This window comes from Flavobacterium hercynium (assembly GCF_002217285.1).
GTDB lineage: Bacteria > Bacteroidota > Bacteroidia > Flavobacteriales > Flavobacteriaceae > Flavobacterium > Flavobacterium hercynium.
Genome location: NZ_MUGW01000012.1, coordinates 1 through 162,681, shown reverse-complemented (window position 1 = coordinate 162,681; position 162,681 = coordinate 1). Strand labels below are relative to the sequence as shown.

131 protein-coding genes, 2 tRNA genes, 2 pseudogenes and 1 riboswitch are annotated in these 162,681 nt (G+C 34.3%); of the genes and pseudogenes, 69 read left to right on the top strand and 66 right to left on the bottom strand.

The genetic code is table 11. From position 1 onward, the window contains the following. Positions 1-153: 153 nt before the first annotated feature. From B0A66_RS06365 to B0A66_RS06350, 4 genes are all read right to left on the bottom strand, one after another. The gene (locus B0A66_RS06365) at positions 154-1,185 is read right to left on the bottom strand and encodes a glycoside hydrolase family protein (RefSeq protein ID WP_089049013.1); all 1,032 of its coding nucleotides are present in this window, start codon (positions 1,183-1,185) and stop codon (positions 154-156) included. A gap of 137 nt (positions 1,186-1,322) precedes the next feature. After that, entirely contained in the window at positions 1,323-2,504 is a 1,182-nt protein-coding gene (locus B0A66_RS06360; protein ID WP_089049012.1) for a glycoside hydrolase 5 family protein, read from the bottom strand. A gap of 78 nt (positions 2,505-2,582) precedes the next feature. Beyond that, on the bottom strand, positions 2,583-4,106 hold the full coding sequence (locus tag B0A66_RS06355) for a RagB/SusD family nutrient uptake outer membrane protein (RefSeq protein ID WP_089049011.1): 1,524 nt from the start codon (positions 4,104-4,106) through the stop codon (positions 2,583-2,585). A gap of 18 nt (positions 4,107-4,124) precedes the next feature. Beyond that, the gene (locus B0A66_RS06350; protein WP_089049010.1) at positions 4,125-7,142 is read right to left on the bottom strand and encodes a SusC/RagA family TonB-linked outer membrane protein; all 3,018 of its coding nucleotides are present in this window, start codon (positions 7,140-7,142) and stop codon (positions 4,125-4,127) included. Positions 7,143-7,530: 388 nt separating this feature from the next. Between B0A66_RS06350 and B0A66_RS06345 the strand changes: the two genes are divergently transcribed. The 3 genes from B0A66_RS06345 to B0A66_RS06335 all read left to right on the top strand — a co-directional run bounded on the left by B0A66_RS06345 (position 7,531) and on the right by B0A66_RS06335 (position 13,658). Then, positions 7,531-11,493 (top strand): hybrid sensor histidine kinase/response regulator transcription factor, encoded by a 3,963-nt coding sequence (locus B0A66_RS06345; RefSeq protein ID WP_089049009.1) that lies wholly within the window; start codon positions 7,531-7,533, stop codon positions 11,491-11,493. Positions 11,494-11,845: 352 nt separating this feature from the next. Further along, on the top strand, positions 11,846-12,538 hold the full coding sequence (locus B0A66_RS06340) for a hypothetical protein (protein WP_089049008.1): 693 nt from the start codon (positions 11,846-11,848) through the stop codon (positions 12,536-12,538). Between the two features lie 484 nt (positions 12,539-13,022). Next, the gene (locus tag B0A66_RS06335) at positions 13,023-13,658 is read left to right on the top strand and encodes a hypothetical protein (protein WP_244283402.1); all 636 of its coding nucleotides are present in this window, start codon (positions 13,023-13,025) and stop codon (positions 13,656-13,658) included. Positions 13,659-13,730: 72 nt separating this feature from the next. Here the strand turns inward: B0A66_RS06335 and B0A66_RS06330 are convergent, their stop codons facing one another. The 3 genes from B0A66_RS06330 to B0A66_RS06320 all read right to left on the bottom strand — a co-directional run bounded on the left by B0A66_RS06330 (position 13,731) and on the right by B0A66_RS06320 (position 19,999). Then, positions 13,731-14,828: a DUF695 domain-containing protein gene (locus tag B0A66_RS06330; protein WP_089049007.1), complete on the bottom strand. Its 1,098-nt coding sequence runs from the start codon at positions 14,826-14,828 to the stop codon at positions 13,731-13,733. A 44-nt stretch (positions 14,829-14,872) separates the two neighbouring features. Next, a complete protein-coding gene (locus tag B0A66_RS06325; RefSeq protein ID WP_089049006.1) occupies positions 14,873-16,807 on the bottom strand; it encodes an amino acid permease in 1,935 nt (644 codons plus the stop codon). Positions 16,808-17,092: 285 nt separating this feature from the next. Next, positions 17,093-19,999, bottom strand: coding sequence for an FAD-binding and (Fe-S)-binding domain-containing protein (locus tag B0A66_RS06320; RefSeq protein WP_089049020.1), 2,907 nt, complete (start codon positions 19,997-19,999; stop codon positions 17,093-17,095). Positions 20,000-20,469: 470 nt separating this feature from the next. Between B0A66_RS06320 and B0A66_RS06315 the strand changes: the two genes are divergently transcribed. Beyond that, positions 20,470-20,703 (top strand): hypothetical protein, encoded by a 234-nt coding sequence (locus B0A66_RS06315; RefSeq protein ID WP_089049005.1) that lies wholly within the window; start codon positions 20,470-20,472, stop codon positions 20,701-20,703. A gap of 65 nt (positions 20,704-20,768) precedes the next feature. Here the strand turns inward: B0A66_RS06315 and B0A66_RS06310 are convergent, their stop codons facing one another. The 6 genes from B0A66_RS06310 to B0A66_RS06275 form a co-directional block, all read right to left on the bottom strand. Continuing rightward, entirely contained in the window at positions 20,769-21,212 is a 444-nt protein-coding gene (locus tag B0A66_RS06310; protein WP_089049004.1) for a DUF6896 domain-containing protein, read from the bottom strand. Positions 21,213-21,321: 109 nt separating this feature from the next. Beyond that, positions 21,322-22,278 (bottom strand): DUF3137 domain-containing protein, encoded by a 957-nt coding sequence (locus B0A66_RS06305; RefSeq protein ID WP_089049003.1) that lies wholly within the window; start codon positions 22,276-22,278, stop codon positions 21,322-21,324. After that, positions 22,278-22,832, bottom strand: a complete 555-nt coding sequence (locus B0A66_RS06300) for a LemA family protein (RefSeq protein ID WP_089049002.1) — start codon at positions 22,830-22,832, stop codon at positions 22,278-22,280. The genes B0A66_RS06305 and B0A66_RS06300 overlap by 1 nt, the downstream gene beginning before the upstream one ends. Positions 22,833-23,873: 1,041 nt before the next feature. Continuing rightward, the gene (locus B0A66_RS06285) at positions 23,874-24,548 is read right to left on the bottom strand and encodes a hypothetical protein (protein WP_089048999.1); all 675 of its coding nucleotides are present in this window, start codon (positions 24,546-24,548) and stop codon (positions 23,874-23,876) included. Between the two features lie 5 nt (positions 24,549-24,553). Beyond that, positions 24,554-25,555 carry a hypothetical protein gene (locus B0A66_RS06280; RefSeq protein ID WP_089048998.1) on the bottom strand — a complete coding sequence of 334 codons (1,002 nt, stop codon included), beginning with the start codon at positions 25,553-25,555 and terminating at the stop codon, positions 24,554-24,556. 34 nt (positions 25,556-25,589) lie between these two features. After that, a complete protein-coding gene (locus B0A66_RS06275) occupies positions 25,590-27,407 on the bottom strand; it encodes a type VI secretion system Vgr family protein (RefSeq protein ID WP_089048997.1) in 1,818 nt (605 codons plus the stop codon). Between the two features lie 405 nt (positions 27,408-27,812). Here B0A66_RS06275 and B0A66_RS06270 point away from each other — a divergent pair, with 405 nt between their 5' ends. The 22 genes and pseudogenes from B0A66_RS06270 (at position 27,813) to B0A66_RS06160 (ending at position 50,348) form a co-directional block, all read left to right on the top strand. Then, positions 27,813-29,021 (top strand): anhydro-N-acetylmuramic acid kinase, encoded by a 1,209-nt coding sequence (locus B0A66_RS06270; RefSeq protein ID WP_089048996.1) that lies wholly within the window; start codon positions 27,813-27,815, stop codon positions 29,019-29,021. 148 nt (positions 29,022-29,169) lie between these two features. After that, on the top strand, positions 29,170-30,741 hold the full coding sequence (locus B0A66_RS06265) for a glycoside hydrolase family 10 protein (RefSeq protein ID WP_089048995.1): 1,572 nt from the start codon (positions 29,170-29,172) through the stop codon (positions 30,739-30,741). Beyond that, positions 30,728-31,999 (top strand): MFS transporter, encoded by a 1,272-nt coding sequence (locus B0A66_RS06260; RefSeq protein ID WP_089048994.1) that lies wholly within the window; start codon positions 30,728-30,730, stop codon positions 31,997-31,999. The genes B0A66_RS06265 and B0A66_RS06260 overlap by 14 nt, the downstream gene beginning before the upstream one ends. 23 nt (positions 32,000-32,022) lie before the next feature. After that, complete coding sequence (locus B0A66_RS06255) at positions 32,023-32,364, top strand: tetratricopeptide repeat protein (protein ID WP_089048993.1); 342 nt, start codon at positions 32,023-32,025, stop codon at positions 32,362-32,364. 27 nt (positions 32,365-32,391) lie between these two features. Next, the gene (locus B0A66_RS06250; protein ID WP_089048992.1) at positions 32,392-32,844 is read left to right on the top strand and encodes a GNAT family N-acetyltransferase; all 453 of its coding nucleotides are present in this window, start codon (positions 32,392-32,394) and stop codon (positions 32,842-32,844) included. After that, positions 32,844-34,457 carry a glycoside hydrolase family 3 protein gene (locus B0A66_RS06245; protein ID WP_089048991.1) on the top strand — a complete coding sequence of 538 codons (1,614 nt, stop codon included), beginning with the start codon at positions 32,844-32,846 and terminating at the stop codon, positions 34,455-34,457. Before B0A66_RS06250 ends, B0A66_RS06245 begins: the two co-directional genes overlap by 1 nt. Positions 34,458-34,594: 137 nt before the next feature. Continuing rightward, complete coding sequence (locus B0A66_RS06240; RefSeq protein ID WP_089048990.1) at positions 34,595-35,233, top strand: peroxiredoxin; 639 nt, start codon at positions 34,595-34,597, stop codon at positions 35,231-35,233. 225 nt (positions 35,234-35,458) lie between these two features. Then, entirely contained in the window at positions 35,459-35,767 is a 309-nt protein-coding gene (locus B0A66_RS06235; protein WP_007805605.1) for a thioredoxin family protein, read from the top strand. Positions 35,768-35,858: 91 nt separating this feature from the next. Next, entirely contained in the window at positions 35,859-36,116 is a 258-nt protein-coding gene (locus B0A66_RS06230) for a DUF6952 family protein (RefSeq protein WP_017495510.1), read from the top strand. 294 nt (positions 36,117-36,410) lie between these two features. Then, on the top strand, positions 36,411-36,908 hold the full coding sequence (tpx, locus tag B0A66_RS06220) for a thiol peroxidase (protein ID WP_089048988.1): 498 nt from the start codon (positions 36,411-36,413) through the stop codon (positions 36,906-36,908). Between the two features lie 16 nt (positions 36,909-36,924). Further along, positions 36,925-37,299, top strand: a complete 375-nt coding sequence (locus B0A66_RS06215; protein WP_089048987.1) for a diacylglycerol kinase family protein — start codon at positions 36,925-36,927, stop codon at positions 37,297-37,299. 18 nt (positions 37,300-37,317) lie between these two features. Then, positions 37,318-39,774, top strand: a complete 2,457-nt coding sequence (locus tag B0A66_RS06210) for a DNA translocase FtsK (protein WP_089048986.1) — start codon at positions 37,318-37,320, stop codon at positions 39,772-39,774. Between the two features lie 7 nt (positions 39,775-39,781). Next, positions 39,782-40,474, top strand: coding sequence for a LolA family protein (locus tag B0A66_RS06205; RefSeq protein WP_089049019.1), 693 nt, complete (start codon positions 39,782-39,784; stop codon positions 40,472-40,474). A gap of 8 nt (positions 40,475-40,482) precedes the next feature. After that, positions 40,483-41,913 (top strand): annotated as a pseudogene (locus tag B0A66_RS06200) (LptF/LptG family permease); the annotation flags it as partial. Between the two features lie 564 nt (positions 41,914-42,477). Further along, a complete protein-coding gene (ribB, locus tag B0A66_RS06195) occupies positions 42,478-43,608 on the top strand; it encodes a 3,4-dihydroxy-2-butanone-4-phosphate synthase (RefSeq protein ID WP_089048985.1) in 1,131 nt (376 codons plus the stop codon). 3 nt (positions 43,609-43,611) lie between these two features. Beyond that, positions 43,612-44,010, top strand: a complete 399-nt coding sequence (locus tag B0A66_RS06190; RefSeq protein ID WP_089048984.1) for an acyl-CoA thioesterase — start codon at positions 43,612-43,614, stop codon at positions 44,008-44,010. Positions 44,011-44,161: 151 nt separating this feature from the next. Beyond that, positions 44,162-44,249: transfer RNA gene (locus B0A66_RS06185), tRNA-Ser, on the top strand. A 261-nt stretch (positions 44,250-44,510) separates the two neighbouring features. Further along, positions 44,511-45,734: a site-specific integrase gene (locus B0A66_RS06180; protein WP_089048983.1), complete on the top strand. Its 1,224-nt coding sequence runs from the start codon at positions 44,511-44,513 to the stop codon at positions 45,732-45,734. Between the two features lie 299 nt (positions 45,735-46,033). Next, positions 46,034-46,270 (top strand): annotated as a pseudogene (locus B0A66_RS23255) (DUF1016 N-terminal domain-containing protein); the annotation flags it as partial. 854 nt (positions 46,271-47,124) lie between these two features. Then, positions 47,125-48,075, top strand: coding sequence for a Fic family protein (locus B0A66_RS23120; protein ID WP_244283401.1), 951 nt, complete (start codon positions 47,125-47,127; stop codon positions 48,073-48,075). Positions 48,076-48,981: 906 nt separating this feature from the next. Continuing rightward, the gene (locus tag B0A66_RS06165; protein WP_089048981.1) at positions 48,982-49,347 is read left to right on the top strand and encodes a type II toxin-antitoxin system MqsR family toxin; all 366 of its coding nucleotides are present in this window, start codon (positions 48,982-48,984) and stop codon (positions 49,345-49,347) included. Next, entirely contained in the window at positions 49,344-50,348 is a 1,005-nt protein-coding gene (locus B0A66_RS06160; RefSeq protein ID WP_089048980.1) for a type II TA system antitoxin MqsA family protein, read from the top strand. The genes B0A66_RS06165 and B0A66_RS06160 overlap by 4 nt, the downstream gene beginning before the upstream one ends. Positions 50,349-50,646: 298 nt before the next feature. On the opposite strand, the gene B0A66_RS06155 is transcribed toward B0A66_RS06160, so the two are convergent. Further along, entirely contained in the window at positions 50,647-51,462 is an 816-nt protein-coding gene (locus B0A66_RS06155) for a hypothetical protein (RefSeq protein WP_123868223.1), read from the bottom strand. Positions 51,463-51,638: 176 nt separating this feature from the next. Between B0A66_RS06155 and B0A66_RS06150 the strand changes: the two genes are divergently transcribed. Together B0A66_RS06150 and B0A66_RS06140 are read left to right on the top strand one after the other, a co-directional pair. Continuing rightward, positions 51,639-52,058: a hypothetical protein gene (locus tag B0A66_RS06150; protein ID WP_089048978.1), complete on the top strand. Its 420-nt coding sequence runs from the start codon at positions 51,639-51,641 to the stop codon at positions 52,056-52,058. Positions 52,059-52,558: 500 nt separating this feature from the next. Next, a tRNA-Ser gene (locus B0A66_RS06140) sits at positions 52,559-52,646 on the top strand. A 171-nt stretch (positions 52,647-52,817) separates the two neighbouring features. On the opposite strand, the gene B0A66_RS06135 is transcribed toward B0A66_RS06140, so the two are convergent. The 4 genes from B0A66_RS06135 to mobA all read right to left on the bottom strand — a co-directional run bounded on the left by B0A66_RS06135 (position 52,818) and on the right by mobA (position 55,647). Beyond that, complete coding sequence (locus B0A66_RS06135; protein ID WP_089048976.1) at positions 52,818-53,099, bottom strand: MerR family transcriptional regulator; 282 nt, start codon at positions 53,097-53,099, stop codon at positions 52,818-52,820. 43 nt (positions 53,100-53,142) lie between these two features. Next, positions 53,143-53,568, bottom strand: a complete 426-nt coding sequence (locus tag B0A66_RS06130; RefSeq protein ID WP_089048975.1) for a hypothetical protein — start codon at positions 53,566-53,568, stop codon at positions 53,143-53,145. A 364-nt stretch (positions 53,569-53,932) separates the two neighbouring features. Further along, a complete protein-coding gene (gene mobB / locus B0A66_RS06125; protein WP_089048974.1) occupies positions 53,933-55,219 on the bottom strand; it encodes a conjugal transfer protein MobB in 1,287 nt (428 codons plus the stop codon). Then, the gene (gene mobA / locus B0A66_RS06120) at positions 55,216-55,647 is read right to left on the bottom strand and encodes a conjugal transfer protein MobA (protein WP_068843448.1); all 432 of its coding nucleotides are present in this window, start codon (positions 55,645-55,647) and stop codon (positions 55,216-55,218) included. Before mobA ends, mobB begins: the two co-directional genes overlap by 4 nt. A gap of 1,378 nt (positions 55,648-57,025) precedes the next feature. Between mobA and B0A66_RS06115 the strand changes: the two genes are divergently transcribed. Further along, complete coding sequence (locus B0A66_RS06115) at positions 57,026-58,546, top strand: MauE/DoxX family redox-associated membrane protein (protein ID WP_089048973.1); 1,521 nt, start codon at positions 57,026-57,028, stop codon at positions 58,544-58,546. Positions 58,547-58,640: 94 nt separating this feature from the next. Next, positions 58,641-58,910 (top strand): hypothetical protein, encoded by a 270-nt coding sequence (locus B0A66_RS06110; protein ID WP_089048972.1) that lies wholly within the window; start codon positions 58,641-58,643, stop codon positions 58,908-58,910. Between the two features lie 53 nt (positions 58,911-58,963). On the opposite strand, the gene B0A66_RS06105 is transcribed toward B0A66_RS06110, so the two are convergent. The 3 genes from B0A66_RS06105 to B0A66_RS06095 are packed head-to-tail and all read right to left on the bottom strand — an operon-like array spanning position 58,964 to position 65,999. Continuing rightward, positions 58,964-61,567: a S9 family peptidase gene (locus tag B0A66_RS06105; protein WP_089048971.1), complete on the bottom strand. Its 2,604-nt coding sequence runs from the start codon at positions 61,565-61,567 to the stop codon at positions 58,964-58,966. A 1-nt stretch (position 61,568) separates the two neighbouring features. Next, positions 61,569-62,948, bottom strand: a complete 1,380-nt coding sequence (locus B0A66_RS06100; RefSeq protein ID WP_089048970.1) for a RagB/SusD family nutrient uptake outer membrane protein — start codon at positions 62,946-62,948, stop codon at positions 61,569-61,571. Between the two features lie 15 nt (positions 62,949-62,963). Further along, complete coding sequence (locus B0A66_RS06095) at positions 62,964-65,999, bottom strand: SusC/RagA family TonB-linked outer membrane protein (RefSeq protein WP_089048969.1); 3,036 nt, start codon at positions 65,997-65,999, stop codon at positions 62,964-62,966. A 699-nt stretch (positions 66,000-66,698) separates the two neighbouring features. On the opposite strand from B0A66_RS06095, the gene B0A66_RS06090 reads away from it, so the two are divergent. Beyond that, entirely contained in the window at positions 66,699-67,022 is a 324-nt protein-coding gene (locus B0A66_RS06090; RefSeq protein WP_123868222.1) for a hypothetical protein, read from the top strand. A gap of 165 nt (positions 67,023-67,187) precedes the next feature. Here the strand turns inward: B0A66_RS06090 and B0A66_RS06085 are convergent, their stop codons facing one another. Genes B0A66_RS06085 through B0A66_RS06070 form a run of 4 tightly spaced genes read right to left on the bottom strand, consistent with a single transcriptional unit; the run spans position 67,188 to position 71,757 of the window. Further along, a complete protein-coding gene (locus tag B0A66_RS06085; protein ID WP_089048968.1) occupies positions 67,188-68,225 on the bottom strand; it encodes a nucleoid-associated protein in 1,038 nt (345 codons plus the stop codon). Between the two features lie 3 nt (positions 68,226-68,228). Beyond that, complete coding sequence (locus B0A66_RS06080; RefSeq protein WP_089048967.1) at positions 68,229-70,085, bottom strand: DUF3732 domain-containing protein; 1,857 nt, start codon at positions 70,083-70,085, stop codon at positions 68,229-68,231. After that, positions 70,082-70,534, bottom strand: coding sequence for a hypothetical protein (locus B0A66_RS06075; protein WP_089048966.1), 453 nt, complete (start codon positions 70,532-70,534; stop codon positions 70,082-70,084). Before B0A66_RS06075 ends, B0A66_RS06080 begins: the two co-directional genes overlap by 4 nt. After that, positions 70,531-71,757 carry a rhoptry family protein gene (locus B0A66_RS06070; protein WP_089048965.1) on the bottom strand — a complete coding sequence of 409 codons (1,227 nt, stop codon included), beginning with the start codon at positions 71,755-71,757 and terminating at the stop codon, positions 70,531-70,533. The genes B0A66_RS06075 and B0A66_RS06070 overlap by 4 nt, the downstream gene beginning before the upstream one ends. Positions 71,758-72,318: 561 nt before the next feature. Here B0A66_RS06070 and B0A66_RS06065 point away from each other — a divergent pair. From B0A66_RS06065 to B0A66_RS06000, 14 genes are all read left to right on the top strand, one after another. Beyond that, positions 72,319-72,723: a hypothetical protein gene (locus B0A66_RS06065; RefSeq protein ID WP_165766585.1), complete on the top strand. Its 405-nt coding sequence runs from the start codon at positions 72,319-72,321 to the stop codon at positions 72,721-72,723. 28 nt (positions 72,724-72,751) lie between these two features. Beyond that, a complete protein-coding gene (locus tag B0A66_RS06060; RefSeq protein ID WP_089048963.1) occupies positions 72,752-72,988 on the top strand; it encodes a hypothetical protein in 237 nt (78 codons plus the stop codon). Positions 72,989-72,991: 3 nt separating this feature from the next. After that, on the top strand, positions 72,992-73,258 hold the full coding sequence (locus B0A66_RS06055) for a helix-turn-helix domain-containing protein (protein ID WP_244283400.1): 267 nt from the start codon (positions 72,992-72,994) through the stop codon (positions 73,256-73,258). Between the two features lie 121 nt (positions 73,259-73,379). Next, a complete protein-coding gene (locus tag B0A66_RS06050) occupies positions 73,380-75,029 on the top strand; it encodes a DNA cytosine methyltransferase (RefSeq protein WP_089048962.1) in 1,650 nt (549 codons plus the stop codon). 33 nt (positions 75,030-75,062) lie between these two features. After that, positions 75,063-76,586: an ATP-binding protein gene (locus B0A66_RS06045; protein WP_089048961.1), complete on the top strand. Its 1,524-nt coding sequence runs from the start codon at positions 75,063-75,065 to the stop codon at positions 76,584-76,586. Between the two features lie 6 nt (positions 76,587-76,592). After that, on the top strand, positions 76,593-79,751 hold the full coding sequence (locus B0A66_RS06040; protein WP_089048960.1) for a Z1 domain-containing protein: 3,159 nt from the start codon (positions 76,593-76,595) through the stop codon (positions 79,749-79,751). 3 nt (positions 79,752-79,754) lie between these two features. After that, positions 79,755-80,717, top strand: a complete 963-nt coding sequence (locus tag B0A66_RS06035) for a PD-(D/E)XK motif protein (protein ID WP_089048959.1) — start codon at positions 79,755-79,757, stop codon at positions 80,715-80,717. A 1-nt stretch (position 80,718) separates the two neighbouring features. Next, positions 80,719-83,136, top strand: coding sequence for an AIPR family protein (locus tag B0A66_RS06030; RefSeq protein WP_089048958.1), 2,418 nt, complete (start codon positions 80,719-80,721; stop codon positions 83,134-83,136). 153 nt (positions 83,137-83,289) lie between these two features. Beyond that, positions 83,290-83,700 (top strand): very short patch repair endonuclease, encoded by a 411-nt coding sequence (locus tag B0A66_RS06025; RefSeq protein ID WP_089048957.1) that lies wholly within the window; start codon positions 83,290-83,292, stop codon positions 83,698-83,700. Positions 83,701-83,868: 168 nt separating this feature from the next. Continuing rightward, positions 83,869-84,912 carry a hypothetical protein gene (locus tag B0A66_RS06020; protein WP_089048956.1) on the top strand — a complete coding sequence of 348 codons (1,044 nt, stop codon included), beginning with the start codon at positions 83,869-83,871 and terminating at the stop codon, positions 84,910-84,912. A gap of 5 nt (positions 84,913-84,917) precedes the next feature. Next, on the top strand, positions 84,918-86,579 hold the full coding sequence (locus B0A66_RS06015; RefSeq protein WP_089048955.1) for a DUF262 domain-containing protein: 1,662 nt from the start codon (positions 84,918-84,920) through the stop codon (positions 86,577-86,579). A 12-nt stretch (positions 86,580-86,591) separates the two neighbouring features. After that, positions 86,592-88,544, top strand: a complete 1,953-nt coding sequence (locus tag B0A66_RS06010) for a GmrSD restriction endonuclease domain-containing protein (protein ID WP_089048954.1) — start codon at positions 86,592-86,594, stop codon at positions 88,542-88,544. 290 nt (positions 88,545-88,834) lie between these two features. Next, complete coding sequence (locus tag B0A66_RS06005) at positions 88,835-89,080, top strand: hypothetical protein (RefSeq protein ID WP_089048953.1); 246 nt, start codon at positions 88,835-88,837, stop codon at positions 89,078-89,080. Between the two features lie 12 nt (positions 89,081-89,092). Beyond that, a complete protein-coding gene (locus B0A66_RS06000; protein WP_089048952.1) occupies positions 89,093-91,072 on the top strand; it encodes a hypothetical protein in 1,980 nt (659 codons plus the stop codon). 699 nt (positions 91,073-91,771) lie between these two features. Here the strand turns inward: B0A66_RS06000 and B0A66_RS05990 are convergent. Together B0A66_RS05990 and B0A66_RS05985 are read right to left on the bottom strand one after the other, a co-directional pair. Further along, the gene (locus B0A66_RS05990; RefSeq protein ID WP_089048950.1) at positions 91,772-92,065 is read right to left on the bottom strand and encodes a hypothetical protein; all 294 of its coding nucleotides are present in this window, start codon (positions 92,063-92,065) and stop codon (positions 91,772-91,774) included. 20 nt (positions 92,066-92,085) lie between these two features. Continuing rightward, entirely contained in the window at positions 92,086-92,298 is a 213-nt protein-coding gene (locus B0A66_RS05985) for a hypothetical protein (RefSeq protein ID WP_089048949.1), read from the bottom strand. 267 nt (positions 92,299-92,565) lie between these two features. Between B0A66_RS05985 and B0A66_RS05980 the strand changes: the two genes are divergently transcribed. The 8 genes from B0A66_RS05980 (at position 92,566) to B0A66_RS05940 (ending at position 104,112) form a co-directional block, all read left to right on the top strand. Continuing rightward, positions 92,566-95,328, top strand: coding sequence for a phospholipase D-like domain-containing protein (locus B0A66_RS05980; RefSeq protein ID WP_089048948.1), 2,763 nt, complete (start codon positions 92,566-92,568; stop codon positions 95,326-95,328). Positions 95,329-96,012: 684 nt separating this feature from the next. Then, positions 96,013-96,921 (top strand): hypothetical protein, encoded by a 909-nt coding sequence (locus B0A66_RS05970; RefSeq protein WP_089048947.1) that lies wholly within the window; start codon positions 96,013-96,015, stop codon positions 96,919-96,921. A 3-nt stretch (positions 96,922-96,924) separates the two neighbouring features. Continuing rightward, on the top strand, positions 96,925-98,376 hold the full coding sequence (locus tag B0A66_RS05965) for a hypothetical protein (RefSeq protein ID WP_089048946.1): 1,452 nt from the start codon (positions 96,925-96,927) through the stop codon (positions 98,374-98,376). 76 nt (positions 98,377-98,452) lie between these two features. Continuing rightward, positions 98,453-98,842, top strand: coding sequence for a hypothetical protein (locus tag B0A66_RS05960; RefSeq protein WP_089048945.1), 390 nt, complete (start codon positions 98,453-98,455; stop codon positions 98,840-98,842). 3 nt (positions 98,843-98,845) lie between these two features. Beyond that, a complete protein-coding gene (locus B0A66_RS05955) occupies positions 98,846-101,557 on the top strand; it encodes a caspase family protein (protein ID WP_089048944.1) in 2,712 nt (903 codons plus the stop codon). A gap of 598 nt (positions 101,558-102,155) precedes the next feature. Further along, complete coding sequence (locus B0A66_RS05950) at positions 102,156-103,166, top strand: hypothetical protein (RefSeq protein ID WP_089048943.1); 1,011 nt, start codon at positions 102,156-102,158, stop codon at positions 103,164-103,166. A 133-nt stretch (positions 103,167-103,299) separates the two neighbouring features. Next, a complete protein-coding gene (locus B0A66_RS05945) occupies positions 103,300-103,695 on the top strand; it encodes a hypothetical protein (protein ID WP_123868221.1) in 396 nt (131 codons plus the stop codon). Between the two features lie 132 nt (positions 103,696-103,827). Continuing rightward, positions 103,828-104,112, top strand: a complete 285-nt coding sequence (locus B0A66_RS05940; protein ID WP_089048941.1) for a hypothetical protein — start codon at positions 103,828-103,830, stop codon at positions 104,110-104,112. 43 nt (positions 104,113-104,155) lie between these two features. On the opposite strand, the gene B0A66_RS05935 is transcribed toward B0A66_RS05940, so the two are convergent. Both B0A66_RS05935 and B0A66_RS05930 read right to left on the bottom strand, forming a co-directional pair. Next, positions 104,156-104,851, bottom strand: a complete 696-nt coding sequence (locus tag B0A66_RS05935) for a hypothetical protein (RefSeq protein WP_089048940.1) — start codon at positions 104,849-104,851, stop codon at positions 104,156-104,158. A 155-nt stretch (positions 104,852-105,006) separates the two neighbouring features. Next, positions 105,007-105,696, bottom strand: a complete 690-nt coding sequence (locus B0A66_RS05930) for a hypothetical protein (RefSeq protein WP_089048939.1) — start codon at positions 105,694-105,696, stop codon at positions 105,007-105,009. Positions 105,697-106,695: 999 nt separating this feature from the next. Here B0A66_RS05930 and B0A66_RS05925 point away from each other — a divergent pair. Beyond that, positions 106,696-107,100, top strand: a complete 405-nt coding sequence (locus B0A66_RS05925) for a helix-turn-helix domain-containing protein (protein WP_089048938.1) — start codon at positions 106,696-106,698, stop codon at positions 107,098-107,100. Between the two features lie 82 nt (positions 107,101-107,182). Here B0A66_RS05925 and B0A66_RS05920 read toward each other — a convergent pair whose 3' ends face one another. From B0A66_RS05920 to B0A66_RS05885, 8 genes are all read right to left on the bottom strand, one after another. Next, a complete protein-coding gene (locus tag B0A66_RS05920) occupies positions 107,183-110,299 on the bottom strand; it encodes a type I restriction endonuclease subunit R (RefSeq protein WP_089048937.1) in 3,117 nt (1,038 codons plus the stop codon). A gap of 24 nt (positions 110,300-110,323) precedes the next feature. Next, on the bottom strand, positions 110,324-111,361 hold the full coding sequence (locus B0A66_RS05915) for a PD-(D/E)XK nuclease family protein (protein WP_089048936.1): 1,038 nt from the start codon (positions 111,359-111,361) through the stop codon (positions 110,324-110,326). Positions 111,362-111,381: 20 nt separating this feature from the next. Further along, a complete protein-coding gene (locus B0A66_RS05910; protein ID WP_089048935.1) occupies positions 111,382-112,002 on the bottom strand; it encodes a hypothetical protein in 621 nt (206 codons plus the stop codon). A gap of 5 nt (positions 112,003-112,007) precedes the next feature. Further along, on the bottom strand, positions 112,008-113,243 hold the full coding sequence (locus B0A66_RS05905) for a restriction endonuclease subunit S (protein WP_089048934.1): 1,236 nt from the start codon (positions 113,241-113,243) through the stop codon (positions 112,008-112,010). Beyond that, positions 113,240-114,748, bottom strand: a complete 1,509-nt coding sequence (locus B0A66_RS05900) for a type I restriction-modification system subunit M (protein ID WP_089048933.1) — start codon at positions 114,746-114,748, stop codon at positions 113,240-113,242. Before B0A66_RS05900 ends, B0A66_RS05905 begins: the two co-directional genes overlap by 4 nt. A 130-nt stretch (positions 114,749-114,878) precedes the next feature. Next, positions 114,879-115,067, bottom strand: coding sequence for a hypothetical protein (locus B0A66_RS05895; protein WP_089048932.1), 189 nt, complete (start codon positions 115,065-115,067; stop codon positions 114,879-114,881). Between the two features lie 16 nt (positions 115,068-115,083). Then, a complete protein-coding gene (locus B0A66_RS05890; protein WP_089048931.1) occupies positions 115,084-115,662 on the bottom strand; it encodes a mobilome CxxCx(11)CxxC protein in 579 nt (192 codons plus the stop codon). 498 nt (positions 115,663-116,160) lie between these two features. Next, a complete protein-coding gene (locus B0A66_RS05885; RefSeq protein ID WP_089048930.1) occupies positions 116,161-117,135 on the bottom strand; it encodes a hypothetical protein in 975 nt (324 codons plus the stop codon). A gap of 219 nt (positions 117,136-117,354) precedes the next feature. Here B0A66_RS05885 and B0A66_RS05880 point away from each other — a divergent pair, with 219 nt between their 5' ends. Next, on the top strand, positions 117,355-117,744 hold the full coding sequence (locus B0A66_RS05880) for a VOC family protein (protein ID WP_089048929.1): 390 nt from the start codon (positions 117,355-117,357) through the stop codon (positions 117,742-117,744). A 55-nt stretch (positions 117,745-117,799) separates the two neighbouring features. On the opposite strand, the gene B0A66_RS05875 is transcribed toward B0A66_RS05880, so the two are convergent. Both B0A66_RS05875 and B0A66_RS05870 read right to left on the bottom strand, forming a co-directional pair. After that, positions 117,800-118,462, bottom strand: a complete 663-nt coding sequence (locus B0A66_RS05875; RefSeq protein WP_123868220.1) for a hypothetical protein — start codon at positions 118,460-118,462, stop codon at positions 117,800-117,802. A gap of 219 nt (positions 118,463-118,681) precedes the next feature. Continuing rightward, a complete protein-coding gene (locus tag B0A66_RS05870) occupies positions 118,682-119,128 on the bottom strand; it encodes a VOC family protein (protein WP_244283399.1) in 447 nt (148 codons plus the stop codon). A 69-nt stretch (positions 119,129-119,197) separates the two neighbouring features. Here B0A66_RS05870 and B0A66_RS05865 point away from each other — a divergent pair, with 69 nt between their 5' ends. Further along, positions 119,198-119,524 carry a winged helix-turn-helix transcriptional regulator gene (locus tag B0A66_RS05865; protein WP_089048927.1) on the top strand — a complete coding sequence of 109 codons (327 nt, stop codon included), beginning with the start codon at positions 119,198-119,200 and terminating at the stop codon, positions 119,522-119,524. A 117-nt stretch (positions 119,525-119,641) separates the two neighbouring features. On the opposite strand, the gene B0A66_RS05860 is transcribed toward B0A66_RS05865, so the two are convergent. After that, positions 119,642-121,357, bottom strand: coding sequence for a right-handed parallel beta-helix repeat-containing protein (locus B0A66_RS05860; RefSeq protein ID WP_089048926.1), 1,716 nt, complete (start codon positions 121,355-121,357; stop codon positions 119,642-119,644). A gap of 212 nt (positions 121,358-121,569) precedes the next feature. On the opposite strand from B0A66_RS05860, the gene B0A66_RS05855 reads away from it, so the two are divergent. After that, positions 121,570-122,493: a bifunctional helix-turn-helix transcriptional regulator/GNAT family N-acetyltransferase gene (locus tag B0A66_RS05855; protein WP_089048925.1), complete on the top strand. Its 924-nt coding sequence runs from the start codon at positions 121,570-121,572 to the stop codon at positions 122,491-122,493. A gap of 103 nt (positions 122,494-122,596) precedes the next feature. On the opposite strand, the gene B0A66_RS05850 is transcribed toward B0A66_RS05855, so the two are convergent. The 6 genes from B0A66_RS05850 to B0A66_RS05825 all read right to left on the bottom strand — a co-directional run bounded on the left by B0A66_RS05850 (position 122,597) and on the right by B0A66_RS05825 (position 133,085). After that, positions 122,597-123,811: an MFS transporter gene (locus B0A66_RS05850; RefSeq protein WP_089048924.1), complete on the bottom strand. Its 1,215-nt coding sequence runs from the start codon at positions 123,809-123,811 to the stop codon at positions 122,597-122,599. 111 nt (positions 123,812-123,922) lie between these two features. Beyond that, positions 123,923-126,088 carry a S9 family peptidase gene (locus B0A66_RS05845; RefSeq protein ID WP_089048923.1) on the bottom strand — a complete coding sequence of 722 codons (2,166 nt, stop codon included), beginning with the start codon at positions 126,086-126,088 and terminating at the stop codon, positions 123,923-123,925. Positions 126,089-126,100: 12 nt separating this feature from the next. Beyond that, positions 126,101-127,345, bottom strand: a complete 1,245-nt coding sequence (locus tag B0A66_RS05840) for a M14 family metallopeptidase (protein ID WP_089048922.1) — start codon at positions 127,343-127,345, stop codon at positions 126,101-126,103. Positions 127,346-127,403: 58 nt separating this feature from the next. Further along, positions 127,404-128,390 (bottom strand): TlpA disulfide reductase family protein, encoded by a 987-nt coding sequence (locus tag B0A66_RS05835; RefSeq protein ID WP_089048921.1) that lies wholly within the window; start codon positions 128,388-128,390, stop codon positions 127,404-127,406. A gap of 48 nt (positions 128,391-128,438) precedes the next feature. Continuing rightward, on the bottom strand, positions 128,439-129,896 hold the full coding sequence (locus B0A66_RS05830; RefSeq protein ID WP_089048920.1) for a RagB/SusD family nutrient uptake outer membrane protein: 1,458 nt from the start codon (positions 129,894-129,896) through the stop codon (positions 128,439-128,441). An 18-nt stretch (positions 129,897-129,914) separates the two neighbouring features. Continuing rightward, positions 129,915-133,085, bottom strand: a complete 3,171-nt coding sequence (locus B0A66_RS05825; protein ID WP_089048919.1) for a SusC/RagA family TonB-linked outer membrane protein — start codon at positions 133,083-133,085, stop codon at positions 129,915-129,917. A 252-nt stretch (positions 133,086-133,337) separates the two neighbouring features. Then, a riboswitch (SAM riboswitch) is annotated at positions 133,338-133,438 on the bottom strand. A 484-nt stretch (positions 133,439-133,922) separates the two neighbouring features. On the opposite strand from B0A66_RS05825, the gene B0A66_RS05820 reads away from it, so the two are divergent. The 6 genes from B0A66_RS05820 to B0A66_RS05795 all read left to right on the top strand — a co-directional run bounded on the left by B0A66_RS05820 (position 133,923) and on the right by B0A66_RS05795 (position 138,963). After that, a complete protein-coding gene (locus B0A66_RS05820) occupies positions 133,923-134,519 on the top strand; it encodes a porin family protein (RefSeq protein WP_208862573.1) in 597 nt (198 codons plus the stop codon). Between the two features lie 168 nt (positions 134,520-134,687). After that, on the top strand, positions 134,688-135,746 hold the full coding sequence (locus tag B0A66_RS05815) for a sensor histidine kinase (protein ID WP_089048917.1): 1,059 nt from the start codon (positions 134,688-134,690) through the stop codon (positions 135,744-135,746). Then, positions 135,727-136,491 (top strand): LytR/AlgR family response regulator transcription factor, encoded by a 765-nt coding sequence (locus B0A66_RS05810; RefSeq protein WP_089048916.1) that lies wholly within the window; start codon positions 135,727-135,729, stop codon positions 136,489-136,491. The genes B0A66_RS05815 and B0A66_RS05810 overlap by 20 nt, the downstream gene beginning before the upstream one ends. A 97-nt stretch (positions 136,492-136,588) precedes the next feature. Continuing rightward, on the top strand, positions 136,589-137,449 hold the full coding sequence (locus B0A66_RS05805; protein ID WP_089048915.1) for an AraC family transcriptional regulator: 861 nt from the start codon (positions 136,589-136,591) through the stop codon (positions 137,447-137,449). Positions 137,450-137,528: 79 nt separating this feature from the next. Next, positions 137,529-138,335 carry an inositol monophosphatase family protein gene (locus tag B0A66_RS05800; RefSeq protein WP_089048914.1) on the top strand — a complete coding sequence of 269 codons (807 nt, stop codon included), beginning with the start codon at positions 137,529-137,531 and terminating at the stop codon, positions 138,333-138,335. Position 138,336: 1 nt separating this feature from the next. Continuing rightward, positions 138,337-138,963 (top strand): NAD(P)-dependent oxidoreductase, encoded by a 627-nt coding sequence (locus tag B0A66_RS05795; protein WP_089048913.1) that lies wholly within the window; start codon positions 138,337-138,339, stop codon positions 138,961-138,963. Positions 138,964-139,014: 51 nt separating this feature from the next. On the opposite strand, the gene B0A66_RS05790 is transcribed toward B0A66_RS05795, so the two are convergent. The 4 genes from B0A66_RS05790 to B0A66_RS05775 form a co-directional block, all read right to left on the bottom strand. Beyond that, entirely contained in the window at positions 139,015-139,824 is an 810-nt protein-coding gene (locus B0A66_RS05790) for a helix-turn-helix domain-containing protein (protein ID WP_089048912.1), read from the bottom strand. Continuing rightward, positions 139,825-140,796, bottom strand: coding sequence for an aldo/keto reductase (locus B0A66_RS05785; protein WP_089048911.1), 972 nt, complete (start codon positions 140,794-140,796; stop codon positions 139,825-139,827). 152 nt (positions 140,797-140,948) lie between these two features. Then, positions 140,949-142,364, bottom strand: a complete 1,416-nt coding sequence (locus B0A66_RS05780; protein WP_089048910.1) for an SDR family oxidoreductase — start codon at positions 142,362-142,364, stop codon at positions 140,949-140,951. An 11-nt stretch (positions 142,365-142,375) separates the two neighbouring features. Continuing rightward, complete coding sequence (locus tag B0A66_RS05775) at positions 142,376-143,059, bottom strand: SDR family NAD(P)-dependent oxidoreductase (protein WP_089048909.1); 684 nt, start codon at positions 143,057-143,059, stop codon at positions 142,376-142,378. A 177-nt stretch (positions 143,060-143,236) separates the two neighbouring features. Between B0A66_RS05775 and B0A66_RS05770 the strand changes: the two genes are divergently transcribed. Both B0A66_RS05770 and B0A66_RS05765 read left to right on the top strand, forming a co-directional pair. Then, on the top strand, positions 143,237-143,527 hold the full coding sequence (locus B0A66_RS05770; RefSeq protein WP_089048908.1) for a TIGR03643 family protein: 291 nt from the start codon (positions 143,237-143,239) through the stop codon (positions 143,525-143,527). Between the two features lie 51 nt (positions 143,528-143,578). Next, positions 143,579-144,976: a cryptochrome/deoxyribodipyrimidine photo-lyase family protein gene (locus B0A66_RS05765; RefSeq protein ID WP_244283398.1), complete on the top strand. Its 1,398-nt coding sequence runs from the start codon at positions 143,579-143,581 to the stop codon at positions 144,974-144,976. 13 nt (positions 144,977-144,989) lie between these two features. On the opposite strand, the gene B0A66_RS05760 is transcribed toward B0A66_RS05765, so the two are convergent. Both B0A66_RS05760 and B0A66_RS05755 read right to left on the bottom strand, forming a co-directional pair. After that, positions 144,990-145,517 (bottom strand): RBBP9/YdeN family alpha/beta hydrolase, encoded by a 528-nt coding sequence (locus B0A66_RS05760; protein ID WP_089048906.1) that lies wholly within the window; start codon positions 145,515-145,517, stop codon positions 144,990-144,992. Positions 145,518-145,759: 242 nt separating this feature from the next. After that, complete coding sequence (locus B0A66_RS05755; RefSeq protein ID WP_244283397.1) at positions 145,760-146,146, bottom strand: winged helix-turn-helix transcriptional regulator; 387 nt, start codon at positions 146,144-146,146, stop codon at positions 145,760-145,762. 81 nt (positions 146,147-146,227) lie between these two features. Between B0A66_RS05755 and B0A66_RS05750 the strand changes: the two genes are divergently transcribed. Then, positions 146,228-146,857, top strand: coding sequence for an NAD(P)H-dependent oxidoreductase (locus tag B0A66_RS05750; RefSeq protein WP_089048905.1), 630 nt, complete (start codon positions 146,228-146,230; stop codon positions 146,855-146,857). Positions 146,858-147,018: 161 nt separating this feature from the next. On the opposite strand, the gene B0A66_RS05745 is transcribed toward B0A66_RS05750, so the two are convergent. The 7 genes from B0A66_RS05745 to B0A66_RS23280 all read right to left on the bottom strand — a co-directional run bounded on the left by B0A66_RS05745 (position 147,019) and on the right by B0A66_RS23280 (position 152,644). After that, positions 147,019-148,119, bottom strand: a complete 1,101-nt coding sequence (locus B0A66_RS05745) for an SDR family oxidoreductase (protein ID WP_089048904.1) — start codon at positions 148,117-148,119, stop codon at positions 147,019-147,021. Positions 148,120-148,204: 85 nt separating this feature from the next. Beyond that, on the bottom strand, positions 148,205-148,789 hold the full coding sequence (locus tag B0A66_RS05740; protein ID WP_089048903.1) for a Crp/Fnr family transcriptional regulator: 585 nt from the start codon (positions 148,787-148,789) through the stop codon (positions 148,205-148,207). 102 nt (positions 148,790-148,891) lie between these two features. Beyond that, complete coding sequence (locus tag B0A66_RS05735; RefSeq protein WP_089048902.1) at positions 148,892-150,562, bottom strand: serine hydrolase domain-containing protein; 1,671 nt, start codon at positions 150,560-150,562, stop codon at positions 148,892-148,894. Positions 150,563-150,636: 74 nt separating this feature from the next. Next, positions 150,637-151,434, bottom strand: a complete 798-nt coding sequence (locus tag B0A66_RS05730; RefSeq protein ID WP_089048901.1) for a helix-turn-helix transcriptional regulator — start codon at positions 151,432-151,434, stop codon at positions 150,637-150,639. Positions 151,435-151,468: 34 nt separating this feature from the next. After that, complete coding sequence (locus B0A66_RS05725; RefSeq protein WP_089048900.1) at positions 151,469-151,900, bottom strand: DUF3592 domain-containing protein; 432 nt, start codon at positions 151,898-151,900, stop codon at positions 151,469-151,471. An 11-nt stretch (positions 151,901-151,911) separates the two neighbouring features. Beyond that, positions 151,912-152,415 (bottom strand): class I SAM-dependent methyltransferase, encoded by a 504-nt coding sequence (locus B0A66_RS05720; protein WP_430408014.1) that lies wholly within the window; start codon positions 152,413-152,415, stop codon positions 151,912-151,914. Next, on the bottom strand, positions 152,390-152,644 hold the full coding sequence (locus tag B0A66_RS23280) for a class I SAM-dependent methyltransferase (protein WP_430408015.1): 255 nt from the start codon (positions 152,642-152,644) through the stop codon (positions 152,390-152,392). Before B0A66_RS23280 ends, B0A66_RS05720 begins: the two co-directional genes overlap by 26 nt. 222 nt (positions 152,645-152,866) lie before the next feature. Between B0A66_RS23280 and B0A66_RS05715 the strand changes: the two genes are divergently transcribed. Together B0A66_RS05715 and B0A66_RS05710 are read left to right on the top strand one after the other, a co-directional pair. Beyond that, positions 152,867-153,136, top strand: a complete 270-nt coding sequence (locus tag B0A66_RS05715; RefSeq protein ID WP_123868219.1) for a hypothetical protein — start codon at positions 152,867-152,869, stop codon at positions 153,134-153,136. Between the two features lie 145 nt (positions 153,137-153,281). Further along, the gene (locus B0A66_RS05710) at positions 153,282-153,899 is read left to right on the top strand and encodes a Crp/Fnr family transcriptional regulator (protein ID WP_089048898.1); all 618 of its coding nucleotides are present in this window, start codon (positions 153,282-153,284) and stop codon (positions 153,897-153,899) included. Between the two features lie 28 nt (positions 153,900-153,927). Here the strand turns inward: B0A66_RS05710 and B0A66_RS05705 are convergent, their stop codons facing one another. From B0A66_RS05705 to B0A66_RS05695, 3 genes are all read right to left on the bottom strand, one after another. Then, a complete protein-coding gene (locus tag B0A66_RS05705; protein WP_208862572.1) occupies positions 153,928-154,599 on the bottom strand; it encodes a hypothetical protein in 672 nt (223 codons plus the stop codon). A gap of 22 nt (positions 154,600-154,621) precedes the next feature. Continuing rightward, a complete protein-coding gene (locus B0A66_RS05700; RefSeq protein ID WP_089048897.1) occupies positions 154,622-155,491 on the bottom strand; it encodes an alpha/beta fold hydrolase in 870 nt (289 codons plus the stop codon). Between the two features lie 96 nt (positions 155,492-155,587). After that, positions 155,588-155,809, bottom strand: a complete 222-nt coding sequence (locus B0A66_RS05695; protein WP_089049014.1) for a tautomerase family protein — start codon at positions 155,807-155,809, stop codon at positions 155,588-155,590. Positions 155,810-156,242: 433 nt separating this feature from the next. Here B0A66_RS05695 and B0A66_RS05690 point away from each other — a divergent pair, with 433 nt between their 5' ends. After that, complete coding sequence (locus tag B0A66_RS05690) at positions 156,243-157,190, top strand: erythromycin esterase family protein (RefSeq protein WP_089048896.1); 948 nt, start codon at positions 156,243-156,245, stop codon at positions 157,188-157,190. Positions 157,191-157,292: 102 nt separating this feature from the next. Here B0A66_RS05690 and B0A66_RS05685 read toward each other — a convergent pair whose 3' ends face one another. The 4 genes from B0A66_RS05685 to B0A66_RS05670 all read right to left on the bottom strand — a co-directional run bounded on the left by B0A66_RS05685 (position 157,293) and on the right by B0A66_RS05670 (position 162,534). After that, entirely contained in the window at positions 157,293-158,282 is a 990-nt protein-coding gene (locus B0A66_RS05685; RefSeq protein WP_089048895.1) for a glycoside hydrolase family 43 protein, read from the bottom strand. Between the two features lie 108 nt (positions 158,283-158,390). Beyond that, the gene (locus tag B0A66_RS05680; RefSeq protein WP_089048894.1) at positions 158,391-159,566 is read right to left on the bottom strand and encodes an aldose epimerase family protein; all 1,176 of its coding nucleotides are present in this window, start codon (positions 159,564-159,566) and stop codon (positions 158,391-158,393) included. Between the two features lie 85 nt (positions 159,567-159,651). Further along, the gene (locus tag B0A66_RS05675) at positions 159,652-160,680 is read right to left on the bottom strand and encodes a glycoside hydrolase family 43 protein (protein ID WP_089048893.1); all 1,029 of its coding nucleotides are present in this window, start codon (positions 160,678-160,680) and stop codon (positions 159,652-159,654) included. A 39-nt stretch (positions 160,681-160,719) separates the two neighbouring features. Then, positions 160,720-162,534 carry a glycoside hydrolase family 2 protein gene (locus B0A66_RS05670; RefSeq protein ID WP_089048892.1) on the bottom strand — a complete coding sequence of 605 codons (1,815 nt, stop codon included), beginning with the start codon at positions 162,532-162,534 and terminating at the stop codon, positions 160,720-160,722. Positions 162,535-162,681: the final 147 nt, after the last annotated feature.

Here is a 162,681-nt window from a genome sequence, read left to right as displayed (position 1 = left end):
TGAATTGTGAATTGTGAGTTAGTTGTAGTTGCATAAAATAATCTGTCGTTATTAACTCAAATTAAAAAGCAGACATAATCTAATAACTCACAACTAAAAACTCAAAAATTAAGGACTAAAACAAAAAATTCACAATTCACAATTCACAATTTATTACTTCTTAACGATTCCAAATTTCTTCACTAATCCGTCATATTCGTTTTTTGATATTGTTACCATACATCCGTGACGTACTTTTTCAGGAAAACTGTATTTATCCCAATCTGAAAAGAATGTATAACCGGAAGCCTGATACCAGGGACCGTTTAAATTATCAGCAATAGACAATCCGTAAGAAACGCCAGGATATTGCTCGTAATACATGTACCATATTTTATCGTCCGGAGAAGGAATCAACATTGGTGCTTCTCTAAAGTTTGGACTAATCGATTGTTGAGGCAAAGAATAAGGTCCTAAAAGTGATTTAGATTTGCCAATTCGAATTGTTTTTCCGGTTGTCCAGTACAAAGTTGGATAGGTTTCATCTTTAATTATAGCGTAGTATGAATCACCTACTTTTCTAATGAAAACATCGATAGTTCCCATATCCCAGTCAAATAAACGGTTTGGAGTTCCTTTGAAAGTTTTTAAATCTTTAGATAAAACATACAATGTTCGCTGACTTGCCCAATAACGCTCTCCATCTTCTTTGGTTCCCTCCAAATGTGGTGTATGCCAAGTCATGATAAATTGGTCTGAATCTTTGTCGAAGTATAATTTTGGAGCACCAATTCGCTGCAAAGCATGTGCATAATCGGGTGTACTTTTTAAATCCGGCGTGTAGTCTGAATGTTTTTTCCAGGTGATTAAGTCGTCTGAAACCCAAATATTGATGGTTTTCGCATCATCGCCTGTATTTCCGGCGATGTAATATTTTCCGTCTGGACCTTTACAAATATCCGGATGTCCTTTGTAATCTTCAAAAACTCTTTTTCCGCTATTTAGATTTTCCCAATGTAAACCATCGAGACTAACAGAATAATACAATCTGCCATAATCGTTGTGCGTCATGTGTGCAAAAAGATAGGCTTCGTTTTTTGCTTTTGCATTTCCCTTCACTTGTCCCGGAGGATCTGGCTGTTGAGCAGTTACAGAAAACCCAATCAGAACTGCTAGTAATAAAATAAATTGTTTTGTTGTTTTCATAAACTTTTTTAATGTGTCAATTAGTCAATTTGATAATGAGATAATTTTTGAAATGTGTTAATTAACTAATTTTCTAATTATCGCATTATCTCATTTCCTCATTATCTCATTTCCTCATTATCAAATTGACGTATTACCTAATTAACTTTATTCACCTCAGACGTCATCTTTTTGATTAAATCTGTTTCTGCTTTTATGTATGGCGTTCCGTCAGTATTAAGCACTTCGTGAAACCATAATTTTGGCGCTGAATCGTATTTTTTAGTCCAGCTGTCCCATGCATATTTGGTTTGTGTTTTTCCGTCAACAAATCCCCAGTTGATCATACCAACATTGTATTTTCTTGCAATTGGTAAAAATCCTGCAAAGGTGCTTCCGTTTGGTCTTGCCATGTATTCTGTACATAACAATGGTTTTCCGTAACGTTGTAATTCTTTGATAACTTTTTCGAATTCTGCAGGTGTATTATAGTTGTGAAAAGAAACAACATCTGATTGTTCAATCTGCATTTTGTGCATTGGTTCCATTTTTGCTTCTACGCTCCAGTCTCCAACCCAAACTCCGGAAGTTAATGGTTGTGAAGGATTGCTTTCTCTAGCCCATGCAAAAACATTTTTTAAAAGTGGCAAGATTAAAGCAACTTTATTTTTGATTTCAACTTTTTCGTAAGATGGTCCAGTCATATTATCCGGCTCGTTCCAAACATCCCAACCTAAAATACGCTCATCATTTTTAAATTTTGAAACAGTTTCTTTTACGTATTTTTCTAAGCGAGGGTATTGTGTAGAATCCTGTAAAACTTTTTGTCCCGGACTTTGTACCCAACCTGAATTGTGTGTGTGCGGTTTTGGTGCTCTTTGTTTTCCTAAAGCAGGAAAAGGATCCCAGCAGGAATCAAATAAAACAAACAATGTTTTGATGTGATGTTTGTCTGCAATTTCCAAAAATTTGTCCATACGTTTGTAAAGTCCTTCGGCATCTTGCTGGTGTAATAAATCGTGTAAGTAAACGCGCATTACATTCATACCAATACCTTCTGCCCAACCTAATTCCTGATCGATTCTTTTTGGATCAAATGTATCTTCCTGCCACATCTCTAATTGATTTATAGCTGTGCTAGGATAATAATTTGCGCCTACTAACCAAGGTTGTCCTGCATACCATGTATTGGCTTGTTCTTTTGACCAGATTTCTCTTTTTTCGACTACTACTGGTGCTGTTTCGTTTTTACTTTCTTCGGTATTATTTTTTTTGTTGTTGCAACTAAGCAATACAACTCCTGCCAACATTACTGTCAGATACAATTTTACTTTTTTCATTATGTATTTTATTATAGTATATGATTATTTTTATAAGGGAATCAGACTCGGGCTGGTCTGATTCCCTTTTTTATAATTCTAGTATTCCGGGTGTTGTTTTAAGTTTGGATTATTATCTACATCACTTTGTGGAATTGGCATTCTGTGATTTTTACCAACTGTAAAGTTTTTAAAATCAGGATCACGAAGCGCAATTTTATCAACAGAAGCCTGAGTGTCTAAATCTCCCCAGCGTTTTAAGTCTTCCCAGCGAACACTTTCTCCGGCTAACTCTAAAACTCTTTCAGTTTTTAAACGCTCTAAGAATTTATCGTGATCGTTTCCAATTTCAGGATGTGCAACTGCCAATGGGTTCATGTTTACACGAGTTCTTACCAAATCAACATATTGATAAGCCTCTGCTGTATTTCCTAACTCATTTAAAACTTCTGCATAGCGCAATAAAATATCAGCATAACGAACCAATCTGTAATTAACCTGATTGTAATAATCTTCATTATCTCTTTGGTAATCACGGCTTCCTTTTCTGAACCATGCTTCGTCATTATTCCATTCCCAGTTTCTATCGTAGGTTTTGTCTCCAAAATCAGCCAGTAAATCAGGGTAATATAAAGTCCATCTTAAACGCACATCAAGACTTCCGTCGATACTGTTTTCTTGTTTAAAAGCATCTACTAACCAAAAACGCGCTTGTCCATCAGACCATCCAATTCCTCTTGGTGCAAAAAATTGAGAACGGTTACTTGAAACTGCAGCATTTTGAGCCTCATCAGTTCCTCCTTTTCTTTGATCTCCAAACTGGATTTCAAAAACAGATTCGCTGTTGTTTTCATTTACGTCTGTGAAATTGTCTCTGTAGTTAGGCACTAAGCTATATTTCGCTCCTGCTCCTGTAACTAAGTAGTCTAAAGCACCTTTAGCTTCAGTCCATTTACGTTGTTGCATATATGTTTTTGCAAGAAAAGCTTTTACTGCACCTTTATCAGGTCTACCGGTCTGATCTGCCGGCCAACTGCCTGGTAAATCTTCAAAAGCTTCATTCAGATCTTTCTCAATTTGAATCCAAATTTCAGCAACGTTTTTTTGTTCCGGTAAATCTGCAGGTTCAGATGGTTCTAAAACCAACGGAATATCTTCCCAGATTACTGCTGCGTAATAGTAATTTAAAGCTCTAAGAAATTTAGCCTGAGCAATGATTTTCTTCTTATCCTCTTCGTTTTGAAAAGCAATATTGGGAACATTTGCTAAAACCTGATTACATCTAAAAATCGCTTTGTAGGTATCTCTCCAGGTTACTACATTTCCTTCCCAAAAATTATAATTAATGTAATTGAATCTTGTCCAGTCTGCCAATTCTGTCCACGGACTGTTGCTATATCCTTCATCAGAAGTTAAGTCTAAACGAAAATAGATCCATCTTGCCCAAACTCCATCTTTATAAAACATGGCATAAATTGAATTTACACCGGCTTGTGCATCACTTTCAGTTTTCCAATATTGATCTGTCGTTAAATCATTTGGGCTATTCAGGTCTAATTCGTTTTCACAAGCTGTAAAAACAATACCCAAAAAAGCTGCTGCTATTATTATTATTTTTTTCATTATGCTATTTTTTTTTAATTAAAAGCTAAACTCTACACCAAAAGAATACGTCTTAAGATTTGGGAATGAGCCATTATCTACACCTCTTTCAAAAATTCTGTTATCTCCAGTATTACTAAACTCAGGATCTAAACCTTGGTACTTCGTAATTGTAAAGATATTTTGTGCAGACAATGATAATCTCGCTCTCGTGATACCTGATTTTTCTAAAACACTTTTAGGAATATTGTATCCAAAACCTATGTATTTTAGTCTGATAAAATCGCCACTTTCTAAGAAACGATCACTATCTCCTCTTGAGTTTAAAGTTGAACCTTTTGTAACTCTAGGAAAATCTGTATTTGGATTTTCAGGAGTCCAAGGCTGAATACCTGTTCTGTAGTTACTATTGTCATCAAAACGATCTACAACACTTCTAAATCCATTATAAACAGTAGCTCCATGTGAAGCAATCCAGTTCATAGAAAAATCAAAACCTTTGTATTCTGCTCCTGCATTTAATCCCATTTCAAATTCCGGCCATGGGCTTCCTACTACAGCTTTGTCCTCATTTGTAATTTGTCCGTCACCGTTAACATCTTTAAAACGAATATCTCCCGGAACAGCATTTGGCATAATGGTTTTTCCTTCTGCATTTTTGTAGTTCTGAATTTCTTCCTGAGACTGAAACAATCCATCTGTTTGCAATACGTACCACATTCCTACGGGATTTCCACTGCGGGTCATTGTGTTACCGATAATGTTCTCATTTTGACCATTACCTAAAGAAAGTAGTTTGTTATTTACTTTTGTGAAGTTTACAGAAGCGTTAAAAGAGAATTCATTGATTTTTTTGCTGTAAGCTAACTCCAACTCAAAACCTTTGTTTTCTACAGTTGCAGCATTTGCAATTGGATTTCCTCCATCATTACCTGTACTTACTAAAATTGGGAATCCAAATAATACATCTTCTGTACGGGCAATAAAATAATCTGCTGTAAGACGCAAATCATTATTTAAAACGCCTAAATCTAATCCTAAGTTGGTTTGTTTTAATTTTTCCCAACGTAATTGAGGATTTGATAATTTTACCTGAGCTGCAGAAGGATATAAATTTTGATCTTTACCTAACACAATCTGTCCGAAATTATTAATGAAGCTTTTAGATTCGTATTCTCTAATATTTCCAGAACCCAGTTCTCCGTAACTTGCTCTTACTTTTAAATCTTTAATGAACTCTGATTTAAAAAACGATTCGTTGCTGATTCTCCATCCTGCTGAAATAGATGGGAAATTACCCCATTTGTTACCTTCGCTGAATCTTGAAGATCCGTCACGTCTAATAACAGCATTGAATAAATAACGATTATCATAATTGTACTCTAATCTTCCTAAGTAAGAAGCTAAAGCTGCTTCATTTAAAAAACCACCCACTACCGGTGAATCTCCCTGATTTAAAACTTCATAATATTGACCTGTTCCTGAATTCATTGGAAGGTTTCTCTTTGTTCCATAAATTTGATCGTACTTGTCTTTTTGAAAAGTCTGACCTACTAAAACAGTAATATCATGTTTGCCAAATTCTTTTTTGAAAGTCAGTGTGTTTTCAAACAACATTGTCTCTGATCTTCCTTTATTTTGATCTGTCTGAGATGGATCCTCAGGCTGGTTTAAGGTCCAGCTTCCTCTTTTTCTCATGTATTTATAAGAGTCAAAACTAGTCTCGTATCCAAAGTTAAAACGGTATTTCAACCATGGCACAAATTTTAATTCTGACCAAATATTTCCTCTAATTCTGAAATTTTGATTGGTAATATTTGAAAGATCTGCAAGTGCCAAAGGGTTTGTACCAAAAGTATCTGCAACTCCTTGTTTTCCGTAACCATAACCACCCGGATTAGCATCATCGTATAACGGAATTGTTGGTGTCATTCTGTACACATCAATAATTGGACTTCCTGACATTTCATCTGTTCTGGAATTACTGATTGCTAAATTTTCTCCAATACTAAAGATTCCTTTTGTACCGCTTGAGTTTACACGAAATGAAATTCTGTCAAAATCAGTTCCGATAACGCTACCTTCATTTCCAAAATAATTTCCAGACATAAAGAAGGTTGAATTATCACTTCCTCCTGAAAAACTAGCATTATAATCCTGCATCATTCCAGTTCTGAAAGTCGCATCCTGCCAGTCTGTATTAACATCCATATTTAGATTTTGTCTCGGAAATCCAGCATTATCATAAGCCATATTATTAAATTTTGCGAACTCTTCCGTTCCCATTAAATCATATCTTGGCATTACCGTAAAACTGCTTTTGGCAGAAACTTCTACTTTAAGCGGTCCTTTTTTACCTTTTTTAGTAGTAATGATAATTACACCATTTGCTGCTCTTGAACCATAAATAGCTGCTGCAGAAGCATCTTTTAAAACCTGAATCGATTCGATATCATTTGGGTTAAAATCTCTGTTTCCGCTTGTTACCAAACCATCAATTACATATAATGGGTTAGCATTCTGAAGATTCTTCAATCCACGAATTTCAACATTCGCTTCCTGTCCCGGACGTCCGCCACCACGAACTTTAACTCCGGTAACTAAACCCTGAAGTCCATCGGCAACTGTAGTTACCTGACGTTTTTGAATTTCATCTGCTTTTACTACCGAAACGGCTCCTGTAAGGTCTTTTTTCTGTTGTGAACCATATCCTACAACCACAATTTCGTCCAGTTTCATAGCATCTTCTCCTAAAGAAGCATTTATTGTGGTGTTATTGTTGATCGCAACTTCAACGGTTTTATATCCTTGCGAGCTAAAAACCAAAGTTTGATTTGGGCCTGCCGATATTTTGTAGCTTCCATCAAAATCGGTTACGGCACCATTTTGAGTGTTCTTTATGACAACATTTGCAAACGGAATTGGTTCTCCTGTTGGAGACGTCACTTTTCCGTTTATGGTTATTTGCTGTTGTGCATACGTTTGTTGAACTAATAAACTAAAGAAAAACAAGAGGTAATATCTCTGCTTTAAAATTTGAGTGAACTTTGTTTTCATTGATTTGTCATTTTAGATAGTTTTCTTTTTTAGTTGGTTTTGTTTTTGTTTTTTAAATTTTAGCCGTCTTTTATTCTAATACTGCACGACTTTAAATCAGTCTTTAATAATAATGTGTTCATATTAATTCAAAAATAGTAATGATGTATTTTTTAAAAGTTTATTTTATTGATACTCTATTTTTTTGGCCTAAAAATTATCAATATCATTTATTTAAAAAATCAAAGTAGAGGCTTTTAATTCAAAATAAAATGATTCATTTGTGTCAATTTCTATCTGAAATGATTCAAATTGCATAACTTCAATGAAATAAATATCAGTTTGCAACATTTTGTAGAACATTGACACGATTTGATTAAAATTTGCTTTTACCTTAAAAAACAGTACAATGCGTAAATTCTTTCTTTTTTTATTTTTGTTGATTTTTTCAATAAATTTTATTCAGGCACAAGAATATTATTTTAAACATTTTCAGGTTGAAGAAGGTCTTTCAAACAATACCGTTTTGACTTCTTTACAGGATGACGATGGCTTTATGTGGTTTGGTACCAAAGATGGTTTAAACCGATTTGATGGTTACCGCTTTAAAACCTATCGCAGTAATGCTGATCCTATTCATAGTTTGGGAAGCAACTATATTCAATCATTGCATGAATATAAAGGTGTTATTTGGGTAGGTACTGATAAAGGTTTATATCAATATAATAAAAACACAGATCAGTTTACAGTTTTAAACGAAGCTATTAATGATAGAATCAACGATATCAATCACGATAAAAATGGAAATATCTGGTTTATCTCCGGTAATATCCTTTACAAGTATTCTACCATTAAAAAAGAAACCAAAACTTTTAATCCTAACAAGTACTTTATTGTTACTTCGATTTCAAGAGATGTGAATGGGCAAATCTGGGCTTCATCCTTAAATAAAATTTACCATTATTCTGAAGAAAACCTTTCGTTCGAAAATATTCCGATAACTCCTCCTTCGGGTTCTGCAAATTTTAGAATTACGGTTATTTATGCTTTAGACAAAAACAATATTGCCATTGGAACACAAGACGATGGTGTTTTGCTTTATAACATTCCAACCAAAACAACTTCAAGTTTAGCGTTTTCGACTAAAAAGCCGGTTTATGTTCGTCAGTTTAAAATGAAAGATAATAACGAATTGTGGATTGCGAGTGAATCAGGAGTTTATGTTTATAACCTAAAAACGAAAGCCAACGTTAATCTTAAAAAAAATTACAACGATCCGTATGCAATTTCAGATAATGCTGCCTATTCTATAACCATTGACAAAGAAGACGGAATTTGGATCGGTACGTATTTTGGCGGTATCAATTATCACCAAAAGCAATACACACAGTTCAAAAAATATTTTCCTCAAAAGGGACAGAATTCCATTAGCGGAAGCGCAGTCAGAGAAATTCATAAAGATGATAAAGGTGCCATCTGGATTGGTACTGAAGATGCCGGTTTAAATCGTTTTGATCCAAAAAAACAACAATTTACTTCGTTTTTACCCAACGGAAACAAAAACGGTGTTTCCTATTATAATATTCACGCTTTGATGCCAAGAAAAGATAAAGTGTGGGTTGGGACCTTTGAGCATGGTTTGGATGTCCTGGACAGAAATTCAGGAACGGTGCTAAAACATTACACCGCTAATAATCCGGCATCAGGTTTACGCAGTAATTTCATTTTTTCTTTTTACGAAACAAAAAAGAAAGAACTGATCGTTATTACGACAATAGGTCTTTATCAGTATAACGAAAAGAATGATAATTTTGACATTCTGAAAACATTTCCGGAAACGACTCACTACACTACTTATAAAGAAGATAGCGACGGAAACTGCTGGGCAGGAAGTTATCGTGATGGTTTATTTTATTACAATCCGAAAACTAAAAAGAAAGAGGTTTTTATTTATGATTACAAAAATCCTAATGGCATTAGCAACAATTCGATTAATTACATTTTTGAAGACAGTACAAAAAACTTATGGTTTGCTACTGAAAACGGACTGAATTTATTTGATAAGAAAAACAGAACTTTCAAAAGATTCACGACTAAAAACGGATTTCCAAGTAATGTTGTTTATTCTATTTTAGAGGATGATGCTAAAAACTTATGGCTGACTACTTCTAAGGGTTTGGTGAAATTTAATCCTAAAACTAAAAACATTAAAATTTACACTACCGCAAACGGGCTTCTGAGCGATCAATTTAATTATGCATCGGCTTTTAAAGATGAGAACGGCGATATGTATTTTGGAAACCTCAATGGAATGATTAGTTTCAACCCAAAGAATTTTACAAAGAACAAATACACGCCTTCAAACTTTATTACCAACCTTCAAATCAATAATAAAGATATTGATGCAAACGCAACAGATTCACCAATAACACAATCCATATCGCATATTGATGAGCTGGAGCTGAATAATAACCAAAAGTCATTTAATCTGGAATTTGCAGCGCTAAATTATACAGCACCTGAACTTACGGAGTATTGGTATAAATTGGAGAATATTAATAATGACTGGGTTTATCTGGAACGCAACAACAAAGTATTTTTTACGGAACTGGCACCAGGCGATTATGTTTTTAAAGTAAAATCACTTAATAGTTTTGGGGTTTGGAGCAAAGAAGTAAAACTAAAGATTACAATTTTGCCTCCGTTTTGGGCAAGTTCGTATGCTTATTTCTTTTATTTTCTGCTTAGCTGTGGTTCGTTTTATTACATTATTCGTTATTCACAGCATTTAACGGAAATTAAGAATAATCGAAAAATAAAACACCTCAACGACGAAAAAGAAAAGGAAATCTACCAGGCTAAAATTGACTTTTTTACCAATGTAGCACATGAAATCAGAACGCCTTTGACATTGATAAAAGGACCTTTGGAAAAACTTTTGGTAATGGAACATCAATTACCGGAAGTACCGCAGAATCTTTCGATCATGAAAAAAAATACGTCTCGATTACTAAAATTGGTAAATGAATTACTGGATTTCAGAAAATCTGAGATTGGCGGCTTGAAGCTAACTTTTGTCGAAGCTAATATTTCATCAATGGTTCGAAATTTTCAATTGAGATTTACGCCTTTTATTGAGGAAAGAGAAATTGAATTTGAACTGGAACTGGGCGAAAAAGACATTTACGCTTATGTAGACAAAGAGGCCTTCAAAAAAATCCTGAGTAATTTAATGAATAATGCGATTAAATATTCAAAAAGCAAAGCTTCGATATCGCTTTCCAGCGACGACAAGAAACTGACTTTATTGGTGAAAAATGATGGGAATTTGATTCCGTTTCACTTAAAAGACAAAATTCTTGAACCTTTTTTCAGAGTGGAACTGGACACGACTTCCGGAACTGGAATTGGGCTTTCGCTGGCACATTCGTTAACGCAATTGCATCATGGGAATCTGCAATTGGTTTCAGATGCAAAACTCAATGTTTTTGAACTTGTTGTACCGCTTCGTCAGGAAGAAGAATTTATGTTTTACAATGAACCGGAAAACGAAGAAATTAAACAGGAAGAAATCAAAATAAAAACGGAGGTTGCTGAAATTGAAAACATCCATGAAAAAACACAGATTTTAGTGGTTGAAGATAATGAGGATTTACTAAAGTTCATTACGACTGAATTAGCTCCTTTCTATTCTATTCTAAAAGCGGATAATGGTGAAAATGCCTTGAAAATTATTCATAACGAGAATATTCAACTCGTTATAAGTGATGTTGCAATGCCGGTTATGGACGGAATTACACTGTGTAAGGAGATTAAAACGAATCTGGAAACGAGTCATATTCCTGTGATTCTGCTTACAGCAAAAAACTCGCTGAAATCGCAAATGGATGGTTTAGAAGTGGGTGCTGACGCATACGTAGCCAAACCTTTCTCTATGGATTACCTGAAAGTGCAGGCTAATAATCTGATCGAGAATAGAAAACAGATTATGAATTACTATGCAAGTTCTCCCCTTTCCCACATAAAAAGTATTGCACACAATAAAACTGACGAAAAGTTTCTGAAAAAATTGGATGAAGAGATTCTTAAAAACATAACTGACTCTGATCTGAGCGTTGAATCTTTGGCAGAAATCATGAACATGAGCCGTTCGACTTTGTACCGAAAAATCAAAGATATATCAAATCTAAGTCCGAACGAATTAATCAATATTGTGCGTTTAAAACGTGCTGCAGAATTGCTATTGAATGAAAATTTCAAAATGTATGAGATCGCAGAAAAAGTGGGGTATAAATCGCAAACGAGTTTTGGACGAAATTTTCAGAAACATTTCTCCATGACACCTTCGGAATATATTGCAATGAATAAATAGCAATAGATTTGATCAACAAATAAAAAAATGATTATCTAAAAATAAATATCGGCCGATCCTATGGATCTTTTTTATCTCCATCATTGATAAACACCGGATTAAAATCCGGTGCTACAATATTAGCGAGCCTATGGCTCTTTGACATTTGATTAATTATTTAATACCGATTAAATACCTTATTTAAAATTCCGTAGAAATGGTATATTTTGTAGCAACTTTTGATTAGCTTCTTTCAAGTAATAAATTTCATGTATGAAACTTTTTTTTATAAATATCAATAAAAACAAGTATTTCTACTCTCTGACAAATTACGTCGGTTTATTAGATTCGCAAACTCTAATCAATCAAAAACATGAAAAACAAAATAATTTTTTATCGCCATTTTCTAGAAAGAAACAAAATATTCTTTGAAATACTTACTGCTGTGGTATTAACAATAACTAGCATTTTTGTTTCTATACAAGCAAATGATATCGCGAATAAAGCCAATGCTATATCAAATGCTCAAACTGGCATTATGGAATTGGAAAATACTGCAAATTTAGAAATAAGAAAAAAACAGATCTCAAACGATTCTACCGAAACTGACAATATCACCAAATGGTCTGTTCTAAATAACAATAGTAAAATATCTAATTTTGAAATAGAAAAAGAATTTTCATATATAAATATCGTCAAAAAATTAAATAATGAAGAAATCAATATTCCCTTAATGGAATATATAAATCTTGACGGTAGATCTACTGAACAAAATGAAGGTCTAATATATGAATTTGACAATAAGAATTGTAGCCATAACGAATATTTAATGCGTCAAGGAATATGGGAATATGGCTTTACTCAAATCAAAAGTTTTATTCAAGTTTCATTTGACAATGTCTTAACAAAAAAAGTAACAAAGTATTATCAAATTGCACCTCTAATACAAGAAATCTCAAAGAGAGAATGGGATTTAATAAAAAAAGATTGGAGTGCTAAAAGCAGCAATGTAATACATTTAAAAGACATTGAAAGAAACGTTCAAATAATTAAAAATTATCACTAGAACCTAAATAAATATGGGCCGATCCTTTGGATCTTTTTTATCTCCGTCATTGATAGACAACGGATTAAAATCCGGTGCTACAATATTAGCGAGCCTATGGCTCTTGAGATATTTGATTAATTATTCAATACCGATTTAATACCTTAATATAAAATTCCATAGGAATGATCTATTTTGTAGCAACGGATTTCAATCCGTTGATTATATAACGATCGCAGCTAAAGTTCCATAGGAACGATCCATTTCACATAATTTAAAAAATGCTAATTAAAACAAATAGTTTCTATCTTGACAGCCCATTGGTTCTTACTTACCATTTAAAATTTGACGGAGACCGCATAAAATCTCTCGAAATTAACTAAGAAAATATAAACTTAATACCGCAAATCAGATCCTAAATTATGATCTTTGCAAATGAAGGAGAATTATGCAGCAAAATGATTACTTGCTGTATAATTTTCTTTTTTAATTGTAATGAAATAGCATGATGACCGATTTTACAGCAATAAAACAACTTTTTGACATAACTCAAAATAATGGGTTCTCGAATGAAGAAATAGCCACATACCAAAATGTGTGCGATAGCATTCCTCAAGTACTTTACGATTATTATCTACAATTGGGGAAAATCACAGCACTAAATCAAACTCAGGACAGACTTATTGAACCTCAAAAGCTACAATTATCTAAAGATGAAAACTTTCTGATTTTTTACGTAGAAAATCAATGGTCTTGCGTATGGGGCATTCATAAAAACGATTTACAAAGCAACAATCCGGCTGTTTATATGAGTTATGATGAAAACGAATGGAATAAGGAAACGGATTCTCTGACTGATTTTTTAAAGGCTATAGCACATCTTCAAGGCATATTTGCATTGCCATTTAATTCAGAAGAGTTTGCGTATATCAATAATGAAGAACTAAAAATCATTGAAACTAACTTCAACAAACGCGATTTTTCTTTTTCGCAATGGATAGGTGTTCATTTCTATGGAAATCATCCGGAAGAAGTGATAGCTGTTCTAAAAAATGATGATTATTACGACCTGATTTACGCCTCAAATAACAAACAACAGTTTACAGACCTACACAAAATACTAGGTGAACTTGGAGAATAAAAATTAAAAACTAACTAACTAACTAACTAAAAACAAAAAGCCGTTTTGAAATCTCAAAACGGCTTTTGTATGTTATCTTGGCTCGAAATGTGTAAAAGACTGCCAGTATTTGTCTTTGTAAATGTCGTAGCTTATTTTAATTGCTGTATTGTGCTTTTTGATTATTTCGTTCAAAACTTTTGGAGGTTTTCTAAACTCTTTGCACGCAAAATAAATTTCTCTTTTACTTTCTGCGGTTTGTCTCCCAATGTTTAGATAACCATCAGCATCTTTTAGTTCTGCGATTAATTCATCTTCTATTTGATTTAAAAGCTCATACGTAGCATTATCAGGCATGCCGTTATTACCTCCGTCAAACGGAATATCAACAGTAACTATCCAAGGATGTGATGCTTTTTTATCCCAACCTAAAACGTCTGTATTTATTATAGCGATTAGAGGACTTCCATCATGAAGGGTTGCTTCGAGTGCCGCATAACTATCGTTTTCTGTACTGTGTCGTAAGCCTTCGTATTTCTCTACAAATTCTTTTTCTCTCCAGATTAAATAATCTTTTAGTTTTTCTATCGGAATCAGTTCTTCGCGAATATCGTCTTTACCGGTTACCGTTAAAAAATCGATGATCGTTACCGAGTCTAATTCTCCTAAAAAGTTATCCAGAAAAATATAAATAGCATTGGTTATAACGCGTCTGTTTTCTTCTGTAAAATAATCGTAAACTACTGTTAGGTCAATCTTATCCGGAAAATCAGCGCTTGTAACAGGAAAAAAGGAAAGGTTATCAAAATTGAATTTTAAACCTTCCATTTCGATACCAAAATCCTTGCTGTTTGTGGCTGGTTTTAAGGCTGTAAATTTCCATCCGTCTAATTTTGGAGCAGCATCTACAAGCTCTTCGATTGCAAAAATATTTTTGATTACACCATCCGGTGTTAAAATTAATTCTACTGTATTGGTGTCAAACATTCCTGTGACAAAATAAAATCCAGATTGAATTTCACCCAATTTCGGTCCAATTTTGGCAAAAAAATCTCTTTCTATATTGTCTCTTCCACTAACCGTTTTAAAAAATTCCTTTTCATTTTTGGAAAACCAATCCCAAAATTCAGCATAAGACAAGGTTACGGGTTCAGCTTCTTTTTTACCGAACAAATTTTTTAGAAAACTCATTTATTTCAATTTATACTCTTAATTCAAAACTAATAACTCAAAACCTAAACCTTCTCTACAAAGTTCAGCTTGCTGTTTTTTCTGCTGTAGGTAAAGTAAATAAACAATCCTATTAGCAACCAGATTGTAAAGTAAATCCAGTTCCAAACGCTTAACTCTGCCATCATATAAAGGCAACAGATTAATCCTAATAGCGGAATTAAAGAAAGGTTTCTTCTAATTGCCCAAACTGCTAATCCTACTAAAACAAATAAGAAGATCCACATTGGAATTTTATGCTTGAACAAACTAAAACCTGATTCGTATTTGGATGCTTCATTAATTGGCAATCCTTTTACAACTTCAGCATATTTTGCGTCGTCATCCTGATATTGACTTAATAAATGCTCTAAATCTGATGTATCAGACGTTTTGTTTTCTACATCGAGGCTTTTTAAGTAACTTAAAACTTGTTCTGATTCTGTTTTATCTAAAGAAGTAATAATCGAAGTAGCGTCTATAATTTGTGGATCATTATTTATAAAAGCCATTGTTGCTTTGTTGTTGAAAGCAAAGGCATAATACAATCCTGCAGCCATTAAAACCGGTAAAATAAACTTCGAATTGATATAAGGTGTTTTAAATTTACCACGCGGAATTTCAGGTTTGTTCTGTAATACCAAAACACCCGCACAAACCAATACAAAGGCAAATAGAGTTCCGATACTGCATAAATCTGTTACCATTGTCAGGTTTAGGAACAAAGCAGGAATCGATACCACAAAACCGGTTACGATTGTTGCAAAAGATGGTGTTTTGAATTTTGGGTGTACGGTAGAAAACTTTTTAGGCAATAAACCATCACGGCTCATACTCATCCAGATACGAGGTTGTCCCATTTGGAAAACCAATAAAACGCTCGCCATGGCAATTACAGCACTTACAGCAATAATTCCGGACATCCATTTTAAATTCAATTTATCAAAAACAAATGCAAGAGGATCTCCAACATTTAATTCGTTGTAATGTACCATTCCGGTTAAAACTAAGGCAATGGCAATATATAAAATAGTACAAATGATAATCGCCCACATCATACCACGAGGTAAATCACGTTGCGGATTTTTACATTCTTCGGCTGTTGTCGAAATAGCATCGAAACCAATATAAGCAAAGAAAACTGCTGAAACTCCTTTTAGAACTCCACTCACACCATTTGGAGCAAACGGATCCCAATTGTCTGTATCTACATAAAAAACACCTACTGCAATTACCAAAAGAACCACACATAGTTTTACAACCACCATAACGTTACTTGCATTACGAGATTCTTTCATTCCTCTGTAAACCAAAGCAGTAATTAAAATAATAATGAATAAAGCCGGTAAATCTGCCACGAAATGAAATGATCCAATTGTAGGTGCAGTCGTCCAGGCTGTATAAGAGGCTTGCAAAGCAGGTTCAAGGTTTTGATATGCTTTTCCGCCCTGCATTAAAGCAGTAGCGTCTTTAAATCCGTTTGAAGCGGTTAAATAATCCATCTGAATCCATTGCGGAAGGTGAATACCACCACTCTGGAGAAGCGTTGTAAAGTAATCGCTCCACGATATGGCGACCGTTATATTTCCGACAGCGTATTCCATAATCAATGCCCAACCAATAACCCAGGCGATTAATTCTCCAAAAGCAACGTACGAATACGTGTAAGCACTTCCCGAAACAGGAACCATAGAGGCAAATTCTGCATAGGCAAAAGCGGCAAAACCACAAGCAAGAGCAGTAAAAAGAAACAAGAAAATAACGGCTGGTCCACCATCAGCACTTGCTTTTCCGATGGTACTAAAAATACCTGCTCCAACAATAGCAGCAATTCCAAATGCAGTTAAGTCTCTGGTTGTTAAATGTTTTCCTAATGCATTATGACCATCTGCTTCGTTTTTTGCAACCTGTTTCAGAATATCTTGTACCGTCTTTTTTCGGAATAAACCTGATAATGCCATATATGATTTTACTTTTAAAATTAAATTATTTCAGTCTTTATGGTTTTATTTTGCAAATAATGCAAAAAATATCCTGATTTCAAATATATAAAACGATTTTCTTTTATCCCGATTTTTTTTCTTTTGCCGGTGATTTTAACTAAAAATGCGTGATATTGTTTTTTTCGCCACGAATTCACGAATTAATACGAATTATTTTTTATGAATTTTATACAGATTTAAAAAAAAATCCGCGCCCACCTGCGCTTTCACGAAGTGAATCCGTTCCATCCGCGTCCTATCTTCTTATCGCAAGCAACTTCTCAAAATACTTACCGGATGCTGCGCTTCTCTGCTGGTTCCGTCAAAAATCTGATGACGACAGCTTGTTCCTGCAGCGGCAATTTTTACATTTTCAGCAGTTGAGCGCACTTTAGGAAACAAAGTATCCTCTCCCATTTGCATACTTACCTTGTAATGTTCTTTTTCGTAACCAAAGGATCCCGCCATACCACAGCAGCCCGAATTGTAAATCGTCACCACATTATTCGTTGGCAAGTTCAGCATTGCAAAAGTAGCTTCAACTGAGCTTAACGATTTCTGATGGCAATGTCCGTGAATTTTAATTTCTTTCTTCTCTTCCGAGAAAGAATCAGGCGTAATTTTTCCGTCAATGATCTCTCTTTTAAAGAACTCTTCAATTGTAAAAGTACTTTGCGCCAACCTTTCGGCGCCTTCTTTATCATCTGCCAAACGTAAATACTCGTCTCTAAAAGTCAAAATAGCTGAAGGTTCAATTCCTATCAGCGGTGTTTTAGGAGCAATCAGATCCTTAAAAATACGCACGTTAGTATTCGTTATTTTTTTAGCTTCTTCCAGAAATCCTTTAGACAAATAGGTTCTTCCGCTTTCTTCGTGATTTACAACCAAAACCTCATATCCCAGTTGCGTTAAAAGTTCAAAAGCATCAATACCAATGTTTACATCATAATAATTCGTAAATTCATCATTAAACAAATAAACCTGTCCGTTCGGAAATTCGGTAGTTTGCTTTTTCTGAGCGTCGAACCATTTTCTGAATGTCTTTTTAGCCAGTAAAGGCACTTCCCTTTCCGGTGCGATTCCCATGCTTTTTTTAACCAATGCCTGATTAGAAATAAAATTCGTAATCGATGGAAACAAACTTCCCATTTTATTCAGTTTTGCATTGTGTGCAAAAATCTTATTTCGGGTCGAGAATCCGTTTGCTTTTTGATATTGGTATAAAAATTCCGCTTTAAGCGTAGCCACGTCAACATTGCTCGGACATTCGCTTGCACAAGCCTTGCAGCTCACACACAGCTCAAAAACTTCGTATAACTCTTTCTGGTCAAATTTGTTTTCTTTCTCAGAATACGTTAAATATTCGCGTAAAGCATTTGCCCTGGCGCGTGTTGTTTCCTTTTCATTTTTAGTAGCACGATAACTCGGACACATCGCACCTCCTGCTGATGGCAGTTTTCTGCAATCACCCGATCCGTTGCATTTTTCGGCAGCACGCAAAATCCCCAAACTGTCCGAGAAATCCTGAAACGTTTTAATATCTGGTTCTGTCCTGCCCGACACCACACGATGATTCTCATCCATTTTTAAGGCATTCACAATCTTACCAATATTCAAAACCGAATTAGGATCAAACGCCAACTTAATTCGTTTCAGCAACTCATAATTCGTTTCGCCAATCATAAACGGAATAAATTCCCCGCGCACAATTCCGTCGCCGTGTTCCCCGCTTAGTGAACCCCTGTATTTTTTAACCAAAATCGCCACATCCGTTGCAATGGTTCTAAATAATTTTAAATCCGTAGTTTTCTTCAAATTCAAAACCGGACGCAAGTGCAATTCTCCCGCACCGGCATGAGCATAATAAATCGCACCTTGTCCGTGACGCAACATCATTGCCGAAAACTCCGCAATATAAGCCGGTAAATCGCTCAACTCCACCGCAGTATCTTCAATAGAATCAGCTGCTTTATCATCGCCCACAATACTTCCCAAAAGCCCAAGTCCTGCTTTTCTAAGTTCGTTTACCTTTTCGATATCCGCACCATAAATCTTTACGAGCGCATAACCAAAGTTGTTTTTTTCCAAGTCCGCAATCAATGCATTTGCCTGATTCTCGGCATCTTCCAAAACATTCGAAGCCACCTCAAACATCATTATCGCTTTAGGTTCGCCAACCAAAAAGAATCTGTTTTTAATATGTTCGCGATTCGTCTTCGTACAATCCAAAATCGTATCGTCGATCATTTCGCACGTATACAAATGATGCTTCATCGCCACCACCACAGATTCTAACGATTCCTGAATGCTGTGATAATGCGCCACAACCATAATATTATGCGCAGGTGGTAAATCGTCTACCTTTAGTTTGATTTCAGTCGTAAAAGCCAGCGTACCTTCGCTTCCGCAAAGCAATTTTCCAACGTTTATTGTAGGTTCCGTTCCGCCAAACAAATTCGATTTTAACAGAATATCAACCGCATAACCCGTATTTCGTCTGTGAATTTCAGGTTTCGGAAACTCTTTTATAATTTCATCCTGCGTAGCCTTAACCGAAAGTTCATCGTAAAGACTTTTATATATTTTATTTTCTAGCGTATCGCCTTTTGTTTTTTCTACAAATTCTGCCGAAGTCAGTTCCTTAAAAACCACCGTTGAACCATCGCTCAAAATCGCTTTAATTTCTACAATTTTATCGCGGGTTACACCATACCTGATCGAAGTCGTTCCCGAAGAATTATTCCCCACCATTCCGCCAATCATACAACGGTTCGAAGTCGACGTGTTAGGACCAAAAAAAACACCGTGAGGTTTAAGAAATAAATTCAGTTCATCGCGAATAACGCCGGGCTGCACCGTAACCGTTTTTTGAATCGGATCGAAATCCAGAATCTTTGTAAAGTTTTTAGAAACATCCACCACAATTCCGTCGCCCACCGTTTGTCCAGCCAGCGAAGTTCCCGCCGTTCTTGGCGTAATCGAAATACCTTGCTCTGCCGCAAACCGAATCAGTTTACTAATATCTTCTATCGATTTAGGCACCGCAACCGCTTTGGGTCTGATGCGATACACCGAAGCATCTGTAGAATAAAGCGTTTTATGAAGATCATCATACAAAAGTGTTCCTTCTAATGATGTTGCTAACTGTTGTAACTCCTTAATTATTGACATTATTGCTGAATTTATGGCTTTCTTTTCAACTACAAAAATAGCTTTTTTTTGAAGGTTCTGAGGTTCTTTTTTTAAAGGTTCTGAGGCTCTAAGTAGCAAAGGTTCTAAGATTTTTTTGTTAGACTTTTTAGGAGCTATTTCCTGCTATTCGCTACAATCTTTTGCTTTTTAAAGAAAAAAGCAAAAGGATTTCCACTTCTATCAGGGCTAGGATATTCATTTTCAAAACACCTATTAAGTTGATTTGCAGAATCTATTTCATTCCATTAAATTCATTTATGCATTCCCGCGAAAACATTTATTCTTTACACGAGGTTTTATTATATTTGCAGTCCTAAACACAAAGAATGAAAACAACAGAAAGCTTTGCCCGTGTGGTATGGTGGCGGTATTGGAAACAACTGCAACGCTCTTTGTGGCGTAGGACACCTTAGCTATGCGGGCTTTTATATTCCCTAAATACAAAGATTATGAGTACAAACAATCTTTCAAAAGAAACCGAAATCAAACTAATCGATTTTTTTAGCAACACCATTTCCCCCGAAGATTTGGCAAAAGCAATAAGAAAATTGAATTATGTACTTGCATTAGGAGTTCTACGAGAAGACCCAACACTCAAAAATGAATTAATTAACATCGAAAACAGCTTTTTTTGGCTCAACGAATTAGCCGAAGTCTTAGATCCTTATCTAAATTTGGAGTAAACTTTATTTTGATTTTACATTAAACGGAAAACCTCGATTTTTAAATAGATCGAGGTTTTTGGTTTTTATGTAATACTGTAAACATAAGGCGCTTCTAAAAGAACTCTATACGATTTAAAAATACATCCAAATGAAGTCCCTTCAGCTCCTTCTATAATTAGCCAACCCAATACTCCTTTACTAATAAGCTGATACAATTCATATTCGATAAATTCAGGAGTATAATTTAATTTCTGATATTGAGGATGCGTCCTCACAAACTCTGAAAATTTCCATTGCGTAAAATCAATTTCATCTCCTCCAATATCATAAGCATAGATAACACCATCTTTTGTAGCTGTGCAACCGCTTCCATGAAACCAATATTCAATTCCTTCAATAGTTCCTACTCTTTTAAAAAAAGTAGGCGAAAACGAACAAGGGTTAATATCTTGTTTATATTTAATTTTTAATAAAGTTTCAAAATACCTTATAAAATTGACGTATTCTGTTAAAATTTTTTCGACCATAGTTAATAATTGGAATTGAAGATAATTCATTTTTAATAACGTTAGGAATTAATACAGAACTTCTTCTCACTCTTTTCAAATCATTTTTCGAATAGACAGTTCAGATCAATTATTCCTTCCCCCAAATCCTCGTATTCAAATCGAGTTCATGAACAATATCATGCATAAATTGTACAATTGCACGATCTTCAGAAAAGAAATCAGGACCAGTTAATGAAGTACGAATTGAAGCTTCAAAATGATCTGCTTTTAATGGCAAAGCAACATATAAACTTGAATTTATAAACGAGAGAGAAATAGTTTTATCTGATTTATCATTTAATTTCAAAATTCCCTCAATTACCTTTGGAGTCAAAATATATCGGGCTTCGATTTGGTCTTTAGAATATGTTGTGAACTCTTTATTAAAACTGGCATTTTCTAACTGTACTCTTTCGCTATTTCCGGAATTAAAAACATTTCTGGATAACCAACCTCCAAGATCATCACCAAATTCTTTTGATCTTACAATTGTTGATACTTTAAAGTTTTTATTAAAATCAACAACAAAAATGATTCCTTGAAAAATAGGATACCACTTAGTTACTATTCCTTTATTTGTTTGTCTTTCTGATTTAAACTCTGCACGAACCTCTGAAAAACAAAAAGCTGTTTTATCTTGCATTCCATATATAAAATCCTGTGTAACAAATCGATCAATAACCCTTGTAAAAAGCATTGAATTTTCGAGTGCAGCATGCGGAACGCCATTATTAGGTTCAAAAACTAAACTTTTATTTATTTGTTTCAAAGCCAACGGAATAACCTCCGACTTATACTCTTCTTTATAGCTTTCTAGCTTGCCTTTAGTACGAGCATTTCCTAAAAGCACAAAAATGAAACAAAGAAAAAACATTACCGCCGCTATTATCTTATAATCGTAGTAAATTCCAACTATAACAATTAAATATGATAACTTTTTTAAATATGAATAAAACTTAATATTAGATGAAATATCAATTCTTTTCGTTTCTAATCGATCTAATATTGCTTTTAAAGACAGATCATTATTTAATTTAGAATCCATTACTTCTTAAAAAGATCTTTTGCACTTATATTTTGTCGTTCTTCCTCCAAAGTAGATAAAACCTCTATTTTTTTATATCCCAGCATTGCTGCAAATACATTTCCGGGAAACATCATAACTGCATTATTATAATCTGTAACCACTGCGTTATAAGTTCTTCTTGCAGCTGCGATTTGCTCTTCGGTTTCGGTCCAGGTTGTTTGTAAATTCTTAAAATTATCATTGGCTTTTAGATCAGGATAATTTTCAACATTCAACATTAACCCTCTTACACTAGTACTTAACTGAGCATCTAAACTAGCTTTTTCGGCATCGCTTACTTGTCCTGAAGTAGCTTTGGCACGTAATTCAACAATTTTTGTTAGTGTGTTTTGTTCATAATCTGCATACTGTTTTACAACTTCAACAAGATTAGGAATTAAATCAAATCGTTTTTTCAACATCACATCAATTGCTGAAAAAGCAATCGTTACCTGATTTTTCTTTGCAATAAAAGAATTATAAACACTTATAATAAATAAAAAGGCAACAACGATAAGTATTACTGTAATCATAACTTTGTTTTGGGGTTAGGCGCAAATATAAATAAAAAACGAAATCTTTCTTTTTTATTCTACTTTCTAAATCTCAAAACTTAATAAATCAAAAATCATCACAAATATCGTTAATCCGAAAATATTTTTTTCATTATACTTTATTCTTCAGATTTGTATATTTTAATATTGACTATATAATAAGTCAGAAACAACTCAAAAATAAAATATAGCAAAATCATCACTTGGGAATAGATATCAAACCGTTTCGAATTTGAAAATAATGGAAATTGAGAAAATGCGGCTAAATAAAAATTTAAAAATGAATTAATATAAAGTAGAAAAATCATAGATTTTTTATAATCGCGCTCTATTTTATATTCTATAAAAAGAAGCAATATTGATAAAATAAATATCAAGAATGTATAAAAAAGTGCAACCAAAAAATGCATTCCATGGTCCGTATCTCCATTGTGTTTTGGAATATATTCATCTAATTCTAAAAAAAACAATTCCAATAGAAATAATTGTATAAAAAAAAGCAAAAATATTACGTATACTACTCTCATTAAGATTTTAGTCTAAATAATTCATAAAGATTAAATGTCTGCATTCTTTCTATTATATAATAAAACAAAGAAAAATTGTAGTACAAAATAAACAGGTGTGCAAATTAAAAGATATGGGTTTTTCCATTCTACTGCATGTTCATTAAGGATTAAAAATAAAACTAACAGATTAATTAATATTAAAATTATTCTATTCTCTATACAACAAACATAATGTAACACTACATACATTATAATATTCACCAAAAACAATATTGTAAAAAAATAAACAATAATCGTAAATGTAACAATATCAGCTCGATTCCCTATTTTTAGAGGACTTAAAGAATAAATTAATGTTGACAAAATTATATTAGCGATAAACATCACAAATAAATACTTCAATATTTTTAACATGTTTCTTTAGATTTTAAATACAAAAAATCTTGTGTATACAACTTCATAATCTTCACCATTAAACCACTCTCTATCTTTTTTATATGAATTTTCACTTTTATTTATGAGATAATTTATTAAAATTAGACCTAATAGAATCTATATATATTCGTTTGTATTTCGACAAATTAAATTTTTTGTTTTTGAATTTAATTGTTTTTTGATATTGATATTGTCCCCAAGATTCGACATTTATACTATCCACATAAAAATTCGATTCTTTAAAAGAAATGCAAGTTTTAGAAAAAAAACCATTATTACCGTTATACTCATTTGAAATAATAAAACCATTATTAATGATATTTAACTCCTCATAAAAATTTGCTCTGTTATTCGATAATAAATTTTTATAAACTTTCAAAAACACACTATTAGAATCTATTGTTTTTGATATAACCAAAAATGGTGAATCAATTTCCAAATTTTCAGGGTAACAAGTACTATCTACATCATTTTGATAAAATGGCTTTAAGATAGCTATTGTATCAATTATGCTGTTATTATCAAAATCGATACTTAATGACTCATCACAATAATAATTTGAAAAAACAATTCCATATTTTTTTTTAAACCCTTCTACTTTAGCTAAACAATGATTTTCTAAAAAAAAATTGCTTGGTATGTTTATTGTATCATAGCACTTTTGCTTTTCAACAATTATACTTTCGCTTTTATTTTTACAGCAGGAGCTATAAAAAATAAACAGACTACAAATACAAATTAGGTATCTCAAAATAATTAGATTTTAAAAGTTGTCCAAAACATAGTACCAGATATAAATCCTGTCGATTTTAAGCTTTCATGTACTGCATTATTATTTTGGGATTTTGTTCTTGCTCCAGAAAACACTCCATTCTCATTCAAAATTACACCATCCTCTACATTTTTAAGAGCATATTCTTCTTTAGAAAAAATGGAATTAATTACCGCATTTCTATTTACTTTCGCTTTGTTTGTATCAATTGACCAAAAATCTAAAGCCGAATCAAGATGATCTTTCTCAATTGTTACACTTCTATATTGTTTAAATTTAGGATGATCTAGTTCTCCCTTTTTAGTAAATAAATCTAATCCATCCCAAAAATAAGAACTATTAGTCGGATCTGAATCACCTTGTAAAACACTAATCATTGCTGAACGTGCATAGCAATGAATATCAAAATTTGAAGTTGTTGAAATAGTTTTTAATTTACTAGTTTCTTCTACAGACGAATATCCAGTTTTAAATAATTCATTGAATGTATTTTTACCTCTCTTATATCTAGAATTCAAAGCATTATTGACAGTGTGAGCAATCCATAGAGCTGTCATTCTTGTTCCTGTTGTAGAAGCCTCATGATAAATCAAATATGAATTGTTAGCGAACTCTTTGTGTTTTATATTGACATCTTTTTCTTTTAATAATTTAGCGTTATTGTATGTTACAAAATTATCTCCATTTTTATCTTGCTGAGTAGATTTTCCATCGCAAACGTAAACATCATCAACACTTCCTTCAAAATCTGATTCATCTATTTTTCCTTCGTAAGTTCCATCTCTATTATAAAAATGTCCATTAACTTGTATAATCTTATCTTCAAATACTTTTACTGGTGGTTCTTCTGGTTCTCCATAAGTATACCTTTTAGCATAATAATTAATACGTCCTCCAGCATTAATGATTATTCTATTACCATACATACGCGATGTCCCACCCGTTATTTCGGTAATTTTTCCTTTTACTATTCGTGTTCTTGACATTTCTTTTTGTAATAAATTAAACTATTAGATTATCTTAATTTTGTGTAGTTCCCTCGTTACTATTATTCTGAATATCATTTTTTGAATGTAATTCGTTATTTTTTTTACTCTGTAAAGTAATATCAGAGCCTCCTATTACATTTCTATCTTTCTTTACCTCAGAATGTACATCGCCATCAATACTTTCAAATAATTCTCCTTTAACCTTCATCAAAAGATTTCCTCCAACTTCTATTTTGTTTTCTACACCCACTTGACTGGATTTATTTATAACTGCAGTTTCTACAATGCTTTGCCCTGCCATTGTTACAATATTTTCAGAAGCATCAAAAATGATATTCTTCGCCTTTATTCTGATCGTTTCGCTGGATGTTAAACTGATACTTTTGGTTTCCTCATTCAAATGCACTTCATTTCCGCTTGGGTCAGAAAGCCAAATACCCACTTTTTCTATAAACTTAAATACTTGTCCAAATCTGAATTTCCAGCCTTTGGTGCTGTTGGTCGAATCAAAAAATTCAGGTTTTGCTTTGCCGTTGTAGTGTGATCCTAAAATGTAGGGATGATTAACATTTCCGTTTTCAAAACTCACCAAAACTTCATCGCCTATTTCGGGTCTGTTATATTGCCCCCAGTTTTTGCCCGAGTATTGTTGCATGACGCGCATCCAATCGCTGTTGGCATCGTAATTGGCCCAGTAGAATTTTACTTTTACGCGTCCTAGTCCTTCGGGGTCGTTATTGTCGATTACAATCGCGGGTTGGGTATCCGCTTTTGCAGAAACTTCAATATTGGTATAATGCGGCACTTCTACATCTGCGGGAATGGCTTTAAATTTACATCTATATTCTCCATTATATTCTCCATAATGCGTGACTTTTACCGCAACAAGTTCATGGTACACTTCTTTGTTTTGAACGGTAAAGATTTGTCCAACACCAATAGGAACATACGCCATTCCGGTATAAATCGTACTGTTGGCATCGCGTGCTGCTACCTGACGCTGGGCTAATTCTTCGATCTCCGTTATATTTTTTACCTGATTGGTATACGATGGAATCGATGTATTGGGCAAGGCTACCACCAACTGATCGCGGCGGGTCATAGCCGAAAAACCGTCTGCGCTTCCTGTTGCGGTCACGGCTTTAGCGCTTTTTATGCTCAATGCATTGGTGGGATCGTAGCCAGCCAATGATGTTTTGTGTGATTTGAGTTTACTCTTGATGGTGAAATCATACAGGGTTACATAGTTTTTCAACTTGACTTTTGATGATTTCAGATTGCCAAACTGCATGCGCATGCCATCAAAATAAAACCATTCACCATGAAAGGCGGCAAGACGTTTTAGGAAATCAAAACTGGTTTCGTTGTATTGGGTGATTGCAGGAAACAATTTTTTGTAGCGAGGCTGAATGGCTTCGGACTGATAAAATTCGCCTGCTGTTTCGTCTTCAAAAATTTTCAGGGCAACTTCTTTGATGTTCTTCTCCAAAAATACTCTCGACTTGGGTTGTTCGCTTAAAAGAACGGTATGGCTAATTCCCTTGACATACAACCCACGCGGACTTCCTTTTTCATAAATCGATATGAGCTCGTTGATAACGCCCTTGCTCATGACTTTTATTTCGCCATTTCTGCTTTTGAAGGTAAAAATAACTTCGTTGGCGGTATACTTTCGAATTGCTTCTGCTTGCTCCTCGGGCGAAATGATCGTACTTCCGCTGTACATCCAGGTGAAGGAAAAATCATGATGTTCCATCATGCGTTGCGTTAGCTTTAAATCGGAGAAAAGTACTCTTTTGGTGTAACCGCTTATAGTTACCTGAATCTGATCTTTAAATGATGACGACATAGTGTAAAGGCTTTTAAAATATTTACTATCAGTTTTTTCGTAAAGTAAATTAAAACCGTGTTTCTAATTTGTCATAAAAATATCAGATTAAGCCATTTTTTTTGGATTGTTGATTTTTGTTTGTTGTTTCAGGTTTCAAGTTTCAGGTTTTCTTCGTCTGTTCGGCTTTCAGCCTCGGGTCAGGTTCACAATTCAAAATCCACAATTCAAAACTCATAATTCAAAATTCCAAACCCACAATCCAAGTTTCAAATTTCAAAATCCACATTTCACATTTCACAACTCACAACTCACATTTCACAATTCAAAATTCCAAAATATCACAGCATTTTTCCTAAATTTATATCCAAATTAATCCCATTTTAGCATTCCAAAAACAAAATACCTTCATAAAATAGCTTTTTAATGAACAAAAATATAAGCGCGCTGTATGAAATTGCCCAAAAAAAGACCCGTAAAATAATAGGTCTGATGTCTGGTACTTCGCTTGACGGACTAGATATTGCCCTTTGCAGTATTTCGGGAGCAGGCGAAAATACAATCGTAAAAATTGAGGAATTTGAAACCATCAATTACGACGAGGAAATCAAAACCGAAATTCGTAAAGTTTTTGCTCAAAAAACAATCGATTTTCAACACTTAGCGTTATTAAACGAATGGATCGGAATTCTACACGCCAATTTAGTAAACGATTGTCTGCAAAAATGGAATATTCCTGCGCATGAAGTCGATCTTATTGCTTCACACGGACAAACAGTACTGCATGCTCCAAAATTTTTACATCAGCAGGAAAAATTCCCCAATGCGACGCTTCAAATTGGCGATGGCGATCATATCGCGGTAAAAACAGGTATTATAACATTATCAGATTTTAGACAAAAACATGTTGCTGCAGGTGGCGAAGGTGCTCCTTTAGCCGTTTATGGTGATTACATATTATTCAGTAAAAAAAATGAAAACCGCATTATGCTCAACATGGGCGGGATTGCGAACTTTACCTATTTACCTGCTTCTCTAAACGCCGAAGCTGTTTTTGTAACCGATACCGGAACAGCAAACACCTTAATCGACATTTATACCAAACACTATTTTCCTGAAAAAAGCTATGATAAAGATGCTGAGATTGCACAAAACGGAACTGTAAATCAAACCCTTCTGGCGGAACTAAAAAGTGATGCTTTCTTTCAGAGAAGTTTTCCAAAAACCATTGGTCAGGAATTGTTCAATTTTGATTTTGTACAAAGAGCACTTGCAAAAACAAACCTGCAACAAATTTCGGCACCAGATTTGCTTGCTACGCTAACAAGGCTAAGCGCAGAAACAATTGCCGAAGCCATTTTATTTGTTGTTAAAAACACTGAAACAGCGCTTGAAAATTTTACCGTTTATATGTCGGGCGGAGGCGCAAATAATCCGTTACTAGTAAGTTGGTTAAAGGAATTACTCGCTTGCTCTTTCAAAAAAAGTGATGATTTGGGTATTTTAAGTGATGCTAAAGAAGCGGTTTTATTTGCCATTTTAGCCAATGAAACTGTTGCGGGTGGTAACTATAATTTTGGTACAAAAAAGGGAATTCCATCTGTAACAATGGGAAAAATTTCTTTTCCGGACTAAAAAAGAAAGAATCCTGCACAACTAATCGTGTAAATCGCCGTTCAAAAGACTTATTAACAAATAAATAGAATTAAAATTATAATTTCTTAATTATTTATTATAATCCGTTAAAAAAACTATTTTTGAATACTCTTTAAAAAAGATTGAAATGCAAAAAAATCCACACCTCCTATATACTATCTTATTTTTATTATTCTTTGGATGGAATGTAAATTCGCAAGAAAGATTACAACATCCTAAAACCGAATTTAGAGGTGTCTGGATAGCAACTGTTGTGAACATCGACTGGCCAAAAACGGCTACAGATGCAGTCGAAAAAGAAAAAGCCGATTATCTTGAAATTCTCGACACCTATAAAAAACTAAACTACAACGCCGTAATTGTACAAATTCGTAGCGTAGGTGATGCTTTTTACCCTTCAGAATTAGCGCCTTGGTCTCGTTTTCTAACCGGAAAAGAAGGTCAGGCACCTGCTCCTTATTATGATGCACTTGCCTGGATGATTGAAGAAGCCCACGTAAGAGGTTTTGAATTTCATGCGTGGATGAATCCGTATCGTGCTACGTTTGACTTAAACAAAAATCTTTTGAGCCCAACGCACGATGTTTTCAAACACCCGGAATGGATGATTGAGTATGGCGGAAAATTATATTACGATCCTGCTTTACCAGCCGTTCAGGAACATTTGACTAAAGTCGTAAAAGAAGTGGTTGACAAATATGATGTCGATGCCATTCATTTTGATGATTATTTTTATCCGTATGCCGTTGCCGGAAAAACATTTAACGATACTGCATCCTTCAAAAAATATGGTTCAGGTTTAACTCTTGGCGATTGGCGTCGTGCTAATGTGAGTAACTTTGTACACACGATTTCTACGACAATAAAAACGAGCAAACCCTGGGTTCAGTTCGGAATTAGTCCGTTTGGTGTTTGGCGTAACAAATCAATGGATCCAAAAGGTTCTGAGACACAATCAACTTCAAATTACGACGATCTTTATGCAGATCCTGTATTATGGATGGATCAAAAATGGATCGATTATATTATGCCTCAATTATACTGGAGTATGAATAATCCTCGTGCTTCGTATTCTAAACTAGTAAAATGGTGGTCTGAAAATTCTAATAACACAGCACTTTATATCGGACATGCTTCTTATAAAATCAGAAACGATGGCGACAAAAGCTGGAACTTTGCTGCTGAACTTCCAAATCAGGTAGATTTTGCGAGAAGTTTCAAAAAAGTAGGCGGAAGTTCTTATTACAGCGCTAAATGGTTTACAAGCAAAAACTTTGATGTGGTGCGTCTTTTAGGCGAAAATCAATATAAATATCCGGCACTTCCACCGGCAGTTCCAAATTTGAAGCGTATTGTAATTGACATTCCAACGGTGAACGAATTTTCAAAAGACAGTTTGTTCTTTAACTTCAACATCAAATCACCTTATAATACAAAAGTGCGTTATATTGTAATTTATGGAGCGGAGCATATTTCTAAAATCAATACAAACGATGCCACTCAAATTGTCGATAAAATAAAAGTTACAGAAACAGACAACAGCATTGCTTTTTCGATTCCAACATCAAAAATGAATAAATATAAAGCTTGTGCTGTGACATTTATTGATTATTTTGCGAACGAAAGTACTCCGACTACTATCGATTTAAAAAAGACATTTAAAATATACTCACCTGCGCAACCAAATGAAAACAGATAATACGCCGTGGTTCTGGATTCCGACACTTAACTTTGCATCTGGCTTGCCTTATGCTGTCATTATTTCCGTTTCGGTTTTAATGTATAAAAAACTCGGAATCAATAATGAAGATATTGGTGTTTACACCAGCTTATTATATTTACCATGGGTTATCAAACCTTTGTGGAGTCCGTTTATCGATCTGCACAGCACTAAACGAAAATGGTTTCTTGCCATGCAACTGGTGATTTCCATTGCCTTTATTATTGTTGGTTTTACTATTCCGTTAAATCAGTTTTTTATACTGAGTTTAGCTATTTTTTGGGTGGCTGCTTTTGCTTCTGCCTCCAATGATGTTGCCACAGATGGTTATTATTTACTGACTTTGGCCAAAGACCAGCAATCCTTTTTTTTAGGAATAAGAAGCACCTTTTATCGTCTTTCGCTTTTAGCCGGAAACGGACTTGTTGTACTTTTAGCCGGTTATTTAGAACATCAATACGCTGATAAAACAAAAGCCTGGTCGTATACCATGATTTTTGTTGGATTATTGATGGCAGCCTTAACCGTTTACAACTTTTTTACCACTCCAAAATCAGAAATAGTAAACCCTGAAATTGCATCTTCAGACGACAGTAAAAGTTTTACCTCTGTGTTTGTGAGCTTTTTCAAAAAGAAACAAATCGGAATTGTTCTTGCTTTTATTCTGGTCTTTCGATTAGGAGAATCACAATTGCTTAAAATGTTAACACCCTTTTTAGTCGACCCTGTAAATGTGGGCGGAATGGGATTAGAAACAGAAGATGTAGGTTTAATTTACGGAACATTTGGTGTTCTGTCGTTAACTATTGGCGGAATTCTGGGCGGAATTGCAATCTCCAAACAAGGATTAACCAAATGGATGCTGCCTATGATTCTGGCTATGCACTTGCCTATTCTTGGTTTTGTTTTACTGGCGCATTTTCATCCCACCTCAATTTATTATATTTACGCCGTTGTAATTATAGAGCAATTTGGCTACGGATTTGGTTTTGCTTCTTTTATGATGTTTTTGATACATGTTGCCGAAGGAGAATCTAAAACCTCACATTATGCGCTCGCAACAGGTTTTATGGCATTAGGAATGATGCTTCCGGGAATGGTAAGTGGATTTATACAGAAGTATCTGGGATACGGAAACTTCTTCATTTGGGTCTTTCTTGCTACAATTCCAGGAATTATTTTATCACGTTTTTTAATTTTCCCGAAAGACTTTGGGAAAAAATCTGAAGAAGTTTAAACCCCAAATCAAACATCTTACATATGGAAATCAATGAGAATTTGCAGGCCGAACGCAACCTTAAAGGATCTGAGTTCGAGAAAACAGGAAATTTAGATCAGGCAATTGAATTATATGAGGAAAATGTCGAGGAAAGCTTTAAAGGAAATCATCCTTATGATCGGTTAGCGACGATTTACAAAAACCAAAACGATATCGAAAACGAAATTCGCGTATTAGAAAAAGCAATTGTAGTTTTTGAAGAAATTACCATCGAAGACAGAATCGAAGGATTACCTAAACTTTTTCGATTTAAAAACCGACTTGAAAAAGCATTGTACACGAAAGCACAGCTTGCCAAACAAAAGAAAAGCAAACTGAAATAAAAATAAAACCATTCTAATTCCTGCATCATGATCCGTTTAAAAAGAACCAATTCTGACGATATCGATTTTATAAATCTGGTAGCTTTATTAGATCAGGATTTAAAAATCAGAGACGGAGAAGAACACGGTTTCTATAATCAATTCAATAAAATTGATAAAATAAAGCACGCCATTGTACTTTATGAAAATGACATTGCTGTAGGTTGTGGCGCTTTTAGAGAAAAAGAAAATTACAGCGTCGAAATCAAACGTATGTATGTTTCTCCGGATCATCGCAAAAAAGGAATCGCCTCTCAGGTTTTAACAGCATTGGAACTTTGGGCAAAGGAACTAAATTATCCTTTCACCGTTTTAGAAACCGGAAAAAAACAACCTGAAGCTATTGCATTATATCAAAAATCGGGTTATGCCGAAATTCCTAATTATCCCCCATACGAGAACATTGAAAACAGTGTTTGCATGAAAAAGACTTTACAATAATGAAAATAACAACTCAAGGATTAGAAAAAAAAATAGGGCAATTCTTTTTTCCTGCCGTTTTTATAAACGATACCGAAGAAAACATTCAGGAAACAGAACGTTTAATCAAAGAACACAACATTGGCGGACTAACCTTTTTTCATAGTCGTGCCAGCGCTGCTACGAACTACGAAAGCAAAAACAAAGTCGTTTTTAATGATGATAGTTACCAAAAAATTAAAGACCTAATCATTCGTTATCAAAAAGCCGCTTCTACCCCACTTTTAATCAGCATTGATGCCGAATGGGGCTTAGCCATGCGCATCGAAAAAACACCACAATATCCGTACGCTATAACACTTGGCGCTTTGCCTGAAAACAAAGCCGAACTCGTTTACCAAGTAGGAAAGCAAATTGGTTTAGATCTTAAATCAGCGGGAATACATTATAATTTATCGCCTTTGGCAGACATCAACAATAATCCTAACAATCCCGTTATTGGCTATCGTTCTTTTGGCGAGCACAAAGAAAAGGTCGCAAACTTTGCAGTCGAATATCTTAAAGGAATGTCTGAAGTTGGTATTTTAGGTTGTCTAAAACACTTTCCCGGACACGGAAACACCAATGTCGATTCGCATTTAGGATTGCCTGTACTAAACGAAACCTTAGAAGAATTACTGGAAAACGAATTGTATCCTTTTATTAAAGGAATCGAAAACAACGTCGACTCCATCATGATTGGACATTTAGCCGTTCCAAGTTTAAACGAAGGAAAAAACACATCGGCAACCTTATCAAAACCTATAATCGAAACCCTTTTACGTCAACAATTAGGTTATGATGGTTTAGTAATTTCTGATGCCTTAAACATGCACAGTGTTTCTAAACTTTATGAAACCAAAGGCGAATTAGAATGGGAAGCCTTTAATGCAGGAAACGATATTTTATGCTTTGCAGAAAATGTTCCCGAAGGTATCGAAGCCATTCTTAAAAATGCTTCACCGGAACGTATCGAAGAAAGTTTTAACCGAATTATGAAAGCCAAACAAAAAGTTGGCATTCTAACTCCTAATGATTTTACTTCAGGTGAATTAAATTTCGAAAAAGCATCGGCATTAAACCTTGAAATTGCTCAAAATTCCATTACAAAAATCATTGATCACTCAAGCAGCCAAACAGCATTTGAAGCACACAAAAACAACAAGTTAGTAAAACTTAGTTTGTATAAAAATACCGAAAACACATTTTTTAAAACTTTAAATTCTGAATTACATTCTCCTGAATTTGCTTTCGAAAATCTAGCCAATTCCGATATAAAAGCAATCGAAAAAGAACTTGAAAATTTCGACACCATCATTATTTCTTTATTTGTTCCAAAAGCAAAACCGCTGAATAATTTTGATGTCGATAATGAGGTTTTCGCATTGCTATCCAATTTATTGCAAAACAAAAAATGCATTCTCTATGTATTTGGAAACCCGTATGTTTTGCCTCTAATTTCTCACCTTAAAAAAGCAATCGGACTTTTTGAAGTGTATCAGGATTTTACCGAGTTTCAAAAAGTTGCGGGAATTCAATTTCTTGAAAATAGTTCATGCCCAGGAAATCTACCCGTAAATATTGAACTTCAATAACTTACAAAACCACACTTCAAAACAATAACAAAAAACTATTACGAAATAAATTTTTATAATTACTTCTTATTGTAAGAAACATTACTTATTGCCTACTTTTGCACCAGAAACTAAATTTTTAATTTAAAACGAAAAATATGTCTTTAGTAGGAAAAAAATTTCCAAGTATTGCAGTAGATGCTATCTCAGAAATGGGTGATAATTTAAAAATCAACATCTTTGAAGAAGCAGTAAACAACAACAAAAAAGTAGTATTGTTTTGGTACCCAAAAGATTTTACTTTCGTATGTCCAACTGAATTACACGCCTTTCAAGCTGCATTACCAGAATTTGAAAAAAGAAATACAATCGTAATCGGAGCTTCATGCGACACAAACGAAGTACACTTTGCGTGGTTAAATACTCCAAAAAACAACGGTGGTATCGAAGGTGTTACTTACCCAATCTTAGCTGATACAAACCGTAACTTAGCAAACATTTTAGGTATCCTTGATATCGAATCTACAAGCTACAGCGAAGAAACTGATTCAGTAGTAATCGAAGGTTCAAACGTAACTTACAGAGCTACTTACCTAATCGACGAAACTGGAAAAATCTTCCACGAAAGTGTAAACGATATGCCATTAGGACGTAACGTAAACGAGTACTTACGTATGGTAGATGCTTACACACACATTCAGGAAAAAGGTGAAGTTTGTCCTGCAAACTGGGAAGCTGGAAAAGAAGCAATGAGTGCAGACAGAATTAGTACAGCTGAATACTTAAGCGCAAACTAATTTTTTATAAAGGTACAAAGGTTCATAGGTACAGAGTGGCAAAGGTTTCTTTGCACAATCTACAAAGTTTTTAAACTTTGTACCCTTGAACCTTTGCTACTATAATACTTCTAAAAAAAATCGGTAAAGCTCACACAACAAAGCCTTTTTGTTACAATCATTTTACGAAGTTATAAAACTTTGTCCCTTTGAGCCTTTGCCACTTTGAACCTTAAAAAAAACAACATGTTAATCGACTTAAACGAAGATACGTTAGCAGATTTAGTTGCTAAAAACGAAAAAGTAGTAGTACAATATTCAGCTTCATGGTGCGGAAACTGCCGTATTATGAAACCAAAATTCAAAAAATTAGCAACAGAAAATGAAGCTATCACTTTTGTTTTGGTTGATGCTGAAAATTCACCGGAATCAAGAAAGTTAGCCAACGTAAGCAACCTGCCTACTTTTGCGACTTTTGTAAACGGACAATTAGTTGGAGAAACACAAACCAACAAACAAGAAGTTTTAATCGATTTGGTAAACGCAATCGCTTAAATAGAGCTTAGATTTTTAGACTGTTAGATTTTTCGAATCTTTATCTAAAAATCGAATCATCCAATAATCTAGCAATCTAACAATCAACAAAATGAAGTTACCAGTAATAAAACAATTAACCCAATTCATCGAAGAAAACGATCAGGATTACATCATTGAAACCATTGAAGTACTTGAAGCGATGACCGAAATTCCTTCATTAAAAGATGAAGAATTAGATGTAATTGGCGAATTAATTTCCAATATGTATGGTGCACTCGAAGTACACAAAATGGTAGTTCAGGGCACAGACAAAAAAGAAGCTCTAAATGCGTTTATGAAACGCGTTTTGGGTTCGATCGATAAATAATCGGCACAATTTTCTGAGAATAAAAACATGACACAAGAAAGCGTTTCTAAAAAAGAAGCGCTTTTTTTATGAGCATAATATAATTTGGGCGAGACACCATTAGAAAAAGGGGCTGCCTTTCTTTGTCTTCATTCGCCCCTTTCCCCAATGCTGTCGGGCTATCCGCGCTACTTCGGTAGCCAGCTCCTATCCCTCTCGCGAGCAACCAATTTGTTATCGTTAGCAACAACAAATACTTTTAGATTCAAATATTAATCCTTACTTTTGAGCCTCATTTTAATTTAAACAAACATCATGGCTTCAATAACATTAGGAGGAAATCCAGTTCATACTTCAGGAGAATTACCAACAGTTGGATCACAATTAGCTGATTTCAAATTAGTACAAAACGATTTATCAGTTGCTTCATTAAGTACTTTTGCTGGTAAAAAATTAGTTTTAAACATTTTCCCAAGTGTAGATACAGGAACTTGTGCTGCTTCTGTTAGAAAATTCAACGAAAGTGCAAGCAACTTAGAGAACACAACAGTTTTATGTATCTCAAGAGATTTACCATTTGCTCAAAAACGTTTTTGTGGTGCAGAAGGATTAGAAAACGTAGTAAACTTATCTGATTTTCAAGCAGGAACTTTCGGAAAAGCAAACGGTTTAGAAATTACAGACGGACCATTGGCAGGTTTACACTCAAGAGTTATTATTGTAGTTGATGCTAACGGAAAAGTATTGCATACAGAACAAGTTGCTGAAATTGCAAATGAGCCAAATTACGAAGCGGCTTTAGCAGCACTATAAATTATATCATTTACAAATGAAGTTTCAAAAAGATAACACTTTTGTTACAGGCCGTTTAAAAAGCATGTCATATGCTTTTAACGGCGCTGTAAAACTTATCAGAACAGAACACAGCATCATGGTCCAATTCTCATTGGGAATTATCATGACCATTGCCGGATTCTGTTTGCACATTACACCAACCGAATGGCTTTTTCAAACAATGGCAATCGGATTAGTAATGAGTATCGAAGGATTAAATACAGCAGTTGAAAAAATTGCTGATTTTATTCATCCCGATTATCACCAAAGAATCGGATTCATCAAAGATATTGCTGCAGGAGCGGTATTTTTTGCCGCAATGACAGCAATAGCAATTGGTTTGATCATTTATATTCCAAAATTTATTTAGGCAATACGTAACGCAAGAATGGCAAAAACAAAAAAAGAAACTGCAGAAAAAAAAACAGCATCAAAAATCGGGAGTTTAATATCCTGGAGACCTAACAAACAACAACGCTTTGTTTTAGGCTGTCTTTTGATACTATTTTCTATCGCACTATTAGTAGCATTCATCTCCTTCTACATCAACGGACAAGCTGACCAAAGCGCTGTTAGCCGACTTGGCGATCGCTCTGAGGTTGTTCAAAACTGGCTCGGAAAATTTGGAGCCTTTTTATCAGATCTTATTGTATACAAAGGATTTGGAATCGCTGCCTTTATATTTGTGCGTCTTTTTTTCCTTACCGGAATGTTTTTGGCTCTAGAGCTAGCTTTGAGAAAGCTTAAAAATATTTGGTTTTGGGACCTTTTTGCTATTATCATCGTTTCTGTTCTCTTCGGATTTTTTGCTACATCAGCACCCGAATTAGGCGGAACAATTGGTTACGAACTAAATTTATTTGCACAAGATTATATCGGAAAAACAGGAACGCTCCTAGCCCTTCTGTTTGGACTAATTATTTATTTGATTTTCAAAATCAAATTATCTCCTGAAAAAATTCAGTCATACTTTGATTCTACTAAAAAAGATTTAAAATCAGAGCTTAATGCTCTAAAAACAGCAAAACAACCTGAAAGTGCTTATAACTTAGAAGAATTTGCTGTTGTAAAAGAAGAAATTATAGAAGAAGATCCGGAATTAGACAACATTCACCTTAAAACGAATGATACTCAATTCGAACTCAATAAAGAGGCTCTAAAACCTACGATTATGAATTCGTCTGAGTTGGAATTAAATCCGGTTGTCAAACCTCTTCAAATGAACATTAATCCAATATCACAACCTCCTGTTCATACAGAAGAGTTTGTTATTGAAAAAGCCGAAGAAGAAGATATTATCGAAGAAAACCTGGCATCACGCTTAGTAGCTGATTTCGGTTTATTCGACCCTACCCTTGATTTATCGCACTATAAATTTCCAACAATTGACTTATTAAAAGAATATTCAACTGGAGGAATTACAATCAATCAAGAAGAATTAGAAGAAAACAAAAACAAAATTGTAGATACACTTCGTAACTACAAAATTGAAATTGCCCAAATAAAAGCGACCGTTGGACCATCTGTAACGTTATACGAGATTGTACCGGAAGCAGGAATCAGAATTTCTAAAATCAAAAGTCTTGAAGATGATATTGCCTTGTCATTATCCGCTTTAGGAATTCGTATTATCGCGCCAATCCCAGGAAAAGGAACAATTGGTATCGAGGTTCCAAACAAAAACCCAACCATGGTTTCTATGAAGAGCGTAATTGGTTCTGCTAAATTTCAAGAAGCCGAAATGGAATTACCAATTGCTTTAGGAAAAACCATTTCTAACGAAACCTTTGTTGTCGATCTTGCGAAAATGCCTCACTTACTGATGGCGGGAGCAACAGGACAAGGAAAATCGGTTGGATTAAATGCAGTTTTAACCTCTCTTTTATACAAAAAACATCCTGCTGAAGTAAAATTCGTGCTGGTAGATCCAAAAAAGGTAGAACTTACCCTTTTCAACAAAATTGAAAGACATTACCTGGCTAAACTTCCAGATACCGAAGATGCCATTATTACCGACAACGCCAAAGTAGTTAACACACTTAACTCTCTTTGTGTCGAAATGGACAATCGTTATTCGCTATTGAAGGATGCGATGGTGCGTAATATCAAAGAATACAACGAAAAATTCAAATCGAGAAAATTAAATCCCGAAGCAGGTCACCGCTTCTTACCTTATATCATTCTGGTAGTCGATGAGTTCGCAGATTTAATTATGACTGCCGGTAAAGAAGTCGAAATTCCGATTGCCCGTCTGGCTCAGTTGGCGCGTGCTATTGGTATTCACTTAATCATAGCAACACAAAGACCATCGGTAAACGTAATTACCGGTTTAATCAAAGCCAATTTCCCTGCAAGAATCGCTTTTAGAGTAACGTCTAAAATTGACTCGAGAACTATTTTAGATACTCAAGGAGCCGACCAGTTAATTGGACGCGGAGATTTACTATACACTAACGGAAATGATGTGGTACGTGTACAATGTGCCTTTATCGATACACCTGAGGTTGAAAAAATTACAGATTTTATTGGTTCACAAAAAGCATACGCCACAGCTTATTTACTTCCAGAGTTCGTTGGAGAAGAAACTGGCATTAATCTTGATATGGATATTTCTGATAGAGATACCTTATTTAAAGAAGCCGCTGAGATTATTGTCAATGCACAGCAAGGTTCTGCTTCTTTACTGCAAAGAAAATTAAAACTAGGATACAACAGAGCCGGTCGTTTGATCGATCAGCTGGAAGCAGCCGGAATTGTTGGTCCGTTTGAAGGCAGTAAAGCACGAAGCGTTAACATTTCGGACTTAAGTGCTCTTGATCAATTTTTTAACAATGAACAAAACTAATTCAATCATGAAAACAACAATTCAAGAAATCAAAAACAATTCTATCATCAACATGAGCAAAAAGTGTTTGCAAATGGCAATTGTATTGCTTTTAAGCTTCACTTCTATTCAGGCACAGGATAAAAAAGCCAAAGATTTATTGAACGAAGTAACTTCAAAAATCAAAAGTTACGATAATATTGCTATTGACTTTAAATACTCTTTAAACAACAGTAAAGAAAACATCAATCAGGACAGCAAAGGAAATGTAGTAATGAAAGGAAATCAATATGTTTTGAATTTCATGGGTGTTACTAAAATTTTCGACGGTCAAAAAACATATACAATCGTTCCAGAAGACGAAGAAGTTACGATCTCTAAAGTAAATGAAAAAGACGATACGGCTATTACACCTTCAAAAATGTTAACCTTTTTCAATTCCGGATATAAATTCAACATGGATATCGTTCAGAATGTAAAAGGAAGAAAAATTCAATATATAAAATTAGCACCTACAAACGCAAAAGATCAAAGAAAAGAGATTCTTTTAGGTATTGATGTTCAGACAAAACACATCTACAATTTGATTGAAACGGGTAAAAATGGAACAAAAACAACTTTAACCGTTAATTCTTTTAAAACCAATCAGCCTTTATCAAAAAATCAATTTACATTTGTAGCGAGCAAATATCCAAAATACTACATCAATAAATTAGATTAATTACAAGGTTGAAAATTTTAGACAAATACTTACTAAAAACATTTCTGATTACATTTGCTACGGTATTTGTAATCCTTTTTTTTATATTCATACTTCAGACCGTCTGGCTTTTTATCGCAGAACTTGCAGGTAAAGATCTTGACTTGATGTTAGTTATAAAATTCCTGCTTTTCTCAATGCCCCGAATAATTCCGTTGGTTTTACCACTTTCGGTTTTATTAGCCTCTATCATGAGTTTCGGAAATCTAGCCGAAAATTATGAGTTTGCAGCAATGAAATCTTCAGGAATATCACTTCAGAGAGCCATGCGCCCTTTGACTGTTTTTATATTAATTTTAAGTATCGTCGCGTTTTGGTTCGCCAATAATGTGATTCCGTATGCCGAATATAAATTCATCAACTTTAGAAAAAACATCGCTCAGGCTAAACCTGCAATGGCAATTGCCGAAGGTCAGTTTAATGACGTTGGTACTTACAATATTAAAGTCAATAAAAAATCAGGCGAAAACGGAAACATTCTGACTGGCGTTACCATCCATGAAAAAGCAAATAACATGGGTGAAAACAAAACGGTTATAAAAGCAAAAGATGGTGAATTAATTAGTAGTGAGAAATCCAGTATTCTTAAATTAGTTTTGAATGACGGTTACTATTATCAGGATGTCGTTCCTAAAAAATTTGAGGATCGTACAAAACTTCCCTTTGTAAAAGCGGCATTCAAAAAGCAAATCATCAACATTGATCTATCTGATTTAAGTAAAATCGATGAAGATAAAGAAAATGTGAGTGGAACAAATGGAATGCTGAATATTAACGAATTACGCTATACGCTTGATTCTTTAAACAAAAACTACAAAAACGAGATTGTATCCTTTACTGAAAACATCAATCAGCGAGTTGGACTTAAATTCTCACCAAAAATAAAAAAGACTGAGAAAAAGAAAAAAGCACTTCCTAATAATCTTTTATCAATTTATAACAACAAACAAAAAGCTGACATTTTAAGAATGGCCAGCAGTACTGTTACCAATAACATCTACTCAATAGAAGCCACTCAAAAAGAATTAAAAGACAAGCAAAGAGACATTAACAAACATTATACAGCGCTTTACGAAAAATTCGTAATTGCATTTGCTTGTTTCTTAATGTTTTTTATTGGAGCTCCTTTAGGTGCTATTATCCGAAAAGGCGGACTTGGTTTACCTATTGTATTCGCCATTTTAATTTTTATTACCTTCCACTTCATCAATACTTTTGGAAAAAGATTATCACAAGAAGGCGGAATGTCTCCTTTTCTTGGCTGTTGGATGTCGTCTTTTATCTTAGCACCATTGGCTATACTATTAACGTATCGTGCAACAAATGACAACGGACTTATTAGTTTTGATGTAATTACAGATCCGTTTGTAAAACTGTTCAACAAATTCAGTAAAGAATTTAGCTTTAAAGAAGAAATCATTACACTAGATTCAATTGAATTTAATACTGAAAGCGAAGAATATCTGAAATATTCAAAAATGGAAGATTCAGTTCTAATACGAATTGTAAAAAATGCAGAACAATTTGAATATACATCAGATCAGCGTATCACGATCTTAAAAATTCTTGAAACCAGAGGTATAACGCAAGATGATCTTTTAGCTGCAGGCGATTTGTACAATTTGAATTATTTCAAGTTGAAATATTACTTTAAGTTATTCCAAAATCAAAGTATTATAATATTCATTTTATACGCTATTAGTATTGGTCTCTCAGCAATAAGACCTCTAAGCTTTAAAATTGTTATTATACAGTTAGTCTGTCTAATTTTGTTTTACGTACTCGTTAACAAATCAAACAAAACTTTATCTGAAATCAGTAAAATTACAAACAAGTCAAATTTCATCAATCCTTACATAACACTAATTCTGGGATTCCCTTTATACATCTTTTTTTACTTCTACAATAAAAACAAGATCAAAGAAATTCTTGCAGAATTCAACAAATAACAACACACATTTACAATGTCAACAACAAAAATACAACTGAATACCATTGAGGAAGCAATAGAAGATATTCGTCAAGGTAAAGTAATCATTGTAGTCGATGATGAAGATCGCGAAAATGAAGGCGACTTTTTAGCTGCTGCTGAAAAAGTAACACCTGAAATGATTAACTTCATGGCTACTCACGGACGTGGTTTAATTTGTACGCCACTTACCGAAAGCCGTTGCAAGGAACTTGATTTACGCGCAATGGTTACCAATAATACTGATCACATGGAAACTGCTTTTACAGTTTCTATCGATTTAAAAGGAAACGGAGTAACAACAGGAATATCTGCTGCTGACCGTTCTAAAACTGTCGAAGCTTTAGTTGATCCTAATACAAAACCACATGACTTAGCACGTCCAGGACATATTTTCCCATTAATCGCTAAACAAGGCGGAGTGTTAAGAAGAACCGGACATACAGAAGCTGCGATTGATTTTGCGAGATTGGCCGGATTTAAACCTGCCGGAGTTATTTGCGAAATCTTAAACGAAGACGGAACAATGTCGCGTTTGCCTGAACTTATAAAAGTGGCTAAGAAATTTAATTTAAAATTAGTTTCTATTGAAGATCTAGTAGCTTACAGAATGCAACACGATAGCTTAATTGTAAAAAAAGAAGATTTCGATATCGAAACTCGTTTTGGAACTTTTAGACTGCGTGCGTACGAGCAAACTACGAATAAACAAATACATATTGCTTTAACAAAAGGAACATGGAATCTGGGAGAACCTATTCTAACCAGAATTCACTCTTCGCAAGTAAACAATGACTTATTAGGTACTTTGACCAACAATGCAGAGCAACAATTAGACGATATGTTCAAAGTGATTAATGAAAACGGTAAAGGTGCCGTAATTTTCATCAATCAGGACATGCAGGTTAATTTACTAAACAGAATTGCTGAGCTTAAAAATCTACAGGCCGAAGGTACAATGGAAGCTCCAAAAGTCATCATTGATAGCAAGGATTATGGAATTGGCGCTCAAATCTTACATGACATTGATATTTCTAAAATTAGATTAGTTTCTAATACAGAACAAACAAAACGTGTGGGAATGATTGGATATGGACTTGAAATTACTGATTACGTAAATTACTAATATATGGGAACAGTAGAAGAAAGAATTATAAAATCAGAAACGCGTATTTTTAAAGCAGTTTTTCCGAGTACAACGAATCATTACGACACTTTATTTGGAGGAACTGCATTGCATTTAATGGATGAAGTTGCATTTATTTGCGCTACCCGTTTTAGCCGCAAAAAAGTAGTTACGATTTCTACAGGCCAAATTGACTTTAAAAAAGCAATTCCGGCAGGTACTTTAATCGAATTAGTTGCAAAAGTGGATAGCGTTGGAAGAACAAGCTGCAAAATTCATGTTGATATTTTTATGGAACAAATGTATTCTGAACTTCGCGAAACCGTAGTTTCAGGAACTTTTTCGTTTGTTGCTGTTGATGAAAACAAGAAACCAACACCAATATTAGACGATTTAGAATAAATTTTAAAAAAATATAATTTTCATAAATACTGATAATTAGATATTTAAAAGTTATTTGAAAAAACTTCGAAAAAAACTTCGAAAAAAGTTCTGAGAACCGAAAAAGCGTCTTATATTTGCACTCGCAATCACACAACGATTGCGACATACTGGAGAAATGGCAGAGCGGTCGAATGCGGCAGTCTTGAAAACTGTTGACTGTAACAGGTCCGGGGGTTCGAATCCCTCTTTCTCCGCCAGTAGAAGTTTCAAAAGAAACTTTAAAAGTCAAAAGCCTTTAAACACTAGTGTTTAAAGGCTTTTTTGTTTTTACACACTTTTCAAAAAGCACATGTTTTATCAAAAAACGGTTACCCTATTAGTTACCCAGTCATTTTTTGAATCTTTTTTCTAAAAAATGGGTAACTAAAAAGAAAGAATTCCCCGGGAATTCCCTGCTATCAATGGGCTCTCTTAAAATTTTTAATTCAATTTGATTATTAATTTTAAAACTAGATAACATGTTAAAAGTAATTTTTTACCAGAAATCCGACAGAGTAAACAAGAACGGCGAATCTCCCATCTATGCGCGTTTGAGTTACAATGACAGACAAATTTCAATGTCAACCGGACAAGCCATCTTAAAAGAAAGGTGGGCCAGCACTAATAACCTTAGAAACCAGCTTAAAATTGAAAAGGAAATAGTAATCAAAAATCTACTAGATCTTTTCCAGCTTAATGCAGCCAAAAAATTCACTGAACTCTTCAGAATTGATCCTGAGGTTAACCTTCAATTATTAAAAGCTGAAATTACAGGCAAAGCCCAAATAGAACAGCCACAAGGGCCTACCATAATTGAAATTTTGGAAACATACAATATATATTTCACCAAAAGAGTGAGCTCGGGAGAACGTGCTCCAGCCTCACTGCAGAAATACAAAAGAGCCAAAGATCTGCTTTTAAACTTCATTAGCAGCACCTACAAACAAGAAGACATGTTAGCATCTGAGTTATCAAGCTCGTTTGTATTTAAACTGGAGCAGTTCCTTAAATATGACAGCAGTTTTAAAGATCAGACAGGCATCAAAAACAATTCGGTGGTAAAATATATGAAGATGTATAAAACTGCCTGCAATTACGCCATTAAAATGGACTTGATCATAAAAAACCCATTCAACATTTATGACGGCAGGCTGAGCGTAAAAGATGCTGTTTTCCTAACCCAGCAGGAACTGAATACAATCGAGAACAAAATATTTCCAACTCCCCGTCTGGAAAAGGTGAAGGATATATTCCTTTTCAGCTGCTACACAGGTTATGCCCCTGTCGATGCCTTGGAGCTGACCGAAAGAAACTTATCAGAAGATTCGACAGGAAATTTATGGATTATGACCAGCAGAGCCAAAACTGCCATTAGAGCCAATGTCCCAGTACTGCCTACTGTTGATAAAATTATTTCTAAATATAAAAACCAACAAAAAGGTCTTGTCCCGAAAATTTCCAATCAGAAAATGAATGCTTATCTTAAGGAAATCGCTGATGTCTGCGGCATAAGTAAACATCTTACCTGGTATGTTGCCAGACACACATTTGCTACCACGGTCACTCTAGGAAACGGAGTAAGACTGGAGAACGTATCAGCTATGATGGGACATACCAATACCAAGCAGACACAGCATTATGCAAAAGTTTTGGATGTAAACATTATGGAAGATATGGAGAAACTGAAATCTAAGTTTAGGTGACATACGCTTACCAAGAGACTTCTGAATCTAAGTCTCTTAAAGAGCTTTAATCCATTTAGAGTAAAAAAGTAAACTGAAACACATTATATGTTTTGCAGTACATTTCCAATTGCGTCCGCAATGCGGACGCAATTAACATTGACACAAAAAAGTATAGTCTTTTAGTTTTTAAAGTTTATCCTGTTTACTAATTTAAACACGTTTACATGTACTAATTGAACGACAGGAAAAAGATAGAGCCGATTTACGGTACTTAATTGATTAAATATCTTGCAGAAGAATAACAGCGTCAGTATAGAACTGGATTTTCATACCGCCAATTAAATTGGTATCGAAAATTTTACAGAACATTTCCAATTGTGTCCACAGTGCGGACACAATTTAGCTGCACACAATATAATCTCCTGCTATCTATTCATAATGAAGAAAAAAGAGAGCTCTATATTGCTGAAAGCCTTAAAAAACAATTAGACATAAGACCGCCAGCTAGAGCGACAAGTAAACAGTTTATTATGACAGAAAACAAGTGGGAATGAAGGTGTGTTAAACCTAGAACAAGAAATTTAACTGCTCTTTTAATAATCAGCATATCTATCAGATATTCTACTTCTATCAGAAACAGCAGTTCCTGCATTATCTTTATTAGCATATTTAAATGAAATAGCAGCATCTACATAAGCTTATATTTATACCAGCATTAAAAGCTAATATCAACACAACTCTAAAAGCTAATATTGATACATCACTAAAAGCTAATATTAGTACAGCATTAAAAGCTAATATACGAACAACATTAAAAGCTAATTATTATCTTTGTAAAAAAACAATGGCAACACCATCAGAAAATCTCGCAGCATCTTTACAGGTACTCCAAGAACTACAGCAGACTGGAATCATTGCAATTCCCTCGCGTTTAATTACACGCACGCACAGAGAACGTCTTGTAAAAAAAGGTTTTCTGCGTGAGGTGATGAGGGGATGGTACATACCTTCACGACCGGATGAAACTCCCGGAGAAAGCACCTCATGGTATGCCTCGTATTGGAATTTTGCCGGATCTTACCTCACGGAACGATTTGGCAGGGAGTGGTGTCTCTCTCCTGAAGAATCAGCCAAGATACATGCAGCAAACCTAACAGTTCCAGCTCAGCTACTGGTACGAGCGCCGCAGGGACGAAATCAGATAACAAATCTGCTACATAATACTGCAATTCTTGAAGTCAGGTCAAATCTTCCCGAAGAAAACCAGACAATCACAGACAAAAACGGACTTCGCCTTTACAGTACTTCAGCCTGTATAGTAAATTTACCCGAGAACTTTTACCAGCAGAATCCAACTGATGCCAGAACACTTCTTTCGACATTCCGAGACGGCACAGAAATACTGGCATTGCTTCTCGACGGCGGGAAGAGTGTAGTTGCGGGACGAATTGCCGGAGCATTCAGAAACATTGATCGTCCGAAAATTGCCAATGATATTCTAAATGGAATGAAAGCGGCAGATTATAACGTACGTGAACTAGACCCTTTTACACACAAAAGCCCGATTATATTTTCACAGCGCCAGATTTCACCCCATGTAAACCGAATGGAACTGATGTGGAACGAAATGCGAGAAGAAATCATAAAAATCTTCCCTCCCGCACCAGGTCTTCCAACCAATCAAGCCGCGTATCTAAAACAAGTTGAAGATAATTACATCAATGACGCCTACAACTCATTATCCATAGAAGGATACCGAGTTAATACAGACCTGATTGAAAGGGTACGCAGCGGCACATGGCAGCCCGATATCAATGAACAAGACAGACAGACCCGTGATGCAATGGCGGCCAGAGGCTACTGGCAGGCTTTTCAAATGGTTCAAAAAACAATTGAAACAATACTGGGTGGTACAAATCCGGGAACTGCCGCAGATAATGATCATGCCACTTGGTACAGAGAAATGTTCGCACCAAGCGTAACAGCTGGTATTATAAAACCATCTGATCTGGCCGGCTACAGAAATCAGCCGATTTACATACGCGGCTCAAAACATGTTCCTCCTGCAATGGAAGCCGTAAGAGATCTTATGCCAGCATTTTTTGATCTGTTAGCAACTGAAGAAAATGCAGGAGTACGAGTTGTGCTGGGACATTTCTTTTTTGTCTTTATACACCCTTACAGTGACGGAAATGGAAGGATTGGCAGATTCTTAATGAACTCCATGATGGCATCGGGTGGCTATCCATGGACCGTTATCCCGCTCGAAAGAAGAGCCGAATATATGGCATCTCTAGAAAGTGCAAGTGCCGGAGGCGATATCATTCCTTTCGCTTCATTCATAGCTTCATTGCTATAAAAAACATTTGAAATTGCCACAATCTTAGGGAACGATAAAATCAGTAAAATTAAGTTCTTCTAAGCTTAGGTTCTAAACTGTATTAGTTTCAGTAATCTTTAACGATTTTATCTGAGTTTGAAAATATGGATCTCAATTGTCGTTACAGTGTCACGACAATTTTCCTGTTAACTAGCTGTATAATGCTTGAACTTTATTTTCCCAAAGTTGATTCGGTATTAACTTTCTAATTGTGCCGACAGTGACGGCACAATTGGTTTTCACTATTGTATCCGCAGTTTGGACCTAATTGTATAATTGCCTATTATTTTTCAGTGCTTTCAATTAATTTGTCTATATTTTCTTTCACAAATTGTTCTAATTGATATGTCGCACCCCCTAAAGGTTTATCTAATCCGCGCATTGCATATTCAACTTTTATATTACTTTTTGAATATGCAGGTTTCAAGTCTTAGGTTCGAATCCTGCGCTCTGCGTTTATCACAAACATTACCGATTGTATATTTCCTTTTTTTTTACGGAATTCAACGAGTTATCTTTATGTTGCGGAGTCTGAAGCTCCTGTTTTTATTTTCTACTTCTCAATGTTTTTTTTCACAAAACAAATTGTATATATTGACAATTGACTGTTGTTTAAGTGAAGTCACAAGTTGATTTATTTCGCACAGTACATTTGCAAAAAGCAGAACCTTAGTAAAAACAGTACTCCTTAAGCTTAGGTTCAAAACTGTATTAGATTTTTATGCTATACAATTCACTATTCAAATTTGATGTTTTTATTTGGAAAATTCAATAAAAACAACTAACTTTAAAGTGGCATAATTATTGTTTGTTTAATTATTATCAACTATAAAGTTGTATTTTTAAATATTAATAGATATTTTTGAGACTTGTAAAATCAAAATTATGTCTACTAAAGCCATTGTCAAGTCTTTTTTACAGGAACTCAAACAAATAATAAAGACATGGGATATATTTTTTGTCAATAGACCCAAAAACAGCGTGCAGGATTTAGCAGACTTAGGAATTACCGCTAATTCCAGAAAAGAAATAATTGCTCAATTAGAAATTGAAGATTATTGTGAAGGACCACTACCTGAAACCCAATTTAATGGAAAGGAATTATGGATTTTTGGAAAAATTATTAAAAAACAAGAAGTTTACATCAAACTAACCATATCAAGCGCCACCAATAATGCCATTTGCATTTCATTTCACAAGGCAGAGCACCCTATGGAATTCCCGTTTAAACAAGAAATAGAAAAATTATGAAAAGTCCAATTACAGGCAAGGAAATGACCTTGAGAGCCAGCACAAGCCGTCTGGTTTTCCGTAAAGAAGAGTTTGAATATTTTCATTTAGGTTATTATTGCGAAGACAGCGATGAGCTGTTTACTACAACAGAATTAGATGAGATGAATCTAAATCAAGTTTACAATCAATACCGAGCCAAACATAACATTCTTTTTGCAGATGAAATTATAAGCATCCGAAAAAAATATGGGTTATCCGCAAATAGGATGTCCCAAATATTAGGATTTGGACCTAACAGCTATAGAAATTATGAAAAGGGAGAAGTTCCTAGTATGGCTAATGCTAATTTAATTCAGACAATATCAGAAGACTCAAATATATTTAGAAATCTGGTCCTTAGAAGTAGTGATCTGGAAGATGGTGAAAAAACCAAAGTGCTTGCTAAAGTAGATGCAGCAATAGAAATTGAACAGGCTTGCTCAGATGAGAATAAATACGTAAGCATGCTGTTTGAAAATATGCTGCCAAATGTTTTTTCTGGATATAGAAAACCCAACATTCAGAAATTTTCTGAAATGGTAGTATATTTTTCTGAAAAGCTACAGCCAACTGTAACTACAATGAACAAACTTTTGTTCTATGCAGATTTCTTAAATTATAAAAAATCAGCCTATTCAATAAGTGGGGCTAGATACATGGCTCATAATTATGGCCCTGTTCCTGTACGTTTTAATGGATTGTTTGATTATATAACAAACAAAAGAATGGTTGACACTCAAATTGAGGCTTTTGGAGAGTACGTTGGGGAGAAATTTGTTTTACCGCCAACAAAATCATTTAATCAAGATTTATTTAATGAAATTGAATTAGAATCACTACAGACGATTGCGTCTACATTTTCAAAATGTAATGCTAGCCAAATTAAAGACATTAGCCATCAAGAAAAAGCCTGGATAGAAAATGAGAAAGGCAAACGCAAAATCAACTACAATTATGGATTTGATCTGATTCACGTATAAACCTAACTTTATCATCCAATTTCCTGCTTTGAACTAATGCAAATATTTCAGTAGCTGCCCAGTAATGGCAAGCAGTACACATAAAAAAACCGCAGTATTTCTACTGCGGTTTTCGTAATTAAGAAATATTGTTAAAGTTCGACTGCTAAAAGTTCCTTAATAGCATGTTTCTCCTAAACAGTCTTCGAGACCTACCATAGTCCTGATGAATAATTAGTCATCTTGAAATCTCCAATGGTCTCGGCATTCCTGAAGCTTAGTTTAATCCCTTCTAGCAGGAAAAAACAAGAGTATTAAATTAACGTATCTTTAGAATGCTCGAATCCGGAAAATCAATATCCAGAAATTTCTTGATCATAGCCGTGACGACATCAATGCGGGTCCCTATTATTATATTTCTATTTTTAGTGGACCAGTCGGTCATTATCGCAGTCAGTTTAGGTTTTATAATTCCAGCTGCGAGATCAGATGGATCGGTGAACCATAAGCCGCATCCACTGATACCGTATAGGTACGGGCCCCTGCCGTAAGTTCCTTTGCTGCCATCATACACCTGTTTTCTATTATACGTCGCCACAACGTTCACGTAAGGATTTCGTCCAAACTCTTCGTAATACTCGGCTCCGATGGGAGCTGTGAAATGGAATAGTGTAGTGATGCCGAAAATATCGGTTTTATATTTGACTTTTGCCTTACTGGCGGGAAACCCCAGAAAAGAATAATATTCCCAAGGCTGGAAGATGTGGTTGACGGCCAGATCCTCGGCCTGCACAAAACTGTAGGACCTCTTGATATGCGGCAGGCAGTCGTCGTCCAATCGGAGGGCTGCAATATCCAGCTCATCCTTTTCGCGATTCTCTGTCCGATTGATGTAGGTATCGCCTCCCGGATAGATTATTTCATACTCCTGGGACAGAAAAATGAAAAACTCTCCGTGCCTATCCATAACATGGGCGGCCGACACAAGGAAATAGTGCTCCTGAATTTGAATAAACACGCCTGTTCCATGGGCTTTATAGTTGGCCTTGTCCAGCATGATGATGCAGGTGCAGCTCCTCATCGCTCCCATACTGGCAAACTGCAGGTTTCTGTACGATTCTGCCGGTGTTTCCATAAAATGATTTTAGAATTGATAATTTGCCGTTTCAGTTTTGGATTCAAACCAATAATAACCAAGCACTTAAACCATTAATCTTCAAGATCTGCTGTTTCAAACAGTTAATCAATTTGCAAATATGAAAACTTTTTCGTACTTTTGCAATATAAAATTGAACCAAACAAAAACCTGGTTTGAACGTTCATACAATTATTGTACTCTTAGCTTCCCTTCTCCTAGAAATAGGATATAACTGTGAATCTGTTAAACATTTCGATAATATCATCGAAACGACAGAACAGCACCAGACAGATGCTTCAGCGAATTTCGAAACAATTGAATATGTGTCATTTGAAGATGAATCACTTGAAGAAATAATATTTGAAGAAGAAACAGTAGTTAATGAAACATTTAACAGCGAATCTTTAGATAACGAACTTTTAGATAACAAAACGGTGGATATCGAAATGCCAGATGGCAAAATTTTCGATACCAAAGCCTTAAAAATTGAGACGAAGATGAAGAAAAAAACTTTAAAAAAAGGAACTGCAGCAGGTCAGTCAAAAACTGCAAAAAAAAGAACAGTTAAGAGTACAGTCGAAGTTCATCCCTAGTTTTTACAAAATATACGAAAGGCTGCCAAATGGCAGCCTTTTCTTTTAGGAATAGCCAACACGTCGAGCTTTCTTATTTCTAATAAATCATAATCTACTCCAGCGAAATCCGATTCGCCGCATCCCTCTTTTTTCTGGTCGATCACTCTATCATACATCTGCATTGTCTTGACGCTCCTATGCCCAAGCATTTTTGAGATCGTAAAAATATCCGTTCCAGCCGTAATCTGGAAGGCTGAGTTATCTCTTACTCAGCAACCCATAATTGACATAATTTAAAAAAACGGAGGATAAATTTTTTATTTAACAAACTTAATTTTATTCTCAATCATTACCCTAAATTTTATATCAACAATATGACTTACTTTTTGATCACTCTAATGTTTCACTTGCTTTAGGATTTATTACTATTTTCTGAATAAATAGTATCAAAAAAATTTCTGCAATCGAAAAAACATTCTATCTTTGCACCCGCAATCAGAGAATGACTGCATCTTACTGGAGGAATGGCAGAGCGGTCGAATGCGGCAGTCTTGAAAACTGTTGACTGTAACAGGTCCGGGGGTTCGAATCCCTCTTCCTCCGCCAGATGAAGTCCGAAAATCGACTTTTAAAAACAAAAATCCTTTAAACATCAGTGTTTAAAGGATTTTTCATTTGGAGTGGTATCGAACCCTGCTTGAAAAACAGTTACCATTGTGGTTACCCTCTCTATTTTGTGCTGCTTTTTTAAATCTGGGTAACTGGATAAATGCTGGGTTATGATTCATTGCTTCTCAGTATCTTATCGATCTTGCCGCTGTCATACAAAAAAATATCTCCAAGCTTAGTGTAGGGCAGAATTCCGGTCTGTCTGTATTTAATAATAGTGTTATTGGACAGCCCAAACATTTTTTTTAAATCTTCATTTCTGTAGTATTCAGGCCTCAAAACTTTCCCCTGGCTGATTTTTGAATCAATTGTTTCCATTCTTGCCAGCACAGGCTCTATCAACTCCTTCACTTTCATCACGTAAGATTGCCACTTTTCTTTCTTCATCATTGGTGAGTTTTTTACTTATTATTAATTTTTTCTTCTTTTAAATCTACCAGCTCTCCAGCCTTCTCTTACGCTCCTGCATTACTGCAATAAATTCATCTAAAAATTTAATCTGTTTTACCTTATAGGTATAGCCTTTACATTCGGAGAACTGCCTGCTGATCGACTTAATTTTCGACTGCCCACCCTCATCGCCGGCATATGTGAAATTATTTTCGAGAAAAAACTGAAACTTGCTTCTATTACTTTTTTGGTCTGCAGTATCAAAAAACAATAAACCTTCATCCATCAAAACATAAAACAGCTGGGCAAAGTCAATTTTGTTATAACAGGATTTACATTTTTCATTTGAAGAAATGGATTGCATTTTGTTTTCCCGGTCACTTACACTAATTAGATGTTCTACTAACCGGAGCCTTTCATCAAATTTTAATATAACCTTTAAGCACTTTATTAGCTTACCACTTTTCATTGTCTCTAAAATTTAGTCCCCATCCTGTAAATGAAAATATACACTGCTGCGTTTATTTTACTCCTTGTTATATACATGAAATATTTGCACCTATACAGCTTGCGTATGTATTTATAAGACAAATATAAAAATGCTTTTTGAAGTCAATCGGACTATAGTCATTGTTTGCTTTCTTTGTCTTTCAATGGCATAACGTTTATACCAATTTGTTTTTCAGGTGATGCCTGAAGATAGGTTATCTGTTGAAATAAAAAATTAAAAAGATCGCAGACTGATTAAAATACTGAATCACAGGAAATTTTTGTAGCCTTTCTTTTATTGAGTTCAGGTTGTTCTTTGATGAGAAGGAAACTCAATTTTACATCTACAATCTTCTGCGTTTAACCTTTCGTTTCATCCTATTGCCAAATGCCTGTTCCTCGTAATCCTCTGTCTGTGCCTGTGGCAATAAACCGCCCAATGCGTCAAAACTGTTTTGTTCATAAGTATGATGCATATTTTCTTTTATTAAAAAGTCAAGCATGTTAGGCGATTGGCCTATCTCTGTTTTCACAATAACATCTTTTTCGGAAACACAGCTTTTATGTACTGGATTTTCTGGTTTCCTACTATTATTCCACCAGTCGTTAAATGAATTGGCCGAGAGGTTTTTGCCAAGCTCAGAGCCGTTGCACACACAACGGGATTTGTGGTCAATAAAAGTTATGCCATAGATACGCCCTCCAGCATTTCGGCGTATAACTAAATTCATACCCTGTTCTAATAGTTTTTTCTTAAATTCGGATTCGTTAGAGACAGCCTGCATTACTGATTCGATCCTGCCTTTAACTGATTGTTTAGCCGGACTGTCTTTTAGATTTATCCTGCTTCGCTCATAGTGGGATTGCAGCTGTGCTAATCCTGCATTTTTTCCAAACAGCGAAGCCTTAAAGGGACTGCTTGCTTTTTCTCCCTTTTCATTTAACGCAAAATATACTAATCCCAGTTTTGGAATTCCATTATACTCGCCTTTCACTTCCTGGGCAGTAATATTAAAAAGTGAAAGTAAGGCATTATATGACCCAAAAGTTTGGAACTGGTAATATATAGGCAGATGGCGCAGTATCGAAGCCATCTGGCTTTTTATATCTCCTGCTTTATATTCAACAGGTTTAAATGTTGGGTTGTGTGCCTCTTGTTTTTTATCTATAGCTGATATAAGACTGTACTGTTTTTCCAACATCCTGCAGACTTCCATGGAACGCCTTTTTTCAAATTTATCGGATATTTTCCTCCCCTCCGCATCCACGCACACCGATACGATATGGATATGCGTACGGTCTATATCAGTATGTCTGAATACGACAAAGGGCTGATTTCCGTAGCCCATCTGCCTCATATAGTCTTGTGCCATATTCTCAAAATCAGTATTACTTACATTATTTTTCGGGTCAGGGTTCAGAGAAATATGAAGCACAGGTTTCTCCGTTTTACGATTAGCCAATAAGTGTAATTCAAAAGAACGGGAGAGCTGTTCTACGGAATAATTACCATCAGGTGCTTGAATTATCTTTTGGGTAAACAAGACCTGTGCACTTTCTTTTTCAAGTTTTTGATAATTATATGCTAATGCTCCGTACAAACTTTTGCCTCTTCCTATTTTTGCTATCATTTTTTTAGGTGTTTTTCTTCAAATTCCGCTGTAAGCTGTATTATCTTTTGAGCTAAAAGAGCAAATTCCATTGTTTGATTTACCAATTTGTAGAGATACACGGGAGCTTTCTTTTCGGAAAAATTACGGTACATAATCTTCACAACCTGATTGTAATTAACCCCAATAGCCCGAAACTGTCCGAATAAGGCAGTTAGAAGTATGTAATAATCCATTGTTGCTTTATCGATCTTAACTGTCTTGATCCCTTTTTGAAAAATACAGGCTGTAATAAAATGTGCCATAACATTCATGCCCGAGCTCTCAAAAAGAATCAGGAATCGTGCATTTTCCTCAGCGGTAAGACTGATAGAATAGCGATGGACAGCAGGGTCATCTTTAGGATGTCTGCCACCTTTACGGGGATTGGCTGTACTTTTGTTTTCCATTCCTATACGTACTAGTTATTATTTAAAAATAAAAACCAATATATTTTATTATCAGTAACTCCTCTTAGATTTGGAAATCTTTGGAAGCATTTGGCCTGATGTGTCTCAAAGAAAGGATAGATATTTTTACATGTAACTTTATTTTTTTAATCAAAGAAACAATAAAAAGAAAACCAAGGTAGGACGTGCTGGATCAGCCTGACCAAAAGACTACGGCATAATGTTTTGCTCGCGTGCTCACAAAACACCCTTCGGGACTTATTCCGTTTCCTTTTGGTCTGCCTGCATCCCGTCCTTTTAAATTACTTTCTTTTTCTTTTTTCCGTTTTTCTGTTTCTTTTGGAAATATATGTATGGTTTTATACAGGTAGATAAGGCTTTAACTGAAAGCTTATTTGCCTATTTACATAAAGAAGCATTTATGTCTTTACGTAAAAGCATAAATATGTAAAAGAGTAAAACTGTAAATACATATCTACATCAGTACAGTTCTGCAACTTCATTTGCTTACAGGGTTACAAATAGCTGTAAATGGGTCTATACTTTTAGCCTTATGCATATAACCAAATAAGTACGAGCAATTGTAAATGAGTATGTAAATTTTATTGTACAGAGCAATATAGTTACAATTCAGAGAAAAACTAAACTTAAGATCTTTGGAATTTACCGGAAAGGATTGAAGTCAGAACTGCCAATACTATTATGTTTTTTTTAAGCCTTATAAAGGTTGATTTTAAAAATTAATTATAAAGCATGAAATACCTGCTAAATTTAAAAAGGGCATCAAGCCCTTTCAATTAAATCTATTGCAATAATATTTTCGAGAGAAAATAGCAAGTTGTGTTTTGAGCTGCTTGAAATACTTTCCGCAGCTCAAAACCACTTGCCCTGCCGGGAGCTGGACAACTCCTCCGAAGTCGGCGTTTATTAGTTATATCCATAGTTTTATCTTCCAGCTTTCTTTTTTATAAGTTCTTTATTCACTCAGTTATAAAATCTGGACATACTTTCAGATTCTCAATATCTGATATTCAATAAAACTATTCATAGGCTTCTAATATATAATTAAGCACTTTTTTTCCAGCAATTAGTCTGGGATTTGCCAGCCTTATATTTGCGTTTAGATTTGAGAACAGTATAAATTTGATAGCTTTTGATAAATTTTTGGATCATTTTTCGAAATAATCAGTCGGAGTAATTCATATCATTCTACTCCTATTAAAACTGATAAAATGAGGATCATTAAAGAGATGATTTTAAAGATTGTCGATTGTAGTATGAATTTAATTCTTTATTGACAAGTTGTACTCCCAAACCGACAACAGTTTAACCAATTAATTTACAGAATTTTACATTATAATTTTTCAATTACATCGCCATGAAATTTAGTCCGCATCATAAGTATATTTTTATAGAAGTAATTTCCTTTCTATATATCCTGTTATTTGTGTATGCAGCAATAAGTAAATTGCTGGACTTTGAAAATTTTCAGGTTCAATTAGGACAGTCACCGCTGGTTAGTTCCTTTGCAGGAATTGTATCATGGGTTGTACCAATAACAGAACTGCTGATTGCTGGATTACTGCTATTTTCTTCAACACGGTTCTTGGCGATGTGGGCTGCATTCAGCTTAATGACCATTTTTACCGCATACATTTTCATTATTTTAAATTACAGTCCATTTGTTCCATGTTCCTGTGGAGGAATTTTAGAAAAAATGGGATGGCAGGAGCATTTTATTTTTAATTTTGTTTTCATGATCCTGGCCGCAGCAGGTATTCTGATACTGGCCGGTATGGTGCCAAAAGTGCATCTTATTTCAAAACCTGCTGCACTGGCCAGTGCCTTTTCTGTGACTACATTATTTAGCATTGGTCTTGTTGCTTTGCTCTTTATACTATCAGAAGACATAATTCATCACCGCAATAATTTTGTACGGAGATTTCCCAAACACCCGACTACTGGCAAAAAAACAATCCTGCTTCCACACGCAGCCTATTATATTGCCGGTTATGACAAAGGACAGATTTATTTAGGCAATCGGGCTGAACCGCTGGCAGTGACTATTTTTGATACGAGTCTTGTTGAAAAAAAGACAATTCATATCAACCTTCCAAAATATAATTTTCCTTATACTGTACCGCGTCTTGCTGTAAAGTCTCCCTATTTTTACTTTAGCGACGGAAACGTGCCGTGTATTTTTATTGGAGATACTCTCTCCTGGAAAGCAGAGCTTAAGATGTATGAAAAAGCATATTTTTCTATCCTAAAGCCAATTGATAATAACAAAGCAGTTATAAGGGCCATAGATTCTAAAACAAAAAACAATACACTGGGACTCTTTACTTTTAATAACAATACAGCATTAAAACTTAACGGCGGGCTGCTGCAGAAACAGGTAGACGGTGTATTTGATACTGACGGATCATTGCTTTATAATTCCCAGCTGGATAAGATAATTTATACGGATGCCTATAGAAATGAATTTCTGATAATTGATTCTAAGATTGGAAGTCATACTTCGGATCATACCATTGATACGACTTCGCGAGCGCAGGTTTCGGTTGCCAGCATTAAATCAAAAAACATCAAGACTCTGGCCAGAAAGCCTAAACTAGTGAATAAACTCACTGCAACTTTCGGCAATTATCTTTTTGTCAATGCAGCTCTCATTGGAAAATACGAACCTGAAATTATGTGGAAACAAGCTTCTATAATAGATGTATATAATGTAAAGGAAAACACTTATGCATTTAGTTTTTATATATACAATATAGAGGGTCGGACAATGGATGAATTTGTGGTTTTAAACGACAGGATTGTTTCGCTCAATGGAAGACATCTCACAATTGAAAAATTAAAAACCAACTATTACATACCTTTTTACCCATCAAGATAAGATCAGCATTTATGCTTTTAAAATACACTGTACAGTCCAGGGGAAGGTCGAAAACCTGAAAAAGAGTAGACCGTTAACATTAAATTTTAATATTATGAATACTAAAGTTTTAAGACCGGCGCTTTCAATATCAGCAATAGCATTTGCTGTATTTGGGGCCTTTGCATTTTCAGCTGTCCCTGAAAAAGGTAAACTGATAGATGTTTATGGGCATAACCCTTTAGAGGATTGTGATGTTACAACAGTAGAATGTAGTACCATACAAAATCCTAATGTTTGTAGAGTTAGTTCTGGAGGACAGCAATTGTTCAATATGAGCAGTCCGACTCAATGTAACGTCGAATTATACAGAAAAATCAATTAACTAATTTTAAAAAAAGCAGGAGGTTTGTAATCTCCTGCTTTAGTAATTATGATTTAAGGAATGCCGTTTGTAAGTGCTTCCTTTTGTTCTTTGAGATAATAGTCAAACCAGTTCCTGGTTTTTATTGTCAGGTCTTTTTGAAGTTCAGGTATGGCAATAGTATGCGCCTCATTCTCATAAAGAATAAAAACATTCCTTTTTCCAAGTCTTCGAAGTGCCATATGAAATTCGGCGGACTGTGTCCAGAAAATAGTCGGGTCTTTTTTCCCAGCCCAGCTTAGCAGCGGTGTTCTGCAATTCGCCGCATTTGGAAATGGCGCGTCTCGTTCGTAAGCTTTCCAATTTTCAAAAGGTGAAAATGGCATGCGCCCCTGCTGCGATTCAAACCGCCACGCATTTGAACGAGGTATAGCAGCAGAATGTACAAAATAGCTGCTTATAGTGTTCATAAGCCCTGAACCGCAGACGGCTGCAGCAAAAACATCGGTCTGGGTAATGATAAACGAAGTCTCATAACCTCCAAAGGAATGGCCGATAATTCCGATATGATTTTCCTCAACAATTCCCATCCGCTTTACAGTATCAACTGCATTAAGTACACAATTAAGAGCAGACTTTCCAGGCTCGCCCATTTGATAATATATGTCCGGCAACAGCACCAGATAGCCATCCAGAAAATAGGCAGACGGTGTGAAACCCATTGGTCCATATTCTGTGGGTATAGAATAATTATTAATTTCCTGGGACTGTCTTTCATAAACATGAACTACCATCGGATATTTCTTTCCCTTTATGTACCCTGCAGGTTTGTAAAGAATCCCCTGAAGATTTTTGCCGTTTTGATCATTGTATGTAATTATCTCAGCCGTTCCCCATTTGAATTTAGAGGCATCAGTATTGGATCGGAAGAGCACTTTGCTTTTCTGCTTTCCTGAAACAGCCATTAATTTTGGGGCATTTGAAGCTGACTGCTGGATGTAGATGTATTGTTCAGCATTTTTTGCTTTTTGTATCCTGCTGTTTCCGAAATTCCCAAACACCAATTTTTCTAATCTGCCATCGGTATTCCATTTATAATAGCCGCTGGATCCATCTCTGCCAACAGCCTGCAAAACCAAACCCGAGGAAAAATCAAATTTTCTGATCAAAAATTCATCCTGAGTAGGCTTTTTGATAACGGGATATAGATCCAAACAAATTCTATAGGTAATCTTATGCTTTCTTCCATTGGTAATTCTTCTGGCTTGTCTTGAACTGAACTCAATCATCCAGATATCATACCGATCATAAGCTATAAAATATTTATCATCAGAGGACCAGCCCGGACTGCCATACGGCGCAGGTGGACCCGCATCGTTTAGAATGCTGTCAGTTATAGAAACTGGAAGATCCGTTGTGAGATTAAGATGCTGTTTTTTAGCAATATCATAAGCCTGCCAATTGCCATTGCGGAAATAATGTATAAAATTTCCACTGGAAGAGCCTCCTATCATTCCAACTGCTGTTGACTGCTTCTCTAAAATCAGATGCTCTGCACCTGTCTGGATGTCTTTCAAGTACATGTTAGCTGGAGCGTAATACTCATATTGTGGTTCATATTTCAGCAGATTGTAACACAATGCATGTTTTCGATCTGCGGTAAGCATTGTTTGTGGATTCTCGATTGTTCCGATCTTCAAAATTTTACCGTGTGAAGGCGTCCACACAGCCGTTTTTGGTAAGCGATTTGGATTTCCAAACATTTTGTCTTGTGTATATTCCAGCGCTGTAGCAGAATCCCATATTTCATAAGCTGTAGTTTTTTGCTCCTGTTCAGGGTTGATATAGCTGAAAAATATACTTTTCCCGTCTTCTGAAAACCTCAGCGCAGAACTTGCTCCGTATGGGGTTATATTCTCCATCGACAATATTTCTGTTTCCCTGCTGTCAAGAATAGCATTTGTCCCCGATGCTGCATCATGATAGAATATTCTGTGATTTTTGGCAGTTTGCTTTGGGGTTTTAATCTCCTGAAGAAAAGAAAGAAATTCACCGCTCTTGCTCCAGAATAGTTTTTTAAATCCTGCATCCTCATCCTGTGCAATGGTCTTTTCTATAAATCCATTTTTCGGTTTTAAAAGTCGCACTTCATAACCAGTACTTATAGCCAAAATGCCAGAATTATTGATACTGAACTCTATGACATCATTGAAATTATATTTTTTGCAGGTGGATAACGCAATTATCGTCAAGTAATCAGATGAACCATTCTTATTTAATACAGCCAGGAGATTTTCTTCACTATTGAATTCGTGACGAATCGCATCCTTGAAATACTGTTTATTACCAGTGATAAGGTCATTCAAAACTAATCCTTTTTCCGGATCGGAAAATGTGAACCACCTGCCATCACTGCTAAAACGCGCATCAGAACATTTAGGAAATGACAGTCGCTTGGCAGATTTTATATTCTGTACAAACAATGTATCGACCCCGTAATCATAATGCAGATTATAAGAAATCCATCTGCCGTCTGGGGATAATGTCTCTGCTTGTATGGAGCTCCATTTTGCATAGTCAGCAGCAGTTACCTGCTGTTTTTGCTTTTGTCCATACAGGGATAACGCTGTAAAAAGCAGGGCTATCCAATATCCGGCTTTGTTGAAAAACGTTCTCATTTTAATAACCTGGATTTTGAGGCAGCAGATTCTGATTTAACAGCAGTTCTGATTGCGGAAGAGGTAGGATCATCTGTGTGTCTTTCCATCCCGGTTTTATTGGACTCAGCACAGCTGCTGCCTTTACTGTACGTTTCAGATCGAACCAGCGGTGTCCCTGTTCTGTAAAAAGTTCAAAACGTCGCTCTTTTACGATTGCGTCCAATAATTCTGTCTGCGTATCTGCGGCTGTATCCCCCAGACCGGCACGACGGCGAATTTTATTTAAGTCAGCCTTGGCATCAGACATATGTGACAGATGAGCATTGGCTTCTGCACGAATCAGGTATTGTTCGGCTAAGCGAAACAAAATGGTGTATTCCTGTGAAGAGGTAGTGCCTAAGGGCTGTTTGTATTTGTATGATGAATACCAAGAGCCAGTGGCATTTGAAACGGTTCGCACCCACTGTGTGCGACGCAGATCACCAGATTCAAAACTGGCTGTAAAGGAAGCAGACAGTGACGGTTTGGAAGGTGGTCCGCTTGAAAAGATAAAGGTACGTGCATCTTTAGTATTAAGCCCGGCTGTTCCAGGATGAAGTGCCCATATTGTCGCAGTGGACTGGCGCAGAAATTCCTTTGAAATATCATCAATCCATATGTACTTTGGATTATTAATTACTGATGTTGCTTTCGCTGCCGCATTGACCCAGTCTTCACGATAAAGGTATACTCTTGCTAGAAAAGCGGAGGCAGCTGCTTTGTTTACTCTGACTCTTTCCTGGGAAGGATATTCAACAGTTAATAATTTTTCAGCTTCAGTTACGTCATCTATAATATTGAGCCACACTTGTTCCTGGGCTGTTTTTGATACTGCTTTATTGGCGCTGTAATCAGTAGTTTTTATGTAGGGAACATCACCAAAGAGGTTTACCAGATAAAAATGAAGATATCCACGGATAAACAGTGCTTCACCTGATAATCGCGCCTTCTCATTCTCTTTTAATGACTTTGAATTCTGCAGTCCTTCCAGCATCAGATTCACGGCATAGATTTCACTGTAAGTGCTGTTCCATAATCCTGTTATTAAACTGTTTGAAGGCGTAATTGTATGGTTATTGAACTGCATAATTTCGACACTTGAGCCTGTATACTGCATTTCATCAGAGTAGTTTGATAAAAGACTCGACAGTCCATTCAGCGTGCCCGTAACCATTCCTTCCTCACGAAGACGGGCATAAATGTCAGCCATAGCCGCATCAGTGGTTTTAACATTTTCAAATACAGCAGGGGTCGTCAGCTGTGATTGCGGCGTATCTACTTCGGTAAAGCCTTCACAGGCTGTAAGATTGAAAAATACAGCTCCAAAAATTATTCTTATAATATTAAATCTTGTTTTCATGTGATGATGATTAAATTAAAAGCCAAGCTGAATGCCCATTGTAAACTGGCGCAATGGTGGAAGTGCTGAAGCAGACTGATTTTCAGGATCAGCTCCACGAAAATCAGTAATGGTTAATAAATTTTGCCCCTGCAGGTATACCTTTCCTGTAAAGGTTTTTGACCATGCTGATGGTATTGCATAAACAAGAGTCAGACTCTTGAGTCTCACAAAAGATGCATCACTATATGCTGCATTGCTGTCAATCAGATTGTAATGGCCTTCTAGTAATATATCATTCTGGCCAGTAGTGTACTGCTGCGATATTGCATTGACTCCGTCCTGCGGGAAATGGTTTGCCATAGCTGCAGGCTGATTTACAAATGAGCCGGGCAAGGCTGAAGTGTACAGATAATTCCTGCCGATCTGCTTTACAAACTGGAATAAAAAATCGAAGGACCAATTTTTATATGTCAACTGGTTACTCAGCCCTCCATAATATTTTGGAGAAGTATCGACGATTGTCTGACGATCGTCTTGATAGGTTATCTGCCCATCACCATTAAAATCCTGAAAAGTATAGACACCAGTTTGAGGATCAATACCTGTATAATTAAAAACTTTCTTGATAAAAAGTGATTCACCTATTACAAGCTGGTTAGCATACGTAGAACTTTCAAGCCCTGGAAAAGAAACCAGTTTATTTTTTGGTACAGTAAGGTTTACTGTACTTGTCCATGAGAAATCCCTGCCTTTCACATTGTTCGTGCGAAGTTCCAGTTCCACACCAGTATTTTCCACAGTCGCATCAAAGTTTGATTGGATAGAAGAAAATCCTGTAGTCCCGGGAAGCGGCACCCCGACCAATTGATTGGATGAGCGATTTTGGAACCAAGCAGCAGAAAGGAAGATGTTATCCTTTAAGAATCCGAGTTCCAATGCGACTTCAAGTTTTTTGTTTGTCTCCCAGCCAAAATCAGGATTATACAGACGTGATGGTAAAAGCCCTACAGTCCCATCATACAAATAAGGAGAAACCTGATAGGTATCCAGATACTGGTAATCTCCAATCTGGTCATTGCCTGTAATACCATAACTCCCGCGAAGCTTACCAAAACTGAGTATTGAATTGTACTGTTTGAAGATATTTTCATTAGAGAACAGCCAAGCTGCGCCAAGAGCGCCAAAATTGGCGAAACGATTATCGGGTCCAAAACGACTTGAGCCATCTCGACGACCTGTTAGGTTCACAATGTACTTTTTATGCCAGTTCATGTTGAGTCTGCCAAATAATGCATTGTAATTGTACTGCGTTACCTCATGATTCAGTACGGTCACCGTATTAGCCGCCGCCAAACTATTAATCAGGGCATCACTTGCAAATCCAAAGGCAGATTGTGCCAATTTTGTCGTTTTTTGGCTTTGGAATGTTGTACCCACTAAGAAATTGAGATCTATGTCACCTAATTCTTTTTGGTAGCTTAACTGTGGTTCTAAAATATATGATCTGCCAGTACCGGTAGACAGAAATAGAGTTGATTCATGTTCACTTGTATCATAGGGGCTATAAATACTTAGAGGGCTGGTTACATTTTGGGACAGCCTTGTATCGTTATATCCTATACTGGCCTTAGCTTGAAGACCCGGAAGCAGATTATAAGACAATACTACATTTGCAATAAGGTTCTGGCTTGTGGTAAGATATCTTCCATTCAGAAATGACAATGGATTAATAAATGTGCCGTTTTCCCAATTGAGACTTCCATCATTTTTATAAAGCTCCGGTGCGTTTGGAGCCAGCGTGTAGGCCCGCGAGGTTAAATCCCTGCCTGGGAGTGTATTTTTATCTCCTGAGTAAGTGGCGGAAAAATTAAGAGTAAAGCGTTTATCATCGGACTGGTGTGAAATGCTGCTGTTTACTGAGCCCTTTCCGTAATGAAAATCGCCTGGAAATACAGTTGTTTCTTTGTGATAAGTTCCGCTTAACAGGAATTGCGTATTTTTATTACCGCCTGAAATGGATGCCTGAACACTTTGAATGTAAGACGTGCCTCCAATTAATTCCTTCTGCCAGTCGGTATTACGATTTTGATCCCAAGTGCCATTAATATCGTAAGCACCTTCAGGATATTCAGTGATGCCATCATTAGCAAAAGCTTCTGCCCGCATCGCCAGGTACTGGCTCGTCTGCATTAAATCCATTTTTCTTGCCACTTTACCGACGGTAGTAAATGCATTGAAATTAAAACGTGTTTCTCCTGATCTGCCTTTTTTTGTCGTGATCAGCACCACACCGTTTGCCCCGCGAGAACCGTAAATTGCTGTTGCATCGGCATCTTTCAATACCTCAATACTTTCTATGTCCGATACATTTAAATTGTTTAGCGGATTTGTAACGCCTGAAATAGCAGATGCAGAAACAGTCGGATCTCCCAACGACTGCGATGAATATGGAACTCCGTTTACAATGTACAATGGATCATTGCCGTCTCCGCGAATACTGTTAAGACCGCGGATCTGAATGTTAAATCCGCCGCCCGGCACTCCTGTGTTTTGAGTGATGTTTACTCCTGCCATACGTCCCTGCATTGCCGCTAAAGGATTGTTGACAGGTTGTTTGTCGAAATCTGCGGCTTTAATTTTCGCAATACTTCCAGTGCGCTCTTTATCCTTAACTGAATAATAGCCTGCATTGACACGAACTTCCTGAAGAGTAGTATAATCATACTGGAGCGAAATGTGTACTTTTTTCCTTCCCGAAAGAGGAATTAAAGCTGTTTTAAATCCCATGAAGGACACAACTAAGGTATCATAAGGAGCTGCAGAAATAGAAAACTGTCCGCTATAATCCGATATCACAGTATTATTGGATTTGTTTTTTACACCTATTGTAACACCGGGCAATGGCGAACTCCCATCAGTTATAGTACCCTGAATTTGATGTTGTTGTAGTACGTTGTAGAAATGCCGCTTTGAGTTTGTAGCAAAAGAGGATAAGAAAGACGTACACAGCCAGATAAAAATTAGGCAATAAAGAGCTTTCCTATCCTTGTAAAATGAAAAATTATTCATAATATTGGATTGGTTAGTTAAACGTTGGTTTGATTGACTATGGTCCTCTATACTAGTTTGGTCGCTGTCATAGAGGGCCATTTTTTATTTTATTGTAGCTCTAATTGAGCTTTCAATTTAGATTTAAAGTTTAATTCATTGGCATAATCTGTTTTATCGTTTTAATGGTTTAAAATAAAAGGTCATAATTTTTCAGCCTGTCAATGTTGCAAGTATAGAATCGATAGGATAATAACCCGGCACTTGCTTTTACTAATTCAACAATAATAAAACTAATTGGCCGGGTATTACAAATAATAAATTAACAGCTACATCATATTCAAACTATTTACAGGTTAAACAAAAAGGCTGCGTTTCTTTAATATCTAAGGAGACTGCTTTGAGAAGTTGAGGTATAACCCAAAAAAAGAGGCGCGGAACTCAGCTTATTGTATAGGAGGTACTGGCGGTACCTTTACCACAAATAAGTGAGCCCACGCCCTTTATGGCGTGAGCATTTGCACTTATCATCTCGTGGTAATTTAAAAACGCCAGTTTTCCTATACGAGATTCAAAGCGAATGCTTCAAATTTTTTTATTGAAGAATCGCAAATTTAACAAAAAAGTTACTATTTGACTAGTTACAAAATCAAATATATTAAAAATAATCGGTACGTCAAAGCGTACCGATTATTTATTTTAGATATGGTTAATTGCAATGTGAAAAAAATTAGTGAAGAAAATATAAAATTAAAGACTGCACTTAGCCTGAGAAGGTTATTAGAAAGCAATAAAAATTATCCTCATAATGAGAATGATGTGGATATTATTGTAAAAAGTTACGGAAAAATTTCCGATGAAGGAGATATTAGAAAAGCTACTGTTTCAAACATTCTTAATGCTAAATCTGTAGCTAAATCAACAACATTAATCTTAATTTTGGAAGCTATGGGATTTTCTCTAACCGATTTTGCTAAAACATATTATTCAATAAGCGAATCCGATATTGTTGCGTTTAAGAAATTTCTTCTATCACGAGAATAAATTTTTAGCAATTTCTTTTATGTTTTTCATTCAGTCCTAACGATAATTTCGATGGAGACGTCGTAGTAAAATACTAACTAACACATATCATAATTAGATAATAATATGTGTTAATTGCATTTCTATTAATTACCAATTTTCTTTTGAGTTCTCAGAATTGAATAACTAACTTTCTTCTTCATAATATATTTTGTAAAATTTTCTACCTACTTCATCTGTTCCGCTTTCAATCAGTTTTTTGTCACCATGTATATATATATGAAAATTTTTATCCAATTTTAATACACTTTTAAAAACACGAGCTTGCTTTTTTACTGCTTTATTTGATATTTCAAAGTTCTCAGCAGGTGCGATTTCATTATCTTTCCTGAAAGTTTTATCAAAATTTTGAAAAGATTCGATTAAACTATCATCTTCAAAGACCTTTTTCTCGAACTCTTGTTTGTCGAACTTTTCATGATTCTTAAAATAATCTACTGAACGATTTAAAAAATCTATTTGATCCGTTTTAGTTACATCAAAATCTTCTAATAATTGTTTAGTAACAAATTGTTTCGTTATCCCCAAAAATTGCTGAGTTTGATGAAAATCATTTTTTATAGGTTGTACGTTCAGAAAATGTTCTTTCCAGTACTGAGCTTCTGTACTACGATTGGTATTATCAACTACAGCAATTAAATAGCCATCATCTTTCTGAATATTAAAAATTAGACACCCCTTATCTAATTTATTAACATTCATCCCTTTTTCATCTTTTAAATTAAATCCGTCATTAGAACTACAAACTTTAAGAACTGTATCCTTATTTTCGGATTTAAATACACCTATAGCATCTGCTTGTTCTTCACCGATCTTGCAATCTTTAAAATATACCATCAATAATTCCCCAGCTTTAATATGAGGATGTATACTTTTATCGTATAAATAACGAGCACCATTTTGCGACTGTTCAACAAACGAATTATTATCTTCAAATATTGAACTAATAAATTGATACATTGGATTCAATTCAATTTTTGGTAAAGAATAAAAAGAAAATAATTCTTCTAACTTGAAGTTAGTTTCTACTAACTTCTTAAAATATTGCTCAATATCTTCAAAATTAGTAAGATCATCAGAAAAGCGAACACCATCTCCATTATTTTTATTTCCAATAAAATGGATAATTAATTTATCCATTTTTCCTAATATCATATCTTTCATTTTCTAGTTCTTGTAAATATCGTTCGGTATTAATCCTTTCCCATCAATAAATTCATCTACAGTATGAAAATAAGTTAATTTGTTGTCTATCCAGTATTCTTTAGACGCATGTTCCACCATAATAATTTGAAAATGCTTATTTTTTTTCACTCTGATATAATCAACAAACGAATTTAGTAATGTAAAAGCGTCAATTAGTTTTGCTTTATCATCATTTTTCCCTTCGTAGTATGGAGTACTAGGTTGGTCTATAAATAAAAATTCCGGTATATGATCCTGTTCAATATTTAGTACATGTTCGTGTAGTCCTAAATAGAGACATAAATGCATAAACATGTAGTTCGAAGCACTTCCAACATTATCTAATGGAAACATTTGTCCGTCAGGAATTAATTGCAAAATCATTTTATCACTGTTAAACTCTACACGACTATCCTTATATGTTGGCAAAGAGTTCAATAAATTAAAATTTCTTTGAATACTTTGGTTTAACTCTGTTTTCATCAAAAATTTTATTTGTGACGTTTCTTGTGGCACTTTTGCCAATCTTTCTTTTTCCTCATTCAAGCTATTTAGTTTGATGGTATCAATAGGTTTGTTTACCTCTCTCTTTAATATCTGCTCATAAGCATATTTTATTTCACCAAGGGCAATAAATTTCTCTCCTTCTGATTGATAATTCTTTTTTATTTCGTTCAGTTTTGCTATTTGCTTATCTATTTCCTGTATTTGCGTTTTTAATTCTTTCACATCTCCTGTAACTTTCAAGGGTTCAGTGATTTTTTTTGAAAGATTAACCTTTATGTTTTTTAAAGAAGATTCTAATGATTCTACAAATAATTTTGTTTCATATGAATCTACTAATTGATCTGATAATTGTTGACTTAAAAACTCAATAGGCTGCAAGCTATCAGCAGATTTGTTAAGGTTCTTTTTATATAAATCATATTCTTTTTGGTATTGACTTATGGCATTAATTTGAGCTTGTATTGCATTCTTACTTTTGTACAAAGCATCAACTTCAGAAAATAATTTTGAATTTTCCGCAACTTTTTTTGTATTAGCAATCGTTTCTTTAATCATCAATATTGCATCATCTACACTGTCAATAGATTCGGAATATTCAATAAACTTATATGCTTTACATTTTTCGACCAGTTTAAATATTTCTGTTTCAAAATTTTTGATTTTATTCTGATTGCCTTTTTCCTGATTTTGAATTGCTTTTAGACTAGCTTCGATTTCTTGTAAGCGTTCAATCGCTTTGATATTCTCCATATCATTTACGCCAATAACTAAATCGAAAATATGACTTAACGCTTTATCGTATTCTTCTTTTCCATAAAATGTAGTGTCATAATACGTTTCTGGCGCATCAATAATTGTTTGTGTTAATGAGTTAAAAAGCAGAAAGTGTCTATACGAGATATTGAATGTTGTTTTACCTAATCCTTTTCCATAAGGAAATCTTAAGGCATCACTAATTCCAAATTCCTCATCTAAAATTGACTTAATTTCTGCAACTTCTCTATTGCCCTCAGGAGTAACAGGAAAACCACCTACATTAAAGGAAACATCAGAAGAAACAGAGCCATTGCTTGGGGTTCTTCGAACTATTGATATTTCTTTTTCATTTACTGTAAATCGAATTCCAAACCATAAGACTTTGTCTATAATTTCAGTTGGAATGGTTACTTTACCTGATAAAAGGCAATAATCTATTACATTCCAAAAACTTGTTTTACCAGTAGTTGAATCTCCAGTTATAACATTTACTTTATCGGGTAAAAAATCATAGCTTTTAGGTTCTGAATTTTCATCTTTAAACCAAAGTTTTATTTCGTGAAGTATAAATTTCATAATTGTATTTTAAGGTTTTTGTACAGCTGGATAGTAGTGTATTTTTCCAACATTAGTAAAAATTTCGGTATAACTTCTTCTATTTTATTAAATCGGTCTCCTAAGTTTTTGTTCTCTAAATTTAAAATGGCATTATTTACTATTTCGCTTCCTAAACTTACTTGATTGCTATTGCTTAATAATATCAAAGAATTAATAGCAACTGGCAATAACGACAAATATCTTTTATTGAAAGATGTAAACAATCTTGATTGCTCTTTTATTAGTTGCTCTAATTCTAAATCAGTATCTTGGTTTCTTGATAAATAACTTACCGTCCTGTCATCCAATAAAAATGGTAATATCAAACATGAACGCGCAATATCCAACCTTTCGACATTATTTAATATTGACAAAAAAATACAACTTGCTATTGCTTCGTTGTTATATACATAGTAAATTTCTTTCATTCCTTTTTGTATTTGTTTCCCCAATCAAAGTGCCAGCCTATTTCAAGATTATCGGATAGAGCATAATAATGTCCATTACTAAATTCAACACCTAAAGCTGAAAATCCTGGTATGGATAAATCTTGCTTTCTGATATAGTCAACTAAATCTATAGCTAACTCTTTAACTTCATCTTCTAAGTCATTAATAGATGAACCTACGTCTATTTGCCTCTTTATTTGCCTATATTTTGCTTTAAACTCATTTGTCCATATTTGGATACTATTATCTTTAAATTCTTTTACATCAGTAAGTAAAATAAAGTTTTCTTCTTCAGACCAATATGTAAAATGGTTTAAAAATTTAAGCATTTGAGTAGTATAGTCCCTAATATCATTTGAACCAGTTTGTATTTCTCCTATATCAAGCAATTGCTTTATGAAAACTTGATTTTCTAAGTCATCTGGCAATAAGACAGGGAATTCTCTTCTAGGTAAAGGTCTAATTTCCGTTGCTACTTTAAAACATTTCCCAAATCGCTTGGCAAAATCTTCACTCGAAATCTCAAATTTTTTCCGATCCTTGATGTCTAAATATTTTGCCATATTCAAATTTGATAATAAGCTTTCAAATATTGGATTAACTAAATCAGCTTGGTAATATTTTTCTAAAATTCTATCTTTAATTTTTTCTATTATCCCGTCATTATCAGTTTCTATTATTAATTTTCTTAAGAATACTTTCAGTTTATTTTTACCAAGCTTACCAACATTTTTAATGTACTTCTTTAATGTTTCATCTTGTGTTTTATTTTTTAATTCATTTATTTTCAATACAACTTTATTAATATCATTATCTAATTTGAAGAGAGTTAATGTGGTCATAAAATCATTATTATTTTCGCTTTTATTTGTAACTAAAATGAATTCATTTTCATTGAGAAAGCTAGAATTTTTCTTATCTGCAGTAATAAAATCAGTCCAATTGTTTAAGGTTTTCCATAAATCGCTATCTAAAGTAGTTAGATTCTGGATCTCCCCATTTGCATTCTTTACAATCGAATGTTTTGTCTGATACAAGATTGTCGTTCCGTCTTTCTTATCAATATGGACATCATCTTTAACTTCAAAACCAATCTTTTGTCCTTGTTTAAGATCAATTGCTAAGTACATGAAATAATAGAATTGATAATCAAATCCTATTGCTATTGGTCCGGCAGTATGTTTGTCTTGAATTGTACTCATAGATGAAAGGTAACATTTTAACAAATGTAAAGTATTCTTTACTAATTAAGTATTAGATATCTAAAAACAAAGTAATAGTTAGTAAACAAATAAAATGAATAGATTTATCATAACATTACGGAAAACCGTAACAAATAAATGATTTTGAAATTGACCCATAATGCGTATTTATACTGTATTTGGATTTCATATCTTTATTTAGATTTGTTGATAATATACTTTGATTAATGAAAACCAATTTTAATAATAAAAAATGCCAGAATTAGTTTGTCACGTTTTTAAAACAATGGCACGAAAAAAAATGCTTAAACTAAAGCTATTCAGAATTTATAGGCAACAACATGTTTTTTATTGATATTAATTTTGGCTCATATTCAGTTATTTAATTCGGACAAATAAATTTTAAATTTATAAATACGGAAAACCGTAACATATATAAATTCACATAGATTACTTTCACAAAGTAGTCTATTTTAATGTTCAATATATTGCACATTATATAGAACTTTTTTAGTATATTTGAATTTATATTTTTGTGCATAATAATAAACAAATTAAATGATGGAAAAAGTTAAAGAAGGAAAAATTGTGAAATTTCACTCTCCCCAAGCCAATGAAAATCCAGACCAGTTATATGTGGTTTTAGAAGTTATTGAAGACGCTGAAAGATCCAAGGCAAAAATTCAGGCCCTCAATACAGGATTATCTTTTCCTCCTGTGAATACTGTAAAGCTCGCGGATTTGAAAACAGTGAAAATAGATCCTAATGAACTTATTGGCCACAAAGTGACTATAATTAAGTCTGACGATTCTAGGGCCGAAGGAAGAGTGATTAAAGTTAGTGAACAAAAAATTGATTTAGATTTGTCATTAGCAGTAAAAGGTGTACAAACCAATGTCTTGCTTACTGTTGTTGATAATGATGGTGCTGAACATCTGGGAATGTTATTTATTGACCAGGAATAAATTCCTACAACCGATTAAAATTATCATCATGAACAAAACTGACGAAGAAAAATTAAAGCATCCATACTATAAGCTCATGGAATTACGCGGTGATGCACTGGAAACAGAATTAAATTCCTGGGACAGATTAGATTTAATAGAATGGCTTTCCTGGAATGACCGAAATGGTGTCTACAGAGATGAAGAATCTTTAGAGGAATTTGGTAATGTCTGCAGTAAAGAAGAAGCAATTGAAATAATCACACGGCAAATCATACAGGCATAATAAATGATCAATAAGGATAAGGATGCTAAAGAAACAGACAGAAAGATGGAAACATATCTTCATGACTGTCGGTTAAGAATAGGAGATACAATTCGCGAAATTCGGGAGAAGAAGGGATATAGTCAGGAACAATTAGCTGAAATTATGAATGTCAGCAGAACGACCATCTCTAAAATTGAAAATGGAAAATTTAATTTCAGTATAGATTATCTTTCTAAGTTTTCATGGTTTCTGGATTTTAATACAGCTATATTAAAAAATAAAAAATGATGATTTTATCTTTACCTTATTTAAGCCCTGACAAAAAATAAGTACGGAGAAAATTTCACAAAAGGTTACCAGTGTACTTCACTTTTAATTCTTTATTTACCCCCACTAATGTGGTATAATTATGACACATAACAAAATTCCTATAATTGATTTATTTGCCGGTCCTGGTGGTCTGGGAGAAGGCTTTTCATCCGTCTTCTCTGACAATGAAAGAGTATTTGATATTAAACTTTCAATTGAAAAGGATGAAAATGCACATAAAACTTTAGAATTAAGAGACTTTTTTAGAAAATTTGAGAAAGGAAAAATACCCTCCGAATACTATGAGGTTCTGAAAGAAAAAAATCTGCTCAGAAGAGAAAAACTAATTCTGGATTTATATGAAAAATTTCCCCGAGAATCAGCAGAAGCCAAAAAAGATGCCTGGCTTGCAGAGTTAGGAAGCGAAAATTTTCCATCAGAAAAAATAGACAGAAGAATTAAAGAATCTTTAAACGGACAAAAAAACTGGCTTTTAATCGGAGGTCCGCCATGTCAGGCATTTTCACTAGTGGGAAGATCAAGGGTCGGAGGTATTGACAATGAAGATCACCGTGTCTATCTCTATAAAGAATATCTGAGAATTATCGCAGTTCATCATCCAACTGTTTTTGTAATGGAAAATGTAAAAGGCCTTTTATCAGCTAACATTAACGGAGAAAAGGTGTTTGACTGGATTTTAAATGATCTGAGAAATCCGTCTTCTGTATTTAAAGATACAAAAGCTCCCAAATATAAAATTTATTCACTCTCCACTGAACCTCAAAGCTTTGATGCCTCTGGTAATCCGACTTACAGGGACGACAGGGATTTTTTAATTCAGTCTGAAAAATTCAGAATCCCTCAGAAAAGACACAGGGTTATTCTGCTTGGCATTAGAGAGGATGTTGATGTAATACCTGGGACACTCAAGCAGGGTCTCACAGAAACAGACCTGAAATCCATTATTGGTGATTTACCGAAAATAAGAAGCGGCCTGGGCAGATCTATAGTTTCCAGTGAAACTGTAAACGGGGCAAAGAAAAGAATTTACAAAAATGAAACCGATTCAGATCTCAACTGGGAACAGAAAATAAACGCAATGAAAGAGGAGATATTCTCATGGAAAGAATTCAAGAACAATCTACCGTTTAAAAAAGTAAAAACCTCCTCTTTTAGTACAGGTTCTGAATATATTGAATACAAAACACCAGAAAGCTCAAATCCATTGTTTGACTGGTATTATGATAAAAATCTGAAAGGTGTATGTAATCATCAGACAAGATCTCATTTAACGGAAGATTTAAAAAGATATCTTTTTGCAGGTATTTATGCTGAAAAATTTAAGCGGTTCCCAAGATTAACGGATTATCAGGCATATGGCGGGGAATTAATGCCTGACCATGTAAATGCTTTAAGTGGAAAATTCGCTGACAGATTCAGGGTTCAGATGCCTGATTGTGCAGCTACAACTGTAACAAGCCATATTTCCAAAGACGGACATTATTTTATTCATTATGATATGGATCAGTGCAGAAGTCTTACCGTCAGGGAAGCAGCTAGAATCCAGACATTCCCTGATAACTATCTGTTTTGCGGACCAAGGACAGCACAATATCATCAGGTCGGTAATGCAGTCCCTCCCTATCTGGCCTATCAAATCGCAGAAATTGTATGGGAGATCTTTAAGAAAAAAACAAGTACAAAATCAAAAATAAGATTTCGGGAAAAAAAAATCACCCATATTAAATAAAATCTTCAATTCAGGTTATTAACTGATCAATCTATGACAGATCCACAAAATATTACAAGCGAAGACGCTTCACCAAATCCTGAATACTTAATTAAATCTATAGCAGAACAGGGTTATAGTCTTGAAACGTCCTTGGCAGACCTTATGGATAATTCTATTTCTGCAGGAGCTGATAAAATTGAGATTCTTATTAAAATGGAACAGGAACCATTCACCCTTTTTCTGGCTGACAATGGCCGGGGAATGACAGAGGAAATCTTAAAAGCCAGTATGCAGTTTCCCAGCAATTCACCTGAATTTGTGAGAGAAGGTCTGGATCTGGGAAGATTTGGTTTAGGGATGAAGACTGCTTCATTCTCCCAGACAAGGTGTTTTACAGTTTTGTCCCGAAAGAAGGGTGAACAAAAGTACAGTGGACGAACCTGGGATGTCGATTATTTAAAAAAAGAAGGGAAATGGAGACTAATTGTAAACTCGGACGAAGATGTAGAAAATCTCGTTTCAGTTTATTCTGAACTCAGTAAAACATTTATCGGACAGTTTGAATCGTTTGAAGCCAATACAATTGTAATATGGAAAGGCCTTTATAAATTTGAAAATTACCTTGAAGAACAAAACAGACAAAACGCTTTAAAAAAAGAAATAACAGAAGTTACATCTGATTATTTATCACTTGTATTTCACAAGTTTATGGAGAAGGAAAAATTTCCTCTCAGTATACGGATTAACAACAAAACCTTATCTCCTTTTAACCCATTTCCTACTTACGAAACTGATTTTCGCCCGATCGCTTATAAACAGAGAAATTTCAGCACCGATACAATAAAAATGGAAGGTTTTGTTTTACCATCAAGAAGTATTGATGAATCAAAAAAAGGGCTCACCAACTGGACTACAAAAAATCGTGGTCTCATGGATATGGAAGGCATCTATGTCTACAGAGCTGACAGAATAATATTATTTGGCGGATGGAACGGACTTATAAAAAAAGCTCCAAGACTGCAACTGGCCAGGCTGAGAGTCGAAATTGGTAACAGTGTTGACCACCTGCTGCACTTAAATGTGGCCAAATCCCAGATTATAATACCACACGATCTTAAGAAAGCATTTGAAAGATATATTGAGGAATTAAAACTCGAAGCTGAAAAAGAATTTTTTAACAGGGGCATAAGAGATTTTTCAAATAACAAACAGCAGAATACAGAAAGTCTGTTCGAAAGGAAAGCAACTAATAAAGGGGTTTTACTGGAAGTTAATGGAGAGTTTCCCCTACTGAAGCAAATCAGAAAAGACATGTCTAAAGAGCAGTCTGCCAAATTTAATCTGGTATTAAAGATGATAAATACTTCAATAAATAAGATCCGGCATACGCATGAAGAAACATCTTTTCTGAATGTTGAAGAGAAGGATGGCCTGTCGTTACAGGATATAATTACATCACTTGAAGCACTGCATAAAGCAGGTTTTACTTCTGATCAGATAAAAAAAGACATTCTTCCGGGCCTGGGATTTGAAGAGTCATCATTTCCAGAGGAAATCAAACAACTTTTAAAATAATAGTTTATGGATAACAATAAATATACTGAAGTAATAAAAAAAATAATATCAGGTAAAGCATCTGAATATTCCACTGAAAACAGTCCTAATCTTCAATATTTTAAAGAGTTATATCCCTCAATCAGAGACCAGATAATTACAGTGTGTAAATTGTTTCAGTATCCTGAAGTTGATGATACTACAATGGAAAACTACTATGATATTGCAGCAAAAGAATATCTTTCTAATAATCCAATTGACATAGATCCAAGTAATTCCCTGATAAAGCAGGGTTTTAAAACCTGGCTGACATCCGAACGCAAAAAAGAAATTGAATGGAATTACAGCAACCGTTATTTTACACTGCTGGAAAATTCAGGACGCACCGAAAAAGTAGTTAAAGAAACCGTAAACTCCAGTTACGAAATACTGGAAAAAATGGGCGATCCAAAATCGGACAAACCTTTCTACGTAAAAGGGCTTGTAGTGGGAAGTGTTCAGTCCGGAAAAACAGGAAACTTTAATGCTGTAATTAACAGATCAATTGATGCAGGATACGGTCTGATAATAGTTCTCTCCGGAATTATGGAGGATCTGAGAAGTCAGACACAGTTAAGAATAGAAAGCGATGTAATCGGTACAGGAATTATTGATCTTACAACCGGATCAAAAGGAATCAAAGGGGTTGGTAAAATAACCCGCTTCGGAAACCAGGGTATTACATCTGTAAATCAGGTTTTTGGAATCACCTCTTATAAATCAGACTTTAATAAATCGCTGATTGACGCCGATTTTTCTATTGATCATACAAATGTTCTGGTATGCAAGAAGAATGTAAGTGTGCTTAAAAATTTAATTGTGTGGCTTGATGATTATCTCGAAGAAAATAAAGAGCGTCATAATATTCCACTTCTTATACTCGATGACGAAGCAGACAATGCATCCCTTAACAATGAGGGATCTAAAGGAAGGGACTATGCCTCTAAAACGAATGGACACATAAGAGCCCTTTTAGATTTATTTACAAGAAAAACATATCTTGGTTATACAGCTACCCCATTTGCAAATGTACTGCAGGACAGAAATGAAGTGCCGGAAAACAAATGGAGAGTACCTTATAAACTAAAAAGGGAAAATGAAGAAAAAATCCGCACCCAGGTTGATAATATTTTTCCCGATGATTTTATTGTATTGCTAAACCCACCATCAAATTACATAGGTGCAAAACAAATTTTCGAAACCTATGAACCTATCAAAAACAAAACTGGTCGCAAGATTCCTTTAGTAGAAATTGTTTCCGATACAATAGCTGAATTCCCTTCAAGAATAGACAGACAGACACTCTCAGGTGTGCAGAGTTTTCATAATAAAGATGAATTTGACGAAAATGGAGGTTATTTAAGTTATGATAGTTATAAAGACTATATAGCTTCAACACGCGCAACAAGAACTGGCGACGACTTTCCAAAAAATCTTCCAAAATCACTCATGGACAGCGTGCTGTGTTTTATATTATCAATTGCAATTCGTGAAAGCAGGAAGCAAAAAATGATATACTCAGCATCTTATATGCCACATCACACCATGCTTATTCATATATCAAGGTACTCAGCATGGCAAAATACGACAAGAGATAAAATAAAAGAGTATATTACTGATATACAAAGTAAAATTGAAAATGATGTGCAGACCGCACCGGATTCAATATTTGGAGTACTGGAAATAATCTGGTACAAATACTATTCCCACATTATTGAATCAATAGAAACTTATCTCCCGAAAGGTTATCATGATGAATTTCTGATTCCTATCACCTTTGAGTCCTTAAAAAATTATTTACCCGAAGCAGTAAATAATATTGAAGTTAAGGCAATCAACAGTATTACAAGAGACAGTCTGGAATACCCTAAGAATTCACCAAAGAAAATTATTGCTGTGGGAGGAAACAGATTATCCCGTGGTTTCACTTTAGAAGGATTAACTATTAATTATTTCATAAGATCTACGAACTTTTCTGATACCTTACTTCAGATGGGAAGATGGTTTGGTTACAGACCGGGTTACCTGGACTGCTGCAAACTTTTCACAACCCAGGATTCCAAAGACAAATTTGATTCCACAACCCGCACAATTGAAGAATTAGAAGTGGAATTCAGGAAAATGGAAGCTAAAAAGAAGACACCGGAAAATTTTGTTTTAAGGGTCAGAAAACATCCTGGAACTCTCAAAATTACACGCCCGTCCATTTTGAAAATGACTAATGAAGTCAAATGGTCCTATCAGGATGAATTAGAACAGACAACAGTATTTGATATTAAAAAGGAAAAGATAGATACAATCTGGGATTTTTTCCGCAAAAATATTGTTCCGAAACTTTCTGCTCCTGCCACAGACGGATTCATTACCTATAAAACAAATAGAGAAGAAATAATACATATACTCTCTTCTGAAAATAATTTTGACCCTGATTCAAGAAACGGCATGATTAAGTTTATTGAACTGTGCCGTGATAAAAATTTACTGGCTTACTGGACTGTTGCCCTGAAAACAAGAGGTAACGGGTCTCAATTAAAAGGTGTCGGACTAAATGATCCTGAGGGAATTAAACTTTCGGTGAGAAGAGGCCCGACAAATGGAAACGATGTCGATTATTTTGTTACAAATAATAAATTTAAAGCCTCCGGAAAATCCGCAAATATAATTTCGGGAGGTAAGGATTTTGCAATTTTACTGTCTGTTAACCAGATTACTGAGGCACAGGAAGATTTTTATAAGGAGCAGAAAGAATCCATTTTAAAAAAGGAACCGAATCTCTCGCAGGAACAGGCTTATGAAAAAGCAAAAAAGACAAATGTACCGGAAAGAGTTTACCGCGAAAAAATGTCTGAACAACAGGGGTTACTTGTGATATATCTCTTTGAAACAGAAGAAGTATTCCGTCAGAAGGATCCTGCACAGAATCCAAAACTCAGACAAATGTTTTTAGATAATAATTATACACCGGAAGTCCCTCTGGTAGGTTATGCAATAGGATTTCCACCAATAGACCCAGATCCCGGAAGCGTATATGTTAAAGGAGATTATAATATAGCTGACGAAGAACAGGAAGAGAAATATGAAGGTGATGAAGAACAAAATGATACAGATCCCACAGATTCCGCAGTGCCGGAAGATTCTAATGATTAATATATGGAAATTAAAGACCTTCAGAATAAATGGAGTATTATTACCCATTCACAAATAGACAAGGGATATAAATCTGTAATCCTTACACCCGAATGCAAATCAGATTTGTATCTTGGAATTAATAAGGATGCTAACAGGTGTCTGATATTGTCACTGCCTGAAAATCACAATGTCGATTTTAAAACTACAGTAAAAGAAAATCTGTCAATAGAATTTTTCAGAGACACTAACTTTATAGTATTAAAACTAATTGATAACAGTTTTTATGAACTCTTCGATGATTTAATTATATCGATGTATAACAGGATTAAGGATTTTTCAGACGTAGATGATTACTCAAAAGAATTTATCCTGACTTTTTATAAATGGAATGAATTTTTTAACGATAAAAATTCTTTTCTGCTTTCCCAGCAACATATAAAAGGTTTATTCGGAGAGTTGCTTTTATTGCAGTTTTATATTGATAATAATGAATCAGCGCATGTAGATGATACGCTTAACAGCTGGACCGGACCCTTTGATAAAAGACATGATTTTACATTTGACCGTAAAGACGTTGAAGTTAAAACAAAAACTGAATCTGCCCTGGATATTAGAATTTCAAGTGAATACCAACTGGAATCAAATCCTGATAAGGAACTGGAACTGGTGGTTATATCGGTAACTGAAAATGATGGTCAGAATTTAAAGTCTCTCATAAAAGAAATTAAAAATAAGATTCAGCATAAATCAGGTGACTATACCATCTTTTTAAAGGCTTTAAACATGATCGGAATAGACTTAAAAAATGCCGGGATCTATGATAATTATCTTTTTAAACCTGGTAGTCTGATAATATATAACTGCACAGATCCGGATTTTCCTAAAATTGTAAAATCACAAACTGCAGAAGAAATAAGCAGGGTCAAATACAGCCTGAGAGTCAGCTCATTAAATAATTATATAAAATCCCAAATAAACTTTTAATATGGAAGTTTCAGAATATCTTAAATACAGAAAAGACCTGCTGGACGATTCCAGGGATGAAGAAGGCTTCACTTCTGAGCCTTCTTTTTTAAACAAAGTACTGCCGTCCATGCTTGAAGCAAAATTAATTGACTCCGACGAATGTAATGAATCTTATTATAAATTTGATTCCGAAAAGCTTAAAATAAATGGCTATCTTGTTAATGAATCAGGAGAAAGGCTTCAGTTATTTATACTCAATGAAGACTCCATTAATATCACACAGTCAGAAAATGACCTGAAAATCAGTCAGAAAAATTATTATGAAAATCAGTTCAGCAGGGCGTTAAGATTTTTAAATAAAGCTATTAAACGTCATTTTGATGACGAGATTCAGGATTCAAGTCCTGTCAAGGCACTGGTATCCCAAATTTCTTCATCCCTGGGAATTGATCAGTTTGATGTTATTGAAATATTTCTTATTTCGGCAACAGCCACTGTAATGACCAGAGGTGAAGTATCCCAGCCTAAGCGCTTTGAATTTGACGATGACAAAATAAATATTTCATTCGCAAAAAATGACAAACAGGTCTCTAAGGAAATTTTAATTATTAAACGATTAATAGATTTAAACTTTCTGTACAGCGTTCTGATATCTCAGGGTAACAGAGAGCCTCTGACAATTGATTTTAAAAATAATTTTACAGAAAGAATTGAACTCATTAAAGCCGCGGATGAAGATAATTTTGAATCTTATTTATGTGTTCTGCCTGCAAAAGTTCTGGCTGATCTGTACCGAAGACACAGCTCACGTTTACTGGAAAAAAATGTCAGGTCGTTTTTGCAGTTCAGAGGTGTTAACCAGGGTATAAGAGAGACCATCAGGCTCACTCCAGAAAAATTCATAGCCTATAATAATGGTATCACAATAACCTCTACCGGAAAAGAGTTAGAGAAAAAAAACGGGAAATTATATTTAAAAACCCTCACAGATTTTCAGATTGTAAACGGAGGACAGACAACTGCCAGCATCTATTTTACAAATAAGGATGGTTTTAATATTGATAAAGTAAAAGTAATGGCAAAGATTAATGTTGCCAAAAATGTTTCGGAAGAAAACCTGGATGATCTTATTTCTAAAATAAGTCAGTATTCAAATTCCCAGTCTAAAGTTTCAAATGTTGACCTACGATCCAGAAATCCTCAGTTAACCAGGTTAAAAACTTTATCTGAAAGTATTATAACCCCATCTGGCCGTAAATGGTTCTTTGAAAAATCAAAAGGAGACTTTAATACCAAACTCAGAATTGCCGGTAAGGGAAAATTAAGAATCGAAAAAGAATTTCCAAAACAGGTAAGGTTCTCTAAAGAAGAATTAGGGAAGTATTTCACTGCATGGGGTGATCAGCCCTATATCGTAAAAAAAGGAGGTGAAAAAGTTTTCAGGCATTTTATTGAACAGCTGGGCGGAGACAGTGATAAAAAAGCGGTTACAATAGACCGGAATTTCTTTGAAACCCTGATAGCAAAAATAATTTTGTTCAGGGAATTGGAAAAATTGTATGGTCAGGGGAAAAACTCTATCGGACAAATAAGATCAGCTGTGATACCTTATTCGATATCTGTTCTTTATAAACATTTAGATGGCAGTAGGGGTGATAATATATTTGATTTAAATAAAATCTGGAACTCAGAAGGACTTGATAATGATCTGAGTGAATATATGAACAGCCTGATGATATTAATGAATGACTTAATTAAAAAATATTCAAAAAGTGATGACCTTGGAGAATATAGCAAAAAGAAAGAATTATGGGATGACATTTCAGCTTCAAAAGAAATTTCAGAATTTTTACAGTCAAAAAATTCATTACAGATATTTACTAAGTACGCCACATCCAGAAAAGAACTGGAAAAGAAACTAAAAACTAACTCTAAGAGTAAAGAAGTTGATTTCAAACCCTTGAAAGACAATATAAATATTCACTGTAAAACAATTGAATTCTATATAACTTTTGAAAAATTATTGTACGACAGTCTTACAGATAACGAAATAAACAAAATGTCAGCTATAAAATCAGCAATTCAGCAAAGACATAACTTAACACCGGATTTAATCTCTTTCGAAGAAAATTTAATTCATAAAACAAGAATCAGTCAGCCAGAAATATTTGATCAGATCCCATACGAAACAGATAAAGTACTTGAAGAAACATTTAATTATATTGTAAAGAAATATAATAGAGCAATTGACAAATCGGAAAATATAATTGCAGTTTTCGAAAAAACAGGTATTATGGCAAAAAATAAAGGAATAAAATATGATTCAGTTTTCAGTACAATAGGAAAAACATTAAACGATGGCTTTTCGCCAACTACCAAGGAGATTTATTTAGCATCTCTTTATGTTGCGACTTTATCTAATGGAACAGATCTCTAGAAAAGATCTTCTGTTATTGGCTGATGTCATTTATCCGGATGGTTAAGTTACGACAGAAAAACCAGGGAAAGTATTATGTGGAACGGATTAAGATAATCCGGTAAAAAGTGACTGATGAAGAAAATATAATTATCTGAAAAAATTATTGTTTATATGGATGTTCATAACCCTCAGCAAAGATCAAAAAACATGCGTGCCATTAAGTCTTCAGGAACAAAACCTGAACTTTTAATGGCAAAATCGCTTTGGTCAAGAGGTTACAGGTACCGAAAGAACAATAAATCAGTTTTTGGCAAACCTGATTTTACTTTTAAGAAACTTAAAGTGGCAATTTTTATTGACAGTGAATTTTTTCATGGAAAAGATTTTGCCACAAAAAAGAAACCAGCGACGAATTCTGAATTCTGGGAAAAAAAAATTCTGCGTAATATGGAAAGAGATCAGCAGGTAAACGAAAAATTAACTGATGAAGGATGGAAAATTCTGAGATTCTGGTCCAGGGAGGTCATTACAAATCTTGAAAAAGTTATCCTTGCTATAGAAACTATGCTTAAAGCCAATTAACCTTAGCATAAATATTCAGTCGTATTAAAACATCTGGAAAAGTGCAAAATAGTAAATAAACCCGATCTGAACAGCACTAAAAATAACTGCCTTTCTGGAAGAAGAATTTTAAAAATCTTTTTCGTAAGAAGAACAACACTTCGGAAGTAACCGCAATATAAACCATTTATGAAAAAAAATACGTCTCAGTCACTTCTAAGCCTGATAAACTCAATTCCAGTTGAAAAGTGGGATTACTATAATGGTATTGACAGGTTTAATAATATTACAAACCCATTTACTGAGTCGGTATCAGTATTTAATCATAAAAATTTTATTAAAAGATATTTTAAAAGAGGGGGAAAAATTAAAGTTCTTAAGACAACAGGAGTTTTTGTGGATCAGATCAGATTGCCAAATCATATTAATTCCGTGTTTTTTTTAGGAATTCTTTTTTATTATAATACTGATTTACACAAAAAATATAAGTTAGAAAATAACGACCCCGGCTATAGTACATTTCCATTTATCTGGTTTTTGATTGCTCTTTTCCATGATAATGCCTATCAGATGGAAATGGGAAACGCGCTTCAAGATGTAGTTTCTCTTGATGAATTAAAAAAACATTTCCAGATTGATCACTTTCTGTTAGATATAAATACAGTGGCAAACTGCAAACCTTTACAGGATTCAAGGGCAGATTATTTCACTTATAGAAAAGAAGTCTGGAAAGTTGCGGATCATGGAATAGTCGGAGGAATTTTGCTTTATGACAGACTTGTAAAAATAAGACGTGAAAAAAAACTGATTAATGAGGATAACTTATTCTGGGGTGAAAATTTAGAAAAGCAATACCTGCTTGCTGCCTGTGCCATTTCTTTACATAATATCTGGCTTCCGCAAAAAGGAATGGAACCCGTTTACGAAAAATACAATTTACATCAGTTAATTTCGTTCCAAAAAATAAAATTTGCTGATTTTCCTCTTTTCTATCTTTTAGCAATAGTAGATACTATTGAGCCGTTAAAAACCTACAGAGACGACAAATTCAGCGACCAGTACATTCTGGAAAACTTATATTTTGACTTTAAGTCCGAATCCGTTGAAGTTTCTTATAACGAACAGTCCAGCCTGGACTTTTGCAAAATGAAAGAGAAATTAAAATCCTTTGATAACTGGATTAATCTTGATATTAAAACATCCAAAAATAGTTTTGAACTAATATTTAAATAATAACAATGCAAGAAAACTATATTGCTTTAAAAAGTGTAAGTAATATGCTCGGGGAAAACTTTTTTATTCCGGCTTATCAGAGAGGTTACAGATGGACCAGCCAGCAGGTAGAGGATCTGTTAAACGATATAACAGAGTTTGTACCAAAAGAGATTCCGGATTCAGATAAGAAAACCTGGTATTGTTTACAGCCCATCATAGTAAAAAATATAAATAATCAATGGGACGTAATTGACGGGCAACAGCGATTAACCACTATTTATTTAATTCTGCATTATTTAAATCAGGGATATGCTGAAAACAGGAGAAAAACTTTATTCAAATTAGAATATGAAACCAGAGAAGGCTCTGCAGAATTTTTAAAGAACCACCTTTTTGAAGAAAAAATAGATAAGTCCAATATTGATTATTTTTTTATTTCTTCTGCCTACAATACCATCGCAAAATGGTTTGGCAAGCAGGATGAAAACTTTGATATAGGCCAGTTTGAGTCAAAATTTATGTTTTGCACAAAAGTAATCTGGTATGAGATTACTGATATGGATTCTATTGAAATGTTTACAAGAATCAATCTGGGAAAAATACGTCTTACCAACTCAGAGTTAATTAAAGCTTTATTTTTAAACAGCAAAAACTTTGGAGACAAGAATAAAGATAAAATTAAAATCAGGTTAAAACAGTTTGAAATTGCTGCTGAATGGGATAAAATGGAATATGCATTGCAAAATGAATCTTTCTGGTATTTTTTAAATAATAATGAAAGTGATTTTTCTACAAGGATAGAATACATATTTGAATTGATGTCTGATAAACCTGAAGATTCTGACGAACACTACACATTCAGATTTTTCAATGATATTTTTAAAAACAGAACTGAAAAAGAAATTTCAGATAACTGGCTGGCAGTAAAAAGATTTTACCAGACATTAGAAGAATGGTTTCAGGACAGAGAGCTTTATCACAAGATAGGTTTCCTGATAGCATCGGGTTCAGACCTGAAGGAAATTATCCGAAATAAAGATAAGAAAACAAAATCAGAGTATATTGAGTATATTAATCAAAGGATATCTGAAAAAGCAGACCGCAATATCGAAGAACTGGAATATAAGAACCTGCAGAGTGTAAGACGCATATTACTGCTCCATAATATACAGACAATGCTTAATAATACGCAGGAAACCAGCCGTTTTCCCTTTGACCGTTTCAAAAAGGAAAAATGGGATGTTGAACATATTTCAGCAATAGCCGAGGAAATGCCGAAAACAGAGCAGCATCAGAAAGACTGGCTTACACAGGCATCAAAACATATAAGAGACCTTCAGTTAACAGAAAAAATTAATACATACACTCCAGATCACTTTAAAGAAATATTTAGTGAAGTGCTGAATTACTTTAATGAACAAAATGTCCATGAGGACGTTAATGATATTTCGAATTTAGTTCTTCTGGATGCCAGTACAAACAGAAGCTATAAAAATGCTGTTTTTCCTGTAAAACGAAGTACTATTATAACCAGGGATAAACAGGGAATCTTTATTCCCGTCTGTACAAAAAATGTATTTATGAAATTCTATAATCCCGAGGTTATTCAGATGACATTCTGGAATGATTCGGATAGAAGTACCTATTTATCTGACATCATCAATACAATTAAAATTTATTCTTAAAAATTATACTGAATGAGCAATATTACAGAAACCTCTCAAAAACTAACCTTTCTTGAGTTAATTAAAAACACAAAGATTGAAATTCCGATAATCCAAAGAGATTATGCACAGGGAAGATCAGAGGAAAGTATTATAAGAAATAAAATCCTGACTACTTTTTATAATTCTATTCATAATAATAAAGATGTTGAATTAGATTTTATTTATGGTAATAAAGAGGATGAATTCCTGCAGCCACTGGATGGTCAGCAGCGGTTAACCACGCTGTTCTTGCTGCACTGGTATTTTGCCTGCAAAGAAACCACATCACATAATCTTAAAGATAAATTAAGCAATTTCACATATGAGACCCGTACAAGTTCCAGAGAATTTTGCGCTTCATTAATTCATATTGGTATTGATTTTAAAAAATTACTAAAATCAGATTACAGTGCTGCTTCTGAAAACAATGAGGTCTCGAAAACAATAATCAATTCCTCCTGGTTTTTTCTTTCGTGGAAAAAAGACCCGACAATAAAAGCAATGCTTGTGATGTTAGATGCAATACATCAGATGTTTATGCATACTGAAAATGGTCTGGAAAAATTAACAGAAGGAAAAATAAAATTCAATTATATCGAGCTGAAGAACTTTGGCTTATCAGACGATCTCTATATTAAAATGAATGCCCGAGGAAAAACACTTACTGCTTTCGAAAATTTTAAGGCTTTACTGGAACGAGCCGCATTACAAAACAACTGGGAATTACAAATTGAAAATCCCGTTGAAAAATTTTCTCATAAAATTGATACCACATGGACCAATTTATTCTGGCCCTACAGAAATAAAGACAACTTATTTGATACCATTTTCTTAAAGTTTATCAGTATTGTATTAATGACAACAAAAGAGGATAAAGATCTGATTCAGAAAATATTTAACAATTCTAATGAAATTGATGTTAACGACTTTGACCAAGATTCCTTTAATTATTTAAAATCTGTTCTGGATCTTTATCATGATGTAAAACCTGCAACTTTTGAATTTGATTTTCCTTTCTGGCAATACCTTGATAATAAGGATTCAAAAAACTTCTTTGAGGTAATTGTAAAAAAGGCTACTATAACATACCCACAGATAGTTCTTTTTTACGCACAGACAGAATTTCTTTTGAACAGAAACGAAAATACTACTTACAACTCTTTTAACGACTGGATGAGAGTGATCCGAAATATTGTCTACAATTCAACTATTGATAGTTCTGAAACATTTACGGGGGCTATTGCCCTGATAAAAGAATTAAAAAAGGGCTCTAACGATATTTACCTGTTCCTGAAAACACAGAAATTAACTTCGCGGTTTGCAGCATCGCAGACTCAGGAAGAAATTACAAAATCTTCAGTCATTCAGTTTACAGATAACAATAGAACTGTACTGTTTGAAACAGAAGACACTGATTTTTGCAGAGGCAGAATTAGTTTCGCTTTACATTGTACTGATTACAGTAATAATCCTGAGAAATTTGATGGCATTAAACTCAACAGAATAAAAGACGTATTTACAGAATACATTGACGATGAAGATATTTCGAATGATTTCCGAAGAGGGTTAATGACAATAGATGATAATCAATTTTACAACTATTGGTGGTCCTGGCTTCATGCAGTCAATGCACCAAAAAGGTGTTTAATAGCAAGTACGAATGATTTAAAAAATTTTGCATACCAGAATAATTTTAGAAAATATCTTAAAGAATTAATTATTCAGCTCACAGATCAAAATTTATCAGATATCATTAAGAATTATGAAATTCCGGAAAATATGCCCCGATGGAAACAAAGAATTATAAAAGAAGACCGGCTACTGGAATACAGCATTAAACATTACATAGCGATAAAAGATGACAATAGCTGCTGCTGGCTTATCCCTGGATCTAAAGTTGCAAATTCAAAGGAAGGGAAAGAGAAATGCCGAAAAATAAAATAATATTATTTCATTTCAAACAGAATTTACTCGATTACTATTGTGCTGTATGTTTAAATTGTTCTGGTAGTTTAACCACTTAAAGGAATAAATAAAACGTCTCTCATATCTAGTCCTATAAGTAATTTCAAATTAAATAATATATCCGTTCTACTAGAATTAATTCTATATTAGCAGTAATGAAAGCAGTTCATATTTTGGAACTATCAAAAAAATTAAAATTTCTACTGCTTTTACCAAGAATTTATATCTCTACGATCAGCATTTGTAAATTAATACATTAAAAATAATATATGCCAAATTACTATTGCGAATACTGTGGGACAAAAAGTTCCGGCATTGCAGGTCTGACTGCAAACTCCTGTCACCGTCACCCTGACGGAAAAGGAAAACATAAACTCTATGAAGGAACCGAAAAAACCCAGTATAGCTGTAAGTACTGCGGAACCTCTTCATCAACCATTTCAGCCCTTACCGGAAATTCCTGCCACAGACACCCAAATGGCACAGGAAAAGGAAAACACGTACCAGTACTATAAAAAAATAAAGAAATGAAATTCGATTTTTCAGAAATAGCAAACCTTAACGGTGTGACCAATGTCTACAACGATACTATTCCCGACGCCCTTCTTAAAAGTGCATTAGCGGATTTAAAATTACCAGATGATTCCGAAATAAATTACTTATGGAAGAAAAAGGGAAAGGCAGAAGCACTTGTTATAACACCTGCTTTTATTGCACTGGTAAATGAGAATAAGCAAGTAAGCAGGTTTGATTTCGATGAAATTTCACGTGCCTATTTTAGTCCTGATTCCTTTTTTTATCTTTATGATTTAAAAGGCGACAGATGTGCCACAATTCCTTCACGCTTTTTTGGACTGGAGTCAAAAAATGACCTTACAGCTATACACAGGGAAATCATCAAAGATTTTTTTAATGATAGGATCTCTTCAGGCCATTTCGCATATGATGTAGACAAATGCCTCGATATAGCCATAAATGAAATAACGGGATTATATGATTTCACAAAAGTAGCACAATTAGAAGAAAGTCAGAAACACGAATATGCTACAAAAATAATCTCCATTTATGATAATTTTATTGCCACACATGGTGATGAGATTATATATTATGCTTTAGAGTACTATTTAGTACTTGCCCTGTCTCTGAAAAACGAAAGTACCGAGGCATTAAAAATCGCAGACAATATTATAAATGACTCCGACGAGGATACTGATCTTGAATTTTGGTATTCTATTAAAGCTCACATTCATGATGATCTTAATCAGCTGTATAGTGCTATTATATATGCAAAAAAAGCACTTAAACTCAGTAAAACGACAGAGAGCAAATTAGAGCATAAAAAACAGATTTCTGAATTATCTGAGCGGTTTAATGCTGAATTTCTGGAAATGCATATTTCAGAAAGAAAAGTAATTCTTATTAGTGACGAATTAAAAGAAACACCTCCTGACACTTTCATTGTTCTGGATAAAAACAGTCTCCCAAAGGGCTTACTATTTGAAAATTCTTATGCAAAGAGTAATGAATTATATGTCGCACACCCTTTTATAAAGGGCTCTTATTTATCATTTTCAAATTTTGAGGCAGGTCTGTCAGCAGACCGTTTTGATGAGTTTTTCTACTTCGTCCAGTGTCTGGGTGCAAAAAAAATAACATACCGAATCGTAAAGGAAAACAGCTCCGGCAGGAACAAAAATAGCACTCTGGTCGCAGATTTATCTTTAGGTCTGGGAAAAGGACCTGTTAAAAATACAGGAAGTGCCGCCATGGAAAACGAAACCCGGTCTTCCGGTCAGGCAGAAACTTTAAATTCACGATCAAAAACGCAACTCTTTAATCCTGTAAAAGCACCATACATCCCCTGGGATCTGATCTGGTATCCCAATGAACTGACCTGGCACAGATTATACCAGCAAAGAGTCAGTGGTAATATACTGCAGCATCACGAGGTAATAAGTCTGAAGAATTCACTTGCACTGAGTGCATCTGAAAAAAATAATATAAAACTGGCTTTTAAAAACTTTTTTACAGATGCATCTGTAAATATTAATCAGCTTGTCGAAGAAAATTTTAATCAGAATGAATCTGTGGAATGGGAAATTGAAATTGAATTTGAATCTGTTGAAAATTTAACGGAGAATCATATCTCCCCAAATGCTGAGCAGCAGGTTTCCATAATTTCTGATGATGCAGAGAAAGAATACATGGACGAATTAAAACACATGCTCGAAGATGGTAATGAAATAAGTGACAGGGAGAGATCTTTTCTGGAAAGATTCAGAGAAAAAAAAGGAATCCTAAAAGACAGGGCTGATCAGTTAGAAAAGTCAATGATGGCCACCAGAAATTTAAGCAATAATGAGAAAGAATATCTCGAAGAATATCAGGAACTTTTAGCAGAAGGTGAAATCACTGAAAAAGAAAGAAGAATATTAAACAGGTTTGCCGCACGTTTAGGAATAGAAAATGAAAGGGCTCAGGAGCTTGAGAACAGCATAAAAAAATAATACTGTTCTGTAGCAGATTTACCCGCTGTTCAGATCTTTTGGACAGGACATGAAATCACTTAAAAAGAATAACAAATTTATCTGTTATAAAAAACCTCCGGACTGACAGTCTCAGGAGGTTTTTTTATTCTGGTGTGCAGTCAGACAATTATAATACCAGCTCTGCTGCCAGATACTTCTCCACTGCAGGCAGCCTTTCTGATTACTTTCTGATACTTCAGGTTTTATAATAATATAATGCATTTTCATTCGAAACGGACTAAAAGGGCAGCTAAGATAGTAGCGTCCTGATACCCCGTGCGCATAATGGACTGCGCTTCCCTTGCCCACCCTTCGGGACTTATAGCCCGTGATATCCAGCCACTACTGGTTTATTGCTTTCTTTTTTTCCGTTTTTTCTTTTGAAAATATTTTTTGGATAAGGAGAATTTAAAAAAGAATTCAGTAGTAACCCTTAAAACAAACCCTATGGAATCACAGGACGTATTACCAAAGATGGCATAAAGTCTTGTAATCCGCTCCATGGTCTTTGTCCATACCAGATTATATAACTGCTCGCGTGTAAAAGTGATCGTTTTCATAATATAGTAATATAAGAGCACTACAAACGAGACAATGCCAATTGATAGTATACAGCAAAAGAAAAAAATTATAAGGCGAAAACAAAAATACAGCTCAGCAGATCTCTCTTTTTGATTATTAAATCACATCCGCACTGTAGTAGTTATTTCGTAATTCGGTCCCCAGAATTTTCATTGCATTGGAGATATCAAGATTTATTTCTGCCAACAACTGGTTACTTTCCTTCCAGCCCTCCGTATGGGACACTTTAACCATTTTACTTGTTAATTTCCTGATTTCTTCCCGTACTTTCTCATCTTGAATCCGTTCCAGATACATCACTATATCCCTGATAGCATACAGCAGTTCATTACTGTTTTCCGCATTCAATATCCCTTGCTGCCACTGACCGCTGTCCTTCAGGTTTTGCATATCTTGAACGTGAAGTAAAGTTACCAGCCTAAGGGCTTTATAGGTGCTTTCTGAATTTTTAAATAATTATCGCGCTGGAATTCCCGAAAAATTTCCTGACGCTTGTAGATTTCAAGCTTGTTTTGTTTTCTGGAAACATTTCTTGTATTGATTATTGTAGTGAGTATAGTGGCAGAAGCTCCTACAACAGTGCCGATCAGGGTGCCGATAAAACCCCAAGTAAGTGGATCCATAGTGGAACGTTTTTAAATTTATATTCCTAAATAATTGATTAATGTATTTTAAAATGTCCAAGCCTTAGTTCATTGCAAAGTTCAATATTAAGCTTTATTACTCAAAATAAAAACACGTATTTATACTGATTTTTATTTCAAATCCTTTGCATAAATTTACCATACCACACTGAAAAACAAAAAGTTGCAACTTTACCCCTATAAACCTTTTAAACTTTGACAATATATTATTTGTAATAAATTTATCAACCTATCTAATGATATCCAATGGCTGCTACTGAGAAATCGATTATCAAAAGAATACTGGAAAAGGATGAGGAACTTAGGAAAGAAATTTTTCCAGAGGTTGTCCCTGAAATCGAAAATTTAACATTTAAAAATAGTGTGAATGAAAGTCTAAAGGGAACCTTAATTTCTCCCTTGAAATCCATAGTTACAGAGGAACACTCGGAAGAATCGATTATACTCTCACATCTCCGGCCGGTAATGTTAATTAGGGACAATAAAATTGTCCCTGAATTTTCAGGACCCGACAGTACGGTATGGAAAGAAAGACTCTTCGAAAAAAGCAGCATACTGGATCAGGTGATTCCGGCAATCGGCAGGATCGAAGTAAATAGAAATGCCGTTTACAAATGGGTTGGCACAGGATGGCTTGTAGATCATAATATCATCATTACCAACAGGCATGTAGCGCAGGTTTTCTGCAACAATAAAGATAAGTTTACTTTTAAAGCAGGGTATCCGGACGGGCTTCAATCCTCCCAGATCGATTTTCTTGAAGAAAGCAGCAGGAATGTAAGTCTGGAATACGAAATTGAAAATGTCATCTGGATATCAGAAAACACTCAGGATGATCCTGATGTAGCCTTTTTAAAAATAAGGATAAAACCAGGAGGGCCTGCTCTTCCCAAGCCGCTGTTACTGGCCGGGAAAATTTCAGAAGGAGAAGTTGTGGTAACTGTTGGCTATCCGGCAAGAGATCCAAATATACCTGATCAGGATCTGGTGCTGCGCATCTTTGGTAATGTCTATGATAAAAAAAGACTCGCCCCCGGCGAGATCACCAGTATCGACAGTACCACCATTACACATGACTGCTCTACGCTTGGAGGAAACTCAGGATCTCCGGTAATAGTCCTCAGCACCGGCGAAGTGGCCGGACTTCATTTTGCCGGTCTTTACATGAAAGAAAACTTTGCAGTGCCCGCTTCCAAAATCAGAGAACTTCTCGATAAGCTGCATCAGGGGACACTCCCACGGATGAATACCAATCAGCATCCGGCAAATGAATCTGAAAAAAGCATTCAAAATCCATCAGTAACTCCTAATTCTTTGCCTATGAAATCATATACCTTTGAAGTTAATATTCCCATTAAAGTCACTGTTGAAGTAGGAAATCCAGCGCTTCCCGGTCTTACTGCACCGCAATCCGATACTAAAGCCAGTTATGAGCAAGCGGTAGCGGCGGCAAAAGAAACCTTCTCAAATTATGCAGGCGTTATTGATGTGATTTCCGGATACCGGTTTAAACGTGGATGGATCACGGATGAAAAAGTAATTGTTGTTGAAGTAGAGGAAAAGAAAGATTTTCCACAGCTTAAGGCTTCGGGCACCGAACTGCTGCCACAGGAATTTTTAGGATACGGAATCGATGTGCGCACTGCCGGTCTCACCGAACAGCTTACTGCTCTGGGAGTAAATCTGTCACTTGTGGAAGAACTTCCAAGACCCGGATTATACCGTCCTCCTTCCGGTTTTGGGCTGCTACACATTACAGAGGAAATGGAAGCCATATTCCATGTTAGTCCTGATTCCGGATGGCCAAATCTCAAGAGCTTTATTGAAAGGACTAAGGAAACATTAACAGCCACGATATACGAATGGGAAGCAGAGCATATTAATAAAACCCTCTCGGACGCCATTACTGAAGAAAAAAAACTAAAGATGATTACCCAGAAGCCCGGTACCAAAGAAGCCGTTGAAGAGCTTAGTGGAAAACTCAAGGATAGATTTAAACATGTATGGGCATCTGTAGGCAGCAATAAAATCGTACCCACGGCCTACCATATAAAAGTGGCATCAAGAGATGATAAGGAATTCTGGCTCAGCAGTGGAAACTGGAAAAATTCCAATCAGGCGGATATTCACCCTGCCAAAGATAAATCGACTTCCATGACGCCTCTACTGACCAAAAATCGCGAATGGCATGCCATTATAGAAAACGTAAAACTCGCAACCATGTTCCGCCAATACATTGACTGGGACTTTGAAGAGGCCAAGCGCCTTCCCCTTGAAGAGGCTGTAACGGTACCTGAAATGTATTTCTTTGTTGCCCAGCCTGTCATTCCGATAGAGGAAGCAAAACAAGCTGCCAAATATTTCAATCCTCTGGAATTTAAAGGGATGCTGGATGTACAGGTACTGTTGACTCCCGACAGAAATGAAAGAAATGAATCTATTTTTCTAAGTACCGCAACAGAACTCATAGAAAGCGCAAAGCATACAATTGATATTGAAAACCAATCGTTCAATATGCTGAAAGAAAATGAAAGCCAGTTTGAAAGATTTTTTTCTGCAATTGTAAAACAACAGGAAAAAGGCATTAAAGTAAGAATAATATTCCGTGACCCGCGAGAATTTAATTTTAAGGAAGGCAGCGTCTCCTTACAGCGTCTGCTTGACAGGCTTAAAGATTTCGGCTTTGATACCGACAATATCAAGGTACAAAGGGCATGCCATACCAAAGCCATCATAATCGATTCTGAAGATAATCAAAATGCGGCAGTACTCTTTGGAAGCCACAACTTAACTACATCCGGTACGCTTTACAACAGAGATGCAAGCTTACTGGTAAGGAATCAGGTGGTTTCAAAATATTATCAGCAGATATTTGATTATGACTGGGAGAATCTGGCAAAACAGAATGCAGAAGAAACGACAGGCAAAATCATTATTGCTAAAGAAAATGAAACAGCTCCTGCAGGATTTGACAAAGTCTCCCTTAAGGAAATATTAGGACTTGTCTGAACCAATAGAAAATGTTGCATCACTCTAAAATAAAGAAAAGGTGCGCTTAAACGTCCCTTTTTTCTTTTTTATTTATTATTTAATTGTGACGGTATCAACCAAATCTGTCTGATTGATAAAAGCTCTTATAAAATCCTGCACTTCTTGCCTGCACTCTACAGGGGTCTCAAAAGAATTAATATGAAAATCATCATCCTGATCAGTATATGAATAATCTCAGTATAACTTTTAGAAATTAAGCTGCCTTTTAATTTAATTATTTCCTGCTGCTAGCGGCCGTTCAGCTCCTTACGAACCTGCAGTGTAACAGCTTTTTCCATTTTATAAATTTTAAATTAACACGAAAAGAAATCCATGATAAAATTAGAAAATAATTAGAGCTAGAAAATTACTTTAACACATGATCAAATTCTTTTTATCAAAAAAAGAATAAAAATAAAACCCTCCTCAATAGTTAGCATAAAATAGAAATTATTAATTGTTTTTCTAGTAGATTTTTATTTTTGATTAGATTATCTATCGCCTAAGCTATAAAACAGGTATTTTCACTTGAAAATACTAACACACAAGTAGTTACCTTTAACACAGGTTAATCATCCTCAACTTTATAGTACTTTGTTTATTATAAAATGGCAGGGTTGGTCTGGTAATTACTTACGGGAATATCCATTTTACTTCAATCATATGAAACGAGATACTCGAGATTATGTTTCTTCTATTCAGAAGCACATCCAAAGGAATTATAAAAGATGGTTCAGGACCTATTCGGGTTTACGTGGTGTGCACGTAGGCAAAAAGTATATTAAGGGCAAGCCAATAAATGAATATTCCGTTGTATTTCATGTGGATGTAAAAATAGGAGATGCTTCAAAGAAGGTCCCCAGTTATATTCGGGTTAATCATAATGGAGATAAAATCTTGGTCAGCACTGATGTTATTGAATCTGGCAAACTTGAGCTGCAGGGTATAAAGATGGGCGATACAGTAAAAAATGTAAATTCTACGATGGCAGGTACTATCTCAGTTTATATGCACGGAAATCATGGAATATATATATGCTCAAATATGCATGTACTGGCTCCTGGATTGCTAGGCCAAGGACAACTTTATTACGATATACGAAAAGAAAAAAATACACCCGAGCAGTTTATTGAATTCTACGATCAACAATCTAAATCGGAAGCCCGTCTTATGGTATCCAGATTTGATGGAATAGATTTTGGGATTGCTCAACTCAAGAATATTGGCGATATAATGGAAGATTTTAAAGGATACGGTCCAATGACTGGTTTCTTAACCTTGAACAACTCAAATTATAAATTGTTTAAAATGTTATTTAGCGGAAGGATATCGGGAGCAGCGAAACAATGCAAAATAATGGAGCTCGGTGCTATTAAAGAAACAGATTTTCAAGGCATCTTCCTGACCAATCTTATCAAACTCCAAAAATGTACTGATCATGGAGATTCAGGTGCTCCTTTATTTGATCTTAAGGGACGGCTCGCAGGGGTTATGGTTGGTTTTGACCAAGATTGGAGCTATGCCCTGCACATAAATGATATAATCAGATTTTTTCAATCAACTAAATTATAACTTATGAAAAATTTTACTATTTTATCTTTGTTTTTCTTTTTAAGCACTGGAATTTATGCGCAAAATTTTATGGTCAAAATTAATGGTCAAGAGTATGATGTAAATAATATTCCTCCCGACACAAAATTCTCAACTGAGGTAAAAACATTTGAAGTAAAAAAAATTGCTGTAGACAATCCAGCTAAAACTTTTACTATAAACAATAATTCTGTACCTCAAAGCTTTGCGACTGATGGTGCCTATCACAGTGTGACATTTCCAGCAGATATCCGTGGCAGTGCTACTGTTATAAATAACCAAGCTGGCCGTCAGGAAGTAGTTTTTCTTTTGGAAGCTCCTGAGACAATTACGCACACTAATGGAAATGTCAAAATTATCATGCCAGCGGATAAAAGCGCTACAGATTACATATTAAACAATCTTTTTAAAGGAATGATAAACCTAGTCGGAAAAACAGGGTTAAAACTTAAAGAAATCTCGAAAAATGAGTATAAAGGCCCCAACTATGTCCATGTGTTCTTTGATCAAAACGGTAATAGCCTGATACGGTCAATACCATTAGGAATAAGCAATTATAATTATGTAGTGCACGTTGTGTACATGGTTCCTGCCGATAATCCGCTTAATATTGAATATGGCTTTAATCAGGCAACGGCAGATCTTGATGAAGGGGTAACGATCCGTGGGGACGGAGACCTTAAAGGAAATGCGATTACTTTGGCTGGTGGTGAGACTGGGCAGACGGTTGTAAAAATGGAATGGCGCCACAAACAGGAACTACTAACTCCTTCGAGCTATGACATTACTTTTGATATTACCAGAAACAGTCTGCAATTTAAAAATGGCATCATGGAAACATTGGATCCAAAAGTAGTAGCTACAAGGGTTATTCGTATGAAACGCATTTATCATGGAAGCATAGATATTGGTGTAATAAAAACGAATCTAGAAGACCCAACATACAGCCTTACCGCATCTAGTACGGATGCAAGTCAAATGGTCGTAAAGAAAACAGATCAGGGTTCTCGAGTACTTGCCTCAGCAATGTATACTTTTTATCTCTCTCCAGTGATTTTGCTGGAAAAACTTTTCAGACCGGACCTTGTGAGAGATTATCAGATTGAGGGCAGAAGTTTTGTTGATGACCATCGTATTTATGAACGCATTTATCCAACTGTTGGGATAGGTCTGAGTAATCGTTTACTTGATAATATCTTTCTGGGTGGAAAATGGGAATTTATAAGAGGGGGATCATTATTTGTTGGTTATCATTGGGGAAAAGTCAATGTCTTTAGAGCGGTAGAAGATTTTGAATATGAAATCACTCCTATAACGCAGGCTGAGTTTAATCTCAAAACGGATACCGAGTGGCAGGGCGGCTTCTCGGCCGGATTAAATCTTGATCTGCGTATAATAACTAACCTGTTTAAAACAGGTACGAGCACGGCACAATAAAGAATTTAAAGTTTTTGTTGATAAATACAAAAATCACCAGTAATAAAATGATACTATAATAATAAAAAAAATACTTATGACTAACCTTATTATTCTCAGCGAAATTGCAATTCCCAAAGAATTCTTTACACTTCAAAGTATGCTAACCCTAACCGGAGCAACAGGGGTTGTATTTGTTGTTTCAAATGGCTTACAAAGAGCCTTCAATTTTAATCCCAAATGGCTGGCTCTTATAATTGCCGAAGTGCTGGCAATTGTGGGGGTTATTACAACAAAGCAATATGCCATAAGCGATTTTTTCGTTGCCATCGTTAACGGATTTCTAATTTACAGCACGGCGGTTGGAACAAATCAAATAACCGGGAAAGAGAATCAAGACCAATCATTGGCCCGCGGCGAAGTTTTACCGGAAGGAAGAAAAAATTTATTACCACCTAAACGTGCCTTTACCTCTAAATGGTTCTAATAGTTGGATATTAAAGCAATTGAGTTTAGCCAATCCTCACAGATTATTTTATTTGGCATCGATAAATACCAAAGCAAGCATTTAGCAGACCTGCGCAGCCCCACGAAAGATGTAGCTAGTCTTCTGCATGTCCTGACAAATCCACATGCGGGAAGCATTCCTTTAGAAAATATAAAAATAATCGAACAACATCAGCCTAAATCACTTGTAATTGAAAAAATACAAGATAAAGTTAATAGTGCACGCGATGGAGACAGTCTTCTATTTTACTTTGCTGGTCATGGCATTATTAATAATTCAAAATTTTATCTCTGCCTTGGTGAAACTGCGATTGACAATTTAGATAAAACCGCGCTTTCCAGCATAGAACTAAATGATTTATTCTCCAACTTCGGTGGAAGGGGACTCATCTTTATTCTGGACTGCTGTCGTAGTGCCGGATTTGCAGAGTTAGCCCCTTCTTATTTTTCTAACCTGAAAGAGAAGGACTTCAAAATTCTTTTAAGTGCTTCACGTTCAGAGCAAAATTCATGGGAATTAGAGAACGAAAATGGCACCTTATTTACTAAACATTTTGTACGTGTCTTGGCAGGTGAAATAGTTATTAGCCGAACGTCAGGGCTGATCTATTTTTCAGAACTCTTTGAATATCTTTCTACTCAGTTGGAGGAGGACCTGAGGCTTAATTACCCCAACGCCCCAAAGCAGGAAGTTGTTTTTACTGGGGTTTATAAAAAAGACCCTTTACTTTTTTTTCACAAAGACCTGTCGCTAAAACAGATGCTTTTGAAAACAACGAGATATTCCCGAGAATACATAATTAAAATTATTAAAAGAGCGACAGCAATTGCGGCAATTACAATAATTTTTGCGTTAGGTGTCACATTTTCAATTTTAGACAAATCTCAATTTGCTGTTATTACAGAAAGTAACGTGTCTGTTTATAAAGGAATTCATCACTTTGCTCTTTTGGGATTTCCCAAACATTTGTATACTCTCAACGTAAATGCGAATGACCTGTTACCCAAAAGCAAACTACGTAATAAACTAGCTTTAGCGGGAACTTTAGGAAAGCAAGTATTTCCAATGGTAATTGATGAATGCAATGATGGAAAAAAAGTTGAACTTTATACAGCCTTAGGCGAGATCTCAAAAGCGAGATCTATTGCACTGAAGGCAATATATAATAAAAATCCTTCGCAGTCACGAAATAAGTCGAACATTTTGAATTATTTTAAGTATATCCAGACACCTCGTGATTCCATCGTATTAATTTCTCTTATTTTAAATCCTTCGAATAGCGTACTTGACAAACGAGCTGCAATAGGTTGCCTTACCAGAATAAGCCTTAAGACAGCATCCAAATATGCATTTCAATGGAAGGTAAACCTTATTGAAGATTTCTATTCACAACGCGAAATTTTGAATAATATACAAAGTAAGGACAAAAAACAAGTCTCACAATACCTGAGTAAATTACTTACTGGCCATTTCGCGGCAAATCTAGTTCCACTAATTTTTGAAACAGCAATTCTTTATGATGTCAAGCTAAAAGACGACGATATAATTACACTGCTAAAAAATGTTCAATACAACGATGGTCTTGCTCTGGGGTATCTTATGAGAAAAAACAACTATGCTACACTTCAAAAACAATTCGAAAACTTTATCATACAAAGCCAAATAAAATTAAAAAAAGGTGAAGATCCAAATTACGATGCAATAAATTTTATACTAACAGCACTGATCGCACAGGATAAGCCAATTGGAATATGTGATCATTTACTAAATCTTTCAGTTCAGCTTCATAGTAATGAAAGTATGCAGTTACTTTTGGCACAATGTCCCGAAGTCGAAACTGAGTTACGTCAAAATCCAGAATATCTGGCTGAAAAGTTCCAGCGAGATCCCTTTATCATTTTAGAATTGGCAAGAAAAAAAATGGTCAACTATGCATTTATAGAAAATACGTTTAATCTGTTGCCAACACCATATCACCAGGAAATCCTTATAAATGCAATGGCTTATCTTAAAAGCCGTGAAGCAATACCACTATTATTAAAGCACTTACCATATAGCGAATCTGATATTTTACCAACATTACGTGTTGCCTCGATTAGGACGCTTCGCGAAATGAACGTTAAATTTGGTCAGTTTCCAGTTTCCATTCCTTTAGACTGGGATGATGTTACCGTTGAGGCACTACGCTGGAAAGCAATTACTGACAGGGCCGGGGTTAACAGTACGATTATATCCTTAATGCCCCAGAAAGACAAATCAATGTTGATAGCAAATTTGATATCTAAGGTTCAACCAGATCAAAAGTTGTTACAAGTGGCTAGAGAAGGTCTTTCAAAAAGCGGAGATGAAAAATTAAACGCAGAAATAATTCTGTCCATGTATGGCAACAAAACAGAGCTTTATGCGCTACTAAACAATAAAGAACTGGAGGTTCGAAATAATGCGATGAAATATTCCGGTTTCAATAAAAATTTTAAAAGTGTAGCTATTTCTATATTAATGATTTCGGATAATTTTCCGAATGAACAATTATCACTGCTTAAAAAGGAGCTTGAAATACAAAATGAGTTTTATTTAATGAATAAAGCTATTCGGGCGACAAGCATAGAAAAAAAGTGGCTTAGGGACATTATTTGTGAAAAATATAAAGAATATGTGACAGACGGTACGTTCTATTTAATGGATAAGGATTAAATTTTACTGTCTTTTTATAACACCTGAAACCTTTGCATTTGCTTTAAAACCTTTGCGTTGAGCAAATAATAAATAAAATCATTATTGCTAAAGAAAATGAAACAGCTCCTGCAGGATTTGACAAAGTCTCCCTTAAAGAAATATTAGGACTTGTCTAATACAAAAGAAGATGTTGCATCACTCTGACTAGTCCTAAAATAACGATACAGGATTAATAATAGTAAAAATACATTTTTTAGACAGAAGTAACTTCCGAGTTACTTCTGTCTTTTGTTTTATAAGTTTTCATTTTAATACTTCTTTGTAAGTACATTTGATTAGGAGTAAGCATATAGTTTGACCAATGTGGTCTAATCTGGTTATATTTATTAATAATCTCAGCTATCCGGTTTATCAGCAAGCACTTAAAATTGGAGACACCTTAGAGGTATTAGCCAAATTTATAGATCTTACGAAATAATAAGTATCAATTACTTTAATTAATTCTAATAAATACAATCTCAAATAAAATTAACTATCTTTTGGGTTATTTTTTAAAGATGTTGAAATTATTAAACATTCGATTGAAAAGTATTTAACTATAAAATATTCCCCATATATGAATATTAAAACGCAATCCGCTAAAGCTTTTCAAGATTGTAAAATGAAAGCTGTCAAAAAAATCAAAATTTGCTTTCATCCAAATTGTACTGAAAAATCTATAAACTCACATATACTTCAAAAAAATGGAATTCTGTCGACAATAGCTGAAGGCCGACATGTTATGCAGCCTTTTATTAATCAATTTAGTAACCCAAGTGTTTCAATAAAAGCAATCGGTTTAAATGAGGCTTTTTCCTTTAATTGTTTCTGTTTAGAGCATGATACTAAATTATTTACTACTATTGAAACTAACGAAATTGATTTTGGTAATTATAAAAACTGTTTACTATTTACACTGAGAACGATTTATAATGAAAAGTTCAGAAAATTAGTTAATGTCGATGTATATTCTTGTCTTGAATCCAATCACTCAAATCTTTATAACTGTTCAATGCTTAGAGAAATGTCATTTGAAGAGAATTTGGGAATAATGGACATAGCACGAACTGAAATGTTAATATGGAATGACATAAATAACAATACAGAATCATTTGTCTTTAGGGTTCGAGAAATTGAAAAAAAAGAAATTTGTTTATCTTCATTTTATAACTATGAAACTAGTCAGGAATTAAACTTTTATCATTATATAAACGGAAAGCAAAAAGAAGAAGTGGTTGACATTTTTATAAATCTATTTCCTTATAAAGATAAATCAATTTTAATGATGGGTTACAAAAAATCAGAAGAGAATTTAGTAAGCAAATATGTAGAAAGCTTTTTCAGCGATAATGAAGAAACGTTGGAAAGTAAAATTACTAATTTAATGTTCTTTCAATGTGAAACTTGGGCAATATCACCTTCACTTTATAAAATGCGAATTGAAGGAAATAATACTATATTGAAAGAGACATTAAAATTTTCCGCACAAAATGATAATGAAAGGTTATTCTTCGATATCAATATATTTAGAGACGACTTCAACAAAAAATTTAATATTTTTAAAAAAGAAAAAAGACTTTTAAAATAAAGTTTATGCCAAAAACTATTACCCGCTTCTTTTGCTAATTAGCGGTACATTTATAATAATTAAATTATAGACATAACACAAAAAGATATAAGTGTAGATGTTAATACTTCACAAAACAGTTAAAAATATATTTATGAAAACATATACAAAAAGAGAGTTAGCTTTAATTATTCATCAAATAATAAATAACAAATACTCTAATCCAGAGTATTTTTATGAACAGTTAAAAACAAACATTAAAGCAAAAATAAAAGCGAATAGTAAAACCGTTTTGACTGATGATGAATATTATAAAAAAGGATTAGGATTTGCGCAATTTATAATTGGGGATTTGAATTTGATAACTATTCAGCACATAGAATTTAGGTTATCAACGGACGTAATAAAAGAAGCTTCCGTTGGAATTGAAATAGCAAATTATAATAATTATTTTTTGAAAGCAGCAAAAGAAATTATTAGAGAATTTTTAAATGCAAAATTTAAGATCCATAAGGCAAAAAACAAAAAACACAATGGTAATCGAAAATGATCTATTCTAAATATAAATTATATAATTTATGATTCAATTGATTAATTTGTTAGATTTGTATTACTGCAAGAGTTTCTACATTTTTTACTGCTTTTACTTTATTAAAATTTCGATTAACTTAAAACAAATATTATGATAACTAAAATCCTGACAATAGAAGATGTTAAGCAATTTGCAAAACAATTGACAGCTGAAGGATTAAGTTTTCATCCCGATGATGATTTTAATGATTATATTAACTTCACAACAAACACGCCATCTTACACTAAAGAAGATGCTGAAGTAAGAAATGAATTAATGAATGAATGCTTCGAGATATGTGAGAAAGAAGGAGTAGATATATATGAAATTATGATGGAAGAACTATTACTAGAGTCTGGTTTAGACAAAATTATACCATTACCATCAAAACAATAATAGATTCTCAAACTAAAGACCTCTGTTATCAATATTCATTGCATTATTGTGCTAAATATTTATCTAAAAATTGCTGAAGGGTTTCATCTCCTCCATGATTTCTAAGTAAATTAAGTCTAATTTGCCTGTTTGATAATGTGGCGTCATTAAAGTCAGCATTTGTATATCCTCTGGGAATACCGACATATTCTTCAACATCTTCAACTGTCCAATTCAAACTATCGATTCCACGTTCAGTAAATAAAACCCGTGGATCTATGTAAATATCAAAATCTTTATAACATTCAGCAACAACATTAAGCACTTCCACTAAACATTTTTCAGAAAGTTCCACAACGCTTCCATTTGGAACTTCCTTAATTTGACTATTAGTTGGAACAAAAAATTGTGTTGAATCATAGAATATTCCTTCATAGATACTATTTTCAGGAGCAATTGGAATTATACCTGTTTTTTGTGCATGGTTTCTAAATTCAACGAAAGCTTTAGCTAACTTACTGCTGCGTAATCTTTCCTGCCTTATTTTATACCAATCGTCAAAATTAGGATATTTTGTCATTACGTACTGTAATGTAAAAGTTATACTTCTTAACGAGGAAACATATGCACTAAAAATATAATTGAATTTATCATCATGTGCATGAGTGTTTTTAAGCTCTTCTAAAAAATAATCTGCTTCACCGATTTTCCATGAAACAATATGAATACCTGCATTTGGAAATACGAATTTTTTCTCCATAGCTTCTTTGATTGTTATCAACGTTGTGTTTATAAATGGTGTCCGGAAGAAATTAGGCCTTGGTTTCGCTTTTGCCGAATTATCATGAATACAGAAATGCAATTTCTATTAAGTCTTTGGTGCAAATCAATTATAGCAATGATAAGCATACCAAGCTATTCTTCCTCATTTTTACGGTAGAGAATTTTACCTATTCCATCTATTATTTTTTGCTTATTTCGATTACTTACAGTTTCTCTATCCACTTCTTCGATTCCATTTGGTAAAATAACTCTTCCCTCAATTGAAATTGCCGGAATTGAATTATAAGAATGAATGACATAATTCTCATCAATTATTCCATTTAAATCAGCTGGAAGTCTAATTGCATAAATTACCCCTAAAGCATTACCAATATCAGAGCAAAGTATAAATAAATTTCTTATCAGTTCATTAATGTTATTATCTAATTCGGGATTTTCTGCAAGAGCATTGTTCACAACTTGCTGAGCTCTTCGAATTTTTCCAATTATCTGACCACCTTTGCTTATACCTGTTGCGTAATTAATTGCATTACCGCTAAGACTCGTAAAACTTAAACGCATATTGTTATTTAAGTAATGTCTTAAAGAACTTGCCATATTATCCACATCATAGTTTATGAAATTTTCACTTTCTAATAATTCTACTAGATTCACTACAGCGTTTTCATCAAATGGTGAGTAGTTTCTTTGAAAACCAATTTGCTCGATATGCTCCGAATAGTAATGTGATGTCCCGTGAAAAACGATGTATGGGTCGTTAACAATGCTTTCAGGAAAGATTTCTAGAGATTGGTCGTTGAAAATATATTCGTATTCGTTCATTTTAGGTTTTGTTGTTTATGGCTTGCTTAAAACTTTGTAGATACTCACTGCTTAATAACGCATATTAAACTCTTTAAAAATGTAAATGCGCAATTCATATATGATAAGAATATACAATACTACATAAAAAAAGAAAACTACAATTGAGGTTTTTGATAAATTGAGATTTATTTTTTTTCAACACAAAAAAACACGCAAAGTAGTTTGCGAACTACCGTAAGAAAAAAGTCGCTTTCCTCATTTAGTTTAATTGTCTTTCGCAGGCGAGAAAGGTTCGACCATAAGTTTTGCTTTCCAATTATTAAGACAACAGTTCATATAAAATATAATATCAGATATCAGATATCAAATATCGCATATTGCGATATGCGATATTTGAAATATTCGAGCCATAAATGAAGATGATTAAAGAATTAGAAAAACTAGAATGAATTCAGCATAATTTAACAGTTCATCTCGGAAATTTTCACCACATTTGTTGTGTATTTATACGAAGATTTTTTGAGTTACCCTATTGGTAACCCTGTTCTTAGAGATGATGTGAAGCCCCAATATCATTGGGATTAAAATAAGGCTTGCGGAGCCTCTTTCTCCGCAACACTTTGAAGCCCTCAATTTTTATTGAGGGTTTTTCTTTTTTTGGGTTCTTACTCTCCTTTTTTGTCACTTCGAAGAATAAGAAGTCTTCTTTAGAAACTCGACAAAGATTGGTAATACTTTAAGGAGCTACTTCAAAAATTCGAAAATTGAGAATTAAGCAACAAAATCGAATAGTTTACACAGAAAGCAATCTATATGTTTTTACTCCTTTAAACAGACTTCTAAGTGCTTTAAAACCGATTGTCGAAGTTTATTTATGTAAACAAAACAATCACTACAGATTTACACATATAATAGCTAACAAACCCAATTTTTACAGGATCTTTTTTTATATTTGATCCTCAAACTTTTTAATTGAAACCGCTTTATCGTTGCGCTTTCAAAAAATTGACACTCATTATGGAACAGAAAATACATCAGGGAAGAAACGTAAAACGTTTTAGAGAAATGCTAGGCATCAAACAAGAGACATTGGCTTTTGATCTGGGAGAGGAATGGAATCAAAAGAAAATTTCGATGCTGGAGCAAAAAGATGTAATTGAGGATAACCTGCTAAAACAAATCTCAGATGCTTTAAAAATTCCTGTTCAAGCGTTTCAGAATTTTGATGAGGAGCAGGCTGTAAATTTAATTTCTTGTAATTTCTCTGATAATGCAATGTTCAATAATAGAATTGAAGTTTTTAATAACAATTCGATTGAGGACATCAAAAAACTTCACGAAGAGAAAATTGCTTTATTCGAGCGTATGCTGAAGGAGAAAGATGAAATGATGGCAAGGCTTGAGAAATTAATTAAAAAATAGATTCCTAGGATAATTTTTATTCATAAGTAAGGCTCAACTTAATTGGTTGAGCCTTTTTTATCGTAAAACATATTGCTTAGAATTAATGTTTTGAAAAAATATCTGCCAGAGATTCGCTTTGAGCTATTACTCTATCAGCTTCCATTTTAGCAACATCTGGTGGATAACCATACCGCATTAATATTTTTTTTACAGTTAAGCGCAATTGTGCTCTAACATCATCACGTTTACTCCAATCTACTGTTGCATTTTTTCTGATAACATCAACTATTGTATGAATTAAATCTTTCATTTTATCATCATCTAAAAAAGAAGTTGAATCATTATCTTTAAGAATACTATAAAAAGCATATTCTTCGGGTGTTAAACCTAAATCCTTCGATTTTTTATCTTCTAATCGCATTTCTTTTGCGATTTCTGATAGTTCCTGTAATACTTGTGCGGAATCTATTTGATTGTTATGGTAACGTTTAACAACTGATTCAAGCATTTCGGAGAACTTTTTACCTTGTACTAAATTTTTTGCTTTACGAATTTTTACTTCGTCGCTTAATAATTTTTTAAGTAATTCAAATGCAAGGTTTTTTTGTCGCATATTTTTCACTTCCAACAAAAACTCATCTGATAAAATACCTACTGATGGGGCTTTTATCCCTGCCGCTTCAAAAATATCAATTACACCATCACTTGATAATGCTTCATCAACAATTTGTTTAATTGCAGTTTCTACTTCATAGTCTGATTTTACACCATTACTATTGAACTTGTTTATTCTTGATTTAACTGCCTGAAAAAATGCTACTCCATTTTTAATTCTATTAGCGTCTGCACTAGGAATAGACATTGCAAACAATCTTGATAACAAAGTAACTTCTTTTAAAAAGCGATTCTTTAAAGTCTCAGTTGATAGTATAAAATTTTGGGCTCCTAACAATATTTGTAATTTTTGAGCAGTTTCAGAAATAAAATAGGCTTTAAAATTATAGCCACTAAACATTTGTTCTATAATTTCAAACTTCTCTTTCATTCCTGCAATAGCTTCTTTTATATCAAATATTGGTGTTCCTTCACCACCACTTTGCAAATAGATTGCCATTGCGTTTCTTAAATCTTGACCTATACCAATATAATCAACAATTAAACCACCTGGTTTATCTTTGTAGACTCGATTTACCCTTGCTATTGCTTGCATCAAATTTGCCCCTTGCATTTTTTTATCAATGTACATAGTATTCAAACTTGGCGCATCAAATCCTGTTAGCCACATATCTCTTACAATGACCAATTTTAGTTCATCATTAGAATCTTTCATCCTTGTTGCTAGATTTTTGCGTTGTTTTTTTGTTGTATGATGTGGCTGTAATAAAATAATATCATCAGAAGCACTTGTCATAATAACCTTTATTTTTCCTTTGTCTATATCTGAACTGTGCCATTCGGGTTTTAGAACAATTATTTCTTCATATAGTTTAGCACAAATAGTTCTAGTCATACAAACTATCATTGCTTTCCCTTCAAAGACTTCTTGACGTTTTTCAAAGTGTGTAACTATATCTTTGGCAATGTCTTTTAATCTGTCAGGGTGTCCTACAACCGCATCAATAGTTGCTACTTTTTGTTTAGCTTTTTCTAATTGCTCTTCGGTAGCATCTGAAATAGCGTTTATTTCTGCATCAATTGTGGCTGTAGTTGCATCGTCTAATTTAATTTTTATTAAACGTGATTCATAACTAATAGGTACCGTTGCACCATCATCTACTGCTTGTTTGATGTCATAAACATCTATATAATCACCAAAAACAGCAGGAGTTGATTTATCTTCTTTTTCTATTGGAGTTCCTGTAAATCCTATGTAAGAAGCATTAGGTAAAGCATCACGTAAGTATTTTGCATTACCATAGCGAGTTTCCATACCATCTTCTGTTTCCACTTCTCTACCTGCAAAACCGTATTGACTTCTATGTGCTTCGTCCGCAACAACAACTATATTCGTTCTTACTGATAAAGTATTGTAAACATTGCCTGTTTCGGGTGAAAATTTTTGAATAGTAGTAAAAATTACACCACCACCAGAAACTTTTAATAATTCTTTGATGTGTTCTCTATTTTCGGCTTGTACTGGTTTTTGTCGTAACAAACCAACGCAGTTACCAAATGTTCCAAATAATTGATCGTCTAAATCATTACGGTCGGTTAAAATTACAATGGTCGGGTTTTCCATTAAAGGATGCGTAATGATTTGTCCGCTATAAAAAACCATCGTTAATGATTTACCGCTTCCTTGTGTGTGCCAAACCACACCAGCTTTTCTATCTCCATCTATGTTGTGTGTTGCCCTTATAGTTTGTTTCACTGCTTTTTGTACAGCATAATATTGATGATAAGCGGCAACTTTCTTAATTTTTGTTTGAAAAATTAATCCTGTTTTCTGATCTTTCTTTTCTTCAGACTCAAAAACGGTACAATAACGAATCAATTCAACTAAAGTTTTTCTATCTAACATACATTCTGCTAGAATTTGCAACTCAGTTTTAACTTCGGTATCATTATATTTAGGTGCTTTCCAAGGTAAATATCTCGAAAAAGGAGCAGAAACACTTGATGCTCTGGCTTCTATGCCATCAGAAATAATACAAAGTGCATTGTAGTAAAAAATGCTTGGAACGGTATTTTTATAAGTTTGTATTTGTTGAAATGCTTTTAGTAATGTTGCTTTTTCATTAGTCGCATTTTTTAATTCTATAAAGACCAACGGTAAACCATTAATATAAATTACTACATCAAAACGTTTTTCGTTATTGTTTTCTTTAACTACTAATTGATTGACGATCCAAAAACTATTATTTTCAACATTTTCAATATCTAATAAAGTAACAGCAATACCAATTGCACTTTCGTCTTTTGTATATTCAACTGTCACACCATTGACAAGATAATTATGAAAACGCTCGTTGTTTTCCATAATATCTTGTGTGCCCAAATTGATCACTTTTTGAAAAGCTTGTATTCGTGCCGATTCTGGCAAAGTAGGATTGAGTTTTTTTAAACTGTCTTTAAAATGATTTTCTAAAATAGCCGAAGTAAAGTTTTCTCTTTGTGTTTTTTTACTATATGATGCTACATCAGGACCATAAAAATAAGTATAGCCTTGATTTACTAATTGTTCTATTAGTGATTCTTCTATAGTGTTTTCGTTCATGTTTCAAACAGTAAAAATTATTATTTAAAGCAACATAGCATTTCTATTATCTACATATTCATTAAGCACATTTTGATAAAACTCAATTTTTTCAACAAATTCAATATAGTTAAAATCCCCATCAACATTTGTAATTTCTGCCAAAAGCATTGTTTCTTTAGCATGCGAATATTTAGCTTTTCGACACTCAATACCACTTTTTTTAAAGAAAGGAACAAAGCCATCATAAATATCATCTCGCATTTGAATATTAATTTTCACATTATCCTTTAGATAAATCCTGTAATTCACACGAAGCCTGTCATCTTTAAAAACAATATCCATATAGATTCCTATTTTTTTGTCAATTGAAGTTAATTCTTTACCTCCAAACCAGAAAGCAAGAAGTGCTTCTCTATTATTGGCAACTTCACCCCAACCAGCATTAAAATGTTCTTTATAATCATGAAAAAAGCGAACACATGACCACCGTTTCCAATCTTTTATTGGCCTTATGAGATAATTGTTTGACTCGATTTCGGCATTATTGAAATGTTTTTCTTTTATTTCTAAATAGCTGTGATATTGTGATAAAACATCATTATCTACAGCGGTGACTTTTTCTAGTGTAATTATATTCAAAAGATCTTTTACTGTATAATAATGGTAATTGTTTTCAATAATTTTTGATAAATCTACTTGATATCCTGTCTTGAAATATATAGGCACTAAAACATGACAAGTTTTTAACTCTGATATTTTGGTTAAATAGCGTTGTAACTGATTGGAATGATCATTGCTATGTACCTTATCTTCTATAATAATTCCATAAGTACAATCATTCATTTTGAAAGTAACAAATATATCTACTTTATGAAATTGTTGCTTAATTTCCAGTTCAGATATCTCTCCAATTGTAATATTTTGAAAAGCTACCAAAGATTGTAAAAATGAAATTCCTAAGTTGTGTAATTTCTCATTATCATTTTTAAATATAGGATTAGCCCATTGCAATAACCATGTTATAAATGCATCTTGGGTTAGTTCACTCGTAGCGTAGTTGAAAATATTGGGTTGGTTCATTAATAGTATTATGAAAAATATTATTCTATTTCAGTATCTTCTTCAAGAAGTCTATTATTATATTCTTCCAATGTATCTTTATAGCTATCAAAATCTGTATTAAACAATACTTCACTTGGTGAAAAGGAAAGTTCACCTACCATTATATTCTCTTGACTAGAATCTAACCAAGTGTTGAATTCTTGATTGTCAAGATATAAAATCTCTGGTTTATCAGATTCTTCATCTCTAATCTTGCGTTGTTCTTTTGCGATCATATATTTTTCTTCATATTCCAATTTTCTTTTAATAGTTCTCTTATTAGATTTGTATTTTTCAAATCTCTCAAAAGACTTTTCAGACCAAATTGAAATGAACCAGATTAAAATAAATGTTGAAATTGACGGACCTAAGAAAACATACCAAAAATTATGTATGTATTCCCAAAAATCAGTAGTTGGATAAAAACTTAGAAGATAATCTAATTTAAGTTTTTTAAATTTTGTACTTTCTACAAAAAGAAGACTGTAAACAAAAGTCCAATTATAAATTATCCAAGCCATTATAAAATAGAAATACATTGGACTAAAAAAGCGTTCAATTACAACTTCTTTTGTATCTTTTAGCATTTCTTTTCCTAAATCTTTTGCTTCTTCTAACATAAAAATTATATTTTTACACGAATTTCACCACTCATTAATCTTGGTAATAATTCATCTCGAGTTTTAGTGAGTGTCTCGATTTGCAATAAATTAGTTAATACTTTTTCAAACATAGGGTAAATAGAATTATCAAATTTTTCCAATATTTTTTTATTAGGAATTACACAATCAATATTTCTAAATGAAGATTTACTTATCTCCATAAAAGTTGATCCATTTGAAGCATTTTCAATTATTTTCATATTTTCTTTTAACCATAAATACATGAAATTATTTGAAAAATATTGTTCAGGAGCAATTGCAATGTATCCTTGATTTATTGCTAATTTAATATTTGTTAGTGCTAAATAACCTACAGGTGCTCTTGAAGACATTAGTAGTGTTCTTTTTGGTAATAGACCTGAACTAATCTTTTTTAAACCTTCTTTTGTGATTTTTTTTTCTGTATTTAAAAGAAATATTCCCTTTGAGTTACTTAAATCTTTTGGACTTGTCCAACTAATATCACCATTCCAATAATCAGGATTTATGGTACTCGGCGTTGTTCCTCCAAAAGTTTTAGTAACATCTCCTAGTTTTCCAATTCTCCATCCTTCTGGTAATTTATCAGTTATTTGATATTTACCAAACCATTCTTTAAAAATGATTTGAGCTGTTTCTTCTAAAGTTTTATTTTGAGCTCGTAGTAATTCAATCTTATTATCAAAAGCAACTATCAAGTCAACAATTTCCTTTTGTTCTCTTATATTAGGTTTAGGATAATAGAGTTTATAAACTTCAGATTGATATATAGCAGGAATAGAACTTCCACTTGTTAGTGATAATACTTGTTGATTGCCATTTTTTGAAATTAAATAATAAAACAAGAATTTTGGATTACCTATAAATTCCTTGAGAATTATTACACTTGGGTTAATTGTTGCTTCACCATATTCAGAATGATAATATCCAACTTCTCCTAAATTTCCCCTTGTAACTAGCAAAACATCTCCATCTTTAAGCATTATTTCAGGAGATTCTTCATATTTTAGTCTTGACAAATGTTTTACATTCTCTAATACTAATTGTAATTTAGATTTTATTTCTGTTCCACCAATAACGATTGGTCCAGATTCAACTAGATCAGAAGTTGTATATCCTTTCCATCCAATCCTACCTTGAATTTTTAAATCAGTTGAAAATTTTCCTTCTTCCCAATCTTCAGGTATTTTTCCAATCTTTGTTTCTTTATAACCTTTCATAATTGAATACCAATTTTAGCCAGTTGTGTAACTATTTCGTTATTCAGTTCTGATTCTTTATTCATTTGTTCTTTTAAAATACTTGTTAAGGTTGTCATTTTGGTTTCAAAAGAAATACCATCATCATCGAAATCTTCAATGCCTACATAACGTCCAGGTGTCAGGATATAGTTGTGGTTTCGTATTTCATCCAAATTTGCACTTTTACAAAAACCTTTTTCATTATGGTAGTTTTCTCTCTTACGCCAGTTGCTGTAAGTAGCTGTTATTTTTTCTATGTCCCCCTCTGCTAAATCACGATGCGTTCGATCTTTCATAAACCCCATTTCGGAGGCATCGATAAACAAAATCTCACGACTGTGATTACTTTTTTCTCTGCGTAAAAACCAAATACAGGCAGGAATTCCTGTATTGTAAAATAATTGTTTGGGTAAAGCGACAATGCATTCTACCAAATCGTTTTCAATTAAATTTTTACGTATTTCACCTTCACCGCTAGTGTTAGAGCTTAACGAACCGTTAGACAAAACTGTTGCCATCACACCTCGTGGTGCCAAATGGTACAACATATGTTGCATCCAGCCAAAATTAGCGTTCCCACCTGGAGGTATACCATATTTCCAACGTCCATCTTCTTGCAAAATATCTACTCCCCATTCACTTTGGTTAAATGGTGGATTAGCTAAAATAAAATCAGCTTTTAAGTCTGGGTGTGCATCTTTAAGAAAAGTCCCTTCAGTATTCCATGCCACAAACTTGGAGTTAATGTTACGAATAGCAAGATTCATTTTAGAAAGTTTCCAAGTCGTTTGGTTACTTTCTTGTCCATAAACGGTAATATCTTTTATATTTCCTTGATGCTCAGTTACAAATTTTTCACTCATTACAAACATTCCGCCACTACCACTTGCTGGATCATATACTCTGCCCTTGTAAGGCTCTATCATTTCTACCATTAATTTCACAATTGATTTTGGTGTATAGAATTGTCCTCCTTTTTTACCTTCGGCATTAGCAAATTCACCTAAAAAGTATTCGTAGACTCTACCAAAAAGGTCTTTTGATTTACCGTTTTCTATTTGCAATTCGGTGTTAGAAATTAGATCAATCAACTCCCCTAAAGAGGTTTTGTCTAAATTGGCTCTACCATATACTTGTGGTAAAACATTTTTAAGCTCTTTGTTTTCCCTCTCGATGGCTTGCATTGCTTCATCGATGGTTTGTCCAATTATTGGTAATTTAGCATTGGCGTGTATGTGGTTCCAACGTGCTTCTTTCGGTACAAAGAAGGTGTTAGCTGCTAGGTATTCATCTCGATCTTCGGGATCCGAATATTCATCGGCTTTTAGTTTATCATACAGCTCTCCAAAAGATTCGGAAATATATTTCAGGAAGATTAAGCCTAATACTACGTGTTTGTATTCAGCTGCATCAATATTTTTTCGAAGTTTATCTGCTGATTTAAAGAGTTTTTGCTCAAAAGTACTATTGTCTATTTTAGCCATTAAAAGAATTAATTTGTGATTGTCAAACTTACCAATAAATTAGCACTTTATCAATCATAATAATATTGTGATTTAGTTTGTAAAGTACTAATTTGTTAAAATTTATTTGACAATTTTTTACTTCTAACTATTATTTTCCGCAACACCCACATTTTGAAGCATCAGTTGGACCTAAACTTTTCCTTAAAGATTCACTTAAATTTGATTTATAAAAAGTTGTTCCTGCTTGATAATCATTAATGAATTTAGTTAACTCTGCCTTTTCAGCATCTGATAATTTTGTAAACTCATATTTGAACTTTTCTGTTTTTGTACTCATTTTTATAATTGTTTAATTAATATTTACCACAAACTGCACAGGTTGATTTTTCCATTGAGTATGGAATTTCATGACATCTGATACATTCTTTATTAAATTCGCGAAGAGACCATCTCATTCCTTTAATCCGCTCTTTATTAGTTAGATCATGTTTTACATCTTGCTCATTTCGAAATTTTAGTTTTTCATTCAAAATGTTATATTTTATGGTTAAATCATCAACAGAAGCTGGTGGAAATTGACCTAATGTTTTAAAGTCTTGTGCTAAAAGATTATGATCTCTTGTAGCTTCTAAAGAATACGCTAATTCATCATCCCATTTAAATACTAAAGCCAATGCTGAAAATATTAATTGTATTAACAATATTGGACCGGCCACATAAAGCGAAAGGCTTTGGATGTAATTGTTCCCATAAGTTAGTACATAACCTCCAAAAATTAATGGAACAATCAAACCAATAAAGTTTATTAATCTTAATCTTCTTTCGTACTTGTTTACCCGCTCTCCATAAATATAGGATTTACCATAACAATGAAATTTGTTATTATGGCATTCATTTCTAATATTCTCTGTACGAATTTCGGCTGCTTCCATTTGATAAAATTATTGAAAGAGATTTGATGAGATTTACGGAAAACCATAACCTACTAATATTTATCTCAACAAGTGTAATGATAAAATAAAATGCTACAATACATATTTATACTGGTTTATGGAGAGAACTAAATATCCAAAAAGCTATAATCATCGTAGGTAGATCAGGGAGAAACGTTTCGTAATTATAAAAGCGAGATGCTCGCCAGCTGGAGTTAAGAAATTAGTTCACAAGAAAGTAAAAAGCCATTTGAAAGAATTCTGAGCTGAATTATCAAAGTACAACCTCGCTCAACAAAGAGTTCATAATGGAAAACTGTGGGAATGTCTACCCTACTTCGCACTAACAATCTGAATCAAGTTTTAGTAAATCTAACTCAAACAAAAAAAGCTTCAAATTACTATGAAGCTTTTAGAATTGTAACGGGAGTTAATCAAAAAAAATAAAGAATAGATCGAATATTACTTTAAACGAACTTCTAAATTGTATCCTACACTTTAATCTATTTCGATTGTCAATTTATTAGATTTAACTTTAAGATTAGTTGAACCATTATCCGTTACATTATAACTTCCATTGTCGTTAGGAACGAATTTGTTGAAATAGTCCGTATTACTTTTGTACAGTAAAAAATCATATTCACTTGGTCCAAATTCAACCGTTCCTGTTGTTTTTGCTGAAAGTTGTATTTCTAAAATCAATGTTTTGATATAAAGTTCATTATCAATTTTTTCCATTGATTGTCTGTTTCTGAATAAATCCCAATCAAAATTTACAATCTCAAATTGTGGATCAATCCATTTTTCAAAACCATCTATTCCTGCTATATCATCAATGGTTTGTTCAACACCTACCTTTATTTCGTTTTCCTTTCCTTTAAGTGAAAGATTTTTAGCCGCAGCACGCTTTCTATATGTTTTAGAGAATTTCGAATACTCGTACAGGCTCAATGTAATGGTGTCTTTTTTATCGTAACTAGATTGGTCTGAAGACCAAATTACTTTTACAGCATTCTGGTCGGTTTTAATTTTTTCTACAACATTAATAGAAAATGGCGAAGTCTTATATACCTTTCCTTTATGTGTTACCGACAAAATCGGAAACTCTATTTTGCCCAGTTTTGTAGGTGTAGCATAGGTGTAAAAAGAATAAAATTTCTTAATGACTTTATCATCATCACCTGTCAGTTCACTTTCTCTTGTTCTGTTTAATGCATAGCTTAATTTATCAGTTAATTCCAAACCATCAATTTCCGGAGTACTACTCGAAATACTGTCCGGCATTTCTTCAAAATGAATACTAAAATCAAAAGATTTTCCAAGCTCTACTTCGGGTTGTACAACAAAATGAACAAATTCTTTTTTCTTTTTGATGTTGCTTTTGTTATTGCTTTTACTTTGGCAGGATACAATTGCAAAAGGTGAAATTATAATTATCAGGTAAAGGAAAAGAGTGTTTTTAAGTTTGTTCATTTTGGTTGTGTTTCTGAAGTGAATTAGTTTTTCGTCGGGCGAATATAAGAAATATTTTTACTACAATTTTTAACTTTTTTTATTATAAACAACTTCGAATATTATTAGAATTGTAGAAAAAAAAACACATCAAAAAAGCCACTTAACTATTTGAAAATCAAAACAAATAATTATTTTTACATTCTATTAAATACTATTGAATCGTTAATTTTCATCGCAATGACAAAAATCAAAACTAATATCAAACCTTTTCTTGTAGTAGAAAATGGAATAAAAGCAGTTGACTTTTACATACATGCTTTTGGAGCTATTGAATCAAAGAGATATTCGCTTGAAAACAATAAAATTTCATCCGTAATCACAATTGATGGTGCTGAATTTTATCTAAGCGACGAAGAACCCTGTGATGGCAGTCAAACTGCTGGACAATCCAATACTACCGCGCCTATTAGAATAATTTTAGAAACTCAAAACGCAGATAAAATATTTGAAGATGCATTACAATATGGGGCAACAGAAATTTGTCCCATAACAACTGAAGAAGACTGGAGAATTGGAAAATTAAAAGATCCTTTTGGACACATCTGGGAAATTGGCTTTCCGCTTTAAAAGAATATTCTAAAAAGAAAAAACACGATTCTATAGATTTTACAAATGTCTCCTTTTAACAAGGATACCACCAATGCATGGAGTATAATTTTCCGTTTTTAATGAATATATTTATATGTCCGTCAGAAACATTATTTTCATCCTCTCTTAACTGAATTACTTGTACCTTTCCTTCTTTATACACATCCATAGATCCAATATTTTTTGTCGCATTCGGAAATATTTTTTGCAAGTCGCTTATTGATGTAGAGGAGTCTAGCCTAATTCCTTTAAATAAAACAAAATTACTTTTTGTAAATTTAAATTCATCAACAGCTACTTTGTCTTTTGAGTTTTCAAATCGTGAACCCTCTTTGTAAAGATACTTGTCTTCCGGATCAACACTTCCATCTTTATTTTCAAAAATGGTATAGCAAGGCTCCTCTTCTAACAATAATTTAATGCTATCATTTTGTCCAAATACTGTTTCGAATTCGCTTAGCGTGAAATATTTTTTTAGCCTTCCATTAAAAAGAATATCTTCTTCTTTCATTACTTCATTTTGGAAATCTTCTATATGAGGAATGTCAGTAGTATAACTAGTATCCGGTTTACTTTTATTTTCAGAAATTATCTCTTCTGTTTCTTTTGAAGTATCTATTTTTTCAACTGATTTTATTTCTTTATTTCTACAAGAAACACTCAATACTAAAATTGATATAAGTACTACTATTTTCATTTTGTTCTTTTTTACAATGACCTTCAACCCACTAATACCCGCCATAGAATGACATCAATACAGCTTTTCGTCAGGCGAATATAAGAAATATTTTTACTACAGTTTTTTAACTTTTTTGAAATTGAAATAGAAGTACTTTTACGTTTTTTAAATCATTTAAATTCACCTAAATCATGAATTAAATACTTCGTAAACAGAATTATAACGTACTTCAAAAAACTAAAAAACAACAGATTCCAGAAATTCAATAACTTCACCATTTGGGCTATAAACCAGACTATTGCTTACGGTTATTGCTTTTTGAGCATTTTTCAAGCTCAATGTTTCTTTTTGAGATAATGCCGTTGCTCCGTTTTCTATTGCTTCATTGTAGGCTTTTTTGGCATCATCAACAATAAAGCAGATATGTAAAAGAGCATTTTCAATATGAGGATCTCCTTCCCTCCTTTTTCGTCCCTCGGTTGGAAAAGCTGCATTGCGATCGCAGATTTCGATATAACATTCAAATGCCTTGTTTTTCATCATGACGCAGCGCTGCAAATTGAACTCGGGTAAACTCCAGCTGTGTACTATTTCAAAATTTAAAGTATTGTAAAATTGTACTGTCTTATCAAAATCCTGCGCCTTAATAGCAAAATGATGAAATCCTTTTATGTTATTATTCATTATGATTACTTTTGAGACAAATATAGGTTCAACTGTCCGATATGTGGGCAACTCACAAAATTGTTAGTAATGAGAAAAGAAAGCTCCACAAATTTTGAAAATCAACAAACTCTTACTGATTTCTGCAATGCTTCTAAAACACTGCAGCTGATTTCAGGACGCTGGAAACTATCGCTGCTTTTTAGTTTACTGGAACACGATAGACGATCATTTTCAAATTTTAAACAGCTCTTGCCTGCAATAAGTGATCGAATGCTAGCATTGCATCTTAAACAAATGACTGACGACTTATTAATTACAAAAGAAAAAATCGAAGACGGTGTATTTTATACTTTAACTGAGAAAGGAAAATCATTAAAAAAAATACTCTCAAATCTGGCTGAATGGCAAATTTGAGAGTACTTGAAGTTTATATTTAATTTTTAGTAATGTCCTTTTTGTAATGGACAATAACAAACATGTCAATTATAAGCGATGGAGCCACAATTGAGTTCGATTAGAAATAATAATTGATTATTTTTTGATTATTTTAGATACGTAACTCTTACTCTCAATTTCAAACTTTATAAAGTAAAGTCCTGAATTCAATCCTGAAATATTAATTTTATTTTCAGATCCTTCCAGTAATTTTTGTCCGTTGATATTGAAAATTTGATATTTATCTACCTTTATTTCAGAATCTATAGTAATAAAATTTGTTGCCGGATTTGGGTATACATTGAATTTAGAAACTTCCAATTTATCGATTCCCAAAGTAGTAATTCCAAACTCATCTGCTCCACAATCAATTCTTCCTCCTTCAATTCTTAGTCCATTATAATAATCGGTTTCGGTACTTGCAGCAATGTAAGCTGGATTTCCTGCATTTTTACTTGGCGAATTGGTCAAAAGATGAAAATCAGGATTGGTGATAGTAGCGTTCGTCAATTGTGGATTTGCAAATATAGAATTTGCATTTGTTTTCGTTCCTGCCACAAAAGAAGCAAATCCTGTATATTGCGTTCCGTTCCAGTCTGCTGTTAATTTTGTTGTACCTGCCTGACAGAAAAAGGTATTGTAATTGAAAATTAAACCCGGTTGTGTTAATTCTGCATAGCTTAAAATATTTTGAGTTCGGGTATAAAAAATATTGTTTTCAATAGTACTATTTTCACTGTAAGAAAGATACAATTCACCGCTTCCGGAATTGCTGAAATCATTAAAATAACAGGTATTGTTCCTAAAAGAAGAATTAATAACTTTTCCTGAACCAGACGGATAATCAAATCCTCCCATTGCTACAGCACAAATTTGATTGTCGTAAAAAACATTATTTCTAATAATAATTCCATCGGTAGTCTGCCCAATTTTTTCGCAGCCAACCTCTACTCCATATCCATTATGATACGAGGTATTGTTTTCAACTGTTATATTTTTTCCTCCATCTATATAAATTCCTCCGGATGTTGAATAGGCTGCAATGCAATCATGAACAATATTGTTTTTAACAAGTCCATTTCTGGCCTGATCGTTTGCCGGATTTGGACAAGTGCCTTCGTGACCAATAATGTCGATACCAATATTCGTAAGATTATGAACGTTATTGTTAGTAACTTCAAACCCGCTGACATTTCCATTTACCGCAATTCCTTCGCTGTAACCTAACCTGCAATTGTACAATTCATTATTTTGTATTTTTAAGTTGGTAATTGGCGTTGTAGCGTTAGTACCAAAAACTATAATTCCTTGTGCATTTACGTTTTCGTTTACAGCCGCATTTACATTGGATGAAAAATGAATATCGTGTATTTTACAGTTTTTAATTGTAATGTTATCTCCACTTCCTTCAACTAAAATTCCCTGAGCCGTATTTTGAATATTGTTTTGCAGCTCAATTCCATCAATAGTTACATTGCTTTTATTCTTGATGGCAAGAATAGCATCTTGAGTAGTTAATCCTGTGGCATCAATAACAGGAAGTATCGCGGAATAATTTTTTAAGGTAATATTACTTTTCGCAATTGTAATTTTTTCTAAGTACGTTCCCGGAAAAATGTTTAAAATTCCATTTGCCGGCAATTGATTTAATCCGTATTGTATTGTTTTCCAAGGTGAAGCAAGAGAACCGGAATTAGCATTATTACCCGTTGTTGCAACATAATAGTTAGCTTGTCCGAAGCAAAAATTAGACAAAATACAAAAGATTAAAAGTATTGTTTTTCTATTGATTTTCTTTTTTTGAAACATCATTTGAGTTTAGGTTTAATTGTGGATTTGGTGTGTCAAATATATTAATTAAAGCGTTTTAAAATTTTTCTTGCTATACGAATATTTGACATAACCATTTTTTACACTTTGGAAGCATTGGCTAGTTCTTTACAATTTAGAATATCCAAAGAAAATCAAAATAATTAGTTGACAAAAGCAACTAATTTATATATTTGCGATAAATAAAATTTGTAATGACCAACATAACCTCCGAAATCAGATCGTTTAACCGATTCTATGTATCCCATTTGGATATATTGGATCAGTTTTATCTTGAAAGCCAATACTCAGTAACTGAAATACGCATTATTCATGAAATCGCGGAAGCTCAGCAAACAACTGCCAAAAATATATGTGGAATTTTAAATCTTGACAAGGGATATATGAGCAGAGTAGTCAAGCGCCTCACAAAGGATGGTGTGATTGAAAAATGTCATTCCGTAACGGACAGGCGTGCCTTTACTATTAAGCTTACGACTTTGGGTACCGAATTACTTAAAGAGTTGAATGACATTGCCGATGACCAAACAAAATTAAGAATCCAGAGTCTTACGACCAGCGAACAGGAAAAACTAGTGGACGCGATGGCCACTATAAAAAAACTGCTAAAGAATGAGGAAGATAAAATCGCGCCGGTCAACATTACTTACAGGTATGATTTAAGGCCAGGAGACATTGGTTATATCATTCATCTTCATGGTAAAATTTACAATAAGGAGTCCGGATTTTCATCGGAATTTGAATCTTATGTAGTGGAGACATTTCATCACTTTCTCGCAGATTATAGGCCAGAAAAGGATCGCTTGTGGCTGGCTGAACTGAATAATCAAATTGTGGGCTGCATTGCTATAGTACATCAGACAGATCTGGAAGCGCAGCTCAGATGGTTTTTATTAGATCCGTCTGTCAGAGGATTAGGGATAGGAAAAAAACTTTTAGGTGAGGCATTAGATTTCTGTCAAATAAAAGGATATAAAAACATTTATTTGCTTACCACAAACATGCAGGAACGTGCTTTGGACATGTATAAACAAGTTGGTTTTGAGTTAAGTGAAACCCAAGAAGTTAGTCAATGGGGAAATACGTTTCTTCTTGAACGCTACGATCTACACCTATAGCAATAAAAAAACTAGCCGTTGTATCAGGTGCGAAAAATTCTTTTTGAAGAAAAAAATCTGACTGATGCAACGGCTACTTTATTTTTAGAAGATATCTATTATTTTACTTTTGAGTAATGTTCTTTACATAACGGACAATGATAAACATTACAAGTCCGGAAAGCAGTGCTAATATTAAATAGCTGTAACTAAGGTTATACTGGTCTTTTGCCGGTAAAAATTTTATAATGAAGAAACTTAAAAAAGAGACCAAAATATAAACAATTCCTCCTGTGAGTCCACCAGCTATACCTGCATTTTTAGGAAAACTGCTGAGACTAAACACAAAATAATTGTTATAGGTGTAACCTGAACAGACATGAATTAGAAATGCAAAAAGTACTAATGTAAAAACACTGGAATAGAAGCCCACAGCTAAAATCATAGCGACTACAAAAATGATTTGCATCAGAATATTTATTGCCATTTTTTTATAGAAAGGAATTTTAATAGTTGCTTTACCAATAAAACCACCTGCCATCCATGCAAATCCAAGTATTAGAGAACAATATCCAGCCACTACAGGCGTAAGCAACAGCTCGTGCTCTATAATAAAAGGCCCTGACATATTGTAAACCATTACCATCGAATAGGCTAATCCGAGCATAAAAACGCCAAGCATAAAACTTGGTGTTTTAAGCATTTCCAAATAGATACCTCCAATTTTCTTTATATTGAATTCCATTGGAGCCTTTATTGTCTCACCGCCAAATACCATTTCAAGTACAAAAAATACTGCGGCCACTGCACCTAAAAAATAAAAATTGGCTTCCCATCCGAAAATTTCCTGAAGATATCCACCAATAAATGGCGCAATTATAGGTCCCGTAGACCAAATTATAGTAAAGATACTCAGGTAAATCTTTAACTGTTCTCCTTCAAAAAGATCAACAAAATAAGCTCTTTTAGCCACCACGATCCCGGCGACTGTAATTCCATGTATTAACCTCATCGTATAAATAAGATAAATATTTTGGGTATTGGCAATCACCAAACAGGAAAGAATGAAAAGTACCATCGCCGTCAAACTAATATTGTATCGGCCAAAACTATCTACAATACTTCCAATAAATAACTGAGCTACACCATAACTGATAAGAAATATACTTAAAGTCAGCTGTATCTCCAGACTACTAATATGAAGAGCAGTTCCCATAGAAGGCATTGACGGGAGATAAATATCTGTTGCAAACCCTGAAAGAGGTATAAGAGCAAAGGATATTAAGGTCGCTATTTTTTGATTTTCTTTTTTAAGCTTTTTATTTGAAATAATTTGCATGCGTATTTTTTAAATTAACTCGGCGGATATTTTTACCGATTTTCCGGTGCAAAGATCGGTTAAAATAGGAACATTGGTCTAAAAATTACTGTTTTTTGAGAATGACTTTTTTTAATGATTGAATCTTTCAAAGAATTCATACGTTCGAAGCAGCTGGTCAATTCTCTGACGGTTGTCTCCGCTTCTGGTCAATTCGTGGCTTGCTCCGGGCTGTCTTACATATTCAACTGGTTTACCTAAAACTTTAAGGCTTTTGTACAACATCTGACTTTGTGTAACGCCGGTGCGATTATCATTATCACCGTGGAAAATCAAAAATGGTGTATTGATATTTTCTACATAGTTAATTGGAGATTCGCGCTCTAAAATTGCTTTTGTTTTTTCTTCCCAAGGATAACCTCCGAAATATCTCGGTACCATTCTCCATACATTGGCTTCTCCAAAAAAGGTACTGAAATCATAAACGCCACGCTGACTTGAAGCTGCTTTAAATCGCTGATCATGACTGATAATCCAGGTGGTTAAATAACCTGCATAAGATCCTCCCGTAATAAAGAGTCGGCTTTGATCTGCCCAGCCTTGTGCAACCGTTTTGTCTAATGCTGTTAAAACATCACTTGCCGGTCCGGTTCCCCAATCGTTGATATTCGATCTTAAGAATTTTTCTCCGTAGCCTGATGAACCTCTTGGATTACTGTACACTACTCCATAACCCTGAGCTGTAAAAAATTGATATTCCAGCCACATGCTTCCGTCACCGGGACCAAACATAGACGCCGGACCTCCGTGGATTTCTGTTAACAGGGGATATTTTTTTCCTTCTTCAAAACGAGTGGGTTTCATAACCCAATATTCGATCTCAAGCCCTTTTTCGTTTACAAAAGTGCCTTTTTCCGGCAAGCTGATTTGTTTGTTCTCCAGCCATTTTGTATTGAACTCTGATATCAATTTGGGCTCTTTTAATTTCAAGTCAGCAACATACAATTCTGATGGATTTTTGACATCTGTCTTAGAGAAAACGACAACACCGTTGTTAATATCATAATCTGTAATTCCCTGATCAAATGAAGTAAGTGCTGTTACTTTTAGCGTATTGAGCGATACTGTGCAGATGGCAGATCCTCCATTACTTGATGATGTAAAATAAAGCTGTTTTTCATCTTTCGAGAATCTTACATTGTTGTTATTTCGATCATATTCAATTGTTTGGCTTTCCGCCGAAGGATTTTCTAAATTGAAAATTTTAAGAACCGGAACCGATAAATTATTGATGATACTTTCCTGATAAGCCAATTGTTTTCCTGAAGGAGAAACGGCCAAAAGTTGGAAAACCTGATTTTCGGCGCCAAGTAATTCGGTTACGTTAGTTCCGTCGGTATTGATCGTGTAGATCTTACTTTCCAGAACTCTGTCCGGATGTCTTTTCTCCTTGATATTTCCGCTAAACACAATTTTAGTATTGCTCACAAAAGATGGATTAGAATACGAATAAAATCCTTTGGTAATGGCATGTTCTTTTGCTCCCGGTTTTGCATCGATTATAAAAACATGCGAAAAACGAAGTTCACTGCTAAGTCCTGTTTCCGTTTGAAATTGGAGCTTATCCATTACTTTTGCTTTTTTGTCTTTTTCGTTATTGTCTAAATAGGCTCTGATCGCTTCAATACTTCCGTTTGGATCAGCTTTGGCTTTATTAACTATCAAGTTTTCATTGGCAGCAAATCCTGGTTTTTCATAACTCCAAACAGGTAATTCTTTATTGGGATTTAAAACCGAATCTTTAACCAACTCATTGATTTGAAGAGAAGCCGTAAACAAAATCTGCTTTCCGTCAGGACTCCATTTTGGGTTTCCGGCACCATATTTAGAAGTCGTTAACTGAACCGCTTCTCCACCTTCATCAACCGTAAAAAGGAATACTTGTGATTTTCCTTTTATGCTTCTTGTAAAAGCAATTTGTTTTCCGTCAGGGCTGAAAACCGGAGAACTTGATCCTTCTTTTCCAAAAGTTAATTGTCTTGGTTTGCTGTTCTTTGCCGTTTTAGTGATCCAAAGCTGTGTATCATAATCATAATCTAATGCGTTTTCCGGATTTTTAATGATACTTTTTACAGTAAAAACGGCGTTCTGCCCGTCTTTGCTCAATTCTACATCACCAACCGTTCTTATTTTTAAAAGATCCGTAACTTGAATTAATTCTTTTTTCTGCTGCCCGAAACAACTCACTGCTGCCAGAAGTAGTAAGGCGGTACTAATTTTATTTTTTATTGTATTCATTCCCCTATTCTTTTAGTTTTTACTGCTTTCTAATATCAATTTCATAAATTCTTCTCCCGAAACTTCGCCTTTCTTTTTAATGAAATCTTTTGGCGTACTATCTCCAATTTCAAAAACCAATGCTTCTGTTTTATAGGTTTCAAATAAATAACTGAATAAAGTAAAAGTCGGTGGTTTAAAATACAACGGTTTTACATGCGGTGTATAACCCGGAATTCCGTCTTTGACTTTGTTGAGCCAATTGGGCACAAAACCCGGAATATTACCTTTCAATTCGGGATCAACGGTATAATAAATATCATCGTGAGTGGAATGAAAATCAATCGAAAACAACAATTTATTTTCGCCTTTAATTTCATTTTTCAAGAAATCCCGAACTGCTTTTGTTTCCGGCTGATTGAAGTCATTATAATCCCGGTTTAAATCGATTCCGCCCGAATTATGTCTCCAAAAACCACCGTCGACTCCATCTGGATTTAAAAGTGGAATTACGTACACTTCAAATTTCTTTCTGAACTTTTTTGCCAATGGTGTATCGGCTGTCAAGCTTTCAATAAAAGCTTCGAGCGCATAATGTCCTGTAACTTCCGGCGGATGGTTTCTGCCCGAAATCAGGATTTTATTTTTAGATGACGTATTTCCAATGCTAAAAACCGGAATCTTGCGCCCTTCGGCAGTTAAACCTATAGAAGTTTCTGCTGTATTGTTTTTGTTTTTTAATGCAGAAATCCATTCCTTGATATCTTTAGAGGTTTTAAGTTCCTGCGCTGCAATCCAAGTAGTGTCTTTACTGACTTTTACTGTCAAAACATAGTTGGAATCTTTTTCTCTTTTTACGAAAGTTCCATTTTGAGAGGCCTCCCATTTTTTGCCATCGTTACTGATTTTAGCATTGTAGCGATGTTTTACATTCTGCGGATAATCAAACCGAATTTTGATTTCTTTGTTTGTTTTTGACCAAACTTTAAAAGCATACCAAGGACTTCCGTTAATTGGCGTGTTTTCAGGTGTAATCAAAACGCTGAATGTTGTTTCATCAATTTTGACAACTCCGTTTAGTCTTGCGCCTGCAAAGTTATTTCCGAAGAAAACCTCATCGCCTGTTTTATCAAAAACACCTTTCCATTGTTTTTGCACAGGACGCGTTACTGTTGAAACAGCCGTAATGGGATCTTGTCCTTTAAAAGTACTTTTTACCTGTGCATTTGCCGCTAAAGCAAATAGTACAACGGTTGAAAAAAATAATTTCCTTTTCATTTTTTTATCATTAAAATTTAAACCTGTACGATTTTACCATCGTACAGGTTCGTATACATTATTTGTCTAAAAGTGATTTCAGTGTTGTTTGAAGTTCTTCTCCGCGAAGATTTCTCGCTACAATAATTCCTTTTGAATCTACCAGATAATTGGCTGGAATTGCTCTTACACCATACAATTTGGCAATGGCACTGTTCCAGTAAATCAATTCTGAAACCTGAAGCCAATCTAAATTATCATCTTTAATTCCTTTTATCCAGTTTTCTTTCTTTTTATCTAAAGAGATGCCTATAATGTTGAATCCTTTGTCGTGATATTGTTTGTAAGCTGCCACAATATTTGGATTCTCTTTTCGGCACGGCGCACACCATGAAGCCCAGAAATCAACCAAAGTATATTCGCCTTTGAGGTTTTCTGAAAAACGAACTGGTTTTCCGTCCGGATTGTTGGCTGTAAAATCGGGGGCTTTTTTTCCAATTTGCAATCCGTTTAAAACCTTAACCAGTTCCTTTAGTTCTTTCACGTAAGTGCTATTTTGCTGGCTTTTATCTAACAAAGCAATATTTTGTGTGATTTGATCCGGAGTTAATCTGTACGACCAGTTTCTGTACAAAACATAAGCGGATACGATAGAAGCCGGATGTTCTGTGATGAACTTGCTGATTTCTACGTTTTTTGTTTTTCTGTAAACATCAAATAAATCCTGAGAAGCTGAACCTTCCACAACCGAAGTGCTGTAATTTTTTACCGGACTTAATTTTACCGTAATTGGTGTTTTTTCAAGGAAAACATACAGCGGAATATTGGCTGTATTTACGCTTAGACCATATAATTCAGACGTTTTTACTTTTGTTTTAAAACTGAAACTTCCGTCTTTAACTTTTACAGAATCAATTGTAGTAAACATTTTATTGTGGAATTTTTGCAAATACACATATTGAGCAACAGTATCTGCTACAGTTCCTTTTAATTGCAAATTATGCTCTTGTGCCTGACTTTGTGTTATGCCAAGAAATAAAGCAAAACCTAATAGTATCTTTTTCATTTTATTTGTTTTTTTAAGTGAAACCCTGACTAAGTTTCTAAGTTATTTTTAATACAATTTATTCGTTGCTAATTCGGTATTTGGAGCCGGAAAAATATAATTAGCTGCTGAAGGCACAACGGCTGGTGTTTGCAGTTTACTGTCTCCTTTCGCAGGAAGATCCTGTAGGTTTCTTAGTAAATCTAATCCGCGAAAACCTTCTCCTAACAACTCAATTCGGCGTTCTTTCCAAATAGCGTCGATCAGCTGTACTGGATCAGAAGTTACTGTTGCAGAAAATACATACGAAGGATCAGAACGAAGGTGAACCGCTCTTAAAAGATTAGCTGCTAATGTAAGGTCTCCGGTTTTAGCGGCTGCTTCGGCATAATTCAATAAAACTTCTGAATAGCGAACAACAGGAATATAATCTAAGAATGGTGACGGTTTTGCGTATTTTTTAAAATATTGTTTTCCGGAAACGGTTCTTGTTAAATCACGTCTTTTATCAGTAGCTCCCCACTGTGCATCACCCAAAATACCGGTCGGATTTAAATAATATTCTAAATTGGTATTGTAGATGTACGCTATCGCAGATTGTCCTGTATACGAATCCAAACTACTCATCGGAATACTAAAAATAGATTCAACAGTTGCATAATTGGACGAAAACAAAACGGTAATATCCGGCTGTAAGGCATGTTTTACTTCGCTGGCGGTGGTAGAAAACGGCGCTTGTGTCTGCGGTGCTAATTTTGCCGCTTCCTCAATTACTTTTGCCCAATTATTCTGCGAAAGATATACTCTTGTTTTTAAAGCAATTGCTGTGCTTACGTGTGCTCTTGTTGTATTCAAATCTGCGCTGGTATAACTCTGTGGTAGAGCTGCCTCTGCATCATCCAGATCTTTTAATATCTGCGTATAAATTTCTGCAACAGTACTTCTTGCCAAATCATTATTGGCTGTACCTGTTTCTGCTTTTAAACGTAAAGGAACTCCTTGAGATGCTCCTGCATCTTTATTGTAAGGCTGTCCAAAACTAACTACCAAACTGTAATATGATAACGCTCTTATTAATTTGGCTTCACCGATATATTCGTTGGCTTTTTGTTCTGTAATTACACCTTGATTTACAGCTAGTCCTTCAATTAAAATATTCGCTCTATTGATTGCTGAATAGGCTGCTGACCAAAGATTATTAATGTCATTTGAACCAGAGCTGTATGAATTGTTCCAACTTTCGTAACCTGTAAAGTTATTTGCCGTAATGTTGATGAAATCTTCGCCTCGCTGATCCTGATACAAAAGGAAACGTCCACCGTAAAGACTCGCACCTTTAAACGCTTTGTAAATTCCGTTTACCAAACCTTCAATTCTGGCGGGAGTTTTAAAAATATCCTGATCAGAAACGGTGGTTTCCGGTGTTATGGCTAAATCTTCATTATTTTCACAAGAAGTAAATAATAGTCCCGAAAGAAGTGCTACTGCTGCAATTGATTTTCGATATGATTTTATATATGTTTTCATTGTAATTTTTATTATTTATTAGAAACCGACGTTAAGACCAAATGTGAAAGTTCTCCCTTGTCCTACAGAATTCTTTTCTACTCCCATAGAGGTTGTTGAATCTCCGTTTGAAGAAGTTTCAGGGTCAGAACCCGAGTAGGAAGTAATCAGGAAAAGATTGGTTGCCTGCAGATAAAGTCTAACAGATGCTACTTGTGCTTTTTCTAAAATATTTTTTGGAAGCGAAAAACCAATCGCCAACTGCTGTAATCTTAAGAAATCTGCTTTTTCTGCATTATCAGAAATAGCATATCCGCTTGATCCGTTTGAGATAACATCATTATAAACCACTCTTGGAATATCTGTAACCTGACCTGGTGTTGTCCAGCGGTTTAAGACTTCTGTTGAATTGTTGTAAAAGCGCTGATCCAGAAGAGTTCCTCTTGTATTGTTCATTACTTTGTTTCCTCCGGAATACGTAAACCCTACTGTAAAGTCAAAGGCTTTGTATTGGAAGTTATTGGTTAAACCTCCGTACCAAACCGGCAGCGCATTACCCAAAACCTGATAATCAGAAACTGTAATCGCTTGCGCCGTTGTCCCGTCTAAGTACGTCCAGTTGCTTTGTCCAGAAGGAGCTGCTGCGCTGTATTGTACTTTTTCTCCATTTTTGTTTAGAAATATTCTCTGTCCGTTCTCCGGATTTACTCCTGCTGTTACGGCTCCATAAAGACTTCCGGCAGAATAACCTACTCTCGTAATATTATTGGCTTCTGTAGTGACCTGAGTATATCCTATAATATCTGTATTTCCTTCGGCAAGAGCCGTAACTTTATTTTTTACATGTGTATAATTGAAGGAAGCTTTCCATTGAAAATTTTCATTATTTACAATCGAAGCATTCAGACCTAACTCGATACCACGATTGTACATAGACCCAACGTTAGAAAGAATAGCATCTCCGGGAATTCCTTTTGAAGGTGATTGTGGTGTACTCAAAATTAATCCGTTTACATTATTATTGAAATAATCCGCTGTAAATTCTAATCTGTCTTTAAAGAAGCCTGCTTCAATTCCAATATTGGTCTGGTCGCTTGTTTCCCATCCTAAATTTTCATTTCCTGCCTGAGAAATAGCCCACGTTGATGCTGTTCCGTAAATGGATGCTCCATAAAGGTTTTGCGAGGCATAAGCTGACGAAAGGTTTCCGTTACCTACTCTTCCCCAGCTTCCTTTTAGTTTAAGTGAACTGAAATAATCTGTAATACCGCTGTTCTTAAAGAAAGATTCTTCGCTTACAGACCATCCTGCAGAGATACCGCCAAAGTTTCCGTATTTGTTATTAACTCCCAAAGCGGAGTTTCCGTCTTTTCTAAAGTTTCCTGTTATGAAATATTTCCCTGCATAATCATAAGATAATCTGAAGAAAGAAGAAAGAAAAAGTCGTTCTGACAAACCGTTTCCAGATGCTCTGATGGTTCCCCAGGTTCCCTGATAATTTTCAAAAAATGGGTCTGAAACGTTCGTTTGATTGGCTCCCCAGGAAGAGTTTTCGAATCTCTGAACATCGTAGCCTGCCAATGCGGCAACGTGATGATTTTGACCAAATCGTCTGTCGAAAGATAAACTGTTGGTAAAATTGTAATTATCTCTTAAAGCTGCAATATTCGTAGATGAACCGCTTGTAGCAAATGCAGAAGATCCAAGATTTGGACTCAAATAGGTTATATTATCTGCTCCTAATCTGTCAAATCCGTAATTACTATCAAATTTAAATCCTTCGAAAAACGTAATTGTAGCGTGTACATTTCCAACAAAATGATCGTTTGAACTAGTGTATTTACTATTTTCAAACAGCGCTCCCGGATGCCATAATGTATTGGTAAACAAATTATTTCCCGGATTTGCTGTTCCTGTTGGACTTAAATTATAAGTACCATCTTCATTATAAGGAGAAACGTTTGGAGGAAGCGCCAAAGCCAAACGTGCTGCGCCAATTAATAATAATCCGCTGCTGCTTAGCGAGCCTGTATTTTGTGCCTGATTAAATGTATTGTTATACGAAAGATTTCCGCCTAATTTCAACCAGCTGTTTACTTCATGATCTATATTAAATCGGGCTCCTTTTCTTTCGAACTCATTGTCTTTTGTAATTCCTTCTTGTTTGGAATAATTGGTAGAGAAAAAATATTTTGTTTTGTCTGTTCCACCGGAGATACTCACATTATGGTTTTGAGAAATGGCATCACGGTAGACCTGATCCTGCCAATTTGTATTAACGCGTGAACCATCTGCATTGTAAGAAGGGAAAAAAAGTGCCGAAGCTACCGCTGTGTTATTTCCGTTGCCACTTAAATTTTTACTGTTTAAAACGGCTTCGTTTTTAATATCTTCAAATTGAGTGTTATTTAAAAGTTTAGGAAGTCTTGTTGCTCTGGTAATTCCGAACCAACTGTCGTAAGTTACTTTTGCTTTACCTGTTTTTCCTTTTTTGGTGGTAACTAAAATAACTCCACCGGCAGCACGTGAACCGTAAATTGAAGTAGAAGCTGCATCTTTTAGAATATCAATCGACTCAATATCAGACGGGTTAATATCTGCAAGTGGATTATTGGCAACTGAATTCGTTGTAGACACTTCCCCGGAATTAACCGGAATTCCATCAATTACAATTAAAGGCGATGTACTAAGTGATATGGAATTGACACCACGAATTCGAATGACCGGAGTATCGTTTAAAACTCCACTTGGTGTTGAAACATTTACTCCTGAAGCTTTACCAATAAGTGCCTGTTGAAAACTCTGAACAGGAATATCTTTAATTGTTTTTGAGGTTACTCTGGCTGCAGAACCGGTAAACTCTTTTTTACTCTGTGTTCCGTAACCTACAACCAAAACCTCTTTCAAAGCTGTATTAGAAGGATTTAACAGAATATCATTAAAAGAAGAATTGACTCTTTTTTCAAGCGTTTCGTAACCAATATAATTGATAGTAACTACTTTGTCTTGTTGGGTTACGGCCAAAGAAAACTTTCCGTTTGCATCGCTGACAGTCGATTTATTACTTTCTACAGCCAGAATTGTAACTCCCGGCAAAGGTTCTCCGTTATCGGATCCTCTAACAGTACCACTGATCGTTCGTTCTTGCGCATTTACTTTTCCGGCAATTATGCTGAACAGAAAAATTAGAATTAATAATTTTTGTTTCATTGAGTTTGGTTTTTTAAAAATTGAACATGGAAATTCCCGGGCCAGTAGCAAAACGACCTATCAGTGAACCTGATAAAAACAGGAATGGTTTTAGAAAATATTAATGATTTTGCATTCGGAAAACTATAGGATTGTTTTCCTTTAAAGACATTTTATTTTTTTTGTAATCGGCATGTAATAATAGCTCAGTTTTCATCTTAGAATAGAATTTAATGTTTGATTGAGCTTATTCAGATTTTCTAAATGAAATCTATCTTATCTGTCCCGCAAAGCAGGAAGGATTTAGCACCTTATTGAGAAACAGGTTGCTAAGACTTCACAGGGCCTCTTCCCTCAGTCTTTCTGGATAAGTCTCGTAGAATTTTTTCTACTTTGCAAATATACATATTAATTCTACCGAATTAGTATAGTTTAAAATATTTTTCACGAAAATTTAAAACTAATTCCATTGCTTCGTTTTAAAGCATTGATTTTTAAATATTTATAGCTAAAAATATTTTAATCCATTTTACTGTCTACTACTATTTTGTCGGTAAAATATTAAGGATTAATGACATAGGATGACTCTTTTAAGCAAAAAGGAAACTTAAAAAAAATATATAAACACAAAAAGAACTATAAAAGATTGTCCTGAAAATTAAATCCAATAGGAAGTTTCTAAGATTTATTAAATAGCCATTTATAGGAAAAAGATTTAAACAATTTTGATTGGAATCCGCTTCACCCTCAAATTTGTCCGCTTTGCCATTTTTTTTATAGACAATGTACTATTGAGCCTATACTTTTGAACTCAATAAATTAATAGTAACAAATTATATAGTACAAAAAATGAAAACAATGAAAAATCTGTTTATAGTGTGTGTTATTTTAATCTCTTCGAATGCATTCAGCCAAAGTTTCTTTGGACAAATTGTCGAACGACTGCATTTTGGTGTAAAAGCAGGAGCTAATTTCAGCAACTTTACCAATGCAAACTTTGATACTGAAGGACTTGTAGGGTTTCATGCCGGAGCTATTGTTGGTTATGAAATAAACGACCATTTTTCTATCGAAGAAGAGTTTCTTTACTCTCAGCAGGGCGCTAAACTAAAAGGGAATTTTACCAATGACAGCGATATTAAGCTTTCTTATCTTAGTGTTCCAATACTTTTAAAGTATAAAATGCCAATGGGACTATTTATTGAGGCCGGACCGCAGGTTGGAATATTGATCGATGAGGATGTGAAAGCTTTGGGAATACCTGCAGGCAATGATTTTGCCGAAAAAATTGATGGAGGTGTTACTGGCGGTATAGGCTGGCAGTTTAAAAATGGTTTTGGTGTCAGCGCCAGATATTATATGTCTCTAACAAATGTTACAAAAAATACATATCCAGGTACAAATACAGACTTTAAAAACAGTAGTGCACAAGCTGGTGTATTCTATATTTTTTAGTAATTATCACTTTGATGAATTCTTTTCTGGAGCTCCTTTCAATAGGATGCTCCAGATTTTTTAAGCTTTTATTACCTAAAGGTTTAAGAAATAAATTATACTATTTCTGCTTTTGAAACACAAACCTTTAATTTTGTAACTTCATGCTGAGTAATTACATCCCCAAAAATGACAAACATCCGAAAAATAGTTAATGCAGAAAGTCTAAAAGAAATTCGCAATCTTAACATATCGCTGGTTGTTCTTGCTTTTCCGTGTATGATTCTTATGCTTTTTTTAATTGAGGAACACAGCAAAGAAATTTTTGTAATTGCCATGAAAACCAGCACCTACATGTTTATCACAAGCAACTTGCTGATGCTTATACTGAAACAATGTGCAAAAAAATATTCTGATGATCTCTTTAAGTTTAGATTATACAGGTATATCCTGAGTTATGCTACGGGTATTTCAATTTACTTGACCTTATGGCCTATTTTTGCGAAACTTGCACATATTGATCCGAGGCTAGATGATTATGAGTTGCTGGCAGGTTTTACGGCTATGGCGTGCTTACTGACAACTTTTATTCTGTTTCTTCATGATTTTGTCGTTTACAGGTACAACAGAAGACAGACAGAAATTGAAGTTTCATTACTGCAGTTAAGGACTTCGCAGGCAGAAAATCTGCTTCTTAAACAGCAGATTCATCCTCATTTTCTATTCAACTCTTTAAATACGCTCAAAGCACTAATCAAGAAAGATCCTGCACTCAGCGAAATTTATCTCATACAACTCGCCGACTTTCTACGATCGGCTGTATCACACAATAATAGCCAGACTGCAACTTTACGCGATGAACTTCGATTCTGTAAAAATTATCTGGAAATGCAGAAGATACGATTTGGCTCTGCTATCGACTGGGAAGTTGTTATTGTGGATGATGAGATTCTGGAAGGTCTTCTTCCTGTATTTTCATTACAGCCGCTGCTTGAAAATGCAATAAAACACAATATATTCACGAAGGAAAGCCCATTAAAACTAATTATACAGCAAAATGGAGAAAATATTGTTGTCTCCAATATCATTAATTACAGAAATGCAGGTGAAACCTCAACGCAAAGCGGACTTAGTAATCTTGCGGAACGCTACAATCTTTGGTCAGGAGAAGAAATTATAATTAAAAATGACGGTATTACCTTCTCGGTAAGCTTTAAAATAATCAAGAATGAAGATCGTAATCATTGAAGATGAACTAATAGTAGCAGAAGATCTTGCAACAAGTTTGAAAGAAATCAATCCTTCTATTGAAATATCGGCTATTCTAGGGTCAGTAAAAGAAGCGGTAGATTATTTTAACAACAATTCAGAACCTGACCTCATTTTCAGCGACATACAACTGGGAGATGGTTTATGTTTTGAAATTGCCAAGACCATTACTCCTACTGTACCTGTAATCTTCTGCACTGCATTTGACGAATATGCCCTTGACGCATTCAAAGCAAATGGAATCGAATATATATTAAAACCATTCAGTAAAAGATCTCTTGCCGATGCGCTGCTAAAATTTGAAAATATGCAGAAGTTCATGGCAGGAAGTATAACCCAGCGTTATGAGGATGCTCTTGCAGCAATAACGGCGATAAACAAAAATGCATCGACAACCATTATGGTCCGTTATCGGGAAAGACTTTTGCCCATTGCCCTGGACAAGATTGCTTTTTTTTGTATGGAAAATGATGTGGTATACCTCTATACTCATTTAGGAAAAAGTTATGCTATGTCGGAAAGTCTGGAAGAACTTGAAAACAAAATGGGGCAAAATTTCTTTAGGGTAAACAGACAATATCTTGTGAATCGTAATGCCATACTGGAAGCAACGGATTACTTTCCAAGAAAACTTAAAATAAATCTTGTTATCTCAACAGAGAAAGAAATTATTGTCAGCAGGGAAAAGAAAAGCAAAATTTTGGCATGGTTAGAGGGGAATTGATGCCATCTCTATTGCAAAAGATTATTTGTGTTTTTTAATCTTTACTTTTGCTAGTAGCAGATAACGCATTACATTTATAAACTATCCTATTGTGATCTTGAAAAACAAAAACCATAGTATTAAACAATTTGAACTTTCGCCTCATGCAAAGGCAGGAATCATTGTTGTAAATATGGAAGATCATAAAGTTGAAGAACACGATATCTCTAAACCACACCGTGATAATCACTGTCAATTAATGTTAGCCCTAGATGGAACATTCCAATTAAATATTGATTTTGAAAATGTTGAATTTACTGCTCCAGCCTTACTCTGTGTATTTCCTGAACAAGTACATCATATTATAGAAGTAAAAGATCCTAAAGGCTGGATGATTAGTTTTGATCCGTCGCTTATTAGCAAAGAAGTATTGCAGCTTTTAGAAAATAAAATAGACAACCCGCTTTTAATTGAAGGAAGATCTAATTTTTATCAGCAGCTTACTATTTTAACGGATTTGATTGAAAAAATACAGTTAGAAAATACAAATGTCTTTACTCAAAAAAGTATTCATTCTTTATTAAATGGTCTTTTAAGCCTAATTGCAGGAGAACTTGTTTCTAATTTATCTGTTGATAAAGAGAAAGAAAATCGCAGTATTATAATCAAGGAAACGTTTATAAAACTAACAAAAGAACATTTTAAAACCTGGAAACAGCCTGCCCAATATGCTTCGGCACTTTCTATTTCGGTGGCTCATTTAAATGATACCGTCAAATTATTAACTGGAAGTCCTGTATCTGTTCATATACAGGAAGCATCGATTATGGAAGCCAAAAGATTACTTTATTTTACAGACAAAAACGTGAAGGAAGTTGCGTACGAAGTTGGTTATGAGGAACCTGTTTACTTTGGAAAGCTCTTTAAAAAAATAACAAACCTCACTCCTCTTGAATTTCGGAAAAAATTCCGTGATTAGAACTATCCTTCCCTTCATTGAAACTACATTAAAAAACATACTACGACTAGCTTTGCATTGTAATTAAAACTATAATAACATGCAAAACGAAATCAATATCCCATTTGTACTTGACGCAGTACGAAAAGTGGGCGATGTCTTTTTAAAAGACTATAAACAAAATGTGATTCCTCAAACTATGGATATGCTTTTAAAACAATTAGAAGATATCGATACCTTATGTATGACTTCTTTAAAAGAAGATTTAGCGCTACAATTTCCACACATTCCCTGGTACATTGGTGATGAGTTTGACACTAATTCACAAAGAAAAGCAGCTGAATTAGAAGAATATTGGTTATGTGATGCGATGGATGGCGCCATACAATATCTGCAACATATTGCTGGATGGACTGTAAATTTAGCGCTTATTCGTAACGGAAAACCTTTCTTTTCGGTGATTTATGATCCATTAGCAAACGAAATGTTTTGGGCAAAAGATGGTGAAGGTGCTTTTATGAATGGTAAAGCACTCGAACTTAGTCACAAAACAGATTTGGCAGTAATGCTGGCTGTTTTTGAGTATGGACATCAGGATAAATCAAATACTGATTTGAATAAAAAAATTGGTTCTACCGTAACAAAACTACTTGATAATTTTGGAATCATCAGAAATTACGGACCCCACGGATTGCAATTAGCCTATGTAGGTGCAGGAAGAATAGATTTGTTCGTTCAGGAAGATCTTGATACTTATAATTGGATTACAGGATTACTTATTGCCAAAGAAGCTGGCGCTCAAATACTGACAACAGACGGATCTCCATGGAAATGGGGAAGTGAAAGCTTATTGGTTGCTGCAAAAAATGTTACTGAAAAATATTTAAAAATTAAATCAACAAATTAAAATGAACATAGCAATTATAGGAGCCGGAGCTGGAATTGGGTTACAATCTGTACTTCAAGCGCTTAAAAAAGGACATACTGTTACGGCATTATCCACAAATACAGATCAGATTCCAAATCATCCGAATCTAATTAAAATAAAGGGCAGCGCGACATCACCAGTAGATTTAAAACATGCAATTGAAGGTTGTGATGCTGTACTTATAACCGTTGGGACAAAAAATAAAAAAGCAACTACCCTATTTTCTGATATTGCCACTACGCTTGTAAAAGTTACTGATGAATTAAGCTATTCCGCACCAGTTTTGATAATTACAGGTTTTGGTGCTGGAGAAAGTAAAAATTATTTGAATTTTTTTATGCGAACCGTTATTTCGTTATTCCTTAAAGAACAATATAGCAATAAAACGATAATGGAAGGAATAATTACAAAAAGTAATATTGCATGGGAAATCGTAAGACCCGGAATGCTTACAAACGGAGATGTCAGTTCCGCTTATAAAACAATATCTAAACTAGAAAAAGGAGTCAAAGTTGGTAAAATTTCAAGAGCTGATGTCGCTGATTTTTTAATAAAAGAAGCGGAAAGTCCAAAACTGCTTTACCACTATGTTGCCCTAACTTATTAATGAATAAAAAAAGTAACATCGGTAATGCTGTTACTTTTTTTATAAGAACCTCTAATTAAATTTAGTAGGCGCTACACCAAATTTTTTCTTGAAACTATGAGAAAAATGCGAAAGACTTTCAAAGCCCAAATCGAGGTAAATGGCTGATGGTTTTTGATGCTTGATTTCTATGAGGTATTTAGCCGTATTAAGTCTCTTATCATTCAGCCATTGTCGCGGTGGTAAGCCAAAAGTTTTTTGAAAGTCACGCTTAAAACCTGCTAAGCTACGACCTGTAAGCCTCGCGAATTTTTCAACTGGTATGTTGAAATGAAAATTACTGACCATGAATCGCTCCAGATCTATTTTAAAAGGTTCTGAAAAATCGAATAAAAAGTCACGCAATTCCGGAAGAGCAAGTAATAATAATTTAACTGCTTCTTTAACTTTAAGAATACCCATTTCATCTGTCATACTTGCTCCCGAGTTTCGGGCATAAGGAACAATAGATTGAAAATATCCTTGCAGAAATTCGTTTGAAGGAATTAAAATATTGGGCGGACCGATATATTTTTTATTTGCTTCGAGCTTTTCCTCCAGCACAATTTTGCGCAACAAATCTTCCTGCAAGGATATTACAATTGTTTCATAGTTCGCTCCGGGCAACGGTGTTTTAGTCAGCGTTCCTACTTGGTTTTTTCCAATTAGCAGCATTTCTCCTCCAGTCATCAAAATATTCTGTTCAGAGGTTTCTAAGATAAACTGTCCTGAAACTTGTAATACTAAAGTATGGTGTTTCCAAAAGCATACTTTTTCTCTTCGTTCCGTGGAAAGATAAGAATAGAAAATAACCCCCGGAATAATTTCTGCTGGACTCGTCATTTAGCGTTGTAAGTAAGTGCCGCCTTGTATAGCGCCTATTGCAAAAGTAGTGTTTAAAGTGTTCAATTCTTCCTGCGTAAATAAAATATCCATTGCAGCGATATTTTCTGGCAGGCGCGATCTGCGGCTCATGCTCACTAAGGGCATAATATGATTGCTCTGCTCCTTTACCCAAGCAATCGCAATTTGTGTTGGCGTAAAGCCTTTATCACGGGCTAGTTGTTTTACTACTTCGACTTTTTCCAGGTTATTAATTAAGTTTGCGCCCTGAAAACGAGAGAAATGATTACGGTAATCGTTTTCTGCAAGTGGTGCTTTCAAGTCACCAGTCAATAAGCCTTCAGCAGTATTGGCAAATGCTACTATTCCAATACCTAATTCCTTTGCTGTTGGGAGCAGTTCATTTTCGATTTGGCGATCAGCGAGTGAATAGCCAATCTCCAGCGCGCTTATAGGATAAATGCTGTTCGCTTTACGAAGTTGCTCAGCTGTAATTTCTGACACGCCAATATTGCGTACTTTTCCTTCCTTAACAAGCTCTGCAACAGTACCTATGATATCTTCTACAGGTACACTGTCATCCATTCGGCTAGGCTGGTATAAATCAATAGTTTCGATACCTAAGCGAGTAAGAGAATAGTTTACAAAATTTTTAATGGCAACGGGACGAAGATCCAGTCCAATCCACTGACCATTATGAAAAATGGCTCCAAATTTTACGCTTATGAAAGCATCATCGCGCCTACCTTTAATTGCTTTCCCAATGAGCATTTCGTTATGACCGGCACCATAAAAGTCTCCGGTATTTAAAAAATTAATACCACTATCCAAAGCTTCATGGATGGTAGCAATACTTTCTGTTTCGTCTGGAGTTGAACCACCCCATATAGAAGACATACGCATACAGCCTAGACCTAGATTGGATACGAACGGGCCATTTTGACCCAACTGAATTTGTTTGATGTTTTTCATAGTACAAAGATCAAACTTCAACCTACTTTGCAGTTGTTTCTAAAGCTCAAATAATTTGTCTGTGTAGCTCATACGAAGTTTACAATTAAATCATAGCAGATCAAATTGACGAAAGAATTGCATAAAAAAGAATTTGATAATAGTGAATGTATTCAGCTTGTTAACTCATTAATCATTCCCTTAAAAATAAAACCATGAAAAGGTAAAACAGAATACCAATATATTTTACCCCATATTCCCCTAGGTTTAAAGGTTGCTGCTTGGTATAATGTGTTATTAAAAATTTTAAATTCTAGCCATGCTTCGCCGGGCAGTTTCATTTCGGCATATAAAATTAATTTTCCTTGCTCCTTATTGGCATATACCACGCGCCAAAAATCAAGAACATCTCCTGCATGAATTTCATGTTTGCTTGTTCTTCCGCGTCTGGCGCCTACGCCTCCAAAAATCTTATCAATAAAGCCACGAAGACTCCATAGCCAGTCTCCATAGTACCATCCGGTTTCTCCACCGATAGACCAGATTTTAGAAATGGTAGAATTCCTGTCAATAATTTTTCTTTTTCTTCTGTCAATAAAACAATCTTTTTTAGGAACTTTTAGATAATAAGAAACACTCCCTTTAAACTGTCCGCTGATTTGTGAATCTTTCCAGCTTGATGCAACAGCATCTTCGTCTATTTTTATAAGTGCTTTCTGCAATGCCAGCTTGTAACTCATCGGTTTGACATTTAATAAGTCATTAATTCTAGTGTCACAGCAAACAACTTCTACTTTCATACTGCTTACTAATGCCGAAGCCAGTTTAAAAGAAGTAGAAGTAATAAAATACAGCCAGTATGATGATAATTTAGGCGTCATAACCGGAACGATGTAAATATATCTCTTCAGTTTTTTTGCCTCAGCAAATTGTAATAACATTTGTTTGTAGGTAAGAATATCAGGACCGCCAATATCAAAACTTTCGTTATACGCTTTAGGATTTAATAATGATCGAATTAAAAACTCTAAAACATCAGCAATAGCAATTGGCTGACATTTAGTATTAAGCCATTTGGGCGTAATCATTACAGGCAATTTATGAACGAGATCGCGTATAATTTCAAAAGAAGCACTACCCGATCCTACGATAATTCCGGCTCTAAGTGTGGTGGTTGGCGTTTTTCCATTTTTTAAGATTTCCTCTACTGCCTTTCTGGAAGATAAATGTTTAGACAGTGATTTGTCATTGACAATACCGCTTAAATAAATAATTTGCTTTGCGTTTGTTCTGTTTATTTTCTCTTTGAAATAACTGGCAGAAATACGTTCAAGCTCATCATAATTAGCTGCGCCTGACATGGAATGAATAAGATAATAAGCTGCATCTATATCTTCCGGAATTTTTTCTACACTTTGCGGGTCTAAAAAATCAACTTCAATAAGCTGAATGTTTTTTGAAGCTTTATCGGGATAATAAAACCTGTTCTTATCTCTCACACAGCAAATTACTTCATGTCCCTGATCTAGCAATAAAGGTAAAAGTCTTTTGCCAATATATCCTGTAGCGCCTGTTAATAGAATTTTCATGTTTGTTTTGATTACATTTTAAAACTAACTAAGCCATAATCCATTTGAAAAATCTGTCCCGAAATTGATCCAGCTACTTTAGAAATTAAATAATCTGCCATCTGCGCAACTTCCTGAGGTTTTAAATAATTTTTAAGCGGATGACGCTCTATCATATTTTCTTTCATGCGGTCATTTCGTAAAATTGAAGCAGATAATGCTGTTTCGGTTATCGTAGGTGCGATGGCATTAATGCGAATTGTGGGAGCCAGCTCAGCACCTAATGATTTTACAAGCCCTTCTACTCCGCCTTTTGCAACAGCAATACTGGCGTGAAAAGGCATTCCTAATTTTACTGCAACTGTACTGAAAAGAACAATTGACGGGTTTGTTCCTTTTTTTAAAGCTGGGAGATAGTGTTGTATAGCTTTTACTGCTCCAATAACATTAATTTCAAAATCTTTTCTGAAATCATCAATACTCAAACTTAAAATAGGTTTCAGGTTTATAGATCCCGGACAATAAATAAGAGAATCGATACTTTCAATTTCAGGAAGACTGTCATTTAAAACATCTGCCGAATAATGAATTAAATTAGGATGAGAAATTTCAGGCGCCGTCCTGCTAATGTTATAAACCTGCTTGTCTTCTAATTGCTGCAGCAATATTGCACTGCCAATTCCCTTGCTCCCACCAATAATTACTATTTTTTCCATTTTTATAAATTTAAATTATTGTATTGCATTTGAAATATCATATTGATAAGAAATTGATTTTCAATATAAAGATAGTCATTGTTTAACTTTTATCGGATAACATTAAACAAAATAAATCTAATTAAGTACCTTAGCACTATTGCAAACAAAAAATGTTAGTCTAAACAGCTTATTGAGATGAATACAAAACCAAATAACTTTTCTGTCCTGGAACTGGATCGCATAATTGAAATGGCTTGGGAAGACAGAACCACTTTTGATGCCATAAAGTTTCAATTTAATTTATCTGAAGCTGACGTAAAGGCTTTAATGAAAAAAGAACTAAAATTTAGCAGTTACAAACTATGGCGCAAACGTGTTGAGAACTGCAAAACCAAACATGCAGCAAAACGTCCGATAGAAATTGATCGTTTTAAATGTAGCAGACAGCGTGCGATCTCTAACAATAAAATTTCAAAACGAAGATGAAAACAAAATTACATCACTACTTGAAAATTGAATAAGAAGAAAATAAATATTATGTGGTTCAAGCGTGATCTCCGTTTTACAGATCACGAACCTCTTTTTATGGCTCAGCAAGAAAACATACCGTTGCTTTTGGTCTATTTTTTTGAGCCTTCTATAATGGCACTCGATGATTCTGATGTCCGTCACTGGCGATTTGTTTATGAATCTCTAAAAGAAATGCAGTCTAAATTGAAGGCAATTGGGACACAGCTTTTTTATTTTCATAATGAAGTTCTGCCTGTTTTTGAGTATTTATCGAATATTTATGAAATTCAAACTGTTTTTTCACATCAGGAAATTGGCACTAAAATCACATTTGACCGCGATATTGCCATGAAGTCTTTTTTTGACGATCATGCCATTTTATGGAAACAATCGCAGTTGCACGGTGTAATCAGAAAACTGAAATCAAGACAAAACTGGGACGAACGGTGGGAAAAAGTAATGCGGGCAGATCCTAAAATGATTGATTTGAATGCTATTCAATTTGAAAGTTTAGATACCGATTTTTATCTCAATCTAAAAGGAGAAGCATTTTCTAAAGACATTACCCATCACAATGAAAATTTTCAACAAGGCGGTGAATATTGGGCTTGGCGTTATCTAAAAAGTTTTGCCCAAGAAAGACATGTTAATTACAGCAAACACATTTCTAAACCGAGTTTAAGCCGAAAAAGCTGCAGCAGAATTTCGCCTTATTTGACATACGGAAATATTAGTATGCGAATGGTCTATCACTATACCAATCAGTTTTATGAAACATCTCCGAACAAAAAAGCGATGCTTAATTTTGTTTCACGCTTGCATTGGCATTGTCATTTTATGCAAAAATTTGAAAGCGACTGCCGCATTGAATTTAAAAATATAGATCATAGTTTTGATGTATTGGTAAAACCTAAAAATGAAAATTACATCAAAGCATGGCAGGAAGGAATAACAGGTGTTCCTATTGTTGATGCTTGTATGCGATGTTTAGTAAAAACTGGCTTTATCAATTTTAGAATGCGCGCTTTGGTTGTTTCTTTTTTTGTTTTTAATCTCTGGCAGGACTGGCGGGAACTTCACTTTCTGGCAAGACAATTTCTGGATTATGAACCCGGAATTCATTACCCGCAATTACAAATGCAGGCAGGTGTAACCGGCACCGGCACTATTCGAATCTACAATCCCATTAAAAACTCTGAAGAACACGACTCTGAAGGAATTTTTATTAAAAAATGGGTTCCCGAATTGTCTAATATTCCGCCCCACTTACTTCATGAACCCTGGAAATTAGGTTTAATTGATCAGCAGTTATACGAATGCGAAATTGGAAAAGATTATCCGTTTCCGATAGTAGATATTGAAGAGACCCGAAAATATGCCAGTGAAGTTATTTGGAGCATCCGAAAAAAAGGAAAAAGCTTTTGATATAAGGTTTAAATTATTCGATTTTCTTTAAAATCTCCATCCCCTCATCCCAATTGGTATGTCCGGATGAAACATTGATATGACCCGCATTTCCGATATTTATAAATTCACTTCCCCAATTATCAGCAAAGAATTTAGCTCTCTCCAAAGAAACCCATACATCGTCTGCACTTGCCACTACGATTGTTTTAAAATTTATTTTGGCTTGTGGAATTGGTGCAAAACCGGTCGTAGGAAAAGTATATTGAGGAGCTTCAAGGTCACTTGGTGCTACAAGCAAAGCTCCTTTTATTGGTCTGTTATACTTGGTTGCCCAATGCGCAATTGTAGAACAGCCTAAACTGTGTCCAACAAGTACAACCGTGGAAAGATCGAATTCCGAAACTTTTTTGTTGATAGTTGCGATCCAGTCTTCACACGCTGGAGCGTCCCACTCTTGTTGCTCGATTCTGTGAAAATTTTCACCTGAATTCTGAAAATAAGTTTGCCAATGTTCTGGCCCTGAATTACCAAGTCCTGGTACAATTAAATAGTTAATCATTATGTTAGTTTTTATTATAAACGGGAAATTGTTTTCACATTCTTGAAAAATGTAAAAACGATTTGTAATGCTAGAAACAGGTTCTCTTTTTTACTAAACTTGTTTATGATTTTAAAGTAGAGTTCAGAATGATTTAAAAATTCTCTACTATTTGCACAACATAAATTTGTACATCACGGGGTGTAAAAATAATAAAAATAACGAAAACAACACTTTTAATTTATACCACGATTTATGATTAATCAATCTTTTTTTTTCATTCCTGCGATAACGCGCTTTCTATGTGTAAATCCCCATTCTGCTATTTTTTCAGTAAGTCCTTTTAGCGATTCTCCATAATCAGTTATGGAATATTCTACAGCAACCGGAGCTGTATTTAAGACCTTTCGCGAAATCAAATCATTCATTTCTAAATCTTTTAACTCTCTGCTTAGCATTTTACCAGAAATACCAACAACTTCTTTTAATAACTCAGAGAATCGCATCGGACGATAACACAGACAAGCAATAATAGATACTTTCCATCTGCCGTTTAATACATCCATAGTATCATTAATCGCTAAAATAGCCTGTGCGCATTCTTTTATTACTCCATCCTCTGCTTTCATACTGTTCACTTGGTTACTCATTTGTCACTATTACTTTTTATCATTAAGTGACAAATGTACATCTAAACAATATACTTTTACGCAAACATTTATACATAAGATATGGAATTAATAAAAAATCTGGAATGGCGATATGCTGCTAAAAAATATTTAGATAAGGTAGTCGATGATGCAACTATAAATCAAATTGTTGAAGCGATTAACCTCAGCGCTTCTTCTTGCGGAATACAACCTTACCGCTTGTTTGTAATCAGTAACCCTGAAATTAGAAAAAGTTTAGCCGAGGGATCTTTCAATACACAAATAGAGCATTCCTCTCATTTATTGGTTTTTGCAGGAATGAACAGAATTACGTCTGACTATATTACAACTTATGTTGCCATGATGGAACAACAACGTAATATGGAATCAGGTACACTTAAAGGTTTTGAAGATACTTTGATCACTCATTTTTCTACGCAAACTGCTGAACAAAATAGTGTATGGTCAGATAAACAAGCTTATATAGGACTTGGAACTGCTTTAATAGCTGCTGCTGAATTAAAAGTTGACGCAACACCTATGGAAGGATTTGATCCAGCTAAATTTGACAAAATATTAGGCTTGACGGAAAAAGGTTTGCACAGTTCCGTTATATTGTCTTTAGGGTATCGAGATGCTGAAAATGATTATTTAGCGGCAATGAAGAAAACCAGATTATCACTTGACGAATTTTTATTTTATATAAAATAAAAAACATTCAAATGAACTCGAAATAGTGTAGTCATCAATTTGAAGATTACTTCACTTTTTGATTTTATTAAATAACTGGACTTGGAGAAATCCTTGTCCAGTTTTATTTTATTTTTCAATAAAAATAAGCAATATCATTGAACGACGTCACTAATTTTATATTACGGGATTATCTGTTCCTTTCTTAATAGCGCAAACAACTCAAAAAAGGAATCTTTTGTACTTTTATAAATAGAAAATCCCAGATTTCTGCTTTTAGACATATCTGTCATAACCTCTAAGGGACGTCCAAGATCAAGATCTGTATGCCATGCCGATGCTAACTTATTTAAATCATTTTCTATCAATTGATTCTCTTTTACAATCTCTGTCCAAATGGATTGTTTTTTAGTTAATGATGCTTCAAGTGGTTTAATTGTTCCACTATAGCCTTCATAGTCAATCTCAAACCATTCGGCTATTTTAGGCCATAACCATTTCCAGCGAAAAACATCACCATTTGTAATATTGAAAGCTTCATTTTGAGCTTTGGTTGTTGTTGCTGACCAAAGGATTTGTTCTGCCAAAATTTTAGCATCCGTAACATCTGAAAGTCCGTTCCATTGTGCTTCTGATCCTGGCCAGATCAAAGGAAGTCCTTCTTTTTTACAGATACTTGCATAAACAGCCAATGTGGTTCCCATGTTCATTGCGTTCCCAATGGTTTTACCAATAACTGTATGCGGTCTGTGTACATTCCATGTAAATCCGTCTCTTGCTGCTGCTTTATAAACTTCATCTTCCTGAGCATAATAAAAATTAGGTAAATCTAATCGTGGCATTTCTTCTCTTAATGGAGTTTCCGGAAGTGTTCCCGACTTTGCATAGGCGTCAAATGGCCCAAGATAATGTTTTAAACCCGTAACCAAAGAAACGTGCTGAACTGTTTTTTTTAAAGATAAAACATTCAGTAAGTTTCGAATCATAGCACTGTTAATTCTAATATTTTCTTCTTCAGTGTCATTTCGCATCCAAGTAGTGAAGAAAACATGAGTAGGTGAAATATTCTCTAATGCTTTGGTTAGAGACTCTTCATCGAGTAAATCGGCAGCAATTGGAAGTAATCCTTCGATATCCTTTTTTTGATTTCTTGAAAGTCCAAAAACGGTCCATTGTTTTTCCAGAAGTTTTAAAGCGAGATTACTTCCGGTTATTCCTGTTGCTCCTACTACTAAAGCAATATTGCCCGTTGTATTTGGTTTAATTAATTGTTGAGAATCCATATCATATAAGTTTTCTACAAAATTAACTCTAAAACCAAACTCATAAAGATGACATAGAACAAGAAAACCGATTGATCTAAATCAATTATTTCTCTCCAAGTGTTGCATTCTTTTTAAGGCGACTGAGCGTTTCTGCAGAAAGACCAAGGTATGATGCTAATAAATTCTGGGGAACACGCTTTATCAAATCTGGATTGTTTTTTAAAATGTGCTGGTATTTTTCTTCTGCATTATGAGTATTAGAGCTGATTAATCTTCGCTCTTTTGTAATCAAACTATTTTGAAAAAGCAATCTAAAATAGCGGTCCATAATAGGGACTTTTAGCATTAATTCTTCAAATTCCTTATTGCTAATGACAAGAATATCGGAGTCCTCCATTGCATCAATACTGTAAAATGAAACTTCATCACTAAAAAAACTATTCATATCAGAAGTCCACCAACCTTCAGGTGCAAATTGGTTGATGTGCTCATTCCCTTTTTCATCGACATTATACGCTTTTAAAAGACCTTTGGAAACAAATGTCAGATAAATACAAGGATGACCTTCAACAACCAAAAACTGTCTTTTTTTTAGTTTTTTAGGCGTAAAAAAAGACTTTATCAGTTCCTTTTCGGACTCATTCAACTGAACCTTTTTTTCAAGATGTTCGAAAAATATATCGTACATAGAATTATAATTTCTTTTTAAGATTTACAAGCTATTACAAAGGTATCCTTTTTAGAGCTACTATCTTTTTCGGCAAAAAAAATTACAGTACTTTAATTTGAATTAGTTTTTTAACTTCTTAAGATAAGGCAGAATATGATTCTTAAAAATTATTTCTGGCTGCTGTATTTTTCCGTTTCTGAAATTTCCGGATGTTATGACGACAACTGCGTTTAGACTTGGAACAACAAAAATATATTGGCCACCTGCACCTCTGGCTTCGATAGATGAAACATTTTTTCCATTTACCTGATAATTATGATGCCACCATAAATATCCGTATCCATTTTTGTCTGTTGTGTTTTGTAAAGCAAGGTAATTTTTAAAGGAATCTTCCACCCATTTCTTTGAAAGAATACGTTTCGAATTCCACTTTCCGTTGTTAAGGTATAGCTCTCCAAATTTGATCATGTCTTTTGAAGTCAGGTACATTCCTCCTCCAAAATAAGGATTTCGATTTAAATCACTAAAAATAACATAGTTTGAAATCTCTAATTTTTGAAATAAATAATGATCCATAAACAATTCTAATGGCTCTGAAACGACTGAATCCATAGCAATTCCAAGTAAATACGGATTCGCAGACCCATAATTGGCTTTTGTATTTGGAGTGTTTATCATTGGAGTGTTCAATATTGTCTCTATCCAATCTTTTGACTTTTGATAATTATCTTCAACAGCAGGAGATTTTGGATTAGCATTAATGCCATAATCAATTGCATCTAATCCTGAACTCATCGTTAATAAGCTTTTGATATTAATTTTTGATTTTAAACTATCCTTTTGAACCTGATACTTTGCAGGTAAAAAATCAAAAATAGATTGCTCAACACTTTTGAATAATCCTTTGTCTAATGCAATTCCGGCTATTGCTGATGAAATACTTTTTGATGCAGAACGCATATCGTGTGGAACATTTGCAGTGTAACCTTCAAAATAATTTTCATAAATCAGTTTACCATTTTTTGAAATTAAAACGGAATGTGTATTAGGAAATGAATTGGTTGCAATAAGATTCTCTAATTCGCTTAATTCTGGAATGGTCGTTGCTTTATCTGTTTTGAAACCGCCAATTTTCCAATCTGTAACAGACTTTTTTAAATCGATTTCTGTGATTACATTTTTCCCTAACAATATTTCTAAATGAATTTTATTAGGCAGTAATTTTCCTTTAAATTGTAAACCGGTCTTAAAATCAGAAAATGTTATACTATCATTTTCTTTTTGAAAATTATCGCACCATGTTCCGGTAAAACGATTATCCCCCAAAACTGGGTAAGCTTGATATTCATTTTCTGAACCATTCTCTACACTTAAATAAAAATCTGGTGCTTTTAGTTCGTCTATCATCAAAATATTCCAATCTCCAACAAAAGAATTGTTTCCTGATTTAACTAACTTTAAATGGTAGAGCATTAAACCAGATTTAATAAACCCATTGATTGCTGTACCGTTTTTTGACAAAACACCCTCAAAAGATATATTTTCCGTAAAAGGAATTGTAATGCGATCAAGATTTACTGCATTAAATGGATAATTGATAATACTTCTATTGTTGTAAATTTTGAAAATAGCATTTTCAAATCCTAAATTTTCAATTTCTACTTTTAAATTGAATGTTTTAGCATTTTCGATTTTTCCTTCCCAATTATCGGTATAGTCAGCCATATCCTGTGCGGCGACAGAAAAAGAACAAAGGACGAAGAAAAAGAATAGGATGTTATGAAATCTCATTTTTTAATAGATTTAAAAATATGCTGCGAAGATGAGATTTTTAAGACTGTGAAAATTGTATAAAATTAACATTATCAAGTTTTCCTAAATAATTTTGAAGGAGTTGTGTTGTAAACTTTTTTGAAACTTGAAATAAAATGGCTTTGATCATAAAACCCACATTGATAGCAAATTTCTGTCATTGAAATTGTATTGGAAGCAATTAAGTAAAACGCTTTATTAACTTTTAATAACCTAATGTAATTCCCAAGGCTTGTACCAAAATATCTATTAAATTCCCGGGATAAGTGAATGGGATGAATTCCTAAAAAAGAACTTAAATTATTTAAAGAATAATCAATTTGTTCTTCTAACAAAAGTTCCTGAAGCTTGTTTACCCAATCCGGTTTTTTATCACTAATTTTTTTATTTTCTTTAATCGTACTGAAAAGCTCAATCATTAAAGATTCAATAGATAGATTTGAATATGAATCATTCATTTTGGATTCAATAAACACTTTGTTCATCAAGTTTTTAGTCACAGGACTTTTCAGGTTTATACTTCCTTCAAAATCTGTTAGCTGAATGTCATAATTGGAAAACCAATTTTCATTGAGTTCAATATGAAATCCTCTCGCAAATCCAGGAGGTTTTATATTGTAATGGGCATCTTGCCAATTGTGAAATAATAAGCTTCCGGGCTCTAAGTAATATGACTCTTTTTTGTTAGATTCAAAAAGTTTGCCTTGAAGCAGATAGGTAAAATAAGGATTTTCATGATAATGCCAATCTACTTTACTGTGCGTATATTCAGTATCTGTTATAATGATATTATCAAAAAGTGATTTTTGGTAATTTGTTCCGTAAAATTCTCCTTTTTTTAGTTGATCCATTTATTCTTTTAGATTTTATCCACAGCTTCAGAAACTATTTTTTCTTCCTTTTTCGATACTCCCCAAAAATAATCCAAAAACCTATTAAGAAGAAAAACATACCCAAAAATCCAAAAAATAATGGGTCAATCGAAAAGACGTACATACCGTTTATTTCTGCTTTCTCCGGATTAGTTGGATCATAGAAAACTTTAACCTTGCTTCCTTCGATATTATTGAACGATTTTTTTTCTACACAGGAAGTAAATTCTACTTGCTGCCTCGATTTGGTAACAAACGAAATATAAGGATAATAGACTGTTCCATTTTTGCTTGCTGCAGGTATGAATTTAGTAATTGTACCATTTGTTTCATTCGCATTTTCAAAAAAAGAATATCTGGTACTATATAGATAAAATGTTATTAGTAAAAAAGCTAAACCAGGCAAAAAGCAAATGTAAGTAGCAGCTAGAAATTTTCTCTTCATAATTTAATTATCTATTTTTCAACTGAAATAAGCAACATCATGGGACGACGTAACTCGTCTGTCATTTCGGGAATACTTTTCAGCATTTCTTCGCTTGGCATAGGTTCATTGACTTCGATTATTTTAAAGCCTTGTTTTATAAGTTCATTCAAGTAAGTGCTTATCGTTCGATGGTATTTTACAACATGTTCTCCTAAAAAAGAGGTATTTCTTTGTGCTTCTAAAAAGTAGTGATCAACACTCCAATACAACTTATTTCCATCTTCATCGTAAACCCAATCCTGAGAACCTTCTGCTGTAAAAATAGGATGCTCAACAGAAAATACAAACCGGCCATTTGGTTTAAGCCAATTGTATACATTACGAATAAGAACATCATATTCTTGCACATAATGAAAAGTCAGAGAACTTATTATAACATCAAACGTTTCAGTGGCGAATTCGACATCTTCAAGTGCATTTTGTTGGTATTTTATATTCTCCAATTGATTAATTTCTGCGGCTTTTTGAAGCATTTTTTTCAGAAATATCAATACCAATTGCAGACTGAGCACCATTTTCGATCGCATACCTGCAATGCCATCCGTAGCCACATCCTAAATCAAGCACTTTCTTTCCGGCAAAATCGGGTAACATTTGTTTTAATACATGCCATTCTCCTGCACCTTCAAGTCCTTTTTGGGAACGGCTCATTTTTTCATACTGCTCAAAAAACGAAACCTCATCATATTTATTTTCTTTCATTATTTCTTTATCGTAAATAGTATCACACAAAAATAATTTAAAAAAAAATATAACAGTGTACGGAATCAATAAAACAAGCAGTTACAATTCTCTCGATTTTCTACACAAACCAATCTTGCAACTAACTATTTTAATATCGTCATTCTAAAAATTTATTTTTAATTTAGATATAACACACAGTTATTTAATTTGTTAGGAGAATTTCACGAAAAACCGAGTATTATGAAAAAAACGGATTATGAGTTATTATTGAAAACGATTGGAAGTCCGAAAGAATATTCAGATGGGCTGTATTTAGTTTATATTGAACTTTATAAAACAACTAAAACTTTCAAAAAAATAATTTCAAAGCATTGTACAATACTATCTGAATTAGAGTTTGGTTATATCTGTGAAGTAAACATGCAGGGAATTCCGGAGATCGCACGTTCATTAGCATTAAAAAATCATGCTATTTACCAAATTGTGAGACTAGGGAAGATTACAAAGTAATTTTAATTAATATATTAAATAATTAGTCATAAAAAATACGGGGTTTTGAAAATAAGGGTGTTAAATATACCTAAAACGTCGATGTAGAACATTAAACTTTTCTAATACCAAGCATATTCCTTACATTTACTTTTTAAACATCATTATGGATATTACTGCAACATCAGTAGATAAAGAATCTCCTCTAAATCAGTTAATTCGTTTTTTTAATGGCTATTTTGCTCTTGATGAGAAGGAATGTAAAGAAGTGGTTCGATTATTCTCTCAAAGAAATATCAGACGCAGAGGTTATGTCCTGCAGGAAGGTGACACCTGCCGTCATTATTTCTTTATTGTTTCAGGTTGCTTTAAAATGTTTGCAGTAGATCCTTCAGGAAAAGAACATAATCTTCAATTTGCCTCTGAAAATGAATGGATAAGCGATCTTCATAGTTTTTATTCACAAGAACCGAGTCGCATGTATATCGAGGCTATAGAACCTTCTATCATACTTCAGATACAACATGATGATCTTTTATACTTATTTATTCATTATCATAAATTCGACCGCAATTTCAGGATTATTACCGAACATAAATATATAAATTTTCAGAATCGCATCTTGCAAAATATCAGTTCTACAGCCGAGGAACGCTACATTAGCTTTACAAAACAATACCCTGAGCTCCTCAATAGAATACCTAATACACAAATTGCTTCTTATTTGGGAATAACACCTGAATTCCTAAGTAAAATCAGAAAAAATATTGTGATTGAGCATTAATTTTTCGATTATATAAAGCATAAAATTATTATTCATTTTGAATAATAAGGTCTTTAAAAAATCCTTCGGTGCCAATGTCTACAAATAAACCAATTGCTCCCTTAGCTCCATACCCAAGTTTAAGATCATTTACAATCAAAGAAGGCTGTTTCCGGCCGTCTATATATAGTTTCGCCTGCTTTCCCTTAACTGCAATTTTAATGACAATCCATTTATTAAGTTCCATATCTTCATACGATTCATAAACTCCCGGAGCGGTTTTTCTGCTGTCAGTAAATTTAAAATCAGGATATGCAAAATATTGCGTAGAGCGATTTCTGCGAAGCTGATCCTCTGCCATTGCGTTTGCAGGTCTTAAGTAGATTGCTTCAAATTTTGAATTATCTTGATTGATGTGAAATGCTATGCCTATAAAACCGCGAGCATGCGAAGGAGCACTTCTTAGTATTTTACTCAACACCTTTACCTCGATAACACCCTCACTAAATTCAATGTTATTAATTCTGGAGAATGTAGCTTCATCATCAAGAAGGATAGTAGAATCTTTAACCACTCGTACTGCTTTGCTTCCGTGTATCTTACTCTGCGAAACGTAACTTCCAACTTCTTTGAGGTTTTCGTCGGTTAACTTTACCTTCTGTGCAAAAACAAACGAATTTAAGAACAACATCAGAATCGTATATTTAAAAATTTCCATCATCTTGTTTATTTAAGAGTATAATTTAATGCTGCAAAAAATAATTTACAGCGGGCCAGGCAACAGACCATTTTTCAAAAAAAGCACCGTGCCCTGCACCAGGAATAACACTAAGCTGACCCATAGTAATAGATTTAGAAGCATGACTAGCATTTTCTACGGAGATAAAATTATCATGATCCCCAACCATTATTAAAACAGGACATTTGATAGTACTAAATAATTTTTTGTCAGCCACAAGTTTTGTATTGAATTCATCCTGAACGCGAGTGAAAAGTTCTCCAAGTTTTTTTGGCTCCGGCATCAAAGCTAATTGCTGATCCCAAAAAGGTTTATCAAGTACCAAAGCCTGCTCTATAGTGATGGCATTGGGTGAATCTCCCGGATGCCTCTCTCCTGCCCCAATAACAACTAATTTTTTAACTTTATCAGAATAAATACTTGCAAGCATAAATCCGGTATATCCTCCATCACTAAAGCCAATTACGGTAACACTGTCTTTTGTCACTGCATTTAATATGGTTGCTGCATCTTTTGCTTTTAGCTGATAAGTGTGGGGTTGGCTTCCCATTTCTGATTTTCCATGCCCTCTTGTAGAAATTGCTATCACTTTATGATTTACTTTAAGACTATCAATAAAATGATACATCTCAAAAGTAGATCCAAATATTCCTCCATGCAGCACCAAAACAGGTTCTCCACTACCATAAATTTCATAATAAATTTTTGCATCTCCAGATGTTATATAATGTCCGGCTGTCGGATTATTGCCATAAGGAATCGTATTTTTTGGAGCAGGAATAGTCTGAAGTGCATATCTCATCACTTTTTGCTGCTCTTGAGAATATAGGACTGAAGAAAAAATTAGAACTACGGATAAAATGATTTTTTTCATATAATCGAACTTATACTGGAAATATATTGCTAGGACTTTCCTCTTGGATAAAATAGTTTAATAAAACCCTTAAATTAGTTTAAGGGTTTTTCATTATTAATACCCTGGTTTTTTATAAAGACTTTCTTTGTTTGGGCTTATTTCTTTATCATAAACCTCCTGTATCCAAAGATCTTCAGTCACTTCTGCTATAGCAATTGAAATTGCTTCTTCAGGTTTGCCTGTGTGCTTTATAATTACATTAGTAATTTCTTGTGCAATTTTTTCTTTTTGTTCTTCAGAACTTCCGGGATACATTTTTACAATTACGTGTGGCATGTTTTTTATTTTATGTTTAATTTTACTTGCAGGTCTAAGTAATAATCTGCCATACAAAATTGAAGTAAATTTAGTAGTGCCACCTATAAACATCTTTAAGAAATATTCTTAATCTAGTTTAATAATTCTAGTTATAATACATTAAGCTGATACACTTTTAACTCCGGTATATTTAAATATTTTCAATATTCAATTTACTGCTATAAAGGCAAAAAGGTTAAATACAATATAATTTATTCTTTGCTAATGTGCTTTCGATTAATAATTTCCGCTAAAACAGTAATTATTTTAGATGCGCAATATTAAAATAATTAAACACTATTATCCAGCATTTTTGCTTAACCTTGTAAGAAATAAAACATTACCTATATATAACAACCTTACTATCAGTGCTATTTTTAACCAAAAAAACAAAACCACATAAACCTATATTATGCTAAAAATCCTTTGCTTAGTACTTTTTACTTCTTCTACTTTTTATGCGCAGAATAGCTCAATTGACTGGCTGAATAAAAATGTAATTGCCTTAAAGTCTGACTCCTCCAATGATTTCAGTGATCTGAAATTTTTATCAAAAGTGCTAAAAGACAAGCATATTGTTGGTCTTGGAGAAGCTTCACATGGTACACACGAATTTTATTTACAGAAATCACGCATTATTGAATATCTGATTAAAGAAGAAAATTATAAAACATTAGCATTAGAAGCGACGTCTGCAAGTATCGAATCGCTTAACAAATTTATTCTAAATGGTGATGGAGATATAAAAACAATGCTAAAATCTATGGGACTTTATAATTCAAAAGAAATGTACGACTTATGTGTATGGATTATGAATTACAATAAGACCAAAACAAATAATGATAAATTCAGACTTGTTGGTATTGATCACGAAGATTATTGGGCAGATCCTTATACAAGAGATAAACTAATGGCAGAAAACTTTATTGCACAAAATTCGATTAGTCATCGTAAAACCATTATTTGGTCTCATAATCTGCACATAGCAAAAGATACCACAATGGCTGAATTTAAAGCTTTAGGATATTACATTAATCAGGAATTTGGCAATAAATTTTATGCAATTGGTTTTGACACGTACAAAGGAAATGTAAATGTTCTGGATAATGAAGGGCAATTGGAAAAACATGACTTTGAAGGAAGTGAAGGAACTTTTTCCAGCTTATTTGCTAAAGTCAAATATCAATTGTTTTTTATTGATTTTACAATAGCGAACAATCCTCTGAAAAATGAAGTTAACAAAATCACGAATCTGTATTCGAATTGGAAAACACCAACTCCTCTACCTGTAAAATTAGGATCTGATTTTGATGGGCTTATTTTTATAAGAAAAACTACTGCTTCAATTGGTTTAGAATAACATACAAGTAACGAATCAAAAATCCGTTACTAAAAAACAGGCAGTTCTTAATACAACTAAAAACATAAAAAAGGGGGAAAGTTTTTTCTTTCCCCCTTATTCTTAATTATTCAAAAAATGAAACGTATTATTTACTGCCTTTAATTCGTTTCCACTAAATTCAACATCAATAATGGCTGCTTTTCTTGGAGAAACTTCTGAGCTGCTAAAATGCGTATGCAAGACATAATGCATCTTTTGATCTTTATCAAAGAAGATATCACCATGACCGATTCCGTTTTGATTGGTGTTTTTTCTACTAATGATCGGACTGTTTTTTGATTTCTCCCAAGGTCCTAAAGGACTTTTACTTGTGGCGTAACCCACTGCGTAATCAATACTTCTAAAATCATTTGCTGTGTAAATCAGATAATACAATCCGTTGTGTTTAACAACTGTTGGTCCTTCTGTAACGGGCCAATTGGTATTTTCCGTATTTTCCCAAGGCAATGTTCCAGAGATACATTCGGTTAACGTTTCTTGTTTAATACTTTGAAGATCGTCATTTATTTCGGCAACAAAAATTCGGTTTCCGTTGGTAAGTCGAACGTAATACAAGTATTTTTTACCGTTATCATCAATAAAAACAAAAGGATCGATCTGATTTCCGGTTTTGATAATTGGTTCTTTTGTTACACTTTTAAATGGCCCCAACGGACTATCACTAACTGCTGTTGCAATGTTTTCATTGGCAGTGTAAATCATATAAAATTTATCTTTATAGGCAATAACCTGCGGTGCCCAAAATCCTTTATCTCCAAATGAATCTCCTTTTTTTAAGGCCAATCCATTTTGTGCTCCAACTGGTCCGTTCCAGGCTTTTAAATCAGGTGATGTATAAACCTGAAAACCTTCACCATTTACATTTCCTGTTGTCGTTCCATATAAGTAATATGTTCCTTTATCATGAAAAATGGTAGGATCAGCCAATAAAATAGTATTTACTTTAGCCTGAGCTTTAGTTTCTGCCTCTTTTACCGGAGCTCCTGCTTTTTCCTGTGAACACGCCACCAAAAAGCAGAATGATGTTACTACGATTGCTATTTTTTTCATTAGTTTTAGTTTTTACTATATAATATTCTAATCGCATTAGACAAACTTTTGCGATTAGTGTTTAAATTTTACAATTCACATCACAACTCACAACTCACAATTCAAAGATTATTTTGACGAAAACTGATAAAAAGAAACAGTGTGGTATTTTTGTCCTGGTTTTAAAACTATAGATGCAAATTTTGGCTGATTTGGTGCATCCGGAAAATGTTGTGTTTCCAGAGCAAATGCCGTTCTAAAATCATCTTTTGAACCTGATTTAAACGTATTTTTTGACTGCATGAAATTACCGCTGTAAAACTGTAATCCCGGTTCTTGTGTATAAACATCCATCGTAATTCCGGATTTATCTCCAGTAATCGTTGCAGCATGATTTAATCCGTTTTTCTTTGTTCCGTTTAAAGCATAATTATGATCGTAACCTTTTCCAAATTTTAATTGGTCGTCTTTCGTTTCAATTCTTTCTCCAATCGTATGTTTCGATGTAAAATCAAATGGTGTGTTTTTTACTGATTTTAATGCACCCAGCGGAATCAATCCTTCATCAACCGGAGTATATTCGTTTGCATAAATCTGTAATTCATGACCTAAAATAGTACCGCTTCCTTCTCCGTTTAAGTTAAAAAAGGCATGATTGGTTAAATTAACAACTGTCGTTTTATCCGTTGTCGCTTCGTATTCCATTTTTATTGCATTTTCAGCTGTAATAGAGTATGTTACTTTTACCGTTAAATTCCCGGGAAAACCTTGTTCACCATCTGGAGAAACATAACTAAAAACCAATGTATTTTCATCTGTTTTGGTAACATCCCAAACTACATCCTGAAAACCTTTTACACCACCATGCAAAGCATTTTTTCCGTTATTAAGCGGTACTTGATATTGTTTTCCTTCTAATGTAAATTTTCCTTTTGCGATTCGGTTTCCAACTCTTCCAATGGTAGCGCCAAAATAAGGTTCTGTTGCCGTTTTAAATCCCTTTGCACTGTGCATTCCAACGACAACATCAGTAGGCTTTCCGTTTTTATCAGCAACCCAAAGTCCTGCCAATCTTCCGCCATAATTAGTAAAAGCAGCTTTGATATCTTTATTTCCTATCCAATACAAATTGACTTTTTTACCGTCGATAATAGTATCGAAGTTTTTAGCTTCTAAAGCAGTTTCTACTGAATCTGTTTTTATTTCAGCAGTTTCTTTTGTTGCTGCATCTTCTTTTTTACTGTCTTTACAATTAAATTGAAAAAGTGCCAGCATTACAACTACAGCGATCTGAATGTTTTTCATTTTTATGTTATTTTGAGAAACAAAGTATTTGGCAGCATCAATTGAACCAAGCTACTGTCCTTCTCTGGTTATGGTTTTATATTTTCTATTTTGATGGAATTGCCAATTTAGTGTCTTCACTTACCGGTTCTCCTAAAACAGGGAAGCCGTTTGCATCCCAATCAATTTTTTGCATTCTTGGTGACCTTTTATTCCCACATCCTTCTCCCGGATTTGAATTCGCATGGTATAAAATCCAATCTTCTTTTCCGTCAGGAGATTTAAAGAAAGAGTTGTGTCCCGGTGCGTAAACTTTGGTTTTATCGGATTGTTTGAATATCGGTTCCGGCACTTTTTTCCAAGCCGAAGCATCTAATAAATTATCTCCTCCATTAAAAGTTAATAAGCCTAAAGAATAAAAATCTGTCCAACAGCCACTTGCTGAAAACACAATGAAAATTTTGCCATTTCTGGACAAAAACTGTGGGCCTTCGTTTACATTAACCTGAGCCGGATTTACATCATCGTGCAATGCTCCATGAGTTTCCCAATTGTTTGTTGGTGCAGAAATCATAACCCTGTCTCCTTCTATTTCAAGCGGGTTTTTCATTTTAGCAATGTAGATATTTTGCTGACCGTTGGTATCGCCTTCCCATCCTGCCCAAATCATGTACAGTTGTTTTTTATATTCAAAAACATTTCCATCAATAGCCCATTTGTCTGTCTTTGCTGCTATTTTTCCTTTAAATTCAAATTTACCTTTAAACGGATCTGATGCTTTATTTTCTAAAACATACATTCTGTGTTTATTGTTATCACCATCATCTGCAGCAAAATATACATACCATTTTCCGTTAATGATATGAAATTCCGGTGCCCAGATTTCTGACGAATAATCCGTTCCTTTTGGTGCCTCCCAAATAACTTTGCTCTCAGCATTTTTTAGATCAGAAAGGTCTTTTGTTTTCCAAAGTACCAGACGATTCTGCAAGGTATGCGTGTAATAATAATATCCTTTGTAGTACGTACTATACGGATCTGCACCCGATGGTAAAATAGGATTGGTGAATGTTTTTTGCTGCGAATATCCAGCTGAAACAATCATGAATAAAAAGAGGATTAAATATTTTCTCATTATAAATTTTGTGTTGTATATTTTTTATTGTTGCGCGTACTATTTTTGATTTAATGCCTCAATAACTTCTGTGTTGATTTTATTTACAGCTTTAAAGTCCATTTTGTCCACTTTTCGATCGTACGTCATAAAACCGTTTACTTCTCCTTCAACATCTGTAGTCTGCGTGTAAACTGCCGCTGAGAATCCTGTTTTGACATAACTTTTCAGAATTTCTGCGTATTTAATGTATTCCGCTGTTACTTCGCTTTCATTTTTAAATTTAACGTACCCCCAATTGTCGTTTGCTCTCCATAAATGTCCTTCAAGCGGAAGCCCTATTCCTCCGTATTCACCTAAAACGGTTACTCTTCTCGCATCATACAAATACATATTTGGTCCCGGGTAATGGTGTAAATCTAAAATATCTCCGGTCTGAAAATGATTTCCTCCACTTGATGAATTGGTTAATCGGCTTGGATCGTGATTTTTTGTCCATTCCGTTATTTCCACCGTTTTAAATTGTCCCCACGCTTCGTTAAACGGAACCCAGACTACGATACTTGGATAGGAATACAAGTGATCCATAATCTCTGCCCACTCTTTTTTGTAGATTTGTTCTGATTTTGCAGTACGCTGCAATTCTGTTCCTTCAAAGTATTTTTTGTCTTGCCAGATTGGCTGCTCATCTCCGCTTGGCATATCCTGCCAAACTAAGATCCCAAGTTGATCGCAATGTGTATACCAGCGTTCCGGTTCTACTTTTACGTGTTTACGAATCATATTAAAACCCAATTCTTTTGTTTTAATAATATCGTATTTCAATGCTTCATCTGTTGGAGCCGTATACAATCCGTCAGGCCACCAGCCTTGATCTAATGGACCAAACTGAAAATAATCTTTGTTATTTAACTGCATTCTCATGATTCCGTTTTCATCTCTTTTTGATGAAATTTTTCGCATGGCAAAGTAACTTTTTACCTCATCAACAACTTTATTTTTGCTGATCAAACGAACTTTTGTCTGGTATAAAAACGGGCTTTCAGGAGACCATAATTTAGGTGAACTTAAAACGATATCATTGCTTTCTCCTACAACAGCTTTTTCTTTGGCAATTTCTTTTCCTCCGTCATACACGACTATTTCTACGAAATCTCCTGTCTCTGCTCCTTTTACATCGGCTTTGATCGTGATGGTATTTTGATCAATATTTGGAGTGGTTTTTAATGCTGTAATGTTTTTAGCGTTTACAGGTTCAATCCAAACGGTTTGCCAGATTCCGGTAACAGGTGTGTACCAAATTCCTTCCGGCTTATTGACTTGTTTTCCTCTTGGCTGTGTTCCATCGTTTGAAGGATCCCAAACTTTAACTACTAACTTTTGATTTTTTCCTTTTTGAATAAATGGCGTAATATCAAACGAAAATGGTGTATATCCGCCTGTATGTGACCCTACTTTTATGTCGTTTATAAAAACTTCTGTTTTCCAGTCTACAGCACCAAAATGAAGCAGTATGTTTTTTCCGCTCCAATTCGATTCAATTGAAAAATTGGTTTCATACCAAAGTTCCTTTTTAGATCCAACTTCTTTCATCACGCCGGACAAGCTTGATTCTACTGCAAACGGAACTAAAATTTGCCCATCATATTTTGAAGGTGCTACTTTGCCAAATTCCTGAATAGCATAATTCCATAAGCCATTTAGGTTCTTCCATTGACCGCGCTCCATAATAGGACGGGGATATTCTGGTAACACTTTGCCCGCATCAACCTGCGTCGCCCATTTTGTTTTGATTTTGTCTCCTTGAGGTTTCCATTGTCCATGAATCAGACAGCTTAAAAAAAGCGCTACTAAAACAGTTATTTTTTTATTCATCTTATCTCGTTTTTTGCAATTATTTTCAAAAACTATTGCTGTTTATTTTCTTCTTTACCAGATAAATTACCAGACTATAGGCACATAGTCTGGCAATTTCAATCACTAACTCCCACTAACCATTTCTTTTTAATTGTGAATTGTAAA

Bases quoted from the DNA above. Each gene is read 5' to 3' on its own strand.
- B0A66_RS06365 (WP_089049013.1), bottom strand. From the start codon at position 1,185: ATGAAAACAACAAAACAATTTATTTTATTACTAGCAGTTCTGATTGGG.
- B0A66_RS06360 (WP_089049012.1), bottom strand. From the start codon at position 2,504: ATGAAAAAAGTAAAATTGTATCTGACAGTAATGTTGGCAGGAGTTGTA.
- B0A66_RS06355 (WP_089049011.1), bottom strand. From the start codon at position 4,106: ATGAAAAAAATAATAATAATAGCAGCAGCTTTTTTGGGTATTGTTTTT.
- B0A66_RS06350 (WP_089049010.1), bottom strand. From the start codon at position 7,142: ATGAAAACAAAGTTCACTCAAATTTTAAAGCAGAGATATTACCTCTTG.
- B0A66_RS06345 (WP_089049009.1), top strand. From the start codon at position 7,531: ATGCGTAAATTCTTTCTTTTTTTATTTTTGTTGATTTTTTCAATAAAT.
- B0A66_RS06340 (WP_089049008.1), top strand. From the start codon at position 11,846: ATGAAAAACAAAATAATTTTTTATCGCCATTTTCTAGAAAGAAACAAA.
- B0A66_RS06335 (WP_244283402.1), top strand. From the start codon at position 13,023: ATGATGACCGATTTTACAGCAATAAAACAACTTTTTGACATAACTCAA.
- B0A66_RS06330 (WP_089049007.1), bottom strand. From the start codon at position 14,828: ATGAGTTTTCTAAAAAATTTGTTCGGTAAAAAAGAAGCTGAACCCGTA.
- B0A66_RS06325 (WP_089049006.1), bottom strand. From the start codon at position 16,807: ATGGCATTATCAGGTTTATTCCGAAAAAAGACGGTACAAGATATTCTG.
- B0A66_RS06320 (WP_089049020.1), bottom strand. From the start codon at position 19,999: ATGTCAATAATTAAGGAGTTACAACAGTTAGCAACATCATTAGAAGGA.
- B0A66_RS06315 (WP_089049005.1), top strand. From the start codon at position 20,470: ATGAGTACAAACAATCTTTCAAAAGAAACCGAAATCAAACTAATCGAT.
- B0A66_RS06310 (WP_089049004.1), bottom strand. From the start codon at position 21,212: ATGGTCGAAAAAATTTTAACAGAATACGTCAATTTTATAAGGTATTTT.
- B0A66_RS06305 (WP_089049003.1), bottom strand. From the start codon at position 22,278: ATGGATTCTAAATTAAATAATGATCTGTCTTTAAAAGCAATATTAGAT.
- B0A66_RS06300 (WP_089049002.1), bottom strand. From the start codon at position 22,832: ATGATTACAGTAATACTTATCGTTGTTGCCTTTTTATTTATTATAAGT.
- B0A66_RS06280 (WP_089048998.1), bottom strand. From the start codon at position 25,555: ATGTCAAGAACACGAATAGTAAAAGGAAAAATTACCGAAATAACGGGT.
- B0A66_RS06275 (WP_089048997.1), bottom strand. From the start codon at position 27,407: ATGTCGTCATCATTTAAAGATCAGATTCAGGTAACTATAAGCGGTTAC.
- B0A66_RS06270 (WP_089048996.1), top strand. From the start codon at position 27,813: ATGAACAAAAATATAAGCGCGCTGTATGAAATTGCCCAAAAAAAGACC.
- B0A66_RS06265 (WP_089048995.1), top strand. From the start codon at position 29,170: ATGCAAAAAAATCCACACCTCCTATATACTATCTTATTTTTATTATTC.
- B0A66_RS06260 (WP_089048994.1), top strand. From the start codon at position 30,728: ATGAAAACAGATAATACGCCGTGGTTCTGGATTCCGACACTTAACTTT.
- B0A66_RS06255 (WP_089048993.1), top strand. From the start codon at position 32,023: ATGGAAATCAATGAGAATTTGCAGGCCGAACGCAACCTTAAAGGATCT.
- B0A66_RS06250 (WP_089048992.1), top strand. From the start codon at position 32,392: ATGATCCGTTTAAAAAGAACCAATTCTGACGATATCGATTTTATAAAT.
- B0A66_RS06245 (WP_089048991.1), top strand. From the start codon at position 32,844: ATGAAAATAACAACTCAAGGATTAGAAAAAAAAATAGGGCAATTCTTT.
- B0A66_RS06240 (WP_089048990.1), top strand. From the start codon at position 34,595: ATGTCTTTAGTAGGAAAAAAATTTCCAAGTATTGCAGTAGATGCTATC.
- B0A66_RS06235 (WP_007805605.1), top strand. From the start codon at position 35,459: ATGTTAATCGACTTAAACGAAGATACGTTAGCAGATTTAGTTGCTAAA.
- B0A66_RS06230 (WP_017495510.1), top strand. From the start codon at position 35,859: ATGAAGTTACCAGTAATAAAACAATTAACCCAATTCATCGAAGAAAAC.
- tpx (WP_089048988.1), top strand. From the start codon at position 36,411: ATGGCTTCAATAACATTAGGAGGAAATCCAGTTCATACTTCAGGAGAA.
- B0A66_RS06215 (WP_089048987.1), top strand. From the start codon at position 36,925: ATGAAGTTTCAAAAAGATAACACTTTTGTTACAGGCCGTTTAAAAAGC.
- B0A66_RS06210 (WP_089048986.1), top strand. From the start codon at position 37,318: ATGGCAAAAACAAAAAAAGAAACTGCAGAAAAAAAAACAGCATCAAAA.
- B0A66_RS06205 (WP_089049019.1), top strand. From the start codon at position 39,782: ATGAAAACAACAATTCAAGAAATCAAAAACAATTCTATCATCAACATG.
- ribB (WP_089048985.1), top strand. From the start codon at position 42,478: ATGTCAACAACAAAAATACAACTGAATACCATTGAGGAAGCAATAGAA.
- B0A66_RS06190 (WP_089048984.1), top strand. From the start codon at position 43,612: ATGGGAACAGTAGAAGAAAGAATTATAAAATCAGAAACGCGTATTTTT.
- B0A66_RS06180 (WP_089048983.1), top strand. From the start codon at position 44,511: ATGTTAAAAGTAATTTTTTACCAGAAATCCGACAGAGTAAACAAGAAC.
- B0A66_RS06165 (WP_089048981.1), top strand. From the start codon at position 48,982: ATGTCTACTAAAGCCATTGTCAAGTCTTTTTTACAGGAACTCAAACAA.
- B0A66_RS06160 (WP_089048980.1), top strand. From the start codon at position 49,344: ATGAAAAGTCCAATTACAGGCAAGGAAATGACCTTGAGAGCCAGCACA.
- B0A66_RS06155 (WP_123868223.1), bottom strand. From the start codon at position 51,462: ATGGAAACACCGGCAGAATCGTACAGAAACCTGCAGTTTGCCAGTATG.
- B0A66_RS06135 (WP_089048976.1), bottom strand. From the start codon at position 53,099: ATGATGAAGAAAGAAAAGTGGCAATCTTACGTGATGAAAGTGAAGGAG.
- B0A66_RS06130 (WP_089048975.1), bottom strand. From the start codon at position 53,568: ATGAAAAGTGGTAAGCTAATAAAGTGCTTAAAGGTTATATTAAAATTT.
- mobB (WP_089048974.1), bottom strand. From the start codon at position 55,219: ATGATAGCAAAAATAGGAAGAGGCAAAAGTTTGTACGGAGCATTAGCA.
- mobA (WP_068843448.1), bottom strand. From the start codon at position 55,647: ATGGAAAACAAAAGTACAGCCAATCCCCGTAAAGGTGGCAGACATCCT.
- B0A66_RS06115 (WP_089048973.1), top strand. From the start codon at position 57,026: ATGAAATTTAGTCCGCATCATAAGTATATTTTTATAGAAGTAATTTCC.
- B0A66_RS06110 (WP_089048972.1), top strand. From the start codon at position 58,641: ATGAATACTAAAGTTTTAAGACCGGCGCTTTCAATATCAGCAATAGCA.
- B0A66_RS06105 (WP_089048971.1), bottom strand. From the start codon at position 61,567: ATGAGAACGTTTTTCAACAAAGCCGGATATTGGATAGCCCTGCTTTTT.
- B0A66_RS06100 (WP_089048970.1), bottom strand. From the start codon at position 62,948: ATGAAAACAAGATTTAATATTATAAGAATAATTTTTGGAGCTGTATTT.
- B0A66_RS06095 (WP_089048969.1), bottom strand. From the start codon at position 65,999: ATGAATAATTTTTCATTTTACAAGGATAGGAAAGCTCTTTATTGCCTA.
- B0A66_RS06085 (WP_089048968.1), bottom strand. From the start codon at position 68,225: ATGAAAGATATGATATTAGGAAAAATGGATAAATTAATTATCCATTTT.
- B0A66_RS06080 (WP_089048967.1), bottom strand. From the start codon at position 70,085: ATGAAATTTATACTTCACGAAATAAAACTTTGGTTTAAAGATGAAAAT.
- B0A66_RS06075 (WP_089048966.1), bottom strand. From the start codon at position 70,534: ATGAAAGAAATTTACTATGTATATAACAACGAAGCAATAGCAAGTTGT.
- B0A66_RS06070 (WP_089048965.1), bottom strand. From the start codon at position 71,757: ATGAGTACAATTCAAGACAAACATACTGCCGGACCAATAGCAATAGGA.
- B0A66_RS06065 (WP_165766585.1), top strand. From the start codon at position 72,319: ATGGAAAAAGTTAAAGAAGGAAAAATTGTGAAATTTCACTCTCCCCAA.
- B0A66_RS06060 (WP_089048963.1), top strand. From the start codon at position 72,752: ATGAACAAAACTGACGAAGAAAAATTAAAGCATCCATACTATAAGCTC.
- B0A66_RS06055 (WP_244283400.1), top strand. From the start codon at position 72,992: ATGATCAATAAGGATAAGGATGCTAAAGAAACAGACAGAAAGATGGAA.
- B0A66_RS06050 (WP_089048962.1), top strand. From the start codon at position 73,380: ATGACACATAACAAAATTCCTATAATTGATTTATTTGCCGGTCCTGGT.
- B0A66_RS06045 (WP_089048961.1), top strand. From the start codon at position 75,063: ATGACAGATCCACAAAATATTACAAGCGAAGACGCTTCACCAAATCCT.
- B0A66_RS06040 (WP_089048960.1), top strand. From the start codon at position 76,593: ATGGATAACAATAAATATACTGAAGTAATAAAAAAAATAATATCAGGT.
- B0A66_RS06035 (WP_089048959.1), top strand. From the start codon at position 79,755: ATGGAAATTAAAGACCTTCAGAATAAATGGAGTATTATTACCCATTCA.
- B0A66_RS06030 (WP_089048958.1), top strand. From the start codon at position 80,719: ATGGAAGTTTCAGAATATCTTAAATACAGAAAAGACCTGCTGGACGAT.
- B0A66_RS06025 (WP_089048957.1), top strand. From the start codon at position 83,290: ATGGATGTTCATAACCCTCAGCAAAGATCAAAAAACATGCGTGCCATT.
- B0A66_RS06020 (WP_089048956.1), top strand. From the start codon at position 83,869: ATGAAAAAAAATACGTCTCAGTCACTTCTAAGCCTGATAAACTCAATT.
- B0A66_RS06015 (WP_089048955.1), top strand. From the start codon at position 84,918: ATGCAAGAAAACTATATTGCTTTAAAAAGTGTAAGTAATATGCTCGGG.
- B0A66_RS06010 (WP_089048954.1), top strand. From the start codon at position 86,592: ATGAGCAATATTACAGAAACCTCTCAAAAACTAACCTTTCTTGAGTTA.
- B0A66_RS06005 (WP_089048953.1), top strand. From the start codon at position 88,835: ATGCCAAATTACTATTGCGAATACTGTGGGACAAAAAGTTCCGGCATT.
- B0A66_RS06000 (WP_089048952.1), top strand. From the start codon at position 89,093: ATGAAATTCGATTTTTCAGAAATAGCAAACCTTAACGGTGTGACCAAT.
- B0A66_RS05990 (WP_089048950.1), bottom strand. From the start codon at position 92,065: ATGCAAAACCTGAAGGACAGCGGTCAGTGGCAGCAAGGGATATTGAAT.
- B0A66_RS05985 (WP_089048949.1), bottom strand. From the start codon at position 92,298: ATGGATCCACTTACTTGGGGTTTTATCGGCACCCTGATCGGCACTGTT.
- B0A66_RS05980 (WP_089048948.1), top strand. From the start codon at position 92,566: ATGGCTGCTACTGAGAAATCGATTATCAAAAGAATACTGGAAAAGGAT.
- B0A66_RS05970 (WP_089048947.1), top strand. From the start codon at position 96,013: ATGAAACGAGATACTCGAGATTATGTTTCTTCTATTCAGAAGCACATC.
- B0A66_RS05965 (WP_089048946.1), top strand. From the start codon at position 96,925: ATGAAAAATTTTACTATTTTATCTTTGTTTTTCTTTTTAAGCACTGGA.
- B0A66_RS05960 (WP_089048945.1), top strand. From the start codon at position 98,453: ATGACTAACCTTATTATTCTCAGCGAAATTGCAATTCCCAAAGAATTC.
- B0A66_RS05950 (WP_089048943.1), top strand. From the start codon at position 102,156: ATGAATATTAAAACGCAATCCGCTAAAGCTTTTCAAGATTGTAAAATG.
- B0A66_RS05945 (WP_123868221.1), top strand. From the start codon at position 103,300: ATGAAAACATATACAAAAAGAGAGTTAGCTTTAATTATTCATCAAATA.
- B0A66_RS05940 (WP_089048941.1), top strand. From the start codon at position 103,828: ATGATAACTAAAATCCTGACAATAGAAGATGTTAAGCAATTTGCAAAA.
- B0A66_RS05935 (WP_089048940.1), bottom strand. From the start codon at position 104,851: ATGGAGAAAAAATTCGTATTTCCAAATGCAGGTATTCATATTGTTTCA.
- B0A66_RS05930 (WP_089048939.1), bottom strand. From the start codon at position 105,696: ATGAACGAATACGAATATATTTTCAACGACCAATCTCTAGAAATCTTT.
- B0A66_RS05925 (WP_089048938.1), top strand. From the start codon at position 106,696: ATGGAACAGAAAATACATCAGGGAAGAAACGTAAAACGTTTTAGAGAA.
- B0A66_RS05920 (WP_089048937.1), bottom strand. From the start codon at position 110,299: ATGAACGAAAACACTATAGAAGAATCACTAATAGAACAATTAGTAAAT.
- B0A66_RS05915 (WP_089048936.1), bottom strand. From the start codon at position 111,361: ATGAACCAACCCAATATTTTCAACTACGCTACGAGTGAACTAACCCAA.
- B0A66_RS05910 (WP_089048935.1), bottom strand. From the start codon at position 112,002: ATGTTAGAAGAAGCAAAAGATTTAGGAAAAGAAATGCTAAAAGATACA.
- B0A66_RS05905 (WP_089048934.1), bottom strand. From the start codon at position 113,243: ATGAAAGGTTATAAAGAAACAAAGATTGGAAAAATACCTGAAGATTGG.
- B0A66_RS05900 (WP_089048933.1), bottom strand. From the start codon at position 114,748: ATGGCTAAAATAGACAATAGTACTTTTGAGCAAAAACTCTTTAAATCA.
- B0A66_RS05895 (WP_089048932.1), bottom strand. From the start codon at position 115,067: ATGAGTACAAAAACAGAAAAGTTCAAATATGAGTTTACAAAATTATCA.
- B0A66_RS05890 (WP_089048931.1), bottom strand. From the start codon at position 115,662: ATGGAAGCAGCCGAAATTCGTACAGAGAATATTAGAAATGAATGCCAT.
- B0A66_RS05885 (WP_089048930.1), bottom strand. From the start codon at position 117,135: ATGAACAAACTTAAAAACACTCTTTTCCTTTACCTGATAATTATAATT.
- B0A66_RS05880 (WP_089048929.1), top strand. From the start codon at position 117,355: ATGACAAAAATCAAAACTAATATCAAACCTTTTCTTGTAGTAGAAAAT.
- B0A66_RS05875 (WP_123868220.1), bottom strand. From the start codon at position 118,462: ATGAAAATAGTAGTACTTATATCAATTTTAGTATTGAGTGTTTCTTGT.
- B0A66_RS05870 (WP_244283399.1), bottom strand. From the start codon at position 119,128: ATGAATAATAACATAAAAGGATTTCATCATTTTGCTATTAAGGCGCAG.
- B0A66_RS05865 (WP_089048927.1), top strand. From the start codon at position 119,198: ATGAGAAAAGAAAGCTCCACAAATTTTGAAAATCAACAAACTCTTACT.
- B0A66_RS05860 (WP_089048926.1), bottom strand. From the start codon at position 121,357: ATGATGTTTCAAAAAAAGAAAATCAATAGAAAAACAATACTTTTAATC.
- B0A66_RS05855 (WP_089048925.1), top strand. From the start codon at position 121,570: ATGACCAACATAACCTCCGAAATCAGATCGTTTAACCGATTCTATGTA.
- B0A66_RS05850 (WP_089048924.1), bottom strand. From the start codon at position 123,811: ATGCAAATTATTTCAAATAAAAAGCTTAAAAAAGAAAATCAAAAAATA.
- B0A66_RS05845 (WP_089048923.1), bottom strand. From the start codon at position 126,088: ATGAATACAATAAAAAATAAAATTAGTACCGCCTTACTACTTCTGGCA.
- B0A66_RS05840 (WP_089048922.1), bottom strand. From the start codon at position 127,345: ATGAAAAGGAAATTATTTTTTTCAACCGTTGTACTATTTGCTTTAGCG.
- B0A66_RS05835 (WP_089048921.1), bottom strand. From the start codon at position 128,390: ATGAAAAAGATACTATTAGGTTTTGCTTTATTTCTTGGCATAACACAA.
- B0A66_RS05830 (WP_089048920.1), bottom strand. From the start codon at position 129,896: ATGAAAACATATATAAAATCATATCGAAAATCAATTGCAGCAGTAGCA.
- B0A66_RS05825 (WP_089048919.1), bottom strand. From the start codon at position 133,085: ATGAAACAAAAATTATTAATTCTAATTTTTCTGTTCAGCATAATTGCC.
- B0A66_RS05820 (WP_208862573.1), top strand. From the start codon at position 133,923: ATGAAAAATCTGTTTATAGTGTGTGTTATTTTAATCTCTTCGAATGCA.
- B0A66_RS05815 (WP_089048917.1), top strand. From the start codon at position 134,688: ATGACAAACATCCGAAAAATAGTTAATGCAGAAAGTCTAAAAGAAATT.
- B0A66_RS05810 (WP_089048916.1), top strand. From the start codon at position 135,727: ATGAAGATCGTAATCATTGAAGATGAACTAATAGTAGCAGAAGATCTT.
- B0A66_RS05800 (WP_089048914.1), top strand. From the start codon at position 137,529: ATGCAAAACGAAATCAATATCCCATTTGTACTTGACGCAGTACGAAAA.
- B0A66_RS05795 (WP_089048913.1), top strand. From the start codon at position 138,337: ATGAACATAGCAATTATAGGAGCCGGAGCTGGAATTGGGTTACAATCT.
- B0A66_RS05790 (WP_089048912.1), bottom strand. From the start codon at position 139,824: ATGACGAGTCCAGCAGAAATTATTCCGGGGGTTATTTTCTATTCTTAT.
- B0A66_RS05785 (WP_089048911.1), bottom strand. From the start codon at position 140,796: ATGAAAAACATCAAACAAATTCAGTTGGGTCAAAATGGCCCGTTCGTA.
- B0A66_RS05780 (WP_089048910.1), bottom strand. From the start codon at position 142,364: ATGAAAATTCTATTAACAGGCGCTACAGGATATATTGGCAAAAGACTT.
- B0A66_RS05775 (WP_089048909.1), bottom strand. From the start codon at position 143,059: ATGGAAAAAATAGTAATTATTGGTGGGAGCAAGGGAATTGGCAGTGCA.
- B0A66_RS05770 (WP_089048908.1), top strand. From the start codon at position 143,237: ATGAATACAAAACCAAATAACTTTTCTGTCCTGGAACTGGATCGCATA.
- B0A66_RS05765 (WP_244283398.1), top strand. From the start codon at position 143,579: ATGTGGTTCAAGCGTGATCTCCGTTTTACAGATCACGAACCTCTTTTT.
- B0A66_RS05760 (WP_089048906.1), bottom strand. From the start codon at position 145,517: ATGATTAACTATTTAATTGTACCAGGACTTGGTAATTCAGGGCCAGAA.
- B0A66_RS05755 (WP_244283397.1), bottom strand. From the start codon at position 146,146: ATGAGTAACCAAGTGAACAGTATGAAAGCAGAGGATGGAGTAATAAAA.
- B0A66_RS05750 (WP_089048905.1), top strand. From the start codon at position 146,228: ATGGAATTAATAAAAAATCTGGAATGGCGATATGCTGCTAAAAAATAT.
- B0A66_RS05745 (WP_089048904.1), bottom strand. From the start codon at position 148,119: ATGGATTCTCAACAATTAATTAAACCAAATACAACGGGCAATATTGCT.
- B0A66_RS05740 (WP_089048903.1), bottom strand. From the start codon at position 148,789: ATGTACGATATATTTTTCGAACATCTTGAAAAAAAGGTTCAGTTGAAT.
- B0A66_RS05735 (WP_089048902.1), bottom strand. From the start codon at position 150,562: ATGAGATTTCATAACATCCTATTCTTTTTCTTCGTCCTTTGTTCTTTT.
- B0A66_RS05730 (WP_089048901.1), bottom strand. From the start codon at position 151,434: ATGGATCAACTAAAAAAAGGAGAATTTTACGGAACAAATTACCAAAAA.
- B0A66_RS05725 (WP_089048900.1), bottom strand. From the start codon at position 151,900: ATGAAGAGAAAATTTCTAGCTGCTACTTACATTTGCTTTTTGCCTGGT.
- B0A66_RS05720 (WP_430408014.1), bottom strand. From the start codon at position 152,415: ATGCTTCAAAAAGCCGCAGAAATTAATCAATTGGAGAATATAAAATAC.
- B0A66_RS23280 (WP_430408015.1), bottom strand. From the start codon at position 152,644: ATGAAAGAAAATAAATATGATGAGGTTTCGTTTTTTGAGCAGTATGAA.
- B0A66_RS05715 (WP_123868219.1), top strand. From the start codon at position 152,867: ATGAAAAAAACGGATTATGAGTTATTATTGAAAACGATTGGAAGTCCG.
- B0A66_RS05710 (WP_089048898.1), top strand. From the start codon at position 153,282: ATGGATATTACTGCAACATCAGTAGATAAAGAATCTCCTCTAAATCAG.
- B0A66_RS05705 (WP_208862572.1), bottom strand. From the start codon at position 154,599: ATGATGGAAATTTTTAAATATACGATTCTGATGTTGTTCTTAAATTCG.
- B0A66_RS05700 (WP_089048897.1), bottom strand. From the start codon at position 155,491: ATGAAAAAAATCATTTTATCCGTAGTTCTAATTTTTTCTTCAGTCCTA.
- B0A66_RS05695 (WP_089049014.1), bottom strand. From the start codon at position 155,809: ATGCCACACGTAATTGTAAAAATGTATCCCGGAAGTTCTGAAGAACAA.
- B0A66_RS05690 (WP_089048896.1), top strand. From the start codon at position 156,243: ATGCTAAAAATCCTTTGCTTAGTACTTTTTACTTCTTCTACTTTTTAT.
- B0A66_RS05685 (WP_089048895.1), bottom strand. From the start codon at position 158,282: ATGAAAAAAATAGCAATCGTAGTAACATCATTCTGCTTTTTGGTGGCG.
- B0A66_RS05680 (WP_089048894.1), bottom strand. From the start codon at position 159,566: ATGAAAAACATTCAGATCGCTGTAGTTGTAATGCTGGCACTTTTTCAA.
- B0A66_RS05675 (WP_089048893.1), bottom strand. From the start codon at position 160,680: ATGAGAAAATATTTAATCCTCTTTTTATTCATGATTGTTTCAGCTGGA.
- B0A66_RS05670 (WP_089048892.1), bottom strand. From the start codon at position 162,534: ATGAATAAAAAAATAACTGTTTTAGTAGCGCTTTTTTTAAGCTGTCTG.